Annotated in this window: 200 protein-coding genes, 1 pseudogene and 1 riboswitch (1 of these 202 cut by a window edge); of the genes and pseudogenes, 100 read left to right on the top strand and 101 right to left on the bottom strand. The window is 64.8% G+C overall.

Going from position 1 to position 230686, the window contains the following annotated elements; all coding sequences use genetic code 11:
* From RFN30_RS01010 to RFN30_RS00985, 6 genes are all read left to right on the top strand, one after another.
* A protein-coding gene (locus tag RFN30_RS01010) for a mandelate racemase/muconate lactonizing enzyme family protein (RefSeq protein ID WP_320260278.1) crosses the window boundary here: on the top strand, positions 1-91 show its final stretch. The gene continues 1013 nt to the left of window position 1, outside the view; only the last 91 of its 1104 coding nucleotides appear in the window; its start codon lies off the left edge, out of view; its stop codon occupies positions 89-91.
* 325 nt (positions 92-416) lie between these two features.
* Positions 417-2081, top strand: coding sequence for an ABC transporter substrate-binding protein (locus RFN30_RS01005; protein WP_320260277.1), 1665 nt, complete (start codon positions 417-419; stop codon positions 2079-2081).
* A gap of 129 nt (positions 2082-2210) precedes the next feature.
* The gene (locus RFN30_RS01000) at positions 2211-4550 is read left to right on the top strand and encodes a molybdopterin guanine dinucleotide-containing S/N-oxide reductase (RefSeq protein WP_320260276.1); all 2340 of its coding nucleotides are present in this window, start codon (positions 2211-2213) and stop codon (positions 4548-4550) included.
* An 11-nt stretch (positions 4551-4561) separates the two neighbouring features.
* Complete coding sequence (locus RFN30_RS00995) at positions 4562-5515, top strand: ABC transporter permease (RefSeq protein ID WP_320260941.1); 954 nt, start codon at positions 4562-4564, stop codon at positions 5513-5515.
* Entirely contained in the window at positions 5512-6396 is an 885-nt protein-coding gene (locus RFN30_RS00990; protein WP_320260275.1) for an ABC transporter permease, read from the top strand. Before RFN30_RS00995 ends, RFN30_RS00990 begins: the two co-directional genes overlap by 4 nt.
* Positions 6389-8410, top strand: coding sequence for an ABC transporter ATP-binding protein (locus RFN30_RS00985; RefSeq protein WP_320260274.1), 2022 nt, complete (start codon positions 6389-6391; stop codon positions 8408-8410). Before RFN30_RS00990 ends, RFN30_RS00985 begins: the two co-directional genes overlap by 8 nt.
* 7 nt (positions 8411-8417) lie before the next feature.
* Here the strand turns inward: RFN30_RS00985 and RFN30_RS00980 are convergent, their stop codons facing one another.
* Positions 8418-9326, bottom strand: a complete 909-nt coding sequence (locus RFN30_RS00980) for a LysR family transcriptional regulator (RefSeq protein ID WP_320260273.1) — start codon at positions 9324-9326, stop codon at positions 8418-8420.
* Between the two features lie 124 nt (positions 9327-9450).
* On the opposite strand from RFN30_RS00980, the gene RFN30_RS00975 reads away from it, so the two are divergent.
* From RFN30_RS00975 to RFN30_RS00955, 5 genes are all read left to right on the top strand, one after another.
* The gene (locus tag RFN30_RS00975) at positions 9451-11106 is read left to right on the top strand and encodes an ABC transporter substrate-binding protein (RefSeq protein WP_320260940.1); all 1656 of its coding nucleotides are present in this window, start codon (positions 9451-9453) and stop codon (positions 11104-11106) included.
* Positions 11107-11108: 2 nt separating this feature from the next.
* Positions 11109-11999 (top strand): DUF427 domain-containing protein, encoded by an 891-nt coding sequence (locus tag RFN30_RS00970; RefSeq protein ID WP_320260272.1) that lies wholly within the window; start codon positions 11109-11111, stop codon positions 11997-11999.
* 342 nt (positions 12000-12341) lie between these two features.
* Positions 12342-13664: an NAD(P)H-dependent oxidoreductase gene (locus tag RFN30_RS00965; protein ID WP_320260271.1), complete on the top strand. Its 1323-nt coding sequence runs from the start codon at positions 12342-12344 to the stop codon at positions 13662-13664.
* A gap of 122 nt (positions 13665-13786) precedes the next feature.
* Positions 13787-15271, top strand: a complete 1485-nt coding sequence (locus tag RFN30_RS00960) for a xylulokinase (RefSeq protein ID WP_320260270.1) — start codon at positions 13787-13789, stop codon at positions 15269-15271.
* Positions 15272-15335: 64 nt separating this feature from the next.
* Positions 15336-15926: a hypothetical protein gene (locus RFN30_RS00955; protein ID WP_320260269.1), complete on the top strand. Its 591-nt coding sequence runs from the start codon at positions 15336-15338 to the stop codon at positions 15924-15926.
* A gap of 10 nt (positions 15927-15936) precedes the next feature.
* Here RFN30_RS00955 and RFN30_RS00950 read toward each other — a convergent pair whose 3' ends face one another.
* Complete coding sequence (locus RFN30_RS00950) at positions 15937-16899, bottom strand: sugar-binding transcriptional regulator (protein WP_320260268.1); 963 nt, start codon at positions 16897-16899, stop codon at positions 15937-15939.
* 238 nt (positions 16900-17137) lie between these two features.
* Here RFN30_RS00950 and RFN30_RS00945 point away from each other — a divergent pair, with 238 nt between their 5' ends.
* The 5 genes from RFN30_RS00945 to RFN30_RS00925 all read left to right on the top strand — a co-directional run bounded on the left by RFN30_RS00945 (position 17138) and on the right by RFN30_RS00925 (position 22380).
* Positions 17138-18124, top strand: a complete 987-nt coding sequence (locus RFN30_RS00945; protein WP_320260939.1) for an ABC transporter permease — start codon at positions 17138-17140, stop codon at positions 18122-18124.
* 113 nt (positions 18125-18237) lie between these two features.
* Positions 18238-19176 (top strand): sugar ABC transporter substrate-binding protein, encoded by a 939-nt coding sequence (locus tag RFN30_RS00940; protein WP_320260267.1) that lies wholly within the window; start codon positions 18238-18240, stop codon positions 19174-19176.
* 28 nt (positions 19177-19204) lie between these two features.
* The gene (locus tag RFN30_RS00935; RefSeq protein ID WP_320260266.1) at positions 19205-20713 is read left to right on the top strand and encodes a sugar ABC transporter ATP-binding protein; all 1509 of its coding nucleotides are present in this window, start codon (positions 19205-19207) and stop codon (positions 20711-20713) included.
* Positions 20714-20820: 107 nt separating this feature from the next.
* Complete coding sequence (locus RFN30_RS00930) at positions 20821-21585, top strand: SDR family oxidoreductase (RefSeq protein ID WP_320260265.1); 765 nt, start codon at positions 20821-20823, stop codon at positions 21583-21585.
* 9 nt (positions 21586-21594) lie between these two features.
* Complete coding sequence (locus RFN30_RS00925; protein ID WP_320260264.1) at positions 21595-22380, top strand: glucose 1-dehydrogenase; 786 nt, start codon at positions 21595-21597, stop codon at positions 22378-22380.
* 193 nt (positions 22381-22573) lie between these two features.
* On the opposite strand, the gene RFN30_RS00915 is transcribed toward RFN30_RS00925, so the two are convergent.
* The 5 genes from RFN30_RS00915 to RFN30_RS00895 form a co-directional block, all read right to left on the bottom strand.
* Positions 22574-23929 carry an LLM class flavin-dependent oxidoreductase gene (locus RFN30_RS00915; protein ID WP_320260263.1) on the bottom strand — a complete coding sequence of 452 codons (1356 nt, stop codon included), beginning with the start codon at positions 23927-23929 and terminating at the stop codon, positions 22574-22576.
* 273 nt (positions 23930-24202) lie between these two features.
* Positions 24203-27352 (bottom strand): efflux RND transporter permease subunit, encoded by a 3150-nt coding sequence (locus RFN30_RS00910; protein WP_320260262.1) that lies wholly within the window; start codon positions 27350-27352, stop codon positions 24203-24205.
* Between the two features lie 243 nt (positions 27353-27595).
* Entirely contained in the window at positions 27596-28747 is a 1152-nt protein-coding gene (locus tag RFN30_RS00905; RefSeq protein WP_320260261.1) for an efflux RND transporter periplasmic adaptor subunit, read from the bottom strand.
* A 56-nt stretch (positions 28748-28803) separates the two neighbouring features.
* The gene (locus tag RFN30_RS00900) at positions 28804-29409 is read right to left on the bottom strand and encodes a TetR/AcrR family transcriptional regulator (protein WP_320260260.1); all 606 of its coding nucleotides are present in this window, start codon (positions 29407-29409) and stop codon (positions 28804-28806) included.
* 342 nt (positions 29410-29751) lie between these two features.
* Entirely contained in the window at positions 29752-31392 is a 1641-nt protein-coding gene (locus RFN30_RS00895) for an acyl-CoA synthetase (RefSeq protein WP_320260259.1), read from the bottom strand.
* Between the two features lie 203 nt (positions 31393-31595).
* Here RFN30_RS00895 and RFN30_RS00890 point away from each other — a divergent pair, with 203 nt between their 5' ends.
* From RFN30_RS00890 to RFN30_RS00875, 4 genes are all read left to right on the top strand, one after another.
* Positions 31596-32561: a sugar-binding transcriptional regulator gene (locus RFN30_RS00890; RefSeq protein ID WP_320260258.1), complete on the top strand. Its 966-nt coding sequence runs from the start codon at positions 31596-31598 to the stop codon at positions 32559-32561.
* A gap of 199 nt (positions 32562-32760) precedes the next feature.
* Positions 32761-34815, top strand: a complete 2055-nt coding sequence (locus RFN30_RS00885; RefSeq protein ID WP_320260257.1) for a bifunctional aldolase/short-chain dehydrogenase — start codon at positions 32761-32763, stop codon at positions 34813-34815.
* Positions 34816-35033: 218 nt separating this feature from the next.
* Positions 35034-35654, top strand: a complete 621-nt coding sequence (locus RFN30_RS00880; protein WP_320260256.1) for a C39 family peptidase — start codon at positions 35034-35036, stop codon at positions 35652-35654.
* Between the two features lie 18 nt (positions 35655-35672).
* The gene (locus RFN30_RS00875) at positions 35673-36743 is read left to right on the top strand and encodes a D-alanine--D-alanine ligase family protein (RefSeq protein ID WP_430698459.1); all 1071 of its coding nucleotides are present in this window, start codon (positions 35673-35675) and stop codon (positions 36741-36743) included.
* A gap of 62 nt (positions 36744-36805) precedes the next feature.
* Here RFN30_RS00875 and RFN30_RS00870 read toward each other — a convergent pair whose 3' ends face one another.
* From RFN30_RS00870 to RFN30_RS00860, 3 genes are all read right to left on the bottom strand, one after another.
* Positions 36806-37858, bottom strand: a complete 1053-nt coding sequence (locus RFN30_RS00870) for a substrate-binding domain-containing protein (protein WP_320260254.1) — start codon at positions 37856-37858, stop codon at positions 36806-36808.
* A 40-nt stretch (positions 37859-37898) separates the two neighbouring features.
* Complete coding sequence (locus RFN30_RS00865; RefSeq protein ID WP_320260253.1) at positions 37899-38894, bottom strand: ABC transporter permease; 996 nt, start codon at positions 38892-38894, stop codon at positions 37899-37901.
* A 78-nt stretch (positions 38895-38972) separates the two neighbouring features.
* On the bottom strand, positions 38973-40484 hold the full coding sequence (locus RFN30_RS00860; RefSeq protein WP_320260252.1) for a sugar ABC transporter ATP-binding protein: 1512 nt from the start codon (positions 40482-40484) through the stop codon (positions 38973-38975).
* 138 nt (positions 40485-40622) lie between these two features.
* Between RFN30_RS00860 and mtnK the strand changes: the two genes are divergently transcribed.
* From mtnK to RFN30_RS00830, 6 genes are all read left to right on the top strand, one after another.
* Positions 40623-41891, top strand: a complete 1269-nt coding sequence (gene mtnK / locus RFN30_RS00855) for an S-methyl-5-thioribose kinase (protein ID WP_320260251.1) — start codon at positions 40623-40625, stop codon at positions 41889-41891.
* Positions 41888-42982 (top strand): S-methyl-5-thioribose-1-phosphate isomerase, encoded by a 1095-nt coding sequence (mtnA, locus tag RFN30_RS00850; RefSeq protein WP_320260250.1) that lies wholly within the window; start codon positions 41888-41890, stop codon positions 42980-42982. Before mtnK ends, mtnA begins: the two co-directional genes overlap by 4 nt.
* Positions 42983-43315: 333 nt before the next feature.
* A riboswitch (FMN riboswitch) is annotated at positions 43316-43460 on the top strand.
* A gap of 77 nt (positions 43461-43537) precedes the next feature.
* Positions 43538-44005, top strand: a complete 468-nt coding sequence (locus RFN30_RS00845; RefSeq protein ID WP_320260249.1) for a 6,7-dimethyl-8-ribityllumazine synthase — start codon at positions 43538-43540, stop codon at positions 44003-44005.
* Between the two features lie 139 nt (positions 44006-44144).
* The gene (gene fba, locus RFN30_RS00840) at positions 44145-45209 is read left to right on the top strand and encodes a class II fructose-bisphosphate aldolase (protein ID WP_320260248.1); all 1065 of its coding nucleotides are present in this window, start codon (positions 44145-44147) and stop codon (positions 45207-45209) included.
* A gap of 141 nt (positions 45210-45350) precedes the next feature.
* A complete protein-coding gene (locus RFN30_RS00835) occupies positions 45351-45509 on the top strand; it encodes a peptide ABC transporter permease (protein WP_320260247.1) in 159 nt (52 codons plus the stop codon).
* Between the two features lie 199 nt (positions 45510-45708).
* Positions 45709-46434, top strand: coding sequence for an MgtC/SapB family protein (locus RFN30_RS00830; RefSeq protein WP_320260246.1), 726 nt, complete (start codon positions 45709-45711; stop codon positions 46432-46434).
* 19 nt (positions 46435-46453) lie between these two features.
* On the opposite strand, the gene RFN30_RS00825 is transcribed toward RFN30_RS00830, so the two are convergent.
* The 14 genes from RFN30_RS00825 to RFN30_RS00760 form a co-directional block, all read right to left on the bottom strand.
* Positions 46454-47680: a VWA domain-containing protein gene (locus tag RFN30_RS00825; protein WP_320260245.1), complete on the bottom strand. Its 1227-nt coding sequence runs from the start codon at positions 47678-47680 to the stop codon at positions 46454-46456.
* Positions 47670-49931, bottom strand: a complete 2262-nt coding sequence (locus RFN30_RS00820) for a DUF5682 family protein (RefSeq protein ID WP_320260244.1) — start codon at positions 49929-49931, stop codon at positions 47670-47672. The genes RFN30_RS00825 and RFN30_RS00820 overlap by 11 nt, the downstream gene beginning before the upstream one ends.
* Positions 49932-49934: 3 nt before the next feature.
* A complete protein-coding gene (locus RFN30_RS00815) occupies positions 49935-51014 on the bottom strand; it encodes an ATP-binding protein (protein ID WP_320260243.1) in 1080 nt (359 codons plus the stop codon).
* Between the two features lie 19 nt (positions 51015-51033).
* Positions 51034-52476 (bottom strand): DUF5691 domain-containing protein, encoded by a 1443-nt coding sequence (locus RFN30_RS00810; RefSeq protein ID WP_320260242.1) that lies wholly within the window; start codon positions 52474-52476, stop codon positions 51034-51036.
* Entirely contained in the window at positions 52473-53861 is a 1389-nt protein-coding gene (locus tag RFN30_RS00805) for an SWIM zinc finger family protein (protein WP_320260241.1), read from the bottom strand. The genes RFN30_RS00810 and RFN30_RS00805 overlap by 4 nt, the downstream gene beginning before the upstream one ends.
* Before the next feature lie 145 nt (positions 53862-54006).
* The gene (locus RFN30_RS00800; protein ID WP_320260240.1) at positions 54007-54720 is read right to left on the bottom strand and encodes an ABC transporter ATP-binding protein; all 714 of its coding nucleotides are present in this window, start codon (positions 54718-54720) and stop codon (positions 54007-54009) included.
* Complete coding sequence (locus RFN30_RS00795; RefSeq protein WP_320260239.1) at positions 54717-56435, bottom strand: branched-chain amino acid ABC transporter ATP-binding protein/permease; 1719 nt, start codon at positions 56433-56435, stop codon at positions 54717-54719. Before RFN30_RS00795 ends, RFN30_RS00800 begins: the two co-directional genes overlap by 4 nt.
* A complete protein-coding gene (locus RFN30_RS00790) occupies positions 56422-57291 on the bottom strand; it encodes a branched-chain amino acid ABC transporter permease (protein ID WP_320260238.1) in 870 nt (289 codons plus the stop codon). The genes RFN30_RS00795 and RFN30_RS00790 overlap by 14 nt, the downstream gene beginning before the upstream one ends.
* Before the next feature lie 60 nt (positions 57292-57351).
* Positions 57352-58536: an ABC transporter substrate-binding protein gene (locus RFN30_RS00785; protein WP_320260237.1), complete on the bottom strand. Its 1185-nt coding sequence runs from the start codon at positions 58534-58536 to the stop codon at positions 57352-57354.
* 37 nt (positions 58537-58573) lie between these two features.
* Positions 58574-59656 (bottom strand): CobW family GTP-binding protein, encoded by a 1083-nt coding sequence (locus RFN30_RS00780; protein WP_320260236.1) that lies wholly within the window; start codon positions 59654-59656, stop codon positions 58574-58576.
* Positions 59643-61307 carry an amidohydrolase gene (locus RFN30_RS00775; RefSeq protein ID WP_320260235.1) on the bottom strand — a complete coding sequence of 555 codons (1665 nt, stop codon included), beginning with the start codon at positions 61305-61307 and terminating at the stop codon, positions 59643-59645. Before RFN30_RS00775 ends, RFN30_RS00780 begins: the two co-directional genes overlap by 14 nt.
* 69 nt (positions 61308-61376) lie before the next feature.
* Positions 61377-62150 (bottom strand): SDR family NAD(P)-dependent oxidoreductase, encoded by a 774-nt coding sequence (locus tag RFN30_RS00770; RefSeq protein WP_320260234.1) that lies wholly within the window; start codon positions 62148-62150, stop codon positions 61377-61379.
* A complete protein-coding gene (locus RFN30_RS00765; protein ID WP_320260233.1) occupies positions 62147-62944 on the bottom strand; it encodes an SDR family oxidoreductase in 798 nt (265 codons plus the stop codon). Before RFN30_RS00765 ends, RFN30_RS00770 begins: the two co-directional genes overlap by 4 nt.
* Before the next feature lie 4 nt (positions 62945-62948).
* Entirely contained in the window at positions 62949-64340 is a 1392-nt protein-coding gene (locus RFN30_RS00760; RefSeq protein WP_320260232.1) for a transaminase, read from the bottom strand.
* A gap of 163 nt (positions 64341-64503) precedes the next feature.
* Between RFN30_RS00760 and RFN30_RS00755 the strand changes: the two genes are divergently transcribed.
* Complete coding sequence (locus RFN30_RS00755; RefSeq protein ID WP_320260231.1) at positions 64504-65250, top strand: IclR family transcriptional regulator; 747 nt, start codon at positions 64504-64506, stop codon at positions 65248-65250.
* A gap of 68 nt (positions 65251-65318) precedes the next feature.
* On the opposite strand, the gene gloA2 is transcribed toward RFN30_RS00755, so the two are convergent.
* A complete protein-coding gene (gene gloA2, locus RFN30_RS00750) occupies positions 65319-65705 on the bottom strand; it encodes an SMU1112c/YaeR family gloxylase I-like metalloprotein (RefSeq protein ID WP_320260230.1) in 387 nt (128 codons plus the stop codon).
* Positions 65706-66028: 323 nt separating this feature from the next.
* On the opposite strand from gloA2, the gene RFN30_RS00745 reads away from it, so the two are divergent.
* Complete coding sequence (locus RFN30_RS00745; protein ID WP_320260229.1) at positions 66029-66988, top strand: helix-turn-helix domain-containing protein; 960 nt, start codon at positions 66029-66031, stop codon at positions 66986-66988.
* A gap of 99 nt (positions 66989-67087) precedes the next feature.
* Here RFN30_RS00745 and RFN30_RS00740 read toward each other — a convergent pair whose 3' ends face one another.
* The gene (locus tag RFN30_RS00740; RefSeq protein ID WP_320260228.1) at positions 67088-67438 is read right to left on the bottom strand and encodes a hypothetical protein; all 351 of its coding nucleotides are present in this window, start codon (positions 67436-67438) and stop codon (positions 67088-67090) included.
* Positions 67439-67701: 263 nt separating this feature from the next.
* Positions 67702-68688: a zinc-dependent alcohol dehydrogenase family protein gene (locus tag RFN30_RS00735; protein WP_320260227.1), complete on the bottom strand. Its 987-nt coding sequence runs from the start codon at positions 68686-68688 to the stop codon at positions 67702-67704.
* Between the two features lie 102 nt (positions 68689-68790).
* Between RFN30_RS00735 and RFN30_RS00730 the strand changes: the two genes are divergently transcribed.
* Positions 68791-69693, top strand: a complete 903-nt coding sequence (locus RFN30_RS00730) for a LysR family transcriptional regulator (protein ID WP_320260226.1) — start codon at positions 68791-68793, stop codon at positions 69691-69693.
* A 3-nt stretch (positions 69694-69696) separates the two neighbouring features.
* Here the strand turns inward: RFN30_RS00730 and RFN30_RS00725 are convergent, their stop codons facing one another.
* The 10 genes from RFN30_RS00725 to RFN30_RS00680 form a co-directional block, all read right to left on the bottom strand.
* The gene (locus RFN30_RS00725; RefSeq protein ID WP_320260225.1) at positions 69697-70668 is read right to left on the bottom strand and encodes a branched-chain amino acid ABC transporter permease; all 972 of its coding nucleotides are present in this window, start codon (positions 70666-70668) and stop codon (positions 69697-69699) included.
* Positions 70669-70673: 5 nt separating this feature from the next.
* Positions 70674-71567, bottom strand: coding sequence for a branched-chain amino acid ABC transporter permease (locus RFN30_RS00720; protein ID WP_320260224.1), 894 nt, complete (start codon positions 71565-71567; stop codon positions 70674-70676).
* Positions 71568-71570: 3 nt separating this feature from the next.
* Positions 71571-72281 carry an ABC transporter ATP-binding protein gene (locus RFN30_RS00715; RefSeq protein ID WP_320260938.1) on the bottom strand — a complete coding sequence of 237 codons (711 nt, stop codon included), beginning with the start codon at positions 72279-72281 and terminating at the stop codon, positions 71571-71573.
* Positions 72274-73011 (bottom strand): ABC transporter ATP-binding protein, encoded by a 738-nt coding sequence (locus RFN30_RS00710; RefSeq protein WP_320260223.1) that lies wholly within the window; start codon positions 73009-73011, stop codon positions 72274-72276. Before RFN30_RS00710 ends, RFN30_RS00715 begins: the two co-directional genes overlap by 8 nt.
* Before the next feature lie 79 nt (positions 73012-73090).
* Entirely contained in the window at positions 73091-74299 is a 1209-nt protein-coding gene (locus RFN30_RS00705; protein WP_320260222.1) for an amino acid ABC transporter substrate-binding protein, read from the bottom strand.
* Positions 74300-74369: 70 nt separating this feature from the next.
* Positions 74370-74762 carry a nuclear transport factor 2 family protein gene (locus RFN30_RS00700; protein ID WP_320260221.1) on the bottom strand — a complete coding sequence of 131 codons (393 nt, stop codon included), beginning with the start codon at positions 74760-74762 and terminating at the stop codon, positions 74370-74372.
* Positions 74763-74780: 18 nt separating this feature from the next.
* Positions 74781-75575 (bottom strand): MoaF C-terminal domain-containing protein, encoded by a 795-nt coding sequence (locus tag RFN30_RS00695; RefSeq protein WP_320260220.1) that lies wholly within the window; start codon positions 75573-75575, stop codon positions 74781-74783.
* A gap of 13 nt (positions 75576-75588) precedes the next feature.
* Positions 75589-76377 (bottom strand): SDR family NAD(P)-dependent oxidoreductase, encoded by a 789-nt coding sequence (locus RFN30_RS00690; RefSeq protein WP_320260219.1) that lies wholly within the window; start codon positions 76375-76377, stop codon positions 75589-75591.
* A gap of 186 nt (positions 76378-76563) precedes the next feature.
* The gene (locus RFN30_RS00685; protein ID WP_320260218.1) at positions 76564-77151 is read right to left on the bottom strand and encodes a YceI family protein; all 588 of its coding nucleotides are present in this window, start codon (positions 77149-77151) and stop codon (positions 76564-76566) included.
* Between the two features lie 37 nt (positions 77152-77188).
* Positions 77189-78082: a hypothetical protein gene (locus RFN30_RS00680; RefSeq protein ID WP_320260217.1), complete on the bottom strand. Its 894-nt coding sequence runs from the start codon at positions 78080-78082 to the stop codon at positions 77189-77191.
* A 327-nt stretch (positions 78083-78409) separates the two neighbouring features.
* Between RFN30_RS00680 and RFN30_RS00675 the strand changes: the two genes are divergently transcribed.
* Together RFN30_RS00675 and RFN30_RS00670 are read left to right on the top strand one after the other, a co-directional pair.
* The gene (locus RFN30_RS00675; protein ID WP_320260216.1) at positions 78410-79912 is read left to right on the top strand and encodes an aldehyde dehydrogenase family protein; all 1503 of its coding nucleotides are present in this window, start codon (positions 78410-78412) and stop codon (positions 79910-79912) included.
* A 5-nt stretch (positions 79913-79917) separates the two neighbouring features.
* Positions 79918-81507 (top strand): GMC family oxidoreductase, encoded by a 1590-nt coding sequence (locus tag RFN30_RS00670; protein ID WP_320260215.1) that lies wholly within the window; start codon positions 79918-79920, stop codon positions 81505-81507.
* Positions 81508-81510: 3 nt separating this feature from the next.
* On the opposite strand, the gene RFN30_RS00665 is transcribed toward RFN30_RS00670, so the two are convergent.
* Both RFN30_RS00665 and RFN30_RS00660 read right to left on the bottom strand, forming a co-directional pair.
* Positions 81511-83001 carry an aldehyde dehydrogenase gene (locus RFN30_RS00665; protein ID WP_320260214.1) on the bottom strand — a complete coding sequence of 497 codons (1491 nt, stop codon included), beginning with the start codon at positions 82999-83001 and terminating at the stop codon, positions 81511-81513.
* A gap of 130 nt (positions 83002-83131) precedes the next feature.
* On the bottom strand, positions 83132-84589 hold the full coding sequence (locus RFN30_RS00660) for an APC family permease (RefSeq protein ID WP_320260213.1): 1458 nt from the start codon (positions 84587-84589) through the stop codon (positions 83132-83134).
* 166 nt (positions 84590-84755) lie between these two features.
* Here RFN30_RS00660 and RFN30_RS00655 point away from each other — a divergent pair, with 166 nt between their 5' ends.
* Genes RFN30_RS00655 through RFN30_RS00640 form a run of 4 tightly spaced genes read left to right on the top strand, consistent with a single transcriptional unit; the run spans position 84756 to position 88855 of the window.
* Positions 84756-85523: an IclR family transcriptional regulator gene (locus RFN30_RS00655; protein ID WP_320260212.1), complete on the top strand. Its 768-nt coding sequence runs from the start codon at positions 84756-84758 to the stop codon at positions 85521-85523.
* 27 nt (positions 85524-85550) lie between these two features.
* Complete coding sequence (locus RFN30_RS00650; RefSeq protein WP_320260211.1) at positions 85551-86813, top strand: Tm-1-like ATP-binding domain-containing protein; 1263 nt, start codon at positions 85551-85553, stop codon at positions 86811-86813.
* Positions 86810-87475 (top strand): HAD family hydrolase, encoded by a 666-nt coding sequence (locus tag RFN30_RS00645; protein ID WP_320260210.1) that lies wholly within the window; start codon positions 86810-86812, stop codon positions 87473-87475. Before RFN30_RS00650 ends, RFN30_RS00645 begins: the two co-directional genes overlap by 4 nt.
* Positions 87476-87499: 24 nt before the next feature.
* Positions 87500-88855, top strand: a complete 1356-nt coding sequence (locus RFN30_RS00640) for an aminotransferase class III-fold pyridoxal phosphate-dependent enzyme (protein WP_320260209.1) — start codon at positions 87500-87502, stop codon at positions 88853-88855.
* Between the two features lie 58 nt (positions 88856-88913).
* Here RFN30_RS00640 and RFN30_RS00635 read toward each other — a convergent pair whose 3' ends face one another.
* Entirely contained in the window at positions 88914-89786 is an 873-nt protein-coding gene (locus tag RFN30_RS00635) for a helix-turn-helix domain-containing protein (RefSeq protein ID WP_320260208.1), read from the bottom strand.
* 94 nt (positions 89787-89880) lie between these two features.
* Here RFN30_RS00635 and RFN30_RS00630 point away from each other — a divergent pair, with 94 nt between their 5' ends.
* Positions 89881-91425, top strand: coding sequence for a 4-hydroxyphenylacetate 3-hydroxylase N-terminal domain-containing protein (locus RFN30_RS00630; RefSeq protein WP_320260937.1), 1545 nt, complete (start codon positions 89881-89883; stop codon positions 91423-91425).
* A 23-nt stretch (positions 91426-91448) separates the two neighbouring features.
* The gene (locus RFN30_RS00625; RefSeq protein ID WP_320260207.1) at positions 91449-91958 is read left to right on the top strand and encodes a flavin reductase; all 510 of its coding nucleotides are present in this window, start codon (positions 91449-91451) and stop codon (positions 91956-91958) included.
* Positions 91959-92042: 84 nt separating this feature from the next.
* Here the strand turns inward: RFN30_RS00625 and hpaR are convergent, their stop codons facing one another.
* The gene (gene hpaR / locus RFN30_RS00620) at positions 92043-92447 is read right to left on the bottom strand and encodes a homoprotocatechuate degradation operon regulator HpaR (protein WP_320260206.1); all 405 of its coding nucleotides are present in this window, start codon (positions 92445-92447) and stop codon (positions 92043-92045) included.
* A gap of 222 nt (positions 92448-92669) precedes the next feature.
* Here hpaR and RFN30_RS00615 point away from each other — a divergent pair, with 222 nt between their 5' ends.
* The 5 genes from RFN30_RS00615 to hpaH all read left to right on the top strand — a co-directional run bounded on the left by RFN30_RS00615 (position 92670) and on the right by hpaH (position 97519).
* Positions 92670-93056, top strand: a complete 387-nt coding sequence (locus RFN30_RS00615; protein ID WP_320260205.1) for a 5-carboxymethyl-2-hydroxymuconate Delta-isomerase — start codon at positions 92670-92672, stop codon at positions 93054-93056.
* 20 nt (positions 93057-93076) lie between these two features.
* Positions 93077-94594, top strand: a complete 1518-nt coding sequence (hpaE, locus tag RFN30_RS00610; RefSeq protein WP_320260204.1) for a 5-carboxymethyl-2-hydroxymuconate semialdehyde dehydrogenase — start codon at positions 93077-93079, stop codon at positions 94592-94594.
* Between the two features lie 14 nt (positions 94595-94608).
* A complete protein-coding gene (gene hpaD, locus RFN30_RS00605) occupies positions 94609-95589 on the top strand; it encodes a 3,4-dihydroxyphenylacetate 2,3-dioxygenase (RefSeq protein ID WP_320260203.1) in 981 nt (326 codons plus the stop codon).
* A 254-nt stretch (positions 95590-95843) separates the two neighbouring features.
* Positions 95844-96719 carry a fumarylacetoacetate hydrolase family protein gene (locus RFN30_RS00600; RefSeq protein ID WP_320260202.1) on the top strand — a complete coding sequence of 292 codons (876 nt, stop codon included), beginning with the start codon at positions 95844-95846 and terminating at the stop codon, positions 96717-96719.
* Positions 96716-97519 (top strand): 2-oxo-hept-4-ene-1,7-dioate hydratase, encoded by an 804-nt coding sequence (gene hpaH / locus RFN30_RS00595; RefSeq protein ID WP_320260201.1) that lies wholly within the window; start codon positions 96716-96718, stop codon positions 97517-97519. The genes RFN30_RS00600 and hpaH overlap by 4 nt, the downstream gene beginning before the upstream one ends.
* A gap of 263 nt (positions 97520-97782) precedes the next feature.
* Here the strand turns inward: hpaH and RFN30_RS00590 are convergent, their stop codons facing one another.
* The 8 genes from RFN30_RS00590 to RFN30_RS00555 all read right to left on the bottom strand — a co-directional run bounded on the left by RFN30_RS00590 (position 97783) and on the right by RFN30_RS00555 (position 105788).
* Positions 97783-98802: an isopenicillin N synthase family dioxygenase gene (locus RFN30_RS00590; RefSeq protein WP_320260200.1), complete on the bottom strand. Its 1020-nt coding sequence runs from the start codon at positions 98800-98802 to the stop codon at positions 97783-97785.
* 228 nt (positions 98803-99030) lie between these two features.
* Complete coding sequence (locus RFN30_RS00585) at positions 99031-99687, bottom strand: methionine ABC transporter permease (RefSeq protein ID WP_320260199.1); 657 nt, start codon at positions 99685-99687, stop codon at positions 99031-99033.
* Entirely contained in the window at positions 99668-100759 is a 1092-nt protein-coding gene (locus RFN30_RS00580) for a methionine ABC transporter ATP-binding protein (RefSeq protein ID WP_320260198.1), read from the bottom strand. Before RFN30_RS00580 ends, RFN30_RS00585 begins: the two co-directional genes overlap by 20 nt.
* Before the next feature lie 83 nt (positions 100760-100842).
* Entirely contained in the window at positions 100843-101694 is an 852-nt protein-coding gene (locus tag RFN30_RS00575; RefSeq protein ID WP_320260197.1) for a MetQ/NlpA family lipoprotein, read from the bottom strand.
* A gap of 209 nt (positions 101695-101903) precedes the next feature.
* Positions 101904-102701, bottom strand: a complete 798-nt coding sequence (gene cuyB, locus RFN30_RS00570; protein ID WP_320260196.1) for a cysteate racemase — start codon at positions 102699-102701, stop codon at positions 101904-101906.
* The gene (locus RFN30_RS00565; protein ID WP_320260195.1) at positions 102698-104062 is read right to left on the bottom strand and encodes a dicarboxylate/amino acid:cation symporter; all 1365 of its coding nucleotides are present in this window, start codon (positions 104060-104062) and stop codon (positions 102698-102700) included. The genes cuyB and RFN30_RS00565 overlap by 4 nt, the downstream gene beginning before the upstream one ends.
* 2 nt (positions 104063-104064) lie before the next feature.
* Entirely contained in the window at positions 104065-104904 is an 840-nt protein-coding gene (locus RFN30_RS00560) for a substrate-binding periplasmic protein (protein WP_320260194.1), read from the bottom strand.
* Positions 104905-105098: 194 nt separating this feature from the next.
* Complete coding sequence (locus RFN30_RS00555) at positions 105099-105788, bottom strand: SDR family NAD(P)-dependent oxidoreductase (protein ID WP_320260193.1); 690 nt, start codon at positions 105786-105788, stop codon at positions 105099-105101.
* A gap of 216 nt (positions 105789-106004) precedes the next feature.
* Between RFN30_RS00555 and RFN30_RS00550 the strand changes: the two genes are divergently transcribed.
* A complete protein-coding gene (locus RFN30_RS00550; RefSeq protein ID WP_320260192.1) occupies positions 106005-107120 on the top strand; it encodes an anhydro-N-acetylmuramic acid kinase in 1116 nt (371 codons plus the stop codon).
* 99 nt (positions 107121-107219) lie between these two features.
* Here the strand turns inward: RFN30_RS00550 and RFN30_RS00545 are convergent, their stop codons facing one another.
* Positions 107220-107642: a GNAT family N-acetyltransferase gene (locus RFN30_RS00545; RefSeq protein WP_320260191.1), complete on the bottom strand. Its 423-nt coding sequence runs from the start codon at positions 107640-107642 to the stop codon at positions 107220-107222.
* A 154-nt stretch (positions 107643-107796) separates the two neighbouring features.
* On the opposite strand from RFN30_RS00545, the gene RFN30_RS00540 reads away from it, so the two are divergent.
* The 3 genes from RFN30_RS00540 (at position 107797) to RFN30_RS00530 (ending at position 109842) form a co-directional block, all read left to right on the top strand.
* Entirely contained in the window at positions 107797-108336 is a 540-nt protein-coding gene (locus RFN30_RS00540) for a dihydrofolate reductase family protein (protein WP_320260190.1), read from the top strand.
* An 85-nt stretch (positions 108337-108421) separates the two neighbouring features.
* Positions 108422-108874: a GFA family protein gene (locus RFN30_RS00535; RefSeq protein WP_320260189.1), complete on the top strand. Its 453-nt coding sequence runs from the start codon at positions 108422-108424 to the stop codon at positions 108872-108874.
* Between the two features lie 53 nt (positions 108875-108927).
* The gene (locus RFN30_RS00530) at positions 108928-109842 is read left to right on the top strand and encodes a sigma-70 family RNA polymerase sigma factor (protein WP_320260188.1); all 915 of its coding nucleotides are present in this window, start codon (positions 108928-108930) and stop codon (positions 109840-109842) included.
* A gap of 10 nt (positions 109843-109852) precedes the next feature.
* Here the strand turns inward: RFN30_RS00530 and RFN30_RS00525 are convergent, their stop codons facing one another.
* On the bottom strand, positions 109853-111031 hold the full coding sequence (locus RFN30_RS00525) for an MFS transporter (RefSeq protein ID WP_320260187.1): 1179 nt from the start codon (positions 111029-111031) through the stop codon (positions 109853-109855).
* Between the two features lie 48 nt (positions 111032-111079).
* On the opposite strand from RFN30_RS00525, the gene RFN30_RS00520 reads away from it, so the two are divergent.
* Positions 111080-111619: an Lrp/AsnC family transcriptional regulator gene (locus RFN30_RS00520; RefSeq protein ID WP_320260186.1), complete on the top strand. Its 540-nt coding sequence runs from the start codon at positions 111080-111082 to the stop codon at positions 111617-111619.
* Positions 111620-111687: 68 nt separating this feature from the next.
* On the opposite strand, the gene RFN30_RS00515 is transcribed toward RFN30_RS00520, so the two are convergent.
* The 3 genes from RFN30_RS00515 to RFN30_RS00505 form a co-directional block, all read right to left on the bottom strand.
* On the bottom strand, positions 111688-112002 hold the full coding sequence (locus tag RFN30_RS00515; protein ID WP_320260185.1) for an EthD family reductase: 315 nt from the start codon (positions 112000-112002) through the stop codon (positions 111688-111690).
* Between the two features lie 138 nt (positions 112003-112140).
* Positions 112141-113427 (bottom strand): D-tagatose-bisphosphate aldolase, class II, non-catalytic subunit, encoded by a 1287-nt coding sequence (locus tag RFN30_RS00510; RefSeq protein ID WP_320260184.1) that lies wholly within the window; start codon positions 113425-113427, stop codon positions 112141-112143.
* Positions 113424-114371: a sugar kinase gene (locus RFN30_RS00505; RefSeq protein WP_320260183.1), complete on the bottom strand. Its 948-nt coding sequence runs from the start codon at positions 114369-114371 to the stop codon at positions 113424-113426. Before RFN30_RS00505 ends, RFN30_RS00510 begins: the two co-directional genes overlap by 4 nt.
* 241 nt (positions 114372-114612) lie before the next feature.
* Here RFN30_RS00505 and RFN30_RS00500 point away from each other — a divergent pair, with 241 nt between their 5' ends.
* A complete protein-coding gene (locus tag RFN30_RS00500) occupies positions 114613-115635 on the top strand; it encodes a LacI family DNA-binding transcriptional regulator (RefSeq protein ID WP_320260182.1) in 1023 nt (340 codons plus the stop codon).
* Between the two features lie 34 nt (positions 115636-115669).
* Here the strand turns inward: RFN30_RS00500 and RFN30_RS00495 are convergent, their stop codons facing one another.
* A complete protein-coding gene (locus RFN30_RS00495; RefSeq protein ID WP_320260181.1) occupies positions 115670-116818 on the bottom strand; it encodes a Gfo/Idh/MocA family protein in 1149 nt (382 codons plus the stop codon).
* Positions 116819-117002: 184 nt separating this feature from the next.
* Between RFN30_RS00495 and RFN30_RS00490 the strand changes: the two genes are divergently transcribed.
* The 13 genes from RFN30_RS00490 (at position 117003) to RFN30_RS00430 (ending at position 128988) form a co-directional block, all read left to right on the top strand.
* Entirely contained in the window at positions 117003-117803 is an 801-nt protein-coding gene (locus tag RFN30_RS00490; protein ID WP_320260180.1) for a beta/alpha barrel domain-containing protein, read from the top strand.
* Between the two features lie 3 nt (positions 117804-117806).
* Positions 117807-118757, top strand: a complete 951-nt coding sequence (locus tag RFN30_RS00485; RefSeq protein ID WP_320260179.1) for a PfkB family carbohydrate kinase — start codon at positions 117807-117809, stop codon at positions 118755-118757.
* An 89-nt stretch (positions 118758-118846) separates the two neighbouring features.
* On the top strand, positions 118847-119992 hold the full coding sequence (locus RFN30_RS00480; protein WP_320260178.1) for an ABC transporter ATP-binding protein: 1146 nt from the start codon (positions 118847-118849) through the stop codon (positions 119990-119992).
* 111 nt (positions 119993-120103) lie between these two features.
* Entirely contained in the window at positions 120104-121351 is a 1248-nt protein-coding gene (locus RFN30_RS00475; protein ID WP_320260177.1) for an ABC transporter substrate-binding protein, read from the top strand.
* 138 nt (positions 121352-121489) lie between these two features.
* A complete protein-coding gene (locus tag RFN30_RS00470; RefSeq protein ID WP_320260176.1) occupies positions 121490-122386 on the top strand; it encodes a carbohydrate ABC transporter permease in 897 nt (298 codons plus the stop codon).
* Positions 122387-122391: 5 nt separating this feature from the next.
* Positions 122392-123234: a carbohydrate ABC transporter permease gene (locus tag RFN30_RS00465; protein ID WP_320260175.1), complete on the top strand. Its 843-nt coding sequence runs from the start codon at positions 122392-122394 to the stop codon at positions 123232-123234.
* Between the two features lie 62 nt (positions 123235-123296).
* On the top strand, positions 123297-124118 hold the full coding sequence (locus RFN30_RS00460) for a sugar phosphate isomerase/epimerase family protein (RefSeq protein WP_320260174.1): 822 nt from the start codon (positions 123297-123299) through the stop codon (positions 124116-124118).
* Between the two features lie 4 nt (positions 124119-124122).
* Positions 124123-125199 (top strand): Gfo/Idh/MocA family protein, encoded by a 1077-nt coding sequence (locus tag RFN30_RS00455; protein WP_320260173.1) that lies wholly within the window; start codon positions 124123-124125, stop codon positions 125197-125199.
* The gene (locus tag RFN30_RS00450) at positions 125199-126017 is read left to right on the top strand and encodes a sugar phosphate isomerase/epimerase family protein (RefSeq protein ID WP_320260172.1); all 819 of its coding nucleotides are present in this window, start codon (positions 125199-125201) and stop codon (positions 126015-126017) included. Before RFN30_RS00455 ends, RFN30_RS00450 begins: the two co-directional genes overlap by 1 nt.
* The gene (locus RFN30_RS00445; protein WP_320260171.1) at positions 126017-126835 is read left to right on the top strand and encodes an alpha/beta fold hydrolase; all 819 of its coding nucleotides are present in this window, start codon (positions 126017-126019) and stop codon (positions 126833-126835) included. Before RFN30_RS00450 ends, RFN30_RS00445 begins: the two co-directional genes overlap by 1 nt.
* Positions 126832-127554 (top strand): ribulose-phosphate 3-epimerase, encoded by a 723-nt coding sequence (locus RFN30_RS00440; RefSeq protein WP_320260170.1) that lies wholly within the window; start codon positions 126832-126834, stop codon positions 127552-127554. The genes RFN30_RS00445 and RFN30_RS00440 overlap by 4 nt, the downstream gene beginning before the upstream one ends.
* Positions 127554-128591, top strand: coding sequence for an ROK family protein (locus RFN30_RS00435; protein ID WP_320260169.1), 1038 nt, complete (start codon positions 127554-127556; stop codon positions 128589-128591). The genes RFN30_RS00440 and RFN30_RS00435 overlap by 1 nt, the downstream gene beginning before the upstream one ends.
* Entirely contained in the window at positions 128584-128988 is a 405-nt protein-coding gene (locus RFN30_RS00430; protein WP_320260168.1) for a TOBE domain-containing protein, read from the top strand. The genes RFN30_RS00435 and RFN30_RS00430 overlap by 8 nt, the downstream gene beginning before the upstream one ends.
* Here the strand turns inward: RFN30_RS00430 and RFN30_RS00425 are convergent.
* Both RFN30_RS00425 and RFN30_RS00420 read right to left on the bottom strand, forming a co-directional pair.
* A complete protein-coding gene (locus RFN30_RS00425) occupies positions 128974-129531 on the bottom strand; it encodes a DUF8737 domain-containing protein (RefSeq protein ID WP_320260167.1) in 558 nt (185 codons plus the stop codon). The two genes, RFN30_RS00430 and RFN30_RS00425, sit on opposite strands and share 15 nt — an antisense overlap.
* Positions 129532-129544: 13 nt before the next feature.
* Entirely contained in the window at positions 129545-130375 is an 831-nt protein-coding gene (locus RFN30_RS00420) for a class I SAM-dependent methyltransferase (protein ID WP_320260166.1), read from the bottom strand.
* Positions 130376-130459: 84 nt separating this feature from the next.
* On the opposite strand from RFN30_RS00420, the gene RFN30_RS00415 reads away from it, so the two are divergent.
* The gene (locus RFN30_RS00415; protein WP_320260165.1) at positions 130460-131401 is read left to right on the top strand and encodes a LysR substrate-binding domain-containing protein; all 942 of its coding nucleotides are present in this window, start codon (positions 130460-130462) and stop codon (positions 131399-131401) included.
* 48 nt (positions 131402-131449) lie between these two features.
* On the opposite strand, the gene frp is transcribed toward RFN30_RS00415, so the two are convergent.
* A complete protein-coding gene (gene frp / locus RFN30_RS00410) occupies positions 131450-131788 on the bottom strand; it encodes a fluorescence recovery protein (protein ID WP_320260164.1) in 339 nt (112 codons plus the stop codon).
* Positions 131775-132617 carry a helix-turn-helix transcriptional regulator gene (locus tag RFN30_RS00405; RefSeq protein WP_320260163.1) on the bottom strand — a complete coding sequence of 281 codons (843 nt, stop codon included), beginning with the start codon at positions 132615-132617 and terminating at the stop codon, positions 131775-131777. The genes frp and RFN30_RS00405 overlap by 14 nt, the downstream gene beginning before the upstream one ends.
* A gap of 98 nt (positions 132618-132715) precedes the next feature.
* Between RFN30_RS00405 and RFN30_RS00400 the strand changes: the two genes are divergently transcribed.
* Entirely contained in the window at positions 132716-133618 is a 903-nt protein-coding gene (locus RFN30_RS00400) for an SDR family oxidoreductase (protein WP_320260162.1), read from the top strand.
* Between the two features lie 53 nt (positions 133619-133671).
* On the opposite strand, the gene RFN30_RS00395 is transcribed toward RFN30_RS00400, so the two are convergent.
* The 11 genes from RFN30_RS00395 to tssH all read right to left on the bottom strand — a co-directional run bounded on the left by RFN30_RS00395 (position 133672) and on the right by tssH (position 144920).
* A complete protein-coding gene (locus tag RFN30_RS00395) occupies positions 133672-134379 on the bottom strand; it encodes a GntR family transcriptional regulator (protein WP_320260161.1) in 708 nt (235 codons plus the stop codon).
* Between the two features lie 118 nt (positions 134380-134497).
* The gene (locus RFN30_RS00390; RefSeq protein ID WP_320260160.1) at positions 134498-135226 is read right to left on the bottom strand and encodes an aspartate/glutamate racemase family protein; all 729 of its coding nucleotides are present in this window, start codon (positions 135224-135226) and stop codon (positions 134498-134500) included.
* Positions 135227-135237: 11 nt separating this feature from the next.
* Positions 135238-135960 (bottom strand): ABC transporter ATP-binding protein, encoded by a 723-nt coding sequence (locus RFN30_RS00385; RefSeq protein WP_320260159.1) that lies wholly within the window; start codon positions 135958-135960, stop codon positions 135238-135240.
* Positions 135957-136736 (bottom strand): ABC transporter ATP-binding protein, encoded by a 780-nt coding sequence (locus tag RFN30_RS00380; protein ID WP_320260158.1) that lies wholly within the window; start codon positions 136734-136736, stop codon positions 135957-135959. Before RFN30_RS00380 ends, RFN30_RS00385 begins: the two co-directional genes overlap by 4 nt.
* 3 nt (positions 136737-136739) lie before the next feature.
* The gene (locus RFN30_RS00375) at positions 136740-137726 is read right to left on the bottom strand and encodes a branched-chain amino acid ABC transporter permease (RefSeq protein WP_320260157.1); all 987 of its coding nucleotides are present in this window, start codon (positions 137724-137726) and stop codon (positions 136740-136742) included.
* A 7-nt stretch (positions 137727-137733) separates the two neighbouring features.
* A complete protein-coding gene (locus tag RFN30_RS00370) occupies positions 137734-138600 on the bottom strand; it encodes a branched-chain amino acid ABC transporter permease (protein WP_126095497.1) in 867 nt (288 codons plus the stop codon).
* A 183-nt stretch (positions 138601-138783) separates the two neighbouring features.
* Positions 138784-139986, bottom strand: coding sequence for an ABC transporter substrate-binding protein (locus RFN30_RS00365; protein ID WP_320260156.1), 1203 nt, complete (start codon positions 139984-139986; stop codon positions 138784-138786).
* A gap of 289 nt (positions 139987-140275) precedes the next feature.
* Entirely contained in the window at positions 140276-140554 is a 279-nt protein-coding gene (locus tag RFN30_RS00360) for a hypothetical protein (RefSeq protein ID WP_320260936.1), read from the bottom strand.
* Positions 140555-140664: 110 nt separating this feature from the next.
* Positions 140665-141522 (bottom strand): sigma-70 family RNA polymerase sigma factor, encoded by an 858-nt coding sequence (locus tag RFN30_RS00355; protein WP_320260155.1) that lies wholly within the window; start codon positions 141520-141522, stop codon positions 140665-140667.
* Positions 141522-142010 carry a carboxymuconolactone decarboxylase family protein gene (locus RFN30_RS00350; protein ID WP_320260154.1) on the bottom strand — a complete coding sequence of 163 codons (489 nt, stop codon included), beginning with the start codon at positions 142008-142010 and terminating at the stop codon, positions 141522-141524. Before RFN30_RS00350 ends, RFN30_RS00355 begins: the two co-directional genes overlap by 1 nt.
* A 90-nt stretch (positions 142011-142100) precedes the next feature.
* On the bottom strand, positions 142101-144920 hold the full coding sequence (tssH, locus tag RFN30_RS00345) for a type VI secretion system ATPase TssH (RefSeq protein WP_320260153.1): 2820 nt from the start codon (positions 144918-144920) through the stop codon (positions 142101-142103).
* A gap of 334 nt (positions 144921-145254) precedes the next feature.
* Here tssH and tssA point away from each other — a divergent pair, with 334 nt between their 5' ends.
* From tssA to RFN30_RS00255, 18 genes are all read left to right on the top strand, one after another.
* Positions 145255-146445 carry a type VI secretion system protein TssA gene (tssA, locus tag RFN30_RS00340; protein ID WP_320260152.1) on the top strand — a complete coding sequence of 397 codons (1191 nt, stop codon included), beginning with the start codon at positions 145255-145257 and terminating at the stop codon, positions 146443-146445.
* Positions 146446-146450: 5 nt separating this feature from the next.
* Entirely contained in the window at positions 146451-146987 is a 537-nt protein-coding gene (gene tssB, locus RFN30_RS00335) for a type VI secretion system contractile sheath small subunit (protein WP_320260151.1), read from the top strand.
* 3 nt (positions 146988-146990) lie between these two features.
* On the top strand, positions 146991-148496 hold the full coding sequence (gene tssC / locus RFN30_RS00330) for a type VI secretion system contractile sheath large subunit (RefSeq protein WP_320260150.1): 1506 nt from the start codon (positions 146991-146993) through the stop codon (positions 148494-148496).
* 83 nt (positions 148497-148579) lie between these two features.
* Entirely contained in the window at positions 148580-149029 is a 450-nt protein-coding gene (locus RFN30_RS00325; protein WP_188131293.1) for an Hcp family type VI secretion system effector, read from the top strand.
* Positions 149016-149768, top strand: coding sequence for a type VI secretion system baseplate subunit TssE (gene tssE / locus RFN30_RS00320; protein WP_320260149.1), 753 nt, complete (start codon positions 149016-149018; stop codon positions 149766-149768). The genes RFN30_RS00325 and tssE overlap by 14 nt, the downstream gene beginning before the upstream one ends.
* A 1-nt stretch (position 149769) precedes the next feature.
* Positions 149770-151644: a type VI secretion system baseplate subunit TssF gene (gene tssF / locus RFN30_RS00315; protein WP_320260148.1), complete on the top strand. Its 1875-nt coding sequence runs from the start codon at positions 149770-149772 to the stop codon at positions 151642-151644.
* On the top strand, positions 151608-152687 hold the full coding sequence (tssG, locus tag RFN30_RS00310) for a type VI secretion system baseplate subunit TssG (protein ID WP_320260147.1): 1080 nt from the start codon (positions 151608-151610) through the stop codon (positions 152685-152687). The genes tssF and tssG overlap by 37 nt, the downstream gene beginning before the upstream one ends.
* Entirely contained in the window at positions 152687-154135 is a 1449-nt protein-coding gene (gene tagH / locus RFN30_RS00305) for a type VI secretion system-associated FHA domain protein TagH (RefSeq protein WP_320260146.1), read from the top strand. Before tssG ends, tagH (RFN30_RS00305) begins: the two co-directional genes overlap by 1 nt.
* Positions 154136-154138: 3 nt before the next feature.
* A complete protein-coding gene (gene tssJ, locus RFN30_RS00300; protein WP_127425876.1) occupies positions 154139-154591 on the top strand; it encodes a type VI secretion system lipoprotein TssJ in 453 nt (150 codons plus the stop codon).
* Between the two features lie 37 nt (positions 154592-154628).
* Positions 154629-155963 carry a type VI secretion system baseplate subunit TssK gene (gene tssK / locus RFN30_RS00295; protein ID WP_127425877.1) on the top strand — a complete coding sequence of 445 codons (1335 nt, stop codon included), beginning with the start codon at positions 154629-154631 and terminating at the stop codon, positions 155961-155963.
* Between the two features lie 4 nt (positions 155964-155967).
* The gene (gene tssL, locus RFN30_RS00290) at positions 155968-157296 is read left to right on the top strand and encodes a type VI secretion system protein TssL, long form (RefSeq protein WP_320260145.1); all 1329 of its coding nucleotides are present in this window, start codon (positions 155968-155970) and stop codon (positions 157294-157296) included.
* Entirely contained in the window at positions 157296-160835 is a 3540-nt protein-coding gene (gene tssM / locus RFN30_RS00285) for a type VI secretion system membrane subunit TssM (RefSeq protein WP_320260144.1), read from the top strand. Before tssL (RFN30_RS00290) ends, tssM (RFN30_RS00285) begins: the two co-directional genes overlap by 1 nt.
* The gene (gene tagF / locus RFN30_RS00280; protein ID WP_320260143.1) at positions 160817-161359 is read left to right on the top strand and encodes a type VI secretion system-associated protein TagF; all 543 of its coding nucleotides are present in this window, start codon (positions 160817-160819) and stop codon (positions 161357-161359) included. The genes tssM (RFN30_RS00285) and tagF overlap by 19 nt, the downstream gene beginning before the upstream one ends.
* Positions 161360-161496: 137 nt before the next feature.
* Entirely contained in the window at positions 161497-162549 is a 1053-nt protein-coding gene (locus RFN30_RS00275; protein WP_320260142.1) for a DUF2169 family type VI secretion system accessory protein, read from the top strand.
* 20 nt (positions 162550-162569) lie between these two features.
* The gene (locus tag RFN30_RS00270) at positions 162570-163604 is read left to right on the top strand and encodes a beta-ketoacyl synthase N-terminal-like domain-containing protein (protein ID WP_320260141.1); all 1035 of its coding nucleotides are present in this window, start codon (positions 162570-162572) and stop codon (positions 163602-163604) included.
* Complete coding sequence (locus tag RFN30_RS00265) at positions 163604-164557, top strand: DUF4150 domain-containing protein (RefSeq protein ID WP_320260140.1); 954 nt, start codon at positions 163604-163606, stop codon at positions 164555-164557. Before RFN30_RS00270 ends, RFN30_RS00265 begins: the two co-directional genes overlap by 1 nt.
* A 69-nt stretch (positions 164558-164626) precedes the next feature.
* Positions 164627-165181 (top strand): SMI1/KNR4 family protein, encoded by a 555-nt coding sequence (locus tag RFN30_RS00260; RefSeq protein ID WP_320260139.1) that lies wholly within the window; start codon positions 164627-164629, stop codon positions 165179-165181.
* A 5-nt stretch (positions 165182-165186) separates the two neighbouring features.
* A complete protein-coding gene (locus RFN30_RS00255; protein ID WP_320260138.1) occupies positions 165187-166155 on the top strand; it encodes a type VI immunity family protein in 969 nt (322 codons plus the stop codon).
* 57 nt (positions 166156-166212) lie between these two features.
* Here RFN30_RS00255 and RFN30_RS00250 read toward each other — a convergent pair whose 3' ends face one another.
* The 3 genes from RFN30_RS00250 to RFN30_RS00240 are packed head-to-tail and all read right to left on the bottom strand — an operon-like array spanning position 166213 to position 170061.
* On the bottom strand, positions 166213-167298 hold the full coding sequence (locus RFN30_RS00250) for a HEAT repeat domain-containing protein (protein ID WP_320260137.1): 1086 nt from the start codon (positions 167296-167298) through the stop codon (positions 166213-166215).
* Positions 167298-167723 carry a DUF6484 domain-containing protein gene (locus RFN30_RS00245; protein ID WP_320260136.1) on the bottom strand — a complete coding sequence of 142 codons (426 nt, stop codon included), beginning with the start codon at positions 167721-167723 and terminating at the stop codon, positions 167298-167300. Before RFN30_RS00245 ends, RFN30_RS00250 begins: the two co-directional genes overlap by 1 nt.
* Positions 167724-167733: 10 nt before the next feature.
* A complete protein-coding gene (locus tag RFN30_RS00240) occupies positions 167734-170061 on the bottom strand; it encodes a type VI secretion system Vgr family protein (protein ID WP_320260135.1) in 2328 nt (775 codons plus the stop codon).
* Positions 170062-170369: 308 nt separating this feature from the next.
* Between RFN30_RS00240 and tagH (RFN30_RS00235) the strand changes: the two genes are divergently transcribed.
* From tagH (RFN30_RS00235) to RFN30_RS00200, 8 genes are all read left to right on the top strand, one after another.
* Positions 170370-171449: a type VI secretion system-associated FHA domain protein TagH gene (gene tagH, locus RFN30_RS00235; protein ID WP_320260134.1), complete on the top strand. Its 1080-nt coding sequence runs from the start codon at positions 170370-170372 to the stop codon at positions 171447-171449.
* Positions 171450-171738: 289 nt separating this feature from the next.
* Positions 171739-173229, top strand: a complete 1491-nt coding sequence (gene tssL / locus RFN30_RS00230; RefSeq protein ID WP_320260133.1) for a type VI secretion system protein TssL, long form — start codon at positions 171739-171741, stop codon at positions 173227-173229.
* 25 nt (positions 173230-173254) lie between these two features.
* Entirely contained in the window at positions 173255-176785 is a 3531-nt protein-coding gene (tssM, locus tag RFN30_RS00225) for a type VI secretion system membrane subunit TssM (RefSeq protein ID WP_320260132.1), read from the top strand.
* Between the two features lie 135 nt (positions 176786-176920).
* Positions 176921-177691: a PP2C family protein-serine/threonine phosphatase gene (locus RFN30_RS00220; RefSeq protein ID WP_320260131.1), complete on the top strand. Its 771-nt coding sequence runs from the start codon at positions 176921-176923 to the stop codon at positions 177689-177691.
* Positions 177692-177696: 5 nt separating this feature from the next.
* Positions 177697-180252, top strand: a complete 2556-nt coding sequence (locus RFN30_RS00215) for a serine/threonine-protein kinase (protein WP_320260130.1) — start codon at positions 177697-177699, stop codon at positions 180250-180252.
* A gap of 102 nt (positions 180253-180354) precedes the next feature.
* Positions 180355-180765: a DUF1036 domain-containing protein gene (locus RFN30_RS00210; protein ID WP_320260129.1), complete on the top strand. Its 411-nt coding sequence runs from the start codon at positions 180355-180357 to the stop codon at positions 180763-180765.
* Positions 180762-183191 carry a M23 family metallopeptidase gene (locus tag RFN30_RS00205; protein WP_320260128.1) on the top strand — a complete coding sequence of 810 codons (2430 nt, stop codon included), beginning with the start codon at positions 180762-180764 and terminating at the stop codon, positions 183189-183191. Before RFN30_RS00210 ends, RFN30_RS00205 begins: the two co-directional genes overlap by 4 nt.
* Positions 183192-183392: 201 nt before the next feature.
* A complete protein-coding gene (locus RFN30_RS00200; protein WP_320260127.1) occupies positions 183393-185018 on the top strand; it encodes a caspase family protein in 1626 nt (541 codons plus the stop codon).
* Positions 185019-185099: 81 nt separating this feature from the next.
* On the opposite strand, the gene RFN30_RS00195 is transcribed toward RFN30_RS00200, so the two are convergent.
* Positions 185100-185633, bottom strand: a complete 534-nt coding sequence (locus tag RFN30_RS00195; protein WP_320260126.1) for an OmpA family protein — start codon at positions 185631-185633, stop codon at positions 185100-185102.
* A gap of 253 nt (positions 185634-185886) precedes the next feature.
* Between RFN30_RS00195 and RFN30_RS00190 the strand changes: the two genes are divergently transcribed.
* On the top strand, positions 185887-186453 hold the full coding sequence (locus tag RFN30_RS00190; RefSeq protein ID WP_320260125.1) for a DUF6931 family protein: 567 nt from the start codon (positions 185887-185889) through the stop codon (positions 186451-186453).
* 22 nt (positions 186454-186475) lie between these two features.
* On the opposite strand, the gene RFN30_RS00185 is transcribed toward RFN30_RS00190, so the two are convergent.
* The 4 genes from RFN30_RS00185 to RFN30_RS00170 form a co-directional block, all read right to left on the bottom strand.
* Entirely contained in the window at positions 186476-187714 is a 1239-nt protein-coding gene (locus RFN30_RS00185; protein ID WP_320260124.1) for a caspase family protein, read from the bottom strand.
* Between the two features lie 8 nt (positions 187715-187722).
* A complete protein-coding gene (locus tag RFN30_RS00180) occupies positions 187723-188829 on the bottom strand; it encodes an OmpA family protein (RefSeq protein WP_320260123.1) in 1107 nt (368 codons plus the stop codon).
* A gap of 208 nt (positions 188830-189037) precedes the next feature.
* Positions 189038-189241: a hypothetical protein gene (locus tag RFN30_RS00175; RefSeq protein WP_320260122.1), complete on the bottom strand. Its 204-nt coding sequence runs from the start codon at positions 189239-189241 to the stop codon at positions 189038-189040.
* 94 nt (positions 189242-189335) lie between these two features.
* Positions 189336-191846: a caspase family protein gene (locus RFN30_RS00170; RefSeq protein WP_320260121.1), complete on the bottom strand. Its 2511-nt coding sequence runs from the start codon at positions 191844-191846 to the stop codon at positions 189336-189338.
* 283 nt (positions 191847-192129) lie between these two features.
* Here RFN30_RS00170 and RFN30_RS00165 point away from each other — a divergent pair, with 283 nt between their 5' ends.
* On the top strand, positions 192130-193626 hold the full coding sequence (locus RFN30_RS00165; protein WP_320260120.1) for an HAL/PAL/TAL family ammonia-lyase: 1497 nt from the start codon (positions 192130-192132) through the stop codon (positions 193624-193626).
* A 23-nt stretch (positions 193627-193649) separates the two neighbouring features.
* On the opposite strand, the gene fghA is transcribed toward RFN30_RS00165, so the two are convergent.
* Positions 193650-194486 carry an S-formylglutathione hydrolase gene (gene fghA, locus RFN30_RS00160; protein ID WP_320260119.1) on the bottom strand — a complete coding sequence of 279 codons (837 nt, stop codon included), beginning with the start codon at positions 194484-194486 and terminating at the stop codon, positions 193650-193652.
* Between the two features lie 118 nt (positions 194487-194604).
* On the bottom strand, positions 194605-196674 hold the full coding sequence (locus tag RFN30_RS00155; protein ID WP_320260118.1) for an oxidoreductase: 2070 nt from the start codon (positions 196672-196674) through the stop codon (positions 194605-194607).
* A gap of 313 nt (positions 196675-196987) precedes the next feature.
* On the opposite strand from RFN30_RS00155, the gene argE reads away from it, so the two are divergent.
* Complete coding sequence (gene argE, locus RFN30_RS00150) at positions 196988-198145, top strand: acetylornithine deacetylase (RefSeq protein ID WP_320260117.1); 1158 nt, start codon at positions 196988-196990, stop codon at positions 198143-198145.
* A gap of 6 nt (positions 198146-198151) precedes the next feature.
* On the opposite strand, the gene RFN30_RS00145 is transcribed toward argE, so the two are convergent.
* Genes RFN30_RS00145 through RFN30_RS00125 form a run of 5 tightly spaced genes read right to left on the bottom strand, consistent with a single transcriptional unit; the run spans position 198152 to position 203063 of the window.
* Positions 198152-199087 carry a LysR family transcriptional regulator gene (locus tag RFN30_RS00145; protein WP_320260116.1) on the bottom strand — a complete coding sequence of 312 codons (936 nt, stop codon included), beginning with the start codon at positions 199085-199087 and terminating at the stop codon, positions 198152-198154.
* Between the two features lie 48 nt (positions 199088-199135).
* The gene (locus RFN30_RS00140; RefSeq protein ID WP_320260115.1) at positions 199136-200626 is read right to left on the bottom strand and encodes an aldehyde dehydrogenase; all 1491 of its coding nucleotides are present in this window, start codon (positions 200624-200626) and stop codon (positions 199136-199138) included.
* 21 nt (positions 200627-200647) lie between these two features.
* Positions 200648-201322, bottom strand: coding sequence for a DUF1028 domain-containing protein (locus RFN30_RS00135; protein ID WP_320260114.1), 675 nt, complete (start codon positions 201320-201322; stop codon positions 200648-200650).
* A 5-nt stretch (positions 201323-201327) separates the two neighbouring features.
* Positions 201328-201744 (bottom strand): RidA family protein, encoded by a 417-nt coding sequence (locus RFN30_RS00130; RefSeq protein WP_320260113.1) that lies wholly within the window; start codon positions 201742-201744, stop codon positions 201328-201330.
* A 44-nt stretch (positions 201745-201788) separates the two neighbouring features.
* Complete coding sequence (locus RFN30_RS00125; protein WP_320260112.1) at positions 201789-203063, bottom strand: flavin-containing monooxygenase; 1275 nt, start codon at positions 203061-203063, stop codon at positions 201789-201791.
* A 307-nt stretch (positions 203064-203370) separates the two neighbouring features.
* Between RFN30_RS00125 and RFN30_RS00120 the strand changes: the two genes are divergently transcribed.
* Both RFN30_RS00120 and RFN30_RS00115 read left to right on the top strand, forming a co-directional pair.
* A complete protein-coding gene (locus RFN30_RS00120; protein ID WP_320260111.1) occupies positions 203371-205002 on the top strand; it encodes an amidohydrolase in 1632 nt (543 codons plus the stop codon).
* Positions 205003-205023: 21 nt separating this feature from the next.
* The gene (locus RFN30_RS00115) at positions 205024-206625 is read left to right on the top strand and encodes a GMC family oxidoreductase (RefSeq protein WP_320260110.1); all 1602 of its coding nucleotides are present in this window, start codon (positions 205024-205026) and stop codon (positions 206623-206625) included.
* A 200-nt stretch (positions 206626-206825) separates the two neighbouring features.
* Here the strand turns inward: RFN30_RS00115 and RFN30_RS00110 are convergent, their stop codons facing one another.
* The 3 genes from RFN30_RS00110 to RFN30_RS00100 all read right to left on the bottom strand — a co-directional run bounded on the left by RFN30_RS00110 (position 206826) and on the right by RFN30_RS00100 (position 209588).
* Entirely contained in the window at positions 206826-207584 is a 759-nt protein-coding gene (locus RFN30_RS00110) for an ABC transporter ATP-binding protein (protein ID WP_320260935.1), read from the bottom strand.
* Between the two features lie 122 nt (positions 207585-207706).
* Positions 207707-208510, bottom strand: coding sequence for an ABC transporter permease (locus RFN30_RS00105; protein WP_320260109.1), 804 nt, complete (start codon positions 208508-208510; stop codon positions 207707-207709).
* Positions 208511-208604: 94 nt separating this feature from the next.
* Positions 208605-209588, bottom strand: a complete 984-nt coding sequence (locus tag RFN30_RS00100) for an ABC transporter substrate-binding protein (protein ID WP_320260108.1) — start codon at positions 209586-209588, stop codon at positions 208605-208607.
* Between the two features lie 721 nt (positions 209589-210309).
* Here RFN30_RS00100 and RFN30_RS00095 point away from each other — a divergent pair.
* The 4 genes from RFN30_RS00095 (at position 210310) to RFN30_RS00080 (ending at position 213742) form a co-directional block, all read left to right on the top strand.
* The gene (locus RFN30_RS00095; protein WP_320260107.1) at positions 210310-211293 is read left to right on the top strand and encodes an HlyD family secretion protein; all 984 of its coding nucleotides are present in this window, start codon (positions 210310-210312) and stop codon (positions 211291-211293) included.
* Positions 211290-212888, top strand: coding sequence for a DHA2 family efflux MFS transporter permease subunit (locus RFN30_RS00090; RefSeq protein WP_320260106.1), 1599 nt, complete (start codon positions 211290-211292; stop codon positions 212886-212888). The genes RFN30_RS00095 and RFN30_RS00090 overlap by 4 nt, the downstream gene beginning before the upstream one ends.
* A 69-nt stretch (positions 212889-212957) precedes the next feature.
* On the top strand, positions 212958-213401 hold the full coding sequence (locus RFN30_RS00085; RefSeq protein ID WP_320260105.1) for a PPC domain-containing DNA-binding protein: 444 nt from the start codon (positions 212958-212960) through the stop codon (positions 213399-213401).
* 59 nt (positions 213402-213460) lie between these two features.
* The gene (locus RFN30_RS00080; RefSeq protein WP_320260104.1) at positions 213461-213742 is read left to right on the top strand and encodes a hypothetical protein; all 282 of its coding nucleotides are present in this window, start codon (positions 213461-213463) and stop codon (positions 213740-213742) included.
* Between the two features lie 68 nt (positions 213743-213810).
* Here the strand turns inward: RFN30_RS00080 and RFN30_RS00075 are convergent, their stop codons facing one another.
* Positions 213811-214026, bottom strand: a complete 216-nt coding sequence (locus RFN30_RS00075) for a KTSC domain-containing protein (protein ID WP_320260103.1) — start codon at positions 214024-214026, stop codon at positions 213811-213813.
* A gap of 114 nt (positions 214027-214140) precedes the next feature.
* On the opposite strand from RFN30_RS00075, the gene RFN30_RS00070 reads away from it, so the two are divergent.
* Entirely contained in the window at positions 214141-214746 is a 606-nt protein-coding gene (locus RFN30_RS00070) for an alpha-ketoglutarate-dependent dioxygenase AlkB (RefSeq protein WP_320260102.1), read from the top strand.
* Between the two features lie 296 nt (positions 214747-215042).
* On the opposite strand, the gene RFN30_RS00065 is transcribed toward RFN30_RS00070, so the two are convergent.
* From RFN30_RS00065 to RFN30_RS00015, 11 genes and pseudogenes are all read right to left on the bottom strand, one after another.
* Positions 215043-215840 (bottom strand): ABC transporter permease subunit, encoded by a 798-nt coding sequence (locus RFN30_RS00065; protein WP_320260101.1) that lies wholly within the window; start codon positions 215838-215840, stop codon positions 215043-215045.
* A gap of 2 nt (positions 215841-215842) precedes the next feature.
* Complete coding sequence (locus RFN30_RS00060; RefSeq protein WP_320260100.1) at positions 215843-216700, bottom strand: 2-aminoethylphosphonate ABC transporter permease subunit; 858 nt, start codon at positions 216698-216700, stop codon at positions 215843-215845.
* On the bottom strand, positions 216693-217838 hold the full coding sequence (locus tag RFN30_RS00055) for an ABC transporter ATP-binding protein (protein ID WP_320260099.1): 1146 nt from the start codon (positions 217836-217838) through the stop codon (positions 216693-216695). Before RFN30_RS00055 ends, RFN30_RS00060 begins: the two co-directional genes overlap by 8 nt.
* Positions 217839-217869: 31 nt before the next feature.
* A complete protein-coding gene (locus tag RFN30_RS00050; protein WP_320260098.1) occupies positions 217870-218901 on the bottom strand; it encodes a 2-aminoethylphosphonate ABC transporter substrate-binding protein in 1032 nt (343 codons plus the stop codon).
* A gap of 263 nt (positions 218902-219164) precedes the next feature.
* Positions 219165-220178: a 2-hydroxyacid dehydrogenase gene (locus tag RFN30_RS00045; RefSeq protein WP_320260097.1), complete on the bottom strand. Its 1014-nt coding sequence runs from the start codon at positions 220176-220178 to the stop codon at positions 219165-219167.
* A 7-nt stretch (positions 220179-220185) separates the two neighbouring features.
* Positions 220186-221532, bottom strand: coding sequence for a (R)-1-hydroxy-2-aminoethylphosphonate ammonia-lyase (pbfA, locus tag RFN30_RS00040; protein WP_320260096.1), 1347 nt, complete (start codon positions 221530-221532; stop codon positions 220186-220188).
* A complete protein-coding gene (locus RFN30_RS00035) occupies positions 221529-222647 on the bottom strand; it encodes a TIGR03364 family FAD-dependent oxidoreductase (RefSeq protein WP_320260095.1) in 1119 nt (372 codons plus the stop codon). The genes pbfA and RFN30_RS00035 overlap by 4 nt, the downstream gene beginning before the upstream one ends.
* A gap of 5 nt (positions 222648-222652) precedes the next feature.
* Positions 222653-224107, bottom strand: a complete 1455-nt coding sequence (gene phnY, locus RFN30_RS00030; RefSeq protein ID WP_320260094.1) for a phosphonoacetaldehyde dehydrogenase — start codon at positions 224105-224107, stop codon at positions 222653-222655.
* 230 nt (positions 224108-224337) lie between these two features.
* Positions 224338-225594 carry a phosphonoacetate hydrolase gene (gene phnA, locus RFN30_RS00025; RefSeq protein WP_320260093.1) on the bottom strand — a complete coding sequence of 419 codons (1257 nt, stop codon included), beginning with the start codon at positions 225592-225594 and terminating at the stop codon, positions 224338-224340.
* 18 nt (positions 225595-225612) lie between these two features.
* Positions 225613-226815: a 2-aminoethylphosphonate--pyruvate transaminase gene (locus RFN30_RS00020; RefSeq protein WP_320260092.1), complete on the bottom strand. Its 1203-nt coding sequence runs from the start codon at positions 226813-226815 to the stop codon at positions 225613-225615.
* A gap of 133 nt (positions 226816-226948) precedes the next feature.
* A pseudogene (locus RFN30_RS00015) lies at positions 226949-228657 on the bottom strand (Na/Pi cotransporter family protein).
* Between the two features lie 153 nt (positions 228658-228810).
* Here RFN30_RS00015 and RFN30_RS00010 point away from each other — a divergent pair.
* A complete protein-coding gene (locus tag RFN30_RS00010) occupies positions 228811-229680 on the top strand; it encodes a LysR substrate-binding domain-containing protein (RefSeq protein ID WP_320260091.1) in 870 nt (289 codons plus the stop codon).
* A gap of 281 nt (positions 229681-229961) precedes the next feature.
* Here RFN30_RS00010 and RFN30_RS00005 read toward each other — a convergent pair.
* A partial coding sequence (locus RFN30_RS00005) for a zinc-binding dehydrogenase (RefSeq protein WP_320260090.1) occupies positions 229962-230686 on the bottom strand: 725 nt, incomplete at its 5' end.

The following is a 230686-nucleotide window of genomic DNA, read 5'->3' as shown; positions in this document are numbered from 1 at the left end:
GGGCAGCCGCATGGGCATTCCCGACGGCCCCGGCCTCGGCATCGATGTCGCCCCCGACCTGCTCGGCAAGCCCTTCTTCGAGATCGGCTGAGATGAAGGTTAACGGCTGCACCGTGACCCCAAAACAGCCTGGCACCCATTGCCGGCCGCATTGCACCGGGCGGACGTGAAGAAAGGAGGCGATAGACCGAGCAGAAGAAGCGGTCGCGATTTGATCGGACCGCCAGACCGAAGATGGCATGCATCAAGAAAATCTGACCTTCCCGCTTCCAGGAGCGAATGGACCGGACAAAACTGCATGCTAAAGTTCGTTCGACAGAAATTCTTGACGATGGCCGGGACCGGAGAACTCCACGGGATTTCGTCAACCGGAATGCACTCGCCAACCACAAGAACTGGGGAAAGGGTTTAGACCCATGAGCAAGAACTACCGCATTCTCGATCTCATCCGGCGCAACCGCACGCCGCTCGAAAACCACCTTATCGACGGCCTCATCGATGGCCGCATCAGCCGTCGCGACTTCGTCCGCCACGGCAGTCTGCTCGGCCTGTCGCTGCCGCTGCTCGGCCGCATCGGCATGGCCGCCGGCTTCGGCGCCGCGCCCTCGCTTGCCCGCGCTCAAGGGGCGCCGGGCGCCACCATCCGCGTCGGCAGCAGCGTGCCGGCAGCCGCGATCGACCCGGTCACCATCGCTGACGCCGGCGGCCTGCTGGTGATGCAGCAGGTGGCCGAATTCCTCTGCGTCGACGGCCCGGACCTTGTGCTGAAGCCGGCGCTGGCGGAAAGCTGGAAGCCGAACGCCGACGGCACGGTGTGGACCTTCACGCTGCGCAAGGGCGTGAAATTCCACTCGGGCGGAGAGATGAAGGCCGAGGACGTGGTGGCGAGCATCGATCGCCTCGCCGATCCCGCCAATTCGTCCAATGCGCTATCGGTGTTCACCGGCATCCTCCAGAAGGGCAACACCAAGAAGGTCGACGACTACACGGTGGAATTCCACCTCGACGCGCCGAACGGCAACTTCCCCTATATGGTGTCGTCCGACAACTACAACGCCGTGATCATCCCGGCGAGCTACAAGGGCGACTACGAAAAAAGCTTCGACGGCACCGGGCCGTTCAAGCTGGAGAAATACACGCCCAAGGTCGGCGCCTCCTTCGTGCGCAACGAGGATTACTGGGGCGAGAAGGCGCTGCCGGAGCGTACCGAATTCACCTTCTTCACCGATATCCAGCCGCAGATCCTCGCGCTGCAAGGCGGCCAGATCGACATCATCAACCAGATGCCGGTGCTCGCCGGCGTCGGCCTGCTCAGCGATCCGAATGTCGACATCATCAGCCTGAAGTCGGTGGCGCACCAGCAGTTGCACCTGCGCTGCGATTCCGATCCGTTCAAGGATCCGCGCGTGCGCCGGGCGATTGCGCTCAGCATCGACCGCAAGAAGCTCGTCGCCGGCCTGATGAAGGGCCGCGCCCAGGAAGGCAATGACAGTCCGTTTGCGAGCGCCTATCCGTCGACCGACACCAGCGTGCCGCAGCGCGAGCAGGACATCGCGCAGGCCAAGCAGCTGATGGAAGCGGCCGGCGCCGGCAAGGGCTTCAAGGTGACGCTGACCACGGAGCGCTATCTGGAAATCCCCGAATACGCGCAGCTTGTCCAGAACTGGGTCAAGGAGATCGGCATCGAGCTCGAGCTCAACATCCTCGACCAGGGCGCCTATTACGGCGATGCGGTGTTCGGCAAGTCGAACTGGCTGGATTCGGTGATGGGCATCACCGATTACGGCCACCGCGGCGTGCCGAATGTCTATCTTGCGGCACCTCTGAAGAGCGACGGCACCTGGAATGCCGCCCACTTCAAGAACAAGGATTACGACCAGCTGGCGACGAGCTATATCGCTGCCCTCGACCTCGAGGCGCAGAAGGCCACCGCCGGCAAGATCCAGAAGCTGCTGCTCGAGGAAACACCGGTGATCTTCGGCTATTTCTACGACTACCTGACGGCGACGGCGAAGGGGGTGACGGGCGTGCAGCCCACCGCCATGTCGCAGCTGTTCCTCGAAAAGGCCTCGAAGGCCTGACGAGAAGGAGCCGTAGATCCCGGGTCGTCAGCCCCGCACGGGGCTGGCGCTTCGCGACCGGCCGGGACAGGGTGCAAGGCGCCCTGCCCCCAATGGTCATCGCGGGATGATCCGCTATTGATCCTTTCCATGGAGTCCAGGACCCTGCTTACCACCCTGCATTGGGGGACATACGAGGTCAGCGCTGAGAATGGCCGGCTCGTGGGTGTGGAGCCGTGGAGCGGCGACCCTGATCCGTCACCGATCGGCAAATCCATGCTCGGCACCACGCAAGGGAACATGCGCGTGGCGCGACCCGCGATCCGGCGCGGCTGGCTCGAAGGTGACCGGTCGTCGCCCATCGGACGGCGCGGCGGCGAGCCGTTTGTCGAGGTGCCCTGGGAAACGGCCCTGGATATCCTGGCGGCCGAGCTGGGCCGGGTCCGCACTGCCCATGGAAACGCAGCGATCTATGCCGGCTCCTACGGATGGGCGAGCGCCGGGCGCTTCCACCATGCGCAAAGCCAGCTCCACCGCTTCCTCAACACGATCGGCGGCTATACCAGCTCGGTACTGAGCTACTCCTACGGCGCCGCGGAGATCATCCTGCCGCATGTGCTCGGCAGCACCGACGGACTGACAGGCAATCATTCCACCTGGGACGGGATCGAGCAGCACAGCCAGCTCATCGTCGCCTTTGGCGGGCTGCCTTGGCGCAACGCGCAGATCCAGGGCGGCGGCTCGGCGCGCCACGAAGCATCGGCCGCCCTGCGCAACGCCGCCGCCAACGGCGCGCGTCTGATCAATATCTCGCCGGTGCGCGACGACGCACCGCGCAGCGTCGAGGCCGAGTGGCTGCCGCTTCGCCCGAACAGCGACACCGCGGTCATGCTTGCGCTCTGCCATGTGCTGATCCGCGAGGACCTTCACGACGGGGCGTTCCTGGCGCGTTATTGCACCGGCTTCGAGAGCGTGCGGGCCTATATTGTGGGCGAAAGCGACGGCCAGCCGAAGGATCCGGCATGGGCGGCGTCGCTCAGCGGCGTGGCCAAAGACAAAATCATTGCGCTGGCGCGCGAGATGGCCGCCAGGCGCACCATACTGATGGTCAGCTGGTCGCTGCAGCGCGCCGACCATGGCGAGCAACCCTATTGGGCGGCGATCACACTGGCCGCGCTGCTCGGGCAGATCGGATTGGCCGGCGGCGGCATCGGCTTCGGCTATTCGTCGACAAACGGCGCCGGCAGGCCGGAGCTGGGGTTTCGCTGGCCGTCAGTGCCGCAAGGCCGCAACCCGGTGCCGGATTTCATACCGGCGGCACGCGTCGCCGACATGCTGCTCGATCCGGGCGGATCGTTCGAATTCAACGGCGCCTCGCTGTCCTATCCCGATGTCAGGCTCGTCTACTGGGCCGGCGGGAACCCGTTCCATCACCATCAGGACCTCAACCGCCTGGTCGAGGCTTGGCAGCGGCCCGAGACGATCATCGTCCACGAGCCGTTCTGGACGGCGACCGCGCGCCATGCCGATATCGTGCTGCCGGTCACCACGCCGCTGGAGTGGAACGACCTCGCCTTTTCCAACCGCGAGAACCTCATCGTCGCGATGAAACAGGCTATCGATCCGGTCGGGGAGGCGCGCGACGACTACGGCATCTTTGCCGGGCTTGCGAAACGGCTCGGCGTGCATGAGGCCTTCACCGAAGGTCGCGACGCCGATGAATGGATCCGGCTGCTCTACGCGCAGGCATGCGAGAATGCCGACGCTGTCGGCATCGACATGCCGCCATTCGAGCGTTTCTGGCGTGACGGCCACGCCGAACTTACCCGCAAGGTCACCTCGCAGACATTGCTTGGGCCGTTCCGCTCCGATCCGGAGCGGCATCGGCTGGCGACCCCGTCGGGGCGCATAGAGCTCTATTCCTCGACGATCGACGGCTTTGGCTATGACGACTGCCGCGGCCACGCCGTGTGGAAGGAGCCACGGGAATGGCTCGGCAACAGCGAGCTTGCCGGGCGCTTCCCGCTGCATCTGTTGTCGCCGCAACCGGCGGACAAGCTGCACAGCCAGTTGGATCATGGCTCGGTCAGCCGGGCCGGCAAGGTCGCCGGCCGCGCTCCGCTGTGGATCAACCAGGCCGACGCCGCGGCGCGCGGCATCCGTGACGGAGATATCGTTTTCGTCTCCAACGACCGCGGATCGTGTCTTGCCGGGGCAGTGCTGACCGACGGCCTCATACAGGGCGTCGTGCAGTTGCCGACAGGCGCGTGGTTCGATCCGTCTGAACCCGCACCGTCGCTGGAAAAGCACGGCAATCCGAATGTCCTGACGCCAGACCGGGGCACGTCACGCCTTGCCCAATCGCCGACCTGCAATTCGACACTGGTTCAGGTGTCGCGATTTGACGGGGCTGCTCCACCGGTGACGGCATTCGAGCCGCCTGTCATACTGAACCTGCCCGGCATGGCCGGGCGACGCGGTCTTTCATAGGAGTCGATGCCATTCTCGCTTTCCTCTTCCGGCGCCTGGCTCTGTCGCTCGTCACGTTGTTCCTGCTCAGCGTCATGGTGTTCCTCGGCGGCCAGGTGCTGCCCGGCAATGTCGGGCGCGCCATATTGGGACCGTTTGCCGACCAGCGCGCCGTCGACGCGCTCAACCACTCGCTCGGCGTCGACCGTCCGCTGCTCGTCCAATACGGAACCTGGATCTGGAATTTCCTGCATGGCGACATGGGCACGTCCTACATTTTCCGCGCGCCGGTCGCGCCCTTCGTTATCGGCGCTTTGGGCAATTCGATGAAGCTGGCGCTCGTCGCCTTCCTGCTGGTGGTGCCGATCGGCATCCTCGGCGGCGTCATCGCCGCGCTCAACCTCAACCGGCCGCTCGACCGCATCATCAGCCTCGGCGGCCTGTCGGTGACGGTGCTGCCCGAATTCGTCACCGGCATCATCCTGATCCTGATCTTCGGGGTCTGGCTGCGCTGGCTGCCGATCGCGGCCGCCTGGCCGAAAGGCGCCGGCTTCTTCATCCAGCTCTATTATCTCATCCTGCCGTCGCTGCCGCTGTTTCTGGTGCTGTTCGGCTATATCGCGCGCATGGCGCGGTCCGGCATGATCGAGGCGCTCGATTCCGACTATACGCGCACCGCCGTGCTCAAGGGCTTGCCGTGGCGCACGGTGATCTGGCGGCATGTGCTGCGCAACGCGCTGTTGCCGACCATCACCGTCATCGCCACGCAGACCGGCTATCTGATCGGCGGGCTGGTCGTGATCGAGACGCTGTTCCGCTACCAGGGCATCGGCTCGCTGATCTTCACCGCCGCGCGCGGCAAGGATTTCCCGATGCTCGAAGCCGGCATCCTCACCATCGGCATCGTCTATGCTGTGGCGACATTGGTCGCCGATTTCCTCTATTCCGTGCTCAATCCGCGCATCCGGCTGGGAGCAGAGCAATGAGCGCGACGGACACTCCCGCGAATGTGCCCGCACCCGATGCCGCTTCGCGGCGCGGTCCTTGGGGCGACGTGCTGCACTCGCTGTTGCGGTCGGGAACCTTCCTGACCGGTCTCGGCATCGTCCTGTTCTGGGTCATCTGCGCGCTCTTCGGCGAGCATTTCGTGCCTTACGACCCACTCGCCGACGACATCATCAACGCGCTTGCGCCGCCGTCGGCCGAACACTGGTTCGGCACCGACCAGATCGGCCGCGATGTCTTCTCGCGCGTCATCGTCGGCTCGCGCGACATCCTGACAGTCGCGCCCCTGGCCACGATCCTGGCGACCATTGCCGGCACCGCGCTGGGGCTGCTCATCGGCTATTTCCGCGGCATCGTCGACGACATCGTCAGCCGCGTGCTTGAAGTGTTCATGGCGATCCCGGTGGTGATCATCGCGCTGCTCGCCATCGTCGCGCTCGGCACGTCGAAGATCACCGTCATCGTCGTCATCGGCCTGAGCTTTGCGCCGATCATCGCCCGCACGGTGCGCTCGGCGGTGCTGGCCGAACGCGAGCTCGACTACGTCGCGGCGGCCAAGCTGCGCCACGAGGGCGCGCTGCACACGATGTTCGTCGAGATCCTGCCCAACGTCATCCCGCCGATCCTGGTCGAGACGACAGTGCGCCTCGGCTATGCCATCTTCGCCGTCGCCACGCTCTCCTTCATGGGCTTCGGCATCCAGCCGCCCTCGCCCGACTGGGGGCTCTCGATCTCCAGCAATTACGGCATGATCGGCGGCGGTTTCTGGTGGACGGTGCTGTTCGATGCGCTGGCGATCGCCTCGCTGGTGATCGGCGTCAACCTGGTGGCCGACGGCGTCCATGGAGCGTTCAATGACTGACAAGAACGCGCTCGAGCTCAACGACCTCTCGGTCGCCTATCGTGTCGGCGGCCGCAACCGGGCGGTGCTGCGCAATGTCAGCTTCACCATCGGCCGCGGCGAGGCCTATGGGCTGGTCGGCGAATCCGGGTGCGGGAAATCCACGGCGGCGCTGTCGGTGGTGCGCTACCTGCCGCGCAACGGCTCGATCACCGGCGGCTCGATCGCGCTCGACGGCCAGGACGTGATGAAGCTCGACGCCGAGGCGCTCAGGCGCGCCCGCGCGGAAAGTGTGTCGATGGTCTATCAGGACCCCGGCAAGGCGCTGAATCCGTCGCTGCGCATCGGCCGGCAACTGACCGAGATCTTCGAGCTGGTCGGCGTCTCGGGACAGGCAGCGAGCGACAAGGCGATCGCGATGCTGAACCTTGTGCGCATCTCGGATCCGGCCAGCGTCATGCAACGCTATCCGCACCAGCTTTCCGGCGGCATGCAGCAGCGCGTGGCGATTGCCATGGCCTTGGCCAACGACCCGTCGATGCTGATCCTCGACGAGCCGACGACGGGCCTCGACGCCACGGTCGAAGCCGAAGTGCTCGACCTGATCGCTCAGCTGAGAAGAGAGCTGTCGGCCTCGATCCTGTTCATCAGCCACAATCTCGCCGTCGTATCCAACATGTGCGACCGGGTCGGGGTGCTCTATGCCGGCATGCTGGTCGAGGAAGGCTCGACGAAGGATGTGTTCAACGATCCGCGCCATCCCTACACGGTGGCGCTGCTGCGTTGCCTGCCGCGCGGCGGCCAGCGCAAGGATCAGGGTCGGCTCGACACCATCCCCGGCTTTCTGCCCGGCATCGGCGCCAACATCGTTGGGTGCGCGTTTGCCGATCGCTGCGCATTGGCGACGGAGCGCTGCCGCAGCGAGCCGCCCCCGCTTTACGATCTGGGTGAAGGCCGGCTGTCGCGCTGCCACTACCACGACAAGGCGCAGTCGCTGCCACGCGCGACACCCGCCGAGATTCCCGCCGTCGCGCCGAAGCAGTCGCCACCGGTGCTGCAGGTCGAAGGGCTGAACAAGACCTATGCCAGCCACGGCCGTCCGCTGCGGGCGGTGAAGGATGTCTCGGTCAGCCTGCGGCCGGGCGAGACGCTCGGCCTGGTTGGAGAATCCGGCAGCGGCAAGACGACCTTCGCAAGGTTGCTGCTCGGCCTTGTGCCGCCCGATGAAGGCGGCAGCATCGAACTCGAAGGCAGAGAGTTGGCGCCGCGGCTTGCCAGCCGCTCGGAGGACCAGGTCAAGGCGGTGCAGATCGTCTTCCAGAATCCGGATTCGGCGCTCAACCGCTCGCATTCGATCCGGCACATCCTCAGCCGCGCACTGAAGCGGCTGGGCGGGTTGACCGGCAAGACGCTGGACACGCGGCTCGAGGAGCTTGTCCGCTCCGTGCGGCTCACCGACCGGCATCTCGCGGTCAAGCCGCGGCAGCTGTCGGGAGGGCTGAAGCAGCGCGTGGCGATCGCGCGCGCCTTTGCCGGCGATCCGCGCATTGTCGTCTGCGACGAGCCAACCTCGGCGCTCGACGTGTCGGTGCAGGCGGCGATCCTCAACCTTTTAGCCGACCTGCAGTCGAAGCAGGATGTCAGCTACATCTTCATCTCCCACGACCTCGGCGTGGTGCGCTATCTGTCCGACAAGATCGCCGTGCTCTATCTCGGCCGCATCATGGAGTTCGGGCCGTCGGAAGCGGTCTTCTCCGGACCGCACCATCCCTATACTGAAGCGCTCTTGTCGGCGGTGCCGAAACTCGACCGGACGGAGAGCTCGCGCATCCGCCTCGACGGCGAAATCCCGAGCGCGGCCAATCCGCCGAAGGGCTGCGTCTTCCACACCCGCTGCCCGCGCAAGCTCGGCGCGATCTGCGAGACGCAGGAGCCGCAGCTTTCCGAGGCCGAGCCCGGACACACGATCCGCTGCCATATTCCTTTCGCGGAACTGGCAAGGCTGCAGAAGCCGAAAGCCGTGGAGCCGGCCTGATCGCCCGTCAAAATGCCGCCGCGCCTGCCATACTGAAGGCGCGGTCGCTCTCCGCGAAAGCCTGATCACTGGACAGGTTCCTGGCGAGCGTGCGCAGGCCCGTGAGCGCAATGTCGAGCGCATCGGAAGATGCCGGGTTCTCCGGGTAAGCAAGGTAGATCGGGCGCTGGAACACCGGCGTATCCTCGACGCGCCGCAACTCGCCGCGCTCGATATGGGTGCTGACCGCACTCAGCGGCAGATAGGCGGCTGCCCGTTTCGACAGCACATGCTGCAGCCCGATGAACACCAGGCCGGCCGAGATCGCCGGCTTCACCCTGCCGGCAAAGGCGCGGTCGTGCTCGACGCGGAACTCCAGCCCCCAGTCCATCAGGATGTAGTTCTGCGTCCACGGCCCGGTCTGAGCCGCGTGCTGGACGAGGACCACCTGATCGACGGCCAGGGTCTCATAGACGATGCCGGGATGCGGCCTGGGCAGATAGAGGATGCAGATGTCGAGCAGGCCTTCGGCCATCTGGTCGATCGCCAGATCCGGAAAGCTGCCTTCAAGCCTGAGCGCCACATTCGGCCGCTTCGCCCGCATCCAGCTGATCCAAGGCGAGGTGATGCTGTCCCAGAGATAGGCCGGTGCGGTGAGCCTCAGCAGCGTCTCGTAGCCATCGGGGACGGCAATGTCCTGGCGCGATTGCTCCCAGGTGCGCGTGATGGTCGAGGCATGCGGCAGGAACTGCCGGCCGGCCGGCGTCAGTGTGACGCCGTCGCTGTCGCGGACGAACAGCTTGCGCCCCAATTGTTCTTCGAGGCCGCGAATGCGCGCGCTGACGGTGGACTGGGCAAGGTTCAGCCGGTGGGCGGCGACGGTGAAGCTGCCATGCTCGGCGACCTCGAGGAAACTGCGCAGATTCTCGGTATCCATGGCCTTTGCTTCCGATCAGCCGCCATCGGAGAATTCGATGGCCCTCATCAAAAAATATCGCTTTTCGGTCGTGGTCAACAATGAACTAGATGGCGAAGCCCCACGCCAGCCAAGGAATGCAGCCATGCCGAAGCATTTCAGGACGATCGACGCCGCTCGCAGGAATCTCAGCGCAATCGAAAATTCCGCTATCGACGAATTGCTCGTCGGTAGAGTCGGCCGGCGCGAATTCCTGCGCCATGGCAGCGTGCTCGGCCTGTCGCTGCCGTTCCTCGGCGGCATCGCCTCGGCACTCGGACTTGGCGCACCCGAGGCGCGCGCTGAAGACAAGCCCGGCGGCACGGTGCGCGCCGGCATTGCCGTGCCCGGCGGCGCCATCGACCCGGTGACCTTCTACGACAGCGGCAGCTACCAGCTCGTCTTCCAGACGGCCGAGTTCCTGTGCGTGACGCAGCCCGACCTGACGCTGAAGCCGGTGCTGGCCGAAAGCTGGTCGCCGAACGCTGACGGCAGCGTGTGGAACTTCAAGCTGCGCAAGGGCGTGAAATTCCACAATGGCGAGGATTTCAAGGCCGACGACGTGGTGGCGACCTTCGATCGCCTCGCCGATCCGGCTGGCGCATCGAATGCGCTGTCGGTGTTCAAGGGTCTGTTGTCGAAAGGCGGCACGCGCAAGGTCGACGACCACACCGTCGAGTTCCACCTCGACGCGCCGAACGGCAGCTTCCCCTACTCGGTGTCGATCGACAACTACAATGCCGTCATCCTACCGGCGAGCTACAAGGGCGACTACGAGAAGACTTTCGAAGGCACCGGTCCGTTCCGGCTCGAAAGCTATACGCCGAAGGTCGGCGCGAGCTTCGTGCGCAATCCCGACTACTGGGGCGAGAAGGCGCTGCCCGACCGGCTCGAATTCAAGTTCTATGCCGACGTGCAGCCGCGCATTCTGGCGCTGCAGGCGGGCGAGGTCGACGTGCTCGACGCCGTCCCGCTTGATGTCAGCCAGGTGGTGCTCGGCAATCCCGACATCACGGTGCTGCGCGTCGCCTCCACCGCGCATCGCCAGCTCCATATGCGCTGCGATATGGCGCCCTTCACCGACAAGCGCGTGCGCCAGGCGCTGGCGCTCTCGATCGACCGCTCCAAGCTGGTCGACGGTCTCTGCCGCGGCATGGCGGCGACCGGCAATGACAGCCCGTTCGCGCCGGCCTTCCCCGCCACCGACAAATCGGTGGCGCAGCGCGCGCAGGACATCGCCAAGGCCAAGCAGCTGATGGAAGCGGCCGGCCTCGCGAGTGGCTTCGACATGACGCTGACGACGCTGCGCTATTCCGACATTCCGGGCTACGCGCAGCTGTTCCAGAACTTTGCCAAGGAGATCGGCGCGCGCATCTCGCTCAACATCGAGGACCAGGACAAATACTACGGCAAGGCGGTGTTCGGCCAGTCGGACTGGCTGGACAGCCCGCTCGGCATCACCGACTACGCGCATCGCAGCGTGCCGAACGTCTTCCTGAAAAGCCCGCTGGTCAGCGACGGTCCGTGGAATGCGGCGCATTTCAAGAACGCCACCTATGACGGGCTGGTCACCGGCTATCTCAAGGCGCTCGACCTCGACGCCCAGCGCAAGGCCGCTTCCGACATCCAGAAGCTGCTGCTCGACGAGACGCCGGTGATCTTCAGCTATTTCCCGGACCTTTTGGTGCCGGTGCGCAAGAATGTCAGCGGCCTGCCGCCGATCGCCGCCGGGCTGCTGCTCGACCGGGTATCGATAGGTTGATCATGGTCGCGCGCAAAGCCCTGGCTGCCAACGACGAAAAAAGGACGACTGCCATTCGCAAGCCTCATTTGCGCGGCCGCGGGCCGCATTTCCCGCTGCTCGACGCAATCGTGCAATACGAGTTCGAGCCGGGCTATGTCGCCTTCACCATGCCCTCGCCCAAGCGGCTGCGCGTGCAGGTCGGGCCGATGATCGTCGCCGACACCACCAAGGCGCTGGTGTTCTATGAGAGCGACCATCTGCCGGTCTACTACTTCCCGATGAGCGACGTGCGCGAGGAATTCCTGCTGCCGAGCAGGACGACGACGGAAGACCCGTTCAAGGGCACCGCCACGCATTATTCGCTGAACACCGGCATCACGCTGGTCGAGGATGGCGCCTGGCGCTATCTCGACCCGGTCAAGGGCTGCCCGCCGATCGCGGACTACATATCCTTCTGCTGGCCGAAGATGACGCATTGGTGGGAGGAGGACGAGGAGATCTTCGTCCATGCCCGCGATCCGTTCCGGCGCGTCGACTGCCTGCCCTCGTCGCGGCGCGTGCAGGTGATCCTCGACGGCGAGCAGGTGGCGGATTCACGGCGCGGCATCTTCCTGTTCGAGACCGGCCACCCGGTGCGCCACTATCTGCCGATCTCGGACACCAGGCTCGATATGTTCTCGCCCAGCCGCTACATCTCGCGCTGCCCCTACAAGGGCATCTCCAACTACTACCATGTGACGACGCCAAAGAAGCGGCACGAGAACCTCGTCTGGTATTATCCCGAGCCGGTGCACGAGGCCGAGCGCGTCAAGGGGCTGGTGTGCTTCCATCACGAGCTGGTCGACAAGATCCTGGTCGACGGGGTAGAGATTCCCAAGGAAGCGACGGCGGCTTCAGACGGGTATTTTTGAGCGGCTCTCTCAATAATCCAAGCAGCGTGAAATAGCAGCCGTCTCGTTCCTTCGCGCCGCCTCTGTCCTGCCGGGCATCTCCCCCACGTGGGGGAGATTGGCAGTTTCGGCGCCCCACTCGCTTTCAACATTGAAAAATTAGCGAAGGTCGCGATGACAGCCGATCTCCCCCCTTGTGGGGGAGATGTCCGGCAGGACAGAGGGGGGCGCTGTCCCGCCGGCCTTGAATTGATTCCTCAGGGCAATGCCCAAATCCCGGTTGAAATATTTTTCAAATAGAAATAGGAATGTTCAACCAATGACAGCGGCGCGGTGGCGCGCCAGTAAGTGGAGGAAAGCGACATGTCCCATCCGCAATTCGCAGCGGAACTCCTGCAGCGCGCTGAGAAACAGGGGCCGATCACCATCGGTCTCGCCGGCGCCGGGCAGATGGGAACGGATATCGTCGTCCAGGTAGCACTTATGCCGGGCATGCGCATCGGCGCCATTTCGGAAGTGCGGCCGCAGGTGGCGATCGATGCCGCGCTTCTCGCCGGCCACGACCGCTCTGATATCGTGCAGGCGCCCAACGCCGCGGCCATCGACCGCGCCATCGAGGCCGGCAAGATCGCCGTCACCGAGGACCTGCATGCGCTCGCCGCCGCCGGCCGCATCGACGTCATCATCGACGCCACCGGCAACCCCAATATCGGCACGCTGTTCGCGCTCGAAGTGATGAAGAACGGCAAGCATATCGTCATGCTCAATGTCGAGGCCGACATCACCATCGGCCGCTTCCTCAAGGAGGAAGCACGCAAGGCCGGCGTGGTCTACACGGGTGCCGCCGGCGACGAACCCGCCTGCACGCTGGAGATCATCGGCTTCGCCAAGAGCCTGGGCTTCAACATCGTCGCCGCCGGCAAGGGCAAGAACAATCCGCTGAAGTTCGACGCCATACCTGCCGACTACGAGAAGGAGGCGGCCGAGCGCAACATGAACGCGCGCATGCTGGTCGAGTTCGTCGACGGCTCGAAGACGGCGATCGAGATGGTGGCGATAGCCAACGCCACCGGCCTGGTGCCCGACGTGCCGGGCATGCACGGACCGACGGCGACGCTCGATGAACTGGCCAGCGTGCTCTGTCCGCGCGAGGACGGCGGCGTGCTGCATCGCAAGGGCGTGGTCGACTATTCGATCGGCAAGGGCGTGGCACCCGGCGTGTTCTGCATCATCGAGACCAAGCATCCGCGCGTCTTGGAGCGCATGATCGACCTCAAGGTCGGCAAGGGTCCCTATTTCACGATCTTCCGGCCCTATCACCTGACCAGCCTGGAAGTGCCGCTCTCGGCGGCGCGCGCCGTGGTCTACAAACGCGCCGACATGGAGCCGCTCGACCATCCGGTGGCCGAAGCGGTGGCGGTCGCCAAGACCAATCTCGGCACCGGACAGTCGCTCGGCATGATCGGCGAGAACGATTATCGCGGCTTCGCCATGACCTGGGAGGACGCACGCGCCAAGGGCGCGCTGCCGCTCGGCCTTGCCGAGCGCGCCAAGGTGGTGAAGCCGGTCAAGGCCGGCGATTTCCTGACCTATGAAAACTGTGTACCCGACGATTCGATGGTGATAACCCAGATCCGCCGTCGTCTCGACCAGTCGGACGGGCGGTTCGTAACCAACGCGGCCTAAAGCGCGTCGCGCTGAAACGGATCAGGCGACGCGCTTTAGGTCTTTGTTTTCATGCATGTCGTTTTCGCAAAATCGCTGCACACTTTTGCGCGACATGCATTAACCTTCCGGATCCTCGCCTGATGGACGATGTCGTAATCGGGATCGATGCCTCGACGACGGCCGTGAAGGCGATCGCTTTCACGCGCAACGGCGCGGAGCTCTTCCAGGCGCGTGAGACCTATCCGCTATCCAATCCGGCACCCGGCCATTTCGAGCAGGATGCCGAGCATTGGTGGACGGCGCTGCTGTCGGCGCTGAAGCAGGTCGCCGACAAGGTCGGCTCTTCACGCGTGAAGGCGATCTCGATCGCCCATCAGCGCGAGAGCTTCACGCTGATCGACCGCAGCGGCGAGCCGCTGATCCCCGCCATATTGTGGCTGGACGAGCGCGCCCGCCGCCAGGTGGCGCGGCTTTCGGCCGAGCTCGGCCGCGAGGCGATCCGCGACTGGAGCGGCAAGCCGCCGGACCCGACGCCGGCGCTTTATGCGCTCGCCTGGCTAAAGGAGCACAGGCCGCAGGCGCTGTCGGAAGCGGCTGCGCTGGTCGACGTGCATGCCTTCTTCGTTCACCGGCTCACGGGGCGGCTGGTCACCAGCACGGCAAGCGCCGATCCGCTCGGCCTGCTGGACGTCGCCAATGGCACTTGGCACCCAAAGCTGGTCGAGGCGGCGGGTTTGCAGCCAGAACAATTGCCGGAATTAGCAGCACCCGGCGCGACCTGCGGCACGCTTTCCGAAAGCACAGCATCGACGACCGGCCTGACGGCCGGCACGCCGGTGATCGCGGGCGCCGGCGACGGCCAGGCAATGGGCCTCGGCATGGGCGTCTGCGGCCCCGGAAAGAGCTATCTGTCGCTGGGCTCGGGCGTCGTCAGCGGAAACTATTCCGCCACGGTCACGACATCGGATGCGTTCCGCACGCTGGTCTCGCCGACCGGCACCGGCTTCATGCTGGAAACGGTGCTGCGCTCCGGCATGCAGCTGGTCGACTGGATCGTGCGCACCACCGGCGCGCCTTCGGCCGCCGTGCTCGAAAAGGCGGCGATGACTGTTGCCCCCGGCAGCGACGGCCTGCTCGTCATGCCCTATTGGGCCGGTGTCATGAGCCCCTATTGGGACGGTGCCGCGCGCGGCGCGATCGTCGGCCTGTCGCTCGACCACGAGCCGAAGCACCTCTTCCGCGCGGTGCTGGAAGGCATCGCGCTGGAACAGGCCATCGCCACCGACGCGATGGAAGAGCAGACCGGCAAGGCCGGCGCGATGGTCGCGGCCGGCGGCGGCACCAATTCCACGCTGCTGATGCAGATCATGGCGAGCGTGCTCGAGCGGCCGCTCTTCGTGTCGCCGGTCAACGAGGCGGCGGCGCTGGGTGCCGCCATGCTGGCGGCCTCGGCCATCGGCTGGTTCGCTTCGCCGGAGGATGCGGCAAAGGCGATGGCGGCACAGCCTGCGCGGCAAGTCGATCCCGTCGAAGCGCTGGTGCCAACCTATCGCGCCCGCAAAGAAATCTACCGCGACCTCTATCACGCGACGCGCGACATCCACGTGCGCCTGGGCTCGGTCTGACCAGCGGCGATTTGCGTCCGGCCCGACTGATGCTAGTTTGTCATGCGCGGCGGACGATTGCTCCATGAAAACAGCCTTTGATCTTGCGGCCCTTTCCTGGCTTGCCGCCATGATGGCAATGCCCGTGCCGGCGCTCGCCGGCGACAAGCCGGCGTTCGAGCTTGCGCTCGACATCGATCAGGACGGCGCGATGGACCGCGCCATGGTGATGCAGGACGATGGCGGTCCCGCCGATCTCTACATCTATCTGGCGACGGGTGAGGAAAGGCCCGATCCCTCGCGAAAGCCCGACTTCGTCAGGAAGGAGCTGACCGAGGACCGGATCCTCGACCTCGAAGCCAAAGGCAAGGGATCTCTGGCGATCACCTCCTGCTTCGGCTGCGGCGCCAGCAAATCGACAGAAGACACGCTCACCGTCGTCTATCGCAGCGGCACATTCCTGGTCGGCGGCTACAGTCGTAACTGGGACTGGAACATCCAGAAGTCAGACGGAACCGTCGAAACGACGATCGGCGATTGCGACATCAATTACCTCACCGGCAAGGCCACGGCTTCCAGAGACCTGGAGGACGGCAGGCCAGTCAAGGGCAGGTTCAAGCCCGTGCCGCTGAAGGACTGGTCCTACGAGAAGCGCCCCAAAATCTGCAGCTTCTGACCGAGGAATTTCAGCGGCTGAGCAGCCCCTTGGCCGCATCCTCGTCGGTGATCAGCACAGCAACCTTCGTATTGGCGAGCGCCGCGCGCATGACGGCGATCTTCTCCTGCCCGCCTGACACCAAAATAGTGGTCGGGATGTCGGAGAGATCCTGCAGCGGATAGGCGCAGACGCGGCGGTTGACCTCATGGTCCACGATGCGGCCCTCGGCGTCGATAAAATGGCAAAGGATATCGCCGACCGCGCCCGCGGCCTGCAATTCCTCCAGCTCGCTCGGCTTGATGAAACCGTAATTGGCGATCGGGCTGTCGTTCGAGAAAGAGCCGACGCTGAGCACGGCGATGTTGGCGCGCCGCGCGCGGAAGACGACGTCCTGGACGCTGCGCTGGCTCATGAAAGCGTCGCGCTGCTCCGGCCGGTCGGCATAGACCGGCACCGGAAGCAGATAGCATTCGGCGCCGATCTTTTCGGCGAATTCCCAGGCGCTCTCGGTCGGGTTGAGCGGCTGCGCGTGGGTGAGGCCACCAAGCATCGAGACCACCGTGGTCCTGGCGATCGGCCGCCTGGGCAATTCGTTGATGGCGAATTTCAGCGTGCGACCCCAGCCCAGCGCAATCACGTCACCGGGATTAACGTTGTCGGCGAGATAGGCGGCGGCGGCATGACCGATCATAAGCGGCGCGTTGCTCCTGTCGGCGGCCGACGGCACGACCACGGCCTGGTTAAGGCCGAAACGCTGCTTCAGGCTTTCCTCCAATTGCACGCATTCGACGACGCTGTCGCGGATGCGGAACTGAACAATCCCCTCCTCGCGCGCGGCGGAGAGGATGCGGTGCACCTTGATGCGGCCGACACCGAGAATCTCGGAGATCCGCTCCTGCGTCAGGCCTTCGACGTAGTAGTGCCAGGCTGCGCGCGCCTTGAGCTCGGCATCCGGAAAGCGAGAGGCTTTCTCGTTCTCGATCACCGCCATCCTTATGCCTCCCGCATGCGCTGAGCTTCCCTATGGCAAACCGTCGGTTCGCGCAAACCGCCGCCTAATGCGTCGCGGCACTTGACAATTTTCTGATGAACGTTTTAGCTGAACAAAATTGCATATCAAAGATAAATTGTTCACAAGGGAGGATGCCTGGTGAACAAGAGCGGACGGCGAGGCACGCCGGCCAGCTGACGGAGGAGACGAAGTGGCCGTGAGCAACGAGACGAGCGAGTTGAAGGCTGGCACCGGCGCCGCGCAGGCCGCGACCGGCGCAAAGCTTTCGGCGCTGTTTGCCGGAACGATGGGACCGCTGATCGGCCTGGTGCTTCTGTGCCTGGCGCTGGCGCTGACCACCGAGACCTTCCTCACGGTCCGCAACATCCTCAACGTGCTCGACCAGGTGACCGTGCTCGGCATCATGGCGATCGGCATGACGCTGGTCATCCTAATTGGCGGCATCGACCTTTCGGTCGGCTCGGTGCTGGCGCTGGCCTCGATGGTGATGGGCTATGTCGCCTACCCCGACTATCTCAATCTCGGCGTGCCGGTGGGTATCGCCGCGGCGCTTATTGTCGCCGGCCTCTGCGGCCTGGTCTCGGGCCTGCTGGTGACGGTGACGAAGCTGCCGCCCTTCATCGCGACGCTTGCCATGATGTCGGTGGCGCGCGGCCTCGCCAACATGATCACCGACGGCTCGCAGATCGTCGGCTTCCCGGACTGGTTCACCAACCTGTCGATCGTGCGCCACTTCGGCTTCCTGTCGGTCACCGTCGGGCTGATGATCGTGCTGGCGATCGTCTTCGCCATTTTCCTTAACTATCGCGCCACCGGCCGCAGTCTCTACGCGATCGGCGGCAGCGCCGAGGTCGCCCGCCTCTCCGGCATTCCGGTGAAGTCGCTGACCAACTGGGTCTATGCGATCTGCGGCCTGCTGGCGGGGCTCGCCGGCATCGTGCTCGCCGCCCGGCTCGATTCCGTGCAGCCGAGCTCGGGCGTCGGCTACGAGCTCGACACCATCGCCGCGGTGGTGATCGGCGGCGCCAGCCTTTCGGGCGGCATCGGCTCGATCGGCGGCACGGCGATCGGCGTGCTGATCATCGGCGTGCTGCGCAACGGGCTCAACCTGCTCGGCGTCTCGCCCTTCGTCCAGCAGGTGGTGATCGGCGTGGTGATCGCGCTGGCGGTTGCCACCGACACCTGGCGGCGCCGCAGGCAATAGGAATTCGCCCGGATGTCCGGGCGGAACGGATCGGTCGATCCGAGACTGGGACTGTCCGGCCGGGGGCGCCGCGATGCGCAGGCGGACAGATTGAACACCAACGGAGGAAAAACATGCTGACCAAACGTTCACTGCTGCTTGCGGCCGCGGCCATCGTCCCGCTGCTCGGCCTGTCCGATGCCGCCTCGGCCAAGGACGCCAAGAAGCTCGGTCTCGCCGTCGCCAATCTGCAGGCGGACTTCTTCAACCAGATCAAGCAGTCGGTCGAAGCCTATGCCAAGGAGAAGGGCATCGAGGTCATCACCGTCGACGCCAAGGGCGATTCGGCAACGCAGGTCAGCCAGGTGCAGGACCTCGTCACGCAGAACATCGACGCGCTGATCTACATCCCGGCCGGCGCCACCGCCGCCACCGTGCCGACCAAGACCGCGAAGGCCGCCGGCATCCCGGTGGTCAATGTCGACCGCAACGCCGACGGCGCGCCCGGCGACACCTTCATCGCCACCGACAGCGTCAACTCCGCCAAGGGCGTGTGCGACTACATCGCCAAGCAGGCTGGCGGCAAGGGCGAGATGGTGATCATCCATGGCCAGAAGGGCACGACGCCGGAAGTCGACCGCTCCAAGGGCTGCGGCGAAGCGCTGAAGGCCTACCCGGACATCAAGGTGGTCGGCGAGCTCTGGAGCGATCAGTGGCACCAGGACGAAGGCTTCAAGCTGGCGCAGGACCTGCTGCAGGCCCATCCGAATGTCTCGATCATCTTCGGCCAGGCCGACGCTCTGGCGCTGGGCGCCGCGCAGGCGGTCAAGGTCGCCAATCCCGACCACAAGATCTGGATCGCCGGCTTCGACGGCGACGTGGCTGCGCTGAAGGCGCTGAAGGACGGCGTGTTCGACGTGACCGCGACACAGCAGACGCAGGGCATGGGCCGGCTCGCCGTCGACTCGGCGATCAAGATCGTGGCCGGCGAAAAGCTTGCCTCCGATCAGCTGCAGGACGCGACGCTGACCACCAAGGACAATGTCGCGCAGTTCATCGAGAAGCATCCGTAAGAGCCGGCATCCCTGAGAGAGCGCCACGATGTCAACTGAACCTCGCCAAAGCGAAAGCCCGCATAACGGGCTCTTCGTCAACGGGCTGAGCAAGAGCTACGGACCAGTGCAGGTCCTGGCCGATGCGAGCTTCGAGGTGCGGCCAGGCGAAGTCGTGGCGCTGCTCGGCGAGAACGGCGCCGGCAAATCGACGGTCTCGAACATCATCGCCGGTTCGACCAAGCCCGATGCCGGCACCATTATCTGGCGGGGGAAGCCTTACTCCCCAGCCAACCCGGCCGCGGCCATCGAGGCCGGCGTCGGCATGATCCATCAGGAATTGAAGCTGCTGCCAGACCTGTCGGTGGCGGAGAACGTCTATGTCGGGCGCCTGCCGATGCGCGGCGGCCGCATCGACCGCGCGACCATGAACGCGAAAGCCTCGGCGCAGTTGAAGCGCCTCGGCCTCGACGTCTCGCCGGAGCGCAAGGTGCGCACGCTGCGCGTCGCGGCCCAGCAGCAGGTCGAGATCGCCAAGGCGCTGACGCTGAACGCCGAGCTTTTGATCCTCGACGAGCCGACGGCGGCGCTCGGCGGCGAGGAGACGGAGCTGCTGTTCCAGCAGATCCGCAAGCTCAAGGCCGAAGGCATGTCCTTCATCTATATCAGCCACCGCCTGGACGAGATCGCGCAGATCGCCGACCGCGTGGTGGTGATGCGTGACGGCCGCATCGTCGCCCGGCACGAGCGCGCCGATATCCCAGTGCGCACCGTGGTCGAGCAGATGGTCGGGCGCAGCGTCGAGCGCATGTTCCCGAGGCTGTCGCCGCCCGGCGGCAAGACGCTGCTCGAGGTCGAGAACCTGTCGTCGCCTGAGCGCAGTTTCAACAACGTTTCCTTCTCGGTGAAATCAGGCGAAATCCTCGGCATCGCCGGACTGATCGGCGCCGGCCGCACCGAGCTGGTACGGGCGATCGCCGGCGCCGACCCGATCTCTTCCGGCGCGGTGCGCGTCGCGGGTCAGCCGATCCATCTCAGCGGCCCGGCGGCGGCAATCAGGGCCGGCGTCGTGCTGGTGCCGGAAGACCGCAAGGAACAGGGCGTGGTGCTGGAACAGACGATCGGCGAGAACCTTGCGATCGGCAATTTCGACCATGTCGCTCCGAAGGGCTGGGTGTTCCCCAAGGCCGTGCAGAGGTTCGCCGAAGCCGGGATCAGTCGGCTCGGCGTGAAGGGTCGGCCGAACCAGGCTGTCTCAAAACTTTCCGGCGGTAACCAGCAGAAGGTGATCATCGCCAAATGGGTGTCGCGGCCGCCCAAGGTGTTCATCCTCGACGAGCCGACGCGCGGCATCGACGTCGGCGCGCGCGCCGCGATCTACGACGTCATCGCCGACCTCGCCCGGTCAGGCATGGCGGTGGTGGTGGTGAGCTCGGATCTCGAGGAGGTGCTGGGGCTTTCGCACCGCGTGCTGGTGCTGAGCCGCGGCCGCCAGCGCGGCATCCTCGACCGCGATGAAGCAAGCAATATCGCCGTGATGGAGCTCGCCACGAGCTGAGACACGGCAGATGGGAACAAAGCGCAGCAGGTGATATCCTCCCAGGCACCGGACCGCGTGGGGCGCCAGCCATGTTGGCGCCCCTTCATTTCAGGAGAGGGAGAGACATGAAACTGTTCGATCTTTATGGCGACGTGGCGCTGGTGACGGGCGCCGGCAGCGGCATCGGCCAGGCGATCGCCATCGGCCTCGCGGAAGCCGGCGCCGACGTCGCCTGCTTCGGCCACAGCTCGAAGGGCGGGCTGCAGGAGACGGCCGGTAAGATCGAGGCGCTCGGCCGCAAGGCGCTGGTGCTGACGGGGACGGTGACGTCCGAGCGCGACCTCGCGGTGGCGGTCGACCGTATCGAAAAGGAACTCGGCGCGCTGACGATTGCGGTCAACAATGCCGGCGTCGCCGGCGCCGAGCCGGCCGAGACGCTGCCGATGGAGAAGTGGCAAAAGATCTACGACGTCAATGTCAGCGGCGTGTTCCTCTCCTGCCAGGCCGAAGCGCGCGTCATGCTGCCCCGCCGCAAGGGCTCGATCATCAACATCGCCTCGATGTCCGGCTCAATCGTAAACCGGGGCCTGACGCAGGCGCATTACAATTCCTCGAAGGCGGCGGTGATCCACATGTCGAAGAGCCTCGCCATGGAGTGGGCCGATCGCGGCCTGCGCGTCAATGTGGTGAGCCCCGGCTACACGCTGACGCCGATGAACAAGCGGCCGGAAGTCGCCGAGCAGATAAAGATCTTCGAGCGCGACACGCCGATGGGCCGCATGGCGACACCGGAGGAGATGGTGGGGCCGACCGTGTTCCTGGCAAGCCGCGCCGCAAGTTTCGTCACCGGCATCGACCTCATCGTCGATGGCGGCTTCGTCTGCTGGTAGGAGAAAAAAGTGCAGAAGCGTTTCGAGGGAAAGACAGCGGTCGTCACGGGCGCCAGCGGCGGCATAGGGGCGGCCATGGCGAAGCGCTTCGCGGCGGAAGGCGCGGCTGTCGTGATCAGCGCCATCGACCCGCGCGTCGACGAAGTCGCTGCCGCACTGAAGGCTGCCGGCGCGAAGGTCGCCTCGATGCGCATGGATGTGACGAAGAAGGACGAGGTCGCAGCACTCTACGACCTCGCCGAGAAGGAGTTCGGCCGCGTCGACATCTCTATCCAGAACGCCGGCGTCATCACCATCGCCAGGATCGAGGCGATGACGGAAGCCGAGTGGGACAAGGTGATGGCGGTGAACACCAAGGGCGTGTTCCTGTGCTGCCAGGAAGCGATCTCCCGCATGCGCAAGCACGGCCAAGGCGGCCGGCTGATCAACACGGCGTCCGGCCAGGCACGGCAGGGTTTCATCTACACGCCGCATTACGCCGCCTCGAAGTTCGGCGTCGTCGGCATCACCCAGAGCCTGGCCAAGGAAGTCGCCAAGGAAAAGATCACCGTCAACGCCATCTGCCCCGGCATCATCGACACCGACATGTGGGCCTATAACGACACCGCCTGGGGCAAGCTGCTCGGCGACCACAAGCCGGGCGAGCTGATGGCGGAATGGGTGAAGAACATCCCGATGGGCCGGGCCGGCAGCGGCGAGGACGTTTCGGGCCTCGTCAGCTTCCTCGCCAGCGACGACGCGGCCTACATCACCGGACAGACGATCAATGTCGATGGCGGCCTGATCATGTCGTGAAGGCCCCCCATGGCCGTCGATGGACCATGCCAGCGTAACGCTCTGGCGCGGCAAGGACCGGGAAGACGGCCGGGCCGTGTTCAACCTGCTGGTCTTCCCCACTTTCGCCGAGAGCCTCTGGCACACCATGGTCGATGCGGCCGCCGAATATGGCCTGGCGACCGCGCATTCCGGGACCTCGGCTGACGACCGGTCAGCCGGCCTTGCGAGCGACCTCGCCCGCTGCCTCGAAGAAACGATTAGGTGGTCGCTTCAGGCCGAGATTCTCGCGCAGTGTCGATCCCTCATACTGTCGCCTGAAGAGGCCGCGCCGCTGCAGCTCCGGCACCACCTTCTCGACGAAATCGTCCAGCCCGGCGGGAAGATAGGGGAACATGACATTGAAGCCGTCGGAGCCTTCGGCGAGCAGCCATTCCTCCATCTCGTCGGCGATGGTTTTGGGCGTGCCGACGAAGGCGAGGCCCGAATAGCCGCCGAGCCGCTGCGCGAGCTGGCGGACCGTAAGGTTCTCCCCGCGCGCCAGTCCGACAACGCGTTCGCGGCTGCTCTTCGAGGCGTTGGTCTCGGGGATTTCCGGCAACGGGCCTTCAGGATCGAAGCCGGATGCGTCGTGGCCGAGCGCAATCGACAACGAGGCGATACCGCTCTCGTAATAGACCAGGCTGTCGAGCTTTGCCCGCTTGGCGCGTGCTTCCTCGACGCTGTCGCCGACGATGACGAAAGCGCCGGGGAGGATCCTGATGTCGTCGCGCGAACGGCCGAGCTTCTGTGCCCGTCCTTTCACATCGGCAAAGAAGCGCTGGCCGGATGCCAGGTCAGGCGGAGCCGCAAAAATGACTTCGGCGGTTTCGGCCGCCAGTTGCCGCCCGGCCTCCGACGCGCCGGCCTGCACAATGACCGGCCAGCCCTGAATGGGCCGGGCGATGTTGAGCGGTCCGCGCACCGACAGATGCTCTCCCTTGTGCGCCAGCACATGCAGCTTCGAAGGGTCGAAATAGAGTCCGCTTTCAGCGTCGCGAACAAACGCATCGTCGGCGAAGCTGTCCCACAGCCCGGTCACAACGTCGTAGAATTCTCGCGCCCTGTGGTAGCGCTCGTCGTGCTCGACATGTTCGTCGAGGCCGAAATTCAGCGCGGCGTCCGGGTTCGACGTCGTGACAATGTTCCAGCCGGCGCGCCCGCCGCTGATATGGTCCAGCGAAGCGAAGCGGCGCGCAATGTGGTAGGGCGCATCGAAGGTCGTCGAGGCGGTGGCGATCAGGCCGATGTGGTCGGTGACGGCGGCAAGCGCCGACAGCAGCGTGAACGGCTCGAAGGAGGTCACAGTGTGGCTGCGCCGCAAGGCCTCAACCGGCATGTTGAGCACGGCCAAATGGTCGGCCATGAAGAAGGCGTCGAACTTCGCTGCTTCAAGCGTCTGCGCGAAGCGCTTCAGGTGAGCGAAATTGAAGTTGGCGTCGGAATAGGCGCCCGGATAGCGCCAGGCGCCGGTGTGAAGACTGACGGGGCGCATGAAGGCGCCGAGACGCAATTGCCGTTGTTGTGCCATAGGAAAAATCCAGCGATGACGAGCGTTGCTGCTCCGATATCGCCGCAGGATCGGCTCGCTTCCGCCTGTTGGAAAGGAATCCTGTTTTGTGGAACCCGTGCCGTAGAGCATTTTTCGCCCGGCACGGTTGCCTGTGATGCGGATCATCCGCCACCGGCTTTCACCGATGGCGAATGATCCGAGGTTGCCACCTGTCTCCTTATTTCAGCATGATCCTTTCCGAACCGCAGGTCAGCGAAGCAAAAACCGCTGCGCACTTTTCGGGATCATGCTCTATTCCGCAGCCAGCGCCAGCTGCGGTCTTTCGATGCCTTCGATCTGTTCCGGCTGCGGCGCCTGCTCGTCGGTCTTGGCTTTCTTCGGCTCGCGGCCGAAGAACAGGGCGTAGCCCGCCGGCAGCACCAGGATGGTGAGCACGGTGGCGACGAGGATGCCGCCCATCATGGCGTAGGCCAGCGGTCCCCAGAAGACGGCGCGCGAGATCGGGATCAGCGCCAGCACGGCGGTCAGCGCCGTCAGCATGATCGGCCGGAAGCGGCGTACGGCGGCGCCGACGATCGCTTCCGACCGCTCCATGCCCGCCGCGATATCCTGATCGATCTGGTCGACCAGGATGATCGAGTTGCGCATGATGATGCCGAGCAGCGCGATGACGCCGAGGATGGCCACGAAGCCGAACGGCGCGCCGCTGATCAGAAGCGCCGCGGCGGCGCCGATGATGCCCAGCGGACCGGTGGCCAGCACCAGCATCGACTTGCCGAAATGCTGCAGCTGGACCATCAGCAAGATGACGATGATGGCGAGCATGATCGGCGCCTTGGCGGCGATCGAGGCTTGGCTTTCGGCCGAATCCTCCGCGCCGCCCTGGATCTCGATCTTGTAGCCGGGGGCGAGACCGGCACGCAGGTCCTTCATGTCGTTGTACATCTTGGTGACGACATCGTTCGACTGCACGCCGTCCGGCAGCGTGCCGCGCACGCTGATCGTCGGCAGGCGGTCGCGCCGCCACTCGATGCCCTGCTCCATGACGGGCACGACCTTCGCCACCTGCGACAGCGGCACCGAGCCGCCGAAGTCGGTCGGGATGTAGACGGAGTCGACCGACGACAGGAGATGACGGGTCCCGTCCGGCTCGCGGGCGACGATCGAGACCGTCTCCTCGCCGTCGCGGAAATCGTCGAGCGGCGCTCCGGACATGGTGGCCTGCAGCATCTGGCGGATGCGCTGCGAGGTGACGCCGAGCGCGCGGGCGCGGTCCTGGTCGATCACCAGCTTCATCGCCGGCACCGGCTCCAGCCAGTCGTCATGCACGGCGCCAAGCAGCGGGTTTGCCAGGAACCTCGCCTTGACCTCGTCGGCGATGCGACGCACTTCCTGGCGGTCCGGACCCATGACGCGCATCTGCACCGGCCAGCCGGTCGGCGGCCCAAGGAACAGACGGTCGACCTTGGCGCGGATGGACGGGAAGTCCTTGGCGAGGATGCTTCGCATCTTGACGATCAGCCGCTCGCGCGCCGGCTCGTCCTTGGCCATCACCAGGAGCTGGGCGAAGTTCGGATTCCTGAGCTGCTGGTCGAGCGGCAGGAAGAAGCGCGGCGCGCCCTCGCCGATATAGGTGGCGATGAAGCGCTTGTCCTGGTCGTCCATCATCTTCGCTTCCAGCGCCTTGGCCTGCGCCTCGACCTCCTTGATCGAGGTGCCCTCGGGCAACCAGAGATCGACCAGGATTTCCGGACGCGAGGACTGCGGGAAGAAATTCTGCGGAATGAACTGGAAGGCCCACAGGCTGGTGCCGAACGTGACCAGCGTCATCACCAGCACGATGATGCGATGGCGCACGGCCCAGGTGACCGTCGCGCGCAGCCGCCGGTAGAAGCGCGTGTCGAAGACATCGTGATGGGTGCCGGCGTGCTTGCGCTGCTTCAGGATCATGTAGCCCAGCCACGGCGTGAAATAGACCGCGACGAACCACGACACGACCAGCGCAATGCCCACGACATAGAACAGCGTGCGCACATATTCGCCGGCGGTGGAGGCCGCAAAGCCGACCGGGATGAAGCCGGCTGTGGTGATCAGCGTGCCGGTGAGCATCGGGAAGGCGGTCGAGGAATAGGCAAAGCTTGCCGCCTCGATCTTGACCAGCCCCTCCTCCAGCTTTCGTTCCATCATCTCGACGACGATCATGGCGTCGTCGACCAAAAGGCCGAGTGCGATGATCAGCGCGCCGAGCGAGATGCGCTGCAGGTCGATGCCGATCTCGTACATGATGGCGAAGGTTGCGGCCAAAACCAGCGGGATGGCGATCGCGATCACCAGGCCGGAACGCCAGCCGATCGACAGGAACGAGACGATGAGCACGATGAGCAGCGCTTCGCCGAGCGCCTCCATGAACTCGTTGACAGCATCCTTGACGACCTCGGGCTGGTCGGAAATCTGGTCGACCGCAACGCCGTAAGGCAGGCCTTCCTCGAAGCGCTTGTAGGTCGCCTCGACATCCTTGCCGACGTCCCTGACGTTGAAGCCCTTGGCCATGACGACGCCGACCTGCACGCTCTCATGGCCGTTGAAGCGGTACTTGCGCTGATACGGATCCTCGAGGCCCGAGGTGACGGTGGCGATGTCGCCGAGGCGCGTCACCTGGTTGCCGGCGCGCAGCCTCAGCTCGCGGATGTCGGCGGCCCTGGTGACGTCGCCCTCGACCGAGATGCGGACCGAGCGCAGGCCGGTGTCGACCGAGCCGGCCGGATCCACGGCGTTCTGCCCTTTCACGGCATTCTGCAGGTCGAGGATGGTCAGGCCGCGCTCGGCCAGCGCCTTGGAGGAAACGTCGATATAGATCTTCTCGGGCTGGTCGCCGATGATGACCGCCTTCTCGACGCCCGGCGTCGCCAGCAGCATGTCGCGCGCCTGGATGGCGAATTTCTTCAGCTCCGGATAGGTGAAGCCGTCGCCGCTGATCGAATGCAGCGTGATGAAGGTATCGCCGAACTCGTCGTTGAAATAGGGGCCTAGCAAGCCTTGCGGCAGTTCATTGGCGATATCGCCGACCTTCTTGCGCACCTGGTAGAAGGCGTCCTTCACCTCAGCGGCATTGGTGTCGCCCTTGACCTGCAAGGTGATGATGGCGCTGCCGGCGCGGGTGTAGGAGCGAACGAAATCGAGATGCGGCGTTTCCTGCAGCTTGCGCTCGATCTTGTTGACGACCTGGTCTTCCATGTCCTGGATCGAGGCGCCCGGCCAGACTGCCTGCACCACCATGACGCGGAAGGTGAAGTCGGGGTCTTCCTTCTGGCCCATGCGCATCAGGCCGAGCGCGCCGGCCAGGATGATCAGCCCGAACAGGAAGCGCGCGATGCTCGGATGCCCGATCGCCCAACGCGAGAGATTGAAAGGCCGCTTTTCAGTGCTGCTGTCCGTGGTCATGGCACAAGTCCAGTCCAATTGGCCGGCAAGGCACGCTTGCCATTGCTCATGAATTGCTCGGTGGGCTTCCGGGCGGCGAGCACCTCAAGCGGAGAGAGACTCGCAATCGCGCTGGACGCAGCCATGGTGCGGGGGATACCAATGCCGGCGTCTCGTCGATCGGGCGCGTTCGCCGCCCGGAACCCATGCCTTGCCCGGTTCGCGGCTCGCGCAGCGAAGCGGGAAAGGCGTTCTTTCGCCTGGTTAGCGCAGGCTGCTGGTGGCGGCGACGTCATCGGCTGCGGAAGCAGACTGCTGTGCGGCGTCGCCGGAAAGCTTCACTTTCAGGTTCTCGGTCATGAATTGCGTGCCGGCGGCCACCACCACGTCGCCCTGCTTCAGGCCTTCGGCCACGGCAACGCCGTCGGCGGTGAAGTTCGCCACTTTGATCGAGCGCGGATGGACAGTGTCGGAGGCGCGGTCGACCGTCCAGACGATGTGCTTGCCATCCTTCTCAGCCATCGCGGTCAGCGGGATCGACACCAGTTGCGCCTTGCTGCCGACGGTCGCCTCGACATTGGCGGTCATGCCAAGCAGCACGCGCGGATCATTGGGCAGCGACACCCGGACCGCGAAGGTGCGCGACTGCGGATCGGCGCTGCCGGCCACTTCGCGGACCTTGCCGTCAAGGGTGAGCGCGTCGTCCGACCAGAAGCTTGCCTTGACCTCCTTGCCCGGCCGGAAGCCGGCAATGTCCATCTCCGGCACCGCGATCAGCACTTCCTTCTCGCCGTCGACGGCAACCGTCATCACCGGCGTGCCGGCGGCGACCACCTGGCCGATATCGGCGGAGGTGGCGGTGACGATGCCGGCCTTGCTGGCCTTGAGATCGGTGTACTGGACCTGGTTCTTAGCCTGAGCCAGCGTCGAACGGGCGGCATCGCGGGATGCTACCGCCTGATCGTAGCTCAGCGCCGCCTGATCGAGCTGCGACTTCGGCGCGAAGTTCTTGGCATAGAGCTGCTCGGCGCGCTTCCTGGAGAGATCGACCGTCTCGACCTGCCTCTCGGCGGCGTCGAGGCTCGCCTCAGCGCTCTTCACCGACAGCTCGTAGTCGGACGGGTCGATGCGAGCGAGCACGTCGCCCTCGTTCACATGCTGGCCGATGTCGACGAGACGCTCGGTGACCTTGCCGGCGATACGGAAGCCGAGATTCATCTCGGTGCGGGCGCGCACCGAGCCGGAGTAATCGAGCTGGCGGGTGGTCTGCGCCTCGCCGATCTCGACGACCTTCACCGGCCGGACGACTTCCTGGACGACCGCTGCCTTCTCCTGGCTGCAGCCGGCAAGGCCAATCGCGGCGACGAAAAGACCGGCGGCCGGCAGCTTGCGGAGGATGGAACTGGACAAAGACACTTTAGCACTCCCGAACTGGAGATGATTTGTCAAAACCGGCACCCGGCGGGCGGCGGCTATTTCAAAGCTCTGATTGCGTAATCGATGAGGTCGTCGGGCATTGCCCGATTGGTCTTGGCCAGGCACTGCGCGACCATTTGCGGGTGACACAGGATGACGGTGGCGGCGCCGAAGCAGCGCGAGGCGATCACCGGATCCTGCTTCCTGAACTCGCCGGCCTCGATGCCCTGGCGGATCACCTCGGCGAACAGGTCGTGGATACGGTCGACATGCTTGTCGATAACGCCCCAGTCGCGCTCGAGCGCGACGATGACCATCTCATGCACCTTCTGGTCGTCGAGCATGACTTCCAAGGTCATCTTGTACTGGGCGTGAACATAGCGGCGCAGCCGCTCCTCCGCGCTGAGCGGCAGGCGCGATATCTCATAGGCCATCGCGTAGCTGGCGCCGAGCATGCGGCCGCAGACGGCCTGGTGGATTTCGACCTTGGAGGCGAAGAAGCGGTAGATATTGGCCGGCGACATGCCGAGCTCGCGAGCGATGTCGGCGACGTTGGTCTTGCTGTAGCCGTAATGCCGGAACAGGCGCTCGGCGCAGTCGAGAATGCGCGTCACATTCTCCTGTCTGGCGGGGTCGGCCACGATGTTGGCGGCTTCTGACATGGTGCTTTCGTTTGACGAGTGACGAATTTCAATTTTCATCACTCGTAAATCGAAAGAAGCGAGGAGTCAACGCGAAATCGATGTACGCGTACAAAATGGTGACAGATGGTGACAGTTGGGGCTGGAACTTCCGGCGCCACGATCCTGCCCACCCCCCTCTGTCCTGCCGGACATCTCCCCCGCAAGGGGGGAGATTGGCAGCTTCGTTGGCGGCGCTCACCCTGCAGCGTTAGCGATTGGCGAAAGCAAAGGTGACATCCGATCTCCCCCCTTGCGGGGGAGATGTCCGGCAGGACAGAGGGGGGTGGGCGGGAACTCGACCTGACCCAGTTTTGGCGGAAGCTAGCCCTGTTTCGCCATTTCCCTCAACCTGAACTTCTGGATCTTCCCCGTCGATGTCTTCGGAATTTCGGCGAACACCACCGCCTTCGGCACCTTGAAGCGGGCAAGCAGGCCGCGGCAGTGCTCGATGATCTCGGCCTCCGTCGCGCTCTTGCCGGGTTTTAGCTCGACATAGGCGACCGGCACCTCGCCCCATTTCTCATCGGCGCGCGCGACCACGCCGCAGGACGCGACTGACGGATGCTTGTAGAGCGCGTCCTCGACCTCGATGGAGGAGATGTTCTCGCCGCCGGAGATGATGATGTCCTTGGAGCGGTCCTTGAGCTGGATGTAGCCATCCGGGTGCATGACACCGAGATCGCCGGAATGGAACCAGCCGCCGGCAAAGGCCTCGTCGGTCGCCTTGCGGTTCTTCAGATAGCCCTTCATGACGATGTTGCCGCGGAACATGACCTCGCCGATGGTCTCGCCGTCGGCCGGCGTCTCCGCCATCGTCTCGGGGTTCATTACCGTCAGTCCCTCGAGCGCGGCATAGCGCACACCCTGGCGCGCCTTCATCGCCGTCCTCGGCCCCTTTTCCAGCGCATCCCACTCATTGTGCCATTCGTTGACGACGGCCGGCCCGTAGGTCTCGGTCAGGCCGTAAAGGTGGGTGACGGCGAAGCCGGCATCGGCCATGCCGGAAAGCACCGCCTCCGGCGGCGGCGCGGCGGCCGTGTTGAAGGTCACGGTCTGCGGGAACTGGCGCTTGTCCTCGTCCTTCGCGTTGATCAGCAGCGACATGACGATAGGCGCGCCGCAGAGATGAGTGACGCCATGGTCGGCGATCGCGTCATACATCGGCTTTGCCCGCACCCAGCGCAGGCAGACGTGGGTGCCGGCCTGCACAGCTAAAGTCCAGGGGAAGCACCAGCCGTTGCAGTGGAACATCGGCAGCGTCCAGAGATAGACCGCATGCTTGGCCATGCCGGCATGGATGGTGTTGGTATAGGCCATCAACGCAGCACCCCGATGGTGGTAGACGACGCCCTTCGGATTGCCGGTGGTGCCGGAGGTGTAGTTGAGCGAGATGGCGTCCCACTCGTCATCCGGCATCGACCATGCAAACGCTTCATCGCCGCCGGCGACGAAGTCCTCATAGTCGAGCTTGCCTATCCGCTCGCCCTTCGGATAGGGCGCGTCGGCGGCGTAGTCGGGATCGTCGTAGTCGATGATCAATGGCTTGACCTTGGCCAATGCCAGCGCCTCCCTGACGACGCCCGAGAATTCGCGGTCGACGATCAGCACCTTGCTGTCGGCATGATCGAGCTGGAAGGCGATGACAGCGGCATCGAGGCGGGTGTTCAGCGAATGCAGCACCGCCTTCACCATTGGCACGCCGAAATGCACCTCCAGCATCGGCGGCGTGTTCGACAGCATCACCGTCACCGTGTCGCCCTTGCCGATGCCATGCTTCGAGAGTGCCGAGGCGAGCTTCAGCGAGCGGCGCCAGAAATCGCGATAAGAGATGCGCTGGCTGCCATGGATGATGGCGACATGATCGGGATAGGTCTTGGCCGCACGCTCAAGATAGGTGAGCGGCGTCAACGGCTGGTGGTTGGCGGCGTTCCGGTCGAGATCCTGTTCGTAGGGATTGGCCATCCCATCCTCCCCAAAAGTCTTTTCGTGTTTTCTAAACTCAGGCCCGCGATCATGCCATCCCCCCGAACGACTGAGAAATGCTATGATATGAGCGCTTGGTAGAATGGCTGCCCAGATCAGACCGCGCCGGAGGGCGATTACACCCAATCACCCAGATTTGACTTTTGTCGAGAGCCGTGACTAATGTCAGCCGAGGAGGCGGCATGGCGATTAGACCGGCAGAACAGCTCATCCACAAGGCCGCCTGGCTCTACTATGCCCATGGCCTTCGCCAGGACGAAGTGGCGAACCAGCTCAAGATTTCGCGCGCATCGGTTGCGATGTATCTGCGCAAGGCGCGCGAGACCGGCATCGTCAACATCTCGACTTCGACGCAGCTTTTCACCGACGACGTCATGGCGCGCGAGGTTGAGGATGCCTTCAAGCTCGACGCCGTCTGGATCGCGCCGGAAAACGCCTATGTCGCCGATCCCTCGACCGATATCGCGGTGCTGGCGGCAAGCGTCTTCCTCGAACTGGTGAAGAAGGGCGACCGCATCGGCGTCGCCTGGGGCCGCACCGTCTACACCATCGCCGACATCATGTCCTATGCGGACCTGCAGGATGTCACCGTGGTGCAGCTCTGCGGCAATCTCGGCGCGCCCTATTCCTACCGACCCGACCAGTGCACAATGGAGATCGCGCGGCGGCTGAACGCCAAGGGTCTGAACTTCTACGCGCCGCTAGTGCTGTCGACGGAGAAACTGGCGCAAGGCCTGCGCGCCGAGCCGGTGATCCGCGACCAGCTTGCCGGCGTCAGCGACTGCGATCTCGCGCTCTATTCCGTCGGCGCGGTCGATGCCGACAGCCATCTGGTGAAATGCGGCGCACTCACGCCGGCCGAAATGTCGGCACTGCGTGGGCAAGGTGCGGCCGGCGTGATTGCCGGGCAGGTCATCGACGCCAATGGCGAGGTGCTCGACTGCGACTACAACCGGCGAGTCATATCCGCCGAACTCGCCTCGCTGCGCGCCATCGGGAAGCGGCTGATGGTGGTGCAGGAGGATAGCAAGTTCGAGCCGTTGCTGGCGGCAATCGCCGGCGGGCTCTGCACGCATCTGGTGGTCGGCGCGCATATGGCTGAGCGTCTTCTGCAACACGCCGGGGCGGCAAGCAAAAAGGCTTCCTAGAGCCGGATGATTTCAGGTCGAATCGACCTGAAATCTGAATCCGGCTCTAAATCAAAGAGATGGAGCATGATGTCGTCCGAAAACCGCTTCACACTTTTCGGCATCATGCTCTGGGAAAACCACCCTCGCCGCTTCTGTCATCAAGACGTCGCGGCTTCCTGTTCATGAGCAGACAAAAGACGGAATCGGACGGAACGACATGAAGAACCTTTGGAACGACGCCGACGCGGAAAAGATGGTGGCCGACTATGCGAAGAAAGGCGTCGGCCGCGACCTTGCGCTGCGCGTCTACACGACCCGCCTGCTCGGCGGCGAGCCTCGGCTGGTGCTGCATGGCGGCGGCAACACCTCCTGCAAGACCAAGGCCACCGATCTCGTCGGCGACGAATGGGACGTGCTGTGCGTCAAGGGCAGCGGCTGGGACATGGCGATCATCGAGCCGCAAGGCCTGCCGGCGGTGAAGATGGGCGCGCTGCTCAAGGCGCGCGCTCTTGCCGCGCTCTCCGACGAGGACATGGTGGCGCTGCAGCGCTCCAACCTCATCGACCCCGCCTCCCCCAATCCGTCGGTCGAAACACTTCTGCACGCCTTCCTGCCGCACAAATTCGTCGACCACACGCATTCGACCGCGATCCTCGCCATCGTCGACCAGGAAGACAGCAAGGCGCTGGTGGCAAAGGTGTTCGGCAGCAGGATGGGCTACGTGCCCTACATCAAGCCCGGCTTCGACCTCGCCAAGGTCGCGGCGGAGGTTTTTGACGCCGATCCGGGCGTCGAGGGCCTGATCCTCGACAAGCACGGCATCTTCACCTTCGGCGACGATGCGAAGCAGGCCTACGACCGGATGATCCACTATGTGAACGTCGCCGAGGACTATGTCGCCAGGAACGGCAGGCCGCAGGCGGCCAAGGCGGCGCTGCCGGCGAAGCTCGCCAGGCCGGCGGATATCGCGCCGACGCTGCGCGGCGCGGTGGCGGTGGCGCGCGGCGAAGGCCGCTTCGACCGCATGATCAGCGACTTCCGCACCTCGGACGCCATCGTCGACTTCATCAATTCGGCGAAGATCGCCGACTATGCCGGGCGCGGCGTGTCGACGCCGGATCTGTCGATCCGCATCAAGACCGGCCCGATGGCGGTGCCGGCGCCCGACGCCGACAAGCTCGGCGACTACAAGGCCGTCATCCACAGCCATGTCGAAGCCTTCGCTAAGGACTACCGTGCCTATTTCGAGACCAATGACGCGCTGGACGACATCAAGCGCACCATGCTCGACCCGATGCCGCGCCTGACCCTGGTTCCGGGCCTAGGGATGTTCGGCCACGGCCGCACGCTGAAGGATGCCAAGATCGCCTCGGACGTCGGCGAGATGTGGATCGAGGCGGTGCGTGGCGCGGAAGCGATCGGCAATTTCCAGCCGCTCTCCAAAGCAGACCTCTTCCCGCTCGAATACTGGTCGCTGGAGCAGGCCAAGCTCGCCTCCAACAAGCCGAAGCCGCTGACCAGCCAGGTGGTGCTGATCACCGGCGGCGCCGGCGCGATCGGCGCCGCGACGGCAAAGCTCTTCGCCGCCAACGGCGCGCATGCGGTCATCGTCGACCTCGATCCGGCCAAGGCCGCGGAAGCGGCGAAGGCGGCCGGCAACAATTCGATCGGCGTCGGGGCCGACATCACCAATCCAGCCGAAATGCGCGCCGCCTTCGACAAGGCGGTCGCCGTCTATGGCGGGGTCGACATCCTGGTCTCCAATGCCGGCGCCGCCTGGGAAGGCCGGATCGGCGAGCTAGACGACGCCACTTTGCGCAAGAGCTTCGAGCTCAATTTCTTTGCGCACCAATCGGCGGCGCAGAATGCGGTGCGCATTATGCTGGAACAGGGGACGGGCGGCGTGCTGCTCTTCAACACCTCCAAGCAGGCGATCAATCCCGGCCCGAAATTCGGCGCCTACGGAATTCCCAAGGCGGCCACGCTATTCCTGTCCAGGCAATATGCGCTGGATTACGGCGCGCAGGGCATCCGCTCCAACGCGGTCAACGCCGACCGCATCCGCTCGGGGCTTCTGACCGACGCCATGATCGCCAGCCGCTCCACCGCGCGCGGCGTGTCGGAGAAGGAATACATGTCCGGCAATTTGCTTGGACAGGAGGTGACGGCGGACGACGTCGCGCAGGCCTTCCTGCACCAGGCGCTGGCCGAACGCACCACCGCCGACGTGACGACGGTGGACGGCGGCAACATCGCCGCGGCGCTGCGCTGACCAAGTAAGAGCTTCCGGTTCCTGGAGCGGTTCATCGTTTGACGAAAACGACGAACCGCTTCGATCTCCTTGTCTTGATGCAGTTCCGGACCGTTTTACACTTCTGCTGGAAAACTGCTCCAACTGGCCAAAATCCGCTCAAATCCTTCGCTTATTGCTCGAACAGCTTTAAGAGGGTGCCTTGCGCCTCGCATGCGAGACACAAGGCTGGAGCCGGTATGCAATCCAGGGAAGTGCCTTATTTCAGCCAGTGGGAATCGCCCGGCATGACTTTGCCGCTCTTGGCGGAGGGACCATCGGCTCTGCATCGCGATCCGCTGTGGCGCAATTCCGGCGCTGAGACGGTCGAGGACCATGCGCGCTGGGCCGTCAACGTCTGCGGCATGGCCTGCCTGAAAATGATCCTTGCCGCGCGGGGCGAAATCCACCCTACATTGGAACTTGCCCGCGCCTGCACGGCCTATGGCGGCTATGTCGTCAATGAGGCAGACGGTTCGATCAAAGGGCTGATCTACGAGCCCTTCGTCAGGTTCGTCCGCGAACGTTTCGGCCTGTCCGCCGAGACGGTGACGAATGTCGATATGGCTATGGTGCCCGGACTTCTTTCCAGGTGGCGCTACTTCATCGCCTCGGTGCATCCCGGCATCCGCTGGCCCGAACGCGAGCCGCCTTCCAAGGGCGGCCATCTGGTGCTGGTGACGGCGGCCGCGCCAGGCGAAATCCGCTTCCACAACCCGTCCGGCCACGACCGGCCGAGCCAGGCGAACGCCACGCTGCCGCTGACCACCTTCGATCGTTTTTTCGCCAATCGCGGCATCGCCGTCGATTTCCAATCCTGATCATTCCTGGAGATGTCCGTGGCCGCGAAAAAACTGCGTATCGGTGTGCTGTTCGGTGGTCGCTCGGCCGAGCACGAGGTGTCGCTGCTTTCGGCGGCCAATGTCATGCATGCGCTAGATCCGGCGAAATACGATGCCGTTCCGATCTTCGTCACACGCGAGGGCCACTGGCTGCTGAGCAGCTACCGGGACGGGGCGCTAGCGACACCGTCAAGCGGCACGGATATCTGCCTGGTGCCGGGCGGGCATGGACGGATGCTGGCCATTCCGGCCGGCGGGCCACCGCATGAACTGCCCGCCATCGATATCCTGTTCCCGGTCCTGCACGGTCTCCATGGCGAGGACGGCGCCGCCCAGGGGCTAGCCGAAGTAGCGCAAGTGCCGCTTGCCGGCTGCGGCATCCTGGGTTCGGCCACGGCCCTCGACAAGGATATCGCCAAGCGGCTGCTGAAGGCGGCGGGAGTGCCTGTCGCGCGTTCGGTGACGATCGACGCGGGCGCAGCACCTTCCCTCGCCGTGCTGGAAGATCAGCTTGGTCTGCCGCTGTTCATCAAGCCGGCGCGGCAAGGCTCGTCGGTTGGCGTCGCAAAGGTCAATGCCAGCCAGGAATTCGATCGGGCACTCGAGGAAGCCTTCCAGCACGATCGCAAACTGCTGGCGGAGGAATTCGTTCGTGGCCGCGAGATCGAGTACAGCGTGCTGGAAGATCCCGAAGGCGAACTCTTCGTCTCACGACCGGGCGAGATCGTGCCCGCCGAAAGTCACGGCTTCTACAACTACAATGCCAAGTATATCGACGAAAATGGCGCGGCATTGATCGTGCCGGCGGAACTGCCGCCGGAGGTCGAGCAAGGCATGCGCGACATGGCCGCGAGGGCCTTCAGAGCCGTCGGTTGCGACGGCATGGCGCGTGTCGACTTTTTCCTGATGCCCGACATGACGTTCCTGGTTAACGAACTCAATACCATTCCCGGCTTCACCAACATCAGCATGTACGCCAAGGCGATGGCGGCAAGCGGCATCAGCTACCCGGAGGTCATCGACCGCTTGGTGGCGCATGGGCTGGCGCGGGCCGCGCGATCGATCTGAGCGACCGGAGAAACAAAAAGAGCGGCCCTAGAGCCGCTCTTTCTTTGGCAGATGGCTGAACACTACTTGGCGTTCGGGTTCGGCATCCAGGCGGGCATGGCGACATCGGCATGGGCGAACTGCGGCAGCTTGGCCGACAGGTCCTCCATGTTCTTGATGTCCTTGTCGACGAGCTCCTTCTGGGTGATCAGCGTCGGCGGCACGATGACGTTGTGGCCGGGATCCTCGCCGGCGAGCAGTTGCGCAAGCGCCCGCACCGACACCTGCCCGACGACGGCCGGGTTGGTGGCGGCGGTTGCCGCCCAGGCGCTGTCCGCCTCGCGCATCGCAGCGATATCCGAGGTCGAGATGTCGGCCGAATAGATCTTGATGCCCTTGTTGAGGCCCGCCTCGTCGACGGCGATCTTCACGCCCTTGGCGAACTCGTCATAAGGCGCGAACATCACCTTGATGTCGGGATGCGCCTGCAGCACCGAGCGCGCCTGGTTGGCGACCGAGTTGGCGATCGGGTTGTCGAGCGTCCCGAACATCGCGACCTCGCTGATGCCCGAATATTTCTTCTTCACGTCGACCCAGGTCTCGTTGCGGCGGTCGAGCGGCGCGATGCCGGCGACATAGACATACCCGGCCTTCCAGCTCTCGCCATTGTCCTTGACCGCCTGCTCGAGCGCGAGCTTTGCGAGGTCGCGGTCGGACTGCTCGATCTGCGGGATTTTCGGGTTCTCGACATTGACGTCGAAGGCCACGACCTTGATGCCGGCATCGACCGCACGCTGGGCGGCGTCCTTCATCGATTCCGTCAGGCCGTGCTGGATGATGATGCCCTGCACGCCGAGCGCGATGGCCTGGTCGACCATGTCGGCCTGGAGCGCCGCGTCCTGACGGCTGTCCAGCACGCGCAGGTCGACGCCGAGCGCCTTGGCCTGCGCCTCGACACCGGAGAGATAGGCCTGGAAGAAGTCACCGGTCGAGAGATAGCGCACCAGCGCGATCTTGACGCCCGGCTTGTCGAACGGCGCCGGACGGTCCGCCGCCAATGCCGTGCCCTGTATCAGCAGCGCCGCGCCCGCAAGGCCAAGTGCGGCCTTCCCCAAAAGTCTTCTTGTGATGCTCACTTTTTCCTCCGTTGTGTTCTCATCAATGCCCCGGTCGAAACTATCTCTTGCCCCTGCCGGAAAGGGCGAAGGTGAAGACAAGGGCGACGACGAGCACCGCGCCCTTGACGAAATCCTGCGTGTAGTAAGGGGCGTTCATCATCGTCAGGCCTTGCAGCAGGACGCCGACGAACACCGCGCCGACGGCGGTGCCGAAGGCGTTGGGCTTGGCGGCGCCAAGCACCGCGTAGCCGATCAGCGCCGCCGCTACTGCGTCGAGCAGGAGATTATTACCCGAGGCGATGTCGCCGCGTCCAAGCCGGGCGGCGAGCAAAATCCCGCCGATCGAGGCAAAAACTCCAGAAATGACGTAAGCCCAGATTTTGTATGCCTTGACAGGCGCGCCGGCGAGTTCGGCGGCGCGCTCGTTGCTGCCGACGGCATACATCATGCGGCCGAAGCGGGTGTATTCGAGGAAGAACCAGATCAGCACCGCAAGCACGACCAGCACCACCACCGAGACCGGGATCAGGCTCGGGATGAAGAAGTCGATGCGGTGGCGTCCGAGCGCCAGGAAGGTTTCTGAGAACTTGCCGTTGGCGACCGAGCCGTCGGGCATCGTCATGCCGGTGGCGATCGAGCGGCCTTCGGTCGGGATACGCTGCAGGCCGAGCAGCAGGAACATCATGCCGAGCGTCGCCAAGAGATCAGGCACGCGCATATAGACGATCAGCCAGCCGTTGATCAGGCCGACAACGACGCCGATAACCAGGCAGGCGATGACGGCGACGATTGCGTTCTGCTCCAGCACCACCATGGCATAGGACGCCGCCATCATGGCGCTGGTGGCGACCGAGCCGATCGAAAGGTCGAAGCCGCCGACGACCAGCGTCGCGGTGACGCCGAGCGCCAGCACGCCGGTGATCGCCACCGACTGGAAGATGAAGACCGCGCTTTGCGGCGAGGCGAAACCGTCGGCGGCGACCGCGAAATAGGCGATCAGCCCGACCAGAAGGACGATGAAGCCATAGCGGATAGCATAATCACGCAGTGTCATCGAACGCTCCCGCGCCGTCGCCCTCTCCGCCAAACTGGAACTCATGCCTGCACTCCAAGTCTCGTCATCCGTGCGATCTCACGCCGCGCTGTGCAGCGGCCCGCCGGCCACTTCAGCCAGCAGCCGATCGAGATCGATGTCATCGTTCCTGTGCTCGCCGACGATCGTCTGTTCCGACATCACCAGGATGCGGTCGGCGGTCTCCAGCGCCTCGTCGATCTCGGTGACGAAGAGCAGGGTGGCGCGGCCGTCGGCGCTTGCCCTGAGCTTGGCTGCGATGTCGCGCCTTGCCGAGATGTCGACGCCCTGGAACGGCTCGTCCAGAATGAACAGGCGCGAAGTCTGCGACATCCAGCGCGCCACCATCACCTTCTGCTGGTTGCCGCCCGAAAGCGCCGACAGATCATCCTTCTCGGAGCGGCAGACGATGCCGAGCTCGTCGATCTGGCGGCGCGCGGCCGCGCGCTCCGCGCGGTGCTTCATGACGCCAAAGCCGGACATGCGCTTCAGGAACGGCAGGCTGATGTTGCGCTCGATGTCGAAGCCGCCGACGATGCCGCTCATCGCGCGGTCCTTGGCAACAAGGTAGACGCCGGCGGCAATCGCCTCGCGCGCGGATCCTGGCGCGTAGGGCCTGCCGTCCATATGCATGGTGCCGGCCAGCAGCCTGCGCACGCCGAACAGCGTCTCGGCGAGCGCCGTCTTGCCGACGCCGACCAGGCCAGTGATCGCAACCACCTCGCCGGCGCCGAGCGTCATCGAGATCGGCCTGGCGCCATGCGCCAGTTGCAGGCCTTCGGCGGAGAAGATGGCTCGCGCCGAATTCCTGGCGACGACCCGGTCGAGATGGATCTTGCGGCCGAGCATGGCGTTGACCGCCCCCTCATAGTCGAGCGGCTTGCGGTCGAAGACGCCGGAGATGACGCCGTCGCGCATCGAAACGATGCGGTCGGCCAGCCGCCTGATGTCCGACATGCGGTGCGAGATGTAGAGGATCGCGACACCCTGCCCGCGCAGGCGGTCGATCAGCGCGAACAGCCGGTCGGCCTCGGCGCTCGACAGCGACGAGGTCGGCTCGTCCAGGATCAGCACTTTCGGCTGGTGCGCCATGGCGCGGGCAATGGCCACCATCTGCCGGTCGGCGAGTGAGAGGTCGGCGACACGCGCCCTGAGGTCGATTGCGAGCCCCATACGGTCGGCGACGGCCCTGGCCTCGGCGCGGACATTGGCAGGCTTGAACAGCAGCGATGCGCCCTTGCCGCTCAACCGGTCGAGCGTCAGGTTGGTGGCGACATCGAGGTCGGCCACCACGCCGTCATTGATGTTCTGGTGCACGGTGACGACGCCGGCGCGGATCGCTTCCGCCGGCGTGCCGGGGTCGAATGCCCGACCGGCGAGCCGCATCGTGCCGGCGCCGTGCGTGTAAACGCCGCTGACGATCTTGACCAGGGTGGATTTGCCGGCGCCGTTGGCGCCCATCAGCACGGTGACCTCGCCCGCATAGAGGTCCAGCGAGATGCCGCCAAGCACCTCGTTCTGGCCGAAGGATTTCCTCAGGCCCTCCACACGGAACACGGCATCTGCGCCCATTCGTTCCTCCCTGACCGGTGACGCTATGGGCTCATTCGGCAATTGTCAACACGATTGACATTTGCCAGAGCGCTTCCTAGCTTGGCCCCGCCGCCGTGGCTCCGCTATCGTTGGCGACCACGAGCAGGAGGGGTGAGGATGACCGGAAAGTTCGAAGCATTGTCGGTGGAGACGCTGCCGAAGCGCCTTGGCGAGACCGCGGCGCTGAGCGAGCGGATCGGCAAGGATGCCAGCCGCTGGAAGGTACGCGAGGTCGGCGACGGCAATTTGAACCTTGTCTTCATCGTTGAAGGCGACAAGGGCGCCGCGGTGGTCAAGCAGGCGCTGCCCTATGTGCGGCTGGTCGGCGACAGCTGGCCGCTGCCCTTGAAGCGATCCTTCTTCGAATATCACGCGCTGACCAGGCAGGAGCGCCGGGCGCCCGGCTCGGTGCCGGCGATCTACCATTTCGACGAGGATCAGGCGCTAATCGTCATGGAGTATCTGGCGCCGCCGCACATTATCCTGCGGCGGGCGCTGATCGACGGCCGCGAGCTGCCGAATATCGCGCGCGACATCGGCCTGTTCATGGCCCGCACTTTGTTCCGCGGTTCCGACCTGTCGATGATCGCCAGAGATCGCAAGGCCGATCTCGCTCTGTTCGCCGACAATGTCGAGCTTTGCGACATCACCGAGAACCTGGTGTTCTCCGACCCTTATTTCGACGCCACGATGAACCGGCACACCAGCCCGCAGCTCGACGGGCTGGTGGCCGAATTGCGCGCCGACCGCAACCTCAAGGTCGAGGCGCAGCGGCTGAAGCATCTCTTCGCCGCCAATGCCGAGACATTGCTGCATGGCGACCTGCATTCCGGCTCGATCATGGTCACCGACACCGAGACCCGGATGATCGATCCGGAGTTCGCCTTCTATGGGCCGATCGCCTTCGATGTCGGCATGCTGCTTGCGAATTTCTGGATGGCCTTCTTCTCGCAGCGCGGCCACGAGCAGAAGAAAAGCCGGGACTCGATGCGCGCCTACCTGCTCACGGTCACGGCCGAAACCTGGGCCGTCTTCCGCGCCGAGTTCTCGCATCTGTGGCGCACCGAGCGCACCGGCATACTCTACCAGAAGAGCCTGTTCGAGGATCAGGGCGATCGGCTCGGCGCCGAACAGGCGCTCGACCACATGCTTGGCGGCATCTGGACCGACCTGCTCGGTTTCGCCGGCATCGAAGTCCATCGGCGCATCCTCGGCCTCGCCCACAATGCCGATTTCGAGACCATTGCCGATGAAAACCTGCGCGCCACATGTGAGGCCAAGGCTTTGCGCTTCGGCCGTCACATCGCCGTCAACCGGCGTCAGATCCACAGCATCGACGAGGTCAATACCCTGGCCGCGCTGATCGAACAGGAGAATGGACTTTGAACGTCGGTGAGCGCCACTACCGCACCATCTGGCTGAGCGACGACAAGCGTTCGGTCGAGGTCATCGACCAGCGCTGGCTGCCGCACGAGTTCCGCGTCGAGCGGATCGGAACCGTCGCCGGCATCGCCACCGCGATCCGCGACATGTGGGTGCGCGGCGCGCCGCTGATCGGCGTCACCGCGGCCTTTGGCGTCGCCATCCAGATGACCGACGATCCATCGGACGCAGCGCTCGACGCGGTGTGGGAGACGCTGCACAAGACGCGGCCGACGGCTATCAACCTGCGCTGGGCGCTGGACGAGATGCGGCGTTTCCTCAAGCCGCTCGCGCCGGAACAGCGCGCCGAGGCGGCGTACCGGCGCGCCGCCGAGATCGCCGACGAGGACGTTGGGCTCAACCGCGCCATCGGCGAGAACGGGCTTGCCATCATCAAGGAGATCGCGGCGAAGAAGAAGCCGGGCGAGACCGTCAACATCCTGACCCATTGCAATGCCGGCTGGCTGGCGACGGTCGACTACGGCACCGCCACCGCGCCGATCTATCTGGCGACCGAGGCCGGCATTCCGGTCCATGTCTATGTCGACGAGACCAGGCCGCGCAACCAGGGCGCCCAGCTGACGGCCTGGGAGATGGCCGGCCACGGCGTGCCGCACACGCTGATCGTCGACAATGCCGGCGGCCATTTGATGCAGCATGGCGATATCGACATGGTGATCGTCGGCACCGACCGCACCACCGCCAATGGCGACGTCTGCAACAAGATCGGCACCTATCTCAAGGCTTTGGCCGCCGCCGATAACGACGTGCCCTTCTACGTCGCGCTCCCCTCGCCCACCATCGACTGGACTGTCGCCGACGGGCTTGCCGAGATCCCGATCGAGGAACGCTCCGGCGACGAGGTTTCGCTCGTCTGGGGCAAGACCGCGGACGGCAAGGTCGCTCAAGTGCGCGTCTCGCCCGACGCCACGCCGGCGGCGAACCCTGCCTTCGACGTGACGCCGGCGCGTCTGGTGACAGGGCTGATCACCGAACGCGGCGTGGCGAAGGCTTCGCGCGAGGGGTTGAAGGCGATGTTCCCGGAGCGTGGATAATAGCTGATCTCCCCCCTTGTGGGGGAGATGTCCGGCAGGACAGAGGGGGGCGCTGTCCCGCCAGCTAGTGCTTGAGTTCCTCGCCCCCGCCATCAGCGGGGGAGAGGTGGCCGCGTAGCGGCCGGAGAGGGGACTTCGTAGGGCGCTCCCCTCTCCGTCTCGGCTTCGCCGAGCCACCTCTCCCCCACATTCGTGGGGGTGAGGAACCTTGATCCTGTAGCGCCGCGATCCTTCGCGCCCCCCCTCTGCCCTGCCGGGCATCTCCCCCACAAGGGGGGAGATTGGCTAGTCGCCAATTGACAGCGCCTTCCGCCCCTTCCATACAAGCCACGTTAATGTTCTCAGGGCGGGGTGAAAGTCCCCACCGGCGGTAAGGGTTTCGACCCAAGCCCGCGAGCGCCTCCCGGTAATAGGAGGGTCAGCAGATCCGGTGCGATTCCGGAGCCGACGGTTACAGTCCGGATGGAAGAGAACGTACGCAAGGACGGCCCGCTCGCGCGGGCCGGTTTTTGCGTCGTGCGTCCTGATTCTGGTTCGAAACGGAAGGAAGGACCCATGAATCAGCATTTCCCCAAAGACCAACAAACCCGCCGCGTCGCCGTCATCCGGGCGCGCTGGCATGCCGACATCGTCGACCAGTGCGTCACGGCCTTCGAGGCGGAACTTGCCGCGCTCGGCGGCTTTGCCGTGGAGATCTTCGACGTGCCGGGCGCCTACGAGATCCCGCTGCACGCCAAGACGCTCGCCGAAACGGGCCGCTATGCCGCCATCCTCAGCACCGCCTTCGTCGTCAATGGCGGCATCTACCGGCACGATTTCGTGACGAGCGCCGTCATCGACGGCATGATGAGCGTGCAGCTCGCGACCGGCGTGCCGGTGCTCTCGGCCGTACTGACGCCGCACAATTACCATGAGAGCGCCGAGCACCACCGCTTCTTCCATGAGCATTTCCAGGTCAAGGGCAAGGAAGCGGCAAAGGCCTGCGCCGAAATCCTTGCCGCACGCGCACGCATCGCCGCCTGAGCAACAGACTAAACCGATTTGGATTTCAGCACCGCAACGAGAGTGGTTGCGGTGCGTCGGAAATCCGGCCAGAAGCAACGGGCCGCCCGCCTGGGCGGCCTTTCAAACACGGCTCGAACCAGATACGGGAGACTATTCGTTGGCTCGCATCACACTGAGACAATTGCTCGACCATGCCGCCGAACACGGCTATGGAGTGCCTGCCTTCAACATGAACAATATGGAACAGGGGCTCGCCATCATGGAGGCGGCCGAGGAGACCAAGTCGCCGGTCATCCTGCAGGCCAGCCGCGGCGCCCGCGCTTACGCCAATGACGTGGTGCTGGCCAAGCTGATCGACGCGCTGGTCGAGATCCACCCCGATATCCCGGTCTGCATGCATCTCGACCATGGCAACAACGAAGCGACCTGCGTCACCGCCATCCAGTACGGCTTCACCTCGGTGATGATGGACGGCTCGCTGAAGGAGGACGGCAAGACGCCCGCCGACTATGCCTATAATTCCGGCATCACCCGGCGCGTCGTCGATATGGCGCATTGGGGCGGCGTCTCGGTCGAAGGCGAGATCGGCGTGCTCGGCTCGCTGGAGAGCGGCGGCGGCGAGCAGGAAGACGGCCACGGCGTCGAAGGCGCGATCAGCCACGACCAGTTGCTCACCGATCCGGTGCAGGCCGAGCAGTTCGTGCGCGACACCCATGTCGATGCGCTGGCGGTCGCCATGGGCACCAGCCACGGTGCCTACAAATTCTCGCGCAAGCCGGACGGCGCGGTGCTGGCGATGAACGTGATCGAGGAGATCCACCGCCGCCTGCCCAACATGCATCTCGTCATGCACGGCTCCTCCTCGGTGCCGGAGGAATTGCAGGAGATCATCAACAAATATGGCGGCCAGATGAAGCCGACCTGGGGCGTGCCGGTGGAGGAGATCCAGCGCGGCATCAAGCACGGCGTGCGCAAGATCAACATCGATACCGACAACCGCATGGCGCTGACCGGCGCGATCCGCAAGGTGCTGACCGAGAACCCGTCGGAGTTCGATCCGCGCAAATACCTGACCCCGGCCATGGCGGCGATGAAGAAGCTCTGCAAGGAGCGCTTCGAGCAGTTCGGCACTGCCGGCAACGCGCCGAAGATCAAGCCGATCCCGCTGTCGGACATGGCCAAGCGCTACAAGTCGGGCAGCCTCGACCCGAAGTTCGGCTAAAAGCCGGGAATTTCGCCGGCCGATGGCGGGAGCGCTTGCCGCTCCCGCCGGTATTGCCGCCAAATCCGGCGGAACTTCACGCCAGCAAATCGGTTCATGTCCTGACACCTTCTGTGCCCACTCGCAGGGAAGGATTGGACTATGAGCAAGGATCACGACAAGGAACCCCTGGTCTTTTCGGGCCGAGACGCCAGGCAGGGCGAAATCATCCTGCATACGCGCGCTCAGCGCATCATCTTCATCGCCGGACTGGTCGGCGCTGTGGTGCTGGCGCTGGTGCTCAGTCTCGCCATCCGGTGAATCGGAGGCAGCTGGGCGACGTCGGCTAGAGCGGTTCGCCGTTTCACGGAAACGCCAAACCGCTCTGTCTCTTTGTTTTCAGGCAATTTCGGACCGTTCACACTTTTCCTGGAATTGCTCCAAGGAACCATCCGCGGCCGAGTTTAGTTGAACGTCCGACGCAATCGAGGACAAGGCACCGACCCTGCCCTGACCGAGGATGTTCGAGCCGCTCTGCTGCGACATGCCGCTTCATCCGACCTGGCCGGATCTCGTCGTGCGGCTGTTGGCGACACTGGTCGCAGGTTTTCTCATCGGCTTGAATCGCGAGGCGCGCGGCCACTCCGCCGGACTGCGCACCACGATACTGGTCGGCCTTGCGGCCGCCGTGGCCATGGTCCAGGCCAACATGCTGCTCGATGTCGCTGGCAGGGGGCCGGACTCGTTTGTCCGCATCGATGTGATGCGCTTCGCGCTCGGCGTGCTCACCGGCGTCGGCTTCATCGGCGGCGGCACCATCCTGAGGCGCGGCGATCTCGTCACCGGTGTGACCACCGCCGCCACAATGTGGATCATGACGATGATCGGGCTGGCCTTCGGCGGCGGTCAGTTCGGCCTCGGCGCGATTGCGACGGTGCTGACGCTGGTGACGCTGCAGGCGCTGAAATGGGTCGATCTCAGGATCTCCCGCAACCACAAGGCGGTCATTTCGGTGTCGTGGCCCAAGAATTCACCGCCGGACCTTCAGGCGATGGTACGCCCGCTCGGCTATGCGGCGCGCTTCGTAGGCATGGAACACGACGCGGGCCGCGACCGCTTCGTGTTTTCCTACACGCTGGGATGGCGGCAGCCTGAGGCAGTCGAGCCCTCCACGGACGTGCTGGCACTGGTCGGCCAGCACTGCGAGGTCGAGCGGTTCGAGATGATCGACGAGAAGATGTTCTGAGCGGAGCGACGATGGACGGCTATTCGCCGGCATTGGTCTCGGCGCGAATGAGCTTGATGTCGGCGCCTGCTGCCCAGGCTCCGATATCCTCGCGGCGCAGCGCGGCCGCCATCATGTCGGGGAAATGATCCGGCGTGCAGGCAAAGACCGGAATGCCCAACGCCGCGACCGAACCGGCCATGGAAGGATCGTAGCCGGGACGGCCCTGGTCGGTGAGCGCCAAGAGCACGACGACATTGACGCCCAACCGCACCAGCGCAGCCAGCCTTTGGAGAAGCTCCTTGCCGTTGCCGCCTTCGTAGAGATCGGTGATCAGCACGAAATGCGCCTTGGTCGGCCGCTCGATGCGCTCGGCGCAATAAGCGACGGCCTGGTTGATGTCGGTGCCGCCGCCGAGCTGGACGCCGAACAGCACCTCGACCGGATCGCTGAGCTCCTCTGTCAAATCGACAATCGCGGTGTCGAAGCAGACGAGCTTGGTGCGCACGACCGGCAAGGAGGCCATCACAGCGGCGAAAATCGAGGCGTAGATGACCGAGCTTGCCATCGAGCCCGACTGGTCGACGCATAAAGTCACCTCGTCGAGGTCGACCAGCCGGCGCTGGCGGCGCATGAAGCCGACCAGCTTTTCCGGCACAACCGTCTTGTGGTCCGGCTGGTAGTGGCGAAGGTTGGCCGCGATGGTGCGCGGCCAGTCAATGTCGCGCTGGCGCGGCCGGTAGGTGCGCCGCGACTTATCGAGCGCGCCGCGGATCGCTTCGGCGGTTTTCTGCTCGAGGCGCTGCATCAGCTTGGCGACGATGTCTGAAATGATCGAGCGGGCGATGTCCTTGGTCTTCTCCGGCATCGCCGAGCGCAGCGAGACCAAATCGGCGACGAGATTGACGTCGGCCTCTATCGCCTTGAGGAATTCCGGCTCCATCAGCATCTGCTTCAGGTTCAGCCGCTCGAAGGCGTCCTTCTGCACGACCTGGACGACCTGCTCGGGGAAGAACGAGCGGATATCGCCCATCCATTGCGCGACACGCGGCGCCGAGCGGCCTAGCCCGCCGCGCCGCTTGCGCGGATCGCCGCCGGCGTCGCCGCTGCCGTCGCCATAAAGCGCATCGAGCGCCGCCGAGAGCCGCCGGTCCTCCGCCGAGAGCGCCGAGGAGGACTCATCGTCGGCGCCGATCGCCAGGCGCCAGCGACGCTCTCGCATCTCTTCCGTCGGATCGAGGTCCGGCCCGACCGTTTCATCGTCCATGACCGGCCTCCCCCGCGACCAGATTCCGAAGAATTCCAAAATGCCGGCGCCAGGCCTCGCCGCCATCGGGCGTCGGCGTCAGCCCGGCGGGCAGGCTTGCCCTTTTGCCAAGCACGGCCTCGATCAGGCGCCGGCGCTCCATGCTGTCGAGATTGGAAAAGACGCGGCGCAGCAAGGGCAGATGCGCCACGAAGGCTCCCTCGTCGAGCGATGCCAGCCAGGCGTCGACGGCGCCGCGCAGCCCCTCGTCATAGATCAGCCTCTGGCCGGCGCCGCTGAAGAAGCCTTCGAAGAAGGCGGCGGCATCGATGACGGGCGTTCCCGGCGACAGCCGCTTTGCCAAAAGGTCGGCCGTGGTTTCGGCGGAGAGCCGCCCGGCCTCGTAGAGCAGATGCGCGGCACAGCCGGCGACGAGCGCCGTCGAGCGCGACGAGTCGAGCACGGCCGCCAGGCCACCCTGCCACGCCTTCAGGACATGTTCGTCCGGCTCCACCAGCCTGATCGCCTCGTCGGCCTTGCGCAGCGCACCCATCAGCGCCGCGGCGGCCTGCGTGTCGAGATCGCGCGCCGCGTAAGGCAGCGCGATCGAGCCTTCGATGATCAGCCGCTCCAGCAGGCCGGCAAGGCGCTCGGTCTCGGTCTTGCGCGCTTCGCCATAGCGGATGATGTCGGCCAGCGGCGGCACCGAAGCGAGAAGTTCCAGACACTCGCTGCTACGCGCCGCCTTTTCCTCGAGCGCTGCGAGGCCGGCCGCGGACGCCTCGCTTAGCGCGGCGGTGATCGCGCTCTGGACCAGAGTGGCCAGCGCATCGAGCGTCGAAGCAGTGCCGATCATCTGGACCAGGCGGCCATTGGCGGCTTTCTCGATGGTCGGTCCGTAGATCAGGTTCTCGACCAGGCGGACGGCATATTCCGGCTGCCATGCCAGCATCCAACGCTCGCGGAACGTGCCGCGGCTGCGGCCGACGTCCGTCAGCCTGCCCCAATTCACGCCAAGCACGTTCAGCCGATGCAGTAGCGTCGAGCGGAAGAGCCCGCTCTCGCTGCGCAGGTCGATGGAGAGTTCCCGCTCGAGCGCCTCGGGCTTCAGCCGGGCGGCCTTCTGGTTGCGCTGCAGGTCGTCGATTAGCGGCGCAAGCGGCGTGTCGGGCGGGATCTCGCCGACATCGGCGCCCAGCAGCAGCTCGGCCTCGACCATCTTCCACAGCAAGGCCTCGCCGTTGAAGAGGGCCGCGATCGAGGCATCGCGCAGCTCCTCGAATCCCGGCTTCGGCCGCTCGCGGATGGCGGCGAGTGCACGCGCCAGGCGCTCCGCCTCGATCAGCGAGGCGGTCGAGATCATGTGACCTTTCGCCCTGAGAACCGAAGCGATCCGCGCGAGCCACAGGACCGAGGCGTCGTCCTGCCCGCGCGTCTGCCACAGATGCTTGCACCAACCGGGCGCAACGATGCCGGCGCCGTATCCATAGTCCAGCGCCAGGCGCGGCCCGGTCCAGGGTGCGAAGGTCATCATGGTCTTGCGCCGGCCGATGCCCTTGAGCAGTGCCTGGTCGCTCTTTTGCGTGTGCGCCGTCCACAAGGCAGGCACATGCCAAGCGCCGCAGACGACGGCCAGCGGCCCATCGAATTCTTTCCGCGCGGCAGCGATCTCGAGGCGCATATGCGCCTCGCGCATGGCGTCGAACTTGCCGATCGAAGTCTCGCCGTCACGCAGCGTCGCCATCGCGTCGGCGATAGCCGCGAAGATCGGGCCGGGCGCGGGATTCTGCTCGATGATGTCCGACCACCAGCTTTCGCCGTCGTCATAGCCGGCGGCGCGCGCCAAGGTGCCGATCGGATCATGAATCCGCAAAGCCTCTTCGCCCTGCCCTTCCGTGGCCTCCGCTTCGGCGGCATCGGCGTCCGTCGATCCTTCAGGCGTCTTCTCGGCAAGCCGAGCGGCAGACGGCAGGTCGATGAAGCGCAGCGCTGCCTTGTTGGCGACGGCCCACAGCGCCGCCTGATATTCCGGAGAGAATTCGGCGAAGGGCCAGAAGCTGGTCGCGACGGGATCGTCCTCCGGGTAGCAGAGCAGCGCCACCGGTGGCTTCATGTCGGGATTGGCAAGCAGCGGCAGCAGCGGCGAGGCATCCGCAGGCCCTTCGATCAGCACAGCGACCGGCTGCAATTCCTGCAGCGCCTTGACCAGGCTCGCGGCGGAGCCAGGCCCGTGATGGCGGATGCCGAAATAGCTGACGCCGCCCTGCGTCATCGCTCAGATCGCCGCATTGAGGGCCGCGTAATAGCCGGCATAGTCCGGCCGCTTCTTCAGCACCGTCTCCAGATATTCCTCCAGCACCACCTTGTCCTGAACCGGATCCTTGACGATCGCGCCGACAAGACTGGGCGCGAGGCCTTCGGCATGGAGCTTGCCGCCGTCGAACCACGCGGCCTGGCTGAGACCGCTGACCATGGTGGCGATCGCCTCTGCGGTGGAGAGCGAGCCCGATGGTGTCTTCAGCGTCACCTTGCCGTCCGAGGTCGCGCCGGAACGCAGCTCGCGGAAGATCGTGAGCACCCGGGCAATCTCCTCGCCGACGTTTTTCGGCACCGGCAGGTCCAGGCCGCCGGCCATCTCGCCGACGCGCCTGGACACGATCGAGACCTCCTCCGCCATGTCCTCCGGCAGCGGCAGCACCACGACATTGAAGCGCCGCTTCAGCGCCGAAGAGAGCTCGTTGACGCCCTTGTCGCGGTTGTTGGCGGTGGCAATGATGTTGAAGCCGCGTTGCGCATAGATCGAGGTGTTCAGCTCCGGCACCGGCATCATCTTTTCGGAAAGCACGGTGATCAGCGTGTCCTGCACGTCGGAGCCCATGCGCGTCAGTTCCTCCAGGCGGCAGAGCTTGCCTTCCTGCATGGCGCGGTAGAGCGGCGTCGGCACCAGCGCATCCTGGCTCGGGCCCTTTGCCAGAAGCTGGGCATAGTTCCAGCCATAGCGGATCTGGTTCTCGTCGGTGCCAGCGGTGCATTGCACGATCAGCGTCGAGTTTCCCATGATGGCGCCGGCGAGATGTTCCGAGACCCAGGATTTCGCCGTTCCGGGAACGCCGAGCAGGAGCAGCGCCCGGTCGGTCGCGAGCGTCGCCACCGCGGTTTCCATCAATTGTCGACGGCCGACATATTTCGGCGTGATGAGCGTGCCGTCGCTCGCCTTGCCGCCCATCAGATATGTGAGCACGGCTTTGGGCGACAGGCTCCAGCCGGCAGGCTTTTGCCGATCATCGTCGCGCGCGAGCGCCTGCAGTTCGGAGGCATAGACCTGTTCGGCCGGGAGGCGGATGGCTGCGTTCATGCGATCTTCTCCGGGTTCATCATCTGTCGGACTTGGAAGGGTTTTCGGCCAGCGCCGCGTTGAGCCGCAGCAGGCTGAGGGATGGAGACGCCGGCGGCAGGCCGGCGGCGACGACCTCGCCGATCAATTTTTCCGCCGTCACCGGATTGGCCAGAAAGCCTATGGCTTCGAGATACTGCTCGGCGCTTCGTTTCGTAACGTCGTTGTCACCCGAGACGGCGGAACGCAGCGCTGAAATCGTCTTACCTTTTGTGAGATCGCCCCACTCCAGCCAGCCTGCGTCCGCGCCTTCGACCAGGTTGAGAGCGGCCAGATTTTGCGCGTCATTCAGGATCTGCCTAATCAGGACACGCTTCCTGCCGCCGTCCAAACGCAACATGAGCTGGAGGACGAGAAGCGCCAGCTTGCCGCCAGCAGCGACAAGTAAATCCGCCAAGCAGGCCACCGCCACATCGCTGCCGGACACCGAGACCATTCGAACGAGAAAGAGATCGGCACTGTCATCGACACCGAACTGCCACGCGCCGATGAAATCGGACTCCGTCTTTCCGAAGTGGGAAGCGAGATCGCGGAAGTAACAGGATACGAACAAGTCGGCGCGGCGTGCTTGTTGCGCAGGCGACTTGATTTTTATCGGTGCGTAGGTGGTGCGGCGGCGGATGAAGCCGGATTTGCCTTCTTCGATGAAAGCGGCGAGCTCCGCTGTCGGATCGTCCGTCCCGCCATCAATTGGTCCCCGCTCTCCCAATCTCGCCAGCAGCCGCCCTGCCATTTCGCGCACCTTGCCGGAACGATCTGCCGAGAGGCTCTTCAGGAACGGCACGTCATCGGCGCCCAGGCCGAAGCGCATGAGTTCGATGAGTGCAAGCCTTACCTCCGCCGGCTCGCTTGCCCCTTTTGTCTCGATAAGAGTCCGCGCCAAAGCAGGCATGGTGCGCCTCAGATCAACCAAAGCGGTACGGCGGGCGGCGGGATAGAAATCATCCCAGGTTTCCGCCGTCAGATGCTCGCGTCGGGACTGTTTTTCGCCATCCGCGCCTGCCTGCCAGTCGACCCAGGGCGCATAGACGTCAGGACTTTCCTGATATGACGCGGCCGGCATCCAATCCATCGGATGCAGCACGAAGCCGCGGCTGGCGACAAGCGTGGCTACGCGGGTCTTGAGCCTCGCATCGGCTGCATATTTCAATGCGGCACGCAGCAAAGGCCGCAGCCGTTCGGGGAGCGTCGGCAAGGCCAGCACCGGCAGCGGCGGACGGCGTTTCAAGCTTTTCGGCGCCGCTGGCCGAAGCGCGACATCCAGTGCCTGCGCGGCAATCGCGAGGAGCCGCCGCTCCTGCTCATCGGGACTGGAAGCCGCGGCGACCTCCTTCCACGCGACCGGGGCGATCTCGAACATCGCCCCGCCCGAGATCCAGCCGTCGCGCAATCTCGCCAGCCCTGCCTGCTCGAGCTCGTTCATGACAGGTCGAGCCTCCCGATGCTGCTCTGCGAAGCCAGAAGCTCGAGCCTGGCGCCGTTCCAGAGCGCCGCCGTCGCCGCGAGATCGAGGCCGAGCAAGGTCTGGCTGACGGAGCCGGCGACAGGCAGGGCGATGCCATGCGGATCGCTCGCCGCCTGCCACCACGCGCCGTCCTTCTCATCCAGCGCGATCGCACCCGCCGGCAAGATTATCGGGCAGTCCGAGAGCCACGGCGCGCCATCCTGAAACGCGGCGTAAGCGGCCAGCGGATCGCAGGTGGCATCCGGGGCGAAAGCGGGCCAATTGCCCGGCGCCGCATCGCCCAGCCGTTCCGCGACCAGTGCCCGCAGCGGATTGCGGGACGGATAGAACACCAGCCTCGCCTTGAAGCGATCTCCCGGCGCGAAGGCGCCGGAGCGCCGGCCTGCCGAAGCCGGGAAGAAATCGAGCAGCACGGCAAATCGCGGGGTCGGGCTTTTCAGATCGAGCAGCCAGGTCGCGTGGCTGACCAGGCCGTCGCGGCGGGTCTCGATCTTCTCGCCGAGCACCTCCCAGTCGCTTTCGACCTGGACGGCATCCGGATTGCCGAGGATCTGGTCGCGCGTCTCCGATGTCGAAACCAGGCGTTTCAGTTCGGCATCGTCGGGCGCGGCGCGCCAGGCTTTCGCGAGCACGACCAGCTTGCCGAGCTCGCGGATCGCGGCATCCGGCTTCTCCTCGCTGCGTAGCGCCATCAGCTTCGCGGGCAGTTCGTCGATGCGCCCGGCGAGCGCGGTCGCCTTGAGGTCGACAAGCCGTGCCGCGATGCGGCGGCAGCGCTCGCTGCAAGAGTCGACAAACCCGGCGAGGCCGAGCCGAAGTTGATCGGCAATCCATTGATCGAGCTCATCGAGCGCCGCCGACACTGCGCTGCGCGTGTCTTCGGCGCGCTTGCGCTGCGCCGCCTCGCGGCGTTCGGCAGCCGCGGCGTCCTCGACCGGAGCGCTCTGCTCGGGCCGCTCGGCCTCGTCGATGCTTTTGCCTTCTGAACTCGCTGGCGCCTGCATAGGAGGTTGGCCGGGCTTACGGCGCCGGCCAAGCCAATCATTCACCCATTCCGGCGTCTGATCGACGCGATCGAAGCTGGCGGGCGCCGTGGCGCCGATCCACATCAGCCCGAGGATGTGCTTGCACGGGAACTTTCGCGACGGGCAGGTGCATTTATAGCCGTGGTCACGGGTGTCGAATGCCACACGATAGGGATTCGATCCGGAACCCTGACATTCGCCCCAGATGAGGCCGAACTGTTCGTTCGTCTCGAGGCGAGGCCAGTTCGACCGCTTGGTCAGCTTGGCGGCGGCGCCCAGCGAGGCCTGGTCAGGAGCAAGCGCCTCGATTGTTTTCAAATCCAGCTGCAAGCCGCGCGCCCCTCATGACCCCGAAGCATGATGTCGCGACGATTGATAGCCGTTTGCGGCGCGCCGGTGTAGCTCCAGCCGCTGCAAAATTGGCGCCTTGTCTAATGTTCCGTTGTTCTCCTGACAGTACCGGTCAGACCGGCACCGATGTTTCGGCTCCGCCGAGATAGAGGCGGTGCAACTCATCCGGCGATTGGCGGAGCTTCGCGCAGTCGCCGTCATAGACGACGCGGCCGCGGCGCATGACATAGGCGCGGTTGCCGATCGAAAGCGCAAGTGCTGCGAACTGCTCGACCAGAAGCACCGCCAGGCCATCGTCGGCGAGCTTGCGCACCGCCGTCATCAGTCGCGTGACGATGACGGGCGCCAGGCCGGCCGACATCTCGTCGATCAGCAGCACCTTCGGCCGGGTGAGAAGCGCGCGCGCGATGACTAGCATCTGCTGTTCGCCGCCGGAAAGCAGGCTTGCCTTCACCGCGCGGCGCTGCAGCAGCTCGGGAAAGAGCGCATAGGCCTCCTCGATGTCGGCGCTCGGATGCAGGCTGACGCGCAGGTTCTCTTCGGTCGTCAGCTGGCGGAAGACGGTGCGACCCTGTTCGACATGCGCAAGGCCTTCGCGCGAGCGGACGCCAGGCCGCGCGTTCTGCAGCTCGCGGCCGTCGATGACGATGGTGCCGCCGGCAACCGGGATGATGCCCGACAGGCCCTCGAGCAGCGTCGTCTTGCCGGCCCCGTTAGCGCCGAGCACGACGCTGATCGCGCCGCTCTCGGCGACGAGGTCGACCGAAGAGACGACCGGCAGCTCGGCGCGGTTGATCGACAGATTGGAAACGACGAGCCTGCTCATGCCGCCACGCTCTCTTCCTCGATGCCGAGATAGGCTTTCTTGACCGCGCGCTCGCCCAGCACCTTGGCCGGCGGACCGGAGGCGATCACCTGGCCGAAATCGAGCACGGTGACGTCCGAACAGACGGCCCGCACCAAATCCATGTCGTGCTCAACCAAAAGCACCGCCGAGCCGAACAGTTTCGGGATCTCGGCGATGCGCCGGCCAAGGCGAAGCGTCTCCTCATGCGACTGGCCGGCGGCGGGCTCGTCGAGCAGGACCACGGCGGGCCGAGCTGCGACGACGCCGGCGACATCGAGCAGCCGCCTGGTGCCGGCATCGACGGAGGCCACAAGCGTGTCGGGATGCGGGCAATCGAGCCAGTCGAGCACCGCTTTGGTCTCGCTTGCCGACAGGCCTTTGGCCGCGAGCGCCAGATAGCCGCCGACGGTGAGCTCCGGCGCGATGCGGTTGGTCTGCCAGGTGCGACGCACGCCCTGGCGGGCGCGCAGGTGCGCCGGCACGCCTTCGAGCGGCTTGCCTCCCAACCGGACGCTGCCCTGATAGGACGACAGGAAGCCGGCGACCGCATCGATGAAGGTCGACTTGCCGGCGCCGTTCGGGCCGATCAGCCCGGCCACCGTGCCGGCCGCAATCGTCAGGCCGACATTGTTCAGCGCGACGACACTGCCGTAGCGAACGGTGAGCCCCTCGATGGCGAGCGCCGGTCCGGCGGCACGCTCGACAGGCGCCGGCAATTCCGAGGCAGATGCGACGGCGGCTTTCGGCGCACGGCTCGGCAGCAGCTTGCGGAACTGGCGCCGGAAAGTCTCGCTCATCGTCTCGCCGGTCGACAGCGCCTGGGTGGCGCCGATGGCGAACAGCACGTTGCCGATGTCCTGCGGCCAGTCGAGCCGGCGCAGGATCTCCGGGAACATGACGACGAGCAGGCCGCCGATGATCGCGCCCTCGGCGAAATGCGCGCCGGTCATCACCGAGACGGCATAGAGCGAGAGCGACTGCATCATGCTGAAATTCTCGGCAACCAGCGTGCCGAGATAACCGGCGAGCAGGCCCCCGGAGATGCCGGCGACGAAGGCGCTGATGGCGAAGGCCGAGAGCTTGGCGGTGGCGATGCTGACGCCATGCGCGGCTGCAGCGCGCTCGGAGTGGCGGACGGCCAGCCAGGAGGCGCCGAGCCGCGAGCGGCTAATGAATTCCAACGCCACCGCGATCGCCAAATAGAAGATCAGCACGAAGACGAAATAGCCCTCGTCGCTGTCGAACACTTCCGGCCGGGGCACCTGCAGGAAGTCGGTCTGGCCGGGATAGGTCATGGTGGCCAGGATGGTGTCGAAAGCGGTGGCGAAGGACAGCGTGACGATGGCGAGGTTGATGCCGCGCAGCCTCAGCGCCGGCAGGCCGATGGCGATGCCGAGCGGCACCGCCGCCAGGCCGCCGATCAAAATCCAGACCGCCAACCCGCCCGGCGCCTCGGCGAGGTTGAGATAGCCGACCGTCCAGGCGCCGACGCCGGCGAACGACATCTGGCAGAGCGCGATCATGCCGGTGCGACCGGCGACGAGGCCGAGGCTCTGCAAAGCGACGCCGGTGATCAGCACCGAGGTTGCAAGGAACACCCAATAGGACGGCAAGAGCCCGGCATAAGCGACGCCGCCGGCGACGAGCGCCACGACGATAAGGGTCAACGAGGCTCTCAAGCTAGCGCGCTTCATCCCAACGGGCCTCCCGCTGCGACCAGAGAAGAACGGCAAGCACCACCAGGAACGGAATGGCGCTACGGTACTGGCTGATGCTGTCGATTGAGCTTGCCAGCCCCTCGACAACGCCGAGCGCGATGCCGCCGGCAAGCGTCCACCAGAAGCTGCGGAAGACGCCGACGAGCGCCGCGGCCAGTGCCGGCACCACAAGCAGGCTCAGCGTCATGAAGTTCGGCGAGCGCTGCGGCGCGATGATCATCAGCGCGAAAGTGGTAAAGGCGCCGGTCATGCCCCACACCAGCAGCGACAGGAGCTGCACGCGCACGCCGAGCAGCTCGGCGGCCATCGGCCGGTCGGCCAGCGCGCGCAAATTGAGGCCGACCTTGGTCCTGTGGAGGAAGAGGTCGGAGAGGATGGTGAACAGCACCGCCAGCCCGATGGTCAGCACCGAGGCGATGGTCACCTCGACTCCGGCGAGGCGAAATGCCGAACCCGGGAAAAGTTCCGGCATGTTGTGCGGATGCTGGCCGCCGGTGAGGCGCAGCCCGACGGCGATCAGGCCGACGAGCAGCGCCACGGTCACCGCCGCCTTGGTCGAGGCGCTCGCCTCGCCGAACCATCTCGTCATGATGTAGCCGACAGTAACGCCGGTCAGCGTGCCGGCCGCGATGCCCGCCAGCACCGAAGGCCAGATCGGGAAGCCGGCTTCATAGAGCGCGATCAGCGCGAAGGTTCCGGCGGTGCCGATCGCGGCCCCGGTAAAGTTCACCACCGCGACGAGTCGATAGGTGAAGACGGCGCAGACGCCGAGAAGGGCATAAGTGCCCCCGGCCGTCAGCCCCGCCACAGCGGATGTGAGCAATGCGTTCATCTGTTGTCCCGATCCGAAGGACGGCACGGCCGAGCCGCGCCGTCCAATTTTAAGCGACCATCACTTGGCCTGCGGCAGCACGAGCCAATCCGGCGTCTCGACCTTCCAGGCGCCACTTTCGAGCTTCATCACCTTGGTGGCCTGCATCGGCGAATGCGTCTTGGCCTTGCCGAAGACGTAAGGCGAGCCGGCGAGCGGGTTGGTGAGCGGCTGCATGTCGTGCAGCGCCTTGGCGACGCTTTCGCGCGTGACCTCGCCGTCGATCGAAGCGACCGCCTTGAGGAACAGCTCGGCGGCCAGGTAGCCGCCCTGCGAGAAGGCGGTGAGCGGCCGGTTCGCCTTCTGCATGTCGGCAATCCACTCAGCGTTCGCGGCCGAGTTCTTCTCGGTGTAGGGCTCCCACTCGGTGCCGACATAGATCGGCTGCTTGGTGTCGGCCAGCGCCTTGGCGACCTGTTCGGTGTAGCCCGGCGCCAGGAACAGCCAGTTGATGCCGCTGATCTTCTGCGCATCGACCGTCTTGATCAGCTGCACCACCTGCGGCTCGACCTGGTTGGTCAGCACCGCATCGCAGCCGGCGTCGCGCGCTTTGATGACATAGGGTGTGAGATCGCCCTGGAAGGGCAGCGTCAGGTCGATCAGATGTATCTTCTGGCCGCTGATCTTCTCCCAGTTCTCGATCGCCTTCTTGTAGGCTTCCTGGGTGCCGCCGATGATGATGAAGAAGGCACAAAGCTTCTTCGTCTTCAGCTCATTGGTGGCGTAGTAGGCCATCGCCGTCGAGAGCGTGTAGGGGCCGACGTTGACCGGGGCGACGTTGGGCGAGGAGAAGCAGGCGGCGTCGACGCCGAGGCCCTGGACCGAGAGGATCTTCTTGCGGCTGTAGGTGGCCGAGTTGACGGCGCAGTCGAGCAGGCTCGCCGAGCCGACCAGCGCCACCGCCTCCTTGTTGTCGATCAGGTCGCGCGCGGCTTGTGCCGCGACCGCTGGATCGGCCTTGTCGTCGGCGATGGTGTAGTCGATCTTGCAGCCATTGATGCCGCCGGCGGCGTTGACCGCATCGAAGGCGGCCTGCGTCGCCTTCGGCACTTCCGAGAAATCGGCCGGGCCGGTAACGGTCGACACGGCGCCGACCTTGATCGCGCCATCCTTGCAGGTCGGGCCGGCGGCCGAAGCCGTGCCGGCCATGGCGGCAAGGCCGATGCCGGCAATAGCCGCTGCGAGCAGTTTCGATTTCCAATGCATGTTTTGCTCTCCCATTTTTGTCACCATGTTTTTCGGTTCAGGCGGCGGCGAGCACCGGCGGGGCGATGCTGGCGGCATCGATGGCGGCGAACTTCACCAGCGTGCGGGCGATGGTCTCGCGCTCGATGTTGCGGACGATGAACACCAGCCGGGTGCGGCGGTCGGCGGTCGGCCAGCGGTCGAGCCGCGCCGGCGGATGGAAGACGTGCTGCACGCCATGCAGGACGAGCGGCCGCTCCGGCTCCTCCCAGACCTGGACGATGCCCTTGAAGCGAAGCAGGTCCTCGCCCTTCAGCGCCGCGACATAGTCGAGCCAGCGGGCGAAGGCGTCCCACTCCACCGGCTTGTCGATGACGAAGCTGAAGGACTGGATGCCATGATGCGCGTCGTGATGATCGTGGTGGTGGCAGTCCGGCCCGCAATCATCGTCGTGATGCTCAACGGCTCCGAGCCGCGCGGCGATACGGGTAACGTCCGCGCCAGCATCGGTGGACAAGCCTGCCAACAACTCTAGGTCAGTCTCGCCGTTGCGGGCAACGATCTGCTCGACCGCCGGCGCGAGATGCTCAAGCCGATGCCGCAACGCGCCAAGTGCTTGTGCCGACACAAGATCGGTCTTGGTGATCAGCAGGCGGTCGGCGACCGCGACCTGCTTGGCGGGTTCCGGGTGACGGTCGAGCGTCGCCGCGCCGTTGACAGCGTCGACCGTGGTGACGACACCGCCGATACGAAAGCGATCCATCAACTCAGCTTCAGCCATCAGCGTGTGCAGGATCGGCGCCGGATCGGCGAGCCCTGTCGTTTCGATGATGACTTGCGAGAGCGGCGGCGTTTCGCCGGCCTGGCTCTTGCGGTCGAGTTCCTTCAGCGTAGTGACCAGATCGCCGCGCACGGTGCAGCAGACGCAGCCATTGTCGAGCAGCGTGAACTGCTCTTCGCTCGCCTCGATCAGCAGATGGTCTAGCCCGACCGCGCCGAACTCGTTGACGATGACGGCGGCGCCCGCCAGCGATGGCTTGCGCAGCAGGCGGTTCAACACCGTCGTCTTGCCGCTGCCGAGGAAGCCGGTGAGCACCGTCACCGGGACCCTGGTGTCGCTTGGGAGATCAGGCGCGCTCATAGACCACCCTCCCCTCGAAATACGTCGTCAGCACCTTGGTGTCGGCGAGGTCTTCGGCCGGCGTCTCCAGCACGTTGCGGTCGAGCACGATCAGGTCGGCGGATTTGCCGATCTCGATCGAGCCGACGGTGTCGGCCAGGCCGATGGCCCGCGCCGAATTGATGGTGAAGATCTCGAGCGCCGTGGCGACATCGATCGCCTGCTCCGGCCAAAGCGACGCACCCGGAAATTCGCCGCTCGGGTTGCGGCGCGTCACCAGCCCCTCGATGCCGTCCCACGGATCGGGGTTGGGCATCACCGGCCAGTCGGAGCCGCCGGCAAGCAGCGCGCCGGCGGCGAGCAGATCCTTGTTCGGCCAGAAGCGCAGCGCGCGCGCCTCGCCCATGGTCTGCTTGTGGCCTTCGAGGAAACTCGTCGGATACCACAGAAACGGCGAGAGATCGGCGACGACGCCGAGCTCGGCGAAGCGGGCGATGTCGTCGGGCGCGATGTAGCTCGCATGCGCGATGTGATGCTTGAGTTTGGTCGGACCGTTGAAGGAGTGCACGACATCGATCGCGTCCAACGCCTGGCTGACGGCGGCATCGCCGGCGCAATGGATTTTTACGCCGAGGCCGAGCTTCTCGCATTTGCCGACCCAGCGGATCAGCTCCGGCACGGTGACGATGGTCGAGCCGCGGAAGCAGCAGCCGAGCACGGGATCCTTGGTGTAGGGCTCGTGGAAGGCGGCGGTGCGGGCGCCCGGCACGCCGTCGAGGAAGATCTTCACGAAATCCGGCCTCGCATGGGCGCCGCGATACTGCTCGCGCAAGGCGATCAGCTCGTCACCGGCGATGCCGAACATGAAGGACGGCTCGACCGCGGGCATGGCCGACACTGACCAGGCGGTAAGCTCGCCGCGATCGTCGAGGCCTTTCAGCGCCGCCAGGATCGGCTGCATGGCGGCGGCGTCTAGGAAAGCCGTGACGCCATAGGAATTGAGCGTCGCGATCGAGCGCGCCATCGCCGCGCGATCCATCTCCTGCGTGTAGTGGCCGGATTGCGCGACGGTGCGCTCGACGATGCCGGCAGCGGATTCGATCATCATGCCGGTCAGCGCGCCGGTCGCCGCATCGCGGCCGATCGAGCCTTTTTCCGGGTCCACCGAGGAGGCAGAAAGGCCGGCGAGAGCGAGCGCCTGCGAATTGACCCAGCGGTTGTGATAGGTGTCGTCGCGCAGCATGACCGGCCGGCCCTGGCTCACCTGGTCGAGCGCGGCCAGCGCCTCCAGTTGGTTCAGCTTCGGCAAAAGGTCGCTGCCCCACTGGCCGCCGATGATCCATGATCCTTCCGGCGCCTTGGCCGCCGCCTCGCCGACGCGCGCGATCAGCGTCTCGAAGCTCGCCGTCGGCGGGAAGCGCAATTCGAAGAGCTCGGCCTGGCCGCCCATCATCAGATGCGTATGCACGTCGACGATGCCCGGCATCATCATGGCGCCCTTGAGATCGACGACGCGCGTGGAGGACCCTGTCAGCGCATCAACGTCGCCCGCCTCGCCGACGGCGACGATGCGGCCACCCTTGACGGCGACGGCCGAGGCCCAGGGCCGCTTGCGGTCGAGCGTATAGATGCGGCCATTGGTGAAAACCAGATCGGCGCTTCTGTCCGGCATTCTCTCTTCTCCTCCTCTCCCTTCGACCGGCGCCCTCACGCTGGCCGAACGGACTGACTTCAGATCACGTCACACCGCCCTGTTCTGTGTCGGCGCGCGGCCGCCGCCATCCGCCACCAACACCGCGCCGGTGACGAAGGACGCTTCGTCGGACGCGAGGAACAGGCAGCAGGAGGCGATCTCTTCGGGTTCGGCGACGCGGCGCAGCGCGATGCGGTTGGTCAGCGCCGCGAACTCCTCTTCGGGCGTCGAGCCGTTGGCGCTTGCGGCCACTTTCATTTCGTAGACGCTCATCGGCGTGCGCACCCAGCCGGGCGCCACCGCATTGGCGCGAATGCCGTCCGGGCCATGCGCGAAGGCGAGCGAGCGCGTGTAGGAGACGAGTGCCGCCTTGCTCGCCGAATAGGCGGCGTTCTGGCCGCTGGCATTGAAGGCGCCGACCGAGGCGATGTTGACGATCGCGCCGCCGCGCTCCTTGAGCAGCGGCAATGCCGCCCGGCAGACCATCATCGAACCGGTCACGTTGACGGCAAAACTCTTCGCCCAGGTCTCGTCGCTCAGCGTCTCCGGCTCGTCGAGGATCATCACGCCGGCGGCGTTGACGACGATGTCGAGCCGGCCGTCGCAGGCATCGATGGCGCGGGCAATGTCACCGGCATCCGTGATGTCGCCGCGCACCGCGATGCCGCCGCTTGCTTTCGCCGCCTCATCCAGCACGCCCGCGCCATGGCCGAAAGCGACGACCCTGGCGCCGTGGCGGCCGAACAGCTCGGCGGTGGCGCGGCCCATGCCGGTGGCCGCCCCCGTGACCAGCGCCTTGCGGCCTTCGAGGCGCCGGCTCATGCCAGCCCCCAGTGCCGTTCGACGGCATAGCCGGTTTCGGGCAAGGTCGAGCCGCCGTCGACGACGATGGTCTGGCCTGTTAAGTATTTCGCCTGCTCAGAGGCGAGATAGAGCATGGCGTAGGCGATGTCGTCGGCCTCGCCGAGTTGACCCGTCGGAATGAATTGTCCGAGCCGGTCCGCCACCTCCGGCTTGCTCATCGTGCCGCGGCCGGGCTTGGCGATGAAGCCGGGCTCGACGCCGTTGACGGTGATGCCGTCGCGCGCGAACTCGAAGGCGGCACCCCGGATGAAGGCGTTGACGCCGGCCTTGGCCGCCGAATAGTGCGCGCCGCCCGCCATGGCGACGCGCGCCGAAACCGACGAGGTAACGAGGATGCGGCCGAAGCCGTTGGCGCGCATCGCTGGAGCGGCCGCCTGCGCCAGCCAGAAACAGGCTTTCAGGTTGACCGCCAGCGCCTCTTCGAGCTTGTCCTCGTCGAGCTCCTCGACCGAGGCCCAGGGACAGCCGCCGGCATTGTGGACGACGATGTCGAGCTGGCCTGCCTTGTGCGCGACATCGCTAACGAGAGCATGCAGCGCCACGCGGTCGAGGCCGGCAAGATGAACGGCGCGCGCGGACAAGCCGCGCGCCGAGAGATCCGCCGCGAGCGCCTCGGCGACATCGAGTGTGCGGTTGGCGATGACCACCAAGGCTCCGGCCTCGGCGAAGCGCGTGACGATGGCAGCACCAATGCCGCGACCGCCGCCGGTCACCAGCGCCACCTTGCCCGTGAGGTCGAACGGGTTCGCCATTGTCTCAGACGACGCCCGCGCCGCGGACGAGATCGACGAAGCGGCCGAAGACCTCGGTGTGGCGATCGACATCGGCCGGCGAGGTTGCCGGGCACATCAGGAACATGGTGTGGAACGGCGTCACCAAGATGCCTTCGTTCATATAGAAGGCGTGCAAGAGCGTCTCGAGGTCGCCGCGCCGGCCGGCAATAACGTCGGCGCCGCTGCGCGGCGGCTTGGGCATGAACATGATCTCGGAGCGGGCGCCGACCTGCGTCACATGCCACGGCAAATTGTTGGTTCGGATGATGCCCCAGGCGGCGTCGGCAAGCCTTGTGGCGTTGGCGATCATGAGTTCGAAATTGGCCGGCGTCAGCACCTCCTCCAGCACCGCGCGCATGGTGGCGACGGTCAGCGCATTGCCGGCGAGCGTGCCGCCGATGCCGAGATGCGCCGACTGGCGCACGCGCGGGTTTACCATCGGCACGATCTTCCAAAGCCGCTCGGCGATTTCCTGCGAAACGCCGAAGATACCGGCCGGAATGCCGCCGGCGATCGCCTTGCCGGCAACCAGAATGTCCGGCTCCAGCCCATGCAGCGCGGTATAGCCGCCGGGGCCGCTGGATATGGTGTGCGTCTCGTCGATGATCAGCACCGTGCCGGTGCGGCAGGTGATCTCGCGCAGTGCCAGGTGAAAGCCTTCGGCAACCGGGATCATGCCGAAATTGGTCATCAGCGGCTCGGTCAGCACGCAGGCGACATCACCATGCGAAAGCGCTTCCTTGAGCGCCGCGACATCGTTGAACTCGATCACCCTCGAGACGGCGGAATGGTCGACGCCGTTCGGATGGATCATGTTGCGCATGCCGACCTTGCCGTCGCGGATCTCGACATGTGCCTCCTCGACGCCGCCGTGATAGCAGCCGGAGAAGACCAGCACCTTGTCGCGCCCGGTGATCATGCGCGCGATGCGGATGGCGCCGCGATTGGCGTCGGTGGCCGAGGTGGTCAGCGTCCAGTAAGGCAGGCCGAAGCGGCGCGTAAGCTCTTCGCCGACCTGGAGGCTGTCCTCGGTGGGCAGCATCATCGTCGTGCCGTTCTGCAACTGGTGGAGCGCGGCGCGCGTCACCGCTTCCGGCGCGTGGCCGCACATGCCGCCGGTGTCGCCGAGCGCGAAATCGACATAGTCGTGGCCGTCGATATCTCGAATATGCGCACCGCGCGCCGAGGCGGCGTAGACCGGGAAGCCGCCGGCCCAGCGCCGCATCCAGTGCGACGGTCCGCCATAGAGGAAGTGCTTCTTGCCCTCTTCCCATGCCGCCGCCGAGCGCGGATGCATGTCGAGGAAGCGCGCCTGCTCGCGGTCGAGCAGGTCTTCGACCGTTGCCGATTGCAAATCGTTTCTGGTGGCGGCCATCACGGCGCTGAACTCTCCCTGGCGCGCAAAAATTTTGTGGCGCGTCGCTGTTCCCGAGACGGTTCACTATTTGAACCAGTGTTTTGTATGTTAAAGACACACTGCAGACTGGATCGCCAGCTGTCAAGTTAATTCACATGCGAAGTATCTTGGAGAATGCACTATGAGCACGGTGGGCAAAGCGGCGTCGCTGCTGGAGCTGTTCACGCTTCGAGAGCCGGAGATCGGGCTCTCCGACCTCGCCCGCCGCGCCGGCCTCGACAAGGCCACCGCCAGGCGCCTCCTGATGGCGCTCGCCGCCCATCGGCTGATCGAGCAGGAGCCGCATAGCCGCCGCTACCGGCTGGGCGCCGGCCTGTCGCGGCTGGCGCGCATCCGCGACGCGCATTTCCCGTTCGTGCGCGTGGCGGCGCCGGTCATCCGCGAGCTCGCGCTGGAAACCGGCGAGACCGTGCATCTGTCGGAGTTCAGCGCCGGCGCGCTGCTCACCGTGCATGTCGAATTGTCGGCCAAGGCCAACCGCGTCAATGTCGATGTCGGCCAGGTGCTGCCGCTGCATGGCACGGCCTCGGGCATCGCCTTCCTCGCCGCCTCGCGCCTGGAAGTGGTCAGCGCCTATCTGGAGAGGCCTTTGCAGGCCTTCACCGCGCATACGATGACAGGGCCGGACACGCTCGCCAAAGCCATCGCGTTCGCTGCCGCAAGCGGCTATTCGCGTAGCTCGCAGGGCTATGAGGAAGGCGTGCACAGCATAGGCGCCGCGATCCTCGGCGCCGACGGCCAGCCGATCGGCACGCTGTCGATCGCCTCTCCCGTCTCGCGTGTCGACGACGCGGTCGCGGCCAGCCAGGGCGAGGCGGCGACCACGGCGGCGCGGCTGATCTCGGCGCGGCTGACCGGCGAAGCATAACTTCATCTCCGCCGTTTCGGCAGGGATGGTTGGGTGCTGCCGACGCCAGACGTTCTCGTTCCTCGCCGTCAAACACCGTCCTGGTAAAGTTCGATCGGGAGTCCATCGGGATCGGCGATGAAGGTAAACAATCGTCCCGTGTAGGGGTCTGTTCGGATTGGCTCCACCTCAATGCCTTGCGAGCGAAGCAGCTCGGCGGTTGCCTCGACCGAGGCGACCGCGAATGCAATATGTCTTAGTCCACAGGCCTCGGGCCTGCTGGGCCGGCTTGGCGGATCTGGGAAACTGAACAACTCGATCTGGATGGGGCCATGACGCAAATCGCACTTCCAGGACTGCCTTTCGGGGCGCCAGTTTTCGACGAGAACGACGAAACCGAGCTTGTTCGTGTAGAACTGCTTGGACATTTCATAGTCACTGCAGATGATTGCGACATGATGGACAGCAAGGAGCATCAAATTGGCCTCACGTAGGGATCGATAACGGCGACGCAGCAGAGTCGCATCGGGTATGCCTTTGGCGCAACCAGGTACCGACACCGGCTTCGAGCGGCCGGAGAACGTACGGAGTCCCGGCCGCTTGCCAGGACCTTCTCGCCTGCCCTGAGCGCTTCCTTCGTCAACGAGCGGTGAGTGAATGAATTTCCGCCGTTGCGGCGAAGATGGTTAGCATGTTAACTTCTTTGCCGGTTGCATCGGCGCTGCCGGTGCGTCTCAATCCCGCAAAAAGACAGGCCCGCAAAAAAAGCGGGCCCGCGAAAAGACGGGACAAAACGAAGATGGAGGAGACTATGCTCGGCCAGCATGTGAGCGTCGCCGACGGCGAGGCCTTCCTGTCCGCCTCGCGGATATTATTCGGCCCGATCACGCAGCGCTTCGCGCGCGGCGAGGCGCCATCGCTGCCGAAGCTGGTCTCGGTCAATCTGGGCTCATGCCGGCTGTCGGAGATCAGGGCGAAATCGCATCTGGTCGTCAACGACCGCGCCTTCTGGCGCAGCTTCGACCCCGATGCGATCAAGATCCTGATGCAGCTCAAGGGCCGCAGCCGCTTCGAGCAGCAGCAGGTGGCGGTGGACCTCGGGCCCCGCGCGGCGATCATCTACGATCCGGTGCGCGCCTATTCGCTGCAGAACCTTTCCGACGTCGACCAGCTCATCCTGCAGGTGCCGCGTTCGACCTTCGGCGACGAGACGCTGGCGCGCCTTTCAGCGCCGGTGCCGCTGCCCGGCGAGGACGACAGCCTGACGCACATCGTGTCCGGCCTGATGCAGATGGCGATCGGCGAGGCGCACAAGCTCGACGAGGCCGGCTGCCGCCGCGTCGGCGAAAGCCTGATCCAGCTCGTCAACGGGCTGATCCAGGCCAAGCCGATGGCGCCGGAATTCCGCCGCTCGCCGCTGGAAGCGCTGCGCGAGCGCATCGTCGCCTATATCGACGCCAACCTCGCCCGCAGCAGCCTGTCGGCCGAGGACATCGCCAGGCATATGGGCTGTTCGCGCCGCTACCTGCACCGCGCCTTCGAAGGCGAAGGCATGACGCTGGAGCGCTTCGTCTGGGACCGCCGGCTGGAGCGCAGCAAGGAGGAACTGCTCTCCCCCGCCCGCGCCTCAACCTCGATCTCAGAAATCGCTTTTGCCTGCGGATTTAACTCGAGCGCGCATTTTTCAAGGGCGTTCAAGAGCAAGTATGACGTGGCGCCCCGGGAGTTGAGGGAGCGGGTGGGGACGGTGGTGCATTGAAAGGCAAAACATCTTCTTCCAAACGACCGGATTTGACCCATTGGGGCCTGGGCGGCAAGTCAAGTCTCAAGCACGTGACGTATGCGACTCAGGCGGAGGTCAGGGTGCGGGGTCGGTGAGGAAGGGCATGATGTCCACGCCGTCTCCTGGAAAAACAGAGAAATGCGGATGGTTCTCGAAGAGGCGGGCGGCGGCTTCGATGGTCTCGGCCTCAACGACGATGTAACCGCAGAAGGGGTTCACGGCGCCGGCGATACCGTCCTTGGTCACGCGCGTCGTCTTGCCGACCATGCCGCCACGGTCGGGGAACGATGCGGCGTTCCTTTCCTCCCAGTCCACCCACTGCTTTAACCCGACGGTGTCGATCGCGTCCTGCTCGGGCTTGGGCAGGCTGCGAAAGCGGGCGAGGTCTTCGGGTTTCATGGTGTAGACGGCGAGGAAGCGTGGCATGCGGCGCGCTCGGTGTGATGGCAGAAAGGCATTCAAGCTTAGACTAGAGTCCCTACTGGCCGAAGTCACTCCGCATTAGCGCCCCGCCGCCTATCCGCATCAGATCGGGACGTCCGCTTCCGGAGGACGGGCGGGGCCAGCGAAATGACCGAGATCGGCGCATTTGCCGACGTCGCCACCATCGAGATAGCAGCCTCGTCACCCACCCGACGCAGCGATGGCAACAGCCAATTGAGCCAACGCACCTCGTTTTCTTTGAAGCCTCAAACAGTCACGACGATCTTGCCGAACTGTTCGCCCGATTCCAGAAAGCGATGCGCCTTGACGATTTTGTCGAACGGGAAGGTCCTGGCGATCACGGGCTTCAGCGCGCCTGACGCGAGGCCGTCGAGAATGAAGCGCTGAGCGGCTTCCAGACGCTCCGGATTGCCGGTGATTTCATGGACGAGATAGCCGCGCAGCGTCAGCGTCTTCGCCAGCACGTCGAACAGCGGGAACGGTGTCGCCTCGGGGCTCAAGCCGCCATACTCGAGGAGGATGCCGCCGCGAGCCATCGCCGCCGTCAGCGGCGTGAAGATCGGACCGCCGACCGCGTCGAGGACGACGCGCACGCCTTCAGGCGCGATCTCCTTCAGCCGAGCTTCGAGATCCTCTTCTTGCGAGGCCACGACATGGGCGGCGCCGGCATCGAGCAGCGCCGCCTTCTTGGCCGATGTTCTGGTGACGGCAATAGGGACGGCGCCGATGCTGTTGGCAATCTGTATCGCGGCGAGGCCGACGCTGCTCGACGCGGCGGTGATGACGACAGGCTCGCCGCGGCCAAGACCGGCGATATCGACCAGCGCGCCATAGGCGGTGAGATATTGCATCCATGTCGCCGCGGCGGCTTCGAAGCCGAGCGACGGCGGATGCTTGACGACGAGCTCGGCCGGAAAGGTGACGAGCTCGCCATAGGCCGGCCAGCGCGCCATCGAGCGCGGCGGAATGATGCTGACCGCATCGCCCGGCGCAAAACCGTCGACGCGCTCGCCGACCGCCTCGACGATGCCCGCCGCCTCGAGGCCGAGACCCGAGGGCAGCGCCGGCGTCTCGATATAAGTGCCCTTGCGCATCGAGGCTTCGGCGCGGTTCAAGCCCAGCGCCTTGACGCGGATCCGCACCTCGCCCGGGCCGGGCGGCGGCACCTCGACATCCTCGATACGCAGCACCTCCGGACCGCCACGCTCATGAAAGCGAACAACCCTTGCCATCCATTCCACTCCAAATCGGTTCGATTGAATGGACTATGCAGAGGCGCTTTTAGGGAATAAATCGCGAGGCAGGCAGAACAGCCGAAACGATTGGTTTTGAATATGGATCGCCTCGAAAGCATGGCAGTGTTCGTCAAGGCGGTCGATCTCGGCTCGTTCGCGGCCGCCGCGGCGGCGCTCGACCTGTCTGGCCCGATGGTCGGCAAGCATGTCCGCTTTCTTGAGGAGCGGCTGGGCGTGCGCCTTCTCAACCGTACGACACGCCGGCAGAGCCTGACCGATTTCGGGCGCGCCTATTACGAGCGCTGCCGGATCGTGCTGGCGGAGGCAGAAGCGGCGGATGCGCTGGCGGCCGACCAGTTGTCCGAGCCGCGCGGAAAGCTGCGCGTGACGATGCCGGCGCATTTCGGCCGCCACTGCGCGACGCCGATCCTGCTCGAACTCGCGCGGCATTATCCGACGCTGGAGCTCGACCTGTCGCTCAGCGATCGTTTTGCCGATCTCGTCGAGGACGGTTTTGACCTCGCGATCCGAACGGGAGCACTGGATGACAGGGCCGGCGTCATCGCGCGCCGCGTCGCGCGCCAGCGCATGATCGTCTGTGCTTCGCCCGCCTACATCGAGAGGTTCGGCCAGCTGCTTCGGCTCGAAGATATCGCCGGCCATCAGGCGGTGATCTACCGGCGGCTCGGCCATGGGCTGCAGCCCTGGCGGTTCCCGCGCGACGATGGCTCGGTCACGGAGATCGCGCCGGCCGGGCGGCTGCGGCTCGACGACCTCGACGCCATCGCCGATGCGGCGACCGACGGCATGGGGCTGGCCTGGCTGCCGTACTGGCTGGTGCGCCAACGCATCGGGGCCGGCACACTGGTGCGGGTGCTGCCTCAACAGCCCGACTATCTCTACGATTGCCACGCACTCTGGCTGCAGACGCCGCATCTGCCGCTGAAGGTACGGCTGGCCGTCGATGCGCTGGCGGCGGGGCTGCCGAAATTCATGAGTTAGTTTCTACGCGGATTTCATACGCTGCATCACACCCAGTCGCGTCAGCCCTTTCGGCAGGAACAGCATCGCCAGGATGATGGTGAGGCCCGAAATCACCGGATGATAATCAGGCACGACGATGCGGGCGAGATCGAACACGGCATACATCACAAGCGCGCCGAGGATCGGCCCGAGCAGCGTGCCGGTGCCGCCGACCGCCGTCATCATCAGCGGCAAGAGCATCCAGTCGAGGTCGAACACTGAGTCCGGTCCGACATGGAAGATGTAAAAGGTGTAGAGGCTGCCGGCGACGCCGGCGATGAAGGCGCTGCCGGCGAAGGCGGCGACCTTCACCTTCAGCGTGTCGATGCCGTTGGCGGAGGCGGCCATCTCGTCGTCGCGCACGGCGATCAGCGCCAGGCCGTAGCGCGAGCGCATCAGCGCGCGGATGGCCAGCGCGATGGTAACCATCAAGCCCAAGGCGACGAGATAGTGCGGGCGCAGGGTATCGAAGCTGCTCGCCGGGGCGACGATGCCGAAGGCGCCGCCGGTAAAATCGCCGCCATTGACGAAGATCACCTTGACGATCTCGCCGAAGCCGAGCGTGCCCAGCGCGAAATAATCGCCATGGAGCTTCGACAGCAGCGGCAGGCCGATAAGGACCGCCGCGAGCGCCGCGACAAGGCCGCCGAACAGCATCGTCACCGGATCGAAATAGTAGATGCCGGGATGGGCGTCATAGAGCGAGCCCCAGAGATAGTTGCCGCTCCACAGGATCGCGGTGGCATAGGCGCCGAGACCGAAGAAGGCGTGGCTGCCGAGGCTGATCTGGCCGCCATAGCCGGCGACGAGATTCCAGCTCTGCGCCATGATGGCGTAGAGGAAGACGAAGAACAGGAAGGAGAAATAGTAGGCGTCGACGGCGCCGGGCAGGAAGGGCAGCAGCGCCAGCGCCGCGACGACGACGGTTGCGATCCATTGCAAGGCTCGGCTCATCGCTCTCACGCCTTCTTGTAGGGCCGGCTGAACAGGCCTTCCGGCTTGAACATCAGGACCAGGAGAAACACGCCGTAGGCGATCGCATTCGTCCAGCCGCCTGAGATGAAGAACTGGACATAGGCCTCGATCAGGCCAAGCAGGATGCCGCCGGCCAGCGCACCGGTGACGTTGCCGATGCCGCCGAGCGCCAGCGCCACCAGCGCCTTCAGGCTGAAGATGAAGCCGGCGAAGGGGTTGAACGGAAAGGTGGTGGCGACCGCGACACCGGCAGCGCCCGCAAGCGAAATGCCGATGGCAAAGGCGATGGCATTGACGCGGTGCGGACTGATGCCCATCAGCATTGCTGAATCCATGTCCTCCGAGGCGGCCCGCACCGCCTTGCCGACAATCGTCTTGCGCAGGAAGAGCATCACCAGGCCGGTTCCGGCGAGCGCGATCAGGAAACCCATCGATCGGGTAAAGGAGGTGCGCACGCCGAGCAGCTCGATGCCGCTCGCCGTATAGCTCGTCACCACGCCTGCGGTGTTGCCGCCCCAGACCACGGTCATCAGGTTCTGGACCAGGAACATCACGCCGACGGCGATCAGCAGCGAAACGTTGCGGTCTTCCTCGGCTGCCGCCTTGCGGAACAGGCCCTGGTAGATCAGCCAGCCGACGCCGAGCCCGACCGGCACGACGATGAGGAGCGACAGGAACGGATCGATGCCGAGGCCGTAGAACAGCGCCCGCACGAAATAGGCGGCCAGGATGATCATCGCGCCCTGGGCGAGGAAGATCAGCCGCATGGTGCCGAAGATGAGGCTCAAGCCCACCGCGGCGACGCCATACATGGCGCCGCCGAGCGCGCCGTTGAGCGAGAGCTGGAGCAGGATATCGGGTGGCGGGAGATTGAACATTTTCTACTCCAACACGCCCATATAGGCCTTCTGGATTTCGGGATCGGCGATGAGCTCGGCGCCGGTGCCCTGCATGGCGAGCGAGCCGGTCTGCAGCACGAAGGCGTAGTCGGCCACTTTGAGCGCCTGGTGGATGTTCTGCTCGACGAGCAGGATCGTGACGCCCTGGCTATGCAAGGTCTGGATGAGCGCGAACATCTGCTGCACGACCAGCGGGCTGAGACCCAGCGACGGCTCGTCGAGGATGAGCAGCGACGGCTCCGACATGGTGGCGCGCGCGATCGCCAGCATCTGCTGCTCGCCGCCGGAGAGCGAGCCGGCCTTCTGGTGCGCGCGCTCCTTCAGGCGCGGGAAGAGTGTGTAGGCTTTTTCCAGGAGCTCCTTCGTGCGCGGCCGCGCCTTGGGCTGGAAGGCGCCGAGCTCAAGGTTTTCCAGCACCGTCATCTGGCGGAACAGGCCGCGCCCTTCCGGCACATGCGCGATGCCCATGCGGGCGATCTCCTGCGGCGCCTTGCCGACCAGCGACTGGTCGGCCAGGCGGATATCGCCGGCCTTCGGCTTGAGCAGGCCGGACACGGCCCTGAGCAGCGTCGTCTTGCCGGCGCCGTTGGCGCCGACGAGCGCGACGATCGTGCCGGGGTCGACATGGAGCGAGACGCCCCACAGCGCGCCGACGTCGCCATAGGCGACTTCCAGATCGCTTACTTCAAGCAGCCGGTTCGCCAAGATAAGCCTCGATGACTTTGCGGTTTTGCGTGACCTCGCGCGGCGTGCCGTCGGCGATCTTCTCGCCATGGTCGAGCACGATGACGCGGCTGCACACTTTCATGATGGCGTCGACCTTGTGCTCGACCCACAGCATCGAGATGCCTTTCTCGCTGCGAACCCGGCGGATGACGTCGACCATGCGCTGGATCTCGGTCGGGTTCAGACCGGCCATCGGCTCGTCGAGCAGAAGCAGCGCCGGGTCGGAAGCGACGGCCCGCGCGATCTCCAGCATGCGGCGATCGGAGAGCGTCATATGCGCGGTGCGCATGTCGCGCCTTTCCGTCAGGCCGACCAGCTCGAGCGCGGCGTTCGCCGCCTCCGTCGCGTGCTTGACGCGGCCCCCTGCCCCATAGACCGCGCCGACCATGACGTTCTCGAAGGCGGTCATGGTGAGGAAGGTGCGCACCAGCTGGAAAGTGCGGGCGATTCCGAGCCTCGATATGCGGTGCGGCGCGATGCCGGTGATGTCCTTGCCGCGGAACGACACCCGCCCTTCCGTCGGCGCATAGATGGCGGTGATGACGTTGAAGAGCGTCGACTTGCCGGCGCCGTTCGGACCGATCAGCCCGATCAGCTCGTTGAAGCCGACAGCGATGTCGATGTTGTTGAGGACGACAAGCCCGCCGAAGCGCTTCTTGACCGCCTCGAGGCGCAGCAAGGTCCCGTCCGCCCTCATCCTGCTTCTATCCCTCCCCTGGTGACGATGCTGGGCGGCCGCGCGATGGCGACCGCCCCGCCCCCCAGTTCCTATTTCTTCAGCGCTTGTCCCAGGCCGGGGCCGGCTTGTAAGTCCAGTTGCCATCAGGATAGATCAGCTGGTGCTTGCCCTGCCACCATTGCGTGGCGACGCTCGGGATCAGCGCGAAGCCGGTGTCGTCGAACTTCAGGTCGCCGACCACGGTGTCCTGGAACTCCTGGCCGAAGATCGCGTCATGGATCGCCGCCGCATCGGTGCTGCCGGCCTTCTCGATCGCCTGCGCCAGCACCTGGGCGTTGGCGTAGAAGGCACCGACGGTGACGGAGTCCTTCTTGAACTCGGCTTCGTAGCGGTCGCCGAGCTCCTTGGCGCCCTTGTAGGGATAGCTCGCCGACCAGAAACCGTCGGTCAGAATGTAGTCCGAGTCCGGGCCGAGCGCTTCGTGGAACTCGCCGGTCCAGGTGCCCTTCCAGCCATGCAGGTAAGGCACGGAGAAGCCGAGCTCCTTCATCTGCCTCAGCAGCGTGATGGTATCGGCCGGCGAACCGAAGACGAGCATGGCGTCGACGTCGGAAGCCTTGAGCTTGGTGATCAGCGCCGAATAATCGGTGGCGCCGATCGCCCAGGGATCGTCGACGGCGAAAGTATAGCCGTATTTCTTCGCGGCGGCCTCGAAGGCGCCGCCGAAACCCTTGCCGTCGGGCGAGTCCTCCGAGACCAGCGCCGGATGCTTCGGTTTCTCGCCAGCCGGCAGCTTGTCCCAGATCTGGAACGGCACCTCGGCGCCCGGACCCGGATGGAAGAAAAACAGGGCGGAGTATTTGAGCTTCAGCGGCTGCCATTCGAAGGGGAAGGCCGTCGTGATCATGTAGAATTTCTTATACTTCTCGGCGACGATGGCGCCGGCGATGTTCATCGGTCCGGAATGGGTCGACAGCAACGCGTCGACCTTCTGCACCTTGATCAGGTTCTCCAGCGCCGAGGCGACCTTGCCCTCGGAGCTTTCGTCGTCGGCGACGACCAGCCGGATCGGCAACTTCTTGCCGGCGGATTTCACCATGATGCCGCCCGCCTTGTTGATGTCGGCGATCGCCTGCTCATAGGCCCATTTCTGTTCCTTGCCGTCGCCGGCCAGCGGCCCCGTCAGCGAGATAGGCGCGCCGATGACGATCTCGTCGCCGGCGGCATTGGCGACGGCCGTGCCGCCAAGCCCAAGTGCCGAGGACAGCAGCAGGCCGGCCAGAATTCCCTTCAGACTGATTTCCATTTTCATCCTCCCAGGTTTTCATCGGGCCGCCTCCTCCAAGAAGCGAGCCCGCATCCACTGCGCCGATGCGTCAGGCCATCGCCGAAGCGACCAGCTTGGTGTCGGTGAACTGCTCGAAGCTGACGGCCTTGCCGTCCCGCATTTCCCAGACATGGACGACGCGCGCCCTCATCTTCTTGCCTGTCTTCTTGTAGGTGCCCGAATAGGTGCCGATGCCGACGATGGTGCTGCCGCCGTCGACCAGCTTTTCGAGCGCGAAGGTGTAACCGTCCCAGTCCTCACCGATGCGCTTGAAGACGCCGGCGATGACGGCGTCAGGGCCGACATAGGTGCCGGCATAGGGAAAGCCGGCCATCTCGGTCCAGGCGGTGCTGACGGTGACCGGCGTCATCATCGCCGCCAGGTCCCTGGCGTCGGAGCCGGCATAGTGGGCCTTGATGGCGTCGTAGTTCCTGCTGCTCATGCTTATGCTCCCAAGCGCTCAGACCGGCGCCCTGTCGGCGTCGTAGACGGTCCTGGATTTCTTCTCGATAAAGGCGCCGGCAGGCTTGTTCTCGACCTTGCCCTGGCTGGTCACGCCCAGGAATTTGCCGGTCGAGCGCATCGTGTCCCAGTTGTAGAAGAACAGCGAGGCGACCGGGATGATGAACTCGCGGAAGCCGAAGACATACTGGTTCTCGGCGAACTTCCAGGTGGTGGCGAGATCGACGTCGCCATGGCCGCGCTGCACACCGACCAGGTTCTGCCAGGCATAGCGCTCGGCGCTCAGGTAGATGTGCTCGTAAACGTGGTTGGGGCTGTAGGTGTAGTGGGCAGTGAGACCGATCAGGTCGCGCGTCGGTGCCGGTTCGGGGCCGTGCGGAGGAGCTGATGGATCGCCCAGCACGCCCGCCGCGTAGACCTGCGTCACGCGGGGCTCACCAGGCGCTTCGCCGGGTTCGCGCACCTGCTCGCGCACGGAGAGCACACGGCGCGTTTCGGTGTTGACGATGAAGGCCTCGTCCTCCGCCGGCCTGGCGGCGAAGGTCATGTTGATGAAGAATAGCTTTGGCGCGACTTCCAGCGCCTCGTACCAGTCGGCGCCGGCCTCGCTGCCTTCGCTCCAGGCCACAGTGTCGGCGGCGGTGAAGGCGAGATCGATGATCCGGCCTGTTTTCAGCGTGATCTTGAAGGTCTGGCCGCGCAGCGCATCCGTCGTCGGCAGCCGGTTGGTGGCGATGCCGGCGGCGAAGTCGTCGAAGTGCTTCCAGTCGGCGGGTCTGTTCTGGTCGTTCATCGCCATCTCCAAATCAATCGACGAAAGCGAGCGTCGGCAGGTCGACGACGGTCGCGCCGCCATCGACGGTCAGGATCGAGCCGTTCATCATCGCCGCCTCGCTTGAGGCGACGAAGCAGATGACGTTGGAAACCTCTTCCGGCGTCGCCGGGCGTCCGAGCGGCACGTCCTTGGTGACAAGCCTGTAGGCCTCGTCGATGGAGCCCAGCCCGTGCTTGTCGACGATCACCTGCATCTGCTCGTCGGCCATGGCGGTCGCCACCCAGCCGGGGCAGATGATGTTGGTGCGCACGCCCTGGCGGCCGTAATCGCGCGCCAGCGATTTGCCGAAGCCGACGCAGGCATGCTTCATGGTGACATAGCCGGCCGCCGCCGGGCCGGCAAAGAGGCCGGCGATCGAGGCGACGACGACGATGTTGCCCTTGCGCGCGATGAGATCGGGCAGGCATTCGCGGGCGCAGACGAAGGCGGTGTCGAGATTGGTGCGCGTCGCCAGTGCCCAGGTCTCGTCGCTCATCGTCACCGTCGGGCCGACGCCATGGCCGCCGGCATTGGCGACCAGGATGTCGACGGGGCCGATCTTTTCGTGAACGTCGGCAAGAGCAGCACGCACCGCTTTCGCGTCGGCGGCATTGCCCTGCACCACCAGCCCGCCTATGTCCCTGGTCACGGCTTCGAGCGGCTCGCGCCGCCGGCCCATCAGCACCACCCTGGCGCCCTCGCCGGCCATGCGTCGGGCGACGGCGGCGCCAATGCCGGTACCGCCGCCGGTGATGAAGACCGTCTTGCCGGAAAATCTCATGCTGCCGTCCTTGCGGGCACAAGGCCCAATGCCGCTGATCGTCGATGCGGAGTGTGCGACGACTGTCTTCTTCCGTCTTGTCCGAGCGGGAACTTTGTTTTGACTGAGCGCGCACTGCACAGCCCCGAAAAAAATGCCGCGCGACCCCTTCCGGCCGCGCGGCGGCCGCCACCGTTGACCTGGCGGCTACTTCTTGATCGCCTCGAGATCGATGACGATGTCGACATCCGGCCCGAGGCCAAACCCGTCGGCCGCCTTGGCCATCGGGAAGTCGGCGGTGCTCACCTTGCCGGTGGCGCTGAAGGCCGCCTTGGTCAGCGTCGCATCCCACGGAGCCGGCGCCTCGTTGAGCAGCTTGACGTCGAGCGTGACCTCCTTGCTGACGCCGCTGATGGTGAGATTGCCGGTGACCTTGCCGGTCTTGTCGTCCACCTTCTCGACTTTGGTGCTCTCGAAAGTGATGGCCGGGAACTCGGCGGCGTTGAAGAAGTCGGGACCCTTCAGGTCGCTGTCGCGTTGATCGAAGGCGGTGTGGACCGAGCCGACGTCGAGCTCGGCCTTGACGCTGCTTTTGGTGATGTCGGCCTTGTCCATGACGATCGAGCCTTTGACCGCGTCGAACTGGCCATGGGCGATGCCGTAGATGCCGTGCTTGATGGTGAAGGTGATCCAGGCATGCTGGCCGTCGATGTCGTAGTTGTCGGCGTGCGCCGCCGCAGCCAGCATGGATGCGCCGGCAAAAGCGAGCGCGGCAATCAGTTTTCTCGTCCTCACATGTCTCTCCCTGTTGTTGGTTGTTTGTTGGACCGGCTCAAAAGCCGAGGGCGGCCCCATGCGGCGCCCAGACGATCGCCGTCACGATGGCCAGCATCGCCGGAATGGCGATCAGGAGACCGGCGATCAGTGGCCGCAAGGGCCGCGCGCCGGGAAGCAGTTTCTGCAGCCGGCCGCGTACGAGCACGGCAACAATCGGCGGCAAGGACGACAGGACAAGCGCCGCGGGATTGGCCTTCGGCGCCAGCAGCGCCACCTGGATCAGCACCGTGGCGGCGGCGTAGAGCAGCAGGAACTCGACGCCCTCGCTCCATGCGGCCGCTGCTTTGCCACGCAGTGTCGCGAGATATTGCACCAGGCACCAGCCGCCGATCAGCGCTGCCAGCGAGCCGAGCAGTTGGCCGGTGACGATCGAAGCGCCGAGCACCGAGACGATGGCGCCGGAAAGCGACAGAGCGAGCACGGCCGCGGGTGTCAGGAACGGCTCTTCGGTCGAAAGCGCCGGCGAAGATTGCCGAGATATCAGCATGGCGGTGCCGATGAGTGTCAGCACGGCAACGGCGAGCGCAGCGACCATCTGCGGGTCGAGCGAGCCGGTGGCAATGCGGCGCCAGCCGAGCCAGACGATTGCTGCCGCGAGGGCAACAACGGCAAGGAGAGCTGCCCGGGCGCCCGTCACGCGCTCAGACAGCAGACCGATGACGATGCCGGCAACGGCGAGGTAGATCAGCTTCTGGCTGGCGGCGACCGGCGGCACCACCGGCGGGCCGAGCGTGTCCCAGTAGAAGAACAGGAGCAGTGCTGCCCAAAGCAACGTGAGCACCAACGATGCTGCCGGCAAAACAAAGCGCGCCGCAAACGCCAGCGCGACGCCGAGCAGCAACGGCAGCGCCGCCGTGGTGACCATCGGATTGCCGAGAACCGCGCTCAACCTCTTCCCTCCGAGACAGCCCCTCACCCAGCTCCGCTTCGCTCGGCTGACCTCTCCCCAAGGGGAGAGGAGACTGTCAGCGCCGCGCTAACCTCTTCTCCCCAGCTGGGGAGAAGGTGGCCGCGAAGCGGCCGGATGAGGGGGCGACGCGGCGAGACCGGGTTAGTGGCGATCCGTCCTTCGATCTTGATTGGCCCCGAGCGAGCCGTCTTGTCCGAGCGGGAACTTTGTTTTGACTGAAAGCGCACTCGCGCCCACAGCGGCTTGAAGCGGGCAAGTGCCGTCCATAACGCTCGAAGCAATGGATCAGCATTCGAGGAGGATGGCGTGAACGAGAGAACCGTGCCGCCGATCAGCGCGGCCGCCGCCGCATTCCTGTCGCGCCCGCACCGGCCCTTCATCAACGGGCGCTTCTTCGACGGTCTCGCTGGCAGCGGGCTTGCGGTCGACGATTCCGCTTCCGGCGAGATCGTCGCCCATGTGCCCGAGAGCGGCCCCGAGCTTGTCGACCAGGCGGTGCGCGCGGCGCGCGCGGCGCTCGAAGGACCGTGGGCGTCGATGCGGCCGGTCGACCGCCAGAACCTGATGCTGAAGCTTGCCGACGCGATCGAGGCCGACGCCGACCTGCTCGCCGAAATCGAGAGCATCGAGAACGGCAAGTCGCTGGGTGTCGCCCGCATGCTGAGCGCCGGCGGCACGGTCGACTGGCTGCGTTACTATGCCGGCTGGGCGACCAAGATCGAGGGCTCGACCTTCCAGGTCTCGATCCCCGTGCCGCCGGGCGCCAGGCACCATGCGATGACGGTGATGGAGCCGGTCGGTGTGGTCGGCGCCATCGTGCCGTGGAATTTTCCACTGCTGATCGGCATGTGGAAAATCGCGCCGGCGCTCGCCTGCGGCTGCACGATCGTGCTCAAGCCGCCGCAGGAAACGCCGCTTGGCCTGCTGCGACTAGCCGAGCTGATCGAGGCTGTGGGCTTCCCGCCCGGCGTCATCAACATCGTCACTGGCAGCGGCGCCGTCACCGGCGAGGCGCTGATCCGCCATCCCGGCATCGACAAGCTGACCTTCACCGGTTCGACGGAAGTGGGAAAACGCATCGGCCACGCCGCGGTCGACCGCGTCGCGCGCTTCACGCTGGAGCTCGGCTCCAAATCGCCGATGATCCTGCTTGCCGACATGGAGGACGGCGTCGAGCCGCTGCTGGCCGGCCTCGGCATGTTCTTCAACCAGGGCCAGGTCTGCACCTCGGCGGCCAGGCTCCTGATCGAGAAGCCGATCTATGACCGCACGCTGGCGCGGCTGGCCGAGATCGCCGACGGCATGACGATGGGCGCCGGCCGCGATGCCGAGGCCCAGATCAATCCGCTGGTCTCGGCCAAGCATCGCAAAAGCGTGCAGGGTTTTGTCGAGCGCAGCCTGGCGGCGGGCGTCGAACGGGTGAGCGGCGCGCGGCCGGTGCCGGCCAAGGGGCACTATGTGGCGCCGACCATCCTGCATAATGTGAAACCGGAAATGGAGATCGTGCGCGAGGAGGTGTTCGGGCCGGTGGTGGCGGCAATGCCAGTCACTGATCTCGACGAGGCGATCCGCATCGCCAACGACACGCGCTACGGCCTGTCGGCCTCGATCTGGACCCGCGACATGGGCAAGGCGATGACGGCGATCCATGGCCTCAAGGCCGGCACCGTGTGGGTCAACTCGCACAACACGCTCGACCCGGCCGCACCCTTCGGCGGCTTCAAGCAGTCCGGCATCGGCCGCGAGCATGGCCGCGCCGCGATCGAGGGTTACCTCGAAACCAAGACCGCCATCATGCGCTACGCCTGACCGAGATGACGGAGGTTTACGACTACATCGTCGCCGGCGCGGGCTCGGCAGGCTGCACGCTGGCGAGCCGGCTGGTCGCGGCCGGCAAGCGCGTGCTGGTCGTCGAGGCCGGCCCCCCCGACAACACGCGCTTCATCGACATACCCGCCACCTTCGCCAAGGTGATCGGCACGGCGCGCAGCTGGATCTATCAGTCGGAGCCCGAGCCCAGCGTCGGCGGCCGCTCGCTGCCGATCCCGCAGGGGCGAACGCTGGGCGGCGGCTCGTCGATCAACGCCATGCTCTACATAAGAGGCCAGCCGCAGGACTATGACGGCTGGCGCGATCTCGGCTGTCCGGGTTGGGGCTGGGATGAGGTGCTGCCCGTCTACAAGCGGCAGGAACGCAACGAGCGCCTGGCCGGCGAGTGGCACGGCAACCAAGGCCCGCTGTCGGTCTCCGACCCGCGTTACCGGCATCCGCTGTCGCTCGCCTATGTGCGCGCCGCGCAGCAGGCGGGCTACCGCTACAATGACGACTTCAACGGCGAGCGGCAGGAAGGCGTCGGCTTCTACCAGACGACGACGGCAAACGGCGAGCGACAGTCCGCGGCCAAGGTATTTCTCAGGCCGCTGGCCGCAGATGCCAATCTGAAGATTGTCACTGATGCGTTGGTGACCGGGGTGGCGCTGGAGAACGGCGCAGCGACGGGCCTGTCCTTTGCGACGCCGGACGGCCAGAACCATACGGCCTCGGCGAAAGGAGAAGTCATCCTCGCAGCCGGCGCGCTCGCCTCGCCGAAGCTATTGATGCTTTCCGGCCTCGGACCGGGCGCGCATCTGACCGAAATGGGCATTCCCGTCATCCGCGACATGCCGGCGGTCGGCCAGGACCTGCAGGACCATGTGGCGGCGCCGCTCTACGCGCTGACGCGCAAGCCGATCTCGCTGCTCGGCCAGGACCGTGGCCTCAAGGCGCTGCGGCACGGCATCGAATATCTTCTGTTCCGGCGCGGCCTGCTCGCCTCCAACGTGGTCGAGAGCGGCGGCTTCTTCGACACCGACGGCGACGGCCGGCCCGACGTGCAGTTCCATGTCCTGCCGGTGATGATCGAAAATGCCGAGCACGGCTCGGTGGAGCGCCATGGCATGGAGCTGAACCCTTGCGTGCTACGGCCGAAATCGCGCGGCTCGGTCAAACTGCGCTCGCGCGATGCAGGCGACCCTATCCGCTTCGCCACCGGCTTCCTGTCGCACACGGATGACCTCGCCCTGCTGCTTGCCGGCATGAAGGTGGCGCGCGCCATCCTGCGCCAGCCGGCGCTGCGCGAAGTGGTCGCCGAGGAGCTCGCGCCCGGCAATGCCGACGACCTCGGCGAGGCGGCAATAGTCGACCACATCATCCGCCACGCCAAGACCGTCTACCATCCCTGCGGCACCTGCCGGATGGGAACTGACGATCAGGCGGTGGTCGATCCGCAGCTTCGTGTGCGCGGCGTACCGCGCCTGCGCATCGCGGATGCCTCGATCATGCCCAGGCTGACCAGCGGCAACACCAACGCGCCGGCGATCATGATCGGCGACCGTTGCGCCGATTTCATCCTGGGGATCCGTTGAGGATCAGCCGAGATTGATCCACGCCGTCTTCAGGTCGGTGTATTTCTCGATCGCGTGCAGCGACTTGTCGCGGCCGAAGCCGGACTGTTTGAAGCCGCCGAGCGGCACGGTGATATCGGCGCCGCCATAGGTGTTGACGTGGACGACGCCGGCGTTGATGGCGCGCACCATGCGGTGCGCGGTCGACAGGTTCGAGGTCCACACGGCGGAAGCGAGGCCGTAGACCGTCGCGTTGGCAAGACGCACCGCCTCTTCCTCGGTCCCGAAATGCATGACGCCGAGCACCGGCCCGAACACTTCCTCGCGAGCAAGCTGCATCTGTTCGGTGACATTCTCGAAGATCGTCGGCGCCATGTAGCTGCCGCCGGTCTCGGCCAGGATGCGCTCGCCACCGGTGACGAGGCGGGCGCCCTCCTCCGCGGCCTTGGCAACGAAGCCGAGATTCTTGGTCAGCTGCTCGGCGCTCGATACGGCACCGATGTCACTTGAAAGATCGAGCGGATCGCCGACTTTCAGCTTCGTGGTCGCCTTGAGAAGCTCGTCCATGAAACGGTCGTAGATCGAGGTCTGGACGAGCAGGCGCGAGCCGGCGACGCAGACTTGCCCTGAATTGCGGAAGATGCCGTTGGCCGAGACGACCGCCGCCTGCTTCAGGTCCGGCGCATCGGCAAAGACGATGTTGGGCGACTTGCCGCCAAGCTCGAGGAAGACGCGCTTCAGATTGGAGCGCGCGGCATATTCGAGCAGGCGGCGGCCGACCGGCCCCGAGCCGGTGAAGGCGATGGCGTCGACATCCATATGCAGGCCCAGCGCCTCGCCGGCGACCGAACCACGCCCGGTGACGACGTTGAAGACGCCTTCCGGCAGTCCAGCTTCGGCAGCAAGCTCGGCCAGCCGCAGCAAGGTGAGCGATGCGATCTCCGGCGGCTTGACGACGATCGAATTGCCAGCGGCCAAGGCCGGCGCGATCTTCCAGGCGCCGATCATCAGCGGGAAATTCCACGGCACGATGACACCGACGACGCCGAGCGGCTCCTTGTGGATCAAGCCCAGCACGTTGTCGGCGGTCGGCGCGATCTCGCCATAGACCTTGTCGACCGCCTCGGCATAGTAGCGGATGGTGCCGGCGGCAGACAGCGGCTCGGCCTTATAGGCCATGCCGATCTCGGTGCCGTTGTCCCGCACGCCGAGCACGGCGAGTTCGCCGGCATGCTTCTCGACCAGCTCGGCGAGTTTCGTCAGCACCTTCTTGCGGAAGGCAGGCGCCGCGCGGGACCAGGAGCCTTTCGCGAAGGCCTTGCGCGCCGACTTGACCGCGCGGTCGACATCGGCGGCGCCGCCATCGGCGATGCTGGCGAAGGGGCGGCCGTCGATCGGCGAGATCACCGCCAGGCTGGCGCCGCTCTCAGCATCCATATGGGCGCCATCGATGAACAGACGCCGCGCGCCGACCTCGGCCTTGCGCAGCGTGTCGATGGTGTCCTGGTTGATCATCGTCAATTGGCTCCAAAGATCGGATACGGATCGGCCTCCAGCGCCTCGACCGTGATGCTCCGGCAAAGCTCATGCCGCTGCTCCCGTAGCGTTGGAAGGGGCGGCGCGGGCGCGCCGCCCCTTTTGTCCATCAATCGTTCAGTGGCCTGCCAAGGTTTTCGAAGGCGGCCGGATCGCGGCCCCTCAGGGCACCCGCGAGCAGCAGGCCGACCACGGCCGCGATCAGCACCAGAGCCGGCAGGAACACGCTGAGAAAGCCGGCCGCACCCGACAGGCTGCCGAAATTGATGACGATCAGGTAGATGATGACGACGAAGGCGATGAAGGTCAGCCCCGGCAGGATCGTGGTCTTCAGCGCGTTTTCCTGGCTCGACGGATTGGCGCGGAAGTACATCACGACGGCGAGCGAGGCCACCGCCATCATCACGATGACGCCGAGCGTGGCGACGTTGGTGAGCCACGAAAACAGCGCCAGCACCGGATCGAGGCCGAGCACGGCGAAAAGCCCGACGACGATGATGGCGAGCACCGTCTGGATGACCGAGGCGACATGCGGGCTCTGATGCGCCGAATGCGTGACGCCGATCGTCTGCGGCAAAAGCTTTTCGCGGCCGGCGACGTAGATGTAGCGGGCGACCGCGTTGTGGAAGGCGAGCACACCGGCGAACAAGCTGGAGACGAAGAGGATGCTCATGGCGTGGGTGAGCAGCGTCCCCGAATAGCGGTCGGAGAGGCCGAACAGGAAAGTGGTCGGATCCTGCAGCGCCTGCAGCGACGGCAACAGCTTGTCGACGCCGGCGCCAACCGCCATCAGCCAGGCGGTGATCATGTAGAAGAGCCCGATCAGGATGACGGAGAAATAGGTGGCGCGCGGGATGGTGACCTTGGGGTCGCGCGCCTCCTCGGCATAGATCGTCGTCGCCTCGAAGCCGATGAAGGCGGCGAAGCAGAACAGGATGGCGATGGCCGGCGCGCCGCTGGTGATCTGGCTCCAGCTGAAGGGCGCGGCCGACAGGCCGCTGTCGCCGCCGGTCTTGAGGATGGTGAGATCGAGGATCAGCACGACGATATATTCGGCGAGCACCAGCACCGTCAGGATCTTGGCCGACAGGTCGACCTGGCGGTAGCCGAGAACGGCGACGATGGCGATGGCGATGAAGCTCCACACCCACCAGGGCAGTGTGATGCCCCAGCCTGCGAACAATCCGGCGGTGGCGGCGCCGAGCAGGCCCATGACGCCGATCTGCATGGCGTTGTAGGACAGGATCGCGATCAGCGCGGTGGCGCCGCCGGCGAGACCGCCGAGGCCGCGCGCGGCGTAGGCATAGAAGGCGCCGGCATTGCCGATGTGGCGCGACATGGCGACATAGCCCACAGCGAACAGCAGCAGCAAAAGCGTCACGATGAGATAGGTGCCGGCAAAGCCGGCGCCATTGCCCATCAGCATGCCGAGCGGCGTGCCGCCGGCGACAGCGGTGAGCGGCGCGGCTGCGGAAATCACCATGAAGGTGATGGCGCCGACGCCAAGGCTGTTCTTCCTCAGCCGGTTCACTTCGCCGGCTTCAAGTGTCGTCATTTTTCCCTCCATTCCGCACTGCGGAAACCAAGTGTCCCTGAGATGCCGAGGGCCTTCTGACGGGGCCTATGCGCATTTCATTATTTGCAACGGCATTTCGATATTAGACTTGCAAAGGAATCGACTTGCTGTCAAGTTAATTCGCACGTTAAGTATCTGAAGGAGGAGCAGAGACGCGATGAGCACAGTGGCCAAAGCCGTTTCGCTGTTGGAAATGCTGGGCAGCGGGGCACCCGAGACGGCGCTTGCCGATCTCGCCAGGCGCGCCGGCTTCGACAAGGCGACGACGCGCCGGCTGCTGGTGTCCCTGATTGCGCACGGGCTGGTGGAGCAGGACGAAACCACGCGTCTCTACCGGCTCGGCGCCGGCATCGCGCGGCTGGCGCTGATGCGCGAAGCGCAGTTTCCGTTCCTGCGCATGGCGGCGCCGGTGGTCGAGGCGCTGGCGGCGGAGACGGGCGAGACCGTGCATCTTTCGGAATACTCAAAGCGCGGCCTGATCACCGTCCAGGTCATCGAATCGGCCAAGGCCAACCGCGTCAGCGTGCAGCTCGGCGATGTGCTGCCGATGCATGCGACGGCGTCGGGCATCGCCTTCCTGGCCTTTACCGAAGAACGCATCCGCGAAGGCGTTCTCGCCGGGCCGCTGCCGGCATTCACGCCCCACACGATCGCCGACATGGAGATACTCGTCGAGCATGTCGCCGCGGCGCGCGCCCGCGGCCATTCGACCGGCTCGCAAGGCTATGAGGAAGGCGTGCTCAGCGTCGCCGCCCCGATCCTTGGCGCCGACGGTTTTGCCATCGGCACCATCGCCATCGCCGCGCCTCGGGTGCGCATCCACAAAGGCGATATCGAGCGCCACGGCGCGAGCGTGGCGGCGGCGGCGCGCGAGATCGGCGAGCGGCTGTTCGGGCGGCAGCCCGGCCAGAAGCGGGCATCATAACCAACAAGAGACTGCGAGGAGACTGACGTGGAGGAGAAACGCCGAATCCTGGTTATCGGCACCGGCGACACCAAGGCCGACGAACTGCTGTTCATGCGCGAGCGCATCGAGGCGGTCGGCGGCGTTGCCGTGATGATGGACGTCAGCGTGCTTGGCGATCCGCCCTATCGTCCGGAGCACGACAAGCATGCCGTGGCCCGCGCGGCCGACACGACGATCGAGGCGATCATCGCCAGCGGCGACGAGAATACCGCGATGACGCTGATGGCGCTCGGCGCCTCGCGCCTTGCCCACTCGCTCTATGACAAGGGCGAGATCGACGGCGTCATCGCGCTCGGCGGCTCGATGGGCACGGACCTTGCGCTCGACGTGGCGCTTGCGCTGCCGCTCGGCGTGCCGAAATTCGTCGTCTCGACGATCGCCTATTCGCATCTCTTGCCGCCAGAGCGCATCGCCACGGACCTGATGATGATCCTGTGGGCAGGCGGGCTCTATGGCCTCAACAGCGCCTGCAAGGCGGTGCTGTCGCAGGCCTGCGGCGCGGTGGTGGGCGCCGCGCGCGCCGTTGTCAAGCCGGACGAGTCAAGGCCCCGGATCGGCATGAGCTCGCTCGGAAAAAGCTGCCTGCAATATATGGTGACCCTGAAGCCGGAGCTGGAAAAGCGCGGCTATGAGGTCATCGTCTTCCACACCACCGGCATGGGCGGACGGGCGCTGGAAGCGATCGCGGCGCAGAAGGGTTTTGTCGCGGTGCTGGATTTCAGCCTGCAGGAACTCGCCAACCAGCTCACCGGCTCGGTGGTGAATTCCGGCACCGACCGGCTGGAGAATGCCGGGCGCCAAGGCATTCCGCAGATCATCGCGCCCGGCGCCATCGACATGGTGGATTTTCCGACATGGCAGGCCGTGCCCTCCCGCTTCACCGAGCGGCCCTACCACGCGCATAACCGGCTGCTTGCCTCGGTCACCTCGGACGGAGCGACACGCAAGGAGATCGCGCGCGCCATCGGCGAGAAGCTCGCCGCGGCGACCGGCCCGACCGCCTTCATCCTGCCGGCCGGCGGCATCCAGCAATGGGACCAGGAAGGCGAGCCGCTTTACGAGCCGGAGGCACTCTCGGCCTTTGTCGAGGAGATGCGCGCAAGCGTGCCGGGGAATGCCGAGCTGCACGAGATCGCCGGCCACATCAACGACGCCGCCTTCAGCTCCAAGGCGCTTGAGATATTCGACCGCTGGGTGGCCGAGGGTATTGTGCCGCCCGGCGCGCCGGAAGACAGGCGCGCGGCATGAGCGGGCCGAAACCGCAGGCGCTGGTGCTCGACTTCGGCGGCGTCGTCACCCGCACGCTGTTCGAGACGCATGCGCTGACCGAGCAGGCGCTAGGGCTCAAGCCCGGAACGCTCGACTGGCGCGGACCATTCGACCCGGCCTCCGATGCGCTGTGGCGTTCGATGCAAGCCGACGAGATAAGCGAGCGCGACTATTGGAAGACGCGCACGCGCGAGGTCGGCCGGCTGGTTGGCGAGAACTGGCAGGACATGTCTACCTTCGTGCAGCGGGCGCGCGGCGCCGATCCGCAGGCGGTGGTGCGGCCCGATGCCGAACAGGCGATCCGTCTCGCTCATGAGGCGGGCGTTCGGCTCGCCATCCTCTCCAACGAGCTCGACCTGTTCTACGGCAAGTCCTTCCGCGAGCGGCTGCCGCTGCTTGCGCTGTTCGAGACAATCGTCGACGCGACCTATACCAAGGTCCTCAAGCCCGATCGCAGGGCCTATGAGATGGTCGGCGAAGCCCTGAAGCTGCCACTCGAAGCCTGCGTCTTCGTCGACGACCAGAAGCGCAATGTCGACGGCGCGGCTGCCGCCGGCATGCTCACCGTTCACTTCGACGTCGGCCAACCGGCGCAAAGCTATGCCGAGGCGCTTGGCCATTTCGGCCTAACGCTCTCCTAATTGGAAAAACCGGAGTCCATCCCGATGCGTGACATCAACTTCCTCACCGAGAACAACGCCAAGCCGATCTGGCACCCGATGGCGCATCCGGCTGAAATGCGGGCGACGCCGCCGAAGATCATCATGAAAGGCGAAGGCGTCTCGGTGACCGATGTCGACGGCCGCACGGTGCTCGACGCCGTCGGCGGCTTGTGGAACGTCAACCTCGGCTACAGCTGCGATCCGATCAAGAAGGCGATGGCCGCGCAGCTCGAGACCCTGCCCTATTACTCAGGCTTCCGCGGCACTTCGACCGGACCGTCGATCGAGTTGGCCTACGAGCTCACCGAATGGTTCGCGCCGGAGGGCATGGTGCGGGCCTTCTTCACCTCGGGCGGCTCGGACTCGGTCGAGACGGCGCTCAGGTTGGCTCGGCAATACTGGAAGATCCGCGGCCAGGGCGACCGCACGAAATTCCTGGCGCTGAAGAAGGGCTATCACGGCACGCATTTCGGCGGCGCCTCGGTCAACGGCAACGCCAATTTCCGCCGCAACTACGAGCCGCTGCTGCCCGGTGTCTTCCACACGCCGGCGCCGTGGATCTACCGCAACCCATTCGACGAGACCGACCCGGCGAAGCTGGCAAAACTCTGCGCGCGGGCGATCGAGGACGAGATCGCCTTCCAGGGCGCCGACACCATCGCCGCCTTCATCATGGAGCCGGTGCTCGGCGCCGGCGGCGTCATCGTTCCGCATGAAAGCTTCATGCCGATGGTGCGGGCGATCTGCGACCGCCACGACATCCTCTTGATCGCCGACGAGGTGGTGACCGGTTTCGGCCGCACAGGCGCCTGGGCGGGTTCACGGCTCTCCGCCGTGAAGCCGGATTTCATGACCATCGCCAAGGCGATCACCTCAGGCTATTTCCCGCTCGGAGCCACCATGATCGGCGCCAAGGTCGCCGACGTCTTCGAGGCCGACAAGACCAGCTTCGGCTCGATCGGCCATGGCTATACCTATTCGGGCCACCCTGTTGGTTGCGCGGCCGGGCTCGCAGCGCTCGCCGAAACGAAAAGGCTTGCCGTCAACGAGAATGCAGCGGCGCGCGGCGTCGAGCTCGGCAAGGCGCTGGAAGCGCTGAAGGCCAAGCACCAACTGGTCGGCGACGTCCGCTACCAGGGCCTGATGGCGGCGCTCGAGCTGGTCTCGGACCGCGCCGCCAAGAAGCCGGCCGACAAGAAGACGATGGCCGCGGTTGCCGACGCAGCCTACGGCGCCGGCGTCATGCTACGCGTCTCCGGCAACAACATCATCCTGTCGCCGCCGCTGGTGATTTCGGCGGCGGATGTGGCGAAGATTGCGGCAGGGTTGGATGCGGGATTGGCCGCTGCCGCGGCCTAGCGAATAGGGAATAGCCAGTAGCGAGTAGCGAATAGGGGACCGCACTCTCCCCTACTCGCTATTCGCTACTCCCTATTCGCTTTTTCCGCCATGCCGCCGGCGCCATTCCCACCGCCTGCCGAAAGAAGCGCGAGAAATAGGCCGGGTCGTTGAAGCCGGTCTCGTAGGCGATGTCCTCGACCGTGCGTATGGTGAACAGCAGCAGGCGCTTGGCCTCGACCAGGCGCCTTTCGCCGATCGCCTGCCGCACGCCCGAGCCCAACACCTGATGCGAAGCCTTGTCGAGGAGATGCCTCGTGGTGCCGAGTTCCACGACATAGCGCTCGATCGGCCAGTCGTCGCGAAAATGGCGGTCGATCAGCCGGCGCAGCCGGCCACCCAGCGCCACTGCGGCGGGCACGGTGACCGCATGCGATTGTGCGTCGAGCCGGGCGATGCCTGACAGCGCGACAGCGACCAGCGGCGGCAGGATTTTTTCCGCGCCGGGTTGCGCCTCGACATATTCCGCCTGGATCATTCCCAGCGCATCGCCGAGCCTTTGCCAAAGCGCTGCTTCGCAACGCCCGGTGACGAACACAGGCTGGTCGAGTGGTAGGGCCGAGTGCTCGGCGATGGCCGCCAGCGCTGCGTCCGCGACCGAGACGACGATGGCGTCGGTGCCCGGCTCGATGTCGAAGCCATGCACCACGCCGCTGGGCATGAAGCTCACCGTCGGCGCCGAAAAACTCCAGGTCTTGTCCTCGATGCGATAAATGCCTTGCCCGCTCGTCCAGAAGGTGATCTGCGCCATCTGCGGATGCTTGTGCGCCAGAACCTGGCCACGATGCACGGATGCTCGGGCCTGAACAGTCTCGACATGCAGGAATCCGACATCGAGCGCCCGCGCGGGCTCGCCGTAGACGAAGAATTCCGGAATGGCGGTCTGGCTCATGGGGCGCCGGAAAAAGTCCAAGCGGTTTTGCACTTTCGTCCATAACCCATCGCGGCGCCTGCGGCTACTCTCTACCAATCAAGGGAGGATCATGATGCGATCGGAAGATTTCCGGACCGACAAATCGCGGCCGTTCACGGGCGCCGAATATCTGGCCAGCCTGCGCGACGGGCGAGAGGTCTATATCAATGGCGAGCGGGTGGCCGACGTCACCAGCCATCCGGCGATGCGCAATTCGGTGCGCTCGCTGGGGCGCCTCTACGATGCGCTGCACGATCCGGCACAGCAGCCGGTGCTGACCTCGCCGACCGACACCGGGTCCGGCGGCTATACCCACAAATATTTCCGCGTCGCCCATTCGGCCGCCGAACTTGCCGCGCAGCAAAGCGCGATCGCGCACTGGGCGCGCATGACCTATGGCTGGATGGGCCGCACCGCGGACTACAAGGCGGCGCTGATGAACACGCTGGGCGCCAACGCCGAATGGTACGGGCCGTTCAAGGACAATGCGCGCGCCTGGCACAAACGCGCGCAGGAAGCCGTCCTGTTCATGAACCATGCCATCGTCAATCCGCCGATCGACCGCCACAAGCCGGCCGAGCAGGTGAAGGACGTGTTCGTGCACATCACCAAGGAGAATGACGCCGGCATCTGGGTGTCGGGCGCCAAGGTGGTGGCGACGTCCTCGGCTCTGACCCACTACAATTTCCTTGCGCAGAGCTCGGCGACGGTCACCGAAGATCCGTCGCTCTCGGTGATGTTCATCGTGCCGATGAATGCGCCGGGCATAAAAATGTTCTGCCGCGTCTCCTACGAGCAGACGGCCAACAGCGTCGGCCATCCGTTCGACTATCCGCTGTCGTCGCGCTTTGACGAAAACGACGCGATCCTGGTGCTCGACAACGTCTTCATCCCCTGGGAGGACGTGCTGGTGCTGCGCGACGCGCAGAAGATCCTGTCCTTCCACCCGGCGTCGGGCTTCATGCACGGCTACTGCTTCCAGGGCTGCACGCGCTTCGCCGTCAAGCTCGACTTCCTCGCCGGTCTGCTTGCCAAGGCGCTACGCGCCACCGGCGGCGACGCCTTCCGCGGCAACCAGGCGGCGCTCGGTGAGGTGATCGCGCTGCGCCACATGTTCTGGAGCTTTTCCAACGCCATGGCGCATAACCCGATCCCATGGGCGAACGGCGCGGTGCTGCCCAATCTCGAAGCTGCGCTCGCCTACCGGACCTTCATGTCCGAGGCCTATCCGCGCGTTATCGACACGGTGCGCCGTGTGATCGCTTCGGGTTTGATCTACCTGCCTTCCTCCGCGCGCGATTTCGACAATCCGGAGATCGACCGCTATCTCGCGCAATATGTGCGCGGCTCCAACGACATGGGCCATGTCGAACGCATCAAGATCATGAAGCTGTTGTGGGACGCGACCGGCACCGAGTTCGGCGGCCGCCACGCGCTCTACGAGCTCAACTACGCCGGCGCGCCGGAAGAGGTGCGGCTGCAGGTGCTGAAGGGCGCCGAGCGTGGCGGCCGGCTGAAGCAGATGGAGGAGCTGGTCGACCAATGCATGGCCGACTATGACGACAAGGGTTGGACCGGCGACACCTGGCTGCCGCCGCTTGCCGCCCAGGCCAACTGACGGAGGTCGGCATGGAGGCGGCCTTGGAAACGCAAGTCGCGAGGCTGGAATTCCGCGAGGCGATGGCGCGGGTCTGCGCGCCGGTCAACATCGTCACCACCGACGGTCCGGCTGGGCGCGGCGGCTTCACCGCGACCGCCATGTGCAGCGTCTCCGACGATCCGCCGACGCTGCTTGTATGCATGAACGAGCGCTCGGCGCAGACGGGCATGTTCCTCGCCAACCAACGCTTCTGCGTCAATGTGCTCACCCAGTCGCATATGCATCTGGCGGCAAAATTCGCCGGCGCGATCCGCGACATGACCGAGCGCTATCAAGCCGCGCGCTGGCAGACCATGCCCTCCGGCATGCCGGCGCTGCTCGACGCCATCGTCAGCTTCGACTGCGCGATCGGCGCAGTGAACAGAGTCGGCACGCATAATGTGATGTTCGGCCGCGTCGTCGACATCCGCCACGGCAGCGACGAGGCGGCGCTGCTCTATGTCGGCCGCAACTACATGCAGCCAAGCGCGCTGGGCAGTTTTGGGGGGTGAGGAGCGGTCCGCGAAGCGGACGAAAAGCCAATTGCTTGGCTTTTCGAGTGACGAACGCCCGGAGCCTGCGACGGGCCGGCCAGCCTACTCAATTGGCGACTCCGACTGGATCAGGCTCTCCAGCATGTCTAGCAACCGCTCGTGCTCCTCGGCGCCGTAGCGCTTTTCGATCGCCTCGTAGATGGCGACGCGCTCGGGCGAGAGCTCCTCGATCAGAGCCAGGCCGGCCGGGCTGATGGCGAGCAGCGCGCGGCGGCCGTCGTCCTTGACCTTGTTGCGGGTGATGAACTCGCGCTCCTCCATCGCCTTGATGATGCGGGTGAGGCTTGGCGGCAGGATCGAGGCGCGGTTGGCGAGCTCGGTCGCCTCCAACGGGCCTGCCTCAGCAAGGACGCGCAAAACGCGCCATTGCTGCTCGGTGATGTCGTGGCGGGCAAGCATCGGCCGGAAATGCGCCATGATCACTTCGCGGGCGCGAAGCAGAGCCATGGGCAAGGAACGGCGGGTGCTGGGCGGTAGCAAAATCAGGTCTCCGAAAATTCCAGTCCGGTACGACTCGCGACAAATATTGAGGCTCGGGTCGCAGCTATATCCGCGATTTTGCCGGGAGCGGCAATCCCACCGCAGACGGCTGCGGCGATACAGAGAACGACGCTTGACATTCGGTCGTCAAGATGTAATTCACATGTTAACTACAAGTGGGAGGAAACCTTGCCCCACATGGCGATCGAATATTCGGCGAATCTCGACGCGAAGGTCGACATGGGCGAACTCTGCGCGCTTGTCTCACGCACCATCCTCGAAACCGGCCTGTTCGAGCCGGGCGCGGTGCGCGTGCGCGCCTTCCGTGCAGAGGCCTATGCGATTGCCGACCGACTGTCCGAGAACGGCTTCATCGACATGAATTTCCGCATCGGCAAGGGCCGCAGCGCCGAGGAGAAGAGACGCGCCGGCGAGGCGATCTTCGCGGCGGTCACGGATCATCTCGCATCGCTGTTCGCCACGCCGCATTTCGCGCTGTCGCTGGAGATCCGCGAGATCGACGCCGAGCTGAGCTGGAAGAAGAACGCCATCCATCCGCGCCTGCGCGGCAAGTGATCTAGAACGGGAAAGAAATCATGGCGGCTTTGGACGACAATCTGAGGAAGGCCGAAGCCTATCTCGAACGCTTCCGAAAAGATGGCGTGCTCAACCAGATCGGCGGCGAGGCCCTGCCCTCCGTCGACGGGTCGACATACGAGACGATCTCGCCGATCGATCTGAAACCGATCGCCACGGTGGCGCGCGGCAAGGCTGCCGACATCGACCGCGCCGCTAAAGCCGCGAAGGCCGCCTTCAAGGACTGGGCGGCGATCTCAGGCGACGCGCGCAAGAAGCTGCTGCACAAAATCGCCGACGCCATCGTCGCACGCGCCGAAGAGATCGCCTTCGTCGAATGCATGGACACCGGCCAGTCGCTGAAGTTCATGGCCAAGGCTGCGCTGCGCGGCGCCGAGAACTTCCGCTTCTATGCCGACCGCGCGCCGGAAGCGCGCGACGGCCGCTCGCTCAGGGCACCGAACCAGCTCAATCTGACCACGCGCGTTCCGATCGGCCCTGTCGGCGTGATCACGCCCTGGAACACGCCCTTCATGCTGTCGACCTGGAAGATCGCGCCGGCGCTGGCGGCGGGCTGCACGATCGTCCACAAGCCGGCGGAGCTGTCGCCGCTGACGGCCCGGCTGCTGGTCGAGATCGCCGAGGAGGCTGGTCTGCCCAAGGGTGTGTGGAACCTCGTCAACGGCTTCGGCGAGGATGCCGGCCGCGCATTGACCGAGCACCCCGACATCAAGGCGATCGGCTTCGTCGGTGAAAGCCGCACCGGCTCGATGATCATGAAACAGGGGGCAGAAACGCTGAAGCGCGTGCATTTCGAGCTCGGTGGTAAGAACCCGGTCATCGTCTTCGCCGACGCGGACCTGGAACGCGCCGCGGATGCCGCGGTCTTCATGATCTATTCGCTGAACGGCGAGCGCTGCACGTCGTCCTCGCGCCTGCTGGTCGAAGTCTCGGTCTACGACCAGTTCACCAATCTGGTGGCGGAGAAGGCCAAGCGAATCAGGATCGGTCATCCGCTAGATCCCGAAACCGTGGTCGGCCCGCTGATCCATCCGGTGCATGAGGAAAAGGTGCTCTCCTATATCGAGATCGGCAAATCCGAGGGCGCGGTCGTTGCCGCGGGCGGCGGCAAGGTCGCCGGCCCTGGCGGCGGCTGCTATGTCAGCCCGACGCTGTTCGTAGGCGCCACCAACAAGATGCGCATCGCCCAGGAGGAAATCTTCGGCCCGGTGCTGACCGCCATTCCGTTCAAGGACGAGGCCGAGGCGCTGGCCCTGGCCAACGACACGCAATACGGCCTGACCGGCTATCTGTGGACTTCGGATGTCACCCGCGCGTTACGCTTCACCGACGCGCTCGACGCCGGCATGATCTGGGTGAACTCGGAGAATGTGCGGCATTTGCCGACGCCGTTCGGCGGCGTGAAAAGTTCGGGCATCGGCCGCGACGGCGGCGACTGGTCGTTCGACTTCTACATGGAAACCAAGAACATCGCGTTCGCCACGGCGCCGCATTCGATCCAGAAGCTCGGCGGCTGAAGCGGAGACACATGATGGCCCTGCCCCAACCCAACCTCTACCCTGCCTTCAACATCGTGCGACTCAGCCATGTCGAGCTCGCCGTCACCGACCTTGCCAAGTCCCGCGCCTTCTATGTCGACACGCTCGGCCTGCAGGTGACGGATGAGACCAGCGGCGCCATCTACCTGCGCGCCATGGAGGAACGCGGCCATCACTGCATCGTGCTGCGCAAGGCGACGACACCGGAAGCGCGCGACCTCGGCTTCAAGGTGTTTTCCGACGAGGATCTCGACAAGGCGGCGCATTTCTTTGCGGCCAAGGACCTGCCGGTGGAATGGGTGGAGCGGCCCTACCAGTCGCGCACCTTCCGCACCCGCGATCCGCACGGCATTCCGCTCGAGTTCTATTCCAGGATGGAGCGGCTGCCGCCGATCCATCAGAAATACGCTCTCTACAAAGGCGTGAAGCCGCTGCGTATCGATCACTTCAACTGCTTCTCGCCGAATGTCGATGAATCGGTGGCCTTCTACAACGAGCTCGGTTTCCGCGTGACCGAATACACCGAGGATGCCGAGACCGGGAAGCTGTGGGCGGCCTGGACGCACCGCAAGGGCGGCGTGCACGACATCGCCTTCACCAATGGCCTTGGCCCGCGGCTGCACCACGTCGCCTTCTGGGTGCCGACGCCGCTCAACATCATCGACCTGCTCGACCTGATGGCGACCACCGGCTATGTCGGCAACATCGAGCGCGGCCCCGGCCGGCACGGCATCTCCAACGCCTTCTTCCTCTACATCCGCGACCCCGACAACCATCGCATCGAGATCTATTGCTCGGACTACCAGACGGTCGATCCGGATTTGGAGCCGATCAAATGGGATCTGAAGGATCCGCAGCGCCAGACGCTGTGGGGCGCGCCGGCGCCCAGAAGCTGGTTCGAGGAAGGCAGCCTGTTTGCCGGGGTGGAGCCGCGAAAGTCCGATCTGGCGGCCTCGCCGATCGTGGCGCCGTAGTTTTTCATTGCACCCCAATCTTTCGATGACAGCATTCCTTCGCGCCCCCCTCTGTCCTGCCGGACATCTCCCCCACGAGGGGGGAGATTGGGCGGCCGCTTGGTTGGCGCTTCTCCTGCAACGTCGGCGATTGGCGAAAGCCGAGACGACATCCGATCTCCCCCCAAGTGGGGGAGATGTCCGGCAGGACAGAGGGGGCGCCGTAGAGCTCGACGCTGGCGCTTACTCAACAGCACCTATCGCGGAGTTTCAGCATGAGCGTGGGACGCCTCGCCGCTTTCACCGTCGGCGGCAAGACTCGCTACGGCGCGATCACCGGGAAAGGGGTCGTCGACCTTGCGGCGCGCCATAGCGAATGGCCGACGTTGCGCGAGGTGATCGAGGCCGGGGCACTTAGCAAACTCGCCGAAGAGGCCGAAGGCCTCGCCGCCGATTTTCCGCTCGACGCCATCACCTACGAGATCCCCGTCCCCTCCCCGGAAAAGATCATCTGCGTCGGCGTCAACTATCCGGACCGCAACGAGGAGTACAAGGACGGGCAAGCGGCGCCCTCCAACCCGTCGCTGTTCATCCGCTTCCCGCGCTCCTTCGTCGGCCACGGCGCGCCGCTGGTGCGGCCGCCGGAATCGCCGCAGCTCGACTATGAGGGCGAGATCGTCATCGTCATCGGCAAGAGCGGCCGCCGGATCGCCGAGGCCGATGCGCTCGGCCACGTCGCGGCGCTTTCGCTGTGCAACGAAGGCACCATCCGCGACTGGGTGCGCCACGCCAAGTTCAACGTCACGCAGGGCAAGAATTTCGACCGCACCGGCTCGATCGGGCCATGGCTGGTGCCGTTCACCGACGAAGCGCAGATCGCCGACATCGCGCTGACCACCCGCGTCAATGGCGAACTGCGTCAGCAGGACCGCACCGGCCGCATGATCTTTTCCTTCCGCAAGATCATCAACTACATTTCGGCCTTCACCACGCTGGTGCCGGGCGACGTCATCGTCACCGGCACGCCGACCGGCGCCGGTGCCCGCTTCGAGCCGCCGATCTGGCTGAAGCCGGGCGATGTGATCGAGGTCGAAGCCGACGGCATTGGCTTGCTGCGCAACGGCGTCGTCGATGAAGGGACCGGCCGATGATGACGGAGAGCGAAGTCGAGGACGCCGCCCGCAGGCTGTTCGAGGCCGAGCGCGACCGCCGGCAGATCAGGCTGCTCAGCCTCGACTTTCCGCAAGCCACGATGGACGACGCCTATCGCGTGCAGGCGGCGCTGGTGAAGCGGAAGGCGGCATCGGGCCTCACCATAAAGGGCTGGAAGATCGGCCTGACCTCGAAGGCGATGCAGTCGGCGCTCAGCATCGACATTCCGGATTCCGGCATCCTGTTCGACGACATGTTCTTCGAGGACGGCGGCACCGTGCCCGCCGGCCGCTTCATCCAACCGCGCATCGAGGCCGAGATCGCCTTCGTCATGAAGGCGGCGCTCGCCAGTCCCGACGTGTCGATCGACGACGTACTCGATGCCACAGACTACATCACGCCGGCGCTGGAGATCCTCGACACCCGCATCGAGCGGATGAACAAGGAGGCCGGCAAGATCCGCACCTTCTTCGACACGATCTCGGACAATGCCGCCAATGCCGGCATCGTCGTCGGCGGCCGCGCGGCCGGACCGCGCGAGGCGGACCTGCGCTGGATCGGCGCCATCGTCTCGCGCAATGGCGAGGTCGAGGAGACGGGGCTCGGCGCCGGCGTGCTCGATCATCCGGCCAAGGGCATCGTCTGGCTCGCCAACCGGCTGCATCAATACGGCATGAAGGTCGAGGCCGGACAGATCGTGCTCTCAGGCTCCTTCATCCGGCCGGTCGAATGCCGGCATGGCGACCGGATCGTCTCGGATTTCGGACCGTTTGGTGCGATCCGCATCGCCTTCGCCTGAGCGGCAATCCCGCTTTCGTTCGCGCAATTCGTGGCGGCAAACCGCTGCGCAACTTCCCTGCCCCAAAAGAAAAAGGCCGGGCGCGAAAGCGGCCCGGCCAAGAATGAAGGTCATAACCTTCAGAGGGGAACATCGTCCGGCGCAATGGGAGGAAAACACCGGACGACACCCGTTACTTGGGCCTTGGCCGGCCGGTTTGCGACGAACTGAATTCCAAAAACTGTCCAAAACGCGAAAAAATATCGCTTCGGCAGCGGCGAGCCTCAGCCGGCGGCCGTTGCCTTTTCCAGCAGGTCGGCATAGTGCCGCCGCGCCACGTCGGGATGCGACCTCAGCCGGCTTTTCAGCACATTGGTTCCGACGTTGCGGAACAGCGGATTGTCGGGATCGCTCGCCGGGCCACGCGCTTCGGCCGCCAGTTCCTCCGGCAGATCGAGCAGCGGGATCGTCGCGTCGAGACGGGCGCTGAAGAAGAACGGCACCGAAATCCGCTCGACGCCGGCCGGCGGCGTGACGACGCGGTGCACCGTTGCCCTCAGATAGCCGTTCGAGGCCAGTTCGAGCAGCTCGCCGATATTGACCACCAGCGTTCGCGGGATCGGGTCCACATTCACCCAGCTGCCGTCATATTCGACCTGCAGCCCCTTGTTCTCATCCTGCAGCAGCAGGGTGAGAAAACCACCGTCCTTGTGCGCGCCGACGCCCTGGTCGTCGCCCGTGGCGTCACGGCCGGGATAGCGCACGATCTTCATGCGGTGGTTTGGCTCGCCGCGATAGATCGGATCGAAGGCGTCCTCCGGCTGATCGAGCGACAGCGCGAAGGCCTTGAGCAGGCGGATCGCGACCTCGGTTGCCTTGGCCTGCCAGGCGAGCAGCGCGGACTTGAGCTCTGGAAGTGCCGCCGGCCATTGGTTCGGGCCCTGCAGCCGCGTCCAGGCCGGCACGCCCGATCCTTGCGGGATCGTCGCGCGCTCGACGCCGATGTCGAGCTGCTCGCGCCAGTCGGCCTTGCCCCTGGTCAGCTCGCCGCCGGAACGCGTGTAGCCGCGGAACTGCGGCGACTTCACCATCTCGATGCCGAGCTTGTCGGCCTCCGGCAAGGCGAAGAAGCGCCGCGCGGCATCGAGCACGGCGTCGATGTCCGGTTGTGTTATGCCGTGGCCGCTGAGATAGAAGAAGCCAACGTCGCGGGCGGCGGTGCGCAGATCAAACAAGAAAGTCCGCAGTTCCGACTCGCCCTGCTCGAGGCGGTCGAGATCGAGCACCGGGATTATTCTGGCCATGGACAGGCTCCTCTCGCGGCAACTCTTTGTTTTTCGCAATTCCGGACGGAAAACCGCTGCGCACTTTTCCTGGAATGCTCTGGCGACCCCGCCGCACGATGACATGCGCGTCATTGCGGGTGAAGAAACGCGCCGACCAATCTCACCGCAAACGGAGCAAGCCGCCGCTCAATTCTGGGCTTTTGCGGCAAATTGCGTTCGATGCGACCACCGCTTGCCGCGCGTCGCTTATCCGCGATGATCCAGCCGCGCGACCAGCCGGTCGCCGATCCACTGGATGCCGCAGACCAAGACAATGAGCACGACGACCACGGCGACCATGACGCTGGTCTCGAAACGCTGGTAGCCATAGCGGATGGCAAGGTCGCCGAGACCGCCTGCGCCGATGGCGCCGGCCATGGCCGAGGCGCCGACCAGCGTCACCAGCGTCACCGTGAAGCCGGCGACGATGCCCGGCAGCGCCTCCGGCACCAGCACCTCGCGGATGATCGTCCAGCGGTTGCCGCCCATGGCGCGCGCCGCCTCGATTAGGCCGTGGTCGACCTCGCGCAGCGATACTTCGGCGATATGGGCGTAGTAGGGCGTGGCGGCGATCGACAGCGGCACGATCGCCGCCCAGGTGCCGATCGAGGTGCCGACGATCAGCCGCGTCACCGGGATCAGCGCCACCAGCAGAATGATGAAAGGAACCGAGCGGAAGCCGTTGATGACTGCGCCGAGAACGCGGTTCACCCAGAGATTCTCGGCGATGCCGCCGCGATCGGTGGCGACCAGCGCCAGGCCCAGCGGCAGGCCGAAAACCAGCGAGATGAGACCGGAAGCGCCGGTCATCAGCACGGTCTCCCAAATCGAGCGGAGCAGGAGTTCAAACAGGACTGGCGACATGGCCAAGCACCTCCACCCGCGCGCCGCGGTCTTTGAGGAATGCGATTGTCTGCGCGAGACGCGCAGCGTCGGCGTCGGAGACGGCGAGGAACAGCGTTCCGACAGGCTGCTGCTGGATATGATCGACACCGCCATGCACGAGGCGGAACGGGCCAGGCACGCTGGCGCTCAGATCAGACAGCAGTGGTCCACGCGCAACCTCGCCGGCCACATCTACCTTGAGGATCGTTTCCGCGCCCTCGCCCGCGGCCAGCCGGCCGGCGATCTCGGGCGGCAATTGCGGCCGGATGGCACCGAGCAGGCTGCGCGTGATCTCTGATTTTGGATTGGCGAAGGCCTGCCAGACGGCGCCCTCCTCGACGATCCGGCCGGCGTCGATCACCGCCACGCGGTCGGCGATCGAACGGATCACCTCCATCTCGTGCGTGATGAGCAGGATGGTGAGGCCGAGCCTGGAATTGATGTCCTTAAGCAGAGCGAGGATCGAGCGCGTCGTCTCCGGGTCGAGGGCCGAGGTCGCCTCGTCGGAAAGCAGCAGCGCCGGTCGCGCGGCGAGCGCCCTGGCGATGCCGACACGCTGCTTCTGCCCGCCCGAGAGCGACGCCGGATAAGCCTTGGCTTTCTCCGACAGGCCGACGAGCTGCAGCAGCTCGGCCGCGCGCGCCAGGCGCTCGGCACGCGGCCGCCCTTCGATCTTGAGCGGCAGCGCGACGTTTTCCTCGACGGTCTTCGCCGACAAAAGGTTGAAGTGCTGGAACACCATGCCGATGCGGCGGCGCAACGGCTGCAGGTCGCGTTCGCCAAGCCGGCTGATCTCGCGGCCCTCGATGAAGACCTCGCCGGAATCCGGACGCTCCAGGCCGTTGAGGCAGCGGATCAGCGTCGACTTGCCGGCGCCGCTGCGGCCGATGATGCCGAGGATCTCGCCCTTCCGCACCGTGAGCGAGACGCCGTCGAGCGCCGCCGTCGCGCCGAAGCGGCGCTTCAGATCGACCAGGCGGACAACATCTTCCGGCCCAGTGGGTCGGATTTGGACCGGATCGGCCAGTTCGGCCGTGACATGCTGGTTCATCTCACCTTCCGTTTCTGCGTCGCGCAAACGCGACGGCGGTCCGCTCAGAAGCGGACCGCCCGTTCCTTCCAGCCACGCGCCGATCAATAGGCGCTGATCCCGGTGCCCTTGTAGACCTTGTCGAACTCGGCCTTGACGGTTTCGTTCTGATAGGAAGCGACCAGCGTCTTCACCCAGGGCTCATTCTCGCTGCCGGCCTTCACCGCGATGAAGTTGCGGTAAGGATTGTCGGCCACCGGCTCCTGCGCGATGCGGTTCTCCGGACCAAGGCCGCTCTTCAGCGCCCAGTCGGTGTTGACCACGGCGGCGTCGAGATCGTCGACCGAGCGGCCGACGATGCCGGCGTCGAGCTCCTTGATCTCGAGCTTCTTCGGGTTCTCGGCGATGTCGGCGGTCGTCGCCAGGATGCCGGTGCCGTCCTTCAGCTTGATCAGCCCCTCATGCTCCAGCACGTGCAGCGCGCGACCCTCGTTGGAGGGATCGTTGGGCAGGCCGATCACGGCGCCTTCCGGCAAGTCGGCGACCTTGGAATGCTTCTTCGAATAGAGGCCGATCGGCCAGACGCCGGTATAGCCGACGGGCACGATATGATAGCCTTGAGTCTTGATCTGGTTGTCGAGATAGGGCTTGTGCTGGAAGGCATTGGCGTCGATCTCGCCGCGCTCCAGCGCCTCGTTGGGCTGGGTGTAATCGTTGAAGACGACGGTTTCGATCGCCAGCCCTTTCTTGGCCGCCTCGGCGGTGACGACCCGCCAGACGTCCTCATCCTCGCCGCTGATGATACCGACTTTGATCGCCTTCTTGTCGTCGGCGAAGGACGGAGAGGGCGCGGTGAGGCCGATGACGGCGAATGTCGTGGCGAGAAGCGCGGCAAGTCCGGTGCGCCTGGTGATTGACGTAACGAGAGATTTTGAAGCGTTGCCGGATTCGGACATGTGCGTTCCTTGCGATCCTGAATTTCATTTCGGCCTGGCGGAGTGCGAAGCCTTGATGTCAGCATCTCCAATGCTGCCCGGCTGGGCAAAGAAGCGCTTTTCCTATCGAACGGGAGGCGGAAAATATTCTCTCAAAGATTTTATGACTTGGAGAACGCAGGCCGCCGTCGGGCAGACATTCGGCGTGGCGAAAGGTCGAAGCTGCGGCGCTATGAAGCCCGCTGCGCAGCCGGCCAGGGCAATCTATCGTGTTCCCGCAGCCGCGACATGGTCGGCAGGCCTCTGGTCTCCTGCGTCCCAAAGCCCAATCGCGTCAGACAAGCCCGCGCCAAGGCCGCATTGCTGTCGATGACGATCACTCCGTTCGTGTCGTTGAGGCTGGCGGCCACCACCGACAGTTCGGTGCAGCCGAGCAAGGCTGCATGGGCGCCGGCCAATTGCGCGAGATGAAGCGCGCGCTCGGCCTCGATCGCCGCATCCGCGATGGAGCCGGCCTTGACGAGGGCGATCGCGTTATCGACCCGCTCCTGAAACTCCATGTCTTCGGGAATGCAGTGCTCGAATCCGGCCGCCGATATCCTCTTCTGATAGAAACCGGAGACCAGCGTGCCGCGAGTCGCGAGGTTCGCGACGCGGCCCCGGTTCAGGCTGCGACGGATTTCCGCCACCACCGCGTCGCCGATGTGGATGATCTCCGCGCGCGAGTCCGCCGCCAGTTGGTCGAACCAATGATGGGCGGTGTTGCACGGCATCGCGATGCAGGCAACGCCGAGCGCATTGAGCGTCGAGACTGTGGCTCGCAGAGGCGCCAGCGGCCCGTCATGGTTGCCGAGGATCGCTTCCGTCCTGTCCGGCAACTGCGGCACGCTGAGGATGACGGCCGGCACATGTTCGTTGTCGCGAAGCGCGTCGGTCATCCGGGTCAGCTTGAAGTAGAAGTCGGCCGATGCGAGCGGCCCGAGACCGCCTATGATGCCGAGCTGGGGACGGATGCTGTCGTCGATCATCGGGCGGGCTCGGTCTCGGGCTCTTCCGAGACGGTTTCGGCAGGCTGCGCCGCCTCCCTGTGGCTGGGCGCGATCATTGCCGTGCTCGCCGCAACGGTGCACACGCTGGACAGCGTCATGAACGTATCGACGGCCGCATCGACCGCGACGAACAGCGCGAAGGCCGCTTCGAAGGGCAGCTTGAGATAGCCGCAAACGATGGACATCTGCGACAGGATGAGCAGGCCGGTCATGCCGCTGGTGGTGAGCGCGAGAAGCGCCGAGACAACGCCGACGAGCAGGAGGTCGGGCACGCCAAGCGGACGGCCGTAGAGCTGGGCGATGAACAGGGAACCCGAAGTGTAGAGCAGCGCCGGGCCGGTCCGCAGCAAGGCCGCCTGCAGCGGCACGAGCAGCTCGACGACAACCAGGTTGAAGCGCATGCGCTCGGTCAAAAGGTTGATGACCCATGGCAGCGAAGCGACCGTGGAGCGTGTGGTGATGGCCACCATCAAAAGCGGCTGGCAGGTCTTGATCGTGGTCCAGTAGCTTCGCCGCGACCGGATGGCGATGACGGCGAAGGCGCCGGCCAGAAAGGTGAGGCAGGACAGGCCCATCACCACCAGGAAACTGCCCATCAGCATGAGCGGCTTGGTTCCGGTCGACGCCGTCTGGTCCGCAATCAGGATGAAGGTTGCAAAGGGCAATCCCCAAACGAACCAGTTGGTGAGCACCGTGCAGGCCCGGTAGACCGCGTTGAGCGCCTGCGACAGACTCATGGACGAGGGCTGAGGGATCTTGCCCATCGCCAGCCCGAAAAGCAGGCAGAACAGCAGCACCTGGATGGTCTGGCCCGAGGCCAGCGCGTTGAAGACGTTGTTCGGCACCAGGTCGAGCAGGATCGAATGCTCGCCGCTTGCGCCCTCATTGGACGGCGGCGGCTGGAACGGGAATGCGAGATCGGTGGATACGCTGCCCTGGGAATTGATGAACTCGCCGAGCTCGATGCGCGACTGCGGGTTCTCGATCTGGCCCGGCTGCAGGACCAGCGAATATGTGCCGCTGACCAGCACGGCCAGGAACGACACGACCAGCACCGCCATGCCCACCTTGCCGAGGTAACGGACCGATTTCGGGTCCTGCACCATCGCCGTGATGGAGAAGATGACCGACGACACAAGATAGGGCAGGACAACCATCTTGAGGAAATTCAGATAGACCTGCGCGACAGGGCTGATGGCGTGGGAAAACCCCGGATAGTAGAGGCCGCAAAGAATGCCTGCCGCGATCATCGCCAGCGTGGTCACGGGCGAGCGCAATATGCGCTTTGCCCCCAGGCGCCAGTCGAAAGGCAAAGGCTCGGCTATATCGGCGACGGTCATCGTCAGGCTTTGCTCCCCAGGCGATAGCGCGCGATGATCTCGTCGGTGTTGAGGACCTGTTGTCCGCGCGCGAGATCAAGATAGAGATCGACAAAGGCCGCGAGGTGCGGATTGTCCGGCCTCACACCGATTGCGATGGTGTCGACCTTGTCCGTCAGCGTGATCGAGCGCGCCACGACCGTCATCGACGGATCGTCGACCATCAGCTTCTTGATCTCGAAATCGTCGCGATAGGCCATGTCGATCGTGCCGTTGCGGATCGCATCGACGAGCATGTCCCATCCCGCGAAACGGTGGAGCTGCGCGTGCGGGAAGGTCGTGGCGGCATAGGTGGCGAATGATGAGCCCTCGATCACGCCGAGATCGCCGGAGAAATCGCGGATGATCTGTTCCGGCGGCTTGCCTTGCGCGATACGTGCCAGGTTGAGGCGGTTGGCGAGCAGCCCCTGATGCAGCATGGCATAGGGCCGGGAATAGAGGATCGAGCGACCGCGCCGAAGGGTGCGGCTGAGCTTGCCGATCGCCATGTCCGCCTGACCGGACATCAGCTGTTTGACCATGCCGTCGAAGGTCACGGCGGATCGGTCGAACACCGGCTCGACGCCAAGCTCCGCGGCGATGCCGCGGGCCAGTTCCATATCTATGCCCTTGTCCCCCGCCCCATCAGCCGGGAAGAACGGATCGGAAGCGAAGGCTGGCATGGCGATGCGCAGCTTGTCATCGGTCGTGGCAGGCTGTGGGGCGTTTTCCGTCTGTTGTGCCGGAACCGTCGCTGCCCGTGCCTGCGCGATCACCAAGCCGACGCTTCCGGCCGTAAGCAGCGTGCGACGTGTAAGCGACATGCGCATTCTCTATTCGTGCAGGGGGGTCAAGTAAACAAACCTGATCCACTTGCAGTATGCACGCCGAGGTTAAACAAAGGTGTCTTTTAAAGCTTTAAATATTACTAGTGGCCAGAGCAACGAAACATGCGATCTGGCTAATATAATCTGGGCGACGCAGGGGCTGCGTAACTGTCAGCAACCAGTTCGGATCGTCAGAACGTCTCGACCCACGGCCTGAGCTCGACCTCGAAACTCCAGGCGCTGCGATGCTGGCGATGGACCGCAAGGTAAGTCTCGGCGATCGCGTCGGGCGAGAGGCGACGATCGGGACGGTCGGGCTCGGCCGCCTGTCCGGGCGGCTCGATCTGGCCGTCGATGATGAAATGCGCGACATGGATGTTCTTCGGGCCGAGCTCGCGCGCCATCGACTGCGCCAGCCCGCGCAGACCGAATTTCGGCATGGCGAAACCGGCCGAGCCTGAGAAGCCCTTGAGACTTGCGGTGGCGCCGGTGAACAGGATCGAGCCGGAGCCGCGCTCAACAAGCCGGCGCGCCGTCTGCTGGCCGACGAGGAAACCGCCATAGGCGCCGACCAGTAATGCCTGCTTGACAGCCTCGGGATCGAGCTCGGCGATCGGGCCACGCGTGCGGCCGCTGGCGTTGAAGACGGCAATTTCGAGCGGGCCGGCCTTGTCCGCGGCCTCGAACAGCCGCGCGACGGAGGCGGCATCCGACACATCCGTCTCCACCGCCTGCGCGCCGGTCTCCTGAGCCAGCGCGGCGAGCTTGTCGACGTTGCGGGCGGCCAGCACGACGCGAAAGCCTTGCTTGGCGAGAAGCCGCGCCAGCGAGGCGCTCAGGCCCTGCCCCGCGCCAGCGATCACTGCAACATTGGCTGCCATGTCGTTCCTCCTTGCTTCGATGCTCGGCCGAGCGCCGACATTCGCGCCGCATAGGCTCGCGCCTTCGGCCGCAAGAGGCAAGAACGACGTTGCTCCATTTTCGCGGTTCGACGCAAAAAGCTGACGGTGGGCGGCAGCCTCCCATCGCTCGCGAAAGACTTGCCTGCCGCCCCGATCCGTCCGACACGTGGTCCAACGGCGATTCGAGGAGCGACCATGGAACCAATCTGGGCCGTCGGCCTGATGACCGGCACGGTGCTTGACGGCAACATCGACGTGGCGCTGATCAAGACCGACGGCGAGCGCATCGCCGACTTCGGCACCTATACCCTGGCCCCCTACCCGCAATCTATCCGTACGCTTCTCGAAGAGACGCTGCGCCAGGCGCGCGCCTGGAATTTCGAAGGACCGGAACCCGCGATCTTCCGCGAAGCCGAGGAAGCGCTGACGCGCGCGCAGTCGGCGGCGGTCAGGGATCTTGTCGAAAGCTATGGGTTCACGATGGCCGATATCGGCGTCGTCGGCTTCCATGGCCAGACGGTGCTGCACCGCGCCCCGCAGCCGGAGCGGATCGGCCGGACGCGCCAGCTCGGCGACGGCGAATTGATGGCGGCCCTCCTCGGCACCAAGGTCGCCTATGATTTCCGCTCGGCCGATGTGGCGGCCGGCGGGCAAGGCGCGCCTTTGGCCGCCGCCTATCATGCGGCGCTGCTCAAGGAGGCGGATGCCAGCGGCGATACTGCCGTGCTCAATCTCGGCGGCGTCGGCAACATCACATGGTGGGACGGCAAGGGCGCAATCGTCGCCTTCGACACCGGTCCGGCCAACGCCCCGGTCAACGACTTCGTCAAGTCGAAGGGTCTCGGCGAGATGGACCGCGACGGCAAGTTGGCGGCCGCCGGCACGGTCGACGAAGCAAGGCTCGAGCGGTTGCTGCAGCATCCCTATCTCACCAAGCCTTACCCGAAATCGCTCGACCGCTTCGACTTCACCGCGGCGATGGCGGACGGTCTCGGGGCCGAGGATGGTGCGGCAACGCTGACGGCTTTCACAGTCTCCGCCGTCGGCAAGGCGCTCGACCTGTTGCCGCGCCGGCCGAAGCGGCTGGCGGTCAGCGGCGGCGGCCGCCGCAACCCGACCATGATGGCGATGCTCGCGACCCGCGCCGGCGTCGAAGTGATGCAAGCCGAGGCGCTCGGCTGGAAAGGCGACGCAGTGGAAGCGGAATGTTTCGCGTTCCTGGCAGTACGCGTGCTGCGCGGCCTGCCGATCAGTTTTCCGAGCACCACCGGTGTGCCGCAGCCGATGCGCGGCGGGAAGCTCGCGGGTTAATGCATGTCGCCCAAAAGTGTGCAGCGGTTTTGGGAGAACGACATGCATCAAAAAGAAACTTAAAGCGCGTCGCCTGAATCCGTTTCTGCGCGACGCGCTTTAAGACAGCTTCTTCTGCAGGAAGATGCGGCAGCGGCCGACCGGAAAATCGGGAAGTGTGCCGAACGGCTGGTAGCCTTGGCGCTGATAGACCTTGGCCGCGGTCGGATTGAAGGTGTCGATCCAGGCGGCCTGGCAGCCACGCGCCAGCGCTTCCCGCTCCGCTGCGTCCAGCATGCTGGCGGCGACGCGTTGGCCGCGCAGCTTCTCGTCGACCCAGAGCCACTGGACGTAGAGCCAGCCCCATGCGGTGTAGCCGGAAATGCCGGCGACGATGGCTCCGGCATCGTCGCGCACGAAGACGGCCAGCGTCTTGCGGCCTGAGACGCCAACGTCGCCGTCATTGAAAGCCGTGAGGGCCTCGCCGACGAAGGCGAGGTCCCGCGGCAAGGGGTCGGTCGTGACTTCCAAAGTCGTGTTCATCGCGCATGCGCTCCGGCCGATGCTTCGCCAAGGCATATCGATGGACCCTGGGTATCGGCAAGCCAACCTTGGTCCAAAAAAATTCTCACGTCGCGTATCCCGGAGCCCATCTCGAACGTCCTAGCAGGATTGGCCTCCTGCAGGAGAATTTGTGATGAGGAAATTGATTGTCGGCAGCTTCGTCTCGCTCGACGGCGTGATCGAGGCGCCCATGAACTGGGCATCGCCCTTCTTTATCGGAGATGCCCTCGAACATTCCTATGCCAAGGCCGGCGAAGCGGAGTACTTCCTGCTCGGTCGCGTGACCTACGAGCTGTTTTCCAACCGATGGCCGCAGATTCAGGGCAAGTATATGGACCGCATGAACGGGCTGAAGAAGCTGGTCGCATCGCGAACCCTGAAAGAGGTCGGCTGGAACGCTTCGCTGATTGAAGGCGACGTCGCGGAGGGTATCGCTGAAATCAAGGCGCAAGGTGGCGGCGACATATTGAAGTACGGTGTCACGCAGCTCGACCAGACCCTGCTCGCCAGCAAGCTCGTCGATGAATATCAGCTCTCGATCCTGCCGACACGCGTCGTTCATGGAAAGCGAGCGTTCCAGGATGTCGACCCATCTCTGGTCAGGTTGGAGCTTACGGACACGCGCCGGTTCGAAAGCGGCATCGTGACGCTGACCTATCGCGTGCTGAAATGACCTTGGCGCAAGTCTGCTCGCTGCGAGAATCAGTCAGGCGCGTATCCTTTTCTCGGCGCCATACGTCTTGGAGTCGCCGGCGATCGTGCCGGTCGGCGAGCGCGGAGAATATTGGAATATGCTGAAGACCTACGCAGGAAGCTGCCATTGCGGCAAAGTTCGGTTCGAGGCCGATATCGACCTCAGCCGGGGAACCGTCAAATGCAATTGTTCGACATGCACCAAGACGCGCTCCTGGGTGGGATTCGTTGGTCCTCAACACTATCGCCTTATGTCCGGGGCCGAAGCGCAGACCGAATATCAGTGGATCCCACCCGGCAGGGAGGCACCCAGCATCCAGTATCACTTCTGCGCGACCTGCGGCACACGCATGCCGGCGCGCGGCGATATTCCGGCGCTTGGCGGCATCGTTTTCGCCATTCCGATAGCGGCTCTCGACGGGATCGATCCAGAAGAACTGGCGGCGGCGCCGGTGATGCATGTCGACGGCAGACATGATCGCTTCGATCGGTCTCCCGATGACATAAGGCTGATGTAGCATGGCCAGACCTTGCTCCGGCGGGACGTGCATAACGGTTTTCGGGTTTCGTGATGATGCAGCCAAGATTTGAGCCTACCGGGCTCTTCGACGTTCGTTACGCCGCGTTTCTGGAAACGGTCGCGCACTTGCGGGAACGGCTGCACGGCTATTGCGCGCGCATGACGGGCTCGGCGCTCGACGGCGAGGACGTCATGCAGGAAACGCTGTTCGAGATCTATCGCAAGATCGAAAAGATCGACGATCCGAGCGCTCTTCGTTTGTGGCTGTTTCGCACCGCGCACAACCGCTGCATCGATTTCCTACGCAACCGGCAAACGCGCCAGCGCGCCGAGGCAAATTTCGTGGTCGACGAGATCGTTCCGCCGGCCGAACCCGCCGGCCAGGGCACCGATCGCGCCATCGAACGGCTGGTGATCCACCTGCCGCCCAAGGAGCGTGCCTGCATTTTGCTGAAGGACGTCTTCGACCATTCGCTGGAAGAGATAGCCGACCTCGTCGGATCGACCGTCGGTGGCGTCAAGGCGGCTTTGAGCCGTGGCCGCGCCAAGCTGGCCGCTTTGCCGAGCCTGCCAGCCGGCCGTTCCGGGCCTTCGCCAGATCCCCAGCTTTCAAGACTGCTGACGCGCTATGTCGAACTCTTCAACCGCCGTGACTGGGACGGTGTGCGGGCATTGACCAGCGCCGACGCGCAACTGCGGGTCTCGGACTGCTTCAGGGGACCCTTGTCGGAATCGATCTACTTCGTCGAATATGAAAAGGGCAAGGCCAACTGGCAGATAACGATCGGCGCGGTCGATGACGAAATCGTGCTGCTCGTGCTCCACCGGGACGAAGCCGGCTGGAAACCGGCTTATCCGGTCCGGATCGAAGCCACCAACGGGATCGTAATTCGGATCAGCGACTATTATGCATGCCCATGGCTGCTAAGGGCGGCGCGCACGGTCGTCGTTGCGAGCCCGAACTGATTGCAGACAGTCAGCCCACTGACCGCCACGCTGCGGCACCTGCCGCCACCAGCATCAATCCGGCCGCGATCAGGGCGCAATTGGCGAAGCCGAAGCTTGTGTAGAGCGGTCCGAAGCCCGCGGTGCCGACGGTGACGGCCAGATAGGTGACCGCGCTGTTCAGGCCCATGATGGTGCCGCGGCGCGAAGGGTCGAGCGCCGTCAGGCGCATCACCAGAACGTTCAGCCCGAAATGATTGGCCAGGCCCCAGACGGCAATCGTCGCCATCATGAGACCGAAGACGTCGCTCGCCGAGGCCATAGCGAGATAGACGGCGGCGACCAGCAGGTAGGCGAAGGGCATGACGCGGCGGGCGCCGAGGCGATCGATGACGCCGTCGAGCAGTGCGGCCGCGCCGAAGCCGAGGCCATAGGCGATCGCCGCAAGGCCGTTGGCGCTGACGGGCTCGCCGAGACCTTCATGCAGATGATCGCCGAGATAGCCGTAAACCCCGTAGAAAGCGGTCATGAAGGCGCCGCAAGCGATCAGCAGCGGCAAGATGCCGGGCACGGCCAGCGCGCCGAGCGGCGACGGCGCCGGACCGCTTTTCCTGGCGTCGCGCAGCGAGCTCATTGCGAGGCCGGCGACGGCGATTCCGGCCAGAAGCGCGACAGTGGCGAAGACGGCGCGCCAGTGGATGAGATCGGCAAGCACGGCCGACAGCGACACGCCGGCGACCATGGAGAGCGTCCAGCCGGTCAGCACGACGCCGATGGTGCCGCTCTCGCGGCCGGGCGGCGCGATCGCCGCCGAGCTGGCATAGATCGCAGGCATGGCCACACCCGCGGCGATGCCGGCAACGAGCTGGGCCGCGACCAGCGCCGTCACGGTCGGCGCGAGCGCGCTTGCGATCAGTGCCAGCGCCAGCAAAAGCAAGGCCCCTTGCAGCATGCGGCGCGCGCCGATCCGGTCGATGTAGCGGGCGAGGAAGAGCGCGCTGGCCGAAGTGCCGAGACCGAAAGCGGCGGCGGCCGTCATCACCGCCGGCACGCTCGCCCCGAACGACGCCGCGACGGCGGGCGCAATCGGCCCGAGAACCAGCGAGTTCGAGCCGATGACGGCGATGCAGCCGGTGAGCAGATAGGCCGCCGCCGGGATTGGTGCCCGCGGCGCGGCGGTCAGAATTGCTGATTGATCACTGTTCGACATATCTCCATAATGGCCGAATTAAATTCAGCATCAATGGAGAATTTCCATATGGACACAGAAACAGATGACGTTCAGCGGAACAGGCAACCTGCCCGTGAGGTCGACCCGATCGACCGAAAAATATTAGGCGTTCTCGTCGACGACGCGACCATCAGCTATGCCGAGCTCGGCGAGCGCGTCGGCCTGTCGCCGCCAGCGGCGCATGAGCGCGTCAAGCGGCTAAGGCGCAGCGGCGCCATCCGTGCCACCTCGGCGATCATCGATCCGAAGGCGGTGAAGAAGCCGCTGCTCGCCTTCGTGCACATCGACACAAGAGGCTGGGGCAAGACGCCGGAGCTGATGGCGATTTCCGAATGTCCGGAAGTGGAGGAAATCCATTCCGTCGCCGGCGATACCTGCATGCTGCTCAAAGTGCGCACCGAGGACACAAGGGCGCTGGAAGGCCTGCTGTCGCGGATCTACGAGACGCCGGGCGTGGTCTCGACGCGCAGCTATGTGGTGCTGTCGACCTATCTCGAACGGCCGGTGCAGCCGGATATCACGGCCGAATGGCCGGCGCCGCGGCACATGGCGACGCCGGTATACTAGGCTGGCTTGAGACGATCGAGCAGCGCCGTCATTTCATCCGCTCGCCTGCCGAGACGAACAGGGCGGGCTCAGACTTCTTTGTTGTCGAAAAGGAACATTTGAACGCCCGAGTCGTCAGGCGCATAGATTCGGCGATCGGCCCCAGCCGCTTGTCCCTCAGGGCTTGCGAACGCTCTTTCGATCGCCGCAAGGTCGTCGAAATACAGCGTTCCGATCCGATGGATACTGGAAGTTCCCACCGGCGTCGCGATCGGGCCGTCGCTGACCTCGTATTTCCGGAGACCCGGAATCCTCTTGGCGAGAGGCACGTGGATTTCGAAGTAATGCCGGTCAAACGCCTCGACGTCCTTCGGTGTGGGGTAGATGACGACCATCCGGGCCATTGCGGTGCTCCTTCTGTTTCGGACACATCAAGGACGACGAGGCGGATGGAAACGGAACGTGACGCAAAAGATTTTTGGAAGACTGAAGTCGTGTGCTTTGCCGGGCGTTGCAACCACAGCCGGTCCAACCGCCCGGGCTTACGGGTTCGTTGCGCCGCGATAGATGTCGAGGACGCGCGTGACGCTGGCGATCAGAAGCTCATGCGCGGTTGGCTTGATCCGGCCGGCGCCGACCTCGGCATCGAGATGCCCGAGATACTGGCTGATCAGCGGACGGTCGATTTCGCGCTCGCCCAGCGCCGCCAGCAAGGCTTCTGTCGCGCGTTGCGCGTCGGGCGACGGCCAGTAGTAGCGGATGCGGTCGCTGAAGGAGAAATGCCGCTGCAGGCGCTGCTCGTCGGGCGTGCCGGGATAGTATTTCTGCCAGTTGCCCGGCGAGGCCATCATCACGCGCTCCATCGCGGCCGGCAGGTTTTCGCGCGACGGTTCGGGCGCCAACTGGTCGGCGATATAGCTCAGGCCATAGAGCGCCTCGCGCAGCGCGAAGGTCAGCCAAGGGCCGACCTTGAGGATGGCAAAGCGGTCGCGCACGAGCGCGGCCAATGCTTCGGCCGGCTGGTAGTCGGTCGAATGCGCCTCGAAGACGAATTGCGGCATGCTTTCCAGCGAAGCCACCAGCTTCGCCGCCTTCTGAGGCATGTAGGCGATGATGTCGGCATTGCCGAACTCGACGCCGGGCTGGACGACGACGCCGACGGCGCGGGCAAAGGCGGCATCGAGGTCGAGCCGTGAGAAGGCCCGGCGATGGACCTCGACGGTGCGCAGCGCATCGGCGGGCTCGGTCACATGCATATGGTCGAGCGCTTCCAGCGCGCCGCCCGGCACCGGCACTTCGGTGCCGATGATGTAGACGGGCTTTTCGCCGCCGGCGCGCGCGACCGCGGCCTCGGCGACCGCCGCGAGCTCGGCTGCCCGCGCGGCGATCGTTTCGTCGGCGAGTGCCACGGGATCGTCGGCGCAGGCCATGCTGGTGTCGAGATGCAGCTTGGTGAAGCCGGCGCCGGCATAAGCGTCGATCATCGCCGCCGCCTTCCGCATCGCCTCCGCGGCGGGCAGATGCTTCCACGGATTGGGTCCCAGATGGTCGCCGCCAAGGATCAGCCGGTCGAGCGGAAAGCCCGTGCTCGCCGCATGCGCCTCGACGAAAGCGCGGAAGGCAGCCGGCGTCATGCCGGTATAGCCGCCCTCATGGTTGACTTGGTTGCAGGTCGCCTCGATCAGCACATCGGCGCCATGCGCCGCGCCGTGGCGGAGCGTCGCTTCGATGACCAGCGGATGCGCCGAACAGATCGAGGCGATGCCGCCTTTGCCGCCGGCCCCGCGCCGCGCGGCGATGCCGGCAAATCTTGTCGTGGCGCCGGTCATGCGTGCGCCCCCGCCTTGGCTATGAAGGCTTCTACGTCGGCGAGCCGATGAATGCCCTCCATCGGCCCCTTGCGGGTGACCGCAAGCGCGCCGCAGGCATTGGCTATGCGCAGCGCATCGGCGGGCGCGGCGCCGCGCAGCCAGAAGGAAACGAAAGCGGCGCCGAAGCAGTCGCCGGCGCCGGTCGGGTCGACTTCCTCGACGGCGAAGCCCGGCAAGGCGACCATGCCCCGCCGGTCGTGATAGGCGGCGCCGTCGGCGCCTTTCTTCAGCACGATGCAGGAAATGCCTCGTTCCAGCAATTCGCCGACGGCGCTCCGTTCGTCAGCGGCCGAGGAAAACAGGAACAGCTCATTGCCGCTCGGCAGGAAGACATCCGTCTGCGCCAGCACCTGATCGAGAGCCTGGCGCATGCCGGAAGCCTGCAGGATCTCGCGGCGGATGTTGGGGTCGAAGGATACGGTTCCGCCCTTGGCCTTCACCGCCGCAATTGCTGCCAGCGCGACTTCCGTCGCGCGCTCCGAAAACAGCGACGAGCCCATGACATGGACGTGGTCGGCTCCGTCGAGCAGCCGCTTGGCCGCATCGTTCATCTCCAGCAGGCCGGCGGCGCTGTTGCGGATGTTGAAGACGAAATGCCTGGAAGCGTCGGGCCGATAGGTGACGAAGGCGGTGCCGGTGGCGTGGCCCTCATAAACCGCGATCGCCGAAACGTCGGCGCCGAGCGCGCGCAACCGGTCGATGTTCAGCTGGCCGAAATCGTCCTTGCCGACGGCACCGATGAGACCCGCTGGCTGGCCGAGCGCCGCGGCCTGGCCGATAAAGATCGCCGGCGCGCCGGACGGGAAAGGTCCGACCAGCGGCCCGGGCTCGAGAAAGCTCTGACCGATCCGCTCAGCCATGATCTCGACGAGGATCTCGCCGGCTGAGACCAGCTTCTTCATCACGTCCTCCGGCATTCGTCCGCGGGGTCCGTTCTCCAGCAGCCCCGTAGATACCAAAATTGAAATACGGCCTTGGCTTTTTCACGTCAATTAATAAATTTACGCGTGGAATAATTTCATACAGCGCGTTGAAACTTGCAAAGTTGTCTGTAAAGTTTCAAGTTGCAGTCGCGCGCCGGCGCACCGTATGAAAGCGCCGGGGCAGCGCATGGAGCAAGGATTCCATGCCGCGAGGGTTTGAATGCCGATAACGTACAAGACGATGGAGGATTTCGCACGCTCCTGCGGCGTCTCCAGGCCGACACTGTCGAAATTTTTCGACGACCCGACCAGCGTCAAGCCGGCGACGCGCAAGCGCATCGAGGACGCGCTGCGCTCGTCCGACTACCAGCCCAATCTGTTCGCCCGCAATCTCAACCGCAAGCGCACCCGCAGCATCGGCATCGTCGTGCCGACGGTGACCGACCCGTTCTATTCGGAGATGGTCAGCCGCATCGAACTCAGGCTGCGCGACGAAGGCTATTGGCCGATCGTCATTTCCTCGCACGGATCGAGCGAGCTCGAGGCGGAGGCGACACGGACCATCCTGTCGCTGAAGGTCTCCGGCGCGCTGGTCGCGCCGCTTGGCCGGCGCTCGGACCAGCGGGCGATCGAGAAGCTGACGCAAGCGATCCCGATCGTCTATTTCGACACCTATCTCGAAGGCGGCACGCCTTTTGTCGGCAACAACAATGTGCAGAGCATGTCGACCATCGTCGACTATCTTTGCCGCTCGGGCGACGCCCCGGTCTATTTCGACATCCCGCACGTCAACCACAATTCGCGCGAGCGAGTCGAGAGCTACATCGATGCCATGACGCGGCTCGGCCAGGAGCCGCTCGTCTTCGGCAATACCGACGACTACACTTGGGATTTCGAACGGATCGGCTACGAGCAGACCGAGAAGATGCTCACCAATGGCGGCCTACCGGGCAAGACCATCCTGTGCGCCAACGACCGCCTTGCCTTCGGCGTGATGGCGGCCGCCTTCTCGAAAGGCCTGAAAATAGGCCGCAAGGCGGATTGCGACCTGCGCGTTGCAGCCCATGACGACCATCCGCTCAGCCGCTACACCTGTCCGGCGCTCACCACCATGGCGCAGGATTTCGCGGCAATGGCCGGCCGCAGCGTCGAGACGCTGCTGGCGCTCCTCGACGAGGACGGCACGGCGGTCGCGCCGAAGGTCAATCTCGACGCGACGCTGGTGATGCGCCAATCGGCCTAGAACCTGCCGAACTCCCGCCAAGCGTCTGGGCACCTCAGGCAAGCAGGCTCGCCGCCTCGTCCTCGCCGAGCAGCGGCGGCTGGTCGACGGTGCCGACGACGGCGACGGAGTTGCGGCTCTCGCCTGAAGCGAGGATCGCTTCCATGATCTCCAGCACATGCAGCGCCAGCTCGCCGGACGCGCGCGGCTTCCTCTCTTCCGACAGCGCCCGCGCCAGGTCGGCGACGCCGAGCATGCGGTAATTGGCGCGGTCGGGCGCAGCATAAGGCCAGTTCCGCGCGCCATAGAGTTCGGACTCGCTCGCGAAATCCTTCCAGTCGTCGCCACGCGCCGACAGCGAAACGGTGCCGCCAAAGGTGTCGGGATCGGGCAGCCTGAGCGAGCCTTCCGTGCCGTGCAACTCGATCGGATGGTTGGAGTGCTTGAAGACGTCCCAGGACGCGCCGAAGGTGACGGTGGCGCCGGAGCGGAATTCGAGCAGCGACAGGATGTTTGTCGGCGTGCCGACCCTGAAGCTGGTGTTCCTATAAGGACCTTCGGCGGTGATCAGACGCTCGTCCTGGCCGCGCGTCGCCATCGCCATGACACGGGCGACCGGGCCGAGCAGGTTGACGAGCATCGTCAGATAATAAGGCCCCATATCGAAGACGGGGCCGCCGCCCGGCTGATAGTAGAATTGCGGATTGGGGTGCCAGTGCTCCATGCCGCGTCCCATCATGAAGGCGGTGCCGGTCACAGCGCGGCCGATGGCGCCCTCGTCCATCAGGCGGCGGGCGCGACGGCCGGCTGCGCCAAGAAAAGTGTCCGGGGCTGACCCCAGGAGCAACCCGCGCTTCGTCGCCTCGGCGACCAGCCGGCGGCCCTCGCTGGCCGAAGTCGCGAGAGGCTTTTCGGTGAAGACATGTTTTCCGGCCGAGAGCGCCGAAAACGAGATGTCGAAATGGGCGGAGGGAACGGTGAGGTTGAGGACGAGATCGACCTCCGGGTCGGCCAGCAACGCATCGACCGGTAGCGCACGGATGCCATATTCCCTGGCGCGCAGTGCGGCCATGTCGGCGGAAATATCGGCACAAGCGCGCAGTTCCACGCCGGTAAAAATTGCTGCGTTGCGCAGATAGGTCATCGAGATGTTACCGCATCCGATAACGCCGATGCCGAGCTTCTGCCCTGATTTTGCTTGCATTTTCCTTCCGACCTCCGAATGCGACAGCGCCCGAGCCGCGATGGCGGCGGACAATTTTTGTTATTCGCTATAGCGCATTTTAAATATTGACGCGCGTAAAATCTTTATAGAGCATGTGAAAACGCTGGCGCAGCATCGGAGGCCGCCAGCCTTCAGGATTTGGAAATCAAGAGATTAGGGAACTATGAGCCTAGGAACCAAAGTGCGCCTTGCGCGCCTCTTCTCGCATCCATCGGGGAAGCTTTTTGGCGGCGCTGTCGACCATTTTGTCGGCTATGGCGACGTGCGCAAAGGAGGTCTTGCCGACCTGCCGGGCGCGCTGGCGCGCGTCATGTTGGGCAAACCCGACTACGTCAGCATCCAGCCTGGCACCGCGCGCCACCTGTGGCCGCAATATGCGGGCAAAGCTTCTCTGGTGATCCAGGCGGGCTGCTTTACCCCGGACGATCGTATCAGTGAGCTGATTGCAACGCCCGAGGATGCGGTGCGCGCGGGGGCCGATGCGTTGGCCGTGGCCATTCCGGTGCGCGGCGCGACCGAGGGTAAGTACATACGCTGGCTGACCAATTCGGTGAATGCGGCGGCCCGCTACGGCATGCCGGTGGTGGCTCACATCTATCCTCGCGATTTCACCGACGGGGCGAAAATCGTCTTCACCCCCGACGAGATCGCCTATGCGGCGCGCATCGGCTACGAGTCCGGCGTCGACGTGATCAAGATAGGCTACACGGGCGATTTCGAGTCGTTCCGGGAGACCGTTCGGACCTGCCCGGTGCCGGTTGTGATCGCGGGTGGTCCGAAGACCGATACGCTGCTCGGCGCCCTTCAGCAGACGGCGGACGCCATCCGCGCCGGCGCGCGCGGTGCCGTGGTGGGCCGCAACCTCTGGGGGCATGGCGATCCGGAAAAGGCAGCGCTTGCCTTTCGCGGCGTCATCCATGACGGCCTTTCGGCGCAAGACGCCCTGGCGAAGGCGGGGGCCTGAACGATGCCCACCGTCCCTTCAATCCTCGGCTTCGGCGCCATTGCGATCGACGACATCGTCTATGTCGATCAGCCGTTGTCGGCGGGCAAGGGGAAGGTTCTGCAAAGTGCCCGGGCTTTCGGGGGAAATGTCGCGACAGCCCTTGTCGCCGTCGCTCGGCTCGGCGGAAGCGCCGGGTTCGTCGGATGGCTGGGCAGTGCCTCTGACGACGCCGTGCTGTGCGATCTCATTGCGAGCGGCGTCGAAACTGCATTCGCACCGCGCCATCCGCACGCACGCCCGGTGCACTCGCGGATCACCGTCGGCTCGGATGGGGAGCGGTTCATCGCGTATGACGACGAAGCGATGCTGGGCACCGCGCCGGATTTTCCAGGCGAGGTTCTCAGCCGCGCGACTGTCCTGATCGTCGATGGTTACGCGATCCGGTCGATGGATGTCGTGGCCCGGGCCCGCGATCTCGGCCTTGCGATCCTCGGCGATATCGAATGGAGCAGCGGCGCAGCCACAGATAGGCTGATCGCGCTCTGCGACCATCTCATTCTTCCCCTCGGCTTTGCGCGGACTGCCACGGGCAGCCGATCGCCCGCCGAGATGCTCGATGCACTATGGGTGCCGTCACGGTCCGCTGTGGTTCTGACTGATGGGGGCGGGGGCGTCTACTATCGCGGACGCGACGAGACAGGGCTCTGGCACCTGCCTTCGCACCGAGTCGCCGTCGTCGACTCGACCGGTGCCGGTGACTGCTTTCACGGCGCATATGCCCATGCATTGACGCGCGGAGCCGACACCGCAGGCCGGGTCGCATTCGCGGCCGCGGCTGCGGCCCTGTCCGTCACGGGGCGTGGCGGGCGCGAAGCGCTTCCGACCGACGACCAGGTCACGAAACTCCTAACATCGACGAACGCTCCGTCAGCAGTCGAACTGAAACATGCGCAACTCGATACTGGAGCATAGCAGAAACTATCCGAGGAAATATCTCGCAGGCGAAAGTAAGTCGATCATAACTATAAAAACAATCGGCTTATACTTGCGGAGGGAGGAATGTGGCAGAAGTCACTCTTGAGAATATCTGCAAGACCTACGGGAACAATTTTCACGCGATCGACCAATTGAACCTAGCGGTCAAGGATGGTGAGTTTTTGATACTCGTCGGGCCGTCCGGCTGCGGCAAATCCACCGCGTTGCGAATGATCGCCGGGTTGGAGGACATCACAAGCGGCAGCCTTCGGATCGGCGGGGTCGACGTCGGCGACATGCCGCCCAAGGACCGCGACATCGCGATGGTCTTCCAGAGTTACGCGCTCTACCCGCATATGACGGTGTTCGAAAACATCGCCTTTTCGATGCGGCTGGCAGGCAAGCCGAAGGCCGAGCGCAAGAAGCGCGTGGACGAGATCGCCAAAACCCTCCAGCTGACATCTCTGCTGGACAGCAAACCAGCGAACCTTTCAGGCGGACAGCGTCAAAGAGTTGCCATGGGCCGCGCCATGGTGCGCGAGCCAGCCGCCTTTCTCATGGATGAACCCCTTTCCAATCTGGACGCGAAACTGCGTGTTCAAATGCGCGCCGAAATCACCAGTCTGCAAAAGCAGCTCGGCGTCACGACCATATACGTGACCCACGACCAAACCGAAGCGATGACGATGGGGGACAGGGTCGCGGTGCTGAAAGGCGGCGTGCTGCAGCAGGTCGACACACCCAAGAGGCTCTATGAATCGCCGGTGAACGCCTTCGTTGCCGGCTTCATCGGTTCTCCTTCGATGAACCTGTTCGAGGCGACCCTCACGGGCGACGAACTGATGTGCGGCACCTTCGCCATCCGGCTGCGGGATGCAGCCTTCGTGCGCAGGTCGGGCTTGAAGTCGTATGCGGGGCGCAAGGTCGTGTTCGGGATCCGACCGGAGGACCTCTATGACAGCAGCCTCGAATCTGGCCGCAAGTATCAGACGATACCGGCAAAGGTGACCTCGATCGAAGAACTCGGATCCGAACATATCGTCCATCTGAACATCGACGCGGTTCGGGTGGACTCCGGCGACCCGGACGCGGCGGAGGATTTCGGCCTGGCGTCGAATGCGGTGGCGAAATTCGAACCGGTCAGCGCAGTCCACGCCGGCTCGGAAATCCGGTTGGCCCTGGACGATACCAAGCTCCATTTCTTCGATCCCGAGACGCATCTGGCGATCTGAAGATGTGCGGCAGAGCCCGCAGGCGAGGGCGAGGCGCCTGAGAATGAAGACTTCTGAATAGACCAGACGATCGTCCGCATCGTGCGGCCGATCTTAAAGAAGGAGGAGAAAATGACGTTTCGTATACGACCTGTGGTGCTGAAAATAGCCGCGGCCGCATGGTTGCTTGGCGCAACCGGCGCCATGGCGGACACGACGCTGGAATTCACCCAGTGGTGGGAGCCGGAATTGCCGGCCGGCTCGCTCAGGGCGATCATGAATGACTTCGAGGCTGCGAACCCCGGAATCAAGGTGACGCTGGTCAGCGGCCCCTATGCGACCACGCGAGACCAGATCTCGGTTGGTGCGGCAACCGGAACGCTCAGCGATGTCGTTGGCCTCGACGGCGCCTGGGTGAACAACCTGAATGCGCAGAATGCGCTGGCCGACATGAACCCTATGATGGATGCGAGCGGCTTCGACAAGAGCCAGGTCGCGGATATCATCAAGGTGGACGGCAAAGCGGTGATGTTTCCCGTGGCTTCGTTCGTCTATCCGGTCTTCGTGAATTTGGACCTCGCCGCCCAGGCGGGCGTCACCAAGCTGCCGTCGACCCGCGCGGAGTTCCTCGAAGCCGCCAAGAAGATGACCCATGCCGACAAGAACCAGTATGGCTGGGTGCTGCCGCTGTCGCTGCAAACGCCGTCCGGTGTCCAGAACGATATGATGTCGTGGGTCTGGGCATCGGGTCAATCGATGATGGCGGACGGCAAGCCCGCTCTCGAGGGCAAACCGGTGGTGGATATGCTGACCTTCGTCAAATCGCTCAATGACGCGGGCACCATCTCGCCCGGCATCGCCACCAAGACCGAACAGGAAAAGATCGAGGAATTCGTCAACGACCGGGTCGGGATGATGATCGACTCGCTTGCGCATGTGAATCTCATCCGCAAACGCAATCCCAAGCTGAACTTCGACCTCATTCCGGTTCCGGTCGTGGAGAACTACAACGGCAAGCGCGGCCTTCCCTATGCCTCCTGGGGCATCGGCATCTCCGCTGGCTCGAAACATCAGGAGGAGGCCTGGAAACTCGTCCAATACCTGATGAGTGAAAAGGTGAACGCCAAGCTCGTGTCGCTTGCCAACGCCTTCCCGGGCAACGTCAATGCGAAGCCCGATTTCGTGACCTCCGACAAGGCTTTCGGCAAGGCTTTCGAAATCTTCAAGACCGGTTACCTCGCCAATGAGTTCACGGGTCTGCCGGTGGCGGAAGACCTGATGACCCAGTTCGACGTCGAAGCCCAGAAGATGCTCGCCGGCGAGCAGTCTCCGGAACAAGCCTCGGCCAACGCTCAAAAAGGATGGATGGCGAAATTCTGATCGGCCTGTTCCCAGTTTGCTATTTTCCACCGGGTGGCCTGACTTCGGGCAGGCCACCCGGCAACAACGGATCGGCAATTTGAGATGAACCTGTTTTTGAAGCTCACCTTCTCTTGAAGGCGTATCCAAGGTTGGCACATGACCCGGCAGAAGCGCTCCCACCACAGACTGAAACGAGCGGTCGCACCCTATCTCTATCTGTCGCCCTCGCTCCTGATAATCGGCCTTCTGATGCTGCTGCCGATGGTGACGGTGATTTCCTATTCGTTCCAGAACAGCGCGGTGCTGCGTCGCGACCCGTCCTTTGCCGGACTGAAACACTACCAGGTGATCTTTGCCGATCCCGTGTTCTGGGCCTCGCTTTGGCACACGCTCTACTTCACGTGCATGAGTGTCGTTTTCCACATGACCATCGGCATGATCTTCGCGCTGATGCTGAACAGCGACCGGATCAATCCGACGCTGCGCAATATCCTGCGCGTGCTCTACATACTGCCCTGGCTGTTCACCGCGGTGATCATCGCCGTGATCTGGCGCCTGCTGCTCGAGCCGAACGGTGTCGTGAACAGCGTTCTCATGCAGATGGGCATCATCGGTTCCAAGGTCGAATGGTTTTCCTCGCCCGAGACCGCGCTGCACGCCGTCACTTTCGCCAATATCTGGGCGGGCTACCCGCTTTTCATGGTCAGCCTGCTCGCAGGCCTGCAGGGCATTCCCAAGGATTTCTACGAGGCCGCCGATATCGACGGCGCGAAGGCCTACCAGAAGCTGCTCTTCATCACCATCCCGCAACTGATGCCGATCATCATCAGCATCTCGCTGCTCGATTTCATCTGGACCATGCAGGTCTTCCCGCTGATCTGGATAACCACGGGCGGCGGCCCGATCTACTCGACCGAGGTCCTCAGCACCTACACCTACAAGCTGGCGTTTTCGAGCTACAACCTGTCACAGGCGGCGGCAAGCGCCGTGATCATCCTGCTGATCTCTCTCGGCCTGACGCTGTTCTACATCCGTTATCAAAAGGCCCGGTAGTCACCATGAGGAAAAGGCACACGCCGAAAGACAGGCTGATCACCGTCGCGCTGCATGTCGCGCTTGCCGCCGGGCTGTTTTTCGCGGCCTTCCCGATCTACTGGATGCTGAGCAGCTCTTTCAAATCGAATACCGAAATCTTTGCCCTGCCACCAACCATCCTGCCGAAGGCCTTCACGCTGGAAGCGTATGCAGCCATCCTTGGCGATCCGGTAAAGCTGCGCTTCTTCTTCAACAGCTACTTCGTGGCCGGAGCGGTGACCGTGCTGACGGTGCTGATCGCGTTGCTGGCAGCCTATGGGTTCAGCCGCTTCAACTTTCGCGGCAAGGGCAGCCTGAACACACTCATCATCAGCACGCAGACGATTCCGCCGATCACGCTTCTGATCCCCTTCTTCGGGCTTGTCGTTTCATATGGCATCTTCGACACCTACATCGCGCTGATCCTGACTTACCTGGTGTTTACGCTGCCCTACGCGATCCTGTTGATGACGGGATATCTGAACACCTTGCCCCGCGATCTCGATGAAGCGGTGGCTGTCGACGGCGGCACCAGTTGGACGGCTCTCTGGCGGGTGATCGTCCCGATCTCGCTGCCTGGTATCGTGGCTACGTCGGTCTACACCTTTCTGCTGTGCTGGAACGAATTTCTCTTTGCGCTGACGCTGACGAAGTCGACGTCGATGCGCACCGTCCCGATCGGCATCCAGCTGTTGATGGGGCAGCACGCCTTCGAATGGAACCAGATGATGGCGATGAGCGTGCTCGGCTCGCTACCGCTTTTGCTCATCTACCTCATTGCCCAGAGGTTCTTCCTAGCCGGCATGACCGCGGGCTCGGTCAAGTAGATGTCCATCCCATGGAGAGGCGGAGCGACATCAAGGAACGGGCGGTATCAAGGAATGAAAGGATGAACGTGAAAGACCTCAAAGTCGGCTGCCAGACCTTCACCTGGGAAATGCTCGGAGACCGTTTTACCGGCGGCCCCGACGATCTGCTCAAAGCGATCGCCGACGGCGGCTATGCCGGCATCGAGATCACCGACACGATGATCGGGCACTATGCCGGCAAGCCAGCGGAATTCGCCGCCGCGTTGAAATCGTTCGGCCTGACGCTCGTCTCCTTCGCCTTCGGTTCGAAGAGCGGCTTCACGCTGAAGGAGAAGATCGGCGCCGACCTCGATACCGCCAAACGGTGGATCGACTTCGCCGCCGCTTTCCCCGGCGCGCTGGTGTCGATGGGTTCGGCAACGGCTGTTTCCGACGGCTCGCGCGACGACAAGTTCGCGATTGCCGCCGAGGTCTACAACAAGGCCGGCGAGCTTGGGCGCAAGGCCGGCGTCCAGGTGGCGGTGCATCCGAGCTCGCACCACAACACGCTGCTCTTCGACCGCGACGACTACGACCGCATCTTCGGACTGATCGACGCCTCGCTGGTCGGCTGGGTGCCGGACACCGGCCACATATTGCGCGGCCATCGGGACATGGCCGACACGCTCACCGCCTATCGCGATCGCATCCGCTACGTGCATCTGAAGGATGTCGACGCGAGCGGCACCTGGGCGATGCTCGGCAAAGGCGTCTGCGACACGCCGAAGGTGATCGAGATCGCGAGCACCGCACCCAACTTCAACGGCTGGCTGGTGCTGGAGGAGGAGTCCGAGACCGCCGCCGCCGATCCGGCGGGTGCGGTCAAGACCAACCGCCAGACCATGCGCGGCTACGGGGCCTGAGACGATGATCCGCAAACAAGACCGTCGCCTTCGTGTCGGTGTGCTCGGCTGCGGGCCGATCGCGCAGTTCGCGCATCTGGAAAGCTGCGTGAAGGCAGCCAATGCCGATCTCTACGCGATCTGCGACGCGGCGCCCGATCTGCTCGCGCGCATGGGCGCGACCTATGAGCCGGAAAAAATGTACGGTGACTATGATGAGATGCTTGCCGATCCCGAGCTCGAGGCGGTGATCGTCGCGACGTCCGACGCCTACCACGTGCCGATGTCGATCAAGGCGCTGGAAGCCGGCAAGCATGTGCTGTGCGAAAAGCCGATCGGCGTTTCCGTCGAGGAAGGCGTGGCGCTAGCCGAAGCGGTCAACCGCTCCGGCAAGGTGCTGCAGGTCGGGCACATGAAGCGTTTCGACCCGGCGCTGGAAGCGGCGCGCGATTTCGTCCGCGACGAGATGGGCGAGATCCTGGCGCTGAAGGCCTGGTATTGCGATTCCACCCATCGGTACACCAACACCGACGCCGTGCAGCCGCTGCCCATCACCAGCAAGCTGGCGAAGAAGCCGGGCGGCAATCCGAAGGCCGACCTGAGACAGTATTTCATGCTGGCGCATGGCTCGCATCTGGTCGACACGGCGCGTTTCCTTGCCGGCGAGATCACCGCCGTGCGTGCGCGCCTCAACGAGCGCTTCGGCGCCTATTGCTGGTTCGTCGAGACCGAGTTCGCCAACGGCGCGCTCGGCCATCTCGACCTGACGGTTGCCGTGCGCATGGACTGGCACGAAGGCTTCCAGCTCTATGGCGAGAACGGCTCGGTGATCGCGAAGACCTTCAATCCGTGGTATTTCCGCGCCAGCGAGGTCGACATTTTTCACGAGAAGGACGCGACATCGCGAAAACCGCTCGGCGCCGACGGCCATTTCTTCCGCCGCCAGTTGGAAGGCCTCGCCGACACGGTGCTCGACGGAGCGCCGCAGCGCGGCGCCAATGTGGAGGACGGGCTCGCCTCGATCCGCGCCATGGTGGCGATCGCCCGCTCGGTCGAGACCGGCGAACGCGTCGAGCTGGCCGGCGTGACGGGAGCGGTCTGATGCAGCTCGGGGTGTTCGCCAAGACCTTTCCCGGCAGCGAGCCGGCCGGCGTGCTCGCCGCCGTTCGCGATGCGGGCTTCGCGGTCACCCAGTTCAACCTTGCCTGCGCCGGCCTGCCGTCGATGCCGGATGATGTTCCAGACGCAGCGATCGACGCCATCGACGCCGCCGCCAAGGCTAGCGGCGTCGGTCTCGTCGCGCTGTCCGGCACCTACAACATGGCGCATCCGGACAGCCGGGTGCGCGACGACGGGCTGCGGCGGCTCGCGGTTGTCATCGAAGCAGCGGCCCGGCTGTCGATCCCGCTCGTCACGCTCTGCACCGGAACGCGCAATCCTGACGACCAGTGGGCGCACCACCCCGACAATGCCGACCCATCGGCCTGGGCCGACATGGCGCGCGAAATGGAAAGGGCGCTTCAGCTCGCCGAACGCCACGGTGTCGATCTCGGCATCGAGCCGGAGCAGGCCAATATCGTCACTTCGGCCGACGATGCGATGAGGCTGATTTCCGAGATGGGCTCGAAGCGGCTGCGCATCGTGCTCGATCCCGCCAATCTGTTCGAGCAGGCGAATGCAGAGGAGGCACGCGCCATCGTCGCCGAGGCGATCGAGCGCACAGCCGGTCATGTCTCCCTGGCGCACGCGAAGGACCGTTTCGCCGACGGGCGCTTCGCCACGGCCGGACAGGGCATTGTCGACTTCGCCGACTTCATCGCCCGCCTGAATGCCGCCGGCTTCGACGGGCCGCTGGTGACGCATGGGCTTGCCGCCGAGGAGGCGCCGGGCGTGGCACGTTTCCTCAAGGGGCTGGTGTGATGGGCACACTGCTGCGCGACGGCGCCACTCTTCATATGACGGACACCGGCGAAGGCCTGGCGGTCGTCTTCCAGCATGGGCTCGGCGGTGGCGAGGTACAGGTCGCGCAGACTTTTCCCGCCGGCTTTCGCCGCATCACGCTGGAATGCCGTGGCCATGGCGGCTCAGGCCTCGGCGAGCGGCGGCCGTTCTCGTTCGAGATGTTCGCCGATGATGTTCTGGCCGCCGCCGATCAGGCCGGCCTCGAGCGCTTCATCGCCGGCGGCGTCTCGATGGGCGCCGCGATCGCGCTCAGCCTCGCCTGCCGTCATCCGGGGCGCGTTGCCGGCCTGATCCTGGTACGGCCAGCGTGGACCTTCACTGCGGCGCCAACGAGCATGCAGCCGATTGCCGAGGTCGCCGAACTCATCCTCCAACACGGGACCGACAAGGGGCGGACGATGTTCGCGCAATCCGAGACTGCCGCGCGGCTCTATCGCGAAGCGCCCGATAATCTTTCCTCGTTGCTCGGCTATTTCGACCGGCCCGGCGCCAAATCATTCGCGCAGGTGCTTGCCAACATCGCCAACGACGGGCCGGGCGTCTCCGAGCGCGACGCTGCCGCGCTCGACATTCCAGCGTTGGTCGTCGGCAACGAAGTCGATGCCGTCCACCCGCTGTCTGCCGCCTACACGCTTGCCGCGGCAATGCCCAGCGCGACCTTCGCGGAAGTGACGCCCAAGGCGCGCGACAGCGCGAAGCATTTCGGCGAGCTGCACGAGCAGATCGGTTCCTTCCTCCAGTCCCACTCGAATGCCCGGAGCCTCATTCCGTCATGACCGCCAAACCCCTCTCCGGACCCGCGGCAATAGCCGCCCTGCCGCGCAACCGGCTCATCGGCGAGTTCTCGCTGTGGTCGGCGGATCTCGCCAATATGGAGCGCGACCTGAAGCGTATCGAAGCTCACGCCGATATGCACCATATCGACGTGGCGGACGCCCGCTTCACCCCCGGCTTCCTGTTCTTTCCCGACATGGTGGCGCGCATCGCAAAGCTGACGGCGAAGCCGATCCATGTGCATCTGATGGTCGAAGCCGAGATCGTCGAGGCGCAGACGCGCCAGTTCATCGAGGCTGGCGCCGACCTCGTGACCATCCATGCCGAGAACGGCGAGGCCGGGCTGCGCGCGGTGAAACTCGCGCACGAGCTCGGCGCCGAGGCCGGGGTGGTGCTGCGACTGGAGACGCCGGTTCCCGCGATCGAGCCGTTCCTCCCGGAAGTCGCCTTTCTGACGCTGCTCGGCACTTCGATCGGCGTCAAGGGGCAGAGCTTGTCCGAACAAGCCTGCCCGCGCCTGATCGAGGCGCGCGCGCTGATGAGGAAGGCCGGCCGCGAGGCCGACATCCTGCTCGCTGCGGATGGCGGCATCCGCCACGAGACGGTTCCGCTGCTGCGCGCCGCCGGCGCCGACACTGTGGTGCTGGGCTCGCTCGCCTTCGGCGATACCGACCTTGCGCAGCGCATGGCCTGGCTGCACGGACTGAAGGCCGCCGCCTGATGAGCACGCTTGCGCTTGCCTTCGATCTCGGCGGCACTGAGCTGCGCGGCGCGCTGGTCGAGCGCAGCGGCGACGTCGTCGCGCGCGTCTCGGAGCCAACATTGGCCGGCGCCGGATCGGAAGCAGTGATCGGCCAGATCATTGTGCTGGCGGGCAAACTGCTCAAGGAGCATCCGCAGGCAAGGGTCATCGGCATCGGCGCATGCGCGCCCGGCCCGCTCGATCCCAAGGCAGGCATCGTCATCGGACCGCCGACGCTCGCCGGCTGGCACAACGTGCCCATGATCGACATTTTGAGCCGCCAGTTCGGCCGGCCGGTCCGGCTGGAGAACGACGCCAACGCTGCCGCGCTCGGCGAGTGGCGCTTCGGCGCCGGCCGCGGCGCCGCATCGATGGTCTTCGTCACCGTGTCGACCGGCATCGGCGGCGGCGTGATCGCCGACGGCCACATCTATCACGGCAGGCGTGGGCTGGCGGCCGAGATCGGCCACATGACGATTACCGGCGAAGGCGACCGGTGCTTCTGCGGCAATGTCGGCTGCTTCGAGGCCGTCGCTTCCGGCACCGCGCTCGGGCGCCGGGCGACGCGGCTCACCAAGCCTGGCGACGGCTCACAGCTGCGGCGGCTTTCCAACGACGGCGATGTCTCCGCCCGCCATGTCATCGAGGCGGCTCGGACAGGCGATGCGGCAGCGCTCGGCCTGGTCGAGGCGGAAGCGAAATGGCTCGGCATCGGCTTCACCAACCTTTTGCACCTCTATTCGCCGGAGGTGATCGTCATGGGCGGCGGGCTCGCCAACGGGTTCGACCTGCTGGCGCCGGGGATCAGGGCAACGATCGAGGAGCGCGCCATGCAGGCCTATCGCGACGTGCCGATTGTGCCGGCGGAGCTCGGCGACCGCGCCGGGCTGGTCGGCGCTGCGAGCCTGATCCTGTGGGAGGGCGAGCCGGGCACCGCGCTGGCGATGGTGCAGAACGACGAGACGAAGAACGGCGCCGGCGAAAAACCCGGCGCCAGGGAGGCAAGCCATGGCTGAGCTCAAGCTGCGTGGCGTGCGCAAATCCTACGGATCGGCGGAGATCATCAACGGCATCGACCTCGACGTCGGCAAGACGTTCACCGTGCCCGTCGATGCCGGCGGCGCCAAGGCCGGCGACGAGCTTTTGCTCGGCATGCGGCCGGAGCATCTGAATATCGCGTCCGATGGGCCGTTCAAGGGGCAGGCGGCGCTGGCGGAGCGGCTCGGCAGTTTGACCATCTTCCATGTCGAGGTTGCGCCGGACGTTTCGCTGGTGGTGCAGGCGGAAGGCGGCGACGCCACGCCGCTGCATATGCCGATCGCGCTCGATATCGCGCCGTCGGTTTGCCACTTGTTCCGCCTGGATGGTCCGGCATTGACGCCGCTTCAGTCCGGTCGATCATCGAGCGGATGAAGGAGAGCGGCGGGAACTGAGGCCGCCTGCTTCCCCATCACCGGCTGCCGGCACGGCCTTGGGCTGAGGACGCGCCAGCAGATAGAAGGCGGCGATATGTGTGATCATCAGTAGGGGCACATAGACGATCGGGATCGCATAGGTGGCCCCCAACTGCCCGGCCAAGGATGGAAGGTCGAGCACGGTGCCGTGGTAATAGTCGACGACAAGGTCGACTATCCCAACCAGATTGAAAGCGACGACGAGCGGCCGGAAGATCGAGGGTCGTCTCACGGCAAGCAGCGCCAGCATGGCCAGCAGTCCCGTCGCGAAGTCGCCATAGGCGGCAAAGACGGCGAAGCCGGCCGGCAGGTTCGGACCGACCACGCCTGGAAGCAGGAAGACCAGCCCGAAGAAACGGAAGCTGTGCAGCGTGGCGATGGCGCGCTGCGCCTCTAGGCTGTCCATCGTTTTGAGCCTTGGCCAGACATAGGCGCCGAAGCAAAGCAACCACGGCACGTAGCCCAGCGCGAGATGGATGTTGAAGATCGTCGCCGGCGACATTGTCGTCTCCTTCCTAGCTCTTGACTGGAGCGGCCTCGAACACGGCGCTGAGGACGCCCAGCCGGCCTTCCATCAGATTGCGCCCGAGATTGGCGGCAAAATCCGCGAAACCCGGTCCCATGACGACGCCGAGATTCAGCAAAGGCGGCGGCCCGGATGCCCGCAGCGCCGCGAACCACGTCTTGGCCTCTGCGGTATCGTCCTGCTGGACAAGCGTACGGAACCCGGCGGCCTCGATCGCCTCGCAGGTCGCGGTGGCGGAGAGCAGGAAACTTTCCCCCGGCGTCTTCGCCCAGGGAACCGGATAATGCGGGTCGCCGCCGTTCAGCACGACGTCGAAGGTCGCGAATTTTCCGCCCGGCTTCAGCATGCGCCTGATCTCGCGGTAGAGAAGCGGCCGGTCCGCGATGTTCATCGCCACATGCTGCAGCAACACGACGTCGAAACCGCCGTCGTCGAAGGGAAGCGCAAGCGCGCTGCCGGCCTTGAACGACACCTGCTCGCCCTGCCCCGTCCGTTCTGTGAGATAGGTCGCGGCTTCGACGAAGGGTTCGCTAAGGTCGACGCCCGTCACCTCGCAGCCACAGGTCGCAGCGAGGAATCGGGCCGGGCCGCCCACCCCCGAGCCGACGTCGAGCACCGACATGCCGGCCGTGATGCCGGCCAATTTGGCAAGTTCGGCCGTCGCGGCGAGCCCACGCGTGTGAAACTGGTCGAGAGTAGCCAGTTGCTCGGGCTTCAGCCGCTGCTCCTCCGGCCCCAATACAACGAGTGCCGTCTTCAGTCGCTCGGTCAGGCCGGTCGCGCGGTAGTGATCGCGCACGCGATCCAAATCGTCCGTCATTGCCACTTTCCTTCAGGCGTCCAATCCACGGCAGAGATACGACCGCTTTGTGCCGGCAACTATCCACGATAATGTCGATGGGTCATGAAGCAGAACTTCACAGTCCGACATGGCGCGCTCGACGGCGTCGAGGCGTTTCTGAGCGTCGCCAAGCATCGCAATTTCCGCAAGGCTGCGGCGGAACTTAGCGTCACGCCGTCGGCGATCAGCCAGGCGGTGCGGACACTGGAAGCGCGTGTTGGCGCCGCGCTCTTCACGCGCACGACACGCAGCGTCGGACTGACCGAAGCGGGCGAGCGCTTCTTCGCACGGGCCCGGCCCGCGTTCGAGGAATTGATAGCCGCCAGCGAGATCGCGCGCGGGATAGGACAGCGGCCGGCGGGACTTTTGCGCCTCTCGGTGCCGCCGGCGGTTGTGCCGACCCTGCTGGAGCCGATGATCGCATCCTTCTGTCAGGCCTATCCCGAGATCGAGCTGGAGATCGTCGCAAGCGGCGAACTGGCCGACCTCGCGGCCGAGGGGTTCGACGCCGGCATCCGGCTCGGCGACCTCATCGCGGCCGACATGGTCGCGGTTCGACTGACGCCGCCCTTCCCAATGGTGGTTGTCGGCAGCCCCGACTATTTACGCGACCGAACGGCGCCGAAGCGCATCGAGGATCTGCGCCACCACGCCTGCCTGCGCCTGCGTCGATCGAATGGTTCGGTCGCGCCGTGGCGCTTCGCCAAAGGCAACAAGGCGATTGAGGCAATCGTCAGCGGACCGCTTATCGCGCATGACTACCCCACGCTTCTCGGCGCCGCGATCCAGGGCGCCGGACTTGCCCAGGTGCCCAGTCCGATCGCCGGCCCGGCGATCGCGGACGGGCGCCTTGAGATGGTGCTTTCGGCCTTCGCCGTCACCTCGCCGGGTGTCTTTCTCTACTACCCGGAAAGACATCAGGTGCTGCCCAAGCTGCGGGCATTCATCGATCATATCCGCTCGCAGGGCGGCACTGAGGCTTCCCGAAAACGGTCACGGGAGTAGTAGGCTCAGGCCTGACGCATCATCGCCGGACTTCCAGCCGTCAGCGCCCTACTCCTTGGCGCGCCACGCAAGGAATCTACGGATCTCCTGCCGCTTGTCTTCCGCCAAACCCGAAAGCTGGTTCTCGTCCATGTATCCTTCCCGGATGAGAACCGCGAACACGACGGTAAGCTGTGAGTAACGATAGTCGAACACCTGATCGATTTTTCGCCGCTGCTGCCGCAGATAGTCTTCTATCTCCCACATGTCGGCAGGTGTCGTCACGGCGCCGGCCTTGCTTTTGAATTCGGCTATCGTCTTGCCGAGCGCTACCTCCAGCGCCGCATCGAAGGCCCGGCGCGCGACCTTCTTTTCCGACCCAGTCCACCCGATGTCATTGACGTTCACGACTGTCTCTCCCGATCAGCGCTTGAATGCGTTCGGCGTCCGAACCGTTCACGGGGTTATAGACCACCATGCCGAGCTCGGGACGGCCGTCGACGGCGAAAACCGAGAATTCCAGCTCGATCAGCCCGATCTCGGGGTGGCGGAGACGTTTCACCCCTTCGCCATGAGCGGCGACGAGGTCATTGTCGCGCCACAGCGCCTCGAATTCCGGACTGGTCCGTGAAAGCTCCTCGACCAGTTCGGCGATCTCCGCGCCGGCGCCGGCGCGAGCGGCATCGGCCCGGAATGACCCGACCACGAAGCGGGCGACGCCTTGCCAGTCATCCTGCGCGGCGCGCACGCGCGGGTTGCCGAACATGAGGCGCAGGATGTTGCGCTGCTCGCGGGGAAGCTTCGAATAGTCGGTCAGCAGCGCGGCGGCGGCGCGGTTCCATGCAACGACGTCCCACGTCGCGGTCTTGATGATTGCCGGACTCGTCTCGAGCGCGTCCAGCACGCGCTGCAAGCGCGGCGTCACGCTGTCCACGCTCTTGTAGCGGACCTCCGGCGGGCGCCCGAGGCCCAGCATGAACAGGTGCTCGCGCTCGGGCTCGGTCAACATCAGGCCGGTGGCGATGCGGTTGAGCACATCCGCGGACGGAGCGCCTCCCCGCCCCTGCTCCAGCCAAGTGTACCAGGTCGGGCTGATATTGGCGCGCTGGGCCACCTCTTCGCGGCGCAGGCCCTGTGTGCGCCGCCGCCCCGTGGCGAAGCCGAACGTGGCCGGATCGAGCCGCATGCGGCGGTCCCGAAGAAAGTTGCCAAGCTTGTTGGCCGTCTCGACAGGCATTCCGATCCAGTTGGTTATTATACCATGATAAAGTCACTACTTTAACAGGATGATTTATAGCGCGAGAAGGGCCTCCGAACAACAGAGGAGATCCTTCCATGCGCGTATTTCTTACCGGCGCGACCGGTTTCATCGGTTCCAGAATCGTCCCCGAACTTCTTGCCGCCGGGCATCAGGTGCTTGGCCTGACCCGGTCCGATGCCGGCGCACGAGCGCTTGCAGCCGCCGGCGCCGAGGCCCATCGTGGCGACCTGGAAGACCTCGACAGCCTCCGCGACGGCGCGGCAAAATCGGATGCGGTGATCCACACTGCCTTCGACCACAATTTCTCGAATTTTGTCGCGAATTGCGAGAAAGACAAACGCGTCATCGAAGCGCTGGGCGGGGCGCTGGCCGGCTCGGACCGGCTGCTGCTGATCACGTCGGGTGTGGGCATGGGTTCTGCCGAACACGGACAGCCGGCGAGAGAAGACGTGTTCAACACCGACCATCCCAATCCGCGTATCCTGTCGGAGCTTACCGGCGCGGCGATGGCTGAGAAGGGCGTCAAGGTGTCGGTAGTGCGACTGCCGCAGGTGCATGACACGGTGAAGCAGGGCCTGATCACGCCGCTCATCGAGCTAACGCGCGCCAAGGGCGTGTCAGCCTATCTTGGCGAAGGCCGCAACCGATGGTCGGCGGCGCATGTGCTGGACGTCGCGAAGCTCTACCGGTTGGCGCTGGACAAGCAGGAAGCCGGCGTGCGCTACAACGCTGTCGCCGAAGAAGGCATTGCGACGCGCGAGATCGCGGAGACGATCGGTGCCGGCCTCAATGTGCCGGTGGTTTCGCTGTCGACGGAAGAGGCCGCGGACCATTTCGGATGGCTAGCCATGTTCGCCGGTCTCGACATGCCGGCCTCCAGCGTGTGGACGCGGAAGCATCTCGGCTGGCAGCCGACCGGAACGGGGCTCATCGCCGACCTCGAGCGGATGGATTATTCGCAGGCGGCCGCAGCCTGACGAGCGGCGCCCGAAATTCTACGGCTCGGCTTTGCAAAGCCGAGCCACCTGACTTATGCGCGCAGCAGATCCGCGAGGCTGTCCGACTTCTCGACCTTGTCGGTGAGGTCCAACCCGGAAAGCAGATCGACCAGATGGCTGTTCATCAGTGCTGCCGCATTGGCGCTGTCGCCGGCCTCGATCGCGTCGACCAGAGCGTGATGCGCGTGCTTCTCACAGGTCGCGTCGCGGCGCTTCCAGTAGAGCGCGATGATCAGCGACGAATGCGAGACGAGGTCGCGCACGAAGTTGGTGAAGACGGAGTGCGCGGCGATCTCGGCAATGCCGACATGGAAGCGCGCCGACAGCATGATGGCGTCGCTGTCGCGGCCGTCATGCAGCGCCTCATGCTCCTTCTCCAGATGTGCCCGCAATTGCGCGATGTCCGACGGCATCGCCGCCCTGGCGGCAAGCGCGGCCACCTTGGGCTCGATCAGCGCCCTCGCCTCGAACACCTCGCGCGCCTCGATCTTCGACGGCTGCGCGACGAAGGCGCCGCGATTGGGCTCCAGCCGCGCCAGCCGGTCATGCGCAAGGGCCTGCAGGGCGGCACGAATGACCGTGCGGCTCACCGAATAGATCGACGCCAACTCGTCTTCCGGCAGCTTGGTGCCCGGAGCGAGACGGTGGCTGACGATGGCATCTCTCAGCCCATAGTAGATCGGCGACCAGCGCGCTGCCGGCCTGTCGTCGCGATCTTCTTCCTTGAGTACCGTCAACATGCTTTCAATGCGCTGGCCCGATCCGGCCCGTTCTGCCCCCAAATCGCCAGCGGCCAATCCAATCTAATATCGCTCGCGCCCCGGTCAATCCCGAGGGATCCGATCTCCCAGGGCCGCGCTAGCCGGGCGACGCCGAGGCAAAGATGCCGGCGAAGCGCTTGCCGCGCGGCGCCGCATAGCCGCCGACCTTCGATGTCTTCAGACCAACCTTGAGCAGGCTCTCGGCCAGCGTCACCGCGCAGACGACGCCGTCGAGGACGGGAACGCCATGCTCCTCCGAAAGCTCGTGGGCGAGGTCGGCCATGCCGGCGCAGCCAAGCACGATCGCCTCGGCGTGATCCTCGCGGATGGCGCGCGCGATCTCGCCCGATATCTTGTGCCTGGCGTTCGAGCCCGGCCGTTCGAGGTCGAGCACGGCGACTTCGGAGGAGCGCACTTTGGCGCAGCGCGAGGCGAGTCCGTATTTCGCCAGATTGTGCTCGATGGCGGGGACCGAGCGGGCAAGCGTGGTGACGACGCTGAACCTGCCGGCGACGAGGCTGGCGAGATGGAAGGCCGCCTCGCCGATGCCGATGACTGGAGCCTCGGTCGCGCAGCGCGCGGCATCGAGCCCGGTGTCGTCGAAGCAGGCGATCACATAGGCATCCGCCGCCGGGGCCTTGCCCATCTCGGCGATGATGCCCGGCACGGCGAAGACCTCGTCGAAATAGCCCTCGATGCTCGGCGGACCGTCGGCCGGATTGACGGCGATGATCTCGGTTCCCGTGGACGCAACGCCTGCCGCCGCCTTGCCGATCTTGGCGGTCATCGATTGGGTCGTGTTGGGATTGATGACGAGTATGCGCATTAAAATCAGCCTCAGATCTCGCCGCCGAGATAAAGACGCTTGACCCGGTCGTCGGTCAGCAATTCGGCGGAGTTGCCGCTCAGCGCGACGCTTCCGGTGGTCAGCGCATAGGCGCGCTGCGAGATGCGGAGCGCCATGCGCGAATTCTGTTCGACTAGCAAAACGCTGACCTTCTCGTCGCGGTTGATGGCGACGATCGAGCGGGCGATGTCCTGGACGAGTTTCGGCGCGACGCCAAGCGACGGCTCGTCGAGCAGCAAAAGCTTCGGCTTCGCCATCAGCGCGCGGCCGATGACCAGCATCTGCTGCTCGCCGCCGCTCATCGTGCCGGCGGCCTGCGAAAAGCGCTCCTTAAGCCTGGGGAAGCGCCCCAGCACCATCTCCATCGAGGCGGCGATCTCGGACTTGCTCGAGCGCGTGAAGGCGCCCATCAGGAGGTTGTCCCTGACCGTCATATAGGGGAAGACGCGGCGCCCTTCCGGCACCATGGCGATGCCCATCTTGACGATCTCGTCGGGAGCGGAGCCGTCGATGCGCTTGCCGTTATAGTGGATCTCGCCCGACCTGATCTTGCGCAGGCCGGTGATGGCGCGAAGGATCGACGACTTGCCGGCGCCATTGGCGCCGATCAGGGCGACGGTCTCGCCTTCATTGACCTCGAGCGAGACGCCCTTCAGCGCGTAGACGTGATCGTAATAAAGCTCGACGCCGGCGAATTTGAGGGTCTGGTTCATAGGCCGATCGCCTCGTCTTCGCTGCCGAGATAGGCTTCGATGACCTTCTCGTTGGCCTGGATTTCCGGCGGTGTTCCCTCGGCGATCTTCTGCCCGAAATTGAGAACCACGATGCGGTCCGAGATCTTCATCACCGCCGGCATGTCATGCTCGACCAGCAGGATGGTGAGGCCGAGATCGCGCAGGCGCCGCACCATCGCCACCATGCGCATCGTCTCGTCGTGGTTCATGCCGGCGAAAGGCTCGTCCAGCAGCAGGATCGACGGGTTCGTGGCGAGGCCGATGGCGATGCCAAGCGCCCGCAAATGGCCGTGCGGCAGGTTGTGGGCGGTCTCGCCGGCAAGCGAGGCCAGGCCGAGCAGCGCCAGGATCTCGTCGGCCGATTGGCCAAAGGCCGCCTCGTCGGCCTTGGCCGTGCCCGTGCCGAGGAAGAAGCCGACGAGGCTCGCCTTCGAGCGCAAATGGTGCGCGATGATGACGTTGTCGCGCACGCTCATGTTCTTGAAGATCGTCGTTTCCTGAAAGGTTCGCACGACGCCCTTGCGGGCGGCGATGTGCGGCGCGAGGTTCGAGATACGCTCACCCTTCAGGCGCACTTCGCCGGATGTCGGCCTGAGGAACGACGAGATCAGCTTGAACAGCGTCGATTTGCCGGCACCGTTGGGGCCGATGACCGAGAGGATTTCCTTCTCGCGCACAGAGAAGGAAACGTTGTTGACGGCGACAAGACCGCCGAAGCGTTTCGTCAGGCCTGAGACTTCGAGCATGTCAGCCATGGCTCAACTTTTCCGGCTCGGGAGGGCGAGGCTGAGCAGTCCATTGGGTAAGACAAGCATCAGCACGATCATCAGGCCCGAGTAGATCAGGAGCTGGAACTCGCCGGTCTGGAAGAGCAGGTCCCAGCCGAAATAGAGCACCAGCGTGCCGAGCATCGGCCCGAACACGTAGCCAAGACCGCCGAGGAAACAGTTCAGCATGAAGTTGACGGAATCGGTGACGGTGAAACTCGACGGATAGATCGACTGAGAAATGGCGGCGAAGATGGCGCCGGCGACACCGCCGAAGAAGGACGAAACGGCGTAGGCGATGACGCGCAGATAGGCGATGTTGACGCCGATGGACGAGGCCAGTTCCTCGTTTTGCTGCAGCGACTGGCAGAGCTTGCCGATACGCGAATGAACCAGCCGGTACATCACCGCGAAGCAGATCACCATGAGCGTGACCGCCAGCAGGTAGAAGGCCAGGCGGGGATTCTGCAAAGTGGCGAAATCGGGAATGATGGTGAGGCCGAAGACCGAGAGCGCGCCGGGCAGCGGGATGCTGACGATGCCCTTGGCGCCGTTGGTGATCGGCAATGCCAACGCCAGGAGCCGCGCGACCTCGGTCAGCGTCAGCGTCACCATGGCGAAGTAGACCCCGCGCAGGCGCAGGATCGGCAGGCCGATGAGCACGCTTGCTGACGCGCAGAACAGGCCTGCGACCGGCAGCGTCGGCCAGAACGACCAGCCGTGGTTCATTACGAGGATGGCCGACACATAGCCGCCCATCAGCGCATAGGCGCCCTGGCCGATATTGATCCGGCCGATATAGAAGGTGAGCCACACGCCGGCGCTGGCGATGCTGAGCAGCGCCACGGAGGTAAGCGTGTAATAGAGGTCGGTGCGGCCGCTCGCCGCGATCAGAACCGGCACGGCGATAAAGACGATCGCCAGGAAGACAGCGACCGAGGCGATCTTCACGCTGAGCATCATGGCAGGATGCGTCATGGCACGATCAACCCCACGGCTTGCCCATCAACCCGTTGGGGCGGATCGACAGGAACACCATCAGCGCAGCAAAGATGGCGAGGTAGGTGACGTCACCATACTGACGCAGCACGGTAAGGCCGATCGACTCCATCATGCCGAGAATGAAGCCACCGGCTATGGCGCCGCCCACGACGCCGGCGCCGCCGATCATCACCATCAGGAAGGCCTTGATCGAGATCGGCCCGCCGATGCCGGAATTGACGCCGGTAATTGTGACCAGAAGGCCGCCGACGATGCCGGCCAGCATGGCGCCCATGGCAAAGCCGATCATCGAATAGCGATCGACCTTGACGCCCATCAATTGCGCGGCGACGCGATCCTGGGCCAGCGCCCGCATGGCTCGGCCGACCCGGCTGTACTGCATGTAGAGGACGAAGGCCGCGATGAAGATCAAAGCGAGCGCGCCGACGACCAGACGGTCGTAAGGCATGATGATGCCGCCCTCGTTGAAAACGCCTTTGACGATCTTGGGAACGCCGCGCTGCTTCTCGCCAAACAACAGCAGGATGACCGCGTCGAAAAAGAAGGCTGTCGCCGCGGCGAGCAGCATCGTGCTTTCCTCGCGCAGGCTGCGCCTGATGACGGTGCGGAAGAGGAATTTCTCCATCAGCGCACCGATCACGGCGAGCGTCACACCGGACGCCAGCAGCGCCACGACGAAAGGCAGGCCGAGCTGGCCGTAGATGGTGTAGGTGATGAACCCGCCCAGAACGTACATCTGCCCGTGGGCGAAATTAAGCACGTTCATCAGGGCGAAGATCAGGGTAAGCCCCAGCGCGATCAGCGCATACTGGGCACCGAGATACAATCCGTTGGCGATGACCTGTTCCATGGAGACCTTCGATCGTCCGCGGGGCCCGAGCATCGCCCGGACCCCGGCATGCGGGAGGAAGTAACCTTAGGAACCGAACCCTAAAGCGCCTCGCGATCTTTCAGATTCGCCCGTGCGCTTTAGGCTTTTGATTTTACGCATGTCTTTGTCCCGAAACCGGTTCCCACTTTCGGGAGACATGCTCTAGTCGACGGAGCCGACGAACAGGGTCTGGAAAGCGCCGTCCTTATACTCGTTGACCACCATCGGCACGGCGAGCTGGCGCTTCTGGCCGAACGAGGTCGCGCCGACATAGCTCAGCTTGGCGTCGCCCTTCAGGAAGGGATTGGGCGCCGAGAAGGTGTCCATGGTCTTCTTGAATTCGTCGACATTGTTGATGGCGGCCGGATTGGCCTTCAGCGTGTCGATGATGTACTCCAGCGCGTAGACCTTGGTGTTGGACTCGTCGTTGTACTCGCCGAACATCTTGGTGTAGCGGGTGACGAACTCCTTCATCTCGTCCGAAGCGATCTCCGGCGTGGAGGCGCCGCCGACGGAGATGAAGCCGTTGGCGTATTCGCCGGCGCCCTCCTCCAGCACCTTGGCGTCCTGCGCCGTTTCGGTCGAGATCAGGCCCTCGTAGCCGAGCTCACGCGCGGCGCGGATGAGCAGCGGCGCGTTGGCCGGCGCCACGCCCGACAGCACCAGCAGATCGGGCTTCAGCGCGACGATCGGCGTCAGCACGGGCGTGAAGTCGCGGGTGTCGTTCTGGTAGGTGTCGTTCTGCGCCACGATGTCGAGCCCGAGCGCCTTGGCCGCCTCGACGCCACTGTCACGCTGGCTGAGCGGGTCGGATTCGTTCGCGGCGACAAAGGCGATCTTCTTCACGCCCTTGTTTTCCTTGAGGTATTTGTAGATCGCCGGACCCGACTGGTAGCTGGCGATCATGCCAAGCACGGCATTCGAGGCCGGCTTCTGGTAGAGCGCCTTCGGGAAGGCGTAGGGGAAATAGATGATGCCGTTTGCCTCGGCGACGGGGCGCACCGCGGCGGCGCCGTCATCGACGTTCGGTCCGACCACATAGTGGATGCCTTCCTGCGCCATCTTCTCCATGCCGGCGATGGCGCGCTTGGGGTCCTTCTGGTCGTCGAAGGTGACGATGTTGATGTTGTAGGTATCGTCGCCGATCTTGACGCCGCCTTTTTCGTTGAGCCAAGCGGCGCGCGTCTGCATCGAGCGCACATTGGACGTGCCCCAGGCGGCGGCGGGGCCGCTGGTGACGCCAACGAAGCCGATTTTGAGTTCCTTGTTTTCAGCCTGCGCGGACGGAATGCCAACGGCGGCAATCGCCAGGGTCGAGACGGCGCCAAGCACCATCGATTTCAGAGTCGAGCGTCGGTTGATCATCTGCAGTTCCCCTTCTGGTTATCGCGCTTTGTGTTTTGCTCGTAGGCTGCGCGGATAGCCTAAGGGAACCCGCCTGCGACAGATTGTCAACATCTTTCTTGGTTTTTGTATACAATCATTGGAAAGAATGTGTGCGATGACCGATCTGTCCGCGGCAGGGCAGTACTCAGGTTGGCCGCCCGAACAGCAGCCATCCTCTGCGAACGCAATCGGCGTCGCAGGAGAGTGAACAGGTTGTGGCTTGTCGACGGCTGGCGCGCGCCGGATGAACGCGTGCCGCGGGCGGCGGTTATTTTCCGCAGTGATGATCGTTGATCTTGTTCAGCGCGTTCGCGTCCGGCCCTGTCCGCTGGTAGGAGCAAGCGCCCGCCGCCGTGGTGACCAGCATGGCATCATAATAGCGCGGGCCACCGAACAGGATGTCGATGAGGTCGCCTTCGGCCGGAACGTAGCGTTCCTGCTCGACCGGGTGCTTGTGGTGGTGCCGATCCCCGGCGAATGCCGGGGCGGACATGGCAACGGCCGTGGCCAGAACGAGAGCGGAGATCGCAAGGCTTTTCGTCGTCATCGTCAGCAACCCTTCTGGCCAGCCAGTACCCCAAACATATAGCCAAAATCGCCAGCGGAACAAAGGTTCCGTCGGCGGCCTTGCAGGTGGAGCTTCCCTGCGTGTGATTGCTAATGCAGGTGCCGCAGCTTGTCGGGATTGCGCATCACATAGATCGCCGCGATCTTGCCGTCCTCGATGTCCAGCGCGGTCGTCTGGAGCTCGCCATCGGCCTCGAGCGTGACGAAGCCGGGCAATCCATTGATGAAGCCAAAGCGGACCAGCTGCGAGCGATTGTCCTTGAGCCAAGCGAGAACGGTCTCGTATTGCTTCATCACCGCATCGTAGCCGAAGACCGGCGCAATTGCCGCCGGACGCTTGCCGCCGCCGTCGGCGTGAGCGCTGACATCGGCGCTCAGCATCGCGCCCAGCGCCTTCATGTCGCCGTTGCGCGAGGCATTGAAAAAGGCTTCGGCAAGCTCGAGCCCGCGCTCCTTCTCGACCTTGAAACGCGGCCGCGCCTCGCGAACATGGCTGCGGGCACGGGCGGCGAGCTGGCGGCAGGCGGCTGGGTCGCGCTCGATCTCAGCCGCGATCTCCTCGAACTGCAGCCCGAACACGTCGTGCAGCAGGAAGGCCGCCCGCTCGAGCGGCGACAGGCGCTCCAGTGCCAGCATCAACGGCAAGGTGACGTCGTCCGGTTCGTCCTCTTCGACGACCGGATCGGGAAGCCAGGAGCCGACATAGGTCTCGCGCTGGCGGCGGGCGGATTTGAGCTGGTCGAGACAGAGGCGCGTGACGGTGCGGCGCAGGAAAGCCTCCGGCTCGCGCACCTCGGCGCGGTCGGCCCTCATCCAGCGGATGAAGGCCTCCTGCACCATGTCCTCGGCATCGGCCACCGAGCCCAGCATGCGGTAGGCGACCCGCATGAGCTTCGGGCGCAGCGGCTCGAATGCCGCCGCAGCACCCTCGGATGTTGGCTCCGCCATCAAGCGGCGGCCGCCCTGTTGGAGGCCTTTGCATTGGCCGCCTTCACCGCCGCCGGATCGACAAAGCCGCCGAAGCCGACAGCGATACGATTCCAGCCGTTGATGATGTTGATCATCAGGGTGAGCTTCACGCGCTCCTCCTCGGTGAAATGGTCCTTCAGCGCTTCATAGGCCGCCTCATGCGTGTGGCCTTCGCTGATCCGCGTCAGTGCCTCGGTCCAGCCAAGCGCTGCGCGCTCGCGATCGGTATAGCATGGCGCCTCGCGCCAAGCCGCCAGCAGGTAGACACGCTGCTCGGTCTCTCCACGTTCGCGGGCATAGGTGGTGTGCATATTGATGCAGTTGGCGCAGCCGTTGATCTGGGAGGAGCGGATCTCGATGAGCTCGGCGAGAGCCGGATCGAGGCTGGAGGCGATGGCTAAAGAGGCGCGCTGCCACTCCCTCATCAGCGAAGGCGCGGCGGCAAGGGGGTCAAGTCTGGCAGTCATGGTCGGTTCCTTTCCTTGGTTCCGACCTCAAGACGAGCGAGGCATCCGCCCATGTGACATGGCGCCGAATTTTTTACGCCCCATGCCCAGCTACTCGAAGGAATAGGTGAAGCCTTCCTTGGACGCGCCGACGGTGACCTTCGTCATCTTCGCGCCCTCGAGCGAGCGGTTGAGCACGCCGCGGCTGAGCTCCGGCAGCAGCGTGTTGGTGAGGATGGCGTCGATCATGCGGCCGCCGGATTCGATCTCGGTGCAGCGCGCCTTGACCAGGTCCATAACGCCGTCGCCGATGACCAGCTCGGCATCGTTGGTTGCCTTGAGCCGCCGCGCGATCTTGCCGAACTGATGCCGGGCGATCGCCTCGATCATCGCATCCGACAGCGGATAGTAGGGTATGGTGACGACCCGGCCGAGGAAGGCGGCCGGGAACACTTTCAGCAGCGGCGCGCGCAGGGCCGCGTCGAGATCGTCGATGCCGGTGCGCACCGTACCGTTCTTGGTGCGGTCCATGATGACATCGGAGCCGACATTCGAGGTGAGCAGGATCAGCGTGTTCTTGAAGTCGATGCGCCGGCCCTCGCTGTCGTCCATCATGCCCTTGTCGAAGACCTGGAAGAATATCTCGTGCACGTCCGGATGCGCCTTCTCGACCTCGTCGAGCAGGATCACCGAATAGGGTTTGCGGCGCACCGCCTCGGTCAGGATGCCGCCCTTGCCGTAGCCGACATAGCCGGGCGGCGCGCCCTTCAGCGTCGAGACGGTATGCGCCTCCTGGAATTCAGACATGTTGATCGAAATCAGGTTCTGCTCGCCGCCATAGAGCGTCTCGGCGAGCGCCAGCGCAGTCTCGGTCTTGCCGACGCCGGACGGGCCGCAGAGCAGGAACACGCCGACCGGCTTTTCCGGCGCGCCGAGGCCGGCGCGGCTGGTCTGGACGCGTTTGGCGATCATCTCCATCGCGTGATCCTGTCCGACCACGCGCTCGGACAGGGTCGCAGCGAGCCTGAGCGCCTTTTCGGTCTGGCTTGACAGCATCCGTCCCGTCGGGATGCCGGTCCAGTCCTGTACCACGGCGGCGACCGCATTGCGGTCGACCGACGGCAGGATCAGCGGCGTCTCGCCCTGCGCCGCGGCAAGTTCCGCCATCAGTTCGCGGAGCCGTGCGAGGTCGGCGGCGGCTTCATCCGGCGGCTCAGCGGAAGCCGCTTCGGCCTTCGCAGCCTTGGAGCCCTTGGCTTTCGAGGCCTTGGCCTTCTGAGGCTTGGTCTCGGCAGCCTTACTCTCGGCCGGCTTTTGCTCAGGCGCCTTTGCTGCTGTGTCGGCGCTCTCCGGTTCCGCAGCGCCCTCCTCGGCCGCCGCATCGAGCGGCACGCCCTCGCCGCGCAGTTTGGCACGCAGGTCGAGGATTTCGCCCACCAGCGCCTTTTCGCGATCCCAGCGCGCCTGGGCGGCGGCTAAAGTCGTCTCGGTTTCGGCCAGCCCGACATCGACACGAGCCTGCCTGTCGGTAACGTCGATGCCGATCGCCGCCTCGCGGCCGATGATGCCGCTCTCGACCTCCAGTGCCTGGCGGCGGCGCAGAATGTCCTCGACCTCGGCGGGCGTCGCATGTTGCGAGATAGCGACGCGGGCGCAGGCCGTGTCGAGCAGGCTGACCGCTTTGTCCGGCAATTGCCGCGCAGGGATGTAGCGGTGCGACAGCGCGACCGCCGCCTCGATCGCCTCGTCCAGGATCTGCACCTTGTGGTGCTGCTCCAGCACGCCCGCGACGCCGCGCAGCATCAGCACGGCCACCGCTTCCGACGGCTCCTCGATCTTGACCACCTGGAAGCGGCGGGTCAGCGCCGGGTCCTTCTCGATATGCTGCTTGTATTCGGCCCAGGTCGTGGCGGCGACGGTGCGCAGCTCGCCGCGCGCCAGGGCGGGCTTCAAGAGATTGGCCGCGTCGCCGGTGCCCGCGGCACCCCCGGCGCCGATCAGGGTGTGCGCCTCGTCGATGAACAGGATGATCGGCGTCTCGGAAGCCTGGACCTCGTCGATGACCGCTTTCAGGCGCTTCTCGAACTCGCCCTTGACGCTGGCGCCCGCCTGCATCAGGCCGACATCGAGCATGCGCACGCTGACATTCTCAAGCGTCGGCGGCACGTCGCCCTGGGCGATGCGGAGCGCAAAGCCCTCGACGACCGCCGTCTTGCCGACGCCGGCTTCGCCGGTCAGGATCGGGTTGTTTTGCCGGCGTCGCATCAGGATGTCGACGATCTGCCGGATCTCCGGATCGCGGCCGACGACCGGATCGATCTTGCCGTCGCGGGCGCGCTGGGTGAGGTCGGTGGCGTATTTCGCCAGCGCCGAATCCCCGCCCGGGCCGCGTTTCATTGGCGTCTCGTCGCGGGCCGCGGCAGGAAGTGAGCCGGCTTCCAAAGAGCCCTCGGTGACATCGGCGAAGCGCGAAATGACCCCGTCGGCGTCGATCTTGTCGAACTCGGCGCTGATCTTTGACACCAGGCCTTCCAGCACCGGCGTCTTCAGGCAGGCAAGCAGGACATGGGCGCTGCGCACCTCTTCAACGCCGAATTCCAGCGTCGCCAGGCTCCAGCCTTCCTGGATGGCGTGGAAGATGTGGTCCGAGAATTCCTCGACCGAGGTCGCTCCATAGGGCAGCTTGTCGATGGCCCGGGTCATGTCGGCCGTCAGCCGGCTGACGTCCAGCCCGGCATCGGCGATGATTATCTGCACGTCCGAGCGCTCGGACAGCACCAGTTGCTGGATGAAATGGACGAGCTCGACATAAGGATTGCCGCGCAGCTTGGCCGTGTCGGCCGCGGCCTTGAAGGCGCGCACCCCCGTGGCGTTGAGCTTGGCGACCAGTTCCTTACGCTTGAAGCTCTGCGATGACCGGCGCTGTTCCATCGAACCTGCTCCCGCAATCTGCCGACCGTACCCTGCCATATAAGCCGCTGCTTGACAAAGCCGTGTGACGGATAAGGTGTCTGGATCCATCCGGGCGGCACCGCCCGGTTACACAAGCTCTGCAATGTCGTGCAACAAACACCGGATTGCTATGCGGGCTATGCGAGCCATTTCACATACCCGGCCCGGCAATCGCGCAATGGGTTTCGCCGAAAGAAAGCGGTCGCGTTTAGCTTCCGTTAGTTTTTGAGCGGCTGCTCAATTGTGGTAGAGTAAGACCGTGTGATAACGTCGCGTCACATAGGGGTCTCAGGGCCGCTGGCTGGGGGTTAGTGTGATTGATCTCGCACTCTGGCTGAATCCTCTGAACGGTGAGAATCCGTCGGGAGAGGACTTGCGCAACGACCCGGCCTTTCACGAGCTGGAGCGCCTGGCCGAGCCCCAGATCAAGGTCGTCCACGACGGCAACAACAAGCCAACCTCGCAATCCAGCCCGGTTGACTGGGCGGCAGTCCTCGACAAGGCGGAAGAGCTTCGCCCCCGCGGCCGGGATCTGCGCCTTTTGGTCATCGTCGCGCGCGCCTTGGCCAACGAGGAAAGGCTGGCCGGCCTCGCCCAGGGCCTGACGCTGATCGCGAGGACCTTCGACCAATACTGGGACACCATGCATCCGGCGTTGCGGGCGAACGCGATGCCGCGCGACGCCGCCTTGCGCCGCGTCAACGCGCTCCTCGATCTCCAAAACGGCCAGGAAGGCCTGCTGGCGAACCTGCGCGAGACGATCTTCTTTTCGCCCCGCCAGGTCGGGCCGATCAGCGGACGCGACCTGGAACAGGGCGCGCTCGACGAGCGCGTCATGCTGCAGGAAGCGGCTTCCGGGCTGGGCGCCGCCGAAAAGGCGGCGCTGGCGACTGCTCACAGCCAGCTCCTGAACCGGGTGCGCAGCGGCTGCGCGGCACAGATCGACCAGGCCGGCGAGGTGATGACCTCGCTGCTCGCCGACGCCCGCGCGGTGATCGCCGCCCTCGACGAGGTCGACGCCGCTCTCAACAAGCGCATCGAAGGCAATGGCCCCACCATCCCGGAATTGAAACGGTTCCTGCAGCGTTTGCTGACGACGCTGGAGCGGAATTCGGCTGCCGGCGCAGCGGCGAACGGGGCGGCAAAGCCGGCCCAGCAGCAGGCGGAAGCGGCGACGCCGGCCCGAAACGGTCATCGAGCGGAAGGGGCCGAAGCGACGGGAGCCGAAACGATGGCAAGCGGCCATGCGGAACCGGGTGTCGGGCTGCCCGACCGGATCACCTCGCGCGACGACGTCGTCAAATGCCTCGACCTCGTCGTCGCCTTCTATGACCGCACCGAGCCGTCGAGCCCGATACCGCACCTCGCCCGCCGCGTGCGCCGCATGGTGCACATGGATTTCGTGGAACTGATGGAAGATCTCGCCCCGTCGGGGCTGAAGGAATTCCGGCTGCTTGCCGGTGTCCCCGATCCCAAGAAGCCGGCCCAGAAGGATGAAAGGTAACAAGCATGCCAGCAGAGAGCAAAGCGAAGGTCATCGAAAGAAACCGCGCGCCGCGCGTGCAGATCGCCTACGACGTCGAAACCTACGGCAGCCCGACAACGATCGAACTGCCGTTCGTCATGGCCGTCATGGCCGATCTTTCCGGCGCTTCACAGACCAGGGAAGCGGTGAAGTCGGTGCTCGACCGCAACTTCGTCGAAACCGACGCCAACCGCTTCCCGAAATTCATGGAGGCCATGGGGCCGCGGGTGAAGGCGCGGGTGAAGAACACGCTGCCGCAAGCCGAAGGCGCCGAACGCGACGAGGAGCTCGCGGTCGACCTCACCTTCTCGAAGATAGGCGATTTCGCGCCGGACAAGATCGCCGAACAGGTCCCGCAACTGGCCGAGATCCTGAAGATGCGCCGTCAGCTCGAGGAGCTGCTCGGCTTCATGGATGGCCGCGTCGACGCTGAAAAGCGCATCGCGCAGCTTCTCAACAACGAGCCGCTGCTGAGCAAGATCGCCAGCCAGGCGATATCCGACGGCAAGGGCGAGGAGTAAGTCATGGCTGAACAGCAAAAGACCGCAGCCGCCACCGCCGAGGCGGAAGCGATAGACCTCGGCGAATTCAGCGGACTCCTGGAGAAGGATTTCAAGGTCAAGAAGGACGACAGCGAAAAGCTGCAGCAGCTGGTGCGCAACCTGGCTCTAGCCGCGCAGTCGCGCTCCGAGACCACCACCATCTCGTCCAACGCGATCAAGTCGATCAAGTCGCTGATCGCCGGCATCGACAAGATGCTGACGACGCAGGTCAACGAGATCCTGCACGCGCCGGAAGTGCGCGAGATGGAAGGCACCTGGCGCGGCCTCTGGTATCTCGTCAACAACACCGAGACGGATACCAAGCTCAAGATCCGGGTGATGAACATCTCCAAGGAACAGCTGGCCGACACGCTCGAAGACTATGAAGGCCAGATGTGGGACCAGAGCCCGATCTTCAAGAAGGTCTACACGGACGAGTATTCGATGCTGGGCGGCGAGCCGATCGGCTGCATCATCGGCGCCTACGAATTCTCGAACCATCCGCGCGACGTCGGCCTGCTGCGCAACATTTCGGGCGTCTGCGCCTCGGCACACACGCCCTTCATCGCCGCCGCCTCGCCGCGCCTGTTCCGCATGGACAGCTGGCAGGAACTGCCCAACCCGCAGGACCTGCAGATGATCGTCAACAACCCGGCCTACGCCTCATGGCAGTCGCTGCGCGAAAGCGAGGACGCCCGCTATATCGGCCTCACCATGCCGCGCGTGCTGGCACGGCTGCCCTACGGCTCGGAGACCGTTCCGGTGAAGGGCTTCACCTTCGAGGAAGAGGTGGGGGGCGACCACAACAAATATGTCTGGATGAACGCCGCCTTCCCGATGGGCGTGAACATCAACCGCAGCCACAAGCTCTATGGCTGGGGCACGCAGATCCGCGGCGTCGAAAATGGCGGCACGGTGCTCAACCTGCCGGTGCACGCCTTCCCGACCGACGACGGGTCGATCGCGATGAAATGCCCGACCGAGGTCGCCATCGACGACCGGCGCGAGGCGGAACTGGCCAAGCTCGGCCTGATGCCGATCCTGCACCGCAAGAACACCGACCTCGCGGCCTTCATCGGCGCCCATTCGCTGCAGGACGACGAAACCCGCGCCGGCCGCCTGGTCGACCCCGACGCGCAGTCGAACGAGCGGCTCAGCGCCAACCTGCCCTATCTTTTCCCGGTCTCGCGCTTCGCGCACTACCTGAAGGCGATCGCGCGCGACAAGATCGGCTCGTTCAAGGAACGCACCGACATGGAGATCTGGTTGACCGAATGGATCAACCGGTACGTGCTGGCCAATCCAGCCTTTGCCGACGACAAGGCGCGCGCCAAGCGCCCGCTTGCCGCGGCCGAGGTCCAGGTCGACAGCGTCGAAGGCCGGCCCGGTTACTACAATGCCCGTTTCTACCTGCGTCCGCACTACCAGCTGGAAGGTATCAATGCCTCGCTCCGGCTGGTGTCGGAACTGCCGTCAGTGAAGGGCTGAAATCGCAAGCATAGTCATCTTGTTTCGTTTGAAAGCGGTGGAGAAAGACAATGCCGACAACAGTGAGAACGGATGGGCCTACAATGAAGATCGATGGTTTTTTGAAAGTCCCGGACATCAAGGGCCCGAGCAAGCGCGACGGCCATGAAGACGAGATCGAGATCCATGGCGTCGACTACAAGATGATCGCGCCCTACGACCCCAATTCGCTGTCGCGGCGCGGTCGCGTGTCGATGGGGATGATCAAATTCACCAAGCACTACGACAAGTCGTCTCCCTACCTGAAGAAGGCGCTGTTCGAGAACAAGGCGCTCGACGAGGTGGTGTTCTCGGCACGCCGCACCATCGACGGCGAGACCAGCGACTATCTGGTGGTGACGCTCACAGACGCCTCGATCATGGAATACGACATGCGGCAGGCCAATGACGAGGCCGACCTGATCGAGGAAGAAGTCAGCTTCGCCTACAAGAAGATCAAGTTCGTCTACGACAAGGACGACGAGATCGAAATGGATGTCTATGTCGGCAAGTGAGGCCAGGCGGCCCGGCGCGAAGGCGCAGCTTGCCGGCAGTTCGCGGGCAAAGCGCGAGGCGGTCCAGCCCTCCCTCTGGGACCGCCTCGTCAACGACCTGCCCGGGCTGACGTCGGAAATCGACGGGCTGCGGCGTCTGCTGGAAGAGGAACTCGGCGCCGAGCGCGTCGAGGCTCTTCTTGCCGGCAGCGCGCGCGCCATCGATGCCGACGCGGACCTCACCCCCGACCAGAAGCGGCGTCTGCACCGCCTGGTCTTCCAGACCGAACACCGCGCCGAGATCGAAAGCCGCGGCGTGGTGGTGTCGGCGCGGGTGCTGAGGGAAGCCGTCCGGCGCGACATCGAGGCCCTGTTCAACACCGAACGTTTTGAATCCGTGCCGATGCTTTCCGATGCCGAGCACGAGCAGCCGTTGGACGAACTGCCGTCGCTCGCCGATTTCCCGGAAGTGCGGCGCAGCGTGGTCAACTACGGCGTGCCGTCCTTCTCCGGCCGTTCCTCACGGGATTTCGACCGCGATACTCTGGCGCGCGAGATCCGCGCCGTGCTCGCCACTTTCGAGCCGCGTCTCAAGGAGAGCGCGACGACGGTCAACGTCACCCTCGGCGACAAGAGCGTCGGCCTGAAGATCGAGATCGACGCCGTGCTGATCATGACGCCGACGCCGGAACGCATGCGGCTGCGCACCACGATCAATCTCGACAACGGCCTGGCGCGAACCGAATTCCGGGAGACCTGAGATGGATCGGGTCTTCGTGGAATATTACGAAGAGGAACTGACGCATATCAGGGCGCTCGCCGCCGAATTCGCCGACATGCATCCGGCGGTCGCCCGCAACCTTTCCCTCGACACGGTTCCCTGCCCCGACCCCTATGTCGAACGGCTGCTCGACGGCGTGGCCTTCCTTGCCGCGCGAACGCGGCTGAAGGTCGATGCGGAGCGATCGCGCTTCTCGCGCGCCGTGCTCGATGTGCTTTATCCCGACCTGGTCACGCCGGCACCGGCAACGGCGATGGCCGTGCTGAAGCCTGGACAGCAGGTGCAGTCGATGATCGCCGGCCATGCCGTCGCTCGCGGCACGCGGCTGGTCTCCAGCCTGCATCCGGGGCTGTCGACGCGCTCGACCTTCACCACGGCGCAAGAGATCACGCTGTGGCCGATCGCGATCACCTCGGTCAGCTATTTCCAGGACCGCAGCGGGCTGGCGGCAGCGGGCATCGGCCCGATCGGCGGCGTGCGCGGCGAAGCAGCGCTGCGCATCGCGCTTGCGCGCACCGGAAAGGGCAAGCTCAGCGAACTGTCGCTCGACCGGCTCGACCTTTATTTCGCCGGTCGCAACAAGGCGCCGCTGCTTTTCGACGCGATCTTCGGCGCCTGCTCGGCCGTCGGCGCGCGGGCGGAGGGAAAGATCAATCCACTCACCGCCCTGCCCGAGCCCGAAATGGCCGGCATCCGCGACGACGAGGCGCTGATGCCGCGGACCCGCCCGACCTTTGAAGGCTACCGGCTGCTGCGCGAATATTTCATGATCCCGGAGCGCTTCCACTATGTGCGGGTCGCCGGCCTGCAGCCGGTGGTGCGCAAATGCGAGGCAGGAATAGAGATCATCTTCCTGTTCCGCCGTCCGGTGCCGGAGCTCGCCGATGTGACGCCGGCCGATTTCGAGCTCTTCGTGACGCCGCTCATCAATCTTTTCGAGCGCGAATGCAACGTCGTCGAGATCGATCCGCGCAGGACGCGGCAGGTGCTGCATGCCGACCGCACCCGGGCGCGGGATTTCGAGATTTTTCGCGTCACCCGAGTGGAAGACGCCGATGCGGAAGGCAGCGAGGCCGAGATTCCCGAGTTGTTCAGCCTGGGGCAGAACCGCGGCAGCGGCTGGGTCTATTCGACGGAGCGGCGTCCTCGCCGGGCCACCGAAGACGAGCGGCGCGAGGGCCTGACCCGCACGTCCTACACCGGCGACGACGTGTTCCTGGCGGTCTCACGCCCAGCTGGTAGCCCGGCAAACCGGCCGCTCAGGCGCCTCGACGTGATGGCGCTCTGTACAAACCGCGACCTGCCGATCCTGGACGACACCCCGACGCTGACGCTGGAGACGGCCGACCCGGTCGAAGCGGTCAGGCTGCTCGGCGCGCTGCGGCCGCCGCAGCCGGCGATCCCGGCCTCACTGCCGGCCGGTGCCGAAGGCGAATCCCGCGCCGACAATCTCGCCTGGCGGCTGGTGGCGCAGCTCTCGCTCAACTTCCTCAGTCTCGCCAAGGAAGGCCGCGGCGTCGATCCGCTGCATGCGCTGCTCGACCTCTATGCCGATCGCGGCGATCCGAGCCTTGCGCGCAACGTGCATTCGATCACCCGCATCGACTCGCGCCCGGTCATCGAGCGGCTCAAGATCGACGGGCCGATGTGCTTCGGGCGGGGCACGGAAGTGACGCTGCATGTCGACCAGTCGGTGCTGGCAGGGCAAAGCACGCTTTTGCTTTCGGCCCTGCTTGCGCGGCTGTTTGCCCGGCATGCCGGAATAAACGGTTTCGTGCGGACCCGCACGCGGCTGCTGCAGAAGCAGGAGGATGTGCCATGGCCGATGACGCCCGGCAATCGCTACCTGATCTAGCGCGGCCCGCCCAGAGCGAGGCCGCCCCGGACCGAATCGAGGCGCTGTCGGAAAGCTTCGACTTCTTCGAGCTGCTGCGCCGGCTGGAGCAGAGAGGCGGACTGTTCGGCTATTCCGGCCAGGCCAATCGCGAACCGGCGCGGCTCGGCCAGCATGTCCGCTTGAGCTTTTCGGCCAGGGACGTCGTCAAATTCCAGGATGCGGGCGAAAACGCGCCGGCGCGGGTGACCGTCGCCAATCTGGGGCTGCTGGGACCCGAAGGACCGATGCCGCTGCATCTGACGCGCTGGGTGCTCGACCGGCTGTCGCAGCGCTGGTTCACCGGCGCCGAAGCGGAGCAGACCAGCGACACGACCTTCGTCGACTTCGTCAACATCCTGCAGCACCGGATGATTGCGCTTTATTACCGCGCCTGGGCGGACGCGCATCCGGCGGTGCAGGTCGAGCGCTCGGTCGGCGGGCGCGTCCGCGCCATGCTGGAAGCAATGTCCGGGATCGGCCTTCCCGGCACCCAGGATCCCGAGATCGACACGGTGCGGCTGCGCCAGGCCGGATCGCTGGCCAACCAGGTCGACGGCGCGGAGCGGCTGACGCTGTTCCTTGCCACGGCCTTCAAGGTGCCGGTCGAGATCAAGGAGTTCGTCGCGTCCTGGATCACCATACCGGCGGTGCTGCAGAGCCGTGTCGGCAAGGCCTATGCGGCACTCGGGCGCGGGGCCACGATCGGGCCGCGCGTCTTCAGCCGCCAGAGCCGGATCGAATTGCGCGTCGGCCCGCTCAGCCTCGACGACTTCAAGTCGTTCCTGCCCGGCCAACGGCGCCTCGCCCTTTTCAAGAAAGCAGTGCGCGACATGATCGGCGAAGCGCTCGATGTCGATTTGCGCATCGTGCTTGCGCGCGACGCCGTGCCGCCACCGAAGATCGGAACCGTCCAGCTCGGAAGAACCTCCTGGCTTGCGCGCCCCGCCGAGAAGGGAGACGCCGACGATCTCAAGCTGCGCACCATCGTCGGCTGGCGGCCTGAAATGGCGGAGGCGGCCTGATGAGCCTGCTGCTGACGCTCGAACAAGGTCCGCGCTCCCAAGTGGTCAGGCAGACCCGGCTGGACGAGGGCGAGCTGGTGATCGGGCGCAGCGCCGATGCCGGCTGGCAGATCGACGACCCGGACATGTTCGTCTCGCGCGCGCATTGCAAGATCAGCGGCGGCCGCGACGGCTACTTCGTTACCGACACGTCGAGCAGCGGCCTGTTCATCGACGATTCCGACAGCCCGCTCGGCGCCGGCAGATCGACGCGGCTGCAAAGCGGCATGCGGCTGAGGTTGGGCGATTACGTTCTCTACGTCGAGGTTCAGCCATCGAGCCAGACGTCGGTCGGCCAGGTCGCCAACCAATCCGCCCCCTCTTGGTCGCCGCCGCAGCCGCGACCCTCGCCCAATATCGGCGGCGACGACTTCTTTTCGGCCAAGGTCCAGGAAGAGCCGCGGCGGCCGCGTCCGGCCGACCTGCCGGACCCGTTCGAGCAGCCCGTGCCCGGCGCATATGACCGCGCCTCCAACCAGCGCAGCTCGCCCGCCTTCGACGACCCGTTCAGCCTCGACCCGGTTGCGACGCCTCAATCGAACGACGATGCCGGAGCTGGCCGGTCGGATCCGTTCGGCTTCGGCGACATGCCGTCGCGCGGCAACACGGCGGAGTCCGCGCCGAAACCGGCCGGCTTCGATGACGATTTCGGCTTCGGGCCAGCCGCGGCGCCTGTCTCTGCCAACGCCGCTCAACCGGCCGGTCATGGCGAACGGCCGGCCGAAAAGCAGCAGGCCGCTCATCCCTGGGATATGCCGGCGCACGCTGCCGAGCCCCCTCCTTCGCCGCGCCGCGCTCCCGCGCCCAAGCAGTCCCGTGCATCTCAGCCTGCGCCGGGCGACATGGCGCTGCGCGCCGCCTTCCTGCGCGGCATGGGTGTCGAGGAGGCGGATTTTCCCGGCCGCGATCCGATTGCCGAGATGGAAAAATTCGGGCGCGAGTACCGGCTGATGCTGGACGGCCTGATGCAGCTCCTGCGCAAGCGCGCCGAGGAAAAGGGCAGCGCGCGCGTCGCCCAGACGATGGTCGGCGCATCGGAAGTCAACCCGCTCAAATTCCTGCCGACGGTCGAGGACGTCATCGTCACCATCATCTCGGAACGCAGCCCGGGTTTTCTCTCGGGCGAAGCTGCGATCTCCGATGCGGTGAAGGATCTCGCGCAGCACCACGTGCGCGCCTGGCGCGGCGTCCAGGCGGCGCTGCGGCGCATGATCGACCGCTTCGATCCGGCGGCGATCGAGGAAGAGCTGAAATCCAATTCCGCGATCGGCAACCTGCTTTCAGGCGGGCGCAACGCCAAGCTGTGGGAGCTTTACCAGAAACGCCATCGCGACATCGCCCAAAGCGCGGAATCGAGCTTCCTGGGCGAGATCGGCGCGGACTTCAGGGATGCTTACGAAGAGGAGTAGGACATGATCGATCGACGCGAATTCATCGTTGCCCTCGGCGCGACGGGGCTGCTTGCGGCTTGCCAGAGCGGCCCGCCGAAACCATCGGTCATCTCGGTCAACGTGACCGGTGGCGCCGGCATGAATCCGGGACCGGGCGGCGGCGACAGGCCGGTGACCGTGCTGGTGATGCGGCTTGCCAGCACCGGCAAGTTCAACTCGGCCGATTATTTCGCGCTGCAGGGCGATGCGGGCTCGGCGCTCGGCGCCGATCTCCTCGGATCCGACACGATCTCCGTCGCGCCCGGCAAGACGGCGGCCAAAACCATCACGGTCGAGCCCAATGCGGCGGCGCTCGGCTTCGTCGCGCTGATCCGCGAACCTGGCGGCAGGAACTGGCGCACGACCAAGTCGGTCTCGCCGGGGTCGAAATTCACCATCAACGTCTCGCTCGGCAAGGGCGGCATTTCCGCCTGACGGCGCGACAACAGTTGGCAGTGCAGAGAGCAGCGGCATGAGCGACGCAAACAGGGTGCTGTGGTCCGAGGGTCTCTTTCTGAGGACCCAGCATTTCCAGCAGCAGGACCGATTCTTCGAGGCGATGGTGCGCGGCGCGTTGCAGGCCGGCCAGCTCCACACGTTCGGCTTCCAGCAGCTGACGCTCGACCAGTCGCTGCTCGACGCCGGCCAGGTGTCGATCGTGTCCGCCCGGGGTATTTTTCCGGACGGCACGCCCTTTGCCATCCCGGAGCTGATGGACGCGCCGAAGCCATTGCCGGTGACGGCCGATACCGGCGCGGGCCCGGTGCTGGTGGCACTGCCCCTGGAGCCCCCAGGCGGCGTCGGCTTCGACCCGGCGCATGCGGCGTCGACCGGCGCGCGCTATCACGGCAAGATCGTCTCGGTGCGCGATGCCGTGCAGGGCGGCTCGGACCCGGAAGAGATCGAGATCGCCCGGCCGCAAGCGGTGCTGCTTGCGCCCGGCAAATCGGTCGGCGGCTACACCGCGCTGCCGATCGCCGACATCAAGGGCGTTCGCGCCGACGGCGGCGTCTCGCTCGACGAGACCTTCCTGCCGCCGACGCTGATCACGGGCGCGGTCGCCTGGTACCGACAGTTGCTGCAGGAGGTCGTCACCGGCCTCGACCAGATCGCCGAGGCGCATGGCAAGATGGTGATGGGCGGCCCTGGCCGCAGCGTCGAGGACCTGTTGATGCTCCACCTTGCCAACGCGGCCAAGCCGCGGCTTGCGCATATGCTGGCGCAGGACGTCTTCCATCCGGCCGAGCTTTACCTCGAGCTTGCCGGCCTTGCCGGCGAAATGGCGACCTACGGCTCCAGCTCACGCCGCCTCGGCGAGCTGCCCGCCTACGACCACATGGCGCCCGGGCCGGCCTACATGGCCCTTGCCGACGCCTTGCGCTCGCTGATCCTCAGCCTGCGCTACATCGAGCCGAAATCGCGCGCGCTGCCGGTCATGCGGCATGCGACCAATGTCTGGAAGGTGCGCATCGACAATCCGAAGCTGCTTGTCGCGAGCCGCATCGTCATCCGCGTCGGCTCCGAACTGTCGGAAGACGCGTTGCGCAAGATCTTCGTCAACCAGGCGACGGTCGGGGCGGCGGACCAGTTCGAGGGCCTGTGGAAGTCGCGCCTGCCCGGCATCCCGCTGAAGCCGCTGCATTCGCAGCCGCGCGAAATCCCTTATGACGGCGACCGGCTGTGCCTGGAGTTGGACCAGAAGAGCGAGCATTGGGCCTCGCTGCTCGACGCCCCTGGTTTCGTCATCGGCGTTTCCGGCGTGCTGCCGAGCGAGCCGCAGGTCGACTGCTATTCGGTGAACAGGTGAGGCCATGAGCCGGGATGATCCTTTCGGACTGTCGGAGGATCGCGAACGCACGCGCATCAGGCTGACGGGTGCGGCGCCCAGGCCAATGGCGCCGCTGGCGCCGGGCGCGCCGGTGAAGCGGGCGCGCGCCCACCCCAACACGCTGATCAACACCTTCGCCCCGCTGCTCGAATTCGCGCCGGAGCTCGAAAGCGCCCTGGCGCCCGAGAACCCGGAAGTGCTGCGCACGCGCCTGCTCGACGAGCTGGTGCGGGCGCGCGATGCCGCGATGGCCGCGGGCTCCTCGCTGGAGCGGGCCGACCAGGCTGCCTGGGCGGTGGCGGCCTTGCTCGACGATCTCGCGCTCAACACGCCCTGGGGCGGCGCCAGCGCATGGCCGCGCCAGCCGCTGGTGGTGATGCTGCGCGGCGATGTCGATGCCGGCACGCAGTTCTTCTCGCGTCTCGACGAACTGGAGCGGCACCCCAACCGCGACCGCGAAATGCTCGAGCTGCAATATTACTGCCTGGCGCTCGGCTTCCGCGGCAAATATCGCGTGCCTGGCCGCGCCGGCGACCGCTCGCTCAACGCGGTTCGCGTGGCGGCGGCCCGCTTCCTGCGCAATGCCGACGCCGAAGACTCGCCGCTGTCGCCGAACTGGAAGGGCGTGATCGCCTCCGACGAGCCGCAGCGCTTCATCGTGCCGATCTGGGTGATGGCGCTGGCGGCCGTGGTCATCGCCGCCACCGCTTATGTTGGTCTGTCGATGGGGCTGAGCAGCCAGGCGGTCGAGCTCTCCGCACTGGTCCGCACCCTGCCGCCGCCCGCGCGTGGCGACGTTACCCGCGCCGCGCCCAAACCAGATGCACCCGAACCCGAACCGCCGCAGCCGGTCGATTTTGCCTTGCTGCCGGAATTCAAGGCAGAGGCGCCGGACAACCTCAAGGGCGCGCTGAGCGGCACAGAGAGCGTGTCACTGGCCAAGCTCGTCATCCAGTCCTCCAACCCCGAATTGTTCCAGTCGTCGCGCCCGACGCTCACCCCAGGCTACGAGCCGCTGGTCGAGTCGATCGCCAAGGTGATCCTTGCCAATCAGGAGCTGATCGGAAACATCACCGTCGTCGGCCACACCGACAATGTGCGTCTGCAAAAATCGAACCCGCTTTCGTCCAACCAGCGGCTGTCGGAAGCGCGCGCCGAGACCATAGCCGACCTTCTGGTGCAGGCCGGCGTGCCGCAGGAGCGCATCCATTCCGAAGGGCGCGCGGAGACCGATCCGGTGGCCGACAACTCGACGCGCGAGGGCCGCGCGCTCAATCGCCGCGTCGAGGTCCTGGTCGAGAAGAGGCTCTGATGTTCATCCTGCGCTTCCTCTGGGCCGTGCTCACCTCGCGCTTCCTTTGGACGCTGATCGGCATTGCGCTGCTTTCGCTGCTGATCTGGGTGTTCGGCCCGATCGTCCAGGTCGGCCCTTACGTGCCGTTCGAGTCCGACAATGTGCGCATCGCCATGATCGCCGGGTTGATCATCCTTTGGCTGATCTGGCTGATCATCGCGCAGCGCCGCGCGATCCGTGCCAACCGCATGTTCGTGGCCGAGATCGCCGCGCCCGTGCAGGAAAAGCAGCTTACCCCCGGCGAGGAGAGCGTCGCCGCCGTCGGCGCCAAATTCGGCGAGGTGATGGCCGAGCTCAAGCGGCGCAAGCTCGGCGGCCGGAAATTCCTGCGCGAGATGCCGTGGTATGTCATCGTCGGGCCGCCGGCCACCGGCAAGACGACGGCGCTGCGGCAGTCCGGCCTCAACTTCCCGATCGACCTCACCGACGACCTGCAAGGCGTCGGCGGCACGCGCAACTGCGATTGGTTCTTTTCGGAGAACGCGGTGCTGATCGACACAGCCGGCCGCTATGTCCAGCAGGAGAGCCAGCCGGATGTCGATGCGACGGAATGGCTTGGCTTCCTCGATCTTCTGAAGAAGCATCGTGGGCGCCGCGCGCTGAACGGCGTCGTCGTCGCGCTGTCGATCGATGCGCTCTCGGAGGGCGACGAGGCGATCAAGGCGCATGGGCGCAAGATCCGCCGCCGGCTGGCGGAGCTGAACGACCGCCTCGAAATCCGCCTTCCCGTCTATCTGATGCTGACCAAGGCCGACCTGATCAAGGGGTTCGAGGCCTTCTTCGGCGGCCTGTCGACGACGGCCCGCGAGCAGGTGTGGGGGACGACCTTCCCGCTCGACGCCCGCATTGATGCCAAGACCATCGAGAAGGAACTCGCCGCGCTCGCCACGGAACTGGAGCGGCGGCTGGTGCCGCGGCTGGAGGACGAGGACAAGCTCGGCGCGCGCGCCGAGATCTTCCGCTTCCCGGCCCAGCTCGCCAGCCTCTCCGAGCCGATCCAGGTGCTGATCGAGGCGATGTTCGGCGAAAGCCGCTACGAGGAAGCAGCCTGGCTGCGCGGCCTCTATCTGACCTCGGCGACGCAGGAAGGCGCGCCGATCGACCGGCTGACCGCGGCGCTGTCCTCCTCCTTCGGGCTGCCGCCGCGGCGCGCGATGCTTACGCCGCGCGTCGAGAAGCGCAGCTTCTTCCTGAGGAATCTCTTGACTGAAGTCATCTTCAAAGAAGCGGGTCTCGGCACGTTCGACCCACTGGCGCAGCGCCGCCGCGCCTGGATCTGGCGCGGCGCGGCTGCGGCATGCGTGCTTGCCGCCCTGCTCGCCTGTGGGCTGTTCACCTGGTCCTATCTCGACAACCGCAATGCGATCACCGAGCAGGCCGGCCAGTTCGAGGCGCTGCAGGCGCCGCTGACCGATGTCGCCGCCGCGCCGGCTTCGGTGGAACAGCCGACGATGGACGGAGCGCTGGCCGCGATGGACGCGGTGGCGACGGCGCGCACCGCGCCGCCGGATGCTGTCCATAATCTGCTCGGCCCGACGGCTTCCGCGGAACTCGTGCGCGCGCAGACCGATACCTATGACCACGCGCTGCGCAACGTGCTCGAGCCGCATATGGTGGCGCTGCTCGAAGCCACGATGTGGCGGCAGATCCGTGATCCGGATTTCATGCTCGGCGCGCTGAAGACCTATCGCATGATGACGGGCCTGTCGCAGATGGACACCGACTTCGTGCAGAATTGGTGGGTGAACAGCCTGCCGGAATTCGCCCCCGCCCCGCCCTTCCCCACTGCCGACGCCGAGGAGCACCAACTCGCCGCGATCCGCCGCATGGCGGTCGACGACAGCTACATCGCCCCGGACAAGGAGCTAGTGGCCGAGGCGCTGAAGACGGTGTGCACGATCTCGCTGCCGGAGCGCGCCTATAAACAGCTGCTGGCCGACCCGGAAGTGGCCGCCGTCAAGGAATGGGTGCCCGCCAATTTCGCCGGACCGAACGGCGCCAAGGTGTTCGCGCGCCGCTCCGACAAGACGCTGCGCGTCGGCGTTCCCGGCCCCTTCACTTATGCGGGCTTTCACGATGCAATTCTCGACCGGGTCGAGGAGGTCGCCGCCCAGGCTGCGCTCGATCGCGCGGTGTTCGCCGGCGGCTGCTCGGAGAATTCCGAGACGTCGGTGTCGGCGCTGTCTGAAGACATTCTGAAACTCTACTACGACGACTACATTTCGCAGTGGGACAGCTTTCTGCGCGACATGCGGCTGGCGCCGCTGAGCGACCTCAACATCGCCAGCGAAAACCTGAAGGACCTTTCGAGCGCCGATTCCGCGCTGAAGCGGCTGCTGACGGCGGTGGTGCAGGAAGTCGATCTCACCCGGTCCGACGAAGCGGCGGCCGACGACAAAGGCGGCGCGGCCAAGACCGGATCGAAGCTGCTCTCCAAGCTCGGCAAGCTAGGCAAGGTGGTGAAGACAGGGGCGAAGCTCCTGCCGCGCGCGGGCTCGGCCGATCAGGTCGACATGACCGGCAGCCTGGTGGCCGAGCACTTCAAGCCGCTGAAGAGCACGATCGCGGAGGTCGACGGTCAGCCTCCGGCGCTCGACGCCGCCGTGGTGGCGCTGACGGCGCTGTCCAACGTGCTGCAGACGGTGACGGCCAACCCCGACCCGCAGGACGCCATCAAGAAGCAGGGCGGCCTTGCCGAATTGACGGGGGCGGTGGCCCGGCAGGCGCAGATCCTGCCCTCGCCGATCAACGACTGGCTGGGCGGGATTGCCGGCGACACCAGCGGCCTGTCGCAGAAGGCCGTCACCAACGAGCTCAACGCCATCTGGCGCGCCGACATCCTGCCCTTCTGCCAGGCGGCGCTCAACAACCGCTATCCGTTCAGCCCGGAGAGCGCGGTGGACGTCAACGTGCGCGACTTCCAGCGCCTGTTCGGGCCCGCCGGGCTGATCGACGCCTTCATCAACGACCATCTGATCAACTATGTCGACACCGCCAGCGAACCCTGGAAATGGCGCGCCGACTTCGGCCTCGATGCCGCGGCGCTGGCGGCGTTCGAGCAGGCAAGGCACATCCGCGACGATCTGTTTCCCGGCGGCACTGGCCCGGTGATGAACTTCACGCTGGAGCCCAAGGATCTGTCGCCCAACGTGGCACGCGTGACGCTCAACCTCGATGGCCAGAACCTCGTCTACTACAACAACGCGACCAGGCCGCAGCCGATGACATGGCCCGGCAAGGACGGGACAGGTGTGATCTCGCTCGCCTTCCAGCCGGTCGACGGCTCGCCCGAGGTGATGCTCAACGAGACCGGCAGCTGGGCGTGGCTGAGGATGCTGCGCGGCGGCAAATTCAACGGAACCAAGCTTGCCGACGTCTACAGCCTGCGGCTCGGCACGAAAGGCATGTATGCCGACTTCGAGCTCAAGGCAGCCAGCGTCGAGAACCCCTACACGCTCGAGATGTTCAAGAAGTTCACATGTCCGCCGCAGATCTGAACGCACCCGGCTTCTACGGCAAGATGCCCGCCACCGGCGATTTCGTGACGCGGCGGCTTGCCGGCGATTTCGTGCGCGTCTGGGACCGCTGGCTGGCGCAGCACATCGTCCCGCTGTTTGGTGCTGAGACGTGGCCGGCAGACACCGCCTTGCGCTTCCTCAGCGGCCCCGCCGCCTTCGGCGCCGCTGCGGGTATCGTGCTGCAGAGCGCCGACAGGGTCGGCAGGCGGTTTCCGCTCAGCGTCGTCGCGCGGCTTGCCGAAGCGCCCCTGAAGCTGGCCTATTCCGATGACTGGTTCGACGGCATCGAAAGAGCCGCCTTCGCCGCGCAACGAGGTGAGATGACGCCGGACGAGCTGGATGCCGCGCTGACTGCCCTGCCCGCGCCATCTGTCGAGCCGGACGGCGACATCATCGACGAGCTCGTGATGTGGACCGCGCGCACGGATATTTTCGACGTCGATCCGCAGGCGCCGCAGCAGACGCTGGAGCAGATCTTCGCCGGCAGTAGGGAGACCAGCTGATGCAAACCGGCACCCATCCAGCCCAACCCGCCGAAGCATCCAGCAAAGGTGCGGGCTTCGCGCGAACGCAAACAGCGAGCGCGGCGTTGGGCTGGGGGCCTCGCACCATGCCGCGGCATTGAGGGAGCGCCGTCAGGATGTTCCCATTGTCCAACCATACGCCATTTGCGGCCGAGGGCCTGTGGACACGCGACGAAAGCGGCCAGGAGGTCTGGCTTGTGGCCATCAAGGCCTCCTTCCAGATCGACCCCACCGGCGAGCAGACGCCGTTGCAGAAACAAGTGCCCGTCAACATGGCGCCGGTCTTTTCCGCTGACGGCAGCGAATTGGCGGACGATGACGATTTCCAAATCGAGAAGAAGCATACGGACGTGCTTGTCGAAGGGCACGTCCACGCTCCAGGGGGCCAGCCAAATGTCGAAACCCTGGCTCGTATCAAGATCGGCGAGCTCGACAAGACCGTCAAGGTGACCGGGAACAGGTCTTTCGTTCCCGGCCCGGTTTCAGTGCGGATGACCAGCCCGGAGCCGTTCATTCGACTGCCGATCAGTTGGCGCCGCACCTTTGGCGGCGCCGATATGGAGCGGGCCAGTCCGGATTGGGATCAGCGCAATCCGGTCGGCACGGGGTTTGCCGTGAGCCCGCAACGGTTGATCGGCAAGACGGCTCCCAACTTCGAATACCAGGACGCACCCTATCGCGACCACCGAAGCGGCCGTCCCGCCGGTTTTGGACCGGTCGCGCCGCATTGGCAGCCGCGTGCCAGATATGCGGGAACCTACGGCAAGGAATGGGAGCAAACGCGCAATCCCCTGCTGCCGCGCGATTTCAACCGTCTGCACTATCAATGCGCGCCGGAGGACCAGCAAACCAAATCGCCACTGATTGGATATGAAGACGTCAGGCTAGGCGGGTTCACCGCCGATGGATTCATGCAGTTCCTGTTGCCGCGGATAACCTACGACATCACTTCGCATTTCAAGGGCCTGCCGGACGTAAAGCACGGAGGCGCTACGATCCACACGCTGCGCATCAGACCGGACGACCGGCAATTCAGCATAACTTGGCTTTCGGCTCTTCCCGTGCTCTTTGACGAGGAGAAGCTTTCCACCACCACCATTCGCATTCGACGACGCACGGGGGTTTCTCCCTCGATAAGCCGCACAGGTGTCTGGCTGGGGCCAAGCTGATGGTGGGTGGAAACACGATAGTGATCGTCGGGATCGGCGCACGCACTCCGCTCGGATTTTCCTCGGAGGCGAGCGCCGCCGCAGTTCGCGCCGGGATATCGGCCATACAGGATCATCCCTATATGATCGATCGTGTCGGCGAGCGGATGAAGGTGACCCGCGACAGCGGCATCGACGCGGCGCTGAGTGGACCTGATCGCGCTGTCGCGATCGCGGCCGGCCCGGCGCTCGATGCCCTGGCGCCTCTGCGCAGGACGGATCCGTCCGTGCCGGTCGCACTCATTTTGTCAACCGGCGAGCCGCGCCCGGGGCAGGACGGCGATTTCGCCGCCAGAACCGACGCCGGACTTCGCGCCAAGCTGTCACAGGGTGTCAATCTGGCCGGCGGCGGGTCCAACGCCGGCGGCCATGCGGGGGGACTGCTGGCAATTCACCATGGCTATCGGATGCTTCAGGACGGCAAAGCCAGATTTTGCCTCGTGGGCGGCGTGGACAGCTATCTCGAACCGGAAACGCTGGAGTGGCTGGATGAGCGCGAGCAGCTCCATTCCGATGAAAACACCTACGGGTTCTGCCCGGGCGAAGGCGCCGGTTTCTGCTTGATGACCCAGTTGCAGACCGCGCGGCAACTGGGTATCCAACCTCTGCTCGAGGTGCTTTGCACTTCCGTGGCCTTCGAGGAAAACAAGATCAAGACAAGGACAATCTGCCTCGGTGAGGGCCTGAGCACGGCCTTTCAGCTTTTGTTCGACCAGGCACCAATCGACCCGGTCGATCGCATCATCTGCGACATGAATGGCGAGCGTTATCGCGGCAACGAGTATGGTTTCGCAGTCCTGCGCAACCCAGGTCGCTTCCGGGACGCTGCGGATTTCGAAACGCCGGCGGATTGCTGGGGTGATATAGGTGCCGCTTCAGGGCCACTGTTCGTCAGTCTAGTCGCGGAGGCTGAAACCCGAGGCTACAGCAAGGGCCCGCTTTCCCTGATCTGGGCAAGTTCCGAAAATGGCACGCGCGCCGCCGCGCTGCTCGGTGGTCCGGGGGGATCACGCTGATGCCGACCCACATCACCGTGAACGGTCTCGGCCTCACGCACAAAAGCTCCACCGGCTTTTCGAAAGCGACGATACCGGACGTCTGCAAGACGCCAACGCCTGGCGGCCCTGTGCCAATGCCTTATCCGAATTTCGCAATGAGCAGCACGTTGGGTGACGGAACCACGACTGTCTTTGCGAAGGGCGGCCAGATGATCGCCATCAAGGGCTCGCAGTACAAGATGTCCACCGGCGACGAGCCGGGCACGGTAGGCGGAGTCAAGTCCAACACGTTCAAGCAGGCGACGGATTGGATTACATATTCTTTCGACGTCAAGATGGATGGCAGCAACGCCTGCCGCGACACTGACAAGAAATTTCACAACAACCAGAATACCGTCGATTTGATGGGCAATTTGAACCCTGCCCCTCCCGGCAAGCCGAACATATTGACCATACCGTGCACGGACGCTCCTGGAAAACCTTCACCGGGGCGCCACAAGTTCAATTCGTGCGAGCAAGAAGAGATCTGTAAGAAACTTGCTCAAATCAACAAGATGATGAACAGCCCGGGCGGCATAAAGAGTGCCGGTGGCGGAAAGGGGCCTCGCGGCTACGACAAGTTGCGTGAAGCCGGCGACAAGCGAGCGAGCCAGCTGCGCGGCATGGCGATGCGCCAAAGCAGCAATCCGGAGGTGCAGGCGCTTAACAAAAAAGGTTTCAAACACATATCGAACAAGGCCCCCGATTACTGTCGCGACGCCTTGCAGAAGAAAGCCGAGTCAAGCTCTCCGCCTTACAAGAGCTTCAGCGTCGACCATATCAAGGAGATTCAATTCTGCGGCCATCCAAGCAGGCTCAGCAATCTGAGATGGATGTCGCGCCGGCCCAACCGGTGGATCGGCGGTCAGCTCAACCAGTTGAAGACGAGTGGTCCCGGCAAGCACACCGGCGTCAAGGGCGATTGCTGCTGAGAGCCGGCAGATCTCGATCTGAACGTGAAATGCCATTGCAACAACTCTTCGGATAAAGGGCAGAGATCCATGGCAAAAAAGACATCGTCACTTCCAGAACTGATCGCACAGTTGGCGGAAGCGTTGCGCACGTACGACCGGCTGGCGTTCGACGAAGAGTATGATCATCCGTTGGGCAAACCCTGTTCCGATAGGCAGCTTGCCACTCTGGAGAAGAGGCTGGGGAAGCCCTTGCCACCCAGCTACCGCGAATTTCTGAAGCTTCACAACGGTTGGGGAGGTTTGTCGGGCGACGCCAAACTGCTTTCGGTCGAGGACCAAAGGGCCGAATGGGTCGAAGAACATCTCGAGGATCTGCAGGAGATCTTCGACGAGCTCGACCAGGAGAATCCGTTTAAGAACGGGGCCCTCCCGGTCTTCCTCGGGGAAGATTCGAACCAGTGCCTTTATATCGACCCCCATACGGTCCGTTCCGACGGCGAAATGGATTTTGTCGCACTCGACATCACCACTGAGGAGAGGCGCTTTCCCGACTTCACCTCATTCCTGATCCACAAGCTCAATCTGCTGCGCGGCATGATCGACGACGAGACCAAGGGTGTCTCCCGAGACGACGCGGAATAGTTGAAATGCAGGTCCCCAATCTATCTGCAGCGCTCACGCGGCCTTTGATGGTCGGCGACGAGGTTGCGTTGAAGATCATGCTCGATCTGACGGTCTATATCGAAGGACCGACGGAGCGTCATTTCGAGTATCTGCTTGACTTGTACGAACGCGTTTGCCCTCCGGACAGACTTTGCGAGTTCAAGATTTCCGAGCTGCCGCTCTGGTCATCGATCGCTCAGCCGATGCTGACCTTGCATGGAAGGGCTGCAGCCGCTGCCGGCATCGCGCGCCCCTATTTCGAACCCGTACGCGAGCGCATAAGGCAAGGCAGGGCATTCGAGGCGCAGTACTGGGATGGACTTGAAATCGATGCGCCGCGCGGAAGCTGGAGCCTCAATTGTCAGCGTATGCATCTCAGGGACGAGGGGTTGTTCGCCTTTGTCCGCATGCTGCTCCCCATCGATGCCGATCTGGAAATCCTCGTCGATGCTGCTCTGGCAATAGCGGAAAACGTGCCACTGCATTCGGGTCATGGCGGCCTGGCCTTCGTCTACGAACCGCTGCTCATGGAAGACGCGTTCGACGCCATCTACAACCGGGCGCGACGCTTTTGGGGCGTCGACATCGAGCACATGAATGGCACGCTGCCTTTGACAAAGAGAGGTATAAAGGGCGTCAACTGGCTTACCTTGGTCGGCCGTGACTTTGCCTCGAAACCTGAGATCCATGCCTCGCTCGCGGCCCTCTCCGATGTGCCGACGGTAACAGCGGCGCAACGAAGACACGCTGTTGTCCTAATGGCAGGTCAACAACCTTCAGCTTGCGACCGCAACCGTCCGGACATGAGCGACGTCCCCTATGTTGCAGTAGCCAATGCGCTGGCTCCACTTTTCTTGACCGAACATCCCGATTTCCCGGGCCAACGTTTTTTTGCCAATGGCAACACGATGGGTTGGATACACAGATTTATCGATCCCGCCGGTTGGCGTTGATCTCGGAGCACGTCTCGCGCTCCGGCTGAAAATCTGGGCGCTGATTTCAAAGAATGCTCAATCGAGCAGTTTTCGTTCCTTCGCCCAGTCTTTCACCTTGTCGGCGACCGGCAGGAATGGCGGATCGTCGTCGAAGTGATCGGCGAAAGCTTGGCCCAGCAAGGACGTCTCGACCGAGAACAGTTGACCATCTTCGCGGGCCTCGGGATAAAGCTCAAGGAAGGCACTTCCGGCAGCGGCCGCCAGTGTTGGGACGCGCATCTGATGGATCAGCCAGTGCAGGAGCGTTCGGTCGCCGAGCATGCCGGAGCCCCTCACTGCCAGCGGCGCGGTCTCAGGTACTTTCAACAGCCCACCCAACCAAGCGCGTACATCCTTATCGGGAGCAGCCTTGACTGCCGAGCGCAGCGCAGTCAGCGCGTCAGGCCCGCCTGAGACAGCGGTCTTGCGCAATGCTGGGCTCCCCAGGTCCCCGGAGCCAAGCTGGGTCAGCGCCCAGGCAGCCCAAAATCGCGGCGCTTCGTCTGCATCGTCCAACGCATACGTCATCTCCCCGACGAGGTCTGTGCGCTTTAATGTTCCAGCCAAACGCAGCGCAGCGGCGCGTACACCGGCATCCGGATCGCGCACCAGACGCCCCAGCATCTGCTTCGGGTCGACATTATGTCCGATACATGCGGACACGCCCAGATAACGCTTGAACGCGTCGTGAGTGCCGATCCAATCGCGGACCAGCGAGGCGATCGTCTGCGCCTTGTGCCAGGCCAACGCGCCCACAAGGCCAGGAGCACGGTCCGCCGCTTGCCGGCCCATTTCGACCGCTTCGGCAATGCGTTTCGGATCGGCTTGTTCGCACGCCGCCCAGGCAAAAACGAACAGCTCGCCCTTCTGCGGAAAATCCTCGTAGGCAGCGAAAATGAACGACCAGGCGTCGGAGCCGGCGATGCGAATGCCGTCGAGATTTGCCTCTAGCCGCTTGTCGATGCCAGCCACGGCCACCATGTCCGGCGGATCCGCCATCATCAGCGTGTCGCGTTGAGCCCAGAAAAACGCCGCCTGCTCGACATGCTGCCTGACGACCTCAGCCACAATGCGCGGCCGCGGCGTCGCATCGAGATCGGTATTAGTTATCGCGTCCGACATCAGTTCAAGTCGATCGAGCCGCCGCGAATCCGGTTGGTGGCGCTCGCCTGGCTGGTCACGTAGGTGCCACGGATGATGATGCGCCCATCCTTTTCCATAAGGATCGTCGCCTCGCCGCAACGCAGTTCGATGCGCTCTTCGCCCACTATACGCACACTTTCACCATCGCGAATGACTTGCGGCGAAGAAGCCTTTCGCGCGGGCTCGACGATGCGCCCGACGATCAGTGGTCGGCCGGGATCGCCGTCCTGAAACAACAGTGCCACTTCGCTGCCTATCTCGCTCGAGGCAAGTTCGGTCAAGCTTCGCGCCGGAAGGGCGGTCTCCTTTGGATTGCCAGGAAAAACCACAAGCGGGTCGCCACTATCGAACCCGAGGAAAATCCCGATCACCACCCCTTCGATGCGTTCGCGCGTCTCGCCCATGGTCACATCCTCAGTTTTCACTGATCTTCGAGCCCTTCATCGTGATGTCGCCGGACGCCTTGAGACTGATCGTGCCGGACCCCTTGATCGAGATGTCCTTGCCCTCGATGCCGATCGAGCCGTCCTTCTTCATCATGATTTTGGCAGAGCCGCATTTTATCAGAATCTCGTCACCAGCATTGATCACCAGCTTCTTGCCGATATTGATCGAGCTGTCCTCGCCGACGCTGATCGAACTGCCCTTTGCGATCCCCAGCGAATGAGCACCTCCGACGTTTGTCGAGTCATCTGCCCCGATACTGGCACTACGCGCCGCTCCGACGTTGAATGACTGAGCGCTTCCAATGGTCACGCTTTGATCCGCACCGATATTGACAGTCTGCCCGGCACCGATGTCCCAGCTGTCCGCAGCGCCAATGCTGTGGCTTTGACTGATCCCCACGCTCACCGACCGCGTTGCGCCGATGGTGTTCATTTGCGCCGCGCCAACGGTCCTCGTCTCTGCTGCTCCGACACTATCAATGCGCGCCGCGCCCACAGTCACCGTCTGCACAAGGCCGACCGTCTGCGAGTGGTTCGCGTCGATGTTTTCGGTGGAATTGGCTACGACATGGATGGTCTCGTTGGCCATAACCGTCAATGAGCGGTTCGCGCCGACCGTCTCGGTGTCGTTGCTGCCGATGTTGGTGGTCTGGTCGACGCCGATCTTGACCGTCTTGTTGTTGCCGACGTCCTCGTCGAGGTTGTGACCGACGGAGTGCTTGGCGTCGTGGTCGATGCGGTCGGACTGGTCGTGTTGCACGGTCTTGTTGCGATCGTGCTTGATCAGCAGGTGATGGTCTTTCTGCGCCTGGAAATTGACCAGCTCGGAGCCGGCCTTGTCCTCGAACATCAGCTCGTTGTAGCCGCCGCCGCCTTTCGAGGAATTCGACTTCCAGCCGGATTGCGTGGCGTTCCCCGGCAACCCGTAGGGCGGCATCTCGGCGGCGTTGTAGACGCGGCCGGTGATGATCGGCAGATCCGGATCGCCCTCGATGAAATCGACGATGACCTCCTGGCCGATGCGCGGGATCTGGATGAAGCCCCAGCCGCTGCCGGCCCAGGTCTGCGACACGCGCACGAAGCAGGACGAGTTCTGGTCCTTCTTGCCGAGGCGGTCCCAGTGGAACTGCACCTTCACCCGCGCATATTTGTCGGTGAAGATCTCTTCGCCGGAAGGGCCGACCACCGTCGCCGTCTGCGGGCCGCGCATGATCGGCCGCGGCGTGATGCGCGGCGGCCGGTAGGGCAATTTGGTGGGCGCGACGCCAAGCACCACCTTGAAGTTCTCGATGTGGGCCTCGTTCTGGGTCCGGTAGCCCGGGTCGAACAGCCGGTACTCGGCGCTGATCACCAGATAGTCCTGGTTCTGGTCGTCGCGCGGAAAACTTTCCAGCTTGAACTTGCAGCCGGAAAAGAGGCCGCGCACGGTGCCCACCGCCGTGCTGCGCTGGTGCACCGCCTGGAGTTCCTCGCGGCGGATTCCGGCGATCGTGTCGCCGCGGCCGACATCGAGATGCGCGCCGGGCTGACGGTAGTTTTCGCCCGCGGCCTCCTTGTGGCTGAACGGCTGGGCCGATTTCGCCATCAGGTCGGCGCCGGGCTTCTCGAAATCATAGTCGGTGTGGGCATAGGCGCCCGGCCGCACCGCGCTGCCCGGAATCCATTCGGTGATGTATTCGACGTCGCGCCGGGAGGCCTGCCCCTCGAAATTATAAAGCACTTTCTCGTAACCAGGTGCCGCCTTCAGCTTGCTCATCGCGTCGCAGAGGACCAGCGTGTGCTTGCCCTCGTCATGCTCGAAGAAATAGAAGATGCCCTCGTGCTCCATCAGCCGCTGCACGAAGTCCAGGTCGCTCTCGTCATACTGCACGCAATATTCGCGCTGGGGATAGGAGCCCTGCAGCCGCTTCTCGAATTTCGCGATGCCGTATTTCGAGAAGATCTTTTCGACGATCTCGACCGCCGTCATGTTCTGGAAGATGCGGCAATCGGTGGTGTTGCCGAGGAACCAGAGCCACGGCCTGACCACTGCCTCATAAAAGGCCAGCCGATCCTCGATGCGGGTGAGCTTGAACTCCGACACCAGGCCGCTGAACCAGCGTTTCGGATCGGATTCGCCCTCGACCGAAACGACACCGCCCAGCATCTTCAGGGGATCGACGTCGTGGCTCTTCGAGACGAAACCGACGGTATAGGCGAAACAACGGCTGATCTCGTCACGCCCGACGAGATGGGTGAAGGTCAGCACATCGCCGCCAACCGGCGTTTGCACAACCGTGGCACGTTCGTTCGGCATGGGTCGTGCCCCTCCTGGACGCGGCCGCCAGTGTGATGGATTGAAGCCCCCGCTCTGTAAACTGCATCACGTTCGGGAACGTTTCGAACTCACCGCACCGGACCACTCCAGCCTAGCACATGTTTGGTGGCGGCCAAACAACAGCGACGGCTAAACAGCGCCCATGCGCCGGTGTGAAACGCTCCTCTCCCGCCGCTCCCGCAAGCTGCTAGAATGCTGGAGCAATTCCGGGAAAAGCAGGTAGCGGTTCTCCCGTCCGGAATTGCGAGAGACAAGTGTTTATTTACCAAGTTCGGCGACGCTTCCGGATGTTCATCTCGCTGCAGATCAGCAATGTCGACAAACTGCCCGCCGGCAGCTCGACGAGCTATGCCGCCCGCGACCGCAGCTTCGAGATCGGCCGCGAGAATTGCGACTGGACGCTCTCCGATCCGCAAAAGTTCATCTCGGGGCGGCACTGCGAGGTCCGCTACCAGGCGGGCGGCTTCTGGCTCTACGACATCTCGCGCAACGGCACCTTCGTCAACGGCTCCAGCCAGCGCCTGGCCGGGCCGCACCGGCTGGCCCATGGCGACCGGGTGCTGATCGGGCGCTATGTCATCGCCGTGTCGATCGACGAGGAACGGCCAGCGACCGGCCATCCGCAAAGCCGGGCCGGGTCGACGCAACGCGAGCTGCCGCCGTCGACGGGCAGGCCGCTGGAGTTGGGCAACGAGCCGTTCTTCAGCCGGGCGGAGCAGCGGCCCGGACAGGGAGCGGCATCGACGTCTTCGGCGTTGCAGCAGCCGGCACCGGGCGCGTCGGTTGGCCGCGCCGCGGACGCCGACAGGCTGTTGCGGGACATCGCGAAGGCGGCCGGCATTTCGCCGGACCTGCTTCGGTCGCGCGATCCGCAGGAAGTGGCCGCCGAGATCGGCGCCGTGCTCAGAACCACGGTCGAGCAATTGTCGCTGCTGCTCAAGGCGCGCGCGGCGGCCAAGGTGCTGGCCAAAAGCGCAAACCGCACGATGATCGGCGCCGAGAACAACAACCCGCTGAAATTCGTTCCGGGCACCGACGACATACTGGAGATCATGTTCGCGAAACGCAGGGCCGGCTATCTCGACGCCGCGCACAGCGTCGAGGACGCCTTCCGGGACCTCAAGACGCATGAACTCGCCACTTACGCCGCCATGCAGGCCGCGCTCTCCAAGCTGCTCGACGACCTGTCGCCCGAGGCGATTGCCAGGAAACTTCCGCCGGCCTCCTTCTCTTCCAAGAAAAGCCAGGCCTGGGATGCCCTCGTCGCCACCTGGCGGACGATGGAGGAGAAGCACGAAAACGGCATGCTCGATGTCTTCCTCGCCTATTTCAGCGAAGCCTACGCCAAGGCCAGCAAGCAGAAGTAGCCAAACAGGCCAGCCGAGCCAGGCGCTATGTGACGGGTCTCACAGAAGAAAGCGCCGCTTCGAGCATCCTGCTTTCCGATTTCAATTGGGTGCTTGGGCGACTAGGATAGCTCTCGGAAGCTTGCCTGGCGGGCAAAGCGGCGTGGCTTGGGGCGTGTGCAGCAATGTCATGTTTCGGCGAGATGAGCCTTTCCATCCGGCCCGCTGCCAAATCTCGGCATGAAAAGCGCGTAGCCGGCTTCTTTCCTTGCCGAGGAAAGGTTCGCTGCACCTCGACGGTGGACCGCCGATGAGCTCGAAGGACGATCCCTCCGCGCCGGCGGGCAAGACCGTCATCCGGGCGCCGCGGCCAAGACAACGCTCGCCCGCGGCTGCTCAGGGCGCCTCTCCAGCTGCCGTCGGGCCGGCGCTCAGGGAATCGACGGTGTTCGACCCCGGCATCGGCCGGCAGATGCCGACCGGCTGGTCGACCGGGACCATGGTCGTTCAAGGCGCGGCTCCGGCGGCCGCAGCGTCGACGCCCGCGCTGCAGCAGGAGATCCTGCTTAACGCCACGGATGGCGTGAAATACGCCGCGGCAAATCCAATTCTGGCAGTCGCAGCACCCCTGCTGATGCTGTTCGGCCAGTTGCGGCTGATGCCGGTCGAGCGGCAAGCCGCGCCCCTTGCGGAGCACATCGCCGAAGCGATCGACACGTTCGAGCGGGAGATGGCGAGAGCCGGCATTGCCGAAGAGGATGGCAGAATCGCGAAATTCGCGCTTTGCGAGACCGCCGACGACCTCGTCGGCAACCTGCCGTGGCCGAAGGACGACGCCTGGAGCGGGCACAGCCTGGTAACGCGGTTCTTTCACACCAAGCCAACCGGCGCCGGTTTCTATGAGGCGCTGAACAAGGTTCTGGGCCGTCCGGAGGGCCATCACGACCTATTGGAACTCATGCATGCCTGCCTGTCGCTCGGGTTCGAGGGCCAATATCGCGGACGGGCCGGCGAACGGGACGCTCTCGAACGCGTCCGCCGCGACGTCTACGACACGCTCCGCTACTTCAGGCCGCGCCCCGAGGACGACATCTCGCCCCATTGGCAAGGCATGGCGGCGACGCTGTCAAAGCCCAGCGCGCGGTTGCCGCTTTGGGCGGTCGCGGCCGCCGCCGCGACGCTGGTGACGGCGGCGTTCTTCGGGTTGCGGGTTTTGATCACCGACGAAGGCGACGTGACCGCCGGCGAATTGCTGGCGCTCAACCCTTCGACGCCGGTCACCATCGAGCGCGCAAGCGTGGCGCCACTCGCCGAGCCCGCGGAAGTCGCCCCGCCACCGGTCGTTCCCGCCACCACCCAGATAGACCGCATCAGCACAGCTTTGGCCAAGGAGATCGCCGGCGGCGGGCTGACGGTCGGCACGAAGGGCAACTTCATCGTGGTGGAGCTCAACAATCAGCTGCTCTTCGCGCCCGGGCAGGCGGAGCTGAAACCGGAATTCCAGCCCGTAGCGGCAGACATCGCCACGGCTCTGAATAGCGAGCCCGGACCGATCCGGATTGTCGGCCACACCGACAATGTGAAGCCGAAGAAGTCGAGCCAGTTCAAATCCAATTTCGATCTTTCCGTTGCCCGCGCCAAAGCCGTCCAGGCAATGATGGCCGCGCAATTGAAAGACCCGTCGCGGGTAACGGTCGACGGCAAGGGCGAGGACGAACCGATCGCCGATAACGCGACAGCGGACGGCCGCGCGAAAAACCGCCGCGTCGACGTGATGATCCCGAAGGAGGAGACGTTGTGAGCGGGCGCGGCGGGGAGCGGCACTGATGCGCTGGGTGCTGCGGCTATTCAGCCTCACCGCGCTTGCCGGTTTCTCGGCGGCGGTCTGGTATGCCGGGCCGCTGATCCGCTTTGCCGATACTCGTCCGCTTGGACCGGTCTGGCTCAGGGCGACGATCATCGGCGTGAGCGTCGCCCTGCTCGCGCTCTTCTACGGCGTCAGCTTCTGGCAAGGACGCAAGGCGCAGAAGGCGCTCGAAGCGGCCATCACGCGCAGCGACGACCGTAACGACGATTCACAGGTGCTCGAAGCGCGCATGGGCGAGGCCATTGCGACGCTGAGGCGGTCGAGTGGCAGGCGCAACTTCCTCTATGAGATCCCCTGGTACATCATCATCGGCCCGCCTGGAGCCGGCAAGACGACGGCGCTGGTCAATTCAGGGCTGAAGTTTCCGCTCGCGGGTTCCGGCAACGCCCAGCCGGTGGCCGGCGTCGGCGGCACGCGGTCCTGCGACTGGTGGTTCACCGACGATGCCGTGCTGATCGACACGGCCGGCCGCTATACGACGCAGGAGTCGGACCGCGAGCGCGACAAGGCGAGCTGGCTCGCCTTCCTCGGACTGCTCAAGAAATACCGCACCAGGCAGCCGATCAACGGCGTGATCCTCGCCATCAGCCTTGCCGATCTCATCGGCTTCGACGACCAGCAGCTCGACGCGCATGTCACCGAAATAAGAAGCCGGCTGCGGGAGCTGCACGAGACGCTGAAGATCCAGTTCCCGGTCTACCTGCTCTTCACCAAGGCCGACCTCGTCGCCGGCTTCATGGATTATTTCGGCGATTTCGACGAAGCCCGCCGGCGCAAGGTGTGGGGGGCGACCTTCCAGACCATGGACCGCAACAGGAACATGGTCGGCGAGGCTGCGGCCGAGTTCGACGCGCTGGCCAGGCAACTGGCGGACGAGATCGCCGACCGGCTGCAGGACGAGACCGACCCGGTGGCGCGCATCGCGATCTTCGGCTTTCCGGCGCAGTTCGCCGCGCTGAGAACGCGCATCGTGCGTTTCGTCACCAGCTTGTTCGACCCGTCCCGAAGCCAGGTCAACGTCAGCCTGCGCGGGCTCTATTTTTCGTCAGGCACGCAGGAAGGAACGCCCATCGACCAGGTGCTGGGCGCGATCGGCCGCAGTTTCGGCGGCGCTTCGCAGGCGCATCTTTCCGGCACCGGCAAAAGCTTCTTCCTGCACGATCTTCTGGCAAAGGTGATCTTCCCGGAGGCAGGCTGGGTCTCCTTCGACCGGGCCGCGGAGCGGTGCGACAGGCTCGCCCGATTTGGCGGCCTCGCCGCGATCGCGCTGGCGACTCTGGCGGCGCTCGGCATGCTCGGCCTCAGCTTCTCGGCCAACAAGTCGCTGATCGCCTCGACACGCCAGGCGATGGCGCAGTATCGCGACAGCGCGGATTCCCTGCTCAAGAGCACGACGGTGACGGATGTCGATCTCGAGAACGTCATCGGCCCGCTCGACCAGCTGCGCAACCTGCCGGCTGGATATGAAAGCGCCGGCCAAACGAAGCCGGTCGAGGAAAGCTTTGGGCTCAGCCAGCGCGAGAGACTTCTGTCGGCCTCCAAAACCGCCTACCGGCAGGCGCTGGAGCGGAGCTTCCGCTCCCGTCTCCTGGTCCAGGCGGAGCGGACGATCCAGGCCAAGATGGCCGATCCGATCGCGCTCTACGAACCGCTGAAGATCTATCTGATGCTGGGCGGCAAGGCGCCGAAGGTCGACGACGAGCTGGTCGTTTCCTGGATGAGGCAGGACTGGGAGGAAAACCGCTACCCGGGCGAAAACAACCGCGAAGGCCGCGCGCAGCTCGAAAAGCATCTGCGCGCCATGCTCACGCTCGATGATGCCTATGACCCGGTGTTCGAGCTCAACCAGCCGCTGGTCGAGGCAGCGCAACGCTCGCTCGGACGCATGAGCCTTGCCGACCGCGCATCGGCGCTGATCCGATCGGCGGTCTACGCCGCAAGGCTCCAGGACTTTTCCGTAGCCGCGAACGCCGGTCCGGAAGCGCAGCTGCTGTTCGAACGCATGGATGGCAGCGAGCTCTCCGAGCTTGACGTTCCCGGCCTCTACACCCGGGCCGGCTTCAATACCTTCTACCTGCCGCAGCTCTCGCGCATCGCGCAGATGCTGGTCGACGATCAATGGGTTCTCGGCGGCGGCGGCGAGCAGGGCGGCATCGACCAAGACCTGCCCAGGCTGGGCCCCGAGCTCATCGACCGCTACGGCAAGGAATTCGCTTCCGCCTGGAACGGCGCGCTCGACCAATTGAAGTTGAAGGCGATGCTGAAGGACAAGCCGCAATATATCGCGCTTTCCGCCGCAGCCTCGCCGGACTCGCCGCTGGACCGGCTGTTCACGGCGATCGCCGATGAAACGGCGTTGACGAAGGACAGCACCGCCTCCGCAGGCGAGCCCGGCGCGGCGCAGCAGGACCCGGCTGTTACGGCCAAGGGCCTGGCCCGCATCGGCCTGCAGATCGCCGGCGGCAAGTCGCAAAGCCGCGCGGGGGCAAGCTCGTCCGCCGCGCAGAACGCCGGCGCCACCGTGGAAGCGCAATTCAGGCCATTCCAGGCGCTGGTGAGCGGTTCCAGCGGGCGCCGTCCGCTCGATGCGCTGACGCAGAACTTCCATGATATCTACCAAAGCGTGAAGCTGGCGGTGGATGTCCCCGCGCAGACGGAGCGCGTCAACGCCAACCTGAAGCTGCAGATTTCGACGATGCGCGCCAATGCCTCGCGCCTGCCCAAGCCGCTCGCGCGCATGGTCGACGCGGCGGCGGACGAATTCGAAGGCAATGTCGCCGAGACCTCCGTCGCCAACCTCAACCAGACGCTCGACGAGACGGTCACGCGCCCCTGCGAGGAAGCTGTCAACGGCCACTATCCCTTCGCCGGGAACAGCACGGAGGACATCTCCATGGCCGACTTCGCCAAGCTGTTCGCGCCGGGCGGCCTGATGGACCGGTTCTTCGCGCAGAACCTGGCGCCGCTGATCGACATGACGGGGCAGGACTGGGCCTGGAAGCCGAATGCGCGCGCCGGCCGCGACCTCGCCAGGTCGACATTGAAGGCGTTCCAGTCGGCTGCGGAAATCCGCAGCGCCTTCTTTCCTTCAGGCGGTTCGACACCATTGGTCTCAATCACCTTCACCCCCACCTCGCTGAACAGCGAGGCCGACAGCGCGGTGCTCGATGTCGACGGGCAGACGGTGCAGAGCGCGCAGGCCGGCAACGCGCCGAGCACGGTGACATGGCCGAGCGGAGCCGCCTCCGGGTCCGCCAGCCTCAGCCTGACGCCGGAAATGCCGGGCCGCGAATCCGTCCTCAAATTCGAGGGGCCGTGGGCATTGAAGCGCCTCATGGACAAGGCGACCGTCTCCGGCGACGCCAGCGGCGCCGAGGCGCGCTTCGTGATCGGCGGACGCGACGTCGCCTACAAGATGGAGACCGGCTCGGCCGCCAATCCCTTGCTCCTCCCGGCGCTGTCGGGGTTCAGCTGTCCGAAGGCGTTTTGACATGGCAGCGCTTCAGAGCATCGCCGGCGCCAGCCTTCATTTCGGTACTCTAATGTATGCGCTTGTGGCAAAGTGGCCTGGGCACGCGGCCCACGGTTCGTCACAGAGGACGCTCGCGAAGCGCTTGGTGGCAAATTGAGCACTGTCGCCCTTCCCATCGAGAGCTTCGGCGTGAGCCACAAGGGTTGTGTGCGGGACCACAACGAGGACAATTACCTGGTCGAGCCGCGGACCGGCCTTTGGGTGGTGGCCGACGGAATGGGCGGCCATGAGGCCGGCGAGGTCGCTTCGGCCAGCATCGTCGATCACCTGGCAACGATCGGCATCGCAAGCTCGGCGCCGGACCTTCGCGCCCGCTTCGAGGACCGGCTGAGCCGCGCCAATGCCGAAATCCGCAACATATCGCGGTCGCGCGGCATCACTATCGGCTCCACCTTCGCGGCCCTGCTCGCGATGGACGGGCGGTTTGCGGGCCTGTGGGCCGGCGACAGCCGCATCTATCTGGTGCGAGGCGGCGCGATCTCGCAGATTTCCAGGGACCATACCGAGGTCCAGGAGCTTCTCGACCGCGGCATGATCAGCGCGGAAGAAGCGCTCACCTGGCCGCGCCGCAATGTTATCACCCATGCCGTCGGGGTCAGCGACGAGCTCGAGATCGATTTTCAGCAAGGCGAGCTGATGCCTGGCGATGTGTTCGTCTTGAGCACCGACGGGCTGACCGCGCATGTCAGCGACGCCGAGATCGAAGCCGCGGTCAAATCAGGGTCGCCGCAAATGGCATGCGAGAAGCTGCTGGAGACGGTGCTGGCGCGCGGCGGAACGGACAATGTCACCATCGTGATGGTCAGCGTCGGCGGCGGGCGCAACGGACCACTCCGTGCGGAGCGGTCCAGGGCGGAAGGCTGAAATAGATGAGCGACGACGACAAGACGCGGATTTCGCCCAACCTCGCATACACCGGCGTCGGCACGCAGCTCAGCGGCATTTACGAACTCGACGAGCGGATCGCGTCCGGCGGCATGGGCGAGGTCTATCGCGGCCACAACATCCAGACCGGCGATCATGTGGCGATCAAGATCGTGCTGCCGGAGTTCGCCCGCGACCAGACGATCCTGTCCCTATTCCGCAAGGAGGCGTCGATCCTCAACCATTTGTCGCATGACGCGGTGGTGCGATACCACGTCTTCACCATCGATCCGGGGATCGGCCGTCCGTACCTGGCGATGGAGTTCGTGGACGGCCAGTCGCTGTTCGACGTCATGCGGCGCGGTCCGATGTCGCCGCCGGATGTGCGCAGGCTTTGCCATCGGCTCGCCTCCGGCTTGAGCGCGGTGCATCAGGCCGGCGCGGTCCACCGCGACCTCTCGCCCGACAACATCATCCTGCCGGGCGGCCGGGTCGAGCGCGCCAAGATCATCGACTTCGGCATCGCGCGCTCGGCGAATGTCGGCGGCGAGACGCTGATCGGCGGAAAGTTCGCCGGCAAATACAACTACGTTTCTCCCGAACAGCTCGGCCTCTATGGCGGCGAAGTCAGCGAGCAGTCGGACATCTACAGCCTAGGACTTGTGCTGGCCGCGGCCCTGCGCGGAAAGCCGCTCGACATGAGCGGCTCGCAATATGAGGTCATCGAGAAGCGCCGGACCGTGCCGGACCTGTCGGACATCGACCCCGATTTCCGCTCTCTCATCGAAGCGATGCTGCAGCCGGATCCGCAAGACCGGCCGGCCAGCATGGCCGAGATCGCCAGGGCAACGCGCGACGACGATCTCGACGCGACCTTGCCGCCGCCCGGGTCGTTTGCTCCGCGCGAGCGCTCTGGCTTGCCGCGCGCCGGCTGGACCGCGCTGCCGAACTCCAGCCCCCAGCCTTCGACGGTTCCCGGCGAACCACGTTTCGTTCCGCATGTGCGGCCGGCGCATCTGTCGCAGCCGCGGCCCTCGCAAGCGGCCGCCCCGGCCAGCGCGCCTATGCGACCTGCTGAACGAAAACCTTCGCGGATCCCAGCCATCGCCGGCGGCGTCGCGGTGCTGGCAGTCCTGGCGGGGGCTGGCGTCTATTTCAGCGGCGCCCTGACCACTCCGCCTGCCGTGGAAAAACCCGAGCCTCTCACGCCGAAGCCGACGGCAAAACCCGTGGCGGAAGCACCTAAGCCGGTGGCGGAGGCATCAAAGCCTCCGCCAGAAGCGCCAAAACCTCAGCCGCCGGCGCCAGCCGAGCCGCAGCCGGCCGCGCCGAAAGCTGACAGCTCGGCCACCGTTGAGCCGGCAAAGCCTGCCCTGCCGGCTCCGCCGCGACCGCAGGACAAGACCGTCCAAAAGCAGGCCGAAGCTGCGACAGTGCAGAAAACGGAACCGACACCGCCTGCCCTTCAGCCGCAAAGCCCGACCAACAACCAGGCCTCGCAGCCCACAGTGGCCGAACCGATCCAGCCGCCGATCGAGAAGTCGCCCGCTCCCACGCCGAAGGCGACGGAAAACCTGAAGCCGGCTCAACCAGCCAACGAGTCGCCAACGGCCAAAGCGTTGGGATCGAGCCAGACGGAAGCGCGGAACACGCCGGCGCCGGAACCGCCGGCGACCAAACCCAGCGCATCGGACCTCGTCGAGGCTCTGTCCAAGTTGCCCAAGCCGAAGACCCCTTCGCCCCCGAAAAGCCAGGCACCGGCGCCACCTCAGCCGACGGTGCCTGAAGCGGCCAGCCAGCCGGCAACGCCAAACGCGTCGTCACAACCGGCACCGCTGCCGCAGCCACAGCCTGCGACCAAGCAGAATACGGACGTCGCCATCAACCTGCCCAAGCCGCAGGTTCCGCCGCCGGCAAAAGAGCCCGACGAACTGACGCAGCGCGCTTCCTGGGTGCGCGACTTCAGCGGCGGCGACTGTTTCTACGCAACGCTGACGTCGGCGACGGACAGCGCCGCGGCGATCGAAGGTTTTGGAACCGCCGTGCAGCCGTTCGAGCGGTTGCTCAACGATTTCCAGTCCAGGTTCCACCTCGAGCCGGACATCAGCGTGCGCCTCATCGATCCGCAGCAATGCGAGGTGACCAGTTTCCTGCGCTTTCTCGACCGGAGCGGGGCCGAGCGGCCGCAACTCGTTCTCGACCGGACCTCCGTGCCGGACGGCTCACCGATCAGCGGCACCTTGGCGACCCGCGGCGGGCTGATTTCCAACGTGATGCTGATCGACCACAAGGGCATCGCCTTCAACCTCGACGACCGTATGGTCGCGCAGCCGGACAAGGCGACGTTCAGCATCCCGATCGGTCTCGCCGCCGCCGACAAGGCGGCCGGCAAGGCCTTGCCGCAGATCATGCTGGCGATCACCGGGCCGCAGGATATCCAGGCCGCAATGTTCTCGCGCCCTACGCCGGCCTCGGAGCTGTTGCCCAAGATCCTCGAGGAGATCGAGGCCGACGGTTCCCAATTCTCCGCCACGGCCAAGTATTTCCGGCTTGGCGGATAAGCACGGACGCCGATGGAACTCCGCTACCCGCGTTCTTCCTCTCCGTCACCGCCATGCAAGAAGCCTGGCCGGGTTCGAATTTGGGCTAACCCGACCCGCCGGATGAAGCTAGCCGCTCTGCTTGGCGGGGTACTGCTCTCGATCCTTAGCGTCGGCAGGGCCCATGCCGAATTCACCGTCTGCAACCAGACGCTCGACGTCGTCAACCTCGCCGTCGGACAGAAGGTCGACGATGCCGACCAGACCGACGGCTGGTGGACCATCGGTGCCAACCAATGCGTCAACGTCATCCGAGAGGAGCTGGCCAACCGGTATATCTACATCTACGCCACGGATGTCTTCGGCCATGCGATCCTCGCCGGATCGACTGAGATGTGCGTCGACCGGCGCCGCTTCTCGATCCGCGGCATCGACGAGTGCTGGCAGCGCGGCCATATAGCGGCGCGCTTCGTCGAGGTCGATACGCAGGAGCAGGTGCGCTGGACCTATTTCCTGACCGGAACCAGCCCGTGACGCACAGCATCGACACGAGCTTCAAGTTGAAGAAGCAGGCGCGCCTGGCCGAGCGCCGGCGCAAGCTCTGGCGCTGGGTCCTTTCCGGCGTTGCCACGCTCGCCGTCGTTTCGGCCGCGACCGGTTTCTACCTCACCAGGGACTACTGGTCGTTCGGCGACGAGGACGAGGAACTGCATCCGGTCGAGGGCATGGAGGACGTACCGCCCGACGCTTCGGTCTATGTGCCGGCCATCATCGACCTTGCCGGCGATCCGATGTGGATCACGCTGGCGCCCGACGCCGATACCGCAACGAAGGGCAAGACCGTCGCGCGTCCCGCCGAGCTCGACAGTTCCGGCGCCTCGCCGCAAATCGAAATCCTCTCCGACGTCATGCTCAGCGCTAGCGAGAAGTTCATGACGACGATCCCGTCGACGCAGGAGGATTTCGCCTTCTTCCAGGCGCAGCGGCAGGCTGCCCCGAAGCTTTCGGCGACGACGCCTGACGATAAGGAAACGGCCCCGTCCGCGCCGCCCGCCCCGGCTGCAGCCGACGACCAGCAAGGCGATCTCGAGAACGACCTCCAGCCGGCGTCGGACGAGAGCGAAGCGCCTGCGGGTTCCGCGCCCAAGGCGGATGCCGGCGACCCGGAAGCCGGCTGGGGCGAGACCGTCGATCAGGGCGAAGCCGCCCTTCCCGCCTTCAAGAAGACCGAGATCGAGAACAACACGACCGTCGCCACCGTCACCAGCGAGTATCAGCGCTTCGAAGCGACAGGGGACACGTTCGTAAAAATCCTCAACGACCGCAGCCTGGACAGCGTCGTCGCCGACGCGCATTTCTCCGCCGACGACGCGAAACTGGCGGCCGAAGCGCTGAAGGCGCTGTTCAACCGCGACGGGCTGGAATCGGGCTATGTGGTGGCCATGCGCGGTTTCAGACCGAACCGCGAGACGACAACCATGTCGCTCATGCAGGTCTCGATCTACGCCAGGAACGTCTATGTCGGCACGCTGACGCGCAGTGCGGCGGGCGCCTTCGTGTCGGGCGTCGACCCCTGGGTGCGCGAGGACCTGTTCAACTATTCCGGCGCTTCCGACCAAGGCGGACCCAAGCGGCAGTACCGCCTGCTCGACGCGATCTATTCGACGGCAGCGCGCAACAAGGTTCCGACCAGCGTGATCGGCGAGGCGATCATGTATCTGTCGCGCGGGCAGGATCTCGACGCCTTCGCCAGCGAGGACCAGCGGCTGGTGCTGATCTACTCGCAGACGCCGCGCGGCCAGGGCGAGATCTCCGGGCGGGTGCTCTATGTCGGCGTCCAGGGTACACAGAAGAGCCTCGACTGTTTCGTCTTCCAGCAGAGCGACGGGCAATATGCATGCGTCACCGGCAATGACGAGGTTCGTTCGCTGAGCGTGACCAACGGCATGGTCACGCCGGTCAGCGGGGTCATGACTTCCACCTTCGGCCCGCGCAAGCACCCGATCCTGGGCACAGTTCGTATCCACAAGGGCGTCGACTGGGCAGCCCCTGTCGGCACCCCAATCATGGCCGCCTTCGACGGCGAGATCAGCTTCCAGGGCGACGGCGGCGGCTATGGCAATCTGGTGAAGATCACGCATGCCAACGGGCGTGAGACGCGCTACGCGCATATGCAAAAATTCGCCATCGCAAACGGCGTCGGCACCAAGGTGAAGGCCGGCGACGTCATCGGCTATATCGGCACCACGGGACTTTCGACCGGTCCGCATCTGCATTTCGAGCTCTACCAGAACGGCGAGGCGATCGATCCGCTGGGGACGGTCACCACGGTTGCCGCCTATGCTTCCGGTGGTTCTGGCGGTTCCGGCGACGCCGCGGTCGAGACGCTGACTGACCGCATCGTGCATGTCGAAAGCGGCGGCAGCGCGCGGGCCAAGAACCCGCTGTCCTCGGCGACGGGCGCCGGACAATTCATCACCAAGACGTGGATCCGGATGATGAACACCTACCGGCCCGATCTCGCCCGCTCGCTGTCGACCGCCGACCTGCTGGCGCTTCGCTACGACGCCACGCTGTCGCGCGAGATGGTGCGCAACCTTGCGCGCGAGGGCGAAGCCTATCTTCGCGCCCGCGGCCACCAGATCACCGCCGGGCGGCTCTATCTCTGCCATTTCCTGGGCATGGAAGGCGCGGCCCAGGTGCTGGGGGCGCCGGGCTCGGCGCAACTGAATGCCGTGCTCGGATCAGCCGTGATCCAGGCCAATCCGTTCCTCACCGGCAAGACCACCAGCTACGTCATCGACTGGGCCGAGCGGAAGATGGGGCAGAGGGTGACCCGCGTGGCGTCCGATCAGAACCAGCAGACGACCACGACCCAGATCCGGCAGACATCGCCGGAATTCGAGAAATACAAGCAGGCCGTCACGGCCCTCATAAGTTCGATCCAGACGACCCTTTGAACATGCCCGTCGCGGCAGGCTCCACCGACGGGCATTGGTGTTGTCAGCCCCGGATGTTATCATGGCGCGTATTTTTTCGGGCTCTTTGTGAACCAAGACTGTGGTCGGGATCACATACGCCCAAGAGCCATTTTTGGCAGAAGCAAGATTTAGCATGCGCAGACACCGATAGCGCGCCCCGAAGGGGCGGAGGGCTGATCCATGAAAGCGTTCGCCGTCCTTGTGAGTGGATTTATCCTGTTTGTCCTTGCCGCGTTCGGCGCCGAGGCCGCCACGCAAGACGCCGCCAAGCGCGTCGCGCTGGTCATCGGCAACAGCAAATATGTCAACGCCGTGCCGTTGCCCAATCCGGCCAACGACGCGCAGCTCATCGCATCGACGCTGCGCAATGCCGGCTTCGAGGTGATCGAAGGCGTCGACCAGGACAATGCCGGCATGCACAGCCTGATCAGCAAATTCACCGAAGAGTCCTACAATGCCGATCTCGCCGTCATCTACTATGCCGGCCACGGCATGCAGGTCGACGGCAAGAACTATCTCATCCCGGTCGATGCCGAGCTGACGTCGCCCGCCTATCTCAAGACCCGCACCGTCCAGATCGACGAGTTCATGGCGGCGCTGCCGCCCGATCCGGCCGTTGGTGTCATCATCCTCGACGCTTGCCGCGACAATCCGCTGGCAAGGACGCTGGCCGCCTCATTGCCGAAGAGCCGCTCGCTCGGCGCAGGTCTGGCGCCGGTCGAGGCGAAGGCGGACGGCGTCGGCACCGGCGGCGTGCTTATCGCCTATGCAACGGATCCCGGCGCCATCGCCTTCGACGGCAACGGCGTCGACAGCCCCTACTCGCTGGCATTGGCCAAGCACCTGACCGAACCGGGCGTCGAGATCCAGAGCGCATTGACGCGGGTGCGCGGCGAGGTGACCGAGGCCACACAAGGCCGGCAGCGGCCCTGGCACAATGCGTCGCTGGGACGCGAGGTTTTCCTTGGCAAGCCGGCGGAGCCAGCAGCCGCGCCTGTCGCGGCACCGGCGGCCGACTCAGCCAAGACGACGGCAGTGGCCTCCCCCGCTCCGGTGGCCAGCGAGCCGCCGTCCTGGGAGGTCGAGCAACGCTTGTGGGACGAGGCTTCGAAGAAGAACGCCATTCCGTATTACGAAGCCTATCTCGACCAATTCCCGAACGGCCGCTTCGCCACCGTGGCCAAGCTCAACATCGATCAGTTGAAGGACCCGAACGCCAACAAGCAGGTCGCCGCCCTCGATGCGAACGCGGCAAACGCCAATCCCGGCTCGGCCGTGCGCACCTCGGTCGGCATCACCGACGAGATGAAGCAGACCCCGGGCACCGAGCAGACGGAAGGCGCGATCGGGCTCGATCGCAGCGGCCGCATCGACCTGCAGCTGCGCATCGAGGCGTTGGGCAACGAGCTCGGCCAGGTCGACGGCAATATCGGCCCGAGGACGCGCCAGGCGATCGCCATCTGGCAGGGGAAGAACGGCCTGCCGCAAACCACCTATCTGACCCGCGAGCAGCTGGCGTTCCTGGTGATCCAGACCGACCCGATGATGGACGCCGTACGCGCCAAGCAGGCCGCCGACCAGGCCCGCTCGGCGCCTGCCAAGAAGCAAGTGGCGCAGAAGACCCGCACGCTGAATCCGGTGGCGGAAAAGCCGCGCCGGAAGCAGCAAATCGTCCAGCGCAGGCGCAACAGCGAGACCGTGGTTCGCGAGGAAGGCCCGCCGCCGAACGACAACAACGACTTCCTGACCAAGGCGCTGATCTTCGGCACTGGTGTCGCGGTGGGCGGCGTGCTCAACAAACCCTGAAAACAGAAGCAGGAGCCCGGCCTGTCGAGGCTGGGCTCCCGTTTGATCGCTGCGTACCGAGTGGCTGTTCGTGCCGCTGGCTTATTCCGTCCTGATCCGCATCTCAACCCGGCGGTTGACCGGATCATAAGGGTTGGCAACGCGCGGGTGCGACTTGCCGAGGCCGATCGCTTCGAGCCGGGTGGCCTGGACGCCATTCGCGGTCAGGAAGGCGGCAACCGATTGCGCCCTGCGCTGCGACAGATTTTGATTGTAGCGATCCGAGCCGGACGCATCGGTATGGCCTTCGACAACGAAGCTGAACGTGCTCAGCCGGTTGTCCTTCAGTGCCTTGGCGAACTCGTCGAGTTCGGCACGCGCGGTCTGATCGAGCTGGGCGGAATCCAGCGCGAAATTGATCATCATGTCGAGCCCGGTCTTTTTGGGGGCCGCGTTCTTGTCGTTCTTGCTCTTGCACTCTTCCTCGGTGCCGACACAGATGCCGCGCGACGCGCCCAGATTGCCCGCGCCGGTGAAGAACTTCACGATGTCTTCCGATTTCTGAAGCGGATCGGCGGAAACGTGCGTCGAAAAAAGCACGGCCGCCAATGCAAAGGCTGAGCTGGCCCACCGCATGACCGTTACTCCTGTTTGAGCGGATCGCGTCAAAGCGCGTCGCCGCGCTTCAAGTCCTCTTTTCATGCCTATCGTTTCCCCAGAACCGCTGCATAGTTTTGGGCGACATGCATCGGTCGGAGAATATCAAATTTCACTACGATTGTCTGTGAGCAAACACACGCTGGGAGCCGTCGCTTTTTGCTAAAGCTAACGCTTGACCAGCGCCTCCGCCGGGGCTTGAGTGGGTTCTTCCTAGTGAGGGCGGGCAGCCATGGCCAACGGGCTCCGGTTCAGGACGGCGCAGGATCTGTTCAGCGCTTGCCCTGCCGTCGCGCAGGATATGAAAGCCGCCCCGACCGACCAGCCTTCGATCGAGTTTTGCCGTGCGCTGCTGGCCGGCCGCGTGCCCGAGGAGGCAATCACCTTCTGCGCCTATCTGCTGCCCGAGCGGGCCGCCATCTGGTGGGCGCATGAGTGCCTGGGCAACCTTGCCGAGCTCCTCGGCGACAGGGATCTCGAATTGCTCGCGCTCGTCGGCGACTGGGTCGGCGAGCCAGGCAATCCCGACCATCGCGCGGCGGTGGCCCAGGCCGTGGAGGTGCCGCCGGTGACGCCCGTTTCCTGGATCGCTTTGGCAGCGGGCTGGCGCGACGGCGGCTCGGTTGCCGATCAGGTAGCGGCCGGATTTCCGACCGCCCATGCCGTCAGCGCGGGGATTCTGGCAGGTCTTGCGCGGGTATCGCTGGCGGATCGCTTTGCCGTGCTTTCAGCCTTCGTCGAAATGGGCGTCCAGATGGCGGAGATGGAGACCCAGCAGCAATCGGCCGACGCTTTTTAGGCCGGCAGTCAGATATCCGCGCTCACTTGCAGCCGCCTTGCGCCCATTTCGCCAGCGCCACCTTGAAGCGGGTTCCCAGCGGGTGCTGCAGGCGCAACACCGAGACATCGTTGGCGGCGAAATTCTTTGCCTGCTCGCACAGCCGGGCCTCGTTCCATTCGTGGCAGCCGTCGCAGTGCTTGTCTTCCCAAACCGATTTGTCGAGGCCCTCCACCGGACTGAACAGCGGCTTACCCTTGATCAGTTGGGCGATGCTCTTGCCGTCGATGGCCGGATCGCCGAACTTGACCGGGTGGTCGAACAGGATCGGCTCGTCCGTCGCCAGCTTCGGGATTTTTTGACGCAACAGGTTGAGCGCGAGTTGGTCGTCGGTCTGGCCCGGTGCCGTTCCGGTGTTGCGCGTATCGGAGCCGCCTTCGGCCTGGGGAGTACTCGCCTCGCCCACGATCAGCGGGGCGTTGAGATCGACCTTGTGCAGGACGACCTCGGTGGTCAGCGAGACGTTGATCCACGGGCGCTGCTTGCCGGCCGTCGCCTTGAAGACATCGCCGGTGACCCTGTTCATCGCCTCGGTGATGGAGATGTTGGATTCGCCTATGTGCTGGATCAGCGCCGCGGTGAAGGGCGAGTGCTCGCCCGATCCGTCAAAGGCAAGCTGGTTCGGACTGGCGGCGAAGGCGACGAGCGTGCCGGCGCCGCCATTCTCGATCGGGATTTCGGCAAGGCCGCTGCTGGCGCCCTTGACGCCGGCGGTCCTGGCCAGCACCTCGGCAAGCGGGTTGTCCCGGCAGGCGTCGAGGAACACCAGCCTGATGCTGGTCTCGCGCGACATCTGGCGCAGGACGAAGTCGACCGACACGGCCTCGAAGTCGAGCGAGGTCTCATCCTCCAGAGCGGCATCGACCGGGAGCAGGTAGTTCTTGCCCGAGACCTGCAGGCCATGGCCGGCATAGAAGAAAAGGGCGATGTCGGCGCCGCGCACCTGCTTGGCGAATTGCGCGACGGTGGTCTGCGTCTGCTGCTTGCTGAGGTCGTAGCCGGAAACCACCTCGAAGCCCAGGTTCTGCAAGCGTTCGGCCATGGCCTGAGCGTCGCGCACCGGATTGGTGAGCAGCGCTGCGTGCTGGTATTGCGAGTTGCCGAGGACGAGCGCGACGCGGCGTTCAGCGCTGGCGGCGGTCAAAGTCAGGAACACGGCAAGCACAGCCAGCCCGACGGCGCGAAACAGGCGGCCGCAACGGACAATCGGGTCGGAGCCCACCCGCGACCTCAGTTCGCGAGCTTGGTGGCGGAGAACTCGATCCGCCGGTTGAGCGCCTTGTTCTTGGGCGTGTCGTTGGCGGCGACCGGCCGCTCCTCGCCATAGCCGGCGGCGCTGATCTGGCTGCGCGGCACGCCTTCGGCCACCAGCGCGTCGGCGACCGCCTGGGCCCGCCGCTCGGACAGCGCTTTGTTGGCCTCGGGCGATCCGTCGGAGTCGGTATAGCCGGATACCTCGACCTTGAGGGCCGGGCATTTGCCGACGACGCCTTCGACCTCCGCCAGCAGCGGGCGGCTCTTGGCGTCGAGCCTTGCGCTCGCCTGCCGGAAGTAGATGGCGCCGGTGCGCGAGAGCACGGCAAACCGGTTCAGGCACTCCTCGTCGCTGAAATTCGCTTTCGAGGCGTCGGTGGCGACCGGCCCGACGTCGGCAGCGCTCGCTGCGACGGTCTGGACCGCGGCCGGCTTGCCGCCATCGGCGGTGAAGACGAAATCGAAGGACACCGAGGCGGTCGGCACGATGTTGGTCACGTTGGCCGCCTGCTGCAGCTTGTCGATGTTGGGCAGCAGGCCGAAGTCCTCGACATGGACCGCTACGGGCGCTTCCGACGCGACGGAGACCTGGGTGTCGCTGATCATGGTGACGACAATGCTGGCCTCGAGGTCCTTGTCGACGCCGTGCATGCTGAGGCGGAACGGCAAGGTCGCCTTGATTCGGCGTTTTGTCGGCAGGTCGGCGAATGCGGCCGGGTCTACCTTGGCCGTCAGTTCGGCCGTGGGGTATTTGAATGTCTCGAAGAACAGGAAGCGCATGCGCACGTTGCGGAGGTCGACGCCGGTATCGACCGAATTGAGATCGAAGCTGATCTTGGCGTCGCCGGCCGCGCTCAGCGTGCCGGTGATGTTCCTGATCTTGTTGGTCTCGACGATCGTATTCTTCTTGACCGACTGGTAGGTGAGCACCGAAGCGGAGGGATCGAGCGTCCAGTTCGGCGCGGCGCGTGCCGCGTGCGGTTCGAGCAGCAGCAAAGCGAAGAGCGCAGCGATGATGAAAGCGGCGGCTCGCGCGACGGCTTCCAACCGCATACTCCGCCAGAATGCGACGACTTCGACCATGGAACGCCCCCCGAGGACAACCCTATATCGATACCGGCACGCGACTGGAGCATAGAGCACTTACCCTTGCTTGGCGAGCGGTCGCAGTCGCACTCCAAGCCCAAAATCCTGATTGCGGAAACGGACGAGAAGACAGAGACAAGCGAACGATGGCGATCAATGCCAGGGTCGAAAGCAATGTCGTGACGGGCTGGCTGCCGTCAAAGGCTCATCCCCAGCCACCGCCACCACCACCGCCGCCACCGCCACTGCCACCGCCTAAGGGAGGCACGACGACAGGCGCGGTTTCGGTCTGAACGGGCTGGATCAGTTTCTTGCCGGTGACTTTCTTCTGCTTGACGACCTTTGGCGTGGTCGTCGTGCGAACGACCTTGTGCTTGACCGTCGGCGCCGGCTCGACCTTGGGCGTCATGGTCGTGCACCCCGCGACAGCCAGAGCGCAGGATAGGATCGATGCGACGATTGACTGCTTCAATGCCCGGCCCATCACATTGCCTCCCTGTTGATCAGAACAAGTCCCGGCGCGGGTTGGCTTGTTCCCAGACCGCCCTGGCCGTCTTGACCAGTTGGTCATCCAGCGAGCCGTCCGCCGAAATCTTCGATTTGAGTTCCCTACGCAGCTGCTTCAGAGCCGCCGTTTTCGCCTTGGCACCGAATTTCGCCAGCGTGGCCTTTGCATCGGGAATTTCGTTGCGAAGGTCGAGCGCGGCCGCGAAAGCAAGGTAGCGCACCGCCACAGTCTGGTCGGCCTTGTCGCCCCTTTGCATCTCCAGGGCCGCGCGATCATACGCGGCCGACTGATCGCCGCGATCGGTCGCCAGCTCAAACAGCCGTTGCGCTTCGGCAAGATCCTGCTGCACGCCGAGACCGTCCCTGTACATGCGCGCAAGGCTGCCGGGAGCGTAGGGCTGGCCGAGATCCATCGACTTCTGGAAAAGCGAGAGTGCCGTCTTGGGGTCCTTCTCGACCCCGGTGCCGGCGAGATAGTTGCGGCCGAGCAGGTTCATCGAATACATGTCCTGCCGCTCGACGCCGGCCTTGAGGAAGGCCACGGCGCGGGCCGGATCGGCAGGGACGCCGTTACGACCTTCCGTGAAGATGGCGGCCAGATCGTTCATGGCGTAGGTGTGCCCCATCGCCGCCGCCTTGAGCAACAGGTCCAGCCCCTTGCCGGTGTCGCGCTCGACGCCGTAGCCGTTGAACAAGGCGCGGCCCCATGACGTCATCCCATAGGGATCGCCCTTGTCGGACGCCGCCGCGTAGAAGGCGTTGGCCTGCTTGCGGTTGGCGGGCATCCCCGTTCCCGTCGCATTGAGATAGCCGAGTTCGAAGACGGCACGGACATGGCCCCTGTCGGCGGCTTCCTGGATCGCCTTCTTGGCCTCGTCGACCTTGCCGACCGAAAGCAGTGCCCGCCCGAGCTCGTAGCGGAAGCGGGCGACATCCGGATAGGCTTTCACCGCCGCCCGGCAGACGTCGACGGCGTTGCTGCTGATTTCGTTCGGCAGCAAACCAGGGACGACGCCCTGCAGGTCAAGAGGCTCGCCGGCCTCCCTGTCGCAGGGCTCGACGCTTGGCGACAGCTTCATCGTCGCCCGCTTTGACGTAGCGTTGTCAGCCCTGATCTCGACACCGACTATGAGTGGTTTGGCTTCGCCTATCTGGGGTTCATAGCGCAGATGGTCGACTTCATCGGCCATCAGGCTGGAATCGGGAGACAGCGTCCGATCGGGCAGCGACAGCGTTCCCGTTGCCGGATAGCTGGCGAGCTTCAGGCTGACCGCGGGGTCCTTGGTCGGGAAATCGAGCTTCAGCGGCACCGGGCCGACGCCGACCGGAACGCTGATGTCGCGCTTCTCGATCGCCTCGGCCGCGCCGGTGATATGGATGCCGCGCTCCAGCACCTGCTGCTTCTGCTCGGCCTCGAGCGAGGCCACGAGCTGCTGGCCTTCGGCACCCTCGCCATTCTTGACCCGGAACACCAATATGCCCTGGGATTCGCCGCCCCAATTGTCGCGCGTGGCATAGGCCAGCATGTCGACCTCTTCCTGAGCGCCGGAGCCCTTCGGCACGTCCATCTGAAGGCGCGGCAAATCCTTGCCGGCGATCGGTTCGCCGGTCGCGACAGGCTTGCCGTCCAACATCAGGCGCCCAAGCGCAGGCGGCCTTTCGATGCTGACGGTGACCGCGCCGCCGTCGACATCGACCGGTTCCGGCAGGTCCAGCGCGACAGGACCGACGCCCGACGGCACGACCTTCTCCAGCACCGGCGGCAGCGCGGGGCGGCTGGCGCGGCGCATCAGCACCACCTCGTCGATCAGCGAGGAGTTCTCCCAAGGAACCTGCTTGCCGTCGGTGGCTTGAACCACGTCGCGGCGAACGGCTGCCATGACGGTACGTATCTCCTGGTTCGGCGCCAGAGCACGACGGGAAAAGGCGGACGAGAAGGGACTGAGGTCACCGGTGCCGTCAAAGGCGACAGCGCCAGGCTCGGTGGCAAAGGCAATGAGCGTGTTGAGCGAGCTCTTAACCTGCGCAAGGCCGGTGCCGCCCGCCGCGATCAACTGGTCGCGCAGCCAGTAATCCTTGCGCGGGAACGGATTGTTGCGGCAGGCGTCGAGGATGATCACCTGGATCTTCGACTTCGAGCGCAGTTGCTGCAGCACGTCGTCCAGCTTGATCGCCTGGACCTCGATGTCGGCCGCGGCCTTCAGCGACGCATCGACCGGAATGAGAAAATTCTCGCCGCCGATCTGAAAGCCGTGGCCGGAATAGTAGACAACGGCGAGATCGGCGCCGTCCGCCGCGGCGAGATAGTTGCGGAACTGCTCCTCGAACTGAAGCTTGGTCAAGTCCTTGGCGACGAAGACGTCGAAGCCGGCAAGCCGAAACGTGTTCGACACGTCGTCAGCATCCTTGTCCGGGTTCTTGAGCGCCGGGATGTCGCGGTATTCGGAATTGCCGATCACGAAGGCAACCCTGCGATCGGCATGAGCTTCGAACGTCGTGAAGCTCACGAGGACCAAGGCTGCAAGGAACGCGCAGCATCGCAGCATGGCAAATCCTTAACTGCTATGACCTGTCGGCCACAGCAGTGCAGCTGGCGGCGCCGAGGTCTGTTAAAGAGTTCACAATCTGCCGGGACCGGAGCAGACCGCATGCATAACGACTGCGGGCACGCGTCTTATCCAATCAAGTTCTAAAATACATCAGAGGCATAGGCGCTGCAATGACGCTGCGCCGCGCCCAGGGGCGGCGTGGCACATTTGCGCGGCATCGATCTTGGGATAGATGCAGAGCATGACGACCAGAGTTATAGTCCTCGACGCCAGGCCGCTCAGCGCGACGGATGTCGCCGAGATCGCGCGGCGCAACGCCCGCCTCGTGCTTGGCGAAGAGGCCATGCGCCGCATCCGCGCCAGCCGCGCGCTCATCGAGCGCCTCACTGGGCTCGGCAAGCCGCTCTATGGCGTCACCACCGGCCTCGGCGCCTGTGTCGACACGCCGCTTGCCGAAGCCGATCTGATCGCCTTCCAGCACAGCGTGCCGCTTAGCCATTCGATGGGCGCCGGGCCGGCCCTGCCGACCGAAGCGGTGCGGGCGCTCCTGACGGCGCGCATTTGCGGCATGGCTGCCGGCGGCACCGGCACGTCCGAGCGTGTGGTCCTCGGCCTGTTGGCGGCGCTCAATGCCGGCGTCCATCCGGTAATCCCCAGTTGGGGTTCGATCGGGGCGGCCGACCTTGCCCCTCTCGGCCATATGGCAAGGGCGCTCGGCGGCGACGGCGAGGCCGAGTTCCAGGGCAGGATCATGCCGGCGGCCGAAGCGCTGAAGCTTGCCGGGCTCGAGCCGCTCGACCTGCGCGAGAAGGACGGCCACGCCATTATCGTCGCGAACAGCCTTTCGACCGGAACGGCCTGTCTCGCCCTCGAAGACGTCGCCTGCCTCATCGACTGGTCGCTGGCGGCCGTGGCCCTCAACTATGAGGCGTTCCGCGCGTCCCTCAAGGCGATCGACGAGGACGCCTTGGCGGCGCGGCCGGCATTCGGGCAATGCGAGATCGGCGCGCGGTTGAGGGCGGAGCTGGCGGGAAGCGGGCTTTGGCACGACAAGGCCGCGCGGCGCCTCCAGGACCCGCTGAGCTTCCGCTGCGTGCCGCAGGTGTGGGGCGGCTTGCTCAATGCGTTCGAGCAGGCCAGGCTGGCGACCGAGATAGAGCTTGGCCATTCGGGCGACAACCCTGTGATCCTGCCGGCGACTGAGCGGGTCGTCTCAAACGGCAATTTCGACCTCACGGCCTTCACGCTGGCTTGGGAACAGCTCGGCCAGGCGCTCGCGCATTGCGCGGTCGCCACCGCCAATCGCTCGATGAAGCTGATGTCGCCAACGGTAGCGGAACTGCCGCGCTTCCTGTCGGCCAGGGGCGGCAGCCGCCAGGGCTACGCGGAACTGCAGAAACCGGTCGCTGCACTCGAGGCGGAGATCCGGCACCTCGCCAACCCGATGTCGCTCAGCCCGCTGGCGGTTTCGGACGGCATCGAGGACCAGTCGTCGATGGCGCCCCGGGTGGTGGCCAAGACCGCCGGCATCATCGAACGCCTGCGCTACCTCGTCGCGATGGAGCTGATCTTTGCGGCGACAGGCGTGGAATTGCGCGGCGTCGTCGACAGCATGGGCGAAGGGCCGCAACGCAGCTACGCCGCCGTGCGCGCGCTCGTCGCCCCGCTCGACGACGATCGCGAAATGAGCGCTGATATGGCGCGGGTCGCGCGGATGGTGGCAGGGCCGCGTCTCTGATCCGAACCTGCCGCCCGTTTCCTCTACCTGGCCAGCCGGGCGGCATGCCACTTCAAATGATCGTCCATGAAGGTCGACATGAAGTTGTAGGAATGATCGTAGCCTTCCTGCATGCGCAGCGTCAGCGCGATGCCGGCCTTGCTGCAGGCATCCTCGAGCAGCCACGGGCGCAGACCATCCTGGAGGAAGCCGTCGACGGTGCCCTGGTCGACGAGCAGTTCGCCGTAACGATGGCCGTCCTCGATCAGCAGCGTGGCATCATAGGCGCGCCAGCTCCTCTCGTCCGATCCCAGATATTTCTCGAATGCCGGCCGCGACCAGCCGGCCGTCGTCGGCTGCACGATCGGCGCGAACGCCGAACAGCTCCGGTACCGTTCCGGGTTCTTCAGCGCGATGGTCAGCGCGCCGTGCCCGCCCATCGAATGGCCGAAGATCGCCTGACGCGATATGTCGACCGGAAAATTCGCGGCGACCAGCGCCGGCAATTCCTCGGCGATATAGGAGTACATGCGGTAGTTTTTCGCATAGGGCGCCTGCGTGGCATCGAGGTAGAAGCCGGCGCCGCAGCCGAACTGCCAGTTGTCCTTCTCGTCCGGCACGTCCGCGCCGCGCGGGCTCGTATCGGGGCAGACGACGACGAGGCCCAGCTCGGCCGCCAGGCGCCGGTACTCGCCCTTGTCCATGACATTGGCATGGGTGCAGGTTAGGCCGGACAGATACCAGAGCACCGGCACATGGCCTTCAGCGGCCTGGGGCGGAGCGAAGACGGCAAAGGTCATGTCGCAGGCGCAAACTTCCGAAGCGTGCGAATAGACGCCCTGGACGCCGCCATGCGATTTGGAGGTGGAAAGGACTTTCATCGGTTCTGCCTCGCATCGGGGATTGTCTGGTCCGGCATAGCCCCCGGACCTTGCGCCCGCAACCTTGTAACTCACACAATCGCAATTGCCGTGGAGCGGCGGACGCTTTCCTCCACCGCTAGTCGACCGCCAGCGCCGCCACTTCCCGCCGGAACGGCAAAGCGTCGCCGATATCGGGCTCGTCCAGCTCGCGGGCGAAGCGGTGGCCGGCATAGGTTGCCCAGGCGATGGGTCCCGGCGCTTCGGCGTCGCCGATGACCTTGACCGAACGGATGCCGTTGCCGGCCCACTCGTTTTCCCGGGTTTTGAGCTCGCGCCAAACGGCGTCGTCCTGATTGCGCGACGTGACCAGGACGACCGCGTCGGCGGTCAGCTCGTGGCGCGCGCCGGTATAGACGCAGGCCGTGACGACGCCGCCTGAAGCGATACTCGCGACCGTCCTGTTGAGGACGATATCCACTCCCAGTTCCACCAGGCGGCGGTGGATGGCGCCCTGCTCCAGCGTGTTGCGGGTCCAGTCCGAGACATAGGCCGACGGGGTCACCAAGGTCACCTTCGCACCCCGGCGCGCCATCAGCTCGGCAAGCACGCCGCCCATGTAATAGTGGTCGTCGTCGAACAGCACGACATTGCCGCCCGGCACCTTGCCATCCATCAGATCGTCCGGCGTGTAGACCGGCATGGCGGGATCGATCGGCATCGGCACGACATGGGCACGCGCGACGCCGTCGCGACGCCAGGTCGATCCGGTGGCCATGGCGACGTTCTGGAAGCCGAAGGACAGGATGTCATCCGCCGAGAGCCGGCTTTCGAAATAGATGTCGACATTCGGCATCTGGCTGAGCTGATACTGCCGGTAGTCGCGCACACGGCCCCAGGCCGACAGGCCAGGAAGAAGGCTTTCGCGCGCCACGCGCCCGCCGAGCTCCACGCCCGCTTCCGCGATGGCCACCTGATAGCCGCGCAGGCCGAGCGCGCGGGCGGCCTCCAGTCCGGCGGGCCCGGCGCCGACGATCAGCACGCTGTCGCTGTCGCCCTTGGTCTGCATGCGCTCCGGATGCCAGCCCTTGCGCCATTCCTCCATGAAGGTCGGGTTCTGCGTGCAGCGCGAGATCGACATGGTCATGTCGCCGGTGATGCAGATGTTGCAGCCGATGCATTCGCGGATGTCCTCGATGCGGCCCTCCTCGACCTTCTTGGGCAGGAAGGGATCGGCGATCGATGGGCGGGCGCAGCCGATGAAGTCGAGCGTGCCCGACTTGATCATCCTCACCATCACGTCGGGCGAGGTGAAGCGGCCGACGCCGACGACCGGCTTCGAGGTCAGCTTCTTGATGCCGGAGACGAGGCTCTCCTGCGCCGCCTCTTCCTTGAAGCGCGACGGCCCCGAGCAATCCTCCCAGGCGCCGTGGGCGAGATCCCACAGATCGGGCAGGTCGGCATGCATCTCGATCATGTCGCGGACTTCTGAGTTGGCGAAGCCAAGCTCGCCGATCATCTCGTCCAGCGACAGCCTGAGCGTCAGGCCGCAGGTGTCGCCGATCGCGTCGCGCCCTTCCTCGATCAGCTCGCGCATCAGCCGCGAGCGGTTTTCCAGCGAGCCGCCATATTCGTCGCTGCGCTGGTTGGTGGCCGTCGACAGGAAATGCTGGATGATGCCGAAGCCATGCGCGCCATAGAGGCACACCAGGTCGAAACCCGCCTGCTTCGCGCGCTTGAAGGCATTGCGGTGCCAGCGGCGCAGGTCGCGAATATCCTGCTTGTCCATGGCGCGCGCCTGCACCGGATCGTTGGTGAAGGTGCGGATCGGCAAAGCCGACGGCCCGCGCGGGACCTCCTTGGTGTAGAGGTTGGGGCCGTTGATGCCGGAATAGGCGAGCTGGACGCCGGCCAGCGCGCCATATTCGTGCATGGCCCTGGCCATCTTGGCTAAAGCCGGAATGTCGGCGTCGTCCCATAGCCTGAGCTCGATGAAGGGCGTGATCTCGGAGGTGTGATGCATCTCCGTCTGCTCGGTGAAGATGACGCCCCATCCGCCTTCGGACTTCATGCGCCGCATCTCGGCCGCTGCCGAGGGATCGCGATAGCCGCCACCGTTGCAATGGGGAACCTGATAGAAGCGGTTCTTGGCGGTCACCGGACCGATCTTCATCGGCTCGAACAGAATATCGTAGCGTGGGTCGCGCATGTAATTCCTTCCTGTCGGCTGGCGCTGCCGCTGCCCTTGAGCATGATCCCGAAAAGTGGGAACCGGTTTTCGGAAAAGATCATGCTCCAACAAAGAGTTAGATCAGGATGACGATTCAACGAAACGTTATCCTGATCTGGAGACTACTCATAAGTTGGCGCCGGCGCAGGAAAACTACGGATTTCTTCTGCGCGGATTAGGACGCGCCTAACTACGCGGATTAGCCTGCGATGAACCGGGGCTGAGCCAAATGCGACTTCAGCGAGGTCCCCGCACGGTGTAGACAGCCGGTAAGCGGTAACGGGACAGAGACATGGACAGCATCAGGATTCTCGAGCGGCTGATCGCCTTCCCGACGGTGAGCCGCGACTCGAACCTCGACCTCATCGGCTATGCGGCGGCCCTGCTCGAAACAAGCGGCATCACCTGCCAGATCATCCACAGCGCGGACGGGCATAAGGCCGATCTCTTCGCCACGATCGGACCGGCCGACAGGCCCGGCATCATGCTGTCCGGCCACACCGACGTCGTTCCCGTCGACGGCCAGAACTGGACGCTGCCGCCGTTCGAAATGACCGAGCGCGACGGCAAGCTTTATGGGCGCGGCGCGGCGGACATGAAGGGTTTCGTCGCCTCAGCGCTCGCGGCCTGCCTCAAGGCCTCGAAGATGGCGCTTCGCACGCCCTTGCATCTTGCGCTCTCCTACGACGAGGAGGTCGGATGTCTCGGCGTGCGCGACCTGATCGAAATGCTGGGCGCTGCGCCGCACCGCCCGCTGCTGTGTGTCGTCGGCGAGCCGACCAGCATGCAAGTGGCGACCGGACACAAGGGCAAGCTTGCGGCGCGCGCCATCTGCAGGGGACGGGAAGGCCATTCGGCGCTCGCTCCGCTGGCACTCAATGCCATCCATCTCGGCTGCGATTTCGTGCGGGCCTTGCGCGACGAGCAGGAAAGACTGGCCCGCGACGGCGCACGCGACGGCGATTACGACATTCCCTACACGACCGTGCATGTCGGCAAGATCAATGCCGGCGTGGCGCTCAACATCGTACCCAATCTCTGCGAGGTCGATTTCGAGATCCGCAACGTTGCCGCGGACGATGCCGCCGACATTCTCGACAGGCTGAGCATTGCCGCGGCGCGCATTGCCGCCGACGCCGCTTCGATCGCCCCCGAAGCCGCAATCGATATCGAAATCACCAACACCTATCCGGGCCTCGACACCCCGGCCACTTCGGAAGCGGTGGCTTTCGTCAAATCGCTGACCGGCGCCAATGACACCATGAAGGTTGCGTTCGGCACGGAAGGCGGATTGTTCAGCCGCGATCTCGGCACGCCTGCCGTCGTCTGCGGGCCGGGTTCGATGGCGCAGGGGCACAAGCCGGACGAATTTGTCAGCATCGAACAGCTGCAGCGTTGCGACGAGATGCTGGACAGACTGCTGTCGCGGCTTACCGACGGCTGGCCGTGACCTTGCTCATTTGACGATGCGCTCGGTGCCGAAGACGCCTTGCTCGACCACGAAGCGGCGGCAGTGGTCGATGAAGGCCTGCACCGTCAGCGTGCGGTGCTCGGCGTTCGGCAGCGCAATTCCCATGGTCAGCGGCCTCAGATCGCCCAGCAAGGGCACAAAGACCAGCAACTTGCCGTCCGGCGACATGGTGTTGAGCGGCCGCATATTGGCGATGCCGTAGCCGAAGCCATTGGCGACCATCGAGCGCATCACGGCGATGTCGCCGGTGCGCTCGGCGATCTTGGGCCGCAGTCCCTTGGGCTGGAAAGCCGAGAGGAAATATTCGCGGCTATAGGGCAAATCGAGCAGCACCATCGGCTCGTCGACCAGTTCCTCGGGCGTGATGCCGGCCCTTGTCGCAAGGCGATGCGCGGCCGGCAGCATCACATAGGCCGGCAACTGCATCAGAGGCTCGAAGGTCATGTCCTGCGACAGCTCGATATCGTAAGTCAGCGCGGCGTCTATCTCGCCGCGCTGAAGCATCTCGAACAATTGCCCCTGGTTGCGCTCGAACTGCCTGACGCGTACGTCCGGATAGGCATCCTCGAATTTCCGGCGCAGGGCCGGCAGCACGATCTGCGCAAAAGTGAGCAGGCAGCCGATCGCCAGCGGTCCGCGCACCTTCTCGGCGATATCGCCGGCAATGTCGTGAAGCGCGTCCGCGTCGTTGAGCAGGCGCGCGGCTTCCTTGAGGAAGAGGCGCCCGCCCGCGGTCAGCGCCAGCGCATGCGAGTGCTTGCGCACGAAGAGCTGGACGCCGAACTCCGCTTCGAGCTGGGCGATCGAGGCCGAAATCGACGGCGGCGAGACGTTCACCTGCTCGGCCGCCTTGGCGATCGAACCCGCTTCGCCGACGGCGACGAAGTACTCGAGTTGTCTGAGCGTGAAGCGGAGCGGCATGGTTCTATGTTGCCGGTTTGCACCTGGTGATCAAGTCGTGGCCGCTCCTCAGTACTTGATCCAGGTGGTCTTCAGCGCGGCGTATTTGTCGAGCGCATGCAGGGACAGGTCGCGCCCGAAGCCGGACTGCTTGAAGCCGCCGAAGGGCGTCATCGGGCTCAGCGCATCGACGGTGTTCACCGACACCGTGCCGACCCGAAGCCGCTCCGCGATGCGGTGAGCGCGCGACAGACTGTCGGTCCACAGCGATGCAGCCAGGCCGTAAATACTGTCGTTGGCAATTCGAAGCGCCTCGTCCTCGGTGTCGAAGGCGATGACGGACAGTACCGGACCGAATATCTCGTCGCGGGCAAGCGGATCGTCCGGCGAGACATTGTCGAAGATCGTGGGCTGGACAAAACTGCCTCGCCCGTCGACGGAGACCCGGCCGCCGCCGGTCACCAGCCGGGCCGACTTCTTGCCGCCGTCGATGAAACGCATGACGGTCGCAGCGTGCCGGGCGTCCACCATTGCGCCCATCCTGGATGCCGGGTTGAGCGGGTCGCCGGGCTGGGTCGCCGCCGCCCGCTCCGCCAGCTTCTCGACCAGCGCATCCTTGATGCCGCGCTCCACCAGAAGCCTGGAATTGGCAGAACACACCTGGCCCTGGTTGAAGAAGATGCCGAAGGCCGCCATGTCGGCCGCCGCGTCGAGGTCGGCGCAATCCGCGAACACCAGGTTGGGGCTCTTGCCGCCGGTCTCCAGCCAGACCTGCTTCATGTTCGACTGGCCGGAATACTGCAGGAACATCTTGCCGACAGCGGTCGATCCGGTGAAGGCGAGGCAATCGACATCCATGTGGCGGCCAAGCGCCTGGCCGGCCGTCTCGCCGAGGCCGGGCACGACATTGAGCACGCCGGCCGGCAGCCCGGCTTCCATGGCGAGTTCGGCCAGCCTGAGCGCCGAGAAGGGCGACTGCTCGGCCGGTTTCAGCACCACCGAATTGCCCGCCGCCAGCGCCGGCGCGCATTTCCAGGTCGCCATGTCGAGCGGGAAATTCCATGGCACCACGGCACCCACCACCCCGAGCGGCTCGCGCCGCACCAGCGCGAGATCGCCCTGGCCCGTCGGCGCCACCTCGTCATAGACCTTGTCGATCGCTTCGGCGTACCACTGGAAAATCGCCGCCGAGCCCGGCACGTCGATGGTGGCGGCGTCCTTGACCAGCTTGCCCATGTCCAGCGATTCCAAGAGCGCGAGCTCCTGCAGGTTCTCGCGCAGCAGTTCCGCCAGCCGCAGCAGCACTTCCTTGCGATGCTGAGGGCTCGTTCGCGACCAGACGCCAGCCTCAAAGCTGCGTCGTGCTGCGGCGGCGGCAAGGTCGATGTCCTCTTCCCCGCAGGAGGCGACCTCGGCAAGCGTCGCCCCCGTGGCCGGATTGATGCTGGCGAAAGTCCGGCCGGAGCGCGCGGGCACCGGCTTGCCGTCGATGAAAGCCTTGTCGCGAAAGCGGATCGCGGACACCTTGCCGACCCATTCCTTATGGCTGAGTTCGCTCATGCTGGCTCCGCACTCTCGAGGCTATTCGTCACCGGGAACGCCGTAGCTCGGCGCATCGGACGGGTTGAGGGCGCGGGTGACGTAGGCGTCGAGCTGAGGCTTGTAGATCTCCCACAGCCTTGCCAGCTGCTCGATCGGACAATCCTCGGTCCAGTCGCAGCGCAGATCGGCGACGGGCCAGGAGACGTCGCGCACCAGCTTCATGCCGGCGGAGCGGACAGGCCCTGCCTCCCCGCCGGCACGAAGCGCGGCGCGCATGGTCGCGATCAGCCGGTCGCCAAGATCTCCCTCGGAGGCGAGGAAAGCATCGACCATAGCTTGCGGGACGCCGTCGTTGGCCAGCAGGTTGCCGCCGCAGGCGACGTCCTCGCCGCGCGCCTCGGCCCAGATGCCGAGCGCCTTCGGTCCGGAATGGATTGCGCTGCCGCCGGCCGCGTCGACCGCCAGGACCTGCCGGTATTCGCTGAAGGCGGCCGTGCGCTTCAGGATCGCGACGGTTTCGCCAGCCGAGGCACCGCGCGCCATCAGCTCCAATGCCCGCGGCCCGAGCGTCGGGTCAGTGACGTTCTGACTGGCGACCGCGCCGACACCGGCCTGCGCGTAGGCGCAGCGGGCTGCGACCGCCGGAGACGACGAGGACACCGCCACTCCGAACATGCCCGTGCGCCGGCAGCGCGCGACAATGGAGAAGGTCATGGCGATCAGTCCGGAATGACGGCGGTGCCGTCGATCTCGACCAGCCATTCCGGCCGCGCCAGGGCCGACACGACCACGCCGGTCGAAACCGGATGGACGCCCTTGATGTACTCGCCCATCGTCCGGTAGACGGCTTCGCGATGGCGGACGTCTGTGAGGTAGACCACCACCTTCACCAGATGCTCCATCGTGCCGCCGCACTCCTCGATGAGCTGCTTGATGTTCTGCATGACCTTGTGGGTCTGCTCGACCGGATCGTGACTGTCGATGTTCTTCGCCGTGTCGAGATCCTGCGGGCACTGGCCGCGCAGATAGACGGTGCGGCCGCCGCGCGTGACGACCGCCTGGCAGAGATCGTTGTCGAGCTTCTGCTCGGGATAGGTGTCCTTGGTGTTGAATTTGCGAATTCGCGTATGCGCCATCTTGGTCTCCGTCAGGTCGGGCTCGCTGCTGTGGTCGGCTCTGGTCAGGCGTCCACCGGCTCGCGTTGCGCGGCGGCGTGGTAGGCCAGATATTTTCGCTGCGTCGAAATGCGGTCGGCCACATGCTTGGCGTCATGCCAGACGCCCCAGATGAAGCTCGACCCTCTTCGCGACTGCCAGGGCAGACCCAGGAAATAGATCCCGGGCTCCATCGAGACGCCGCGGTGGTGCCTCAGGCGGCCCTTCTCGTCGAAAGCATCGACTTTCAGCCAGCTATAGTCGACGGCAAAGCCCGTCGCCCAGACGATCGCCGCTATCCCGGCCGCGGCCAGATCGAGCTCAAGGATCGGATTGATCACGCATTCCGGATCCGGGTCGATCCGGCGGGCGGAGGGCTCTTCGGGAAGGTCGAGACCGTTGCGCGCGACGTAAGCGTCGGCTTCGTCCAGCAGCGACATCAGGCTGGCGTCACCGCTGGCAATGTTTTTCGCAAGATCGGGCGCGAAGGTCATGACGCCGTCCTGGTAGGTCTTTGTCATGCCGACGAGCGTAAGCCCCTGCGCGGCCAGACGACGGAAATCGATCGTCTCGCCGCCGCGCGCGCCGCTGACCGCGATCGTGACGTGTTCCGTGCCGGGCCCTGGGGTTTCGAGATCCCATTTGCCAAGGACGCCCAGCCACCAGCAGAAGTCGCGCCCGCGATAGGCCCGCGGCGGGCGATCATGCGGACCGACCGAGAGGTAGACGCGCCTGCCGGCGCGCTGCAGCTCATCGGCGATCTGCACGCCCGAGGATCCCGCGCCGACCACCAGCACCGCGCCTTTCGGCAGCTGCGCGGGGTTGCGGTACCCGCTGGAATGGATTTGCAGGATGCCTGCGTCCTTGGGGACAACCGGCGGGATGACGGGCACCTGGAAAGGGCCGGTCGCGGCGACGACGCTGTTGGCCTCGATCACGCCGTCCGACGTCTCGACGCGGAATCCGGGTCGACCGACATTTCTCTGCACAAGCTTGACCTCCACGCCGCAGCGGATCGGCGCGTTGATCTGCTTTGCGTAGGCGACGAAATAGTCGGCAACCTCCTCCTTGGAGGGAAAGCCATCGGGGCCCGTCACAGGAAACTCCATGCCCGGGAACCGGTCATGCCAGGCCGGGCCGTTGGCAACCAGGGAGTCCCATCGCTGCGAGCGCCAGCGCTCGGCAATCCGGCCGCGTTCGAGGACCAGATGAGGCACGCCGCACTTGCTCAGGTGCTCGCTCATAGCCACCCCGGCCTGGCCGCCGCCGACGACAAGCGTGTCTACCTTCTCAATCGACATATCCACGCCTCTTTGTAGCTCTCGATAGGGCTTTCGCCGCTGTGATGGAGTGCTTTTAAGTTACGGGCCGGAAGGACGAAAATTATGATTTCATGTGTCAGTGCTTAGCTTATCCCTAAACGCTGGAGCGGTCCGCAGCGCGGGTGCGAAGTTCCCCGCGATCAAGATCGGCGCAACGACCTGCGAACCTCGACGAGGCTTAGGCAAACCCTAAGCACGGGTGCCAGAAAAAGTAGTTCTTCCGCCTCGGATTTGATGGTTCCCTGCGTCCGTCACCCGCATGAGAGCGACGATCGCTGAGAGGGAAATGGCGCAGGAGACCCTTTACGCAAACGGCGCGCTGTATACGCTCGACGCGACGAACCCCCATGCAGAGGCCATGCTGGTTCGCGGCGACCGGATCGCAGCAGTCGGCTCGTGGTCCTTCGTCCGGTCGCAAGCCTCCGCAGACGCCGAAATCATCGACCTTCAAGGTCGGTTCGCGATGCCGGCCTTCATCGACTCTCACGTCCATTTTGCCTGGGGAAGCAAATATCTCAATGAAGTGCAGTTGCGGGAAGCAAAGACCTTTGGCGACGTGCTTGCCCGGCTGAAAGCCTATTCGCAGGCTCACCCCGACCGCACGTGGATCGTGGGCAGCGAATTCAGTTACGGCTATCCCGATCTCCCCGAAGGGGGCTTCCACAAATCGCTTCTCGATCAAGTTGTTGCCGATCGCCCCGTCTTCTTCCGCTCCGGCATGGCTCACGCGGCCTGGGTGAACAGCAAGGCGCTGGAACTTGCCGGCATCACACGCGACACGCCGGATCCTGAAGGCGGCGAGATCGTAAGAGACGCGAGCGGTGAGCCGACCGGGTGGTTGAAGGAGAGAGCGTGGTCCCAGCTTGAAACTCTGGTCCCGCAGTCTTCGAAATCCGACATGCGAGCGGCGCTGCTCCGTGCCATCAAGGAAGCAAACCGCCTGGGATTGTCGCGGGTCCAAAGCGCAGGAATGGATGACGAAGCAGTCCCCGTGCTGGCGGAGATATTCGCGAACGGCGAGTTGAGCCTGAGATTCACGCTCTCGAGCATTGTCAATCCGGATTCGAACCTCGGCGACGTGATCGCGCGCGTATCCGGCTGGAGGAACGAGCTTGATCCCGCCTTTCTGGACGGGCGAGTCATCAAATTCTTCCTGGACGGCGTCCTGGAATCCCACACCGGCTTCATGCCTCAGGGCTATGCCGACAAGCCGGGAGAAACCGGAACATGCCTGTGGGAGGCATCGGCCTACAACGCCGCTGTCAGCCGTGCCCAGCAGGAAGGATTTCAAGTCTGGACACACGCGATCGGCACCGGAGCCATCGAAATGGCGCTCGACGCATATGCCGCGGACGGAGAACGCTCAAGGCGGTGCCGGCCACGGGTGGAGCATTGCGAAATACCGACTGCGCACGACATCGAGCGTTTTGGCCGGATAGGCGCGATAGCCAGCTTTCAACCGGCCATGATCTATCCACGCGACCAGTGGCTCGGGATGGAGGGGCTTTGGGAGGTACGCGTTGGCTCCAAATCCTTGTCGCGAGCCTTTCCTGTCCGCTCCATCCTGGAGGCCGTCGGCGCTGTCGCGTTCGGAACCGATTGGCCGATCGTCGATCTCAATCCGCTCGTCGGCATACGCAACGCGGTGCTGCGCCAAAGTCTGGACCACCAGCCGAAAGATGGTTGGGTCCCGGAGCAGAGGATCACCGTCGCACAGGCGCTCAACGCTTACACGCTGGGCGCGGCTTTTGCCGCCCACCGCGAAACCGATGAGGGCAGTTTGGCGACGGGAAAACTCGCCGATTTCGTCGTCCTTTCCGAAGATCCGCTGAGGGTCGAGCCAGACAAGATCGCGGATATCAAGGTGCTGAAAACGATCGTCGGCGGGAAATCGGTCTGGGAAGAGCCCGCAACTTAAAACCGCACCTTAGGGGTTGGCATGCCGGAATTTGACTACATCGTCGTCGGCGCGGGTTCAGCCGGTTGCGTGGTGGCCAATCGGCTGAGCGCCGATCCGTCGGTCCGAGTGTGCCTGATAGAGGCCGGCGGCAGCGACAACAGCCTGCGGGTCAAAGTGCCGGCAGGCATCCTGTCGCTCTACGGCAACCCGAACTACGACTATTGTTTCGTCGGCGTGCCGCAGCCCCATCTCAACAACCGCAGCATTCCGGTCAATCGCGGCAAGGCGCTCGGCGGATCGAGCTCGATCAACTCGATGGTCTATATTCGCGGCGCGGCCGAAGACTATGACGAGTGGGCTGCGCTCGGCTGCGCCGGCTGGGCTTATCGCGACGTGCTGCCCGTGTTCAGGAAGCTGGAGCGCAATCTGATCGGCCAGGATACGCGCTATCACGGCACCGACGGCGAGCTGCTTGTCGACAAGCCGCGCGATCCGAACGTGCTTTCGGCCATGTTCGTCAAGGCCGGGAAAAATGTCGGCTTGCCCGCCAACACCGACTTCAACGCCGAGAGCCAGTTCGGCGTCGGCATCTACAACGTCACGCAGGAACGGGGACAGCGCTTCAGCAGTTTCAGCGCCTTCATGCGTCCCGTGCTCGACCGCAAGAACCTGACGCTGCTCAGCGAATGCGAGGTGATCGACCTTGTCATCGCCGGGGGGCGCGCGACCGGACTGCGCGTGCGGCATGAGGACCAGCAAAAACTGCTCGCCGCAAAGCGCGAGATCGTGCTTTCGGCCGGCGCCATCAACTCGCCCAAGATCCTGATGGCGTCCGGCATCGGGCCCGCGGCCGAGCTGCAGCAGATCGGCATCGCGCCGGTTCTCGACCTGCCGGGCGTCGGCAAGAACCTGCAAGACCATGTCGACGGCATGATCACCGTGCGCTCCAGCAGCACCAGGACGCTCGGCCTGTCGCTTGCCAACCTGCCCCGTATCGCCGCCGCGCCCTTCCAGTATTTCGCGCGCCGGAAGGGCATGCTCACCACCAACTATGTCGAAGCCGGCGGCTTTGCGAAGACAAGGCACGCGAACGGCCTACCCGACATTCAGTTCCACTTCGTGCCCGGCTATCGCAGCCACCGCGGCAGGTTGATCGAATACGGCCACGGCTACGCGATCCACACCTGCGTGCTACGGCCGAAAAGCGTCGGCGAGATCAGGCTGTCACGGGACAGTTCCCGCCGTGACGTCCTCATCGACCATCGTTTCTTCGCCGATGAGGAGGACGCGATGGTGCTGGTCGAAGGCATCAAGATCGCGCGCCGGATCCTTGCGGCATCCGAGTTCGATGAGGTGCGCGGCAAGGAGATGCTTCCGGGCAAGGATGTCCGCAGCGACGACGAGATCCTCGCCTATCTGCGCGCCGAGGCGCTGACCGTCTATCACCCGGTTGGAACCTGCAAGATGGGAACGGACGCGATGGCCGTCGTCGACCCGGCGACGCTGAAGGTGCGCGGCGTGGACGGGCTGCGGGTTGCGGATGCTTCGGTCATGCCGAAGCTGATCGGCGGCAACACGAACGCGCCAAGCATGATGATCGGAGAGAAGGCTTCGGAGATGATCCTCGGTGGGGGTGCATAACGGCGAACGGTAAAGATCGCCTCGCCCTCGAGATCGGGCAGTTCGGCATTTCGCTGAACTGCCCAATTATTTGCTCTTGGAGCAGTTCACCGTTTCACGGAAACGCCGAACTGCTCATCTCTTGTTTTTACGCAATTCCGGACGGAGGCAACGGCGAAGGCGCCGAGCCTAACCGTTTCACACTTTTCCTGGAATTGCTCTCAGTGATCCTCGTCGATCTCGTCGTGCAGCAGGCCGAGGATGCGGCGCTTGAGCGCGATGAAGTCGGGCTCGAGGATCACGTCCATCGAGCGCGGCCGGGGGATGTCGACCTTGATCTCGGCCTTGATCTTGCCGGGCCGGGCGGTCATCACCAGGACGCGATCGCCGAGCACCAGCGCCTCGTCGATGTCGTGGGTGACGAAGAGGACTGTCTTCTGCTGCCGCTCCCAGACGCGCAAGAGCAGCTTCTGCATGGTGCCGCGCGTCTGGCTGTCGAGAGCGCCGAAGGGCTCGTCCATCAACAGGACGGCCGGGTCGTTGGCGAGGGCGCGCGCGATCGCCACGCGCTGCTTCATGCCGCCCGAGAGCTGGGCGGGGTAGTGGTCGGCAAAGGGCATAAGGCCGACCTCGTTGAGATACTGGTCGACGATCTGCTTGCGCCGCTCCGCCGGCAGACCCTTGCGCTTCGGCCCGTATTCGATGTTGGCGCGCACCGTCAGCCAGGGAAACAAGGTATAGCTCTGGAACACCATGCCCCTGTCGGGGCCGGGCTCGATCACTTCCCTGCCGTCGACCTTGATGCTGCCCGAGGTCGCGTCGTTGAGGCCGGCGGCGAGATAGAGCAGGCTGGATTTGCCGCATCCCGAAGGGCCGACGATGACGCAGAATTCGTTCCTGGCCACCTTCAGCGACACATCGTCCAGCGCCAGCACGCCGTTGGCGTCGCCGTAACGCAATGTCACGTCTTCGATAGCCATGGTGGTGCCGGCCGAACGCGGGTCGGCGGTTGCATGGGCCGTGCCGGCCAGATCGTTCGCCTTGATGGATTCGGTCATTGCTACCCTTGATCCGGCTGCGGTTTGCGAGGTTGCGTTCAAAATCAAGGTGCCCATGGCGCGACCCTTGCCCGGATGATGCGGAATGCCGTGTCGGTGACGAGGCCCAGAAGCCCGATCGCGGCGATCGCCATGAAGATCACGTCGACCTGGAAGCCGCGCATCGCCTTCAGGCTGATGTAGCCAAGGCCGCTCGATGCGGCGACGAGTTCCGCCACCACCAGATAGGTCCAGGCCCAGCCCATGGTGACGCGAAGCGTGTCGAGGATCGCGGGAAGCGCGGCGGGAAAAATGACATGCCACACGGCTTCGCTGCGTTTGGTGCCCAGAGTGTAGGAGGCGTTGACCAGGTCCCTCGATACGCTGCGCGCGCAATCGGAAATCATCACGAGCTGCTGGAAGAAGGTGCCGAAGAAGATGACCGCTATGCGCTGCTCGATGCCGATGCCGATCCAAAGGATGAACAGGGGCACGAAGGAGGTCACCGGCAGATAGCGGATGAAGTTGACGAGCGGCTCAAGCGGCGCCTGCACCGCCCGGTAGGTGCCCATCCACAGCCCCAGCGGCACCGCGATCAGCGAGGAGACGATGAAACCGAGAAGCACCACCTTGGCGCTGGTCAAGGTGTGGTAGAAAAGGCTGCCGTCCAGTGACATGCGATAGGTCGTCTGCAGCACCGTTCCGGGCGTCGGCAGGAACATGTTCGGCACAACGCGGCCATAGGACAGGAGGGCCCAGCCGCCGATCACGGCAACCCACATCGCAAGCGCCAGCGTTGTCGCCGTGCCGGCGGGAATGTTGGCGAATGGGGTCGTCAGGCGCGTCCACGCCGTCCGCCTCTGTGCCATAGGATGGTCTCCGTCGATTTAGGCGTGAAACTCTGGCTTCCCGAGAAAACGTCACGGCCGGCCCGGACGGGCCGACCGTGACGATCTCGAAAGCTCACTGTTCCTTGATGAAATCGGTATCGAGGATGGTTTTGGCGTCGATCGTCATCTTGAGCTTGCCGGCCTTGCCCCAGACGTCCTGCGCGAAGTTCACCAGGTCGGACCCCTCGCTCTTTTCAGGAGTGCCGAAGAATTCCAGGTTGCGGTCGCGGTCGTAATAGCGCACGCCCTTGGCGCCGGCGGCGAAATCCTCGGGCTTTTCGAGATAGCCGCCAATGCCCTTGGCCATGATCTCATAGGCCTTTTCCGGATTGGCCTTGATGTAATCGACCGCTTTGTAATAGCCCTTGACGAGGGCTTTCACGTCCTCGGGATGCTTCTCGATCAGGTCGCATTTGAGGGCGATCACATCGACGATCAGGCCGGGGGTGGTCGTGGAATCGATCAGCACCTTGCCCTTTCCGCCTTTGCGGACTTCGGTGAGATGCGGCTCCCAGGTCACGGCGGCGGGAACCTGGCCGGCGATGAAGGCGGTCGCCGCGTCATCGGCGGTCATGTTGGTGATGGTGACGTCATCCTCAGTCATGCCCTCCTTTTTCAGGAGCACGTTGAACCAGAATTCGGAAATGGAGCCCTCGTTCAAGGCCACCTGCTGGCCCTTCAGATCCTTGAGCGACTTGACGTCGGCCTGTGTGACGACGCCGTCGCCGCCGTGGCTGTCGTCGAGCGCCAGGACGTATTTGAAGCAAAGCTCGTCCGAGCGGTATTTCATCAGCTCGTCGACGGTCGAGGCCGCGCCGTCGAGGTCGCCGCCGGCGACCGCCGCCATGTAAAGCGCCGATTCCTCGATGATCTTCAGGTCGACATCGACGCCGGCTTCCTTGAAGTAGCCGAGGTCTCGGGCAAGGAACAGCGGTCCATAGCCCACCCAGGTCGTCATGCCGAGGCGAATGGCGCCTGCGTCGGCGGGAGCGGCAAGCCCCAGGCTGAGCAGGCCTGCGCCGACCGCGGTCATCAGGCAATTTCGGAATGTCTTCATTGTCGTGGTTCCCCTATGGCTGTGTTGCCGGCATCGGCCTCATTCAAGTGGCGTATGCCAAGCTGTGTTTCGGCAGCCGCTCTCTCGTTACGCGTCGCTTCCCAGGCGGGCCTAGCGTGTTCTAGGTCCCGCAAGAGAGCATCCGGGCCGGATCGCAAAAAGAAGTCTTTTTCTGTCCTTTGCTTCGCCGAAACCGAAGCAGGGGCGGCTTGCGGCCGCCGCCAAGCGGGGCAGAGAAGGCCTTCGAGGGTTTACAGTCGCCCCCACGACGGGCTGGAGCTGATCGGTGAGGAAACCGCTTCGACCGCGCGGGAACCTTTCCGCGTCGGGGATGTTGACCTCAACCTGGCGATGCGCAACGGCGCGGCGCAAGCTCTTGATTGCAGTTCCAGGAAGGGCGCGAAGCGGTTTTCCGTCCGGAATTGCTTAAACAAATCCTTGGAGCGCTGTTCAGGTTTCAACGGTATCCGTGCAACGCTCCAGTCGATCGAAAGGCATGCCGGTGGATACGAATTCTCCCGTTGCCGAACCCGTCGATGAGAGGCAGCGTCTTCCTGACAAGCGGGAAAAAAGCGCGCAGCGCTCCGATAGCCGACGGAGATCAAAGGCCGATACCTCGCCGGACAAGACCGATGCGTCTCCTAAAAACGAAGGCGCTTCGCAGGACAAGCGCGGCGGCCTGTCCGGATCCATCAAACGGCATCCCGTCGGAGCGGGCACCGTGCTGCTTGTCGTGCTGCTGGTTGCAGCAGGCGCGGTGCTCTGGTGGCTGAACGCGCGCAACTACGAATGGACGGATGACGCCTTCATCGATGCGCGCACGGTGACCGTCGGTGCCGAAATCGCCGGCCGCATCACGGAGGTGGCCGTCACCGACAATCAACCCGTCGAAGCGGGGGCAGTCCTGCTTCGCATCGACGACAGCGACTACCAGGCTTCGCTCAAGCAGGCGGAGGCCAGCGTGGCGGCGGCGCAGGCCGAGATCACCAATGTCGAGGCCCAGACCGAGGCGCAGAACGCCAAGATCGACGCCGCGCACAAGCAGGTCGCCCAGGCACAGGCAGCGCTGGAATTCGCCAAGTCGGAGGATCAGCGCAACCGCGAGCTGTTGGCCAGGGGCACCGCCACGCAACAGCAGGCACAGCAGGCCGCGTCGACGCTGCGCCAGGACCAGGCGGCCCTCGACACGGCAACGGCGAATGCAGACGCCGCGAAAAGCCAGCTCGCCGTATTGCAGGCGCAGGGCAAGAGCGCCGAAGCCAAACTGCGGCAGGCACGCGCCAGCGAGGATCAGGCCAAGACAACGCTTGCACGCACCACCATCGTGGCCCCGGTCGCCGGCCGGGCAACCAACATCACCGTGGCCAAAGGCACCTATGCGCAGCCCGGGCAGGTGCTGATGATGTTTGTTCCGAAGGACATATGGGTGAAGGCGAACTTCAAGGAAACGCAGCTCGACCTGATGCGGCCGGGCCAGCCGGTCGACATCGCCATCGACGCCTATCCTGAAAAAGCCTTCCATGGCCGTGTCGACAGCGTGCAGGCCGGCAGCGGCACGGCCTTCAGCCTTCTGCCCGCCGAGAATGCCACCGGCAATTTCGTCAAGGTGGTCCAGCGCGTGCCCGTGAAGATCGTCTTCGACCAGCCGCCGGACGCCTATCTCGGTCCGGGCATGTCGGTGGTACCGACGGTCAAGGTACGATGACTGACGCGGTGCTAGCCCAAGGCGGCGAAAGCCGCTCCGCCGCCGGCGGGCGCAACCCCTGGCTCATCGCAATCGTCGTCTCGATCGCGACCTTCATGATGGTGCTCGACACCTCGATCGCCAATGTCGCGCTGCGCAACATCGCCGGCAGCCTCGCGGCCGGGATGGACGAGAGCACCTGGGTCATCACCACCTATCTCGTGGCCAATTCCGTCATCATACCGATCAGCGGGTGGCTCGCCGACGTCATCGGCCGCAAGCGCTATTACATGCTGTGCGTCGCCACCTTCACAGGCGCATCGCTGCTTTGCGGCCTGGCGCCCAGTCTCAACATGCTGATCCTGTTCCGCGTCCTCCAGGGGCTTGGCGGCGGCGGCATGGCACCGAGCGAGCAATCGATCCTTGCCGACACCTTCCCGCCCGAAAAGCGCTCGCAGGCCTTCGCGCTTTACGGCATCGCGGTCATCGTCGCGCCGACGGTCGGCCCGACGATCGGGGGATGGCTGACGGACAATTTTTCCTGGCACTGGATCTTCTTCATCAACGTCCCCTTCGGCATTCTTTCGCTGGCGCTGGTGCAATGGCTGGTGGTCGAGCCGGACGTTTTGAAACGCGAACGCCGGGAGAGGCTGAAAGGCGGCCTCAAGGTGGATTGGGTCGGCTTCATCCTGGTGGTGCTGGCGCTCGGATGCCTGGAAGTCTTCCTGGACGAGGGCCAGCGCAACGACTGGTTCTCCTCGAGCTTCATCACCACCTTCGCCGTGATCTCCGCCGTCTCGCTCTTGATCCTCATCCCCTGGGAGCTGACACGCCGCGATCCGATCGTCGACATGCGGTTGCTCTTCACGCGCCAGTTCGGCACCTCGTTCCTCGTCATGACGGCGGTGGGCGCCGTGCTGTACAGCTCGACGCAGCTCCTCCCACAGCTGCAGCAGACCGCGTTCGACTATACCGCGACGCTGTCGGGGCTTTCGATGATGCCGGGCGGCATCGCCATGCTGATGCTGATGCCGGTCTCGGGCTTCGCCTCCGGTTTCGTGCAGCCGAAATACCTGATCATGATCGGCATGTCGGCGGTGGCGGTAGCGCTCTGGCATATGACCTCACTGGCGCCCGATGCGACCTTCAGCTTCTTTGCCTTTGCCCGCGTCTTCATGATGGTGGGCATGCCCTTCCTGTTCATCCCGATCTCGACGGCGGCCTATCTCGGCCTGCCGCCGCAGAAGACCAACCAGGCTTCCGCGCTGATCAATGTCGCCCGCAACATCGGCGGCAGCATCGGCGTCTCGCTGACGAATACGGTGATCGCGCAGAATGCGCAGCTGCATCAGTCCAACCTGATTGCAAACACCATGCAATCATCGTCCACCTACCAGCAGATATTGCGGCAGGTCAGTGACTTCTTCGCCGCGCAAGGCTCCCCCGCCGTCGAGGCCAAGGCGCAGGCGGTCGGCTGGGTGGCACAGCTCATCGGCCGCCAGGCGACGCTTCTCGCCTATGTCGATGTCTTCCGCTACTCGGCGATCGCCACTGCTTTGCTGGTGCCGCTGGCGCTTCTGTTGCGGTCGCCCAAGCCGTCCAGACCGGCGAAATAGCACGCTCCCGACGGAACATGCGTGGCGGGTTGCGAGTTGCACCCAAGGCAATGACGGTTGCGGAACGACATGAAATCGAAGCTGGTCTCAGAAACTTCCGGACAAAGAACCTTCGTGGTCGTGCAGGACCCGGGCGACGAAGCGATCGCCGCGCTGACGGCCTTTGCCGGGCAGAATGCGATCACCGGCGCTTCGCTGACGGCGATCGGCGCGTTCGAGAAGGCGATGGTCGGCTGGTTCGACATTGGGTCGAAATCCTACCGCAAGATAGCTGTCGACGAGCAGTGCGAAGTGCTGAGCGCGATCGGCGACATCGCCGTCGACGACAACGGCAAGCAAAGCCTGCACATTCACGCCGTGCTTGGCCTGCGCGACGGAAGGACACGCGGCGGACATCTGCTGGAAGGCACTGTACAGCCGACATTGGAAGTCACCGTGCTGGAGTCGCCCGCTCATCTGCGCCGCAGGAAGCGCCGCGATCTGGGGATCGCGTTGATCGACCTCGAGGCCTGACAGCAGACAAACCCGCTCAGCTCCAGGCCGAAAGTGAAACCGCAGCATTGGAGAGCGAAATGGACCCCCGCAACAAGCAGCGATCCAAACAGCAAGACGAGGCCGAGGCCCCTGCCATCGAGCAGCAGGACTGGGAGTCCTTTGAGGGCGACAGGGTGCTTCCGGACAGCGTGGTCGTGGAAGAAGGCATTCCCGACGCCAGGGAGACGGAAGGAACGCCCTCCGAAGAGGACGATGACAATGCCAGCCAGAACAGCGACGAGGCCTTGCCCGACGACGAGGAAGAGGAGGTTTTATCGAAGGATCCCTCCAAGGAGGGCAGCCGGTTCGACGAGGTCTAGGGTCACACGCTTGCCGGGTGAAGTGGTTCGATCGGCGCCGGGTTGCGAAGGAGCATCCGTCGGCTCGTTCATTGCCGCGGGCCATGCTCCACCAAACGGAAGCTGTACCGGTCGCGCACGAATTCGTTGAAGAACCGTCCCTTGGAGGGAGCGGCCGCGAACGCCGCGTAGGTCTCAGGTTCAACCTCCTCATAGTCATAGCGGTCGCCGCTCGGGACGAACCATACCGAAAGGATCTTCGTCGTCGGATCGTAATGTGTGTACCGGATGGCGGTGGAGGGCATGACGGACATCCTTTTTGCCACGCGTAATCCCTGGAGCCGTCTCGAGGTTCCGCCGTAGCGGGTGTCGTGGAACAAGGCCTTGCGAGACCGGCCGGATTGCCTATCTCAGGGCTCATGCCGTCAACGAAATCGAGAACCGCGGCTCAGGTCCGCCAGGGCGATCTTTTCGGCGCCCCGAACAACTTGCCGGAAGGATTCCACTACCGGCCGGAGTTGATCACGCGCGACGAAGAAACCGAACTGGTCCGCCGCATCGAAGGCCTGCCGTTCAAGCCCTTCGACTTTCATGGCCATCTTGCCAACAGGCAGGTTGTCGGTTTCGGGCTGCGTTACGACTACGATCGACGCGAGGTCGTTGAAGCACCCGCCATACCCGACTTCCTGCTGCCGCTCCGCGACAAGGTCGCTGGCTTCGCCGGCCGGCCCGCGTCCGAATTCTCGCAAGTGCTGATCAACGAGTACCGGCCCGGCGCCGGCATCGGCTGGCACCGCGACAAGCCCCATTTCGAGTTCGTCGCGGGCGTCTCTCTGTTGGCGTCCTGCAGCTTCCGGCTGCGCCGCAGGAACGGCGCGACATGGGACCGGGAGACGATCGAAGTCGAGCCGAGATCCGCCTATCTCATGACCGGTCCGGCGCGCAACGAATGGGAGCACAGCATTCCGCCGCTCGCGGAACACCGCTACTCCGTCACATTTCGGACGTTGCGGCCCGAGCTGTAGCTGGCGCGCGCCTACGCGCCCGCAGCCGATTTCCGATGCGTGCCTCGCGGACTATCATTCTCGCTGACGAAGCGCCTGGCATCGCGGTTCACCACGATCGAATGCGGCTCGGCCTGAAAGGTCATGGTGGAGCCTTTCCCGGTGCGCGCCGCCAGCCCGTGGACATACTATCTTTCCGAGAGCCAGCTTTCGAAAGGCAGCGTGGTGAAGACCGTCAGAAGCTGGATCATGGAACGAGCCAACGCGCACATAGGAGCAGCCCAGAGCTTGGCTGCTCAGCAGCCATCGCTCCTGGACTAGGATCCCGTCGCGCGGCGCGTGATGCGTTCGAGGCCGAGCAACAAGACCAGGGTCGCCGCCACCAGGATCATGGTCAGCGCGGCGCCCGCAAAGATGTCGCCGCGATCGGTCAGCGAGAAGATCGAAACCGGAAGCGTCACCCAGCCTGGCGGATAGACCATCACGGTCGCGCCGAGTTCGCCCATGGAGAGCGCGAAGCTCAGCCCGAATGCCGCCGCGAGATAGGGCGCAAGCAGAGGCAGAGTGACATGCCGGAGCCGATAGGCAGGCCTCGCGCCGAGGCTCGAGGCGACCTGCTCGAAGTCCGGCGACAGCCGCGCCAGGCCCGCCGACACATTGCCGAAGGTGAAGGCAGAGATCAGCACGAAGTGCGCGACCATGACGATGGCGACGGTGCCGTTGAGCAGCAGCGGCGGATTGCTAAACGCAACGAGCAATCCCAGACCGACGGAGACGGAAGGCACGGCGCTCGGGATGAAGAACAGCAGGCCAAGCAGGCGCTCCAGCGTTGCGCCCTGCACGCGCAGCGCGAGCGCCGCCCAGGCGCCGCTTACCAGTGCCAGGGCGCTCGCGGCAAAGCCGGTGACAAGGCTGGCCTTCACGGAGTCGCCGGCCGACCCCTGGACGACGTCGCTGTAGTGCTCCAGCGTCAGGCTGCTGGGCAGCACGCCGTTCCACTGGCCGGCAAGGCTGGAGAGCAGGATGACGGCCAGCGGCGCCAGGAACAGCACGCCGAACAGCAGCGCGAAGATCGCCCAGATGGCGATGCGACCGGATTTCGACCAGACCAGCATGGCTATGCTCCCAGCCGGCCGGCGGCGAGACGGTAAAGGCCGAAGAGGCCGAGCGACAGCACGATGTTGACCAGCGCGATGATGCAGGCGACCTGGTAGGCCGACTCCTGGATGGCCTTGCTGTAGATCAGCAGCGGCAAGGTGATGACGCCCTTGGCGCCGATGAAGAGCACGATGCCGAATTCGTTGACGGTCAAAAGCAAGCACAGGCTGCCGCCGGCAATCAGCGCCGGCACGGCCGCCGGCAGGATCACCTGGCGCACGATGCGAAACGGGCGCGCGCCGAGCACGCTCGCCGCTTCGATCTGGCCGCGGTCGACCAGCGAGAAGGCGGCAAGCAGCGGCCGCAGGATGAAGGGCGTGTAGACGGTGACTTCGGCCAGCACTACGCCCCAGGTCGAATAGAGAAAATCGACGGGCGGCTCCGGCAGCGAAAAGGCCTCCATCAGCCCGCTGTTGAGCATGCCGGCGGAGCCGTAGAGGAAGGTGAAGGCGAGCGTCACCAGGAATGTCGGCAAGGCGATGAAGGTGTCGATCAGCCGGGCGATGATGCCGCTGCCCGGAAACGGCACGAAGGCGAGGATCAAGCCCAGCACAAGGCCGACGATCAGGCATCCGGCGGTGGCCGCCACCGAAATCGTCACCGTGTTGAGGAGCGCGTTGAGGAAGAAGCGCGCATGCAGCACGTGCACGAACTCGGCGACATTGGCAACCCCGCTGTCGTCAAGGAAGGCCTGCCGGGCAATCAGCGCCAGCGGGTAGAAGAACAGCAGCGCCAGCAGCGCCGTCGGCGGCACGATCCAGATGCTGCCGGGCAGCTTTCCGATTGCCGGCCTCGAAAGAACGGCCGCCTCAGACACGGGCGTCCTCCGGAACGAGAAACGTGTCGCCGGGCGTGAAGAAGAGCGGCATCGCCGTGCCGCGCTCCGGCAGGGACACCGGCAGCCTGGTTGCCGAGACGCGCACCGGCGTGCCGTCGACATCGAGCACGAGATGAGTGAGTTCGCCCTGCCAGTGCACTTCCTTGAGCGTACCGACGATCCTGTTCGAATGTTCGTCGTCTCTTGTGAGGCTGAGATGCTGCGGCCTGATGCAGAGCAGGCTCTTGTCGCCGGGCTTCTCGCCGCGCCCCGCCCCTGCCAGCACGGCATCGCCGAGCCTGGCCTTGGCGAAGCCTTTCGGCCCCGCGGCCTCGGCGACCGTCACCGGCAAAAGATTGGCGCGGCCGAGGAATTCCGCCGTGAACCGGTTCGGCGGCCGGCGGTAGAGATCGGCCGTCGGCCCGTGCGAGGAAACCCGGCCGTCACGCATGATGGCGATCTTGTCGGCAAGCGTCAGCGCTTCGGTCTGATCGTGGGTGACATAGAGGATCGTCAATCCCGGCAGGTCGCGATGCAGCTTGGCGATCTCCTCGACCATGTTGCGCCTTATTTGCGCGTCGAGCGCCGAAAGCGGCTCGTCGAGCAGAAGCACGCGCGGCCGCACGGCAAGCGCCCGCGCGATCGCGACACGCTGCTGCTGGCCGCCCGACAGCTCGCGCGGATAGCGCCTGGAAAAGCCTGGCATGCCGACGGTGGCGAGCGCATCCTTGACGCGCTCGGCAATCAGCGCCTTGTCGGCGCCCTGCGCCCTCAGGCCGAAAGCGACATTGTCCTCGACCCGCATGTGCGGAAAGAGCGCGTAGTTCTGCACCACCATGCCGAGCCCGCGCTCGTAAGGCGGGAGGTCGGTGACGTCGGTGGCGCCGATGCGGATGCGGCCGCTTGCCGGCCGCACGAAACCGGCGACGGCCCGCAGCGCCGTCGTCTTGCCTGACCCGGAAGGGCCGATCATCGCCAGGATCTCGCCCGGGGCAATGTCGAGCGTCAGCGGATGCAGCACGACATGCGCGCCGTAAGCGACGCTGACCTTGTCGAAGTGGACATTGGAGCCGGCGCCGCGAATTTTCGCGGCGTCGACGTCCACAACATTGCTTCCCGTGAAAGCGGGCACCGACATGGCTGGTCCTCCGGATTGGGTCACCAGGAGATCAACTTCCGGTCGCTTCGTTCCACTTCTTGACGTAGTCGGGCAGCTTGGTCAGCGCGTCGTCCCAATTCGGCGACCAGACCGTCACGCCTTTCATCGTCTCCTGCAGCTTGGAGAAGTTGGCGTCGTCCGGCTTCACGTCGTTGCGGGCAGGCATGCCGAGGGCAACCGAGCTCACCGTCGACTGCGCTTCCTTGGAGAGCAGGAAATCGATGAGCTTCTTGCCGTTGTCGCCATTCGGGGCGCCCGTCACCAGGCCGATCTCGTAAGGCAGGGCGAAGGTGGAGCGGGTGCCGTCCGGACCCGCCGGCCAGAACACCTTGATGTTCGGATTGTCGGCCATCTGCGACATGTTCATCTGCAGGTCGCCATTGGCGACATGCAGCTCGCCCTTGTTAACCAGCGCGGTCAGCTTGCCGGTGGAAGCCGAGGGACCGACATTGTTGTCCTGCAGCTTCTTCATGAATTCGAAGCCGGCGTCCTCGCCGCCGAAGGCATGGATGATCTGCAGCATGACGGCGGTGCCGTCGCCGGCCTGTCCCGGTGTCGAGTATTGGATCTTGTGCTTGAACTTGGGATCGAGCAGGTCGTTATAGCTCTTCGGCGCTTCCGAGAGCGCGGCGCTGTTGTAGATGAAATTCATGTAGTTGTTGACCAGCGGCCGGTACTTGTCGGTGCCGCCTTCGATTTGCGCGGCAGCCTCGGGCTTGTAGTCCTGCAGCAGCTCATCGGCCGCGGCGCGCTGGATGAATGGAGGCAGCGTCACCAGCACGTCGGCCTGCGGGTTCGACTTCTCCTTGGCGACGCGCTCGACGACACCGCCGGAACCGCCTTCAATGTATTGAACCTTGATGCCGGTTGCCTTGGTGAAGGCAGCGAACTCGGTTTCGTACCAGCTGCCATTGCCGTCATGCAGGCCGTCGGCCGAATAGATGGTGACGACGCCGTCGGCCATTGCCGGCCCGACGAGGGCCGCCGATGCGGAAAGCAGCGCGGCGAAGGCCGCGATAACGGTTGCGTTTCGTGATTTCATGATCGGTTCCCCTGTTGATGGAAGGCACATTCTGCGATGCACTTTGGCCGGCCAGCCTCGGGTCCCTAACCTCGGCCAAGCCGGCTGGACGTCCTCTTTCCTCGGACTTTGGGGATTGGCGATCGATAAGTAAAATCTATTTATTTTATAAAGGCCAAGATTTTCCTGATGCTTGTCATCAAACTGTCGCAGCCGCGTTGCGACCGCATTTTGGGTGGCGGCGGAATGCTGTCGGAACAAACTCTTAAGCGAGGTCTGGTGCGTCAGCCGAACACGACGCCGTCAGTCTGGGCGCGCAGCCTGGGATCCAGCGAGCGCACCGTCACCGGCCTGCCATCGAGAATTTCGAAGCAGCGGGCGAGCGTATCCTCCTCGAGCCGGCGCATGGCCTCAACCGTGAAGAAGGTGAGATGCGGGAAGAGAATGACGTTGTCGCGTCCGAGCAGCGCGCTCATCGGATGGCCTGCCGTCGCCAGCGGCTCCTGCGAATAGACATCGAGGCCCAGGCCGCCGATGCGGTTTTCGACGACAGCCTCGACCAATGCCGCTTCGTCGATCAGCGCCCCGCGCGAGACGTTGATCAAGATCGCGGACGGCTTGAAGCAGGCGAGTTCCGACCTGCCGATCAGGCCCCGCGTCGCTTCATTGAGCACGCAGTGGATCGACACGAAGTCACAGGCACTGAGCATGTCTCGGAGATCGTCTATCTTCTCGATGCCGGCATGCCGCATCGTGGCGGCATCGACGTTGGGATCAAAGCCGAGCACGCGCGCCCGAAATCCCTGTCCGGCCATGCGCGCCATGCTGCGGCCGATCCTGCCGCAGCCGACGAGGCCGAGCGTCGCGCCGGAAATGTCGCGGCCGAGCCAGCGTTGCTCGGGCCAGACCCAGCCAACGCGCGAAACAGCCGCAGTGATCGCCGGCAGCCGTTTCGCCAGCGCGATCATCAGCGCGAAGGCGCCTTCGGCGACCGTCTCCTCGGCATATTCGGGGACGTTGACGACGGGTATGCCGCGCCGCATCGCCGCCTGGATATCGATGGCGTCGATGCCGACGCCGTATTTGACGATGCCCTTGAGCTTATGTGCCGCGTCGATGACGTGCGCGGTGATCGGCGTGTAGCACATCAGCAAGAGGTCGGCGTCGGCGACGGCCGCGATGAGGTCCGCCTCCGGGATGCCATCCGGCAACGTCACCAGCTCGACACCGCGCGCCCTGAGGCCTGCATCGATGCCCGGGCATTCGAGCTCCCGATCGGTGCGGACGGCCTTCATCATCCGCCTCTCAGGCCGCCAGCACAGCGGCCTCGACAATGTCGAGCGCGCGATCGAGGTCGGCGCGGGCGATCACCAACGGCGGCGAAAGGGTCAGCACATTGCCCTGGCTGATCTTGAAGCTCAGCCCCTCGTCGAGACACCAGTAATAAATCTTCTCTGCGAGCGCGCGGGCTGGAGCGCGGCTCGCCTTGTCCTCGACCATCTCGACGCCGAACATCAGCCCCCTGCCCCTGACGTCGCCGACAAAGGGCGAGCGCTGCATGAGGTCGTTCATGCGGGCGAGCGCATGGGCGCCGAGCTCGGCCGAGCGCTCGACGAGGCCTTCTTCGCGAATGATTGCAATGGTGGTCAGCGCGGCGCGCGCGGTGACCGGATTCTTCTCATGCGTGTAGTGGCCGATGGCGTAGTCGCCGGCGACGTCGAGATCGCGCCGCGCGATCACCGAGGCGATCGGCAGGATGCCGCCCCCGAGCGACTTCCCGAGCACGATGATGTCCGGTGTGACACCGTCATGCTCGGAGGCGAAGAATCTTCCGGTCTTGCCGAGACCGGTCGGGATCTCGTCGAAGATCAGCAGCGTGCCGTGCCGGTCGCACGCCTCCCGCACCGCCTTCCAGAATCCCGGCGCCGGCACCAGCGGCGTCGCCCGCATCGGCTCGGCGATGAAGGCGGCGAAGTCGCCCTCGCGCCCCAGCACATAGGCGATCATGCTGGCGCAGGCGCGCGCCGAGTCCTCCAGCGAATTGGTGCCATAGGGGCAGTTGTGCGGCGCCCATGGCGCGACATGTTCGGTGCCGGGCAACAACGGCCCGGCAATGCCGGAGCGGAACGTCGCCTCGCCACCGACGCTGGAAGCGCCGAAGCCGGCGCCGTGGAAGGCATCCCAGAACGACAGCGTCTTGAAGCGGCCGGTGGCCGCGCGCGCCAGCTTCAGCGCCACCTCGATCGCGTCGGAGCCGCCGGTCGTGAACAGCACCTTGCCGAGATCTCCCGGCGCCAGCGCGCCAAGCGTCTCGGCAAGCTCGACCGCCGGCTCGCAGGTGAAGCGGCGCGGCGCAAACGGCAGCGCGTCCATCTGCTGGCGAATCGCTTCCTTCAGGCGCGGATGGCCATAGCCGATATGGTGGACGCTGTTGCCGTGGAAATCCATGTAGCGGCGTCCGGCGGTGTCCTCGATCCAGATGCCTTCCGCCTTGGCGATCGCCGAGACGCAGGGACTGGAAAGGCTCTGATGCAGAAAGGCCGCCGCGTCGCGGCGCAGAAGCTCTTGCGAGGGCGCGTGGCTCTGCCTGGCGCTCCATTCCTGGCGGGCGGCCGCCTTGTTGGATTCGCCTTCGGTGTGGACGAGCGTCATGGACCGAACAACTCCCCGATGGTTTCTTCGCCGAGTGCGAATCCGGTGCTGGCGCCGGTTCCGCTGGTCACGATGACAAGCCGCGCATCGGCATGCGGCGCATCGCGCAGGACGGCATTCTTCGCCGAGGCGTAGCTGCCGGTCCAGCGTGCAACCACCTCGGGCACCATGCCGAACAATGTCTTGAACTCGTCGAGGATCAGCCGGTCGACAGCCTCCGATCCGAAGGGATCAAGCGCCAGACCGTAGTGATGGGAATCGCCGACGACCAGTGAGCCATCCGCGCTCTGCACGACGATCAGGTGAACGCCGTTGGCCAGTGCGGCTGCGCTCTGCTCGCTCAACCTGCATCGCAATGCGGCGGCCTCAGGCAGGCCGGCGAAGCCGCCATAGCGCAACAGGCTGAGATCGGACATCAGCGCCGACGAGAGCCGGAAGCCGGGATAGGCCAATCGAAGCATCTGCAACTTGCAGCGCTGGACGCCATGCTTGCCGATGCGCTGCGGGTAGAGCGTGCTGAAGTCATCGCCGGGACAGATGACGACCTTCTCCGCACGCAAGCGCCCGGCGCTCGTCACCATGACCGGCGGTGCGATCTCGCTGACCGATATGCCGGTGCGGAACGCGACGCCGAAGCGCTCGGCCAGGAAAGATGCCAGCCGCGGCAGGACCTCGCGCGATTCCACGCGCAATTCGAACGGGCTGAAGAGTCCGCCGATGATCGCCTTTCCATCGAGGCCGCATAGCTGCGCGACTGTCTCCCGCGCCGTCAGGAGCTTGCAATCGGCGCCATGCTGGCCGGCCTTGAAGGCCTCGAGCACGGCAAGCGCTTCCGGACGCTGCGCGGCGATCAGCTTGCCGCGCTGGAGGATTTCGATCCCCGCTTCATTCGCAAGCTCGAGCCAGATCCTGCGGGTACGCTCGGCCTGGCGGCGTGATGGACCCGGCTCCTGGCCCGTGACGACGACGAGGCCGAAATTGCGGATCGAGGCGCCGTTCGCCTGCCGGTCGCGATCGATGACGACGACGCGCAGACCGCGCCGCGCCGCTGCCAAGGCATGCGCCAGTCCGACAATGCCGGAGCCGACCACCGCAAGGTCATAGGAGTCCGTCATGGCGCCTACCACGGCAAGGAGAATGTCTTGACGTTGGTGTAGCTCTTCATCGCTTCGATCACGCCTTCCTTGTAGCCGTTGCCGGAATCCTTGATGCCGCCGAAGGGGCTCATCTCGATGCGGTAGCCAGGCACTTCCCAGATGTTGACAGTGCCGACCTTGAGCCCGGTTATGTATTTCTGCATGCGGCGGAAATCATTGGTGCAGACGCCGGACGACAGGCCGAAGGCCGTCGAGTTCGAAAGCGCGATGAGCGCCTCATCGTCGTCCGGCGCGCGCACGATGGGCACGATCGGCCCAAAGGTTTCCTCCATCACCAGCTCAGACTGGTGCGGCACGCGGTCGACGACGATCGGCGGCAGCAGCGCGCCCTTGCGGCCCGGATCGTAGAGCACTTCCGCGCCCTGCTCGGCGGCCATATGCACACGCTTCTCGAAAAGCGCGGCCGCCTTTTCGTGCACGACGGTGCCGAGCTGCGTTGCCGGGTCGCGCGGGTCGCCGAAGCGGATCGCCTTTGCCCGCTCCAGAACCATCGGCACGAAACGGTCGGCAACCTTTTCCTGGACCAGGATGCGCTTGACCGCCGTGCAGCGCTGGCCGGAATTCTTCGTGGCGCCGGCAACGGCAAGATCGGCGGCCTTGGCCAGATCCTCGTCCGAAAGATCGTTGAGCACGATCAGCGGATCGTTGCCGCCGAGCTCCAGCACCTGGCGCTTGTAGCCGGCCTTGGAGGCGATCATCTTGCCGACCGGCACGCCGCCGGTGAAGGTGATCAGGTCGATGTTGGGGTTGGTGATCATCTCGTCGCCGATATCGGCCGGCCAGCCGGTGACGACGGAAAGCATCTCGGGCGGCAGGCCGGCCTCGTAGAGGATGTCGGCCAAAACCAGCGCCGTGATCGGCGTCAGCTCGGTCGGCTTGACCACGACGCAGTTGTTGGTGGCGATCGCCGGCGCCACCTTGTGCGAGACCATGTTGAGCGGATGGTTGAACGGCGTGATCGCCGAGATCGCCTTGAGCGGCTCGCGGATGGTGAAGATCTTGCGCTGCTTGCCATGCGGGGTGAGGTCGCAGGAGAAGATCTCGCCATCGTCGTGGATGGCGAGCTGACCGGCCAGCGTGAAGACGTCGAAGGCGCGCCCGACCTCATAGAGCGAATCCTGCTTGGAGATGCCGAGCTCCAGCGTGATGAGATCGGACAGCTCGTCCTTGCGGCCGTTGAGCAGTTCGGCGGTCTTGAGCAGTATCTTCTGCCGCTCGTAGCGCGTGAGCTTCGGCTGGTAGTTGGCGGCGATTTCGAAAGCGCGGCGGGCATGCTCGGCGCCGCCTGCCGGCACAGTGCCGATCACGGTGTCGTTCCATGGGAAGCGCACGTCCAGCCTGCGTTCGGCGTCGACCTTGCGGCCGGCGATGCGCATCGGCTCATGGCGGACTTTGATGGAGGGATCGAGTTGGATCATGGGCGGTGTTCCAGCGGCTTCTTGGATGCGTCGCGGGGGTCGACCCCCACTCCGGCCCTGCGGGCCACCTCTCCCCCGATCGACGGGGGAGAGGAAATTAGGCGATGTCAGCGCCCCAACGATTGGAGGCTAAGCCGCAGCTGGCCTAGGCGCCTTTCCTCTCCCCCGTCGATCGGGGAGAGGTGCCGAGCGAAGCTCGACGGAGTGGGGGTCGACTGCCACGTTGGACATCAAGCCTGCGCCGCCGCCATCGTCGCGTAGTAGAACGCGTCGAAGTTGCGCAAGATTGGCTCGTTTGGCAGGTCCGGCAGCACCCGGTTGACGATGAAGGGCACCGTCTGCTCGGCGAGGCCGCCATGCGAGCGCAGCGGCTCGTCCAGCGCGGCCAGATTGTGCCGGTGCTCGGAGGTGCCGATCGTCTTGTTCTCGCCGGAGATCAGGATGATGTCGCCCATGCGGTCCTCGGGCAGCTCGAAGCGGGCGCATCCTTCCTCGCGGCCGAGCACCAGCATGATGTCCTCGATCTTTCTGAGCTTTGCCATGAGCGCCTCGCGGTCGGCAACCTTCGGAAGATAGGCGGTGGCGAAGGAGCCGAGCGCGCCGTGATGGACCACATAAGGGTCGGTGATCGGCAGGATCACCCGGGCGGCATCCTTGCCCAGCCATTCGTCGAGAAGATCCTGGACGTAGACGACATTGGGCGAGCCGTCGGCATGGTGTTTCGGCTTCATGCCATGGTCGGCGGTGACGACGATCGCGGCGCCCAGCGCATCGAGCTCGGCGAGATACTTGTCGAACATCTCGTAGAAGGCGTTCGCCTCCTTCACGCCAGGCGCGTATTTGTGCTGCACGTAGTCGGTGGTGGTGAGGTACATCACGTCCGGCCGGAACTCCTTCAGGAGCTTGGCGCCGGCGGCAAAGACGAACTCCGACAGCTCCGCGGAATAGACTTCCGGCACCGGCCGGCCGAGCCACTGAGACGCATTGTCGATGCCGTTGGCAGCCTTGGTGGTGGTGTCCGACTTTTCCGAGGAGAAGCAGACGGCGCGGCCATCGTCATAAGCAAGGCCGTGGCCGAGCAGCGCGCGCAGCTTGTCCTTGGCCGTCACCACCGCCACCTTGGCGCCGACGTCATAGAACTGCTTGAAGATGGTCGGCGCGCGCAGGAACTTCGGATCGTTCATCATCACCTCCTCGCCCGTCTCCGGGTTGTAGAGGTAGTTGCCGCAGATGCCGTGCACGGAAGGCGGCCGGCCGGTGGCGATCGACAGATTGTTGGGGTTGGTGAAGCTCGGGATCACCGAATGGGCGAAGCGCACCGTGCCCTTCTGCTTGATCCTCTCCAGCGCCGGCATCAGTCCGGCATGAATAGCCTCGTCGAGATAGGCCGGCTCGCAGCCGTCTAGGCAGATGGCGATGGCCGGCACGCGCGGCCAGGCGTAGGAGCGGCCGTTGGCCGTGACGTTGACAGGTGACATCTGGTTCATCGGAAATCCTCTAGACTTTTAGGCGGCGAGCTTGGCGCGCTCGGCGATAGCGGCGGGAGACGGAGCAGCGGTGTCGACGCCCATTTCGCTGAGCGATTGCGCGGCCGCCTCGACAACACGACGCATGACATGCTCGTCCATCTGGCCGATGCAGCCGATGCGGAAGGAATCGACGACGGTGAGCTTGCCCGGATAGATGATGAAGCCCTTTGCCTTCATCAGATCGTAGAACCTGTCGAAGGCGAAGTTGGCATGCGCCGGATTGAAGAAGGTGACTATAATCGGCGACAGCCAGCGATCCTTCAGCAGCGTCTCGAAGCCGAGCTCGCGCATGCCGGCCACCATGACGTCGCGATTGCGGGTATAGCGCGCGCCGCGTCCGGCGACGCCGCCTTCCGCCTCGTGCTGGTGCAGCGCCTCGAGAAAGGCCGCGACGACATGTGTCGGCGGCGTGTAGCGCCACTGTCCGGTCTTGTTCATATGCGCCCATTGCGCATGGACATCGAGCGACAGCGAGTGGCTGCGGCCCTTCGCGGCCTCCAGCTCGCTCTTGCGGGCGATGACGAAACCGAAGCCCGGCACGCCTTCGATGCATTTGTTGGCGGACGACACCATCGCCTCGTAGCTTATTTCGTTGACGTCGAGGGAAATGGCGCCGAACGCGCTCATGGAATCGACGAGCAGCTTGCGGCCGTTGGCGTAGACCGCTTCCGATATCTCGGCGACGGGGTTGAGGATGCCCGAACTGGTCTCGCAATGAATGGCGATGACATGGGTGATGGCAGGGTCGCCCCTCAGCGCCGCCGCCACCTCTTCGCCTCGCGGCGGCAGGTAGTCACCCTTGTCAATCAGCGTATAGGCGCGGCCGATATACTGCATGGTCTGCGCGGCCCGCAGCCCGTAGGCGCCGTTGGCAAGCACCAGCACCTTGCCGTCTTTCGGCACGAACGATCCGAGCATGGCCTCGACGCAGAAGGAGCCGCTGCCTTGCATCGGCACGCAGTCGAATTCATCGCGGCTGTCGCCGGTGAGCGTCAGCAGACGGCGGCGCAAATCGGCCGTCATGGCCCGGAATTCGCCGTCCCAGGAACCCCAGTCGCGAAGCATCGCCTGCTTGACGGAGTAAGAGGTCGTGAGAGGCCCCGGCGTAAGCAGATAGGGCTCTCCCATCGCCGGCTCGTCCAGCGGCTTGGACGCCGCAAATTTCGTCTCAGCGAGCATGCTGCCCCTCCACTTCGGTCACTGCCATTTTCGATGTGGCGCCATTGTTGGCTTCGGTGACATATTTGTAAAATCGTTATTTTGTATCGATGTATAAATTTTCCCGATGACATTTGATATGTGATTGCCGGCATCATACCGGGACATGAACCGTCTTCTCCTGTGGGGGAGCGCCTCGCGCCAGCCGGCTTTCGAGCAGATCGCCGCTTTCGCTCAGCAGCGGATAGGCGACCGAAGCCAGCAACGAGTTGATCTCCTTCAGCGCCCGAACGGCCTCTAGATGGATGTCGCTCGTCTCGATGCTTTCGGGCCTGCCCGATTGCAGGCGCCGCAAATGTCGGTCATGGCTCAGGCGCTCCAGCTTGCGCATCCGCTCCTTCTCGACGACGAGTTGGCGCGCCGACTCAAGATCGCTCGACACCAGGACATTCAGAGCAAGTTGCATGTTGGCCATGACACGATCGTGAAGGCCGACGAGTTCGTTCCACCGTCCCGCGAGAAGCGCAGTTTCTTCTCGGCGGTCTCCTGCGCGAGGACCAGCAGGTTCTTGGCCACGATGTCCCCTGCCCGCTCGAGGCTGATGGCGAAATCGGTGAGATCGATGCCACGCCGGGCCTCGGCCGGCGTCAAGGCGCCGCGATTGACCTCGGCGATGTAGAGCTTGATATCGGTATGGGCGCGGTTCACTTCATCGTCGAGCTTCTGCGCCCGCCGGATGCGCTCCGGGGTGCCGGCGTCGAACAAATCCATGACCGGACGCAGCATGAGCTCGACGACTTCGCCCATGCGCAGCAGCTCGCGCGTTGCGTTTGCCAAAGCAAGGCTGGGTGTGCGCGTGACGCTGCGATCGAGCGCGCTTGCCCGCGATGCCGGCATATCATCCGCCGTGGAGGCATTCGTCGCGGGCGCGTCGGCGACAAGCCGCGCGACCAGCCTTTCCATCACGCCGGTGAAAGGCAGGCAGACAACGACAAGTGCCAGGTTGAAGGCCAGATGCAGGTTGACCAGTTGCCGCCCCTCGGTCGCGCCGAACAGAGCGGCCGGGAACGGGCCAAGCTGAAGCGCAAACAGCACGCCGAGCGCCGCCGTCGCGCGAAACAGCAGATTGCCGAGCGGGATCCGGTGCGCCTCCACGGCCTGCTGGCCGCGCGTCAGCCAGAACCCGATGAAGCCGCCGCCCAGATTGGCGCCGAGCACGAGCGACAGCCCGACATCGATCGGCACCACGCCCTGCGCGGCGAGCGCGACGAACAGGAGTATCGCAGCGACGCTGGAATGGATGAGCCACGTAAACAGCGCGGCCGCCGCAAAGGCGGTGAAGAAATCGCCGCGCAGATAGGAAATCATGATCGGCAACAGCGTGCTTTGCCGCATCGGCGCCGTCGCCTCGCCGATCATGTGGAGCGAGAGCAGCACGAAGGCGATGCCCATGAGGATACGCCCGGCCTGCCTGACGGATCGCGCTTCGAATTTGAGGAACAGCACGCCACCAACCAGGATGAGGACCGGCACCAGCCAGCTCAGGTCGAACGAAAGCATCTGCACGACCAGGGCGGAGCCAAGGTCGGCGCCAAGCAGGATCGCCAGGCCGACCGATACCGGGACAATGCCGCTTGCGGCAAACCCGGCTGCAAGGACCGCGACCGCTGTCGAACTTTGCAGCAGCACCGCAAGCCCGGTACCGGCCGCGACCGCCTGAAGCCGTCCGCCGCGCGCCCGCCGCAGCACATCGCGCAGCGCCGGGCCGCCGGCGCGCTCGACGCCGGTGCGCACCATGCGGACTGCCCAGAGCAGCAGCATGACGGCGCCCGCGAGATGCAGCAGGATCATGGAGAATTGCATGGGCTGGCTCCGAATTGGCGGCCAACCCCGGTTGGCCCTCTATCGAGGGTGAAGCCGGACATGACATAAATCAAATCGTTCGTTTCTATCTTTATATCAGATCTGTCTATGCTAGTTTGGGCGACTGAGTGGTGGCCAACCGGAGCCCGGCGAATGCGCTATGTGCAATTGAGAGCATTTCATCAGGTCGCGATTTCCGGCGGTTTTTCGCGCGCGGCCGAAGCGCTGTTCCTCACCCAGCCCGCGATCTCGGACCAGGTTCGCAAGCTCGAGGAAGAGTATGACGTGCTTCTGTTCAACCGGAACAAGAAGCAGGTGACCCTGACCGCTCAGGGTCAGAGGCTGCTCGAGATAACGCACCGCATGTTCGAGACGGAGCAGCAGGCGCTGGAACTTTTGACGGAATCGCGCGCGCTGCGCTCCGGCACGCTGCGGATCGTCGCCGACGCCGCGCACCATCTCCTGCATATCCTCGGCGCCTTTCGCGCCCGCTATCCGGGCGTTCAGGTTTCCGTGCGTTCCGGCAACACTGAGACGGTCATCAGCAGCCTGTACAGCTACGAGGCCGATATTGGGGTGCTTGGCGAAATGCCGGCGGGGCGCGATTTCGAGATGCTCAAACTCAATTCGACGCCGATCATCGCCTTCGTTTCCGCCGACCACCCGTTGGCGACCAGGAAGTCGCTGACGCTCAAACAGCTTGCGCAGGAACCGCTGGTGATGCGGGAACGCGGCTCCAAGACGCGCAAGAAGCTCGAGGATCTCGCAGCGGCGTTGAATGTCGAGCTCAAGCCTGCGATCGAGGCCGAAGGCCGCGAGGCCGTTCGGGAGATCGTCGCGTCGGGGGCCGGCGTCGGTTTTGTCTCGGCGGCCGAGTTCGGTCACGATTCCCGACTGGCTCCGATTTCGATCAACGCCCCCGAGACGCTGATGGACGAAGCGCTGATTTGCCTGCGCGAGCGCAGCGGCGGCAAGCTCGTGCGCGCGTTTCTCGACACGGCTCGCTCAATGTCGAGCGATTAGAGCGTTTCACCGTTTCACGGAAACGGCGAACCGCTCTATCTCTTTGTTTTGACGCAATTCCGGACGGAAAACCGCTTCACACTTTTCCTGGAATTGCTCTGGATCTCATAAGACGATACCGGCGGCGCGATCGAGTTGCGCTTGCTCGATCACGCCGCCGGCCGGCGCCAGGATTTGGGAACACGCGGGCGAGCCGGGAGGCGGAGCCCTGCGAAAAGCCTGGCGGTTCAGTTGGACGACCTCGAAGCCGTCGTCTGTCCATTCGTCGGCCCAGCGTCCCCTCAGTAAACCACGACGCTGCGGATCGACTTGCCCTCATGCATGAGGTCGAAGCCCTTGTTGATGTCCTCGAGCTTCAGCGTATGGGTGATCATCGGGTCGATCTGGATCTTTTTCTCCATGTACCAGTCGACGATCCGCGGCACATCGGTGCGGCCGCGCGCGCCGCCGAAGGCGGTGCCCATCCAGGTGCGGCCGGTGACCAGCTGGAACGGGCGCGTCGCAATCTCCTGGCCGGCGCCGGCAACGCCGATGATGACCGACTTGCCCCAGCCGCGATGCGAGGCTTCCAGCGCCTGGCGCATCACCTTGGTGTTGCCGGTGCAGTCGAAGGTATAGTCGGCGCCGCCGATCTGGTCGGCGCCGCGCTTGGTCATGTTGACCAGGTACGGCACGATGTCGCCGTCGATCTCCTTCGGATTGACGAAATGCGTCATGCCGAACTTCTCGCCCCAGGCCTTCTTGTCGTTGTTCACATCGACGCCGATGATCACGTCGGCGCCGGCCAGGCGAAGCCCCTGGATGACGTTCAAGCCGATGCCGCCGAGGCCGAAGACCACCGCTGTCGCCCCTTGCTCGACCTTGGCCGTGTTGATGACGGCGCCGATGCCGGTGGTGACGCCACAGCCGATATAGCAGATCTTGTCGAAGGGGGCGTCGGGATTGACCTTGGCGACCGCGATCTCCGGCAGCACGGTGAAGTTGGAGAAGGTCGAGCAGCCCATAT

The sequence above is a fragment of the Mesorhizobium dulcispinae genome (assembly GCF_033977345.1).
Classification (GTDB): Bacteria; Pseudomonadota; Alphaproteobacteria; order Rhizobiales; family Rhizobiaceae; genus Mesorhizobium; species Mesorhizobium dulcispinae.
The sequence above is the reverse complement of the archived record's forward strand: the minus strand, read 5'-3'. Positions and strand labels throughout refer to the sequence as shown.

Bases quoted from the DNA above. Each gene is read 5' to 3' on its own strand.
- RFN30_RS01005 (WP_320260277.1), top strand. From the start codon at position 417: ATGAGCAAGAACTACCGCATTCTCGATCTCATCCGGCGCAACCGCACG.
- RFN30_RS01000 (WP_320260276.1), top strand. From the start codon at position 2,211: ATGGAGTCCAGGACCCTGCTTACCACCCTGCATTGGGGGACATACGAG.
- RFN30_RS00990 (WP_320260275.1), top strand. From the start codon at position 5,512: ATGAGCGCGACGGACACTCCCGCGAATGTGCCCGCACCCGATGCCGCT.
- RFN30_RS00985 (WP_320260274.1), top strand. From the start codon at position 6,389: ATGACTGACAAGAACGCGCTCGAGCTCAACGACCTCTCGGTCGCCTAT.
- RFN30_RS00980 (WP_320260273.1), bottom strand. From the start codon at position 9,326: ATGGATACCGAGAATCTGCGCAGTTTCCTCGAGGTCGCCGAGCATGGC.
- RFN30_RS00975 (WP_320260940.1), top strand. From the start codon at position 9,451: ATGCCGAAGCATTTCAGGACGATCGACGCCGCTCGCAGGAATCTCAGC.
- RFN30_RS00970 (WP_320260272.1), top strand. From the start codon at position 11,109: ATGGTCGCGCGCAAAGCCCTGGCTGCCAACGACGAAAAAAGGACGACT.
- RFN30_RS00965 (WP_320260271.1), top strand. From the start codon at position 12,342: ATGTCCCATCCGCAATTCGCAGCGGAACTCCTGCAGCGCGCTGAGAAA.
- RFN30_RS00960 (WP_320260270.1), top strand. From the start codon at position 13,787: ATGGACGATGTCGTAATCGGGATCGATGCCTCGACGACGGCCGTGAAG.
- RFN30_RS00955 (WP_320260269.1), top strand. From the start codon at position 15,336: ATGAAAACAGCCTTTGATCTTGCGGCCCTTTCCTGGCTTGCCGCCATG.
- RFN30_RS00950 (WP_320260268.1), bottom strand. From the start codon at position 16,899: ATGGCGGTGATCGAGAACGAGAAAGCCTCTCGCTTTCCGGATGCCGAG.
- RFN30_RS00940 (WP_320260267.1), top strand. From the start codon at position 18,238: ATGCTGACCAAACGTTCACTGCTGCTTGCGGCCGCGGCCATCGTCCCG.
- RFN30_RS00935 (WP_320260266.1), top strand. From the start codon at position 19,205: ATGTCAACTGAACCTCGCCAAAGCGAAAGCCCGCATAACGGGCTCTTC.
- RFN30_RS00930 (WP_320260265.1), top strand. From the start codon at position 20,821: ATGAAACTGTTCGATCTTTATGGCGACGTGGCGCTGGTGACGGGCGCC.
- RFN30_RS00915 (WP_320260263.1), bottom strand. From the start codon at position 23,929: ATGGCACAACAACGGCAATTGCGTCTCGGCGCCTTCATGCGCCCCGTC.
- RFN30_RS00910 (WP_320260262.1), bottom strand. From the start codon at position 27,352: ATGACCACGGACAGCAGCACTGAAAAGCGGCCTTTCAATCTCTCGCGT.
- RFN30_RS00900 (WP_320260260.1), bottom strand. From the start codon at position 29,409: ATGTCAGAAGCCGCCAACATCGTGGCCGACCCCGCCAGACAGGAGAAT.
- RFN30_RS00895 (WP_320260259.1), bottom strand. From the start codon at position 31,392: ATGGCCAATCCCTACGAACAGGATCTCGACCGGAACGCCGCCAACCAC.
- RFN30_RS00890 (WP_320260258.1), top strand. From the start codon at position 31,596: ATGGCGATTAGACCGGCAGAACAGCTCATCCACAAGGCCGCCTGGCTC.
- RFN30_RS00885 (WP_320260257.1), top strand. From the start codon at position 32,761: ATGAAGAACCTTTGGAACGACGCCGACGCGGAAAAGATGGTGGCCGAC.
- RFN30_RS00880 (WP_320260256.1), top strand. From the start codon at position 35,034: ATGCAATCCAGGGAAGTGCCTTATTTCAGCCAGTGGGAATCGCCCGGC.
- RFN30_RS00865 (WP_320260253.1), bottom strand. From the start codon at position 38,894: ATGACACTGCGTGATTATGCTATCCGCTATGGCTTCATCGTCCTTCTG.
- RFN30_RS00860 (WP_320260252.1), bottom strand. From the start codon at position 40,484: ATGGGCGCAGATGCCGTGTTCCGTGTGGAGGGCCTGAGGAAATCCTTC.
- mtnK (WP_320260251.1), top strand. From the start codon at position 40,623: ATGACCGGAAAGTTCGAAGCATTGTCGGTGGAGACGCTGCCGAAGCGC.
- RFN30_RS00845 (WP_320260249.1), top strand. From the start codon at position 43,538: ATGAATCAGCATTTCCCCAAAGACCAACAAACCCGCCGCGTCGCCGTC.
- RFN30_RS00835 (WP_320260247.1), top strand. From the start codon at position 45,351: ATGAGCAAGGATCACGACAAGGAACCCCTGGTCTTTTCGGGCCGAGAC.
- RFN30_RS00830 (WP_320260246.1), top strand. From the start codon at position 45,709: ATGTTCGAGCCGCTCTGCTGCGACATGCCGCTTCATCCGACCTGGCCG.
- RFN30_RS00825 (WP_320260245.1), bottom strand. From the start codon at position 47,680: ATGGACGATGAAACGGTCGGGCCGGACCTCGATCCGACGGAAGAGATG.
- RFN30_RS00820 (WP_320260244.1), bottom strand. From the start codon at position 49,931: ATGACGCAGGGCGGCGTCAGCTATTTCGGCATCCGCCATCACGGGCCT.
- RFN30_RS00815 (WP_320260243.1), bottom strand. From the start codon at position 51,014: ATGAACGCAGCCATCCGCCTCCCGGCCGAACAGGTCTATGCCTCCGAA.
- RFN30_RS00810 (WP_320260242.1), bottom strand. From the start codon at position 52,476: ATGAACGAGCTCGAGCAGGCAGGGCTGGCGAGATTGCGCGACGGCTGG.
- RFN30_RS00800 (WP_320260240.1), bottom strand. From the start codon at position 54,720: ATGAGCAGGCTCGTCGTTTCCAATCTGTCGATCAACCGCGCCGAGCTG.
- RFN30_RS00795 (WP_320260239.1), bottom strand. From the start codon at position 56,435: ATGAAGCGCGCTAGCTTGAGAGCCTCGTTGACCCTTATCGTCGTGGCG.
- RFN30_RS00790 (WP_320260238.1), bottom strand. From the start codon at position 57,291: ATGAACGCATTGCTCACATCCGCTGTGGCGGGGCTGACGGCCGGGGGC.
- RFN30_RS00785 (WP_320260237.1), bottom strand. From the start codon at position 58,536: ATGCATTGGAAATCGAAACTGCTCGCAGCGGCTATTGCCGGCATCGGC.
- RFN30_RS00780 (WP_320260236.1), bottom strand. From the start codon at position 59,656: ATGAGCGCGCCTGATCTCCCAAGCGACACCAGGGTCCCGGTGACGGTG.
- RFN30_RS00775 (WP_320260235.1), bottom strand. From the start codon at position 61,307: ATGCCGGACAGAAGCGCCGATCTGGTTTTCACCAATGGCCGCATCTAT.
- RFN30_RS00770 (WP_320260234.1), bottom strand. From the start codon at position 62,150: ATGAGCCGGCGCCTCGAAGGCCGCAAGGCGCTGGTCACGGGGGCGGCC.
- RFN30_RS00765 (WP_320260233.1), bottom strand. From the start codon at position 62,944: ATGGCGAACCCGTTCGACCTCACGGGCAAGGTGGCGCTGGTGACCGGC.
- RFN30_RS00760 (WP_320260232.1), bottom strand. From the start codon at position 64,340: ATGGCCGCCACCAGAAACGATTTGCAATCGGCAACGGTCGAAGACCTG.
- RFN30_RS00755 (WP_320260231.1), top strand. From the start codon at position 64,504: ATGAGCACGGTGGGCAAAGCGGCGTCGCTGCTGGAGCTGTTCACGCTT.
- gloA2 (WP_320260230.1), bottom strand. From the start codon at position 65,705: ATGCTCCTTGCTGTCCATCATGTCGCAATCATCTGCAGTGACTATGAA.
- RFN30_RS00745 (WP_320260229.1), top strand. From the start codon at position 66,029: ATGGAGGAGACTATGCTCGGCCAGCATGTGAGCGTCGCCGACGGCGAG.
- RFN30_RS00740 (WP_320260228.1), bottom strand. From the start codon at position 67,438: ATGCCACGCTTCCTCGCCGTCTACACCATGAAACCCGAAGACCTCGCC.
- RFN30_RS00735 (WP_320260227.1), bottom strand. From the start codon at position 68,688: ATGGCAAGGGTTGTTCGCTTTCATGAGCGTGGCGGTCCGGAGGTGCTG.
- RFN30_RS00730 (WP_320260226.1), top strand. From the start codon at position 68,791: ATGGATCGCCTCGAAAGCATGGCAGTGTTCGTCAAGGCGGTCGATCTC.
- RFN30_RS00725 (WP_320260225.1), bottom strand. From the start codon at position 70,668: ATGAGCCGAGCCTTGCAATGGATCGCAACCGTCGTCGTCGCGGCGCTG.
- RFN30_RS00720 (WP_320260224.1), bottom strand. From the start codon at position 71,567: ATGTTCAATCTCCCGCCACCCGATATCCTGCTCCAGCTCTCGCTCAAC.
- RFN30_RS00710 (WP_320260223.1), bottom strand. From the start codon at position 73,011: ATGAGGGCGGACGGGACCTTGCTGCGCCTCGAGGCGGTCAAGAAGCGC.
- RFN30_RS00705 (WP_320260222.1), bottom strand. From the start codon at position 74,299: ATGGAAATCAGTCTGAAGGGAATTCTGGCCGGCCTGCTGCTGTCCTCG.
- RFN30_RS00700 (WP_320260221.1), bottom strand. From the start codon at position 74,762: ATGAGCAGCAGGAACTACGACGCCATCAAGGCCCACTATGCCGGCTCC.
- RFN30_RS00695 (WP_320260220.1), bottom strand. From the start codon at position 75,575: ATGAACGACCAGAACAGACCCGCCGACTGGAAGCACTTCGACGACTTC.
- RFN30_RS00690 (WP_320260219.1), bottom strand. From the start codon at position 76,377: ATGAGATTTTCCGGCAAGACGGTCTTCATCACCGGCGGCGGTACCGGC.
- RFN30_RS00670 (WP_320260215.1), top strand. From the start codon at position 79,918: ATGACGGAGGTTTACGACTACATCGTCGCCGGCGCGGGCTCGGCAGGC.
- RFN30_RS00665 (WP_320260214.1), bottom strand. From the start codon at position 83,001: ATGATCAACCAGGACACCATCGACACGCTGCGCAAGGCCGAGGTCGGC.
- RFN30_RS00660 (WP_320260213.1), bottom strand. From the start codon at position 84,589: ATGGAGGGAAAAATGACGACACTTGAAGCCGGCGAAGTGAACCGGCTG.
- RFN30_RS00655 (WP_320260212.1), top strand. From the start codon at position 84,756: ATGAGCACAGTGGCCAAAGCCGTTTCGCTGTTGGAAATGCTGGGCAGC.
- RFN30_RS00645 (WP_320260210.1), top strand. From the start codon at position 86,810: ATGAGCGGGCCGAAACCGCAGGCGCTGGTGCTCGACTTCGGCGGCGTC.
- RFN30_RS00640 (WP_320260209.1), top strand. From the start codon at position 87,500: ATGCGTGACATCAACTTCCTCACCGAGAACAACGCCAAGCCGATCTGG.
- RFN30_RS00635 (WP_320260208.1), bottom strand. From the start codon at position 89,786: ATGAGCCAGACCGCCATTCCGGAATTCTTCGTCTACGGCGAGCCCGCG.
- RFN30_RS00630 (WP_320260937.1), top strand. From the start codon at position 89,881: ATGCGATCGGAAGATTTCCGGACCGACAAATCGCGGCCGTTCACGGGC.
- hpaR (WP_320260206.1), bottom strand. From the start codon at position 92,447: ATGGCTCTGCTTCGCGCCCGCGAAGTGATCATGGCGCATTTCCGGCCG.
- hpaE (WP_320260204.1), top strand. From the start codon at position 93,077: ATGGCGGCTTTGGACGACAATCTGAGGAAGGCCGAAGCCTATCTCGAA.
- hpaD (WP_320260203.1), top strand. From the start codon at position 94,609: ATGGCCCTGCCCCAACCCAACCTCTACCCTGCCTTCAACATCGTGCGA.
- RFN30_RS00600 (WP_320260202.1), top strand. From the start codon at position 95,844: ATGAGCGTGGGACGCCTCGCCGCTTTCACCGTCGGCGGCAAGACTCGC.
- hpaH (WP_320260201.1), top strand. From the start codon at position 96,716: ATGATGACGGAGAGCGAAGTCGAGGACGCCGCCCGCAGGCTGTTCGAG.
- RFN30_RS00590 (WP_320260200.1), bottom strand. From the start codon at position 98,802: ATGGCCAGAATAATCCCGGTGCTCGATCTCGACCGCCTCGAGCAGGGC.
- RFN30_RS00585 (WP_320260199.1), bottom strand. From the start codon at position 99,687: ATGTCGCCAGTCCTGTTTGAACTCCTGCTCCGCTCGATTTGGGAGACC.
- RFN30_RS00580 (WP_320260198.1), bottom strand. From the start codon at position 100,759: ATGAACCAGCATGTCACGGCCGAACTGGCCGATCCGGTCCAAATCCGA.
- RFN30_RS00575 (WP_320260197.1), bottom strand. From the start codon at position 101,694: ATGTCCGAATCCGGCAACGCTTCAAAATCTCTCGTTACGTCAATCACC.
- cuyB (WP_320260196.1), bottom strand. From the start codon at position 102,701: ATGATCGACGACAGCATCCGTCCCCAGCTCGGCATCATAGGCGGTCTC.
- RFN30_RS00565 (WP_320260195.1), bottom strand. From the start codon at position 104,062: ATGACCGTCGCCGATATAGCCGAGCCTTTGCCTTTCGACTGGCGCCTG.
- RFN30_RS00560 (WP_320260194.1), bottom strand. From the start codon at position 104,904: ATGTCGCTTACACGTCGCACGCTGCTTACGGCCGGAAGCGTCGGCTTG.
- RFN30_RS00555 (WP_320260193.1), bottom strand. From the start codon at position 105,788: ATGGCAGCCAATGTTGCAGTGATCGCTGGCGCGGGGCAGGGCCTGAGC.
- RFN30_RS00550 (WP_320260192.1), top strand. From the start codon at position 106,005: ATGGAACCAATCTGGGCCGTCGGCCTGATGACCGGCACGGTGCTTGAC.
- RFN30_RS00545 (WP_320260191.1), bottom strand. From the start codon at position 107,642: ATGAACACGACTTTGGAAGTCACGACCGACCCCTTGCCGCGGGACCTC.
- RFN30_RS00540 (WP_320260190.1), top strand. From the start codon at position 107,797: ATGAGGAAATTGATTGTCGGCAGCTTCGTCTCGCTCGACGGCGTGATC.
- RFN30_RS00530 (WP_320260188.1), top strand. From the start codon at position 108,928: ATGATGCAGCCAAGATTTGAGCCTACCGGGCTCTTCGACGTTCGTTAC.
- RFN30_RS00525 (WP_320260187.1), bottom strand. From the start codon at position 111,031: ATGTCGAACAGTGATCAATCAGCAATTCTGACCGCCGCGCCGCGGGCA.
- RFN30_RS00520 (WP_320260186.1), top strand. From the start codon at position 111,080: ATGGACACAGAAACAGATGACGTTCAGCGGAACAGGCAACCTGCCCGT.
- RFN30_RS00515 (WP_320260185.1), bottom strand. From the start codon at position 112,002: ATGGCCCGGATGGTCGTCATCTACCCCACACCGAAGGACGTCGAGGCG.
- RFN30_RS00510 (WP_320260184.1), bottom strand. From the start codon at position 113,427: ATGACCGGCGCCACGACAAGATTTGCCGGCATCGCCGCGCGGCGCGGG.
- RFN30_RS00505 (WP_320260183.1), bottom strand. From the start codon at position 114,371: ATGAAGAAGCTGGTCTCAGCCGGCGAGATCCTCGTCGAGATCATGGCT.
- RFN30_RS00500 (WP_320260182.1), top strand. From the start codon at position 114,613: ATGCCGATAACGTACAAGACGATGGAGGATTTCGCACGCTCCTGCGGC.
- RFN30_RS00495 (WP_320260181.1), bottom strand. From the start codon at position 116,818: ATGCAAGCAAAATCAGGGCAGAAGCTCGGCATCGGCGTTATCGGATGC.
- RFN30_RS00490 (WP_320260180.1), top strand. From the start codon at position 117,003: ATGAGCCTAGGAACCAAAGTGCGCCTTGCGCGCCTCTTCTCGCATCCA.
- RFN30_RS00485 (WP_320260179.1), top strand. From the start codon at position 117,807: ATGCCCACCGTCCCTTCAATCCTCGGCTTCGGCGCCATTGCGATCGAC.
- RFN30_RS00475 (WP_320260177.1), top strand. From the start codon at position 120,104: ATGACGTTTCGTATACGACCTGTGGTGCTGAAAATAGCCGCGGCCGCA.
- RFN30_RS00470 (WP_320260176.1), top strand. From the start codon at position 121,490: ATGACCCGGCAGAAGCGCTCCCACCACAGACTGAAACGAGCGGTCGCA.
- RFN30_RS00465 (WP_320260175.1), top strand. From the start codon at position 122,392: ATGAGGAAAAGGCACACGCCGAAAGACAGGCTGATCACCGTCGCGCTG.
- RFN30_RS00460 (WP_320260174.1), top strand. From the start codon at position 123,297: ATGAACGTGAAAGACCTCAAAGTCGGCTGCCAGACCTTCACCTGGGAA.
- RFN30_RS00455 (WP_320260173.1), top strand. From the start codon at position 124,123: ATGATCCGCAAACAAGACCGTCGCCTTCGTGTCGGTGTGCTCGGCTGC.
- RFN30_RS00450 (WP_320260172.1), top strand. From the start codon at position 125,199: ATGCAGCTCGGGGTGTTCGCCAAGACCTTTCCCGGCAGCGAGCCGGCC.
- RFN30_RS00445 (WP_320260171.1), top strand. From the start codon at position 126,017: ATGGGCACACTGCTGCGCGACGGCGCCACTCTTCATATGACGGACACC.
- RFN30_RS00440 (WP_320260170.1), top strand. From the start codon at position 126,832: ATGACCGCCAAACCCCTCTCCGGACCCGCGGCAATAGCCGCCCTGCCG.
- RFN30_RS00435 (WP_320260169.1), top strand. From the start codon at position 127,554: ATGAGCACGCTTGCGCTTGCCTTCGATCTCGGCGGCACTGAGCTGCGC.
- RFN30_RS00430 (WP_320260168.1), top strand. From the start codon at position 128,584: ATGGCTGAGCTCAAGCTGCGTGGCGTGCGCAAATCCTACGGATCGGCG.
- RFN30_RS00425 (WP_320260167.1), bottom strand. From the start codon at position 129,531: ATGTCGCCGGCGACGATCTTCAACATCCATCTCGCGCTGGGCTACGTG.
- RFN30_RS00420 (WP_320260166.1), bottom strand. From the start codon at position 130,375: ATGACGGACGATTTGGATCGCGTGCGCGATCACTACCGCGCGACCGGC.
- RFN30_RS00415 (WP_320260165.1), top strand. From the start codon at position 130,460: ATGAAGCAGAACTTCACAGTCCGACATGGCGCGCTCGACGGCGTCGAG.
- RFN30_RS00405 (WP_320260163.1), bottom strand. From the start codon at position 132,617: ATGCCTGTCGAGACGGCCAACAAGCTTGGCAACTTTCTTCGGGACCGC.
- RFN30_RS00400 (WP_320260162.1), top strand. From the start codon at position 132,716: ATGCGCGTATTTCTTACCGGCGCGACCGGTTTCATCGGTTCCAGAATC.
- RFN30_RS00395 (WP_320260161.1), bottom strand. From the start codon at position 134,379: ATGTTGACGGTACTCAAGGAAGAAGATCGCGACGACAGGCCGGCAGCG.
- RFN30_RS00390 (WP_320260160.1), bottom strand. From the start codon at position 135,226: ATGCGCATACTCGTCATCAATCCCAACACGACCCAATCGATGACCGCC.
- RFN30_RS00385 (WP_320260159.1), bottom strand. From the start codon at position 135,960: ATGAACCAGACCCTCAAATTCGCCGGCGTCGAGCTTTATTACGATCAC.
- RFN30_RS00380 (WP_320260158.1), bottom strand. From the start codon at position 136,736: ATGGCTGACATGCTCGAAGTCTCAGGCCTGACGAAACGCTTCGGCGGT.
- RFN30_RS00375 (WP_320260157.1), bottom strand. From the start codon at position 137,726: ATGACGCATCCTGCCATGATGCTCAGCGTGAAGATCGCCTCGGTCGCT.
- RFN30_RS00370 (WP_126095497.1), bottom strand. From the start codon at position 138,600: ATGGAACAGGTCATCGCCAACGGATTGTATCTCGGTGCCCAGTATGCG.
- RFN30_RS00365 (WP_320260156.1), bottom strand. From the start codon at position 139,986: ATGATCAACCGACGCTCGACTCTGAAATCGATGGTGCTTGGCGCCGTC.
- RFN30_RS00360 (WP_320260936.1), bottom strand. From the start codon at position 140,554: ATGACGACGAAAAGCCTTGCGATCTCCGCTCTCGTTCTGGCCACGGCC.
- RFN30_RS00355 (WP_320260155.1), bottom strand. From the start codon at position 141,522: ATGGCGGAGCCAACATCCGAGGGTGCTGCGGCGGCATTCGAGCCGCTG.
- RFN30_RS00350 (WP_320260154.1), bottom strand. From the start codon at position 142,010: ATGACTGCCAGACTTGACCCCCTTGCCGCCGCGCCTTCGCTGATGAGG.
- tssH (WP_320260153.1), bottom strand. From the start codon at position 144,920: ATGGAACAGCGCCGGTCATCGCAGAGCTTCAAGCGTAAGGAACTGGTC.
- tssB (WP_320260151.1), top strand. From the start codon at position 146,451: ATGCCAGCAGAGAGCAAAGCGAAGGTCATCGAAAGAAACCGCGCGCCG.
- tssC (WP_320260150.1), top strand. From the start codon at position 146,991: ATGGCTGAACAGCAAAAGACCGCAGCCGCCACCGCCGAGGCGGAAGCG.
- RFN30_RS00325 (WP_188131293.1), top strand. From the start codon at position 148,580: ATGAAGATCGATGGTTTTTTGAAAGTCCCGGACATCAAGGGCCCGAGC.
- tssE (WP_320260149.1), top strand. From the start codon at position 149,016: ATGTCGGCAAGTGAGGCCAGGCGGCCCGGCGCGAAGGCGCAGCTTGCC.
- tssF (WP_320260148.1), top strand. From the start codon at position 149,770: ATGGATCGGGTCTTCGTGGAATATTACGAAGAGGAACTGACGCATATC.
- tssG (WP_320260147.1), top strand. From the start codon at position 151,608: ATGGCCGATGACGCCCGGCAATCGCTACCTGATCTAGCGCGGCCCGCC.
- tagH (WP_320260146.1), top strand. From the start codon at position 152,687: ATGAGCCTGCTGCTGACGCTCGAACAAGGTCCGCGCTCCCAAGTGGTC.
- tssJ (WP_127425876.1), top strand. From the start codon at position 154,139: ATGATCGATCGACGCGAATTCATCGTTGCCCTCGGCGCGACGGGGCTG.
- tssK (WP_127425877.1), top strand. From the start codon at position 154,629: ATGAGCGACGCAAACAGGGTGCTGTGGTCCGAGGGTCTCTTTCTGAGG.
- tssL (WP_320260145.1), top strand. From the start codon at position 155,968: ATGAGCCGGGATGATCCTTTCGGACTGTCGGAGGATCGCGAACGCACG.
- tssM (WP_320260144.1), top strand. From the start codon at position 157,296: ATGTTCATCCTGCGCTTCCTCTGGGCCGTGCTCACCTCGCGCTTCCTT.
- tagF (WP_320260143.1), top strand. From the start codon at position 160,817: ATGTCCGCCGCAGATCTGAACGCACCCGGCTTCTACGGCAAGATGCCC.
- RFN30_RS00275 (WP_320260142.1), top strand. From the start codon at position 161,497: ATGTTCCCATTGTCCAACCATACGCCATTTGCGGCCGAGGGCCTGTGG.
- RFN30_RS00265 (WP_320260140.1), top strand. From the start codon at position 163,604: ATGCCGACCCACATCACCGTGAACGGTCTCGGCCTCACGCACAAAAGC.
- RFN30_RS00260 (WP_320260139.1), top strand. From the start codon at position 164,627: ATGGCAAAAAAGACATCGTCACTTCCAGAACTGATCGCACAGTTGGCG.
- RFN30_RS00255 (WP_320260138.1), top strand. From the start codon at position 165,187: ATGCAGGTCCCCAATCTATCTGCAGCGCTCACGCGGCCTTTGATGGTC.
- RFN30_RS00250 (WP_320260137.1), bottom strand. From the start codon at position 167,298: ATGTCGGACGCGATAACTAATACCGATCTCGATGCGACGCCGCGGCCG.
- RFN30_RS00245 (WP_320260136.1), bottom strand. From the start codon at position 167,723: ATGGGCGAGACGCGCGAACGCATCGAAGGGGTGGTGATCGGGATTTTC.
- RFN30_RS00240 (WP_320260135.1), bottom strand. From the start codon at position 170,061: ATGCCGAACGAACGTGCCACGGTTGTGCAAACGCCGGTTGGCGGCGAT.
- tagH (WP_320260134.1), top strand. From the start codon at position 170,370: ATGTTCATCTCGCTGCAGATCAGCAATGTCGACAAACTGCCCGCCGGC.
- tssL (WP_320260133.1), top strand. From the start codon at position 171,739: ATGAGCTCGAAGGACGATCCCTCCGCGCCGGCGGGCAAGACCGTCATC.
- tssM (WP_320260132.1), top strand. From the start codon at position 173,255: ATGCGCTGGGTGCTGCGGCTATTCAGCCTCACCGCGCTTGCCGGTTTC.
- RFN30_RS00215 (WP_320260130.1), top strand. From the start codon at position 177,697: ATGAGCGACGACGACAAGACGCGGATTTCGCCCAACCTCGCATACACC.
- RFN30_RS00210 (WP_320260129.1), top strand. From the start codon at position 180,355: ATGAAGCTAGCCGCTCTGCTTGGCGGGGTACTGCTCTCGATCCTTAGC.
- RFN30_RS00200 (WP_320260127.1), top strand. From the start codon at position 183,393: ATGAAAGCGTTCGCCGTCCTTGTGAGTGGATTTATCCTGTTTGTCCTT.
- RFN30_RS00195 (WP_320260126.1), bottom strand. From the start codon at position 185,633: ATGCGGTGGGCCAGCTCAGCCTTTGCATTGGCGGCCGTGCTTTTTTCG.
- RFN30_RS00190 (WP_320260125.1), top strand. From the start codon at position 185,887: ATGGCCAACGGGCTCCGGTTCAGGACGGCGCAGGATCTGTTCAGCGCT.
- RFN30_RS00180 (WP_320260123.1), bottom strand. From the start codon at position 188,829: ATGGTCGAAGTCGTCGCATTCTGGCGGAGTATGCGGTTGGAAGCCGTC.
- RFN30_RS00175 (WP_320260122.1), bottom strand. From the start codon at position 189,241: ATGACGCCCAAGGTCGAGCCGGCGCCGACGGTCAAGCACAAGGTCGTT.
- RFN30_RS00165 (WP_320260120.1), top strand. From the start codon at position 192,130: ATGACGACCAGAGTTATAGTCCTCGACGCCAGGCCGCTCAGCGCGACG.
- fghA (WP_320260119.1), bottom strand. From the start codon at position 194,486: ATGAAAGTCCTTTCCACCTCCAAATCGCATGGCGGCGTCCAGGGCGTC.
- RFN30_RS00155 (WP_320260118.1), bottom strand. From the start codon at position 196,674: ATGCGCGACCCACGCTACGATATTCTGTTCGAGCCGATGAAGATCGGT.
- argE (WP_320260117.1), top strand. From the start codon at position 196,988: ATGGACAGCATCAGGATTCTCGAGCGGCTGATCGCCTTCCCGACGGTG.
- RFN30_RS00145 (WP_320260116.1), bottom strand. From the start codon at position 199,087: ATGCCGCTCCGCTTCACGCTCAGACAACTCGAGTACTTCGTCGCCGTC.
- RFN30_RS00140 (WP_320260115.1), bottom strand. From the start codon at position 200,626: ATGAGCGAACTCAGCCATAAGGAATGGGTCGGCAAGGTGTCCGCGATC.
- RFN30_RS00135 (WP_320260114.1), bottom strand. From the start codon at position 201,322: ATGACCTTCTCCATTGTCGCGCGCTGCCGGCGCACGGGCATGTTCGGA.
- RFN30_RS00130 (WP_320260113.1), bottom strand. From the start codon at position 201,744: ATGGCGCATACGCGAATTCGCAAATTCAACACCAAGGACACCTATCCC.
- RFN30_RS00125 (WP_320260112.1), bottom strand. From the start codon at position 203,063: ATGTCGATTGAGAAGGTAGACACGCTTGTCGTCGGCGGCGGCCAGGCC.
- RFN30_RS00120 (WP_320260111.1), top strand. From the start codon at position 203,371: ATGGCGCAGGAGACCCTTTACGCAAACGGCGCGCTGTATACGCTCGAC.
- RFN30_RS00115 (WP_320260110.1), top strand. From the start codon at position 205,024: ATGCCGGAATTTGACTACATCGTCGTCGGCGCGGGTTCAGCCGGTTGC.
- RFN30_RS00110 (WP_320260935.1), bottom strand. From the start codon at position 207,584: ATGGCTATCGAAGACGTGACATTGCGTTACGGCGACGCCAACGGCGTG.
- RFN30_RS00105 (WP_320260109.1), bottom strand. From the start codon at position 208,510: ATGGCACAGAGGCGGACGGCGTGGACGCGCCTGACGACCCCATTCGCC.
- RFN30_RS00100 (WP_320260108.1), bottom strand. From the start codon at position 209,588: ATGAAGACATTCCGAAATTGCCTGATGACCGCGGTCGGCGCAGGCCTG.
- RFN30_RS00090 (WP_320260106.1), top strand. From the start codon at position 211,290: ATGACTGACGCGGTGCTAGCCCAAGGCGGCGAAAGCCGCTCCGCCGCC.
- RFN30_RS00085 (WP_320260105.1), top strand. From the start codon at position 212,958: ATGAAATCGAAGCTGGTCTCAGAAACTTCCGGACAAAGAACCTTCGTG.
- RFN30_RS00080 (WP_320260104.1), top strand. From the start codon at position 213,461: ATGGACCCCCGCAACAAGCAGCGATCCAAACAGCAAGACGAGGCCGAG.
- RFN30_RS00075 (WP_320260103.1), bottom strand. From the start codon at position 214,026: ATGCCCTCCACCGCCATCCGGTACACACATTACGATCCGACGACGAAG.
- RFN30_RS00070 (WP_320260102.1), top strand. From the start codon at position 214,141: ATGCCGTCAACGAAATCGAGAACCGCGGCTCAGGTCCGCCAGGGCGAT.
- RFN30_RS00065 (WP_320260101.1), bottom strand. From the start codon at position 215,840: ATGCTGGTCTGGTCGAAATCCGGTCGCATCGCCATCTGGGCGATCTTC.
- RFN30_RS00055 (WP_320260099.1), bottom strand. From the start codon at position 217,838: ATGTCGGTGCCCGCTTTCACGGGAAGCAATGTTGTGGACGTCGACGCC.
- RFN30_RS00050 (WP_320260098.1), bottom strand. From the start codon at position 218,901: ATGAAATCACGAAACGCAACCGTTATCGCGGCCTTCGCCGCGCTGCTT.
- RFN30_RS00045 (WP_320260097.1), bottom strand. From the start codon at position 220,178: ATGATGAAGGCCGTCCGCACCGATCGGGAGCTCGAATGCCCGGGCATC.
- pbfA (WP_320260096.1), bottom strand. From the start codon at position 221,532: ATGACGCTCGTCCACACCGAAGGCGAATCCAACAAGGCGGCCGCCCGC.
- RFN30_RS00035 (WP_320260095.1), bottom strand. From the start codon at position 222,647: ATGACGGACTCCTATGACCTTGCGGTGGTCGGCTCCGGCATTGTCGGA.
- phnY (WP_320260094.1), bottom strand. From the start codon at position 224,107: ATGATCCAACTCGATCCCTCCATCAAAGTCCGCCATGAGCCGATGCGC.
- phnA (WP_320260093.1), bottom strand. From the start codon at position 225,594: ATGAACCAGATGTCACCTGTCAACGTCACGGCCAACGGCCGCTCCTAC.
- RFN30_RS00020 (WP_320260092.1), bottom strand. From the start codon at position 226,815: ATGCTCGCTGAGACGAAATTTGCGGCGTCCAAGCCGCTGGACGAGCCG.
- RFN30_RS00010 (WP_320260091.1), top strand. From the start codon at position 228,811: ATGCGCTATGTGCAATTGAGAGCATTTCATCAGGTCGCGATTTCCGGC.